The following is a 230,686-nucleotide window of genomic DNA, read 5'->3' on the forward strand; positions in this document are numbered from 1 at the left end:
ATTCACCGCATAATTGGTGCAACAAAAATGTCCCACGGTCCGTTTCAATCATTTTCTCCAATATTTCTTCGCGCATCACAGTGACCGGAACCGCCAAATCTTCAGCCAAGCGAGTCACATCGAGCGGCCCCAGTTCTCGGCCTTCCAGGAAAAAGCCTTTCTGCAAGGAACAGATCAATTCTCCCACCGCAAGCAACATTTCTTTTCTGAATGCCAGCGCCGACCGCAGTTGCTCCCCTTCCGTTTTCTTCGCTGCCAAAAATTGTTGTACGTCTTCATCATCATGCTGCAGCATCTCTTCATAATATTCTTTTTGAAAAACAACAAATGGAGAAGCCCACTCATTGTATTTCACAGTCAGGTGCCCATCCAGCAGTTGCAGATAAAGATCCGGTCTCGGCAAAAATAGATTGTCATCGCCGAATGCGGATCCCGGTGTCGGGTCCAACGATTGGACATACTCGAATACACTTTTCACGTCAGCCAGATCAACCGCCATTTCATCCGCTATTTCTTGCCAGTTTTTATCACTGAAAGCAGTGAAGAAATTTTCCAAGACATAATAGGCGATTTCCGGCGCGTATTCATCCCGCTCCGTCTGCAGCATCAGACATTCCTGCAGATTCCGGGCACCCACACCTGGGGGATCCAATTGGTGCAGAAGCGTCAATGCATCCAACATCTCAATCGGTTCGACGCCCTTCTGTTCCGCAGCTTCATTCAGATTGATGATGACGTACCCCTCCGGATTGATGAACGCCACCAAGAATAACACCAAATCGCGCAAGGGTGTATCCCGCATATTTGCATAGATTTGTTCCAATAAAAAAGTATCCAACGCCGGCACTTCTTCAGACACTTGATCCATTGCGGAAGCAGTGTCCATAGGGTCGTCCTTATCCGGCTTGTATACAACCGTTTTTTCTTTTACAGCGCGTTCGTCGAACTCTTTATTTATTTTCACTTCGATTAAAGGATTGCCCAACGCTTTTTGTTGAAGATAAGCGAACAACTCCTCGTTGTCGTATCCCACAAGCTTCAGCGATTCCTCTAAGCTTTCCTTATCCATATGCACACTTGATATAACTAACACATCAACCCCTCCTCCCCTTTTTAGAATCATTTTATCACACACAAGCATTTATTGAAATCGTTTTCAGTTAAAGGGATTGGATTTCAATCGCAGCAGGATTGGTGATTCTGTAGTTTAAAGGACGTTCTTCCGACTTAAAGAGACGTCCCAGACAACTCTGGAATTTGAAATTGAATTTCCCCCTTGCCATCTTTCACGCTATAGGTTATAATTTTAATGTTGCTTGTCTCCTTAGTGTAATGGATATCACGTAAGATTCCGGTTCTTGAGATGGGGGTTCGATTCCCTCAGGAGACGTATTATTTTATTGATGCATCAACGTTCCCAGCATTTGGATGCAAAGCAAATGCAAAAAATCTCCTTTCCCCCGCGGAAGAGGAGATTTTTTTATTCGATTTTTTATTCACCCTGAATACAATCCGCATTTCTGCTATCTATTTTTGGACATTTGCTGACTGAAACGATATGATTGACTAAGGTATATTTCACCAGAAATCGTCAGACTTATGGACAAACATTACAATTGACCTTTCCTGACCAATGAGTTAAAATAAACCATGTAAAGAAAAACTGTTCATTCAAAACGAACGAGGAGGAAACATATATGAACTTAATCCCTACAGTAATCGAACAATCATCCCGTGGTGAACGTGCATATGATATTTATTCCCGTCTTCTGAAGGACCGCATCATCATGTTGAGCGGCCCTATCGACGATAATACGGCGAACTCAGTCATCGCGCAATTGCTATTCTTGGATGCCCAAGATTCCGAAAAAGATATCTATATCTACATCAACTCTCCAGGCGGTAGCGTGTCTGCCGGACTGGCCATCTACGATACAATGAACTTCATCAAGGCGGACGTTCAAACAATCGCAATGGGTATGGCAGCTTCGATGGGCAGCTTCTTGTTGACTGCCGGCGAGAAGGGCAAACGTTTTGCATTACCGAATGCAGAGATTATGATCCATCAACCGCTTGGCGGTGCACAAGGTCAAGCAACCGAAATTGAAATCGCAGCCCGCCATATCCTGCAGACACGCGAACGCCTGAATAAAATTTTGGCTGAACGCACAGGACAACCGATGGAAGTCATCGAACGCGATACCGACCGCGATAACTACATGACTGCTCAGCAAGCGAAAGATTACGGCTTGATTGACGAAGTCATGGTCAACTCAAAATCATTGAAATAAAAATATGCGACAAAAGCGAGGATGACCAGCAGAAGGATGCTGGCCGTCCTCGTTTTTATATGGCTGATTTTGTGGAGCATGGGTAGAAAGATTTGACCTTTTTCATTGGCACAACAGCGGATACGAGTTCGCAGCTCCGGTGAGGCGACCGCTTACCGGCGGAGACCGATTGATACCGGTGCAAACTCCAGCGAGGCCATCCTCGCAGGAGTTCGCTCATCTAATTGCGTCTGTGCTCCGGCGAAGCCTTCGCTCACCGGAGCAAAGCAAATGAAGGACAAAGAAATAATCCGAAACCCCACCCGCTCGCACCTATTCAGGAAAAAAATCAAAAAAGGGCAGACGGAACGCAATCGTTCCTGTCTGCCCTTCTTATTTCCTTAACGGATATAATCAAAGATATGTTCCCAGGTCTGCTTGCTGAAGACAAGGGCTGGATTGCCGCCACCCAGAACACCGTATCCGACCATCAACCCGGCTCCGAAGAGAATGAAAGCCATCAACATGAATATCAAAACCCACATCACCGTTGACAGTACAGGTTTGAAATCAAATTTCAAAGCGATCACCTATCTTCCTTTTTTTATTTTTGTTTTTTGGATCAGTCGCGCCAACAAACCGAAAAGTCCGCTGGACGGACGATTCTTTTGATCGATGTTGTTCAGTAGGATACCCGTTCCCAAAGCAACTGCATCCAATGGTTTTTCAGCAGCAAATACCGGAACTTTCAACTCGCTCGAGAAGAGTTTCTCGATTCCGCTGATCAAAGCACCCCCACCTGTCAACACGATTCCGGTATTGATGATGTCGGCAGCCAGCTCAGGAGGCGTCATTTCCAAAACTTCCTTCGCTTGCTCCACGACCAGAACCAAAGTCTCGTGCATCGCTTCATATACTTCTTTCGAAGTGATGTAAATAGTGCGCGGCAGTCCCGTCACCATGTCACGGCCACGGATTTCCATCTTCTCTTCCTTCTCAGGCTCCAAAGCGGTTCCGATCGTTATTTTGATTTTTTCAGCAGTCCGTTCACCGATCAATAATTTGTGTTCTCTTTTGACGAAATTCATGATGTCGGCATCCAGTTTATCACCGGCTGTTTTGATCGAGCTGCTCGTTACGATACCGCCCAAAGACAATACTGCGATATCACTCGTTCCGCCACCCATATCGATGACCATATTACCGTTCGGCTGAAAAATATCAAGCCCTGCTCCGACAGCAGCAACTTTCGGTTCTTCCTCCAGATACACATTCTTGCCGCCGCTCTTTTCTGCGGCTTGGATGATCGCTTTTTGTTCAATCGTTGTGATGTTCGTCGGACAACAGATCAAAATGTTCGGCTTAGTCAAAAAACCCTTCACATTCAAGCGATCAATAAAGTGGGTCAGCATTGCTTCTGTGATGTCAAAGTCTGCGATAACGCCGCCTTTCAGCGGACGGATGACTCTGATGTTTGCCGGCGTACGCCCAACCATCATATAGGCTTCTTCCCCAACTGCTAAAACTTTTCCGGTTTTTGTGTCTACTGCGACAACGGAAGGCTCGTTCAAGACGATACCTTTCCCCTTAACGTGAATCAGTACGTTTGCTGTACCTAAATCGATTCCTATATCTCTGGCCACGTTGTTCCCCTCTCAAACATTCATCATTTAGCGATAGCTATCTTCCGGACGACAGTTGTCCGACTTATTTTACGAAAAGTGCTTCAACTTCCGCATCGCTGAAAACATTTTTTTCATCTTCGGTTACACGTTCAACATCAGCACCCAAAGCCTGCAGCTTTTTATCGAATTCATAATAACCACGGTCCAAATGCGACAGATTCGTGACGCGTGTATAGCCTTTGGAAACAAGGCCAGCGATAATCAAAGCAGCTGCCGCTCGCAGATCCGATGCGGCTACTTCAGCGCCTTGCAGATCAGTATTGCCATGAATCAGGACCGTCTGCCCTTCGACTTTGAAATCAGCATTCATACGGCGCATCTCTTCCAAATGCATAAAACGGTTTTCGAATACCGTTTCGGTCATCGTGCTGGTTCCTTGGGATACTAATTGCGCAATCGTCATTTGTGCCTGCATGTCGGTAGGAAACCCTGGATGTGGCATCGTTTTGACATCGGTCGCTTTCAAAGAACGTGGACCGATGACACGCAGACCATTTTCTTCTTCCTGGAAAGCAACGTGCATTTCCTTCAGTTTCGAAATCAGCGGCTTGTTATGATCGGCAATCGCATCTTCGATAAAAACATTCCCGTTCGTGACTGCTGCTGCAATCATGAATGTTCCTGCTTCAATTCGGTCCGGGATGATCGAATGTTCTGTTGCCTTCATGGACGAAACGCCTTCGATACGGATTGTTTCTGTTCCGGCTCCGACCACTTTCGCGCCCATACGGTTCAGGAAATTAGCCAAATCGACGATTTCAGGTTCGCGTGCGACGTTTTCGATGATGGTGGTCCCTTCCGCCAAAGTAGCGCCCATCATGATGTTCTGAGTAGCACCGACACTCGGGAAGTCCAAATAGATGCGTGCACCGACCAATCTGTCGACTTTCGCTTCAACAAAACCGTTCTCGATTTTGATGTCAGCTCCCATTGCTTCGAAACCTTTCAAGTGAAGGTCGATAGGTCGTGTTCCGATGGCACAGCCACCAGGTAAAGCGATACGCGCGTGACCCAGACGTGCTAATAGCGGACCCATAACGACGATTGACGCACGCATTTTGCTGACATAAGCAAAGGGCGCTTCAAAATTGATGTCGTTTGATGCATCCGCTAAGATGGTGTTGTTTTTTTCTTGAAATTCAACGCCGACATTCAGATGTTTCAGAACATTATTCATTGTGAAAACATCAGACAGTATCGGAACGTTCGTCAATACAGATTGCCCTTCGCTTGCCAAAAGTGTAGCAGCCAAAATCGGCAAAACTGCGTTTTTTGCGCCTTCAACTTTAACTGTTCCTTCAAGACGGTTACCGCCGCGAACAATTATTTTTTCCATTAAAAATCCCTCCGAAAGTCAATTGTGATCTCATTTGTATATTTGTATTGCAACTATTGTAAAAATGGAACTCTGATCTGCCTTTACAGGCACATTCTATTGTGCAACTGTGAGCGGGATCATGAGAACAGTAAGTAACTGATATTACGCGAGGTTGTCACCAACTCAAGCAGAAACGTACTTACCGTAAAGCCTAAAGCAATCGACAGAAAGAAATAGAGCACCCTTGCTTCGCGTATGTGTCCCTTTCTGATCCATTTCTCCAGTCTGATGGCTTTTAACGACCAAAAAGAAATGAAAATGAATATCATATGGGATAGCAATACTATTATACCGTTAAACAGCGTTAAGTCCAAGTGACGCACTCCTCCCATATTCTCAAACTATACTAACATAAATATTTTGAAAAAAAAACCAACAAGCTGTTTTTTGTCAGACTATCGCCTAAGAATTTACTAAGAAAATCGTTTACATTCATATTCTTTATCAGGTATAATAATATGTTACAATACATCGAAATGAAATTGCGGGCCATTTCTGCAGATAATCTATGCATATTATCCGCTTCACTAATTAAATGTCAGGAAATAAACGGAATCAAAAAAAGAGGCCAACGATGGCCTCTTTTTTTCAATTGGATCTATTTTTCGAAACACCGATACGGTTGATCGCTTTCGATAACGAAATCTTCGCGCGCTGGAATTCTTTTTCATTTTTGAAATCACGCGCTTCTGCCATCCGTTTTTCGGCGCGTTCTTTCGCGACTTCCGCACGGTCGATATCGATGTCGCGTGCGCGTTCCGCGCTGTTGGCAATGATGTTCACCACATTATCACGCACTTCCATGATGCCGCCATTGACGGCAATATGGTTCTGCGCCAATTCATCGGTCACACGCGTTACAATCAGGTCAGCGATCGCCAGAGGAACAATGATCGGGGTATGGTTTGGCATGATCGTAATGCCGCCATCCGTTGTCGTTGCGGTCACCGCCTTAGCACGATGCTGAAAAGCGATACCATCAGGCGTCACCACATTCACTTGCAGGTATGCCATCTCATTCCCCTCCTTTGTAGCCTAGTTCTTTCGCTTTTTTCAGAACTTCTTCTATTGTACCGACGTTGCGGAAAGCTTCTTCCGGCACTCCGTCGTATTTACCTTCAACAATCCCTTTGAAGCCACGGACAGTTTCCGCTACAGGGACGTACGATCCCGGTACTCCGGTAAACGCTTCGGCTACGTGGAAGTTTTGGGACAAGAAGAATTGGATTCGTCTTGCGCGGTTAACAGTAATTTTTTCAGAATCGGACAGTTCATCCATCCCAAGGATAGCGATGATATCCTGCAGTTCACGATAACGTTGCAGAATGCGTTGTACTTTGGTGGCCACTTCGTAATGTTCATCTCCGACGATTTCCGGAGATAACGCGCTGGAAGAGGAAGCCAATGGATCAACGGCAGGATAAATCCCTTGTTCCGTCAGTTTACGCTCCAAGTTCGTTGTTGCATCCAAATGGGCAAATGTTGTTGCAGGAGCCGGATCGGTATAGTCATCCGCTGGCACATAGATCGCTTGAATCGAAGTGATTGAACCATCTTTAGTGGAACTGATTCGTTCCTGCAGTTGGCCCATCTCAGTTGCTAACGTCGGCTGATAGCCTACTGCTGAAGGCATCCGGCCCAATAGTGCGGAAACTTCTGAACCAGCTTGAGTAAACCGGTAGATGTTATCGATGAACAACAGCACATCCTGTTTTTCTTCATCACGGAAATGTTCTGCCATCGTCAAACCGGACAAGGCGACGCGCATACGTGCACCTGGTGGCTCGTTCATCTGACCGAATACCATGGCTGTCTTTTTGCCGACTCCAGATTCTTGCATTTCGTGATAGAGGTCGTTTCCTTCACGCGTACGCTCGCCGACACCCGTGAAGACAGATATGCCGCCATGCTGTTCCGCTACGTTGTGGATCAATTCTTGAATCAGGACCGTCTTTCCGACACCGGCCCCACCGAAAAGCCCGATTTTTCCGCCTTTCAGATAAGGAGCCAGCAAATCGATGACCTTGATGCCTGTTTCCAGGATTTCAAAATTACTGCTCAACTGATCAAACGTCGGTGCTTTTCTATGAATGGACTCACGACGGAAATCATCAGGAACAGCTCCCTTCAAATCGATGGCTTCACCCAAAACATTGAACACACGGCCAAGGGTGCCTAAACCAACTGGTACTTTGATGGGCGCACCGGTATCAACAACAGTCAAGCCCCTTTGCAGGCCATCTGTCGATTCCATCGCGATTGCGCGAACCACACCATTTCCCAATTCAAGTGAAACCTCCAAAACGATGGTTTCCCCTTCTTCATTACTTCCAGCTGCGGCTGCCTTATGCACAATAAGCGCATTACGGATGTCCGGCACACCTTCTTCCAATGGGAAGCCAACGTCGACTACCGGCCCGATTACTTGTACAATATGACCTTTTTTCATGCCTTTTCCTCCCATTTTCTAATCTTCCAGAGCAGAAGCTCCACCGACGATTTCGGTGATTTCTTGCGTGATTGCAGTCTGTCTCACTCGGTTGTACTGAATCGTCATATCATTGATCATATTGGTCGCATTATCAGTAGCACTCTTCATGGCCGTCATGCGGGAAGCATGCTCGGATGATTTAGCATCGATAATGGCACCGTAAATCAAACTTTCCGCATATTGCGGCAGTAATATTTCTAATATTTCTTCTTTGTTCGGTTCAAATAGATAATCGACTTCGTAACCAACCGCTTCTTGGGAATCCAAGTCCGTCAACGGCAGCATTTTTTCAGCTCGATATTCTGAAATCAGAGCGTTGACATGATGTTTGTAACAAACGTACAACTCATCAAAAACCCCATCACGATAAAGTTGGATTGCCTTAACTACGATATCGCTGACTTCCGTGAAACTTGGTTGGTCATTCAGGTCCCTGATTTCGAATGCGACTTCGATCCCACTTTTTCTGAGATCATCAGCCACAGCTCCACCGACCGACAGCACAACAAACTCATCGTTCGAAGCGTGGTCGACCGCAAGCATATCTTTTGTCGCTTTCAGGATCGAACTGTTGTATCCTCCGGCTAAGCCTTTATCTGAGGAAATGATCAGATAGCCCGTTTTGCGGACCGGCCGTTCGATCAGCATATCGTGAAAATCGACAAGAACTTGATCGCTCGCCGACACATGACCATGCTCTTCAAGCAAAGATAATTGCGTGCTGGCAATATGTGTTACGATTTCGCGTATTTTTGCTGCATAAAGCTGATATCCCCGCACCTTTTGTTCGGCGCGGATCAGTTTGGAGGCAGATACCATTTGCATGGCGCTTGTTATTTGACTTGTCTTCTTTGTGGAAGCAATGCGTTTCCGGATGTCTATTAAAGACTCTGCCATATTATCACCTCAATATTATCTGTTCATGCTGACCCTTCTACTCGACGTGCGGAATGAAGATTCCCGCGAATGCTTTCAGCGCTTCATCCAAGTCTTCCGTAGGCGGTAAGTCTTTTGTCTCCTTGATGATGGAGAACAGATTCGGATAAGACATTTTGACGAATTTGAACAGTTCAGACTCGTATCGTTCGATATCCTGCACCGGAATCGAATCAATAAATCCGTGGGTCAATGCATAGAGAATGAGAACTTGTTTTTCGACATCCAAGGTCTTGTGCAAGTCCTGCTTCAGTATTTCCACGGTTCTGCGGCCGCGGCTAAGACGTTTTTGCGTGGAAACATCCAAGTCCGAACCGAACTGGGTGAATGCTTCCAGCTCGCGATAGCTGGCTAAATCGATACGTAATGTACCGGATACTTTTTTCATGGCTTTGATTTGAGCAGATCCTCCGACACGGGAAACGGAGAGACCCGCAGATAGAGCCGGACGGATTCCTGAGAAGAACAGATCGCTTTCCAGGAAAATCTGACCATCCGTGATGGAGATGACGTTCGTCGGAATATAAGCGGAGATATCCCCGGCTTGTGTTTCAACAATCGGCAAGGAGGTGATGGAGCCACCGCCCAATTCATCGTTCAATTTTGCTGAACGTTCCAACAAACGGGAATGCAAGTAGAAGACATCCCCTGGATACGCCTCGCGGCCTGGCGGACGACGCAAAAGCAAGGACATTTCACGGTAAGCAGCCGCCTGTTTGGAAAGATCATCATAAACGATAAGAACGTGCTTGCCGTTGTGCATGAACTCTTCCGCCATTGCGGTAGCGGCGTAAGGTGCGATATAGAGCATCGGCGCAGATTGTGAAGCACTTGCGGTCACGACAATCGTATAGTCCATTGCATGATGCTTCTTCAACGTTTCCGTCATATTGCGGACTGTCGATTCCTTTTGCCCGATGGCGACATAGATACAGATAACATCTTTTCCGCGTTGATTCAGAATTGCATCGATTGCAATACTGGTTTTCCCGGTTTTGCGGTCACCGATGATCAGCTCGCGTTGGCCTCGACCGATCGGAACCAAAGCATCCAATGCTTTTAGACCGGTCTGAAGAGGTTGTCTGACGGATTGACGATCCATAACGCCTGGTGCTGCATTTTCAACGGGTCTTGTGCCGGTGGTTTCGATGCTGCCTAAGCCATCCACCGGGCTGCCTAATGCATCCACAACGCGCCCGATCAAAGCATCACCGACCGGTACTTCCATGATTTTGCCTGTACGTTTGACGATATCGCCCTCATGGATATTTTCATAAGTTCCAAAAATGATGATACCGACATCGGTCATCTCCAGGTTTTGGGCCATTCCGATGGAACCGTTGGAGAATTCCAGCAATTCACCGGACATTACGTTCTCCAAACCTTTCGCGCGGGCGATTCCATCACCGATGTAGGTAACTTTTCCAATTTCTTCAAACTCTGATACAGATTGAAAAGTGTTGATCCTATTTTTGATCAATGAACTCAAATCTTCGTTTTCAGTAGCCATATTATTCACCTCTTCAACCCTATTAATCTGTTAGGATATGTCTCTTCATTTCTTTCAACTTCGTAGCGATGGTATTGTCGAAATAATGGTTTTCCGACTCCAACCGGACGCCGCCAATCACAGTGGGATCGACCACTTCTTTCACAAAGAAGGTCGCTTCCCCGATTCTTTTTTCCATTTTGTTCATGATGCGCATTTTTTGTTCCGCTGTTAAAGGAACCGCAGAAGTCAACTTCACATTCACGAGTACTTTTTTATTTTCATACAGCTCATTGAACGCTTTGATGGAAGCCAAGATACCTTCGTTATCAAGATTATCTTGGAGTCCCTCTAGAAACCGAAGCGTATCAGGAGCAAGATACTTCACAGCCAAATCAAGATTTGGCTGCTCTCCTGCATCTGAATCTGCATGATTGAAGGCTTCTTTCAACTGCGAAAGATCAAGATAGAGTCTGTCCGCAGTCTTCGAGTCAGTCAGGCGGTTATAGTAGGCTTGTACATAGGCTTCTACAGTTGTGATTGCTTTGCCGTCCTTAACCATATCAATCATCCAGCCCTTCAATGAAAGCTTCAATCAATGTTTGTTGGTCTGCTTGCTTGATTTCCTTGCCGAGGATCTTTTCAGCGATTTCTACTGATATGACTCCGATTTCGGCACGCAAACCTTCAAGAGCCTGTTTTCTTTCGAGTTCCAGCTCTTTTTGGGTCACTTGTTTGATCCGTAATGCATCTTCTTTTGCTTCTTTAATGATGTTCTTTTGTATTTCATTGCCTTCCGCTTGAGCCCTGTTCAAAATATCGCTCGCTGTAGTTCTGACTTCTATCAATTGCGCATCGACTTCCGCATGTTTCTTCTCGGCATTCTCACGCGCAGCTGCCGCTTTATCAATATTTGCATGTATCATTTCTTCACGATCCGTTAAGATCTTCATCAAAGGCTGCCATGCGAATTTTTTGATAAGAGCCATCAATATCAGAAATGACAGTAGCGTAACAATCGTATCACCTAATGCGGTAATCTCTCCCAATACGAGATTGGCTGTCATTCTCATCCCTCCTGTAGTTATCGGTCTTGCTGGTCCCTATTATTGGAAAATCAGTAAGAAAGCTATAACTACCGCCATGATGGGAACAGCTTCGATCAAACCGACACCAATGAACATCAAAGTCTGTAATCTGCTTTGCAATTCTGGTTGTCTTGCGATCGCTTCGATTGTAGTAGAAATAACCTTTCCATTTCCTAATGATGCTCCGATGGCCGCGCCGGCAACCGCAATAGCAGCTCCTATAAAGTTCATAATAATAATCTCCTTTTTCTCATATATTAATACATACTTATTAAGCTCATGGATCAGCAGTTTTATTCCGCTTCGATCTTATGGGCGAGGTAAACCATAGTCAACGTAGTGAAGACGAAAGCTTGGATGGATCCGATGAAGATGGAAAATCCTTGCCAAACCATTTGGAGAGGAATCCCAACCACCCAAGTCAATAAGCCATATGAATTCGCTAATGAAGCAATCAACCCCAACAAAATTTCACCAGCATAAATATTTCCGTAAAGACGCAACGCCAATGTCAATGTATTCGTGAATTCCTCCAAAAGTTTGATCGGCATGAGCGGTGCGACCGGACGAATATAACTGTTCATGAAATATTCCTTGAACCCATTTTCTTTAATACCGAAATAATGCGTCAGCAAAATCACCATTAACGCTAAGCCTAATGTGACGATCGGACTGGCTGTCGGACTCTTCCAATAGGAATGGCCATCGATGTTCAAAATGAACACAAGTCCTAACATATTGGCAACCCATACAAATAGGAACAAAGTGAATCCCAACAAGTGGAATTGTTGCCCAACTTTCCAATGAAGCGAGCTGGAAATCATGTTCCGGATAAAGTCAACCAAATATTCAATAGCCAATTGGCTTTTGGATGTTGGCCTCACCGCCAGTTTCCGGGTAGCAATAAAACAAAATAAAAAAACAATGATGCATGTCGCCAATACACTTATGATGATATTCAAACTGAAACCCAATCCCATAAAATGGATGACTTTAGATTCAGCTTCCAATATTTTCACCTCTTTTCAATACAAATAAAAAAAACAGCTATGCCAAACCTAGTCCACGCTACATTATTTTAAAAGACATTCGTAAAAGTAGACAACTAATTCAGCTGGACCTCCCATACTCTAGTCACAATAAGTGGCTATTTCATAAGTTTCTTTGCACATCTGTTCAACATCGCTAATCATAACACCAAGTTTATCGAAATTCAAAGCAAATCTACATATTATAAGTATATTTTCGGTTTTTTTATGAAAATGATGAAAAGATACCGCCTTCACAACCAAAGATACTCGAAGTGTAAATATAATTATAGGATTCTGAAAATCCGAAAATTAACGCTAAAGTGATTTTATAGGGGAAATAAAAGCAACTTTATTGCTCCTAACGCTATGTTTGAAAACCTTCGATACTGTAGCCTTATCCAATTAAAGTATAACAAACTTAACTTGAACAATAAAAATGAGCCAGAAACCCTCTTTGGATTTCTGGCTCAGCTCTTTGTTTTCATTTTTCAATATGATGTAAATCGGAAGGACGTTATCATTATAATATTGATGTTTTGACATTTACGGACACATTTGCCTGAACGTCTTTTTGAACCATTATTTTGTGCCGAACAGTCGGTCACCAGCATCTCCCAAACCAGGAAGGATGTAGCTGTTTTCGTCCAATCTTTCGTCCAACGAAGCTGCATAGATATCCACATCCGGATAAGCTGCATGCAACGCGTCCACTCCTTCAGGAGCTGCCACAAGACAAATGAATTTCATGGCTGATGGCGATGCGCCTCTCTTTTCCAAAGCTTCAATAGCTGCGATAGCTGATCCGCCTGTAGCCAGCATTGGATCAACGATGAATAATTGACGTTCCTGGATATCAGTCGGCAATTTGACGAAATACTCAACCGGTTCCAAGGTTTCGTGGTCACGGTACATTCCGATATGACCAACTTTTGCTGCCGGCAACATCGCCAAGAAACCATCGACCATCCCTAATCCTGCACGCAAAATTGGAATGATGGCAACTTTTTTACCTGACAATGTTTTTTGAGTCGTTTTTACCAATGGCGTTTCGATCTCGATGTCTTCCAAAGGCATGTCCCTTGTTACTTCATAAGCCATCAACATGGCGATTTCACTTACTACTTCACGAAATACTTTTGTTCCGCACTCTTTCTCGCGGATAATTGTTAATTTGTGTTGAATCAACGGATGATTCATTACATGGAATTCTCCCATATACTTTTGCCCCACTTTCGTTTTTTTGCTCAGTCTATTGTAATTGAAAACCGATACAAATACCAGAAATAAAACAATGAGAAAAACCTAAAAGAGCTGCCTCATTGGGAGACAGCTCTTAATAATCTATTTAAGCTTCCGTTGAAACTAGTTTTTTGTGCAATGGGAACGCTTTTGTGATGGCATGGACCGCCGCACGGATTTCATCCAATTTTGCTTCATCCGTGTGGTTTTGGATCGTTTCCACAATCAATTCAGCAATCTTACGAGCTTCCGCTTCCTTAAGGCCTCTAGTTGTGATGGCAGGAGTGCCGATACGGATGCCGCTGGCTTTGTTTGCGCCCAGCGTTTCAAAAGGAATCGTGTTTTTATTGACAGTGATTTCAACGGTATCCAACAGTTTTTCTACTTGTTTTCCGTTCAAACCGCTGCTGGTAACATCCAACAGCAACAAGTGGTTATCGGTTCCGCCGCTGATGACGCGCAAGTCGGATGCATTAAAAACATCAGCCATTGCTTGGGCATTTTTGATGACTTGCCCGATGTATTCAGTGTACTCTGGTGTTGCAGCTTCAAAGAAGGATACCGCTTTAGCAGCGACAACGTGCTCAAGAGGTCCGCCTTGGATTCCAGGGAAGACAGCACTGTTCAACTTTTTGCCGAATTCTTCTTTTGCCAAGATGACGCCTCCACGAGGACCGCGAAGTGTTTTATGTGTCGTCGTAGTTACGATGTGGGCATATTCAACCGGATTTTGGTGATGTCCTGTTGCACAAAGTCCTGCGATATGAGCCATATCCACCATCAGATAAGCACCGACTTCATCGGCGATTTCTCTAAAACGTTTGAAATCGATTGCGCGCGGATAAGCGCTGGCACCGGCAACAATCAATTTTGGTTGTTCTTTCAAAGCGATCTCTCTGACTGTGTCATAGTTGATCGTTTCGGATTCTTTTTCTACGCCGTAAGCCACGAACTCATAAGTCTGACCGCTGAAATTCACAGACGCACCATGAGTCAAATGTCCCCCGTGACTCAAGTCCATCCCCAAAATCTTATCGCCGGGCTGGACCAAAACACGATAAGCAGCCATGTTCGCTTGTGAACCGGAATGTGGTTGTACATTGGCATATTCCGCACCGAAGATTGCTTTGATGCGATCGATGGCCAAGTTTTCGATGACATCGATAAATTCGCAACCGCCATAATAACGACGACCAGGGTAGCCTTCAGCATATTTATTTGTCAAGATGCTGCCTTGCGCTCTCATAACATCTTCAGATACAAAGTTTTCGGAAGCAATCAGTTCGATCCCGTTCTCTTGTCTTTCGCGTTCTTTATCAATTGCTGCAAATAATTCTTTATCCATGTTTGCACCCTTCCATCACATTATTCCAAAATTTAAATCAATTAAAAAATGTAAGTTGAGTATAGCATAAATTTTCAGGAAATAAAGCATATAAGCTCCTGGAATTGAATATTTTTTACAAAAAGTAAGCTAAAGACGGATAATAGGCGATAATTCTGGCTATTTTTTCGGATATTTCGCTGAAGCCGCTTTTTCCATACGATTCATGAATGCCTTGCCGAGGCCATTCGGATCGTAGGCTTCTGCCAAAATCACATCGACAGGCTGCTCATCAAGATACCTCAGCCCCGCATATAGGCGTTGCGATGCCACCGTCACATCCGCCTTCGGTCCTAATGAGAAAGTAGCGCGCGCTGCTTCCTTATGCGCAGTCAGCTTTTCTTCGGAAGCCAAAATACCGATTTCTTTGCCTTGATCGTGACACTCCTCGATGGCGGCTTTCCAATCGGCAGTCGTTCCATCAATCAGGATGACCGGTTGAGTAGGAGAATAGTGTTGGTACTTCATTCCTGGCGCTTTCGGAGCCTCTGTCTCGTTTGCTGTCCCGGCATTTGCTGCCAGTTTGCCGATGACCGGCTCCAACTGCGCTTCCGTGATGGCACCCGGACGCAAAATGATGGGTCCGACTGCGTTAGTCAAATCCAAAACGGTTGATTCCAAACCAATTTGCGTCTCTCCTCCATCGAGGATGCCGGCAATTTTGCCTGAAAGATCGTGCAGCACATGTTGGGCAGTCGTCGGACTCGGTTTGCCTGAAGTATTCGCGCTCGGTCCAACCAAGGGAAAACCGGTTTTTCTGATCAATTCCAGCGTCTGTTCTTGGTCCGGCATCCGCAGCGCGACTGTATTGTGCCCTGCAGTGACGGTCGGTGCAAATATCCCTTCCTTCATCGGAAAAATCAAAGTCAGAGGACCTGGCCAAAAAGCCTCCATCAAAATTTCTGCCTGTTGCGGAACAAAGGCCACATATTTCGCAATCTCGCGATCGGATACATGAACGATCAAGGGGTTATCACTGGGTCTTCCTTTCACTTTGTATACATTTTTTACGGCTTCATCATTTGATGCAATGGCGCCTAGGCCGTAGACAGTCTCGGTCGGGAAAGCAATCAAGTCTCCGGCTTTCAACAGCTCGGCTGCCTCATCGATTGTTGAGGCGTCGTATATTTTTGTTTCCATAATACTGTATGCTCCTTTCTCAATGTTTTGGCTGGCGAAGACGCTGATCAGGTAAAAAAATAGCCGGGGCAATTGCCCGCAGCCATTTTTTGCCCATGGATATCAGGCGACTCTTTTCATCTTATACACAATAAACCTGATGGCTAGCTTCACGGTTCATCCCTTCGGAAAGAACAAAGAAACCTGTTCAGCTTTTCTTATTTTACTATCAGCATGCGGTCGAGACCGGACAGATCCTTTTCGATCGTGACGGTTTTATCCGGGAAAGCTTTTTTGTAGAGTTCCAACAATTTTTCACCTTGGTTGAAGCCGATTTCCATGAATAGGCATCCGTCCGTTTTCAAATGGAACGGCATCGTGAAGGCCATCTTTTGGTATAGATCCAATCCGTCATGATCAGCAAACAACGCCGAATGTGGTTCGTACTCCAAAACAGAACTGTCCATCAGGCTAATTTCATCTTCGCTGATGTAGGGAGGATTGCTGAGGATGCAGTCGAACGTTTCCAGTTGTACCGGCTCCAGCAGATCCCCTTGCAGGAAGCGGATCTGCGCATCCAGTTGATTCGCGTTCTCCTCAGCAACGACCAGGGCTTCTTGAGAAAGATCAGTGGCGGTCACTTCATCCTGCGGACGTTTCTTTTTCATCGCAATGGCGATAGCTCCGGATCCCGTCCCGATGTCCAGGACCTTCTGGGGACCTTTCCCCTCCAGGCATTTCAAAGCCCGCTGCACAAGCTCCTCCGTTTCCGGACGTGGAATCAATGTAGCTTCCGTGACTTTCAAAGGGTATCCGTAAAACCATTCGACACCTACGATATATTGTATCGGTTTGCCCGAAACATACTCTTTGATATCACTGAAATACTGCTTGTATTCCTGATCCGTGATCGGGTCGGCAAAACGCATCAACAGATCCGTCTTTGTCCAGCCTAAACGATCCAAAAGTAATCTTTCAGCGGCCAACGGACTTTTTTCATGCTGTTCCAAAAAAAGCGCACCATTCTGCAAAGCTTGCTGGTAACTGAGCTCGTTAGATTGATCCATTGTTCAGGGACTCCAATTTTTGCGTCTGATCGGCCATTATCAACGCATCGATGACTTCGTCCAGCTTTCCGCTCAAAATCGTATCCAATTTTTGCAGGGTCAAGCCGATCCGGTGATCCGTAACGCGGTTTTGCGGAAAGTTGTAGGTACGGATCCGTTCAGAACGATCACCCGTCCCGACTGCGGATTTACGCGTTGCATCATATTCGGATTGTGCTTCCGAAGAGATTTTGTCATATACACGCGTACGCAAAATTTTCATCGCTTTCTCGCGGTTTTTGATTTGGGAACGTTCGTCCTGCATCGCAACGGCAATGCCTGTCGGTAAGTGGGTCAAACGGACAGCCGATGCAGTCTTGTTGACATGCTGCCCGCCGGCTCCGCTGGCATGGTAGATATCTGTGCGGATATCTTTATCTTCGATGTTCAATTCAACATCTTCCGCTTCCGGCATGACGACTACGGTAGCAGTTGACGTATGCACACGCCCTTGTGATTCTGTTTCCGGAACACGTTGGACACGGTGCGCGCCACTCTCATATTTCAGTTTGGAGTAAGCTCCTTGGCCGCTGATCATCAGGATGATTTCTTTGTAACCACCGATGCCGGTGATATTCGCGTCCATGACCTCGACTCTCCACCCTTGGCTTTCTGCAAATTTGCTGTACATCGTGAATAACGTACCCGCGAACAGTGCAGCTTCATCCCCTCCGGCAGCCCCTCGGATTTCCATGATGATGTTTTTGTCATCGTTCGGATCGCTAGGCAACAACAAGACTTTAATGCGCTCCTCAAGTTCCGTTTTTTCTTTCTTCAAGTCGCTCAATTCTTCTTTAGCCATAGCCGCCATATCATCGTCCAAATTTTCCGACAACATCTCTTCGGTATCGGCTATTTCGCCTTCCACTTCTTTGTAACGCTTGAAGGTTGCAACTTTCTCCCTCAGCCCTGCTTCTTCTTTAGTTAATTCCAGGAATCGTTTTGTATCGGAAAGAACTTCCGGATCGCTCAACAATTCGGAAAGTTCTTCATAACGGATAATGAATGCATCTAATTGATCATACATAACTTTTTCAAACCCCTCTTTTTTGTTTCTGATTATTTGTTTTAGGCCAATGGCGGATGATGGTAATGATTGCGACAGACGGGAAGATAGGATTCATTTCCGCCGATCTGGATTTGTTCACCTGCATATACTGGTTTTCCATCCACGACACGCATATTCATGATTGCTTTTTTATGACAATACCAGCAGATGGTTTTTATCTCTTCTATCTTATCCGCGTAAAGCAACAGATATTTCGAGCCTGCAAACAATTCGTTCTGAAAATCATTCTTCAATCCGAACGCCATCACCGGAATCGCCAGTTCGTCGACGATGCGCGCCAGTTGGATGACATGCGCCTTGGACAGGAATTGGGATTCATCTATCAAGATACAAGCGGGTCTTTTCGGATTTTTGGCGACTTCCAAGAATACATCCATATCATCTGCAATCGGGATAGCTTCGCGCTTCAATCCGATCCGACTAGAAACATATCCGATACCATCACGATCATCAAGCGCGCTTGTGAAAATCATTACCGACTTGTTCTGCTCTTCATAATTATAGGCGACCTTCAGGATCTCGATCGATTTCCCGCTGTTCATCGCCCCGTATTTAAAAAATAACTGTGCCATCATGTCCACCTTTCAAACAGCCTCTTGCCTACTTTTCATCCATCGATCGGAATTCCTTGCAAAAAGAAAGGATGCACTTATGTCATCCTGCTTCCGACCCCGCTATTATCTCACCTTCATCATTCCGCTCCGATCAAGATTACCGGAGCGGAAAAAACTGAATAACATCCCGTATAATGATAGTAGGAAATGGCTGCAAAGTCAATAAAATTCACGATTACCGACTGTCCTTCAGCAATCGAAAGCCCCGTTTCTGACACGAGGCGTAATCTAAAAATATTCATTCCCGGCAAATTCTGCTATACTAACGCTATCGAAAAAAGCCTTGTTATATGCTATGATGGCAAGAGAAATATAAGTAAGGAGCGAATTTATTTGACTATCCGCGGTTCACTAGCAATCAATATCGGCAAGATCGCCCAGTGGGGTCTTCAGACATTCACCAAAGGCGGAACAAGTCTGCCCGGCAAACTGGCCGTCAAATTGGATCCCGACGTATTACAACATCTTTCCGAAAATTTTGATGTTGTCATCATCACCGGCACGAACGGCAAAACGTTGACGACATCTTTGACTTATCATGTTCTACAGCAAAAATATCCGCATATTTTGACGAATCCAACGGGGGCCAACATGGAGCAAGGCATCATTTCCTCGTTCCTGGAAGGCTATTCGCGCAAAGTCAAAAAGGAAAGAGCCTTTGCTGTCCTTGAGGTCGACGAAGCCAGCCTCGTTAAGGTTACGAAGTTCATCAAGCCGAAAGTCATCGTCAATACGAATGTTTTCCGCGATCAGATGGACCGATTCGGAGAAATCTATACAATCTACCAGAAGATGGTCGATGGCGCTGCATTGGCACCTGATGCCGTCATTCTCGCGAATGGGGACAGCCCGATCTTCAACTCAAAAGAGTTGGTCAATAAACAAATCTATTTCGGCTTCAATCATGAACCGGATGGAGACACCTTGGCGCATTACAACACGGACGGCGTGCTTTGTCCGAAATGCCAACACATTTTGCGCTATAAATTCAATACCTACAGCAACCTTGGGAAATACTACTGCCTGCATTGCGATTTCAAACGGCCAGAATTGACTTATGCTGTCACCAAAGTCGATAAGCTGACGCACAAAAGCTCTTCTTTTGAGATCGATGGTCATCCGTTCCAGACAAATGTTGCGGGACTCTACAATGTCTACAATGCCTTGGCTGCTTATTCGGTCGGCAAGCATTTCGGATTGACGCCCGAAGAGATCCAGGCCGGTTTCTCGGCGGCACAACAAAAATTTGGACGTCAAGAAACGATCACCGTGAACGACAAGGAAATCATCCTGAATCTGATCAAAAATCCAGTCGGCCTGAATCAGGTAATCGATCTCTTGCACTACGAAGAGGAACCATTCAGCGTCGTGTCGATCCTGAATGACCGCCCGGCAGACGGAACCGATGTCAGCTGGATCTGGGACGGAAATTACGAGAAATTCTTGGATTTTGATATCCCGAAAGTGACCGTCAGCGGCATCCGCCAAAAAGAGCTGACCCTACGGATGAAGGTTGCCGGCATTCCGGAAGATAAGCTGGAAGTGGTTCCGGAAATCTCCGATGTCATCAAAACTTTCAAAAATGCTCCAACGAAAAAAATCTATGTGATGGCAACTTATACCGCTGTGCTGCAACTCCGTAAAGAGCTGGCAAACCAGGGCTATATAGCGGAAAGGATGAAATAAATGCGACTACGTATTTGCCACTTGTACGGCAACCTACTGAACACATACGGCGATAATGGCAATCTTTTGATGCTCCAGTACTGCGCCCGGGAAAAAGGCGTCGATTTCGAAACCGAAATCATCAGCTTGGACCAACCGTTCGATCCCAATAAGTATGATCTCGTCTTTTTTGGGGGAGGTCAGGATTACGAACAGTTCATCGTCTCCAAAGACATTCAGGCTAAAGCAGCAGGAATCAAAGCATACATCGAAAACGATGGCGTTCTGCTGGCCATCTGTGGCGGCTACCAATTATTGGGACACTATTACATGGATGCGTCCGGCAATAAAATATCCGGCATCAGCGCGCTGGACCATTATACCCTGAGCCAGGACAATAACCGGTTCATCGGCGACATCACCATCCGCAGCGAAGAATTCAACGAGACCTACGAAGGATTCGAAAATCATAACGGACGCACCTTCCTTGGCGAAAACATGCGTCCGCTCGGAAAAGTCGAAAAAGGCATGGGCAACAATGGAGAAGACAAAACCGAGGGCGCCCGCTATAAAAATGTCTTCTGCTCCTATTTCCATGGTCCCCTGTTGGTCCGCAACATCCACTTGGCTAACCGCATCGTTGATATGGCCATAGCCCAGCATAACAAAAAGCTTGAAAAATAAATCGAAAAACAGAGGTCGGGACAAATGTCCTGGCCTCTGTTTTTGTCTATGCTTACTGTTATTCCATCATGAACGAAAGCACGATCGTCAGCACTACGAATGCCAACAGGCCGGCGATGAACAACCAGGCTTGCCATCTGGCCATATTCAACGTGCTGCCGATGCCGAAACGTTTTTCGACAAATAGCGACGGATCTTCCGGATTGTAATACAATACGCCCCATTTCCAGAAGCGCTCTTCGTCCGTCTCCGTCACTTCATCCGGTAATTCGCCCGCTTCATTCAGAAACAATTTTTCGCCTCCTTGGCCGTATTTCCAGGTCAGATAGACGCTGTACCCAACGATGATGACCACGAACGGAATGGTCATACCGATGATCCACTGGGCTCCCTTGTCTGCGAAGAACAAGGAGAAGAAATGAATGCCGCTCAGCAAAAGTTGCGTCAGCACCGTCACGATCAGGAAGTAATACGACCAAGCTTGGCGGAATAATTTACTCTGTTTACTGGAAAGATCAGATAGATAAGGGGAAATCTTCTGTTTCGATTTGATGAAGGAATAATGACTGAAAAACATCATCGGAATCATCAACAATTGTATCGCAGGCAGCATGAATACATTCACATACGTTTTATCAACGATCCGATCCGGTTCATTCGAACTGTTCCAGTGAACGGGGAATCGCTCGGGTATCAGGTCATAGAAATAGAGCGTGACCGCTACTGTCACCAACAAGATGAACAATTGAGCCGAAACGAAAACCGAATGGGAGACTACCTTCAGATCTTTCTGATAGGCGGTATCGATGACGATTTTGGCTTTTTTAGGTTCAATTTTGATATCGTTGGCTATTTTCCAACTACGGATCTGTTTCCGTTTCTGCAGGTACAGCAGGAAGGAAAGGAAGATGAAGGCAAACATCGCGACCGTAACATAGATGCTGGTGACCATCTCCACTTTCTCTCCATCTTCCCAGAAAAGAAAGAAAAATATTGGCGCAGCAAGCAGGATGCTCCCAATCACATTTTGGTAAAAATAGGCTTTTTTCAGCTTCAAAACATAAGGGTCTTTCTGATGCGAGGTCGGAACCGTCACTCCAAACGGTGTACCTAACCTACTATAATAGGGCGTAATGCCGTTGACGACCCCAATAATCAAAAATAGTATCACCATAAACCAACTAAAGATCAGCATGTGTCTTCCCCTCTCCTTTCAACGCTTTCTCGATTTCATTCAGCCATTCACGGAATGTTTCGTCAGTGACCTCAAAAATCTGTTTATCGATCAAGATCTCCTTGAGCTTATCCTGCATCGCCGCTTTCGTGGCCTCATTGGAAGCTATCATTGCACGCTCACTGACAAAATAGCCTTTCTGATTTTTAACCAGGACGCCTTCGTCCGCCAACAGATTGTATGCCTTATTTACGGTGTGCATGTTGATGCCCAATTCACTGGCCAAACTCCGCACGCTCGGCAATCCATCGCCAAATGACCATTCCCTTTTAAGGATGCCTATTTTGATCTGGTACATCAATTGCGTGTAGATCGGCGTATCGCTGTTCGGAAGAATTTCGATGAACATATTTACCCCTCCTGTCCGTTATATAACAAGTATAACAAATATGGCGGAATTTGCAAGCCGGAATAGGTGTGCTGCCGTCTTTTCCGGTTAAGGCAGTCTGCCCCGGAGGAGTCGGTAAGATGGATAGGTATCCTCCGATGAGCAGGTCCTAACCGGAGGACATTCTGCGGTTTACCGCTCTACTCCGGCGAACGACGGCGTCGCCGGAGTTCCACATTATTATACGGCCCCAAACACAACACAAAAAACGGCATGCGACCGATAAAAACCGGTCGCATGCCGTTTTTCCACATTTGTTCTCTCTACTAGTAACTTTCTTGCAACGCACGGACACTGTTTTCCGTCACGACCGAAGTATCGCAAAGCAAATCGATCGGATGTTGTTTTTTGCTTTGGAAAGCAGCGACCAGATAGATCACTGCCACAGTTTTGCCAATGTAGCGGCCAACGCCTTCGCGGATCAAGACGGTCTGCCAACTGAGGTTTTCTTCCTTGAAGCAGACGACACGGATGCCGAAAATCATTTTCCCAACTGTTTGGCCGTTTGTATATTTCGTCGTCAGCATGAAATATCCGACAAGGATCAACAACTGAAGAAATCCGAATAAGGTCAAGGGATTGTTCCCTAGCATACTGATGCCGCCCAAAGCGAAAATCGGCTTGATCAAAATCCCTACCAATGCCTGCACAATCAGCAAGTCGACGAGGTAGGCAAACAACCTGATCCAAAAACCGGCGAATACGTAATCCGGATAGCGGTGAAACGGGCGTTCCTGCTGGTCGGAATAGCGTTCGGCTTCCTCCCAGGCTATTTTCTTTTTGCGGATTTCTTCCAAACGTTCTTCATGCGTAGTGGTTTGCTCTTCCATCATCACTCACCTCCGTAGAGATAAAGCAATCTCGGCGCGGCGGTTGTCCCGAAAGTGTCGCGTAACAACTGCAGTTCAGAAAGCGTCTGATTTTCCTGGCTCGTCAGTTTGGCAGCCGCTTGAGCGAACAACCAAGAAAAATCGGAAAACAGGCCAGGTGTCGAAGTATAGTCGAATACTTCCGCATCCTCGAGGCCATAAGCGGTTTTCATCGCTTTCAGTGCATCATCCGTGTAGGCTATCTCATCCACCAATCCAAGTGCTTGAGCCTGTGTGCCGGAATAAATCATGCCATTCGCAACAGCGCGGACCTCTTCTTCCGGCATGTCCCTTCCCGTTGAAACGACAGTTACGAAACGCTGATAAGCCTCATCGACGTAGGCTTGCAGCAACGCGCGTTCTTCCTCTGTCATATCCCGATCCGGCGACCCGATGTCCTTGAGGCTGCCCGACTTGATTGTGTTGTATTCGATACCCAGCTTTTCAAGCAGCCCTGAGTATTCGATCGCCTGCATGATGACGCCGATCGAACCGGTAGTCGTTTCAGCAGTGGCATAAATCTTGTCCGCACCAGCGGAAATGTAGTAGCCCCCACTTGCAGCAGTTCCTTGCATGGATGCATAGACCGGAAGTTCCTTTTCAGCAGCAATGCGGTACAATTTATCGTGCGCCTCCGCACTTTCATAGACCCCGCCGCCCGGGCTGTCGACTATCAAGAAGATCCCTTTGATTGTGTCATCCTCTTCGATGGCTTTCAACTGCTCCAAAAAAAGGTCATGATCGTAACTGGAGCCGTCCGTCAGCACACTGCCCGCACCTGATTGAATCGTCCCTTCGATATGCAGAACCGCAATCCGATTGCTGGCATCGCCACTTTCCATAACGTTTTCCTGCAAGCTCGTTCCTGGTATCAGATTGCCGGTAAGCTGGCTGAGGGAGTCTTCCGTTTGGTCAGCCAACCGGGTCGACAGAAATTGTGAACCAAGCGATGCCACGAAAAGAATCAGCGCGATTGCTACCGCAATCCATCTCTTTTTGTTCATCAAGCATTCCCCTTTTCATTTCGATTATTCTTGAAGATAATCCTCCTCAGGCTCTTCTTCGATTTCAGGTTCATCCAAATACAATCCGGATATTTCCTTGTACCATTCAAAAATATGCATGAACAGCACTTTAAGAACAGCATAGCCGGGAATACCCAAGATAAAACCGGTCAGACCGAACAGTTTTCCTGCCGTAAGCAATACAAAGATGATCGTGACGGGATGGACCTCGAGATTGCTGCCGAGTATCTGCGGTGAAATGACGCGTCCTTCAATGAATTGCTCGATTGAGAAAACCAGCAGCACTTTTGCCAGCATCAGCGGAGAATCCACTATCGCAACAATCACCGCGGGCACCATCGCAATGAAGGAACCCATATAAGGAATGATGTTCAGGAATCCGGCGAATATCCCAAGCACGATTCCGAATTTCATTCCGATGATGGCATAACCGATGACGAACATCAACCCGACAAAGAACGCGACCGTAATCTGACCGCGCACATACTGGCTGATCTGCGTGTTGACTTTCTTCAGCAAGTCCCCGATCGACTCCCGTAGGTTTGTAGGAAATAATTGCAGAAAAGTCAGTGGCAATTTATCTCCTTCCTTCAGTAGATAATACAAGATGATAGGCATCGTGACGATTCCTACAAACGCATTCGTCAAAAGTCCCACAACGCTGCCTAATCCGCTGACCGTGTTCGACAACACCTCGTTCAGCTTCTCGGAGACGCTATTGAAGATATCTGCATTGATTTCGCTGATCTGTTCCTGCAAGGAAGTGAACCAATCATAGTTGATCAATTCAATCGTCATGCTCTCGATTGCCTGCCAATAAGTAGGAAATTCGCGGACTATCCCTATCGTCTGATCGCGGATGATCGGAATCAGGATTGCAAAACCCCAAATCATCATCAACAGCACCAGCACGAAGGCAATCCAAATACCTACGAATCGTTTTATCCCTCTCTTCTCCAACAGCGTTACAAAAGGGTTCAGCATGTAAAAGAAAATACCCGCCATTACCAGCGGAAAGCCGATGACACTGAAGAAGCTGCCGATTGGCCCTAAAAGATAAGAGATTTTTGAAAATACCAAAACAATCAGAAGAATGAGCAGAGTAATCAATAGAACAGTCACGAACTTGTTGTTCAGAAACCATTTTTCGAACCACGACAAACGATTCCTAGACGTTCCTTTACGTGGGGCTCTTTCCATTGGACTCACCTTCAATCTTTCTTCCTATAGGAAATGATCGTGCCATCCGTTATTGTCGGTAAAATGTGAGGGGTTAAATAAATGCTTGTTTCCAGGCGTTCTTCATCCCAATTTTTGAAAATCATGGTGGTGTGACCGATTGACTGTAAATTTCTGAGGACATGGTTACCGATATAGGATATGCGGTATTCCTGTTCATCAAACAAAATCCGGTCTCCGTCCGCCAGTTCGAACCATTCCTGGGGTTCGATGAAACGATGGATGACGGAAACTTGCTGCAAGGGCTCCGTTGCGCTGTCATCGAACAGAATGATCATTGGTTCTTTTATATCTATTGCTTTTTTTCCAATTTGAATTACTTTGCTTTGCATGTACATTTCCCCTTTTCAGACACTTTTTACAATTTCTATTCTATCACAGTTTTTTTGGCAAACCATCGATTATGCCGTTGAATCTAACTTTATTTACTTCGCAAGGTTTTTTCCCTGTCATTGTGGAGGGCATTTGTTATAATGGAATTATCATAATATTTAGGAGGTCTTTGGATGGAACAAGTTTTATATCTTGGCTCTTACACAAAAAGAGAGAGTAAAGGGGTTCATCAAATCATTTTGGACACCGATAAAAAAGAATTACGTGATTATCGCTTGATTGCGGAAGTCGACAGCCCTACTTATCTGGACTTATCTGCGGACAAAGAAACGCTGTACGCGATTTCCAAAACGGATGAAGGTGGTGGCATCACTTCTTTCAAGAAAAATGAAAACGGAAGCTATGACAAGGTGGCTGAAATTTCTGCTGAAGGATCTGCGCCTTGCTATATCTACTTCGACGAAGACAAAAAATTGATCTTCACTGCCAATTACCACGGTGGTTACTTGACTGTCTACAAAGAGAACGCTGATGGTTCATTCACAATGACGGACCGCGCACAACATGAGGGTTCGAGCATCCATGAAAATCAAACAATTCCGCATGTGCATTACAGCGCACTATCTCCAGACAAGAAATTCTTGTTGGCTTGCGATTTGGGTACCGACGAAGTTTACACCTACACGGTTTCTGATGAAGGCAAACTGGCGGAAGTTGCCCGTTATAAAGCGACTCCAGGGACAGGCCCGCGTCACTTGGTTTTCCATCCAAACGGTAAAGTGGCTTACATGTTCGGTGAGTTGAGCAGCGATGTTGAGGTGTTGGCTTATGATGCAACAACAGGCACGTTCTCATTATTGCAAGTCATCACGACCATCCCTGAAGAGCATACCGGTTTCAACGGTGGCGCGGCTATCCGCATTTCCGCAGATGGAAAATTCGTTTATGCGTCCAACCGTGGTCATGACTCATTGGTCGTCTATGCGGTATCCGAAGACGGCGAAACATTGTCGTTAGTGGAATATGTCCCTACCGAAGGAAACATCCCCCGTGACTTCAACCTGGATCCGAGCGGCCATTTCGTGATTGTAGCTCATCAGGATTCCGATAACCTGACTTTGTTCGAGCGCGATGCAGAAACAGGTAAATTGACGTTGCTGCAAAAGGACGTCTACGCGCCTGAGTGCGTTTGCGTGTTCTACTAGACTTCATACATTTCCCTCCACGTTCGGATGAACTTGGGGGGTTTTTGGTTATTGGCACAGCTGAGCAAAATAGTTACCTCGCTGAGGCGCTCTCCTGTATACTCGTTATATGTATCTTTTGAACGGAGGTTGGAGCTTATATGATTACCGGTTTTCACCATCTCACCGCCATCACCAAAGATGCGGAGAAGAACAAAACCTTTTACAACGATACCCTAGGTTTGCGTCTCGTCAAACAGACGGTCAATCAGGAAAACTTGACCGATCCTCACTTTTTTTATGGGGACTACAAGGGAACTCCTGGTACGATTTTGACTTTTTTCGAGCTGCCCAGAGTCGGCCAACGCCACGAAGAAGACAGCTTCATCCATGAAGTGCTGCTGAAAATCCCCCAAGGCAGTCTGCCGTTCTGGAAAAAACGACTTACGTCAAAGGCTGTTCGTTTGATTGCAAACGATGAAGTAAGCTGTTCTTTCTTGGACCCGGACGACATGAAAATCACTCTGGTTGAAGCAGCTGAAGTGATAGCACCCGAGCAGGCGACACGCCACAGCGACGTCCCCGCCCAATACCAGATCATCGGTATACTGGGCATCCATTACACTGTGGCCGACCTCGGAACAACGGAGGCTTTTTTTCGTGACGTGCTCGGCATGAGCCTGTTGGATCATGTTGCTCGCCCGATTTCTGCATTGGATGGGGAAAGTCGGCTGATCCAGTCCACTAGACTGAGGCGTTCCCGTTTAGGCAAAGGCGCCATCGACCACATCGCCTACAGCGTGCCTGAACGCAAAGACCTTGATTTGATTCTGGATAAGGCAAAATACAGGCAGATCACCGTTGAAAAAATCATCGACCGCGGTTATTTCCAAAGTCTTTACTTACGGGAACCAAACGGATTACGCATCGAAATAGCGACCGATTATCCAGGCTTCACACTTGACGAACCTTTGGAAAAACTCGGGGAAACGTTCGCTCTCCCTGATTTTCTGGAACCAAAGCGAAAGGCAATCGAAGCCAATATCCTTAAAAGAAAGAAGTGAGCATATGCAGCATTTCAATACTAAAGAACTCAACACAAAACAAATGTACAAATTTTTGACGGGGAGCATCATTCCCCGCCCGATTGCTTGGATCACTACCCAGAATCCGGAAACCCAGGTCGTCAATGCAGCGCCATTCAGCTTTTTCAGCGTCGCTTCGAACGTGCTGCCGCTGATCAGCGTGGCCATTCTGAGGAATGACGGGAAAATCAAGGATTCCGCCAGAAACCTGCTGGCTTCCCGACAAGGAGTCGTCCACATCGTCAGCGAAGACTTGGTGGAGGAGATGAACAGGACGGCCGCTCAGCTACCGGACACAGAGAGCGAAATCGATCTGACGGAATTGACGTTGACCGCCAGCCACACTGTCACTGTACCCGCGATCAAAGAAGCGAAAATCCGCATGGAAACCACGGTGCATCAATATGTGCCTCTGACGGATGCTGATGGCAAAGTGCTGACGGATCTGTTCATCTTGCGCGTCGAAGATTTCCTTTTCGATGAAACGGTCTTCGATCACGAGAAACAATACGTTTGGGCCGACAAATTGGCGCCTGTCGCAAGGCTGGCCGGCAACGACTACACAAAGCTCGGAGAGATTTTTTCGTTGGAACGTCCTTAACGGGCTGCGCTCCATTTAGCCAAGGCCAAAGCATAGGGAGGCGATAGCGAAGCAAAAAGCTCCATCCGGCTAGCCGGATGAAGCTTTTTTTAAATTCATTCTGTTATTCTTTCGGCAGGACGCTTCCGATTTCTGCTTTTACGGCAGCCTCTCCGGTCACATCCAGGCTGAAACTTTTGACTTTATCCATATTTGTGATCACAACGACCATCGCAGAATCTTTGCCCGCTTCTTGCAGTTGTGCCAGATCAACTTTAGCAATGAGTGTATCGGCAGTCAAAGCCTGGCCTTCTTTCACAAAGACTTCGAATGGTTTCCCGTTTAACTCAACCGTGTCCAAACCCATATGCAACAAAAGTTCCAATCCGCTGTCCAACAGGATGCCTACCGCATGCTTTGTCGGGAATACGCTCAATACTTTTCCTTTTGCTGGAGAATAAATGTTTCCGTCAGTAGGAATGACCGCAAACCCGTCACCCATCATTTTTTGGGAAAAGACCGGATCTGCAACATCCGAAACTGGAACCACAATACCATTTGCTGGTGAATATAAGAGTTCTTTCTCAACCGGTAGTGTTTCCTTCTTATCACCCTTCTTAAAAAAGCCAAACATGCTATCGCCTCTTTCTTATTTAAATGAGCTTATGTTAAAATTAGTACACTTCATTTTAACATAAATCGTTCGGTAATGTGAATTTTTTTGAGCACCGCTTACATCGAAAAAGAAATAAACATCGTTAAGCAGAATACTTGAAAATAGTTGGCTAATCTTTTTCATTTCGCTATACTAGATGATGGAGCATCAAAATATTGGGCAACAGAAAGGATATTATATGGAATTTATGGAAATACTGAAAGCAATCATCCTCGGAATCGTCGAGGGAATAACCGAATGGCTGCCCATCAGCAGCACGGGTCATATGATCCTTGTAGAAGAATTCATCCAGTTGAACCTCTCGCAGGCATTCAAAGAGATGTTCTTCTATGTGATCCAATTAGGAGCTATCTTGGCTGTGGTCGTCATTTATTTCCACAAACTGAATCCCTTCTCTCCAAGCAAAACGAAGGCAGAGAAGAACCAGACTTGGGATATCTGGAAAAAAGTGATCATCGGTTGTATCCCAGCAGGCGTAATCGGGTTACCTTTGAACGATTGGGCGGATGAAAATCTTTTGAACGCGACGGTCGTAGCTTTGGCACTGATCATCTACGGGATCTTGTTCATCGTGATCGAAAACAGGCACAAGGATCGCGAACCGAGCATTACCGATTTCAGCCAATTAACTTATATGAAGGCATTCCAGATTGGTCTGTTCCAAGCCCTCTCGATCATTCCGGGTACATCGCGCTCCGGTTCTTCCATCCTGGGGAGCATCGTATTGGGTACTTCACGCTTCATCGCGACAGAATTCTCCTTCTTCATGAGCATTCCGATCATGTTCGGAATCAGTTTTTTGAAGATCATCAAATTCGGCTTCAACTTTACCGGACTTGAATTCGCCGTTCTTTTATCAGGCATGCTTACCGCTTTCCTCGTTTCGATCGTTGCCATCAAGTTCTTGATCGGTTATCTGAAACGCAATGACTTCAAGGCATTCGGTTGGTATCGGATTGTCCTTGGTGCCATCGTCCTGATCTATTTTATGTTTGTCTGAAAAATGAGTTTCGCCATCCTTTTTGGGATGGCTTTTTATTTTGTCATCCAAAACATCTATAGTCCTTATTAACAATTATTATAATCTGTATTTTTTTGTTAACCTTCTGGTTTTATTGCTGTGCGTAATTTTCTGCCGCTTCAAATTGTGTCTGATATATGGACATTGAGAATGAGATTCATTTCCGTTTGATTATAATGATTATAATCTGGATTTCTTTAGTGCTATCATGAAGGCATATAGGAAGGAGTGTCAAATCATGAAAGATTTATTCAAGAATAAAGCGATGATCGCAACCACGATCAGTGGCATTCTCATCATTCTTGGCAATGTGTTGCAATGGCAAAACTTTGATACAGCTGCAGCCATCATTTTCGTGTTATCGTTCATCATAGGCGGCTATAAACAAGCAAAAGAAGGATTCATCGATACAGTTGAAAATAAACACCTGAACGTCGACATATTGATGGTGCTTGCAGCAGTTGGCGCCTCTTTGATCGGCTACTGGATGGAAGGCGCATTGCTCATCTTTATCTTCTCGTTATCCGGTTCACTGGAGGAATACGCGACCGATAAAAGTACCCAAGCGATCACAGCGTTGATGAACATTGTCCCTGAAATCGCAAAACGCATCAACCCGGATGGCTCGATCAAAGACGTTGCAGTCAAGGATCTGAAAGTCGGCGATACATTGATGGTCCCTAAAGGCGCCAGCATCCCCATCGACGGCACGATCGCGTCGGGTCTAGGCCTGATCGATGAAGCCGCCATTTCCGGTGAATCCGTCCCTGTCGAAAAGACGGTCGGCGATGATATCTTCGGCAGCACGATCAACTTGAGTGAAGCTCTGACCATGACCGTCTCGAAAGAATCCAAAGATACTTTGTTCGCCAAAATCATCCGCATGGTGGAAGAAGCGCAAAAGACCCCTTCGAAGACAGCGAGCTTCATCAACCGCATTGAAAATACCTATGTTAAGATCGTCCTTGTTTTTGTGCCGGTCATGATTGCCGTTTTTTATTTCCTCCTGGATTGGGGTTGGAATGAATCATTCTATCGCGGCATGGTGCTGTTGACGGTCGCTTCCCCTTGCGCCTTGGTGGCATCGGCCACTCCTGCTGTCCTTTCCGCCATTTCCAATGCAGCCAAACGCGGTATCCTCTTCAAAGGTGGCATCGCGATCGAGAACTTTTCGGCCATGGATTGCATCGCCTTCGACAAAACAGGCACGCTGACGGAAGGCAAACCGGTAGTGACGGAAGCCAATTATCTGGCAGGCACGGATGAAAAACATATCATGTCCGTCGTCTATGCGTTGGAGCACTCATCGACCCATCCGATTGCTTCCGCGTTGGTACAACATCTCGAAACAAAAGAATATGTGAAGAACCAGATGGATTCAATCCAGGACCTTACCGGTTTCGGGTTGGCAGGTGAAGCGTTCGGAAGCAAATGGAAAATCGGCAAAAAGACCTTCGTCGTAACCGATGAACTGAACGAGCCGTCGTTCGTAAAGGAAGCTTTCGCACTCCAGAACGAAGGAAAAACCGTCATCTATGTTTCCCAGGATGATAAAGTCGTAGCCTATTATGCTCTATTGGATACACCCAAATCAGAGGCAAAAGACATGATCGCCTTTTTCAAAGCCAATGGCGTCCATACGATCATGATCACAGGCGACAATGAAGCTACCGGACAGACTATCGGCAAACAATTGGGTGTGGATGAGATCCGCGCAAATTGTCTTCCCGAGGACAAAGCCACCATCCTGAAAGAACTTCAGGCGAAATACAAATTGGTCGGGATGGTTGGAGACGGCGTGAATGATGCACCCGCATTGGCGAACGCCGATATCGGCATCGCTATGGGGGAAGGGACTGACATCGCCATGGAAACGGCGGATGTGGTATTGATGAAGAGCGAATTGGACAAATTGGAATATTGTTATGGTTTGTCGAAGAAACTGAAAAAAATCACCATGCAAAATATCATCTTCTCAATCACGGTCATCTTAATTCTGATCCTTTCCAACCTGTTCCAACTCATCAACCTTCCACTCGGTGTGGTCGGACACGAAGGCAGCACGATACTGGTCATCTTGAACAGTTTGAGACTGTTGGCGAATATACCCACCCATCACTTTCAAGGCACTGCCAAATCGAATGGGACGACTTCGAACACAGGACTTGCACACGAAAAATGAATACAAAAAGGAAAGCGTTCGGAGTCATAAACCCGAACGCTTTCCTTTTTCTATCGCTTGCACCGTGGACGAGAACAGCCACAGCTTATTCATTGCAGTCAGTCTTTTTGCGGGAAAAATGCATCGTAAAGCACTTTGACTGCTCTGGCTTCATCCTTTTCATCAATCCCGAACATGATGCTGACTTCTGATGAACCTTGGTTGATCATTTCCAGGTTGATATCCGCTTCAGCCAATGCGGTACAAGCTTTCGCCACCGTACCTACGGAATTGACCATGCCCTCGCCGACGATCATCAGCAAGCAGATGCCACCCTTGACTTGAACGTCGTCCGCTTCCAATTCGTTCTTCAGACGGTACAGCAACTCTTGTTCCTGCTGCATAGTCATCTGATTGGCGCGCAGGATAATCGACAAATCATCGATACCAGAAGGCATATGTTCAAAGTTCAGATTGAAATCTTCGAAAATCTGCAACACTCTACGACCGAATCCAACTTCTCGGTTCATCAGGTATTTACCTATGTAGATGCTCATGAAGCCTGTCGAACTTGCAATACCGGAAACGATTTGTTTATTTTCAGGTTTCGTTCTAGTGATGCTGGTCCCTGGAGCCGACGGATTGTTGGTGTTTTTGACGACCACCGGGATTCCGGCACTGAAAGCCGGCTGCAAAGCTTCGTCATGGAAAACCGAAAATCCACTATAGGATAATTCACGCATCTCACGATAGGTCAATTGTTTGATTTTTTTAGGATGTTTGACCATCTTAGGGTTTGCAACATAGATGGCATCAACGTCCGTAAAGTTCTCATACAAGCTGGCTTTGACACCATTGGCGACGATTGCGCCGGAGATGTCTGATCCCCCTCTTGAGAAGGTAAGCAATTGTCCATCCTTGGTGTAACCGAAGAAGCCCGGGAATACGATGACTTCTTTCGAGTCACGCAAAGCATACAGATTCTTGAAGGATTCCGACAATACACGCGCGTTGCCTGGATTGTCAGTGACCAATAGGCCTGCGTCCTTCGGGTTGACGTATTTGGCAGGGATACCCTCTTGATTGAAAAATGCAGCCACTAGGATGGCGCTATTGTCTTCACCGCTGGCTTTGTAAGCATCCAGCGCATACAATTCGTTGTAAAATTTCGTCTGGATCAATTTCACATAGTTGTTGGAAATGATGTCCATAACGCTCGGATCGATCTCCAATTCATCGACGATATCCTGATATCTTTTCAGGATTGTCTTTAAGGTTTCTTGGTGATCTTCTTTGTTTTTCACCTCATCAGCCAGCTTGATCAACAGATCCGTAACTTTTTCGTCCGAGTCATTGCGCTTCCCTGGTGCTGAAACGACCACGATTCTCCTGTCTGCATCATCTTTTACAATCTGCAATACTTTTTTCAATTGAGTCCCATTCGCAAGGGAACTCCCGCCAAATTTAATAACCTTCAAACCGAACACTTCCTCGCTTGATTTCTTTAATGAATTTTTAATTTTGTAATTGTATTTTCATTTATGCTTTAGAATAGCATCATATCACGCCTATGGCAATTACCTTTTCAAACTTTACATCATTTGTAACATATTTGTATTGTTAATACTATGGCCATTTGCAAAAAAAGGAATATACTATGAGTTAACTTAATGTGGGAGGTTTCAAATCAGTGAAAAAAAATAATCCTTGGAGGATCGTCGTCGGATTGTCCGTAATCGCAAGCATCAGCTCTGCTTTGTTCAAGTCAAATCGCAATGCCGCTAAAAGCCCATCAACAACGTATACCCCTTACATCGGCACCTGGAAAAACGACGCACAGTCCTTGAAGGTTGAAATTACTGATAATCTGGAAATTCTCCTGAACAACAAAAAATTAAAGGCGACTCTCGAAGAAGCCAAGCCCAATGAATTGGTCTTCCGCGACCATTTCGGCTATTATTTGATTCTTAAAAAAGACACATCCCCTACACTAACCATCTATGATGAGGCGGAAGAACAAGAATTCTACTTCAAACGTGAAATGGATAAATAACGAATCGTTGACGCAACACCACGCCCCTGATCAGGGCTTTTTTTGTCGGGAATTACACCGCTAAACCACAAGCAAGGGCTACCCCATTTTTCGGGGCAGCCCTTGCTTTTAGTTAATGTTTGATCAGGACTGCGGTTTGATCTTCCAGATTTCGTCTGCGTAACGCAGAATCGTGTAATCCGATGAAAACGGCCCTGAGCTTGCAATATTCATCAGTGCCATGCTGTTCCATCTATCTCGGTCAGAAAACGCCTTATCCGCCTCATATTGCGCTTGCAGGTAGCTGTCAAAATCCTTCAGCAGGAAATACTCATCGTTGTACATGACCAACGAATCGAAGATATCCCGAGCTTCGGTCTCAACGCCTGGAATCGTCCCATCAATGAGCACATTCAGGACCCGCTTCAATCGCGGATTTTTTTCATAGATTTCCCTTGAATTGTATATGCCATTTCTGTAATATTCCTGCACTTCCTCGCTCGTGAGACCGAATATGAAGATGTTGTCTTCCCCAACATTGTCTCTGATTTCAACGTTGGCACCGTCCAATGTCGCCATTGTGATGGCACCATTCGACATCAGCTTCATATTGCTTGTACCGGAAGCTTCTTTGCCGGCAAGAGAAATTTGTTCGCTGATATCAGCTGCAGGTATGATCAATTCCGCCAAAGAAACTCCATAGTTCTCGACGAAAACAATTTTGATTTTATCATTGATGGTCGGGTCATTGTTGATCATATCCGCAATCGCATTGATCAACTTAATGATCTGTTTTGCGTAATAATAGCTAGGTGCAGCTTTTGCTCCGAATATGAAGACACGTTTCTGCAGATTGATTTTCGGATTATCCTTCAGTTGCAGATATCTGTCCAAAATATGCAGAACATTCAACAACTGACGTTTATAGGCATGCAATCGTTTGATCTGCACGTCGAACAAAGCCGTCGGGTCGATTTCGAGGTTCATTTCTTTTAGCGCATAGTCCGCAAAGCGTTTCTTATTGATCAGTTTGACTTGCTCCAAATTGTCCAAGACAGTTTTATTGTCGCGGTGCGCCTTCAGAATCTTTATTTCTTCCGGGTTACACTTCCACTCCGTACCAATTGTATCATCAAGCATCGCAGTCAGTTTTTCATTTGCGATCTGAACCCAGCGCCTTTGCGTGATCCCATTCGTTTTGTTGTTGAATTTTTGCGGATACATCACGTAGAAGTCATGCAGCGTGTCCGCCATGAGTATATCCGTATGCAGTTTGGCGACGCCGTTTACGCTATGGCTGCCGATGATGGCGAGATTGGCCATCTTGATCTGGCCATTTGCGATGATGGCGGTGCGCTGGGTTAATTCTTCACCGTACAATGGCATCTTTTTGTCGATATGGCGGCGGTTGATTTCCTGGATAATTTGGTGGATTCGCGGCAACAGATCCGCAATCATCGTTTCCGGCCAACGCTCCATAGCTTCCTGCAGGATCGTGTGGTTGGTGTAGCTGACTGTTTTCTTCGTGATTTCCCACGCTTGATCCCAAGTCAACCCTTCCTCGTCCAACAAAATCCGCATCAACTCCGGGATTGCCAAAGTCGGGTGGGTATCATTGATATGGATTGCGATTTTATCCGGGAAAAGGTTCCAGTCCAGCTTCAGCCGTTTGAAATAACGGATGATGCTCTGGACACCGGCAGATGAAAAGAAGTATTCCTGCTGGACACGCAAAAGTCGTCCCGCATAGTTGGAATCGTCCGGGTACAACACTTCGGTGATGCGTTTGACTTCTTCCCGTTGTTCTTCCGTGGAAAAATGCGCCTCATCCCCGTAAGGGATCTCGGCGGACCAAAGCCGCAGATTGTTGACGATGCCGTTGTTATAGCCAACCTGCGCCGTGTCATAAGGAACCGCAAGAATATCCCGGGTGTTGACATGGTTCACGCGCAACTTCCCGTCCCCATCCTGGGTGAAGCTGACATCCCCGCCGAAACGGACGATGACTGCCTTGTTCTCTTTGCGGACTTCCCAGACGTTCCGGTTGCGCAACCAATTTTCAGGCAATTCGATCTGATAGCCGTTGATGAATTTTTGTTTGAAAAGACCGTAACGGTAGCGGATACCGTTGCCGTTGCCGGCAAGGCCGGTTGACGCGATCGAATCCATGAAACAGGAGGCCAACCGTCCAAGGCCGCCGTTACCCAGAGCCGGATCGACTTCGGCACGCGCCACCTCATCCAAGTCCAGGCCCATCTCTTCCATGCCTTTTTTGACGCAGTCCAATATGCCCATATTCAGGAGGTTGCTTTTCAGCATTCTTCCGGGCAGAAACTCCATCGAAAAGTAATAAATTTGTTTTTCCTTGTTCTTGTTATAATTCGTTCTCGTTTGCATCCAGTCCTCGGAATAACGCCCACGGACTAAGTCTCCCAATGCTATAAACTGCTCTGTTTTTGAACCGTCCTCATACCCATAAGCGAATAATTCCTCGAATGTCTTTTCGTATTCTTTTTTGAACTCTTGAACGTCAAATGCCATATGTGCTTTCAACTCCTCTTATTTGTTGACTAATGACTGATAAACGTCCAAATAATCTTTGGCTGGTTCTTTCCAGCTGAAATCGCTGCTCATCGCTGCCCGCACCATTTCCGTCCAAGCTTTTGGCTGGTTCTCATATACATCCAAAGCACGGTAGATAGTCCCGAGTAACGTATAACCACTGAAATCCATGAAAGTGAACCCGGTGCCCTCACCCGTATAGGAATTATAAGGGACCACGGTATCTTTCAAACCGCCAGTTTCGTGCACAATCGGCAGCGTCCCGTAGCGTAAAGAAATCATCTGGGACAGGCCACAAGGTTCGAATGCGGAAGGCATCAGGAACAGATCTGCGCCTGCGTACATCTGCTGCGCCAAGCTGATGTCAAAATCGATGACAGCCGCGAAACGATCAGGATATTTGGCAGCAAAATACCGGAAGGAATTCTCGTATTCCGCTTCACCGGTGCCAAGTATCGCAATCTGGACATCACGCGCATTCAACAATTCTTCAGCCTTTTCCTGCACAAGCTGATAACCTTTTTGATCCGTCAAGCGACCGACGCTTGTGATCAACGGGATATCAGGATTCACTTCCAATCCCAATCGCTCCTGAAGGGCTGCTTTATTTTTCGCTTTTCCTGTCAAATCATCGGCTGTGAAATGATATTCCAGTTTCGGGTCAGTTTCCGGATCATTGACATCGTAATCGATCCCGTTGATGATTCCTTTGATTTTCCAACTGTTGTAGCCCAAAGTGCCTTCCAATCCTTCGCCGAATTCCGGTGTCTGGATTTCATTTGCATAGGACGGACTGACTGTCGTGACGACATCAGAAAAATTGATGCCGCCTTTCATGAAGTTGACGTTGTCATAATACTTGACGCCAGCTTCATGGTAGATGTTCATGCCTGTCCCGAAAATGCTGGTCAGAATGGACGGATCATAGACGCCTTGGAAACGGATATTGTGGATCGTGATGACTTTGCGGATGCTTTGATACGCTTCGATCCAGTGGTATTTATCCACAAGCAGGACCGGCACCATAGCCGTATGCCAATCATTTACATGGATGACATCCGGGATGAAATCAATTTTTTCCATCATTTCGCAGATTGCCAAAGAGAAGAAACCGAATCTCTCGGCATCATCCATTTGACCGTAAAGGGATGGACGATTGAAATAGGCTTGATTATCGATGAAATAATACGTCACGCCTTCCAATTCCAATGTTTTTACACCGCAGTACATGCTTTTCCAACCGACTTGTACGCGGAAATGCAACAATTCTTTGATGTCTTCTTTGTATTTTGCAGGCATGGTTGAATAATAAGGAAGGACAACCCGGATATCCACGCCTTGTTTGACTAACTCCTTTGGCAATGCGTATGCGACATCGCCGAGACCACCTGTTTTGAAAAAAGGAGCAGCCTCACTTGCGGCAAATAAAATTTTCATCGTGCGCATCCCGCTTTCTAAACTGTTAGTGTTTTATTTTTTTCGATCACTACAAGATTATCTTTCGTGCCTTTTAAAGTGACACCAGGTCCGACAGTCACGTTTTTGTCAAGAATACAGTATTCCAGAATCGCGCCTTCACCGATCTGTGAGCCCTGCATAATGATGGAATTGCGCACTTCGGCATCCTTAGCGATGGTAACTTTCCGGAAAACCGAGGAGTCTTCGACTGTCCCTTCAATGACGCAACCAGTAGCGAACTGGGCATTTTTCACATGAGCCCCTTTAGCATAATAGGTCGGTGCTCCGTTCTTCACTTTCGTGATAACGTGTTGGCTGCCGTGGAACAAAGCTGAAAACTTATTCTTTTCCAACATTTCCATATTAGCACTAAAGTAGGCATCGATTGAATCGATGTTCGCCATATAGCCGGTATATTCGTAAGTATTGACTTGGTAATCCGGCAAGTAGTGTTCAATCAGTTTGTCCGAATCAAGTTGCACGTTTTCCAATTCAGCTCGCTGGATCAATTCCAACATTTTGTCCGCTCTCATGAAATACATGTTCATGCTCATCGCAAAGCGTTCAAGATCCGAAGGCGCATCCTGCACGTCGGTCAGATGCAACAAATACTCATCGCGATCGATTCTCAATACTTTTTCATGCGGTCTGTTTTCCAAGGCGCCTTTCGGGAGGCTCTTATAGACTACAGTGATGTCGCCTTCCTTCGCCAAATGGTGTTGCATAATGGCTTTGATGTCGACATTGGCCAAGATTTTGCTGCCCATAACGATGACATATTCGCCTTTGGAACGGGTGATGAACTCTTTGTGGTTCATATAAAAATCTGGAGCATCGCCATTTTGTTCTTGGATAGCTTTCAGCAACTGTTGAGAATAGGTGAAAATCCCGCCGGCCAAACCGGACTCAAGGTCCCATATGGATCCGCTGCGGATGTGATCATAGATCGAACGGCCGCTTCCGGCAATGAACATGCCCACTGATTTGATTTCAGCATGGCTGATGCTCGAAAGATTGAAATCGACCAAACGATAACGGCTAGCGAACGGTAAAGAGGCGATCGGGCGGACACGCGTTAATGGGTACAACGCTGTCTCGTCCTCGGTCAAATTTAAAATGGCACAAATACTATTCATCTTCATCTTTCAGTCCTCCTATAACTTCAGCATATCCAACAACTTCGATTTCACCATTCTTACCGATGACATTTGCATTGTCGGCGATTTTTGCATTTTCCCCAATGATGGCATGCTCGATTGTAACATTTTCACCGATCGTAGCATTTGCCATAACCAGGCTATCGCGTACGACTGATCCGTTGCCGACACGAACGTTCTGGGACAGGATCGAATGCGTGATTTCACCTGCAACATAGCATCCGTCGACGATCATGGAGTCCGTTACGTTGGATGACTCTGTCAAGAACTGCGGAGGGGAAACCGGATTTTTCGAATAGATGCGCCATTCTTCGTCACGGATATTCAAGGAATGATCCGGATCTAGGAATTCCATATTCGCTTCCCAAAGACTTTCGATGGTACCAACGTCTTTCCAATAGCCATCAAACGCATAAGCAAAACAGTTTTCGCCGTTCTCAAGATAGGTCGGGATGACGTTTTTGCCAAAATCTTCCATTTCGCGTTGTTTGGCTTGATCTTCCACCAAGTATTTACGAAGCGTCTTCCAATTGAAGATGTAGATTCCCATCGATGCCAAATTGCTTTTCGGTTCTTTTGGTTTTTCATCAAATTCGATGATGCGGTTGGTTTGATCCGTATTCATGATCCCGAAGCGTGGCGCTTCTTCCATCGGAACAGGGATGACGCCGACAGTCAAGCTCGCATGGTTCGCAACATGGAAGTCCAACATGTGGGAGTAGTCCATCTTGTAGATATGGTCACCGGACAACACCAGCACGTATTCCGGATTGTATCTGTCGATATAGGCGATATTCTGGTAGATGGCATGCGCAGTTCCCTTGAACCACTTTTCGCCATCTGCACTCGAATACGGTTGCAGAATAGTTACGCCACCGTCTCGGCCGGTCAGTCCCCACGACTCTCCATTGCCGATGTGTTCATTCAATTCCAATGGTTGATACTGCGTCACTACCCCAACTTTATTGATGCCTGAATTCGCACAGTTGCTTAAAGCAAAATCGATTATCCGATATTTCCCGCCGAACGGGACAGCCGGTTTGGCTGTTTCGCGCGTCAATTTTCCTAGCCGAGTTCCTTGCCCTCCGGCTAATATCATTGCTACCATTTGATTTTTCATAGTATCAGGAAGAATGCCTCTTCCCTTCCCCTCCTTCTCATCGTATCTATCTATTTATTAACACCAAAAACGCGTTTTGGTTTGATGAACAAAACTCCTAATGCGGGTAATGTGAATTCGATCGAGAAAGGCTGACGGTTCATACCGTCCAGGCTGGTGATCATCTCTGGAAGATTTTTTGTCCAGGTACCGCCGAATTCCTGCATTTCAGTATTCAGCAATACTTCGTAGTGGCCTTCGTACGGCACGCCTACCTGGAATTTGCGTCGCTCGACAGGCGTGAAGTTGCACACGACAATCAGAAAATCGCGTGGTTTATCACCAGTTCTTATGAAAGAAAGGACTGACTCCTGGCTATTATCCGCGTCAAGAATCTCCAGACCCGTATTTGCATCATCGACTTCATGCAAAGCTTTCGTATCTTTGTAAAGATGGTTCAAGGTTTTGATGTAATGCTGGAACTCCGGATTGAACTCGTTGTTCAGGACACCCCATTCGATTTGATCGTAGAAGCGCCATTCCAGGAATTGACCGATTTCATTCCCCATGAAGTTCAATTTTTTGCCTGGGTGAGCCATCATATAGGCTTGCAGCGTCCGTAAGCCCGCAAATTGCTTATAGCGGTCTCCCGGCATTTTGGCCAAAAGGGATTGTTTCCCGTGGACCACTTCATCATGAGAAATAGGCAGTATAAAGTTCTCATTGAAAGCATACATAAACGAAAAGGTGATCAGGTTGAAATTGTCTTTTCGGAACAAAGGATCCATTTCGAAGAAGCGCAAGGTATCATTCATCCACCCCATATTCCATTTATAGTTGAACCCAAGCCCACCTGCCTCGATCGGTTTCGTGACGTTGGCCCAAGCAGTACTCTCTTCCGCGATCATGTATGTGTCCGGCTGGCGTTCGAATACTTTTGTGTTCATCTTCTTGAGGAATTCGATTCCTTGGCGATTGTGATTGCTGCCATCCTCATTCGGTGTCCATGGACCTTCATCATAGTCAAGATAAAGCATATTCGAAACGGCATCGACACGGATTCCATCAAAATGGAACTCTTGCAGCCAGAAAATGGCGTTCGAAATCAAGAAGCTGTGCACTTGTGCTTTTCCCAAGTCAAAATTCAATGTCCCCCAACGGTTGTTGATGGCGCGATTCGGATCGGCATATTCAAAAGTCGGTGTACCATCAAAATAGGACAACGCATAATCATTTTTGCAGAAATGGCCGGGAACCCAATCCATGATGACGCCGATTCCTTCTTTATGCGCTTCTTCCACAAAATCCCTCAGCTCAAGCAAATTCCCGTAACGCGCAGCCACCGCGAAGTACCCGGTGATTTGATAGCCCCAAGAAGCTTCCAACGGATGTTCCATCAAAGGCATGAATTCGATGTGCGTGTAGCCCATTTCCTTCACATATGGAATCAAGGTTTCAGTAAGATCTTTAAAGGAATACCAGCTGCCATCATCATGCTTTTTCCATGAACTGAAATGCACTTCATAAATGTTAAGCGGTTTTTGATAAATGGACTTTCTTTTTTTGTTTGCCGCCCATCTGCCGTCTTTCCATTTTTTCTCAGGCATGTCAAACACAACTGACGCGTCTTTTGGAGGAACTTCATACGCGAAAGAATAAGGATCGATTTTATATTTTTTCTTGCCGTTTTTGTCTTCGATATAATATTTGTAACAGTCTCCTTGCGCAGCAGCCCCCGTAAAATGCGACCACCCTCCGGTCTTGCCGATTTTTTGCATTTCTACGGGTTTCCATTCAGTAAAATCCCCGACCAAGGAAACAGTTTTTGCATGGGGTGCCCAGACTGTGAAACGCCATCCTTCAATCCCATTTTCGGTCCGTTGTTTACTTCCTAAAAAGCGGTAACTTTCAAGATGTTCCCCGATGTTGAACAAATACATCTCTTTTTCCAACTCTTTAAGTATGTTCATTTTTGCACTCATCCAGACACTTCCCTTACAATTATATTGCTGTAACAAAACGATCCAATAATGATTTATTAAATCATGCCAGGCCCTTTCATTAATATATATCCATAATACCATTTTAAAGATGATTTTGCCATAATTCATAATAAATATATTGAAACTCAACGTGTTTTATAACAGTAATAATCTATCAGCCATAATCGATTTTTTATACAAACACAACATTGTAAACGCTATACTAACGTAAGCTATAAATATCACTTTGTAGACTTCCACTGACTCCTAAAAAATGAGTAAAAAGTTAGATAATGATGAGAAACGGATCAAAAAAGCTTGTTGCAGCAACACTCTGATAATCTCCCTTTATAAACAGAAACAAGAAAACATACAGAAAAAGTTTGTTTTATATTTCCCATTTAATAATTTGAGAATCTCCAAAATTGTTGCCGCTTACATATACAAGGAAGAAAAAAACTGTTTTGCGAAGATTGTGGCATAATTTTTACAATTCAGGATTATTTTTACTTGATATTTACAAACGTTGAAACAGTGGGCTTTGACTTAAGGCACAACTTCCGGTGCACCCCCAATTTAATCGGAATCTTAAGAGGATTGAATGCTACTGATTACAGAAATATTTTGTTGATGATCCTGCCATCAGTAGCCTCCGGAAATTTCAATCCGATTGCATGCAACAAGGTCGGCCCTTCATCTATCAGCCTGCCCTTTTCCACAACTGCATCTTTGTCGATGCCGGGTCCGGAAACCATCAGCGTCGTGGCATATTTTTTCTTTTTTGGACTGAAGCCGTGCGTTGCGCTGTGTAATTTTCTGTCGGGAAGATTTTTGGCGGTACTTTCCATGAAAGGATAGAGCACATCGCTTTCGAAATAATAACCCGGCTTTGCTTCCAGAATGAAGAGACAATTCTCATCCGCTCCCATTTTTCTGGCTTCTGCAGCCGAATAAATGGTCTCGACCCTGTCTTCGATACCTTTCAATGCATCCAGGATCATTTTATTGGTGACACTGAGATCTTTCCGGTAAATATAGCAAGCCCCATCTGCGGCTTTTGCCAGCACTTTCCAGTCCTTGATATTCCTTTTGCGATCAATCGTCTGCCACCCTTTATCCAAAAATAAGTAATTTGGGCGAATGACTGTGTGCGTATCGATCTGGTAATGATCGCCCATCACTGCCAACACGGTATCTTCATAAATGTTCATTTCCTTCATTGCATCAATGATCTGTCCGAGATGGCGATCCATCCTGATAACAGCTTCTTTTGCTTGATCGCTCAAAACGCCATACTCATGGCGCATGCTGTCCAGATCCACCAGATGGACAGCCAACAGATCCGGCTGCTTCGTCTTGATTGTATCGACCGCTATCGCAGTCACAAATTCATCCAATTCCGGCTGGGCTATCCCGTTCCGCAATGAACCATATTTTTTATTCATCTCCAGCGCATATTTTGTGCTGGAGGCAAAAGCAGAAACCATCACCTGGTTTTGCCAAGACCTATTCGGAAAAATTTCAGCTAGATTGTAATCGATGGAAGGGCTTTTCCCCGTGACCGGCCAAAGCAAAGTGCAGATTGTGTATCCCGCCTGCTTGGCGACATCAAACATCGTTGCCTTCTTTATTTCTTTGGCGTACCAATACCAGTCGGGTGACTGCCTTTCCGGTTGCCGATGGGTATTATGGATGATTCCATGACGGTTTGGATTCATCCCTGTTGCAATTGAAGTATGCGCTACGTATGTCAAAGATGGATAGACCGACTCCACTTCTTTGACGCGTGCGCTTCTGTTAAAAATTTCCTGGAAATGGGGCAGCGTCTTGGCAAATTCTAAGTCACTGGCACCAAATGCATCTAATGAAATGATATACAGTTTTCTTTTTACCATAATATATACCCTCCTATCCTACTATTTTACCATATATCAGAACCCGCATGGATACCGCAAAAGATTTAATTTCAGTATTCTTGCGAATGTGACAGCATTCATTTCGGAAGCGTCTTTCAAAAACGAAAACAGTAGTCTATTGTTCACTGCTTTTCTTTCAAAAAAAGCTATTCTAATTTTGTTCAGGAAGGAGTAGAATGTATATTGTTCATCATCTAACAATAAGATAGCGGACTCACCAAGCTTGCTGCCTCTGCCCAATAAGGAATCCGGCTGTACTTTGCAGCCTTCCGAAATGAAAGCGGATGGTTTCATTTAATTGAGAACGCTACGAAGAAAGCGTGGAAGTGCAATCTATGACAATTACATTTTCGGATTTTATCGACAGCATCCAGACGAACCCTATTCTTTTGATCATAGTGGTATTGACTTTGGGTGTGATTTTAGTGAACGGTTGGACCGATGCTCCGAACGCAATCGCAACGTGTGTATCCACCCGATCCATCGCTCCAAAAAAAGCCATTCTTATGGCTGCCGTATTCAACTTTCTGGGCGTGTTCGTGATGACATCCATCAACGCGACAGTTGCCCAAACAATCGCAAATATGGTCGATTTCGGGAACGACCCAAAACTTTCGATTATCGCTCTCTGTGCTGCTCTTTTCGCAATCGTGCTTTGGGCAACGGCAGCCTGGTATTTCGGAATTCCGACCAGCGAAAGCCATGCGCTCATTGCAGGCATTTCAGGGGCTGCGATTGCACTTCAAGGTGGGTTCGGCGCCATCAACGGATCAGAGTGGATCAAAGTCATCTACGGTCTGTTCCTCTCCACCATCTTGGGCTTCGGCTTCGGATTTGCCGTATCGAAGATCACCACCACAATCTGCAAAAATAAGCTGCGGCAAAAAACGGGGCCTTTTTTCCAAAAGGGACAGGTCTTAGGAGGAGCGGCGATGGCCTTTATGCACGGCGCTCAAGATGGTCAAAAATTTATGGGGATTTTCATGCTGGGAATTTTCCTTGGCCAAGGAAATAGCGATACAACGCAATTCATCATCCCACTTTGGCTCATGATTCTCTGTTCATTCGTGATGGCCTTAGGTACGTCCATCGGCGGCTATAAAATTATCAAAACCGTGGGCATGAACATGGTTAAGTTGGAAGGTTACCAAGGCTTCAGCGCGGACGTCGGCGCGGCAGCCTGTCTTTTACTCTCTTCCATCTGGGGATTACCGGTCAGTACCACACATACAAAAACAACTGCCATCATGGGCGTTGGGGCTGCCAAAAGACTATCATCGGTAAATTGGATCACGGTTAAAGAAATGGTGTGGGCTTGGGTACTGACTTTCCCGGGCTGTGGTCTGGTCGGCTATCTGATGGCGCTAATATTCATGAATATATTCTGAGGAGATTGCAATTATGCTTAAGAGAAAAAAAACAAAAGAATACAGTTACTATCAAGAATTTATCGAAGTTTCCGCAATGGGCGTTGCCGCAGCCAAGCTGATGACCAGTATTTTGAATGACTATAATCTTGAGACTCTGGAAGCACGGCTGAAGGAACTGCACGAGATCGAACATGCAGCGGATCAGAAGAAACATGAGATGATGAGCTACCTGTACAGTGATTTCCTGCCTCCACTCGAACGTGAGGATATCATCAACTTGGCTGGTGAATTGGACACAACCATCGACACAATCGAAGATACGCTCATCCACATCGATATTTATCAGATCAAAGAAATCACGCCGGAAATGCTGAAATTTATGGACATCATCGAAAAAAGCGCATTGAGTCTTGACGAAGCCATCAACGACCTGAAAAATTTCAAGAAATCAAAAGTGATCAAGGATGCCATCATCGCAATTAATCGCCTTGAAAAACGGGGAGATTCCCTGTATACTCGTTCGGTCAAAAAATTATTTGTCGAACAGAAAGATGCACTGGCGACAATGGCGACGACGAACATTTACGACCGGTTCGAACGGGCTACCGATTCCTTTGAGGCTGCGGCCAATGTCATCGAAACGATCGTCCTGAAAAATTCATAATATTTTTTTGATTATGCAATCCGCATAGCCAAAAATAAAGAAGCAGCTACCGAATCCGCTGAGATTCGATGGCTGCTTCTTCTGTTTCATAGGCGTGCTTGCTGAATTTAAGGTTCCAATGGGTCTTCCTTATCGCCTTCTTCAGTCGCATTTCCCTTTGTGTCTTCATTTTTTGCTGTCGGAGTTTCCGGAATGGGTGGCACGACATCTGTCGGCGATGCCGGCGGTGTCACTGTGGTCTTGGATGCAACAGTTGTTCCTCCCGGTTTTCTTGGGTGGGTCCGGTCAAACCGTTCTTTCCGGCGCGCTTCGATCCGTTTTCTTTCCAGAAGCTGCTTTTCAGCTCTTTGTTTGCCCCAAATCGTTTTACCGAACAGTTTTTTGATTACCCATAAAAGCAACAACAACAATAGAACGGCTACAAAGAAGGGCAGTGCATAGATGAACCAGATTGCGGCATCCTGCAACCAATAGTAGAAGGAATAAAGCGAATCGGTGAACGCATCCTTGACGCGACCCCAGAAAGGCGTCGATCCGCCTTGGTTATTCGAGATGCGCGAACGCTCGGAAACGGTCAGATACAAAGCCGTATAGTCGATCAAGTCATCGATGTTGTTCAACTCAGCCTGAAGTACTTCCCTTTCGGATATGGCAGCACTGAGACTGTCTTCGATAGCCAGGATCTCCTCGACTGTTTCTGCTTGATCGAGCAGCGCCAACAAACGCTCTTCTTTCCTTTGCAGTACGCTGATGCGCGTTGTTGTGTCCTCGTAATATTGCGTCACGTCCTCATTGCCCTGCTGCTCGCTGACTTTTGTGCCCAAGCCGCCCTCCAGATCATACAAGAAGGCCGTCACGGAATCTTTCGGGATTCTTATCGTATAACTGCCTTGGCGATAGCTTTGGCTCAATGAAGAGGTAGTATAGAACATGTCGCCGCCGCTGGATTCGTAGGAGTACTCAACATAGGCCCCGTACTTACCGACAATTTCCTTCAGATAAGCGATGGAATCATCATATTTCAACGTTTCATAGGAAAGGTGGACGGTGGTCACTACCTTTTCGCCGATAAGCAAACCCGCTCCTACTTCTCCATCCATTTTGGATATTTCGGTCGTCACGTTGTCTACTCCGACAGCGTCCTGTTGCGAAACACTCGTTTTTTCCGTCGTTATGAATGAACAACCCACCAGCGAGAATGACAGCAGCGATAGTATCAATAATTTCAGTTTTTTCAATTGAGGCGCCTCCAATCTTTCCTGAATTTCCTACTTAGATTATACCGCAATGAGGCCGCACCGCCTAATAAAGCCCTTGCAGGTTTGGGGTCCGGCTGTGGTTGATTTAGTTGGCTTGGCTGGAGAACATCTGAAGAAACCGAAGGACCGAGCGCTTCTCCGGTGAAGCGGCCTTTATCGGAGGTGGTAAGACTTTGACGTTCCCTCTTCCGGCGAAGCGATCTTCGCAGAAGGAGCGGTTCTTTGGCGGTCGTCAGCTCCGGTGAACCACTCCTCGCCGGAGCTGACGGCCCCCGCCCCACTACTGAAACCACAAAAAGAAAGGGCCGGAAAGGCAAACACCTAAGTGTTCATCTTTCCGACCCTTTCTTCTGATACGGCATGGGTAAACCCATGGATGGGACTGTTCACAGCAGTCACCATCAAACATCCACATCCTGTGGTTGTGCAAGCACGTATGTCCCGTTTGATTTGCAATCACTTCGCCGCTTGCGCGGAATGGGCGAACCCACCTGATTGCTCGTCGCCTCATCGCATGTAAAACATCTTATCATGCAGAAACCAAGAAAGCAAGTCTTTTCTTTTAGTTGCATACACCTGACGAACTGGCCCTTACTTTTTGCCCCCCTGGTCAAATTGCTTCAGCCAAGCATCGGCGATGAGCTGGTGGCCTTTTTTGGTCGGATGGACGCCGTCATTCGATAATGTTTCATAGCCATCGATAGCACCAATTGCATTCAGATAAGCATCCAACCCAATCCATTCAGCATCGAATTCTTCGGCTAGGCGTTTGACGATTTCCTGTTTCGGATCCAAATCAACCCGCCAAGTTTTGCGGTCTTCCGGATAAGGGAAGACAAAGGGCTCCATCAGAATGAGCCGTGCATCCGACTTTTTCCGCAAGGAGGCCAGCAAGTGGCGGTAATGCATCTCGAACTGCTCAGCCCCCGCCTCGGTCGCGAACACCGTTTCATCGCCGACATTGTGCCACGTATCATTAATGCCAATCAACAAAGTGACGACATCGGGTTCGAGCGAAACACAGTCTGCGTGCCATCTTTCCGCTATGTCCAAGATTCGGTTCCCGCTGATGCCGCGGTTGATCAGCTGGTAGCGTTCGGAATCATCCCTGTCCGCAAGAGCCTTCGCTATCAAAGCTACATAGCCTTTTCCCAACGAATCAGGATTGTTTCGGTTGCGGCCGACGTCGGTGATGCTGTCGCCGATGAAAAGCAATTTCCGCTTGGTCGTTTTCTCCATAAGGCCCTCCTAATTGTTCTGGATGACTTCGACCTTATAGCCATCCGGATCGGTGATGAAGTAATATCTTACTGAAGAATCAGGCAAACCTTTATAGTCGGTCACATTGAATCCGGCTGCCACCTGTTTGTCATGAAGGGCTTCAAATTCGTCCACCCCGATTGCGATATGTCCATAACCGTCACCGATGTTGTAAGGTTCGTGATCGTAATTGTAGGTCAGCTCCAACTCATAATCATCGCCTTCCAAGCCTAAATAGACGATAGAAAATTTGTGCTCAGGGTAATCCAGCTTCTTTTTCTCGCGGAAATCAAAAGCCTCTTTGTAGAATGCAATCGATTTGTCCAAGTGCTGCACGCGAATGCAAGTATGTAACATTTTCATTATGCTGTCATTCCTCTCATTTATACTGTCTTTATCATACCGAATTATTGCCTCCAATACAAAATGTTTGTCGGAAAAATAACCTTGCTATATCCAACAAACTGAATTATTCTAGAAGTTAGTTACTAGCGAGAAGGAGAAAATCCAATGAAGATATGTATCTATTGCCATAATCGCATCCCGAAAGAAGCTTTAATCTGTCCCATGTGCGGGTCGGATGTTTCTGGTTCGGAAGCGATCCCTCAAGATGCGTTTTATCAGTCCACTTTGTTCGAGGAGTCTACAGAACATATTTTAGATGTTACGGCTGATGATGAAGCATACTCAGAAGCGACTTCGCGCGCTGAAAAACAATCCTTCACTTTTAATGATGCCAAACATAAAGCCACCCGCTACATCCGTTTTCTGTGGAAAAAAATGAAAGACCCCGCGGAGACCAGAAAATCACGCAGAGAAAGTCACAACCTTTACGGTTACTTCACCTTCGTCCTTTCAGCATTGCTTTCGGCCGGATTAGTGACGCGCATTGCAGTCGCATTGACAAAACAATATGACCTGCTTTCGCAGATTTCCTTGTTGCCGTCCGTCACTTTTCAAATCGAACCAGTTGTTTGGTTCATGAAGAATTTCCTGCTGTTCCTGACATTCTATTATCTCTATCCCCTATTGGCGTATCTGATCAAAACATTCTTTTTGCACAGACGTCATGCCTTACACAACTGGATGACGCAATATGCGGGAATGAACGCTTTTGGCTTGTTGCTGTTAAGCGCTGCGTTTGTGATTAGCCTGATTGCCCCAATTTTGATGGCGATACCGGTGCTTTTACTGTTTTTGGTTCATCTATCCAGCTATCTGGTGACATTCATCGCAAGCCTGTACCAAACAATCAATGAAACCAAACGGGATACCCTTTACCTTTGCCTCGGCGGCATCAGCGCTCATTTGCTGCTGGTGATGACGTTCGCCTACTTGCTGTTTCTGAAAATGTAGGATCACAAAACGACGCATCCGCTCCAAAACAAAACAACTGCTGCCCACCTTGGACTGGTGGGCAGCAGTTGTTTTTACATATTTAATTCTGTAAAGGCATACGGAACCAGTTCTTTGATCGTCAGATCCTTGATTTTCCCGTGCTTGTTGGATAGATAGACTGGTGTTTCATAGCCGCACAACTCCACCATCACCTGTCGGCAGATGCTGCAGGGCGGGAGGAATGTATCTGTGTCGCCCGCTATGGCGATGGCAGCTACATCCTCTTTACGGTAGCCTCGTGTCACACCTGTGAATAAGGCAGTCCGTTCTGCGCAGTTGGTGGCGCCGAAGGAAACATTTTCCACATTTACGCCTTCAATCACTGCCCCGTCCTTGTAGAGGACTGCCGCCCCTACCGGAAAATGCGAATAAGGGCTGTATGCATGCTGCATGGCGACTCTTGCTCTGGACACTAATTCTTCACTGTTCATCGACGTTCCCTCGCTTATCATATATGGGTATTTTTCTGACGGTAAATGTTCGTGTTTACAGTATACCGATTATTTCAGAATTTGCCAAATCGAAAAGACCAGCAACCCGGTTAGAACAGTGGACGTTCGAATACTGAGCGCTTGGATCAAAGTTTCGGCAAATTCGCCATGTACTTATCAAGTGCTTGAATTGCTTCCGCCATCAAAACGGCAGTGACTTCATACGGCAGGCCGTGCACCGGTGCTTCAGGTTTGGTCGACAGACGGGCGATTTCCATGATGTCTTCTGCATCCAGTCTGTCCAAATGCAGATCAGAAAGGCTCTTCGGAATATCTAGATGTTCATAGAACGGGATAAGATTGTCGATTTCCGCCCATTTCTTCTCATAAGCCAATTGCACCATGATGCCATAGGCTACTTTATGGCCGTGCAGGAAATGATGCGATTCGGGGAAATTAGTGATGGCATCGTGGATTTCATGGGCGATTGTCGTACGCGCAAAAGCGTCACCCATCCCCCCGACCATTCCGCTTATGGAAGTGATCACTTCCGTCAGTTTCACAAAAGCTTCCGTCACTTCGCCTGCTTCCAGGCTCGCGATCGCCAATTCAGCGTGATCCAAAATGCTTTGTCTGCAGATAGAAGCTGCTTGGCGCGCCATCATCAGCATCGGCTGCTGCGCATTCTCAGGCAGCGAAAGGATTTCATCCGATTCGTACCATTTGGCCAGCGTATCCGCCAATCCGGCCACAAAGAAATCCTTCGGCGAATCGATGATCAAGCGCGGTTCCAACAACAAAAGCGAAGCTTGTTGCTGCAGGAAATCATAGCGGATAAATACGCCTTCCTCAGTGTACATGACACTCAACGGCGTCCAAGGCGCGCAATTGCTCGCCAATGTGGGAATCATCACACTCAGGATGCAACCCGCTTTCGCGGCAGCGTATTTCACGGCATCCATGATTTTTCCGCCACCGACACCGATGATTGCATCGCAATCGTTTTGTGAAGCCAAGCGGACAATGCGATCGACTTCTTCATAACTGCATTCTCCCGAAAAAGCCACTTCAGAAATCGAAAAGTCAGTTTTGTAGAGAGCTTCAAGGTACGGGCGGGCTTTTTGCCAAGATACGGCTCCATGCACAATCAAAATATTTTTTACGAAGCGTTCTTCCAAACGTTTCGGTAAAGTCGACAGAACACCCTCTCTGCATTCGTATTCTTGCGGTCCTGTTCTTACGATCAATTCTTTAGTCATTGCAGATTCTCCTTTCTCGTTATCTAGACTGTGCGCGTGAAAGGGTCGCGGCTGATACCGGCTGCCAACACTTGCTTCGCGTATTCTTGTGCGCCGAACAAGGAATGATCGCGGTAATTTCCGCATTCCTTTGCGGTCGTTGCCGGAACGACTGTCGTTTCCAATACAATCTGCAGCACTTTTTCCAAAGCAGAAGCGATTTCTTCCGGAGTATGTTCACCCCAACAGATCATGTAAAACCCGGTACGGCAACCCATCGGTGACAAATCGATGACGCCATCCACATAATCACGGATATTGATCGCCAAAAGGTGTTCCAAGGTGTGCAGAGCCCCTGTCGGTAAAGCATCCTGGTTGGGTTGCACAAAACGCAGATCGAATTTTGTGACGATCGCTCCCGTTTGGTGCACTTCATAGCCTGCTTGGCGGACATACGGAGCCTTCACCAAATCGTGGTCCAATTCAAAACTCTCTACTTTAGCCATTTATATTTCTCCATTCCTCAGCTCAACTCGCTGTTGTTTGTTTTACGATGCATACCAGTACATTATACTAGACATTTATGAGATTTTCCTTAAAATTATATCACGTGGTGTGTTATCATGTTAGGAAAAGAAAAAAGACTGAACCTAAGTTCTCGTAGACGAAAGGAGTGCCGCACCACTTTGATAAGCATCGTTTTTCAACAATTGCTGACCATGTTCAGCATCATGTTCTTTGGTTTTCTTCTGATCCGATCAAATGTCATCAACAGCGAGGGTACGCGTCAGATATCGACCATTCTTTCCCTGTTTGTGATGCCTGCGACTATGATCACCTCGTTTAACGCCGATTTTGACGCAAAGCGGTTGAAGCTGTTGTTATGGGCGACTTTAGCGGCTTTTCTGACGATTTCCATCCGCGCAGCCATTGCCCATGTGCTGCTGAAAAAAGAGGATCGCATCGATAAATATGCCACAATTTTCCCGAATGCTGGCTTCGTCGGTATACCATTGGTACTCGCGACGGTGGGCTATGAGGGCGTCTTTTTCATGTCCGGCTACATCATGGCAAACAACGTCACCCAGTGGACTTATGGCCAATATCTGATATCCGGCGACAAAAAAGCGATGACGCTGCGGCAAACCATCCTTAATCCCGGCATGATCGGGGCTGCCATCGGTTTGTGCATCTACATTAGTCGCCTGCCGGTACCTGAGTTTCTCTGGAAGTCAGTCGACAGCTTGGCAGCGTTGAATACACCACTGGCCATGATCATTCTTGGTAGCTACATCGCCAACAGTAATTTTTCGGAATTATTGGCGTTCCCGAAAGCGTATTGGACTACTTTCCTCCGTTTGATCGTCACCGCCCTCATCTCGATTGGCATCATTTATTTGCTGCCAATCGATGACTATATGGTGGAAATCGTCCTGACTATCGCTTCCTGTGCACCGGCTGCAACGAATACCGCCATTCTTGGCCGGCTGTTCGGCGGCGACTACGAATATGGAGCGCGTCTCGTAGTATTGACCACTTTATTGTCCTTATTCACCATCCCGATCATCGTGCAATTCGCACAAGTGTTGTTCGGATAATTATTTCAGAAAGAAGGTATGAGCTTGGATAAGTTATTAAAAGGTATCGTCAATTTCAGGAGGAGGGATTTTGAATCTCATCGTGAGTTGTTCAAAGGATTAAAAAGTTCCCAAAAACCTCATACCCTCTTCATTTCCTGTTCCGATTCACGCATCGATCCGAACATGATTACCGGAACGTTGCCAGGCGAATTGTTCATCATCCGCAACATCGCCAACATCGCTCCGCCTTACCGGGTCTCTTCGGAATATTTGGCGACGACATCCGCCATCGAGTACGCTGTGCTCGCACTTGGCGTTGAGAATATCATCATCTGCGGCCATTCGAACTGCGGCGGCTGTGCTGCTTGCCTGTATCCCGAGGGTAAACTGGATGATTTGCCGCATACGCGCAAGTGGCTGGAACTCATTCACCCCGTCCGCGATCGTGTACTGAAAGAAATTCCGGAATCCGAACCCGAGGCGCGTGCCTGGATGATGGAACAAGGGAATGTCTTGGAGCAGCTGAAACATTTGATTAGCCATCCTTACATCGCCGAAAGGATGGAGGCCGACAAGCTACAGATAAGCGGTTGGCACTATATCATAGAGACTGGCGAAATTTTCATCTATGATCCCAACTTATGCGAATTTTTGCTTGCGAATGGTTAAGGTTTGCTAAAGCTTGCATGGCACGCATCAGGGAGGCTGAATGATTGGCTGTCGGTTATCTGGCTGGCTGTGGACACGGAACAGTCGACAGATGGCTGCTTTCTCGGCTGTTCGCGATGAATCATGCTCAGAATGCCCGACAGCCATGGCGGCAGCTGTTGTACTCTTCAGACACCCCAATAATAAAAGGACGCATCCGGTACTTGAAGCCGGATGCGTCCTTTTTATTTCATTCATTTTCCGATCTACACCGAACGTACAGGCAGGGCTTTTTTCCCGACTGTTTTCCAGACGACTTGGGCCAACCAGTAATCGACCATGCTGTGGATGACGGTTCCTACGCCTACCAACAGCATGACGGAAGAAATCAGACCTTTATCATAGTACGCTTCCGTAAGGTTTCCTGCAAAGTAGAACAGGCTTACGACAATGACCTCACAGCCAGCATGCAATACACCAAGAACGAAGCTGAACAGCAATGATTTTTTGATGTCATGAGCCATTTCCGGATGCTCTTGGATATATTTTGCGCCGACATAAGAAAAGATCATATGCGTTGCCGCACGCAGAACTACGACCAACGGAAAGCCTCCTAACATGAAGCCGACAGCTGTTCCGAAGGCAACCGCAACCGCAATGCCTGGCGAGAGGAACATAGCAATCATCGTTGCCACATGGCTAGCCAAGGTGAAGGATGCCGGTTCCAGAATAATTTTCAAAGGGGAAATCATCGGTATCAGAATCCCTATCGCAATCAGTAGAGCAGCTATCGTAATGTGTTTCGTTTGTGTACGTGTATTCATTCGGCCAATCCCTCCAAAGATGTTTACAACTGTCTTGACAGTTGTAATATATTATATAATCTTTTCAGGAGTTGTCAAGCTTATTCTCAGGTAGCTTACCCGGAATACAGGATTCCCGCTTCCTGCAGTTCCATTTTGATGCGCAGGAAGGTTTCTTCATCGTTACAAGCAAGTGTATGCAGATGCACGCCACCTGTCAGCGAAGACAGCATCGCCGCTTCGTTTGAGGCAATTCTTTTCATAAAATCGATGACATCGTGGCGCGATCGAATATGCAGTTCTCCTGTCAATGTGCCATAGACAGGATGCTCGACTTGAACGTCAACGACCTCGCCACCGTTGTCTACGATAATGTTCAGTTCAGTGACTGTATCGGATTGCGAATGCTGACAGGCAATTTTCCCCGTGAACAGGCTGCCTTCACCTGTAAAGGCACTCGCGGATAGATAGCCTCGCGGTGTTGCCAGGATTTCAATCCCTTTGGCACGGATCAATGCGATATCCCCCACGATGACCTGACGGCTGACCGATAATCTTTCAGCCAGTTGGGTGGCGTTCACCGGTTGATCGCTGGCTTCCAATAATTTGATGATTTCATTCCGTCTCTCTGCTGCTTTCAATAAACTCACCCTTCCCTAACGCTTTCTCTTCTTAATAGTACCCATTTTTGATCTGGACTGCAAGATTCGAAAAACAAAAAGCCAGCAACGCACCGCACAAGGCAGGTATTGCTGGCTTTTCTTATTTATTTTCCGTTGCGGCGATGTAGCAGCCCAATAAACGGAAATAGACGCTGCTTCGATGGATGAAGCGCAGGGCTTCGTGGACGTTTTCATCGGAGATGTTGCCTTCAAAATCCAGGTACAGCAGGTATTCCCACTTTTCCCCTTCGACCGGGCGGGATTCGATTTTGATCAGATTGATATGATACCTCGCGAAATGACGCAGCAGCTTGAAAAGCGTGCCGGCCTGATTGTCCAAGGAAAATACTACACTGACTTTATTGCAGCGCGGATTCGACTCAAGATCTTTGCCGACGATGATGAAGCGCGTTGTATTTTCACTTTGATTCTGGATGCTCTCCGCCAAAATGGAGAGCCCGTGGATCGCTGCGGCTCTTCTGCTGGCGATGGCACCCTTGTGCACATCGCCGGAATCCTTCACCATTTTGGCGCTGTCGGATGTGCTGTGGAATGGAATCTGACGCCACTGTTCATGGTCCTTGAAATAATCGGTTGATTGCTGGAAGCCTTGTGGGTGCGAATAGACTTCCTCTATCTGATCAAGGCTGGTCTCTTCCAGGCCGATCAGATGCTGTTCGATTTTGACGTATTGCTCGCCCACTATGGAAAGTCCATATTTGTACAACAGGTCGAGCACTTGTGAAATCGCACCAGTAGAGGAATTTTCCACAGGCAGAACACCATAATCGATTTCTCCGTTCTGGATACCTATAAATAATGATTCGAAGGTATGGTAGTTTTTCGGATCCACAGGCGCTTCTTTAAAATAAGCCAGCATCGCTTCTTCGCAGAAGGATCCCGTTTCCCCGAAATAACCGATCTGCGCCTGCTGCTTTGGTTCGTGGATTGCAAAAATCTGCTCATAATCGTTCGCGGCTGCCCGGATATCCTTCTGGACCTCCTTCGAAAGATCCATGATCGTATCCAGGAAATGATGGGTCTGCACCGCAAACTCCTCACTCTTCAGATGGGTAAGATTCTGTTCCACTACACGCTGCTCCCGGCTTTCATCAAAAATGGGCAAATCGTGGGCCCGCTTGTAATTACCGATAGCCTGGGAAAGCTGCATCCGTTTCTCGAACAGCGCCACTAGCTCCCGGTCAAGAGCATCCAACTCTTTACGATAGTCTTCTAAATCCGTCATACTCGCCTTCCACTCCGTTCATCCTAGTCGTATTTGTAGAATTTTGAATCCAACAGCAGATCCAGGATTGCGATCGCCGTCACGGCCTCCAATACAGGGATGGCGCGCGGTACGATGATTGGATCGTGTCTGCCCTCAACCGATAATTCAGCAGCCGTTTTGTCTTCGATATTGATGGTTTGCTGCACCTTTGTGATGGATGCTGGCGGCTTGATGGCAACTTTGTAGATGATCGGCATGCCGTCCGTGATGCCCCCCAAAATACCACCGTTATGGTTCGTACGGGTCTTGATCTGATCGCCGTCATAGTAGTAGGAATCATTCGCTTCCGATCCCAGCATCTCTGCGATACCGAAGCCGCTTCCGAACTCCAATCCTTTGATGGCAGGCACGGAGAATAGAATGTGCGCCAGAACGGACTCAACGGAATCAAAGAATGGGTTGCCGACTCCGGCTGGGATGCCCAATACGCAGATTTCCGCAGTACCGCCGACGGAATCGCCGCTGGCTTTCGCTTCGCGGATCAGATTACGCATCTCTTCTTCAAGCGACTCGTTCAATAAAGGCAGTTCTTTACCGGCAAAGCTCTTCAGCATTTCAGGTGTGACTTCCGTATTAAGGAAGCTGTCGTCCTGGATTTTGGCAACGCTCTTGACGTGGCCGCCGATGGTGATGCCTTGTTTTTCAAGCAATTGCTTCGCAATCGCACCAGCAAATACTAACGGTGCCGTGATTCGGCCCGAGAAATGGCCGCTGCCGCGGTAATCATTGAAGCCGTCGTAACGGACATATCCTGGATAGTCGGCCTGTCCGGGACGCATCAACTTCTTCATCTGGCTGTAGTCCTTGGAGCGCGTATCGCTGTTGCGGATGATCGCCGCAAGCGGGCTACCTGTCGTCATGTCGTTGAAGTAACCGCTCAAGATTTCAGGCTGATCTTTTTCTTTCCTTGGCGTCGTCAAAGCTCCTTGGCCTGGCGCTCTCCGTTTCATTTCTTCCAGAACTTTATCCATATCTATTTCATGGCCTGGCGGCAGACCGTCGATGGTGACACCGATTGCGGACCCATGTGATTCTCCGAAAATGGATACCTTTAATTTATTCCCAAATACACCACTCATTGTATCTTGCCTCCTATTGCTTTATAGTCTTCCCAAAAATCCGGATACGATTTTGAAACGCACTCGGCATCCGTGATCGTGATCGGCTGTTCGCACACTGTCGCAGCGATCGCCAACATCATGGCGATGCGATGGTCTTTGTAGCTCCAGACCGTCTCTTTGCCCTTCAGCGATTTAACGCCATGGATCAGCAGGCCTTCCGGCAACTCTTCGATGTCAGCGCCCAGTTTCTTCAATTCGCTGGCTGTTGCTTGCAGACGATCACATTCTTTGATGCGCAGTCTGCCGGCATTGATGATTTCCGTTTTGCCTTCGCTCAGACATGCTGTCAACGCGACGACCGGAATGATGTCGGGGCATTGCGACGCATCGATCAGCGTACCGTGCAGCCCATTTGTCGCGGTGCCGATCAGGCCATTGCTTTGCTTTTCGAAAGAAACGCCCATCGCTTCCAGAATGGAGACGACAGCGCGATCGCCCTGCAGCGAATCCATCGAGAGATCGTCCACCAACAAGTCGTTGCCCAATGCATCAGCGCAAAGGAAGAAGGCCGCTTGGGAATAATCCCCTTCGACGCGGTAATCCGTCGCTTTGTAGGACTGTCCTCCCGAAATCCGGAAGAGTTGATGGCCAACGTTTTCGATGGTCACACCGAAAGCACTCATGACCTCCAGCGTTAAATCGATATAGCCGATTGATTCAAGCGGCGTCGTGATTTTGATGACCGAGTCTCCATCCAACAACGGTAAGGTGAACAAGAGACCCGTTATGAATTGTGAGCTGACATTCCCAGGAAATGAGAAATGACCCGGTTTCAGGTTGCCGTCCACTACCAAATCAAGTTCGCCTTCAGTCGGTTTGTAAGTGATACCTTGTTCCTCGAAAATATCGTAGAAGATCGTCAATGGACGTTTGCCCAGATTCCCTCTGCCGACGAAGCGGCTCGCGCCTTGGAAAAGTGTCGAAATCGGCACAACAAAACGCAGCGTCGAACCGGATTCATTGCAGTCGATCAGGTGCTCAGCGGTCGTTGCGCTCTCAGCAACTTTTGCTTCTGTGACGTATTGGCCCGCGCCGGTGATCGTCAAGGCGCTGCCTTCCTGCTCAATGATTGCCCCGAATGCCTTCATGGCCTCTATAGTTGCGATGATGTCATCCGAAAGCGCGATGTTGTCGATTTTGCAGGTGCCGTCGGAAAGTGCGGCACAGATGACAGCTCGGTGCGCCAAACTCTTTGAAGGCGGGACAGTCACTGTTCCCGATAGCTTATGTGGCTGTATCGTCAAATCCATGGTAATCCTCCTGTTGTTTCGATTTTATTTCTGCTGTTTCTTCTATAGTATTCGTTCTACATGTTCTCCAGACCATCAAAGAAGGCGATGGTTTCGTTCTGTACGTAGCTGTTTCCGATTTCCTTCAACAGGATCACTTTCAGATGGTTGTCCAAATTCTTTTTGTCCAATGTCATGATCGCCAACAAGCTGTCCAAGTCGAATTCCCCTATGTTGAGCTCCGTAGGCAATCCGACTTGTTTCGCCAATGCTTTGATGGCAGCTGCCGTTCCCGGTTTGGTGAAGCCTTTTTTCTCGGAAAGACGTGTGATGGCGACCATGCCGATCGCGACCGCTTCTCCGTGCGAGTATTTCGAATAATGGGTGTACGTTTCCAAAGCATGGGCAATTGTGTGGCCAAAGTTCAGCAGCATCCGTTCGCCGGTATCCTTTTCGTCCTCTTCCACGACTCTGCGCTTGATGTCGCAGCACGTGTAGAGGATTTTTTCGATGTGCGCCATCAACTCTTCACGGGTATGCAGTGTCTGCAAGAAACTGAAGAATTCAGCGTCCTTGATGCAGCCGTACTTGATGACTTCGCCTAGACCGTCACGGAAAAAGTGATCCGACAACGTGTTCAGCATTTCCGGATCGATGAATACTTTCTTCGGTTGATAGAAAGCTCCGACCAGATTCTTACCTCTTGCCAAGTCTACGCCGACCTTGCCTCCGATGCTGCTGTCCACTTGAGCCAATAAGGAAGTCGGAATCTGGATGAATGGGACACCGCGCAGGAAACTTGCAGCTGCAAATCCCGCAAGATCCCCGATGACGCCGCCACCCAAGGCAATAATCAGTTCACTCCGATTCAGTTGAAAATCCAATAATTGGTCATAAATCTGCGGCAGCATCTGAAAGTCCTTCGTCTGCTCACCAGCTGGCAAGACAACCACAAGCGTCTCGTAACCGGCAGCTTGAAGCCCTTCTTCCAACTGTGCTCCGTAATGCGCATTGACGTTGTGATCCGTGATGACGGCAATCTTCTTACCGCTGTATATCTTCTTGATTTCTTGCGGAAGACGGTGACGCAAGCCATTCTCAATCAAGATCGTATAGCTGCTTTTGCCGAGTCCTACATGTAATTCAGCCATTGAATCACTCCTTATTCAGATTAGGTTAAAAGAAAAACGGAACGGGTTCTTTCCAGGCTTACCCGTGAAGCTAGCCAACGCATTGAAATGCGCCGAAAGTGTTTCCTTTATTTTACCGCATCCAAATGCTTTCCTTCAATGGCAATCAACTGTTTTACGACAGCCATCAACTCATCGAACTCATTCGGGTTCAGACACTGTTGGCCATCACTCCATGCGTTCTCAGGATCGTGATGGATTTCGACCATCAGGCCGTTCGCGCCGGACATGACCGCCGATTTGGACATGGATGGCACGAGGTAAGCAGAGCCGCCCGCGTGGCTTGGATCGATGACGATCGGCAAGTGGGATAATTTCTGGATGACCGGAACGGCTTGGATATCCAAGGTATTGCGTGTTTCCGTTTCAAATGTGCGGATGCCGCGTTCGCAAAGGATGACGTTTTCGTTCCCTTCGGACATGATGTATTCAGCAGACATCAACCATTCTTCGTAAGTTGCGGACAGACCGCGCTTCAACAGGACAGGCGTCTTTGTTTTGCCGACTTCCTTCAACAGATCGAAATTCTGCATGTTGCGGGCCCCGATTTGGATAAGGTCGACATCCGCTTCGAATTCATCAACGAATTTCGTGGACATCAATTCGGTAACGATCGGCAAGCCAGTCGCTTCCTTAGCCAATTTCAACAAACGCAAGCCTTCCAATTCCAATCCTTGGAAGCTGTATGGGGATGTGCGCGGCTTGAAGGCTCCACCGCGGAGGAAGTTAGCACCTGCTGCTTTTGCGCGTTGCGCGATGCTGATGATTTGTTCTTCACCTTCAACGGAACAAGGCCCTGCGATCACTCCAAAGTATCCATTACCGATACGCTGTTCGTCAATTTCGACGACTGTATCGTCCGGATGGAATTTACGGTTTGCTTTTTTGTAAGGCTCTTGAACTTTCAACACGCGTTCGACGATATGATGTTGCTGGATGGTGTCCATCGATACTTTCGAAGTGTCCCCTACCAAACCCAATATCGTCATTGTTTCGCCGACTACCGGACTCACGATGACCCCTTTGTCTGTTAAGCGTTTTGTCAGTTCGTCGATTTCCTCTTTTTTGGCCGTTTTCTTCAAAATGATGATCATGTCTTGTTCCTCCTAGTATGTTTTTGCTTTAAAAAAATAAAAAGCGGTACCCATATGATATGAGCACCGCGTTAAGCTTCGTTATCCAAAAATGCTGTTGCCTGACGATTCGTCCTGCAAACTATTTTCCGCATCCCCTGATGTTTCTCATATTCGCTCTATGCAATTTTTTCCAAACAAAATATCCAGCGCTAAAATAGAAGCCCCAGAATGTAAAGTATGTAAAGTAAAAGTTTGTTTGTAAAAGATTGATAGCATGCGTGGAACCCATCGGATGACCTCTTCTCTTGTGTATCATTTAACCAGCTGAACTCATAATGAAAACGACTGATTTCCATCATTATAACAAACGCTCTAATCATTGCAAGAGTTTTTTAATTTTTTTTTAATTTAATCTTGGTATTGAAATTTAGATGGCGATAATCTACACTTTCCTAAAAGGAGTGAAACCTGATGCAATTTTTCGGACTATTCGGCGAACATTTGAGCCACAGCTATTCAGAAAGGATCCATTCGACTTTTTTTGATCTGATCGGAATGAATGCCGGTTATAAACATATTGAATTATCCCCTATCGAACTCGAAGCAGCGATAGAAGGAATCCGCGTGCTTCAGTTCGTCGGAGTCAACGTGACGATTCCCTACAAACAGACGGTGATGCCTTACTTGGATGAGATTACCCCCGAAGCGACGCGCATCGGTGCTGTCAACACGATCAAGGTAAAAGAAGGTAAACTGTACGGTGCTAATACCGATTATTATGGATTCGGAACTATGTTGGCTTCGCACAGCATCGCAGTCGAAAACCAGACGGCAATGGTATTGGGTTTCGGAGGTTCGGCAAAAGCTGTCGTTCTATACTTATTGGATAATGGCATCAATAACATTATCATCGTTTCACGGAAAAAAGGCGCTCTCACCGATATTCCGGACGATCCGCGCATCTCCTTGATGAGTTATGATGAGATAACGGACATCTCAGGCGATCTGATCATCAACACGACACCGCTCGGCATGTTCCCTGACAAAATCGGCATCAGTGCGGTACCATTGGAAGTGATCTGTCATTTCAGTGCGGCAGTAGATCTGATCTACAACCCACAGGAAACCGAATTCCTCCGTTTGGCAAAAACAGCCGGCCTGAAGACCTGCAATGGATTGGAAATGTTGGTGCACCAGGGAATCAAATCCCAGGAAATCTGGCTGGAACGGCCTTTCGAACTTGCAGTGAACCAAGAAATCTATGACAAAATCACACAATAACGGGAATAGGTGAAGGATTTGGGAAAAAATATCATCCTGATCGGAATGCCTGGTGCAGGCAAGACGACTTTAGGTAAATTATTAAGCAATATAACCGGTTTCCGTTTCATCGACTCGGATGCCTTCATTGAGGAGAAGACCGGTGAGAGCATCACCGACCTCTTCCAGATTGGAGAGGACTATTTCCGTAATATCGAATCGGATGCCTATAAGGAAATTGCCGATTCCGAAGATACGATCGTGAGCACAGGCGGCGGTGTCGTCAAACGCAGTGAAAATATCGTGGCTTTGAAAAAGAGCGGAACAGTCTATTATATCGACCGCGCAGTCGAAGACATCACGCATGACATCGAAGTTTCTCATCGTCCACTCTTAAAGGACGGCCTGGAAAGGCTCCATGCGCTGAAGGCCGAACGCGAGGCCTTGTATCAAGACGCTGCGGATTTCGTCGTCAAGAACGACAAACCGTTGGAAGAGATCGCCGCTGAAATTGTTGCGTGCCACTTTGGAGCAGGAAAGGAAGGATCAGCCCATGACAACCCTCAATAAGGAACTAAACATCACGATCGTCGGTCTGGGCGTAATCGGCGGATCTTTCGCGATGGCCCTTCACGATGCCGGCTACCGCAATCTTTACGGGGTCGACATCGACCAAGCGACGCTGGACAAGGCCAAAGCGCAGCGACTCATCAAGGAGGGCTATCAGGATGGCAAAGACATCCTACCGCAATCGGATTTGGTGATTTTTTCGCTCTATCCCCGTCTGGTGCACGACTTCATCGTTACCCATAAGCAGTACTTCAAGCCGGGCTCGATTCTAACGGATGCGACGGGTGTCAAAAAGTTCTTCATCGAAGATATCCTGTCGGTTTTACCTGACTCAATCGACTTTGTCTTCGGTCATCCGATGGCCGGACGTGAAAAAAAAGGCATCGATTTCGCCAGTAGTTCCGTCTACAAAAATGCGAATTACATCTTGACACCGCTCCCTTCCAACAAAGAGGAGAACCTTGCTTTCATGGAAGCTTTGATCATGGAGATGGGCTTCGGGAGGGTCACGCGTATCTCTGCCGATTACCATGATGAAATGATTGCTTTCACCAGCCAATTGCCGCACGCGATCGCCGTAGCTTTGGTCAACAGCGATGTCGAAGGCCGCGAAACGGAGAAATTCACTGGTGATAGTTACCGCGAGTTGACTCGGATCGCTAAAATCAACGAAGAACTGTGGAGTGAACTTTTTCTTGAGAACAAAGAGTATTTGCTGAAGAGCATCCAGACCTTCGAGGACCAGCTTGACTTGATCAAAGCGGCTATCAAGAACGACGACAGTGTTGCCCTGAAGCAGCTTTTCATCAAGTCCACCAAGCGTCGGGAAAGGTTTGACAGATGAACTTCGTGCCAAATTGAATATATGCCTGATCTGAACAGATGTCCTTGCGATGTCTGTTTTTTTATGATTTTTAGGTTCGATGATCACACGTAAGTTGCGCATCTTTCTGATGTCGTCTAAAATGATAACTACGAGTTCAAAAAGAAAGAGGTGTCAAATATGATACAGATACGGAACCTTTCAATAGATAATATCGAAGCCGCGCTTGCATTATCAGTCGATGATTGGCAGCGCAAATACGTCCGGCCGAATGCGGAAATGATTGCGCTGGCCTATGTCGAACCGCAAAAAATGTTCCCGATTGCCCTGTATGCGGATGAAGAAATGATCGGCTTGGCATTCGTCAAAAAAGAGCAAAAGGCTGCTATCATGACGCTCGAACAGATTATGATCGGCCACCCTTTCCAATCCAAAAGTTTTGGTTCCGAAAGCCTCCGGGAAATCGCAAAATGGATTGAAACGCAATTCAGCTGCTCGCTGCTGCAGGCATCCGTCCAGATCGGCAACCAATGGGGGCGCGGGGCACTTGAAAACGCTGGATTCATGAAGCGCGGCACGGATCTCGAAAAACGCGAAATCGAAATGATCTATATCATCAAATAAAAACAATGGGGGATACAAAATGAAACCTGGACAATACGAAGCATACATCAAATGGCGCGACAGCATGGTCGATTTTTCGGAGGACCTCGGCGAGGATGAGGCGGCGCATACACTCATATGGGCTGCCTCAGATCCGGAAGCCCGCGATGACTTCAATCTGTTGTTGGCTTCCATGACGCTCGACCAAGTGAGCTACCATGAAATGAAGCAGATGGAGCTGCAATACGACAGCGAATTCATCTGATTTCGAAAGCAGCCCTACTATGTAGCCGAAAGAAAAAGACAAAAGGCAAGCATCCGGTTTTTTGACCCGAACGCTTGCCTTTTTGATATCCATTTTTTTATCTTTTGATCGCACCAGACTCCGAATTCTTGAAGTCTTCCACTTCTTCCGCGGAAAACTGGTTGCAGTCTCCGTGGATCGTGTGTTTCATGCTGGATGCAGCAATCGCGAAATCGACGGTATGCTCGGCTGTATATCCGGAAAGAATCCCGTGCAGAATCCCTGCCGCATATGCATCACCGCCGCCGACCCGGTCAACGATCGGTGTGATCGTGTGCACGTTCGAAAAAGTGGTTTCCCCGTTACGCCACATCGTCCCTTGGAGTACATTGTGGCTGGCGGAATGGACCTGACGGATAGTGGAGTAGAAGACTTTGATGTTCGGATATTTTTCCGCCATCTTCTCATAATAATACGTCACATCTTCCTGCTCGCTCGTATTTTCCGGAATCCCCATCAGATACAAAGCATCCAATTTACCCGCGGAAAGATAGTCGGTCAACGGTAAGACCTGCTCCAGGAAAGCCCCGCATTCGGCCTGCGTCCATAGTTTGGCACGGTAATTGATGTCGAAACTGACTTTAATGCCGCGTCTATTCGCTTCACGCACCAACTCGACCGACCACACTGCCCAATTTTTGGTGAGCGCAGCCGTCACGCCGGAAATATGGAACAGGTTGACATCCTCGAACAGCTCATCGAAATCCCATTCCAAAGCTTCCATGCTGGAAAAACTTGAATGGGCACGGTCGTAGACGACGGAAGCCGCACGTTCCCCTACGCCGCTTTCCAAATAATAGGTACCGAGGCGTTCGCCGCCCTTTTTCAGCAAGGCCGTACAGATTCCGTAACTCTTCAGATGCTTGCGGACCGCAACACCAAGCGGATTGGCCGGCACTTTGCTTGCGAAAGCCACTTCATGCCCGAAATTCGCCAGACTGATGCCGACGTTCGCTTCCCCGCCGCCGTAATGCCCTGTGAAATTTGTGGAATAGGTCATCAATGTTCCTGGATCTGTAGATAGGCGCAACATGATTTCACCCAATGTCAAAATTTTACTCATCTTTTCGCACGCTCCCGATTATATTATTAGTTTTCATGAACGCGGTTACATTCTTCTTTCCGGTATGATGCAACCGACCTGAAATGCAGGACATAAAACCCGCGTAGTTTCCATATAGGAAATACTGTTTTCTTTTAGGAAATACTTTGGTTTCATTATACGGTTTCCTTTTGGTTATTTCAACACCTATGTGAGCGAATTTCTATTTTATTGACATTCGAACTGCAGACCGTCACCTACAAACGCGAACACCAAATCAAAAATCATACCATCCTAAACCAAAAAAACTGCCTCGCTTGAGACAGCTCCGTCCTTCTTCAATTGTCAGCCAAAAGTTTTTGTCTTGCTCAATTCGGCCAGCAGGTTCTTTTTCGTTTCCAGCACTTTCGCGATGGTCTTCTCGCGATCGAAACGGTATTTCGGTGTGCTGACACTGAACGCGCCATAGAGTTTGTTATCGACCACAAGCGCAGCCCCGATGCAGATGACATCCAGATCGTTTTCTTCATCATCGGTCGCAAAACCGGCCATCCTAACGTTCCTGATTTCCTCTTTCAAAACAGCGCGATCCGTTATGGTGTTCGGCGTGTCCGCAATCAGTTCGACTCGCCCCAGATAGGCCTCCAACTCCTCTTCACTGAACATAGCCAGCATCGCCTTGCCCATGGCCGAACTGTAGAGATGGTTGGTGTTGCCGATCCGGGAATTGATGTTCGCGATCGCTTTCTGTGTCTCCAACTTGTTGACGTAGAGGACCTCATCCTTGTCCAGGATACCTAAGTGAACCGTTTCATCCAGCCCGGCCTGCAGATTCCGCAGATAAGGATCGGTGATTTTGATGATGTCCAGCTTCGCCAGCCGGTTATTCGCATGGCGGATCAGCGCGCTGCCCAAGGTAAAACGCTTCGTCTGCTCATCTTTTTCCACGTATCCGATCAAAAGCAATGTGTCCAGAATTTTCAATGCCGTCGGACTGGATAGACTCGTGTTGGCTGCAATGGCGGCTAGGCTCTGGGCTTCTTTGCTGTTTGATAGATGATCGATGATCTTAGCGGCTTTCAGCAAAACTGTTCCGTAAGGTTTTTTCTCTTCTTCCATTTTTTGACACCCCTCAACTGTTTCCTATTTAGAAACAGTTTACCCCAAAACGAACATTTCGTACAGAATCATTTCCAAATAAGCAACACCAAAAAAGACGCCCTGTAAAAAAGAGCGCCTTCGTGTGTTGATCAATTGTTCGGTATTTCGTTCAGCTCTTCCACAAGCGTAACTTGCCAGCCTTCGCCGTCGACCCATTTGAGTTGGACGCGCGCGATTTTCTCTTTCTGTGTATCCGAGACTGTGGCAGTGACTTGCTGGTCGCCGGCATTGCCGATCCACCATTCAATCATATTATCGGCGCTGATGCCCGTTGCAACGGCAACAGCTTGCTTAATTTCGATGCGGTCAGCAGATCCGTCGGTGTAATCGGTAGCGCTGTGCTCACCGGTTTGGGACGTGCCGATCGGTTCCCAATCGCCGGTGTATGCTTTTGCGACGTTCTCATCGGTTGACGGCACTTCTTTTGTTTCCGTTTCGGTTTCTTCTTTCTCTTTTTCATCTTTTTCCTCTTTATTCTCTTTTTCCGAAGATGCTCCAGCCGAAGAGGATGTTTCGCTGGAATCAGCCGATTCGGTGATGATCATGTTTTGTGAATTCGTTTGATTATTGGCCGCTATGGATGGTGTTTCATCATTCCCGTAAAAAATGTTATAGAGCAGCACGAGCCCCAAAAATGCGGCTGCGATGATTCCTACAACGACAAGCAGGTTATTGCGTTTATGATTTCGGTGTAATTCTTGTCTGGTCGGTTTTTGATTGTTCTCTGACATGCAGTTGCCTCCTTCTGAATGATACAAGTTTATCATGTTTGCGATACGGAAACGTTAAATCCAGTTTACAACTCTGTGTCACAAAACCTATTTGATCGGACTGTTCTTCTTGGATGCCTTTATCCTGGCCACGAGCCCGAAAAGGCTGTCAACAATGAAGATCGCCAGCGCGATGGCACCCGATATCTGCAGCGTGAGGACCAGATGCTGCTGCGCCAATGCATACTCTTTGTTGATGAAGGAATAGACCGATTGATAAACGCCTGCTCCGGGAACCAAGGTAATGAAGGCCGGGATAAAATAGATCGTCACCGGCGTCTTCAGGTAACGCGCGAACAAGTGCGCAATCCAAGCGATGAACAGACTGGCCATAAAAGTGGCTGCGACGATGTCCATGAACAATAGTCCGACAAGGTAGACACCCCAGCCTAACCCGCCTGCCATGGCACCATAACGCAAAGTCCGTTTTGGTGCTTCCAAAGTCACGGCGATAAAGAAAACGGCCACGAAAGCAACAACCATTTCCAAAAGAATTTGCAGAAACGTCACCGGATCACCTCCCCACCGACGACCAAGCCGGCACCGATGCCGATCGCAATGAATATCGCGATCACAAAGGCTTCCAATATTTTTGCAGCTCCCGACATGTAATCCCCGCGGAAAGTATCACGGATGCCGTTCGTCAATACCGTTCCCGGCAACAATGGCATGATGGCACTGATGATGATCGTATCCGGTTGAATCGGAAAGGTCAACAGCTCGGACAAAATGGCCGTCATCACAGCAATTACGAAACTGGAGACCAGGTTTTGGATGAATGGGCGGATTTTCCATTTGACCGCGGTGTGCAGTACAAACGAAACTGCGGCGCTGACCGGAAGCATCGCCAAAAAGTCGTAGAAGGTGCCGCCCATCAGAAAAATGAAAAGCTGGATGAAGCCGATCAGCGCGAAGCTTTTCTGGCGCCCGCTGTATTGGATTTCATCGATGTTCTGCAGCGCATCATAAGCCTCCTGGATGGTCAATTTGTCTTCAACAAAATTCCGCGAAACGGCATTGACGCGGGACACCCTATTCAGATTCGTCGTGCGCTCCGTAATCCTTTTGACGACCGTGATCGCGTGCATGTTCGGATTGTCGAGCGTGGCCACAAGTCCAGTCGTCAAAGCCAGGGCATCCGTCATCTGCAGTCCGGTCTTGTTCAGGATGCGTGTCACTGTTTCCTCAACACGGTAAGTTTCCGCATTGCTTTCCAGCATGATTTTCCCGGCCAGTACAGCCGTGTCCATGTATAATTCAAAATCCATTTCGGGATTAGATGTAACCGTCATCAAGATTCTCCTTCTCCTTCAATCTGTTTTCAGTTCAGGCGCAACCTATATTTCCAGCAACTGCATCAGTTCTTCTTTCGTCAAGGAGGTGACCGATTGGCCGCCTGCCTGGATGACGGAATCGATCATTTCGCGCTTCTGTTCCTGCAGTTCGTTGATGCGTTCCTCGATCGTGCCGGTCGCAATCATACGGATGACCTGGACGACTTTTTTCTGGCCGAAACGGTGCACACGGTCGGTAGCCTGGCTTTCGACGGCTGGGTTCCACCAAGAGTCGTAGAGGATAACCGTATCTCCGCCAGTCAAATTCAATCCGGTCCCCCCAGCTTTCAGGGAAATCAGGAAAAGATCCTTCTCGCCCTCGTTGAAGCGAGTCGTCAGGCTCAGACGATCCTGATTCGGGGTCTGGCCATCGAGGTAAAAATAAGCTTCGCCTGCCGCATCCAGCTTCTCACGGATGATGGCCAGCATCTGCGTGAACTGGGAGAACAGGACAACGCGTCTGCCGTTCTCTTTGGACTCCGCCAGATACTCCATCAGCCGGTCCAGTTTGCCCGAACCGCCTTTGTAATCGGCCATGACCAAGGCCGGATCGCAACAGATCTGGCGCAGGCGCGTCAGTCCTGCCAATATTTTGATCCGGTTCTCGTTCAGCGTATCCGCGTCCAGCATCGCTTTGGTTTCCTGGCGCATCAACTGCAGCTGGGACAAGTACGCTGTCTTTTGTTTTTCGGTCATTTCGATGTAGGAGATCGATTCGATCTTCGGCGGCAGATCCTTCAGTACATCCGCCTTCAGCCGGCGCAGGATGAACGGTTTTACTTTTTTGGCGATCTGTGCCGGTTCCATTTTCTTAAAATCCGTTCTCGTCCCGAAAAGGCCGGGCTGTGCGATGCTGAAAATGGTGTACAATTCGGACAAAGCATTTTCGATCGGCGTTCCGCTCAAAGCGATTTTGTTGTTGGCAGTGAGCGCAGAAGCGGCTTTTGTCGTCTTCGCTGTGGCGTTCTTGACACTCTGGGCTTCATCCAGGATGACGGTCCGGAAAGCCAGCCCTCCATAGAGATCCTCATCACGCTGCAACAACGGATAGGAGGTGATCCAGACCGGAATATTTTCGGCGATTGCAGCGTTTACGCAGTCACTTCTTTCACTCTTCGTCCCGGTGATGAGCTGCGTTTGGATACCTGGCGCGAACTGTTTGAATTCCTTTTGCCAATTGTAGAGCACGCTGGAAGGACAGATGACCAAATACGGTTTGGTGTCGCCTTCCCCGAGCGAACCGGCGATGAAACTGATGACCTGCAGCGTTTTGCCGAGACCCATGTCGTCCGCAAGGATGCCGCCGAAGCCGTAGTGATCCAGCCCCTTCAGCCACTTGTATCCCGTCTCCTGGTAAGGGCGCAGAGTCGCTTTCAAATCCTCCGGCAAGTCGAAGTCGATCTTTTCGGGCTTCTCCATCCGATTGATGAGCGTCATGAAATCCTCATCCTGATGGACGATCCCCGCATCGGTGTCGACACCGAAAGCCTTATAGAGCGGCAAAGTCATCTCTGCTTTAAGGTCCTTCAAAGGCACGTCCAGCTGCAAGACCGCATCGGTCAGCTCCTTGATTTCCTTTTGGCGCAGATTGACGATTTTGCCGTTGGACAGGCGGTGATACGACTTGTTCGCCGCGATTTGTCTGACCATCTGCTTCAGATCGTCGATATTGATTTCATCAGTGCTGAAGGTCACATCCAAAAGCCGCGACTGGTTGTTGACTTCGATGGCGACTTTCGGCGGCCGGACCGGTTGGTAAAGCAGGTTCTCGACAGCCGCGGTCGTGAATATTTCGCAGTGCGGAGCGAGTTTCTCAAGGCCTTCATAAAGGAATGACATGATGTGGTCCAAGTCCTCCAAATAGAGACATTCATCAAAAATGAACGCATCATGGCCAGAATTGATGAACTTTTGGACTACGATACCCTCAGCGATCCGATCCCTGACGATATTATCCGGAGTCAAATCTCTATCGGCTGCGGCTTCTTTAGCAGCATCTATTTTCGTTTCCCCGTAATTGAAAAATAATTCCGTGATCAATTTATCCTGTTTCCAATCAAGATAGAGCTCAGCTTGCAAAGGATAACTTTGATAGGTCGACTGCACAGTATCGGCCAGCGAAATGGCCGCAAACTTCTGCAACGCCGGAACAGCGATCGCCAAGAAATCACTCGCGGATTCAGGCGGGATATGCAAGCCGTTATGCTCGGACTGGGAAATGGCTGCATAAATACCGGTCAAGCGTTCTTTCATGCTGGTATTCAAATAATAGAAATTCCCATCAAGCAGGAAGATGTCCGCTTGGTTGAAAAAAATGTTTTCGGCTGCAGTTTCTGTTGTTTCTTCAAAAAGAAGGCCTCCTTGCGGCAATTCACTCAACGAAAAACTGACCGGAAGTTGATCAAAGTCCTTCACAATTTGTTCAGGGATCAACGTTTTCCCTCGGGTTTGATAAGCATTTGTTTTGATGTAGACAAGCGGACACTGCGCCAGCTTTTCCAGTAATTCCTTCACCATGCTCGCCGGTACGGTGACATCTTTACGGTCTTCGCTCGATCGATAATCGCGGCCGGATGCCGCCCCAGCATCGAGGATTTGTTTTAAGAATAGAAAAACCGCGCGATCTTCCTCGCACAATTCATGTTGGTCCGCTGAATAAGTGAATTTTTTCCCGAACGGAAGCTGCCTACCGGCCAGAATGCCCTTGATGACATAATCGCAGTCCTTCACCATATATAATTGCCCGGATCCTACCCTTAGCTTCAGGCTGAAGTGTTGTCCATAGCGCAAATCGGACATGACCAACGTATATTCCACTTGGATCGGCACTCTGTCGAAGAGGTCGTTTTCCTCCAGCAATTCGAATTGAAGCACATCCAACAAACGGTTCGTCTGCTCGACGTCATAGCGTTTCTGCGGCGCTCTGCTGGCCAGGCTGCCCGTCGATGCTTTTTGGCTCAAAGATTTCCGATCATCACGGGAATCCGAGGAAGAATTGAGGATCGCCAAGAGGAAGGCAACCACATGCTTGCAAGGACCCGGATAGGCTTCAAAAGCCGGACACGTGCAAAAATAATCCTCGATTTCCCTCTCTTCATCCAGATAAACTTCCGCGTCATATTTTTTAGTCCCTTTGACCTCTCCATAGAACGAAAGCCCGGCTTTGTCCCTGGAGAAATCCGGAATTGCTCCGCGTTCAAACAACTGCAGTCCTTTCTGGAAGGTCGCATCACTGTATGTTAAATCCTTGATATCCACTATGCCGTAACCCACTGTATACATTTTCGGTCCTCACCCTCATTCGCTTAGTCTTCATAAGTTTACCATAGACCGTTGTTGATCAGGCTACAAAAATGGCTCCTGGATTGTCGGACGGGACAGAATGTCCGATATATCCCAGCAAAAAGATGTCACTTTTTGTTGACAACACTTTCAATGTGACATACTATATATTCATTAACACATCACATTAAGAATTGAGGTGGAAAAATGGAACTTACCGATAGGCAAAAACAAATCATCGAAATCGTCAAGAAACAGCAGCCGATTTCCGGTGAAAAGATTGCCTCCATACTGGGATTTGCGCGGGCGACGCTGCGGCCCGATTTTTCGCTGCTGACAATGAGCGGCATCCTACAGGCCAAACCGAAAGTCGGTTACCTGATCAACGAGGAGCACACCAACTCCGTTCTCGTCGAACAGATCGCCAAGCAAAAAGTCGAAAAAGTGATGGCCATCTCGGTCAACCTCACCAAAGAAACGAGCATCCAGGATGCCATCATCCAGCTTTTCCTTGAGGATTGCGGTTCCCTTTATGTCACCGACAACCGAGAAATACTGGGGATCGTTTCCCGCAAAGATCTGCTCAAAAGCGCCTTGGGCGACTCCGATCTGAATGCCATCCCGGTCGGAATGGTGATGACGAAGATGCCGAATCTTTATACCGTCTTCAGCGACACACTCGTTGTCGATGCCACGAAACTGCTCGTCACCCATCGCGTCGACAGTTTGCCGGTGCTTTCCCGTTCTGTGTATGAGGAGACCAGCAAAAAAGAGGTCATCGGAAAATTTTCGAAATCGACCGCCAGCAGATTGTTGCTTGATATATTCAACAAAGACCTTTAGGAGGACAGTGTGCAAATGGACCTTTACGCGATTTACTTAGTATCCGATTCCGTCGGCGAGACGGCCGATGTGGTGATCCGATCCGCCCTCTACCAATTCGAGACGGAAAATTACCAACTGAAGAAATATTCCTACGTGCAAACGACCGAGGAAATCGACGACATCTGCGCAAAAGCTTCCGAGGAAGGGAAGGCAATGATCTTTTACACCTTCGTGAAAAAGGAAATGGCCGATCACATGAAGGGACAGATCGAAAAGTCCGGTCTTATCGGCGTCGACATCTACAGTCCGATCTTGACTGGTTTGGGGCAACTGTTCCAGCTTCCGGCCAAGGAGAAGCCGGGCATCAACCGCCAACTCAACGAGGACTATTTCAACCGTGTCGAGGCCATCGAGTTTTCCGTCAAATATGATGACGGCCGCGATCCGCGCGGCATCGAAAAAGCGGACATCGTGCTGGTCGGCGTGTCCCGCACATCCAAGACACCATTGTCGATCTATCTGGCGAACAAGAACGTGAAAGTCGCGAACATTCCGCTCTTTCCGGAATCGAAACCGCCGAAAGAAATCTTCACGATTGCCCCGGAGCGGATCATCGGTCTTGTGAATTCGCCAAAAAAACTCAATGAAGTCCGCAAAGAGCGCCTGAAGACACTGGGGCTGCCGCCCTCAGCCAGTTATGCCGGCATGGAGCGCATCCTTGAGGAACTCGAATACGCAGACGAGATCATGAAACAGATCGGCTGCGAAATCGTCGACGTTTCGAACAAAGCGATCGAAGAAACCGCAGACCACATCCTGCACTACATGGATATGATGAATATCAGCCGCAAACACCTATAACCTAGAAACAGCCACAAGGAGGAAACGCATATGACGAAGCAATGGGTTTACCGTTTTTCAGAAGGCAAAAAAGAACAAAAGATGTTATTGGGAGGCAAAGGCGCCAACCTAGCCGAGATGACCAATCTCGGCCTGCCCATCCCTCCAGGATTCACGATCACGACGGAATCCTGCATCCATTATTTCGATGAAGGCCGAACACTTTGGGCTGCGCTCAAGCAGCAGATCGATTCCGCCCTCATCGACCTGGAAAACGCGGTCGGAAAATCTTTCCATAACCCTGCCAACCCGTTGCTGGTGTCGGTCCGTTCCGGTGCCGCCTTCTCGATGCCGGGCATGATGGACACAATCCTGAATTTGGGGCTGAACGATGCATCTGTCGCTGGTCTGGCTGAACAGACGCAGAACCCGACTTTCGCTTTCGACAGCTACCGCCGTTTCATCCAGATGTTCGCCGATGTCGTGAAATCCGTTCCGCGCATTCATTTCGAAGCGATCCTGGATACAGTCAAAAATGAGAACGGTTACGAGTTCGACAACCAATTGACTTTGGAAGACCTGATCGAGCTGGTCGCGCAATACAAAGCCGTCTACCAACGCGAAACCGGCGAAACTTTCCCGCAGGAACCGTTGGATCAATTGCACCAAGCAGTCCAGGCTGTCTTCTCTTCATGGAATAATGAAAGGGCTATTCTGTACCGCGATATTCACAACATTTCGCATAACCTCGGCACAGCCGTCACCGTCCAAAGCATGGTGTTCGGCAACCGCGGCAACGATTCTGGTACCGGTGTGGCCTTCACGCGCAACCCGGCGACCGGCGCGAAAAAACTGTTCGGCGAATTCCTGATGAATGCGCAAGGCGAGGATGTCGTGGCCGGTATCCGCACGCCATTGGACATCGATACACTGGAGCAAGTGATGCCTGCCGTCTACAGCGAATTCAAGGTCATCGCCGAAAAACTGGAGGACCACTACGCCGATATGCAGGACATCGAGTTCACGATCGAAAAAGGGAAACTATACTTGCTGCAGACACGCAACGGGAAACGGACAGCGGCCGCAGCCGTCGCAGTGGCCGTGGATTTGGCCGACGAAGGCCTGATCACGAAAGAGGAAGCCGTGATGCGCATCGAAACCGGCCAACTGGACCAGTTGCTCCATCCTACTTTCGATACGAAAGCTTTGGCTGAAGCTCCCTTGTTGGCGACCGGGCTCGGCGCTTCACCTGGAGCGGCATCCGGACATATCTACTTCTCCACAGCCGCTGCCGAAGCAGCAAAAAAGGACGGCCTGCCAGTCATCCTGGTCCGCCGCGAAACATCGCCTGAGGATTTGGCCGGTATGATGAGTTCGGAAGGCATCCTGACGGCACGCGGCGGCATGACTTCGCACGCGGCAGTCGTCGCCCGCGGTTTGGGAAAATGCTGCGTGGCCGGCTGTACCGCAGCCGTCATCGATGAAGAAAACAAAACAGTTGTCATCGATGACGTCACCCTGCACCAAGGCGACCTGCTTTCGATCGATGGCGCAACCGGCAGAGTCTACGCCGGCAAAGTCGCCAAGCAGAACCCGACTTTGGGCGGCAAATTCAGCACCTTCATGGACTGGGTCAACGAAATGAAAGTGCTGCAGGTCAAAGCCAATGCGGATTCCCCGACCGACGTCAGACAAGCCTTGTCCCTGGGCGCGGAAGGTGTCGGACTTTGCCGGACCGAGCACATGTTCTTCCATAAGGATCGGATACCGGCCGTCCGCCAGATGATCCTTTCCCGCACACTGGACGAACGCAAAAAGTACCTGGCAGAGCTGTTGGAAATGCAGCGCCAGGATTTCCAGGAAATGTTCGCCCTGCTACAGGAGCGGCCGATGACCGTCCGCTTACTGGACCCGCCATTGCATGAATTCCTACCGACTGCGCATGCGGATAAGCTTGCCTTGGCGGAATCAATGGGAACCAGTTTGGCTGGTTTGGAAGCGCACATCGATTCCTTGCATGAAGTCAATCCGATGCTCGGTCACCGCGGTTGCCGTTTGGCCGTCACTTACCCGGAAATCTACCGGATGCAGGCGCGCGCCATCATCGAGGGGGCCTTCGCCGCTTCCGAAGAAACCGGCAGCACAATCACACCGGAAATCATGATTCCGTTGGTCTGCGACGTCGACGAGCTGCGCTACGTCAAAGCGGAAATCGTGGCGGAGATTGAGGAAGTATTCTCTGAGAAGGCTGCGACCATCCCCTACCTGATCGGGACGATGATCGAAATCCCGCGCGCCGCGGTCACTTCCGACGAAATCGCGCAGGCGGCCGACTTCTTCAGCTTCGGCACGAACGATATGACGCAGATGGGCTTCGGCTTCTCCCGCGACGACGCCGGCAAGTTCCTGCAGGAATACGAAGACAAAGGCTTGCTGAAGCCAAATCCGTTCCACTCATTGGACGTGAAAGGCATCGGCAAACTCGTCAAATTATCCGCCAAATTAGGCCGCGAAACCAACCCTGACTTAAGTCTGGGCGTCTGCGGCGAACACGGCGGCGATCCGGAATCGATCGCCTTCTTCTCAAGCATCGGCTTGGATTACGTTTCCTGCTCGCCTTTCCGCGTGCCGATCGCCCGCTTGGCTTCCGCACAGGTAGCGATTAAAGAGAGCAGAGCGAAAATGTCTGTACAGAAGGATGTTGTGTTGAGCAGCATCTGATCGAAAAGGCCCGGATCGATGACTTCGATCCGGACCTTTTTGGAATGTCATAATGCGCTTGCGCTCTAGTTGTCCGATTCCACATGGTTATCGGACAACCTCAGTCAACAACACATATAGAGCCTTCCCGATCCGTTATCTTTCTTCTTATTGGTTATTATTCTTATATTGTCTATTTTCTATTGTCAACAAGGCGAAAATATGGCAGTATAGAAGCATCTTCCGCCTTGGATAAAAGGCCGGAAATGGAAAATAAAAAGACAGTTAATCAAAACAACGGAGGAATAAAAATCATGATGGAATTACCGAATTGCCCGAAATGCGGCTCCCCTTACACTTACGAAGACGGCACAATGCTGGTCTGCCCCGAGTGCGCACACGAATGGAGCGCGGATGCCGCTGAAGCAACTAATGAAGATCAATTGATCGTCAAGGACGCGAACGGCAACCTGCTGCAGGACGGCGACACTGTTACGGTCATCAAGGACCTGAAAGTCAAAGGCAGCTCGAGCGCATTGAAAGTCGGAACAAAAGTCAAAGGCATCCGTTTGATCGAAGGTGACCACAACATCGACTGCAAAATCGATGGCTTCGGCGCGATGAAACTGAAGTCCGAATTCGTCAAAAAAGCGTAATCCCGATTCAAAAAAACTGGCGAGGCACCCGAAAGGGAACCTCGCCAGTTTTTCTATTTTCACATTTTATCGGGTGATACGTTACCATGCTATCCGGCCTCACGCCTTTCATCGGTACGATGGCTGTCACACCTGACAGCTAGGAGATATGCGTCGGATCACCGTTCCTTTCCGTTTTGACTTGTTTTGAGAAAGTAGTATGATCATCACCCCCGTTTGATGCTCGGCATTATGATGATAAGCCCCGCTGGTACCTTTCAGGATCAACAAAAAAACACATGCGAAAGCACGTGCTCTGTCGGGCAATAGAATGAATGGGAAGATTGTTGCACAACAGATCCGCACTGACCTTGAAAAGCGCGCATTTGCAAATTCAACAAGTCCATCCGACTCACCCCTTCGTTTTCGATTGAAAAGTGTCTTGCCCTTGCCTATCATCTTACCCCTATTATACAGGGATAACGCCCGTGTCTCAATTAATTTACCTACATTTTACTCAAATATAACATTCCCTTTTCGTCCGACGAATCGCCGTTTTTGTAAGGGCTATCCTTTGACATTTTCCGGTGGCTTGCATACAGTTAAACCAAAGACGTTCACGATAGCAACTGTAAAAAAAACAAGGGGGTATTTCGACAATGACCACAATCATGATCACCGGCGCAAGCGGTAATATAGGAAGAATTTTGGCGGATCATCTGAAGGAGAGCTACGAACTGACTTTGGTGGATATCCATTTCCATAACGTCGATCCGGCCCTTTTGGAGGGCACCATCGTCAAAGAGTTGGACCTGACTGTCGCCGGCAACTGGGACGGGCTGCTGGAAGGGATCGATTACGTTATCCATCTGGCCGGCAATCCTTCACCAGATGCTATTTTTGACGATGAGCTGATCGATTTGAACTACAAGATGCCCTTCTACCTGTTCAAGGAATCCTCCAAGTACGAAAACTTCGTCAAACGTATCATCTTCGCCAGTTCCATCCACGCCGTCAGCGCCTATCCGAAAAATGTGCAGGTTCACGTCGATGAACCTGTCCGCCCGGGCGATATTTACGGCGTTTCGAAAGTCTATCTGGAAGGATTGGCCAGCCACTTCGCCTTTACGGAAGGCCAAGAATCCATCGGCATCCGCATCGGCAACTTTGATGAAAACCTCGATGACCCGATCGTCGACGAAGCGGGCTTGGCTGAATACCTGTCTCCACGGGACCTTTGCCATTTAGTCGACTGCGCCCTGAAAGCCAAACTGGTTGAGCCGTTCCTGTTGGTGAACGGCCTTTCCGATAATCGTTTCCCGCGCTTGGACATCTCACAGGCCAAAACTGCCCTCGGTTATCGGCCGAGCGATGATGCTTTTGTGCTGAAGGGCTATTTCCAGGATGACAACGGCGACCCGGTCGAACTGTCCGAAGAAGATCAATGATCCTCCGATTTGGGAAGAATTCCTCCATTTGTACGATTCCGCGTATATCCGCCAGCGAGTTCTATTGAAGAGCCGGAAATGAACTGATATGATGTTCATTGGAGACAATACAAGTGTCAGATAGACGGAAGGAAGTACACGAAATGGCGAAAAAGAACAAAGGCAACCAGATCCAACGCAGAAATGTGAAACCAACAATACCGGAACTGCATAAAAACAATACTGGCGCGGTAACCAATAAAAAACTGCCGGTCGACGAAGATCCGAAATTGCAGAATTCATTCAATTTTACGATGTACGGCATGCTGATCGGGGCTTCAATCGGTTATTTCGCGGGCAACCTGACTTATGGCTTCGGTATCGGCATGCTGACCGGTGGCATAATCGATTCCTACCTGAATACGCAGAAGAAAAAGAAGCGCGAAGCCATCCTGAAGGCCCAGGCCGAAAAAGAGCAGAAATAGGTCATTCCGCACAAGTGTTTAGCCATTCTGGCATAGTCCGGGATGCGGCTTTGTGCACCGTGCAACTTGCATAAAAAAATCAACTGTAGTAAAGTGTAACTTAACTGAATAAACCGTTTCACAAAGGGGGGCCGTCCGCGGCTGAGATTGAACATAGATTCTGACCCTTCGAACCTGTTCGTTAGCACGAGCGTAGGGATTGTGATTGAGAATTGAATTTTATTCTCCTCCTTTGTCGATGGTATATTATGCCCAAAAAAAGGAGGAGTTTTTTTTATGTCAAAAAATCTGAACATCTGGATCGAAGGAACCATCATTGCTGCTTTAGCAACCGTTTTATCCCTGATCCCTTTCAATATCGGCCCAAGTTTTTCCGTCACGGTGGGAGCACCGGTCATGCTGCTTTACTGCCTGCGCCGCGGTTTGGTCCCCGGTTTCTTCGCCAGTTTCCTGTGGGGCGTGCTGCACATCCTGATCGGGACTGCCTATATCCTGACCCCGCTGCAAGGATTCATCGAGTACTTCATCGCCTTTGGTTTCACCGGCTTGGCGGGTCTTTTCACGCCGAAAGTGCAACAGGCGATTGCGGATCAAAATAAAAAAATGCTTTTGTGGAATGTCTTTATAGGTACCGTAGTCGGGACTATCGGCCGCTACTTCTGGCACACGATTGCCGGCTACTACTTCTGGGGATCCTACGCCCCTGAAGGCTGGAGCGCATGGCTCTACTCCATCACGCTGAATGGCGCCAGCGCTTTGGCGACCGGAGCGTTCACGATCATGGTGCTGGCTGTCATCGCCAAGACGAACCCACAATTGTACGTTCCGAAAAAAGCCGTCCGCGGATACTGATTTCGTGCCGGAACAACCGTTGTTCATGAGCTATATCGGCTGTTTGCGTCTGCGTTCGGCTGGAACAGCCGACACTTCGCGGTTCTCTCGGTTGTTTGCATCTGCGTCCGGCCGGAACAGCCGACACTTCGCGGTTCTCTCGGTTGTTTGCTTCCGCGTTCGTCTGGAACAACCGACACTCCGCGGATCTCACGGCTGTTTGCATCCGCGTTCGTCCGGAACGACCGACACTTCGCGGTTCTCTCGGTTGTTTGCTTCCGCGTTCGGCTGGAACAGCCGACACTTCGCGGAGAGCTCGGTTGTTTGCGTCCGCATCCGGCCGGAACAGCCGACGCTTCGTGGATCTCTCGGCTGTTTGCGTCTACGTTCGGCTGGAACAGCCGACACTTCGCGGATCTCTCGGTTGTTTACGTCGGTGTTCAGACAGATCAGCCAACACTTCGTGGATCTCTCGGTTGTTTGCGTATGAACGCAAAGAGAACAGCCGACAATCCATGACTTGATCGCCCAATTTGGACCGGTTACCCGGTCATGAAACATCCACTTTTAATTACAGAAAAACTGAGGCGTGATCCGAATCTCGGATCACGCCTCAGTTTTTTGATTCTATTCGACTAATCCGGACTGTCGCTCCAACGTGAAGCCCTTCCCTGCGACCTCATGGACCTGTCCGATGATCACGAAAGCAAATGGATCGATATCGTTGACCAAGGCATTGATGGCGGACAGTTTACGCTGCTCGATGACGCAAAGCACCGCTTGCTGCTGCGCCCCCTCAAAAGCCGTTTCGATGTTCACCAGCGTCAGACCCACATCCTGCACATACAGCAACGCCTCTTTGATTTCCTCAAATTTTTTAGAAATGATGAAAAGCTGCATCTTGTTTGTTCCGGTGACCATGACTTTGTTGATGACGATGGACGTCAGGAACACCATGATGAGCCCGTAAAGGATCTGTTCCATGCTGGAAAAGAACGCCTGGACCAGTAGGAAAATAACGTCGAATGTATACATTCCCGCTGCAACCGGTATGCGGAAATGCTTGTTCAAAAGCAACGGCGGAATGTCCATTCCCCCCGTGGAAGCACCGACCTTGAACACCAGTCCCACACCCAATCCGCAGAGGATCCCAGCATAAATGGCCGATAGCAGAATGTCATCCGTCATATCCTGCAAAGCGGGTATTGTTCGGAAAAAAGTCAAAAAAGTAGGAAATATAATCGTGCTCAGAATCGTCGTCAAGGCGAACTTCCTTCCCAACAACGCGGCTCCGATGAAAAACATGAGACCATTGAAAATCAGCACGACCAAAGAAATGTTCAACCCGAAGAAATGATTCAAAATGATGGCAAGCCCCGTCGATCCACCGGCAATCAGATTTTTCGGCAAAATAAACGCCGCTATCGCAAATGCGACAATAATATTCCCGGCAATGACTGCAACTATCGGTTTTAATGTATGTAAAAGTTTCAAATAAGCCCCTCCTTTATTTAGGATAACCTACAGCAAAAAAGATATCCACGCCATTATAACAGATAAATAAAGGATAGAAAGAGTAGCATCAAACTTTTTGAATCAAAAACGGACTGACAGCTATACAACACAAGAATGTCAAATATCAAACAGGTTATTTCTATCCTCGTACAAATAAAATATTTTATTTTGTGTGCAATATTTGTCGATTTATGAAGTATAATTATATTAACGTGAGCAGATGATACTGATGGAATTGAAGAAGTTATTTAATATCCAAATTACAGACCACAATCTCCTGATCGATACTCTTAAAAAACAAAAACAGACCGCCCTGATTATAGGTGGTTCGTAAAACCGCGTTATTTTTCTTGGTTTGTGATATTCACCGCATCTGCGGTTGATATAAAAAAACTAATTGGAGGAATCATCATGAAAAATTACTTATTATTGTTTGGTAGTGCATTAATTTTGGCTGCCTGCGGAACGAACAGTGATGTTGAAGTTTCAGAAGAAGCATCATCAGCTGCAATGGCCGCCTCAGAATCAGTGCCAGAATCAATTCCAACAGTCAGCGAAGAAATAGTAATTGCTCCTGTCGAAGAGTCCGCTCCACAGCCGGATGTTTCAAGGGAGTTCAGAAATGCACTCGGCAGCGCAGAGGATTACCTCAATTATTCAAGTTTTTCTAAGCAAGGATTATACGATCAACTCTTATACGAAGGGTTCCCCGAAGATGCAGCACAATACGCGATTGATAGTGTCTCAACCGATTGGAATCAGAACGCGCTCCAAACAGCCATCGACTATTTGGATTATTCTTCTTTCTCTTATCCAGGCTTATATGATCAATTGGTTTACGAGGGTTACACTGCTGAACAAGCACAGTATGCACTTGATAATGTGTCAACGGATTGGAATCAGAATGCGCTTCAAACAGCCATTGATTATTTAGAATACTCCTCTTTTTCCGATCAGGGTTTATATGACCAATTGATTTACGAAGGGTACACTGCTGAACAAGCACAATATGCAATGAATAACTTACCCCAGTAATATATGATCAGCAGTGCCATTTGGACTGTTCATGTTTATCATTTAGGCAAAAAAATAGGGTTCCGACATCAGTAAGATGCCAGGAACCCTATTTTTTATTATGCGGCCAAGAAGACTCGAACTTCCACGGGAGTAACTCCCACCAGCCCCTCAAGCTGGCGCGTCTGCCATTCCGCCATGACCGCAAAACTAACTATTTCATTATACTTTTGAAGTGCATTTCTGTCAATGTCTGCTTACTAATTTTCTTTATATTAATAAGGCCTTGATTATTTAATAATATACGCAAATATGAAACATTACAGTATACTAACACTATAAACATTTATTTGGAAGGACAAGCAATTGGCAAAATTTGGATTTGGAAATATCATGCAAGGTATTTTAGACAATATGACCACGCAAAACAAAGGTAGACTTAGAGCAAGAATATGGAAAATATCTTTTTGAGGGTGAATCTATCGAAACAGGCTATTAATTGATTCGAGACGCTATTGTATTCACCAATGAACGTATATTGTTTGTGGATAACCAAGGTACGACATGCAAAAAGACATCCTTCAAATCAATTTATCTTATGAATATCGTTGATGTAGAAATGGAAACTGCCGGCTTTGGATTTGATGATAGCGAGATCACAATCACCTACCTGATGAATATCACAAGAAAGGCACATGCATAAAGTCTTGAAATGCGGAAATTTGAATTTCCAAAAACAATTGATATCCTCCCCCTTTATAAATACTTGGGAACGTTGGCTTTGAATAACCGCAAAGAGATTAATGTTGAGGAATGATTCTTAATTGAAGCATACATACTTAAATCTTATGTCTTGCCAGCTGCTCAAAAAGCGTCGACTGTCCCATGAAAAGGGTAACTTGATGCTTTTTTCATACCCATTCAACTTTTGCACTCAGAAATTTAAGATGGCTCATTGCTTCATCTAGCTCATCAAGCTTTTTCCAGAATTGATGGATGCGATTGTGGCATGGGGGTTAGCTATGAAATTTCAATAAAATCATAAGATGAGTAGTAAAATTCCACTATAGTGGTCTTACACTACTCATCTTAGTGTGTTTTAAAAAAATTTGTCTTTTTCACATTCAGTTCTAAATATTCCAATTTAGCACCTACCTAATGGCCCGCATACAAAATTTATCTCGAGATGCACGCTATTCAGTAAGCCTCACGTTACGTAAGCCAGAATCAGTATATGTACCAGCAACACTACTCGCAGCAACATCATATTCAAACGTGCCCACAATTACGCCTTTTTTGACTGTTTTGCCATCAATTTCTGTTGTTTCTTCGGAATAATTCTTAACTTTAAATGCAGCAAACCCAACAATCGTAACCTCTTTTTTCCCTTTGACATCCATACTATCAACTATCGGTATGAAAGCTATTTTGTCTTTTGTAAAACTTTTGCCAGTCATAGCCCCAGTTTCAGTTTTTACCTTCTCGTTTACATAAATGGGTTGATCATACCCTTTTGTAATCAGGTTCTGGAATAAGCTAGCTCCTCCCCCTTTAAAAGCACTGTTTTTAAAACTTGTTAACGTCCCAAAATCCAATCCCCCAAAATTTCCGTTTGCCCCGTCTCCTCCACCTTCTTTTAAAGTATATTCCTGTCCAATGTTGAATTTTTGTTGCACTACACCTACGGGTATTACACCAGTGACACCATCTGCTGGAGTAATAGTTGCGGTGGCACTGGCAGTAACATTTGCGTAATTCAACCCAATGATTTGTGCAAATACATAATCCACCTGCTTTGTTGCAGTTACGCTTACACTATCAGCATCAGGAGCAATTATGGGAACAACATCTGCATACCCATTTGAATCAAAATATACGTCTGCATTGCCAGTAGCATTAGTTTCATTGGGTAAATCATACGCACCAGCTAAAGCCGCAGCATCAACCGCGTTTTGCAATTTCGCTTTCTCTACATATACGTTGCCTACGTCCACAACAAAAGCCATAACAGCCAGCAGTATCGCAAATATTCCGACAAAAAAAACTAGAGCCTGGCCGTGTTCTTCTTTCTTCAGTCTTTTTAATTTCTTCAGCATTGCCACCCCTCCTTTTTAAAAGGATTCTCTCTATAAGCTGTTTCCCTTCCATTAATAACTCAGATGGATTCGCTAACAGAAATCTCGTCACCAATCCTTAATTTTTCGCTCAATGTGTGCGCATTACTCTCAATCACATATGTCGCTTTCCTAACAATCGGAGAAATTCTTCCTGGTTTCATCGCGGGCATAATATGGACGACCCTATCATCGGAATCCACAAAGATGACATCTATAGGGAATCTCATGAAAAAACAATGCACACTACTGCATGGTTTTATGATCAGACCTGCCTCTTCTGGCAAATCCTTTTTCCCCATCAAGCCCAAGAATCGGCTGATGAAGTTATCTGCGACCTTGGCATTCTCTAAAATGACCTCATTCGTCTCTCTCCTCACTAGTTTGCCCATATCACATCTTACCTTCCAGCACATTTTTTGCTTTTTCTTGTTGCTTGAGACTTTTTACTTCCGTTCTGTACACAAATGTATATCCCCCAGTTTCAAACGTATCCTGATCAAATATTTCCCTATGTGTCAGAACTTCCCCATCAATCATGAATATACCTGGAGCTTCCGCATTCAACAGTAGGTGAAATGGTTTGTAGCCTTTTGATAACGATTTATATCCTTCAACCCATTTCATCCCCTTGTTATTTTTCACCACGGCAAGGTTCAGGTCATATTTGTATCGGGTTTCCACGATGCTTACATCAGCATTTTTATTATGTCCCCCAAAAGAAATAGATATTTTTGAGACATTCTTCGGCAACTGGAATTTCATCACAGAATCGGTGGAGCCTTTTTTGTTGTACTCCAAATATCCCAAGTTGCTCAGTTTCTTCTTGACTAAGACGAAATACAACAATCGGCCAATCGTAACAAATGTAATCATAAGCGCAGCAATCAGAATTATGATTCCCTGATTATTTTGGAGTGTGTCTTTTAAGTTTATCAGCAATAGGTCTGTTCCGGACACTACAGAAACGGCGGCCCACAGATCCGTCGTCACCACTGTCAAAGGATCCAAAGCTGTTAAACTTAACTGAACGTTATGATCATCCAAATTGATGCCATCGGACAGTTTCACCGCAACAACACCGTCCAGTATTTCACCTGATTCCAACAAAATTGGGGTTGATTGGACAGTACCGATTGCAGGGTCGACTTCGACTGTTATCGTTTCATTCCTACCGGAATAATTTTCCAAATGAATTGGGACGCTGATCTCTCCCCCGGCTTTTCCGGTCAAATCAGCCTTCGGAATCGCACCCACGACCTCTCCCGAAGAGACGACCTTGTAATCTCCCAAATCCTCTTCCAACTGGAACATGTCGCCTTGATAAACTCCTTGAACAACCAAATACGCGGAAAATTCACCTTCTTGGTCAAATGGCATAATCGCTGAATAGATTCCATCTCCACCAACTAAGTCCCCGTTGAATTCATCCGGGTTGTCCGTTAACGCCTGAATTTCTTGTCTGCCATCAGCATAGTTCTTCACCAAGTTAAAGCTGGTGATTTCTATACCCTGTTGACTATTGACCTCATTATCACGCATCTCGAGGTATCCGGTAATTGTTTTGTTTTCTGATACCTTATAGGTATTGTTGCCTTTTTCGTATCCATCCGTTTTCAGAGTAGGTAATTCCTGCACTTTTATCGTGGTCAGGCTATTCGTCACCAAAACATCACCATCTTTTACATGTGTCTCTAAGGAATAGTCCCCTTGTTGGTCCACCTCATTGTAAGTGCCCACATAATAGCCGTCTTTTAAGGCTAACTGAACACTGCTCGTTTCGGGTATGCCGTTCTTTGAAACCAGGACGTCAACCGTCATCTGCGGGGATAGTTCCCCAAGCACAGCAACGGAGATATTCAGTGTTTCGTTTATTGGATGTTGCATATTTGCTTGCGGTTCCACCATCCAAGATTTGAAGAACATGTCCTTATCGCCGAACAGTTGTACGTTTCCAGTACCATTCAAAACTAATTGCCATTCGCCGGTCAATTCCTTTTCTTTCTGATTCAATGTGATGATGGAATAATTGTCGTTCTTTTGTACCCCTAAATTTTGGGGTACCGTTTGTCCATCTGACGACACGACAGACACATCCACCCCAACATTTTCATTTGCCAATACCATCGTCACTTGGGAAGTATAGGGATCAACGGAAAAGGGAATGGCGTGCTCTCCCTGGATGTACAAGCTTTCGTTGAAGACGGTCTGACGATTCTTCAGCATCCGAAGAACCTCAAAAAAATTGGTTGCAATTGCACCGGGACTTTCAATGAATTTCGCTTCACCACGGGTATCAGATGCAATCCGTTGCAGAATGCTTTGATCGGAATTCCCGAAACCTAAGGTATATATCGGATAATCCTTCAATCCGATATTTGCCGTCGTTGCCCAAATACTGTCCATATATCCTGACATAAAATCCGGATTATCTCCTTGAGCTGGATTTGGATCAGGAACCCCATCTGTCAGGAAAATGATTACCTTTCGGACATCTTGTTCAGCAAAACTATCAAGTTGATACTCTGCGGCTTGTAAAGCTTTTAAATAATCTGTATCTCCCAACGTCGTTATGGCAGGGGCAAGTGTAGCTTTCAAATTTTCTTTGTTTTCCATGCTTGCTACCTGTTGCATGGGGATTGCTTCCACAGCATCAGTAGAAAACATGACGACACCGAGATAGTCATCAGGGCTCAGCAGATCAATAAAGATTTCCGACGCTGTCTTTCTCAAGTTATTCGGGTCCGTTTCGGCCATACTCCCAGAGGTGTCAATCACCAGGGAAACAGCAATTTTTTCCGAAGTAGTTGTTTCTTCCGCACATACAGAGGATACATTTTTCAAAAATAACAGGACGAAGAGCAAACAGAATACGAATGTTTTCTTAATAAACATGCTGAGCGTCTCCTTTCTGCTAGTGTTATTTCAGAAAATTGTTCATGATACTTATAATGGAAGGACCGACAGCCACTATCAACATTGCAGGCAATAGACATAGTGTCATGGGAAGCGTCATTTTCACTGGAATTTTTGCAGCTTGAGTTTCTAATCGCTGGCGCTTTGCGGTCCGGATTGTTTCCGCCTGAATCCGAAGGACGTTCCCAATGTTTGAACCAAGTTCCTCAGCCTGAATGATTGAAGTGACGAATGTAGCCAGATCTTCAACCTGTGTGCGTTTCACCAAATCACGAAACGCCTCAGATCGGTCTCGGCCTTTATTCATTTCATTCATAGTGAATAATAATTCATCACTCAACGGTCCTTTCAGTTTGCTGATTGTGCGATAAATAGACATATCAAAAGATAATCCTGCTTCTACGGTGACATGCAACAAGTCCAGAAAATTCGGTAAAGCATGCTGAATTCTTTGTCTGCGCTCCTCTGATTTGGATTTTAAGACCGAGTACGGAAACAAAAATCCTATTAGCACAGCCAAAAACATAAAAGTGGCATTAATTGGATTACCCAATCTTCTGGATATCACGAAATTCAACAAAACCAACAAACTTGCCAGAAGGAGTTGAATCGCTAGGATATTGTAGTACTTCATTTTTCCCAATAATCCGGCACTGGCGAGCAAGGCATTGTACTTATCGCGAATCGAAGAAGGGGCAACTTTCCCCAAATTTGTTACTATTTTTTCATATGCTGGATTGATGACCCGTTGCGTGAAAGGCTCATGCATCTCATCAGATAGAGCCTCCCGCGTATCGATAATGACCTTCACATTATCCAAACGTTCTTTTACTAACGCTTTCGGCTCGAGAAATTGTTCGTAGATTAAGTAGAGAACTCCCATACTGGTGAGAAAAACAGAACCATAAACCAGAATTTCCATTTTTATCTCCCCTTTATACTTTTATGTTTACGATTCTGATCAACGCGACAACGCCGATGACCATCAATACTGCTGCTGCAATGGCCATTATCATTCCAATTGGATTGTTGATGAAAGCGAACGCTTGATCTGGACTCGCTTTATACGTCAGTAATGCTAAAGCGAATGGCATGATGCCGACTACCCAAGCTGACATGCGGTTCTGCGCAGTAAGCGTTCTGATTTCCCCTCTTAATTTGACGCGCTCACGGATTGTTGATGAAATTGTATCCAAAATTTCTGCTAAATCGCCTCCGACATTCATTTGAATCAAGAGGGTGGTAATGAACATGTCCAAATCTTCGTCATCTGTCCGCTTAGAAAAGTCCACCAAAGCAGCTTCCATCGGCTTCCCGTAAGCGTTCTCGCGCAAGACTTTTCCGAACTCGTCAGCGATAGGAGCTTCCATTTCTTTCATGATGACCGCCATCGCCTGCGGAAAACTGTAACCTGCCCGTAAACCATTAGCAAGCAGTCCTAAGGCTTGCGGCAGCTGCGAGTTCAACTTGCGTACTCTCTTTTTCCTGACTATTTCCAAAATGACTTCCGGAACTTTATATCCCACAAAAAATCCGATGGAGAAAAATAACAGGCTGCCAGAAATAAAATAGAGCGATAAACTTGTCGTCAAGCCCACTGCAAGGGAAATTTCGAAAAATTCAAGCGGTTTCATTTTGATGTAGGCTTGAAGTAATTTTGACTGTACATTCAAATAGTATTTCGATGTTTCCAAATCTTTATTGAATTTTTTTAACCATAAAGAAAGCTTGTTCCCTTTTTCAGCCTCGACTTCCTCATTCGAAGCTACCACACCGGATTGCCTAGTTTGTATCAGTCTTTCCTTCACGGAATGTCTGCGTTCAAAGAAAACCAAGTAAAAGCCATACAATCCAGACAGGACGGTAATAAAAATGGAAATCAACATAATCGGCAGCATATCAATTCCCCTTTCTGTACATGTCCGAGCGGAAATTTGATGGTTTGAAAAGGCTTGCTGATACACTTTCGCCATGAGCTTTCAATTTCGGCAGGAAACTTGGTGTTACGCCTGTTGCTTGGTGCCTTCCTCTGACTTTTCCCTTCTCATCAATTCCTTCTTGATTGAAAATGAAGATGTCCTGTAAGGTAACGGTTTCTCCCTCCATACCAACAATCTCACTAACTTTCGAGATTTTACGGGTCCCATCCAACATTCTTTCGATTTGGACAACCAAATTTATGGCTGAAGATACTTGTTCTCGAATCGCGCGGGACGGCAATTCGATTCCAGACATCATGACCATTGTCTCCAACCGTGACAAGCTATCACGAGGTGTGTTGGCATGCACGGTCGTTAACGACCCATCGTGCCCTGTATTCATCGCCTGCAGCATATCCAAAGCCTCTCCGCCACGAACTTCACCAACAATAATGCGGTCTGGGCGCATACGCAAAGAGTTGACTACTAGATCCCTGATAGTTATTTTCCCTTTCCCTTCAATATTGGCCGGCCTTGATTCCAAAGTCACTACGTGCGGTTGCTGTAACTGTACTTCCGCAGCATCTTCAATAGTGATGATCCGTTCATCATCCGGGATGTAGCCTGATAGGATGTTCAATAAGGTGGTTTTACCGCTTCCGGTCCCTCCAGAAACCAATACATTTGTACGACCTCTAACACAGTGCCGTAAGAATTGGGCAATATCAGCACTTAGTGTTCCGAAAGAAATCAAATCATCAGCGGTGAAAGGATCTTTCGCAAATTTTCTGATTGTTATGGAAGGCCCTTTAACAGCCAACGGGGGAATAATGACATTGACACGAGATCCGTCAGGCAAGCGTGCATCGACTAACGGAGAACTCTCATCAACACGTCTACCCAACGGCGAAATGATCCTATCAATAATATGCATGACATGCTTGTCGTCACGAAATTCATTATCCGTCTGCTGTATTTTCCCTTCTCGCTCTACGAATATTTTTTTAGGACCATTTACCATTACTTCCGAAACCGTAGTGTCATTCAGTAAATCCGTAATCGGGCCATAATGATACACTTCATTCATTACGGTCATATTCACACGCTTTTTGTCCGCGAAGGAAAGATGACGTTTTTGTTCAAAAATGATGCTATTGATCACATCATTTATCTTCTCTTGCGTTCTCTTGTGATGTGCAGAGAGATCGTCCCCTGCTTTTGATTCGGGAATTTGATCAATGACGATCTGCAAAACCTCATAGGACAATTCATCCAAATCACTGCGTCTTTTAGCAATAATATTCTGCCCTTCACGATTTTCACCCAGTTCTTTGCTTTCAGAGGAACCGAAATTACCATATGCCTCGATATTCATCATTTTCTCACCCTCTTTTGATAGATTGCTTTAATTAATCTTTAGGCTTTTAATGGTTCATCTTGTACAATCCTAAGACAAAGTTTTTCAATGTTCTTTGAAACGACATTTTTTGGATACTCCGATACCAAGGGAATTCCTCTATTTAAAGAAGACAGAACCTTTTGATAATCAAATCCGATTGCAGCGTCCACTTTTTTGTTCAGTGTGAGTTCGATGTCTTTCTGCTTGATGTCTCCTCGGATCTGCTCTTTGTTCAAAATGATCTTTACTTTTGATTGCGGGAAATTCAAATCCATCAACGTAGCCAACAATGCCTTCACGTTCCGCACAGAAGAAATTTCCGGTGTCGTGACAACCAAAAGAGTATCTGCCAAAGCCAATGCAGGCATCACCTTGTCCACGAAACGGGCAGGCATATCAACGACGATGTAATCGAATGATTCCCGCAATGATTCCAAAATGATGCGGATATGTTCTGCATTCATGTAATCGTTCATTTGTTGCTGCAGATTTGCCGGCAATACTTTAATTCCGGATTCATGTGGCATTAGATAGCTTTCAATCAGATCACTGTCAATATTGCGGATATCATCAACTACGTCAGAAATGGTGAATTTTGGAAAAAGATTCAAGGCTAATGCGGCATTGCCAAAATCGAGATCCAAATCGAGCAACACCACCCGAGCATCTTGTTTCTTCGCCAGAGAAGCTGCCAAGTTTATGGAAACAAAAGTCTTACCTACGCCGCCTTTGGTACTGAATACGGTATACACTTGACCCAAATCTCTTTTCCGGACTTTCTTATTTACAGCGTTATTTTGCAGAGCCGCTTTCCTTTCACTCAGTTGATGGATACGGTAGATAGCACTTGCCACTTTTTCTGGTTCCAGTGGTTTCACGAGCACATCCTTTGCCCCTGAAAAAAGGGCATTATGCATGGTCTCTTCAAGTAATTCACTTTCCAGCATAATAATGCCGAGTTCAGGATGAATGGCAGAAATTCTTTCTGCAAAAGCATAACCTTCTCCGTTCACTCCGGCACCGAGTAACATAATTTCAGCTGAAGACCTTTCCAGACTATCCCATGCCGCGTCTTCATCAGTGTAATCTCCAATCACATTCACGTAATCGATATTTTTCAATATTCCCATGATGTTCTGGCGATCGGACTCTGTATCAGCCAACAGCATTAGTTTCATTTTGTTCATTTTCATTCACCGCGCTTTCCCTGAATTCATGTTTATTCCAGTATATTCGCGTCCACTGGATTTCGTAATGTAAAGTAAAGATTACCATTAAGCGATGCATTGGCAATGACGTCTGCTTGTCCGGGCGAAACTAGAATGGTTATTGATGTAGGTACCCCTGTCTGCTCTCCTTCTGTATCCACTGCATAGGGACCTTTTTCCAAAACTTCTATATTCTGGATTTTTTCAACTACTGGCACATCCTCAGCAGAAGGGTAACGAGCCAAAATATCAATTTTGTCTCCTGGCATGATATAGCCTCCGATACTGTCCACCTCTGTGGTCGGGACGGTGATTGCTCGCATATTTTCCGGCACCCGATAAGCTAAAGGTCCTACTCCGGTATCCAAAACAATACGTTCACTTAATATCTGTTCACCCGCCACTAAATCGGTGGTTGTTATTCCGCCGACAACATCGTCCATTGACTTCAGTGCATCCGGATGAACCGCATCTTCTGCTATTTCTTTTGTTTCCAGCATTTCAGCGGTGACTCTAACATGTCCTGGGATTGTCGTCAACGCTACTACAACCGTTTCTGTTTTTACTTTATTAGCTTCACTCGCTGCTTCCACTTGGTTGAGATAAACATAGACTAATCCTGTTGTGAACAAAGCCAAAAAAGCCGTTATGATCCATACTCTTTTTTTGTTCTTCATTTTCTGTTCACCCCTAACAATTATAATTTGATCTTAAAAAATGATGCGTGTTGTTCTACTTTCTATCCTGATTATTCAATTCTCATGATAACCGTTGACTCCAATTGCAGCGGACTCGGTAATCCAGGGATAAAACTGGGTATATAATTATAAATGACCGTCACCGATAACGAGTCACTCGAAAGTATTGTGGCATCAGTCGAATAGCCGGAAGAATTACCGATATTCGCCATGTATGCTGCGACATTACTTTCTGCCTCACCAACATAATCCGATCCCTTGGGCAGTATCACGCTTGATCTAGCACCTTCCCTTGCAGCTTGTGTAGCTGTTATTTTGGCGTTCAGGATCATTCCGGTTTCAGCCATGCCGAACACTAGCAGCAACAAGAACGGCAACACAAAGATAAATTCCACCATTCCTTGCCCTTTTTCACTCCTTCGCAGTTCCACTATTTTTTTCAAGAACATCACCCTCTTCTTTTTAAAAAAATTGTATGCCTTGGCTATATGCTAGTAAGACCAGCACCGCTCCGCCGGCAATCGCTACTCCGTAAGGAATATATATTTTTTTATACTCCCGACCGTTCCTATAGAAGGTTTGTTCAGCTTTCATAAGCGTCTCACTGTACCCTCTTTTTTGAATAATGCGATTTAAAAGTTGGACAAGAGCCAATAGCAGCCCGCTCAGTATCTCACGCATTTTTCTAGTGTAAATCAAGAATACAAGCACCATCATTCCACCCACCAGCGCAGAATAAATGGCGGTTTCCAATGAAAAGCGCCACCCCATCAGAGCTCCTATGGCACCCATCAATTTCACATCACCAGCGCCCATCCCACCAACAGCAAAAGGAATGAAAAAAATAGCGATTCCTGCCAACAATCCCAAAAAGCTGTTAAGTAGTCCCATCCATCCTCCACCAATTAAATTGAATAACAATCCAACAACAATGCCCATAAAAGTAATTTTGTTGGGTATCCGCCGTTCTTTAGCGTCAAACGCCGCGGATAGCGAGACTAGCATCAAAAGCAGTATATTGCTTGCGGTCGCCATCTTTCTCAACTCCTTTTTTAATTTCGTTTATGATTTTTATCATACGGATATTCAAAATCGGAAATTTTTAGACAAAAAGCCCGCCAAATTTAGCGGGCTTTTTATCTATGGAGATAAGTAAAATTATGGTGTAGTTGCACCATTGATTAAATTCGTTAATCTTGTCTCAATTTTATTTCCCAAGCCAGTACCACTTACTGCCAAAGCGATAGCAACAACAACTGCTACAATCATCACGTACTCAACCAAACCTTGTCCTTCTTCTTCACGAACCAATCTTTTCATGATTTCCATGATAATTTCCTCCTCTTTCTATCCGCTTATTTAATGTTGTTGTTGTTTATGAGGCGACTTCCCGCTTATTGAAATCGCTTCATTTAGCAACAACTCCATTTGTCAATGGGCTGGACTTTCAGGATCCTGTCCACTCAAAAATAGAGTTTCTGCTCGCAGCATCTGTTATTTCGTTGGCAAGAATCAATGTACAAATCATTAAAAAAACATTATAATCTAATCAATACGAATTATTTTTTAAGCATATGTTTGGTTTTTATCCTATAGAAAATAAACTGATAGTTGGTAAGTAGGTATCCTTCACTTACTAAGGTGCACTTATTCTTGGAATTGTGGTGAGATGAATTTTAGGAGTTGTTTACGGATTCGTTGAATTGCATAGAAGATAAACTAATTGATGAAGGTAGAGATGCTTTCAAGATGTTTGGATTAATCTAAAATTTAGGGGTCTGAATTGAGAAATGTATGAAGACCGTTGGTGGTCATTGTTGGATGATAATAAGGATGATGGTTTCAAGCTGATTGAGTTTCCAGCTTGGTTGTGGTGTGTTTTATTTATGTCTTTATTTTAAATCATTTGGCTGGCAAAACAATCCACAATTTCAATAGCTTTGTCCATAAAAACGACACCGCTTACATAATTGTCGGGTTTTTCGACAAAATTGCATAATCTATCGTGTTTAGGAGGTTTTATTCCATGTTAAATGAATCAAACAGCAAGAGTGCCCGCAGAACGAAGCACTTATTCAAGGATGCATTGATGCGGTTGTTGGAAACGGAAAGTTTCGCTTGCATCTCCGTAAAAGACATAGTGGAAACCGCCGATTATAACCGAACGACTTTCTATAATCATTATTATGATAAGTTCGATCTGCTCGATGATATAACCCAAGAACTGTTGGATGGATTCACTGAATCAGTAAGAAACAGTTTCAAAGGCTATCCTCTGACTCAAAGAAAATCAATGAACGCCTCTGATATAACTATTTTCGATTATGTCTATCAAAATCGAAAGGCCATTTCGTTATGCTTGCAAAATGACGTTCAAAAAAGACTCATTCTCAAAATTTTGGATACGATCCATCAGACTCTTTTAGAGACCTGGACTCCAATCGTTCATTTAACAGAGAAACAAATTTCTGCCGATGCGCGGATATTCACTTACACCTTGGCTGGTACGATTCAAGGTTGGATGGAAGAAAAGTTCGTGACTCCTCCAGATGAAGTTAGAGCAGCATTCGTAATCTATCATAATCAAAAATTATGATGCCGCATAAGCCCTTATTCAACCAAATTTATAAATGAATTAGCCCCGGGAATCTCAGAACGCAGATTCCCGGGGCTTTTAGAATGGATGTATTTTTTATTCAATCTTCAATCGCAGTTTTCCCTTGCATTTCCCACAGACATATTTTTTCAGATCAATCCTTCTTTTCCTCGGATACATCTGTCCGCAGGCACTGCAACTGTAAAGCCATTTTGGCGGCGTAACTATTCCAGCCTGGCGCAGGTCCTTTACGAACCGGCTCCCCCCGCTCGCCTTCAGCAAGTTCCGGAAATCAGCATCCCGATGCTGGTAGCCCCGGCCTTCCAGATGCAAGTGGTAATGGCAGAGTTCGTGCTTCACAACTTTTTCCAGTTCTTCTGGTCCGTGCAGTTCCAGCACCAAGGGGTTGAAATCCAAATCGTGGCTTCCCAGGTGGTAGCGTCCGCCTGTCGTCTTGAGGCGGCGGTTAAAACTGGCGCGGTGGCGGAACGGTTTCTGGAAAACGGTAATCGAAATGTGTTCCACCAACCGTTGCAGTTCTTGTTCGTTCATCTATTTGTTCCTCATTATTTTTGCGGCAACATCGTCAGGGCAACGCGGCCTTTGTTCGTGTCGACATGATCGACCCAAACGGTCACGATATCGCCGACCGCGACCACATCGGAAGGGTGCTTGACGAAGCGGTTGCTGAGTTTGGAGATATGGACCATGCCGTCTTGTTTGACGCCGATATCAACGAAAGCGCCGAAGTCAACGACGTTGCGTACGGTCCCTTGCAGTTCCATACCTGGCTTCAAGTCCTCCATTGAGAGCACATCTTGGCGCAGCAATGGTTGGGCGATGTCGTCACGCGGGTCACGGCCCGGTTTCGTTAGACCGGCGATGATATCCTGCAACGTTTCCTTACCGAGTCCGGTCGCTTCGCGCGCTTTGGTGCGATCCAACGCTCCCAGCGCTTCGCGGGCTTGTTCGGTTCCGATGTCCTTCAGGCTAAGCCCAGCCAGTGCCAGCACTTCTTTGGCGGCCGGATAGGATTCGGGATGAATATCGGTGTTGTCAAGGATGTTCTTGCCCCCGGCGATGCGCATGAAGCCGACCGATTGTTCGAAAGCTTTCGGGCCGAGACGCGGCACTTTCTTCAATTGTTGGCGGCTGTCGAAAGCCCCATTCTCTTCGCGGAAAGTGACAATGTTGTTGGCGATGGTTTTGTTCAGACCGGCAACGTGCTGCAGCAATGGCGCACTGGCCGTGTTCAGGTTGACGCCGACTTGGTTCACGGCGGTTTCGACGACGAAGTCCAAGCGTTCGCCCAACTGTTTCTGGGAAACGTCATGCTGATACTGGCCGACACCAACCGATTTCGGATCGATCTTCACCAATTCGGCAAGCGGATCCTGCAGACGGCGCGCGATGCTGACGGCACTGCGTTCTTCGACTTGGAAATCAGGGAATTCCTCACGGGCGATATCGCTGGCGGAATAAACCGAAGCTCCCGCTTCATTGACGATAGCGTAGTAGACCGTATTCAGCACTTGCTTGATCTGCTCGGATACGAATAGCTCGGACTCGCGGCTAGCGGTTCCGTTCCCGATGGCAACCATTTCGACTTTGTAGTCCTGAAGCATTTTGCGGAAAGCCGGACCGGCAGCAGCGCGTTTTTCCTGGTTGGCTGGTTTGTGCGGATAAATAACGCTCTTCGCCAATACTTTACCGGTCGCATCGACGATCGCCAACTTGCAGCCGGTACGGTAAGCCGGATCCAAACCAAGCACCACTTTGCCTTTCAAAGGCGGCTGCAGCAACAGGTTGCGCAGGTTGTCCCCGAATACATCGATCGCTTGCGCATCGGCGGCTTCGGTCAGTTCATTGCGCAGTTCGCGTTCGATCGCCGGTCCAATGAAACGGCGGTAGCTGTCTTCATAGGCGGCCTTCACGTACGGCGCAGCGATACTGTTCGGATTCTTCAGAACTTTCTTCGACAAATACGCGAAGATTTTCTCCTCATCGACCGCGATCGCAACCTTCAGGATGCCGGTTTTTTCGCCGCGGTTCATAGCCAGGATGCGGTGCGGTACGGCCGTGGCCACACCTTGGGAAAAATCGTAGTACATCTCGAAGACGCCCTTTTCGTCGCTCTCGGCATCCTTCACCGTGCTGACGACCTGGCCGTTTTTGCGCGTGAACTCGCGGATATGTTCGCGGTAAGCCGGTTCATCGCTGACGATTTCGGCGATGATTTCATGGGCCCCAGCCAAAACGTCTTCTATAGTAGAAAGTTCCATTTCCTCATTCAGGAATTCCTTGGCCTTCGCCTCTACTGATAAGGATCCGCTCGTCGGTCCGTTCATCAGCCACTCGGCAAACGGAGCCAAGCCTTTTTCGCGGGCGATTGCGGCTTTCGTGCGGCGTTTTTGTTTATAAGGGCGGTATAGGTCTTCAACGCGTTGCATCTTTTCGGCGCGTTCGATATCCGCTTTGAGCTTCGGCGTCAGTTTGCCTTGCTCTTCGATGATGCGGATGACTTCTTCCTTGCGCTTGTGCAGGTTCGTCGCGTATTGGTGGCGCTCTTCTATTTCGCGGATCTCGACCTCATCGAGCGATCCGGTAGCTTCCTTCCGGTAGCGCGCGATGAAAGGGACGGTATTACCCTCTTCCAATAGCTGCAGTACTTTTTCGATTTGTGCGGGTCTGAATTGACTTAGCTCTGCTTTCACCAAGTCCATAACGATTTGTTGAGCTGTTTCTGTCATAGTGTTATTTATTCCTGCCTTTCAAAACAAAAATGCCGTTTCGGCACCTTCATCATTTCTGTATTATATGGTCCGCTTTCAGACCGGTTTTGTCAAATACGACGCCGTGCAGCGATCCGCCGTAGACGGCTCCGCCATCGATACCGATCTTATCGTCCGAGATCCAAAGGTCCGATCGATCGTTGTCGCCGTGGAGATAAAAAGTTGGAGTATGCCCGAACACGATTGTTTTGCCGCTGCGGTTCTTCTTTTTGTGGAACGGTTCGCGGATCCAGAGGAAGTCCTCTTCGGAGCTGTCGTGCCAATCTTTCTTGCCCAAATCTACACCGGCATGGACGAACACGTATTGTTCCCATTCATAGTACAAAGGAAGCTCAGCCAAAAAAGCGAGCAGATCCTTGTAGTAATGTTTCATCATCAGGGCGATTTCAGTAGGCGAATACTCTTCATCGATGCGCTCATGCAGAAAACTTTCCAAGGAACCCAAACCGCCGTTCAGAAAATAATTGCCTGCGTATTCCTCCGGCTTCGCGATGAAATTCAGCAGGATAGCCTCATGGTTGCCCTTCAGATAAATAGCACCGTACTTCTCCACCAGTTCCTTCGCCAGCAGAAAACAGGCTTTCGAATTTTCGCCGCGGTCCCCTAGATCGCCGATAAAAATCAGCTGCTGCTTCTCGCGGTCCCACTTTTCCAATAATTTCTTCAGTAAGGTGATTTCCCCATGGACATCGCCCACCACAAATACTTCTTCTTTCATGCTCTGCACCTTCTTTCGTCCAGACTGCTTCGGTACTTCTCATTTTAGCATATCACCCGCTTTCCTGCTCAGGCATATTTACCGAAAAAGATCCTATTTTCCTGAAATGCTAACGTTAAGAAGTAATAGCAGCGTTTTTGAACCGCTTTCATTACTGGATCAGGAAAATCACGAACATTAAACTAACAAATTGATTAAATCATTCACTTATTTATTGCAAGCCTTAGGGTGATTGGTTATAATAGTCGAGTGGCAAGCAAGGAATGCATTTGAAATCATTTATTGTATCTGTTTCCTGTCGCTGCCGAAAAAAATTCAGATGGGAGATCTTTTCAAAATGGAAAATTTCTTTAAACTCAAAGAGCACGGAACAACAGTTTCCAAAGAAGTCGTTGCCGGAATCACAACTTTCTTCGCAATGTCTTATATTATCTTCGTCAATCCAGCAATCCTTTCTTTATCAGGAATGCCTAGCCAAGCAGTATTTTTGGCAACAATCATTTCCGCTGCTGTCAGCACATTGGTGATGGGCCTTTTCGCTAACGTACCTTATGCTTTGGCACCGGGTATGGGCCTGAACGCCTTCTTCACTTTCACTGTCGTTTTCTCGCTTGGCTTCACCTGGCAACAAGCTTTGGCCATGGTATTCATCTGTGGGATGGTCAACGTTCTGATCACTGTAACCAAAATCAGAAAAATGATCATCAAATCGATCCCTGAAAGCCTGCAGCACGCAATCAGCGGCGGGATCGGCATCTTCATCGCTTATATCGGAATCAAAAACGCCGGCTTCCTTGAATTCACTTCCGACGCTGGCTCCATCACAGCGATCAATGGCGCTCCTTACGATGCAACGGCTGAAACGTTCACTGGCGGTGTAGGCACAGTCATTACTGGCGGCGGCATCGTCCCTGCTTTGGTTAATTTCACGCAAATGCCAGCATTATTGGCTTTGATCGGTTTGATCCTTACAGCTGTATTGATGGTCAAAAATGTCCGTGGCGCAATCCTTATCGGTATCGTTGCGACCACTTTGTTGGGTATCCCGATGGGTGTTGTTGATATTTCAACAGCAAGCCTGCAAGCAAACTCGCTTGCAACAGCTATTTCCGAACTAGGTGTAACATTCGGTGCTGCATTCGGTTCAGAAGGTCTTTTGTCCTTGTTCTCCGATGTTTCCCAATTGCCTTTAGTATTGATGACCATCTTCGCATTCAGCCTTTCCGATACTTTCGACACAATCGGTACATTCATCGGAACTGGTCGTCGTACTGGTATTTTCTCTGCAGAAGATGAAAAAGCGCTTGAAGAAGGATCCGGATTCAGTTCGAAGATGGATAAAGCTTTGTTCGCCGATTCAGTCGGTACGGTAATCGGTTCGATCTTCGGTACTTCAAATACGACTACTTACGTTGAAAGTGCTGCCGGTATCGGTGCTGGCGGACGTACTGGTTTGACTGCAGTTGTTGTTGCCGGCATGTTCATCATCAGCGCATTCTTCGCACCGCTGATTGGTGTTGTTCCCGCTGCTGCAACAGCTCCGGCTTTGATTCTTGTAGGTATTCTGATGATGGGATCATTCACGGAAATCAACTGGCATGATCTCGAAGATGCAATCCCTGCTTTCTTCGCATCCATCTTCATGGGTCTTTCTTACAGCATTTCCTACGGTATCGCAGCCGGCTTCTTCTTCTACTGCATCGTGAAAGTCGTAAAAGGAAAGTCGTACGAAATCCACCCGATCGTTTGGTTCTCTTCGGCTTTATTCTTGGCAAACTTCATCATTTTGGCATTGCTTTAATATGACTGGGCGCATTTCCGAAAAATACGGAAATGTGTCTTTTTTTTTAAATGTTTTCGTTTTCGGTAATAAATTGTTGCGATTCCTTGCTTTTGTCGATATAATTAATCCGAGTGTTAAACTGAATATCTCCATAGGGGAGTAACTAGCAGTACAAGGCTGTGGTAATGTCAACAATAAGTAGAGTAATCCTATCTGCTGGTGTTACCTTAAATAGTGAGACTTATGCATACAGTGTTGTCTGATGGACAATTTTATGCATAGGTCTCTTTTCATTTTAACACTACTACATTCAGGTTAAGAGAGGGGAAATACTGTGTCAAAAGAACAACTGAATAAAGCGTTCTTCGCGCAAACGGAAGAGGAAGTCTTAGCTGAACTTAACTCGACTAGAGATGGCCTTACCAAAGAGGAAGCCGCGAAGAGATTGGCTGAGTATGGAGAGAACGTACTAGAAGCAGGTGAAAAACGCACCACTTTGCAAAAATTCTTGGACCAATTCAAGGATTTCATGATTCTCGTTCTATTAGCTGCAGCAATCATTTCTGGTACTATCGGTCATGAAATCGCTGATGCCATCATCATCTTAGCTGTTGTTATCATAAACGCATTCTTAGGTGTATTCCAAGAGAACAAAGCCGAAGAAGCAATCGAAGCTTTGAAGAAAATGGCTTCACCGCTTGCCAACGTAAAACGTGGCGGAGAAGTTGTCCAAGTCAAGTCAGAATTGCTTGTGCCTGGTGACATCATCGTTTTGGAAGCCGGAGATGTTGTTCCTGCAGATATCCGCCTTTACGATGTCAATTCCCTTAAAGTCGAAGAAGCTGCTTTGACTGGTGAGTCTGTACCGGTCGAAAAAGACTTGCGTGACGTTGAAACCGACGCTGCTTTAGGTGACCGCAAGAACATGGCGTTCTCAAGCACAAACGTTACTTATGGCCGTGCGGAAGGTGTCGTCGTCCTTACAGGGATGAACACCGAAGTTGGACATATCGCGAACATGCTGCAGAACGCTGAAGAGAAGAAAACCCCTCTACAGATCAACCAAGATCAAATGGGTAAATCTTTGACGATTCTGATTTTGGTAATCGCTGTATTGATGTTCATCATCGGATTCGGATTCAATGGCCGTCCTTGGTTGGATATGTTGATGGTTTCGATTTCCGTAGCCGTTGCGGCTATTCCTGAAGGTTTGCCTGCCATCACGACGATCATCCTGGCGTTGGGTACGCAAAAAATGGCGAGCAGAAATGCACTTGTCCGTAAATTGCCTGCTGTTGAAACATTGGGTGGTACTGAAGTCATCTGTTCCGACAAAACCGGTACATTGACTCAAAACAAAATGACGATCGAAAAAGTATACTACGACGGCCAAGTCCACGATGCCGATGAAAACATCGATTTGGAATTGCCTGTCATGAAGATCATGAACTTGGCGAATGACACAAAAATCGCCAACGACAAATCATTGATCGGTGACCCTACCGAAACAGCAATGGTTCAATACGGTTTGGAAAAAGGTTTCGACCTTTCCGCTAAATTGGTTGACATGCCGCGTGTTGCTGAGGTTCCTTTTGAATCAGACCGTAAATTGATGTCCACGATCCACCCGGAAGGCAACCAATTCTTGGTCGCTACCAAAGGGGCTCCTGATGAGTTGTTGAAACGCTGCACGCACATCATCAAGGCTGGCGTCATTTCTCCAATCACAGACGCTGACAGAAAAGAAATCCTGGACACAAACCACAGCTTGGCTATCCAAGCATTGCGTGTATTGGCGATGGCATTCAAAAACGTCGCTGCTGTACCTGCTAAAATGACGACTGAAGCAGTCGAAACGGACTTGGTGTTTGCAGGTCTTATCGGTATGATCGACCCTGAGCGTCCGGAAGCGAAACAAGCGATCGCTCAAGCACAAAAAGCTGGTATCCGTACAGTCATGATCACAGGTGACCATAGAGATACTGCTTCTGCAATCGCAACGCGTTTAGGTATTTTGGATGAAAACACTTCTGCTGGCTCAGTCATTACCGGCGCCGAATTGAATGATATCTCTGATGATGATTTCTTGCGCACGGTTCAAAACTATTCAGTTTATGCCCGTGTTTCTCCTGAACATAAAGTACGTATCGTTAAAGCTTGGCAAGATAACGGCAAAGTGGTCGCCATGACTGGTGACGGCGTGAACGATGCCCCTTCATTGAAACAAGCTGACATCGGTATCGGTATGGGTATCACAGGTACGGAAGTTTCTAAAGGTGCTTCCGACATGGTATTGGCTGATGATAACTTTGCAACAATCGTTCACGCGGTTGAAGAAGGACGTAAGGTTTTCGCAAACATTCAAAAAGCGGTTCAATACTTGCTTTCCGCTAACTTGGGTGAAGTATTGACCTTGTTCATCGCTACTGTTTTGGGCTGGCAGATCCTTGAACCAATCCACTTGCTGTGGATCAACTTGGTTACGGACGTATTCCCTGCTATTGCTTTAGGTTTGGAAGAAGCTGAGAAAGATGTTATGGAACAAGCGCCTCGTGGTCGTTCTTCCAACTTCTTCTCGAACGGCGTATTCACCAGCATGATCTACCAAGGTATCTACGAAGGTGGTATCACCTTGTTCGTATTCTGGTTGGCGACTATCTACTACGGATATGAACTGCACATTGGTGAAGCAATGGCCTTCTTAACCTTAGGATTTATCCAGTTGTCGCATGCCTTCAACTGTAAATCCGTCTTCAAATCATTGTTCTCTGTCAACCCGTTCGGCAACAAAATGTTCAACTACGCAGTCTTGCTGTCGTTGTCATTGATGCTGATGGTGGCATTCGTTCCAGGATTAAACACAATCTTCGGAATCTATGACATGACTGGTCAACAATGGATGATCGTTATTGCAGCTGCTTTGTCGGTAATCCCATTCGTAGAGATCATGAAAGCTATCTTGCGCGGTATCGGATACGACAAAAAAGTGAACCAGATCAAAGAATAAAACTAGATTAATTTCGGCTCCCCGCTCGCGGGGAGCTTTTTTTATAGTGTTATGTACTAATATTGCTTGTGTCCGGTCTTTTGCGGTTTTCGGTGAGCATTCTGTCGACAGATCGGCTTTACATCGGCTCTTCGGAAATATATAGTACTATCATAAAACAAAAAAAGAGGCAGTATGCCAGATAACAAATCGTTATCCGGCATACTGCCTCTTAGCGTTCTACCGCATAGTCACAAACTCTTCCGCGCCAGTGGGATGGATGGCTACGGTATTATCGAAGTCGGCTTTGGTGGCGCCCATTTTGATGGCTACTGCGAAGCCTTGGATCATTTCATCGACGCCGTAGCCGATGCCGTGGAGACCAACGACTTGCTCGTTCTCTCCTGCGCAGACCAGTTTCATTTTGACTAGCTGTCGATGAGCCGTAACGGCTGTGTACATCGACGCAAAGCTAGACTTGTACACTTTTACCTGATCCGCGCCAAACTTCGCTACGGCGTCTTTTTCGCTCAATCCGATGCTGCCGATTGGCGGGTGACTGAAGATTACAGTCGGGATGTTGTCGTAGTCCAGTTTTTCATTCGGTTTGTTGTTAAACAGGCGTTCCGACAATCTGCGCCCGGCTGCAATCGCAACAGGCGTCAGCATGTTCTTGCCGGTTACGTCTCCGACTGCGTAGATGCCGTCGACGGAACTGTTCTCGTATTCGTCGACGATGATGAATTTTTTGTCGCTGACTTTCACATCGGTCGCTTCGATGTTTAGACCGTCAATGTTGGCGGTCCGTCCGATCGCCCAGATGATTTTGTCGAAGACTTCCGATCTGCCGTCCTCTAGGTGCAGCGTCAAAGTGCCGTCTGCATTCTTTTCGACAGCTTTCGATACGGCATGCGTATGTAATGTCGGACCATCCTTTTCGATTTCCTCCATCAGTCCTTCGATGATGCTGTCATCGTATTTGCGCAACGGCTTATCATAGCGGACATAAAGATGCGTATCCACTCCCAAATTGTGCAGCACGCCGGCCAATTCGATGGCGATGTAGCCGGCTCCCACGACTGCGACTTTCTCGGGCAGTTCGGTCCATTCGAAGAATGTATCGGAAACGTCGCCTAGCTTTGCGCCAGGAATCCGTGGACGGATCGGTTTTGCACCAGTCGCGATCAAGATATGTTTGGAACGGATCAGCTCGCCGTTCACCTCAACAGTATGGTTATCGACGAATTTGGCAAAGCCTTCAATCACATCGACATTGCGGCGTTCGAAGCCCGCTTGATAGGAGTTGCGGGAACGCTCTACATAGGCGTCCCGGTTCTTCAGCAAGGTCGGGAAGTCGATTTTGTGTGCACCTGTATCAAACCCATAATCTGGTCCGTATTTGTGGATTGCTTCCGATATTTGGGATGCATACCACATGATTTTTTTCGGTACGCACCCGATGTTCACGCACGTTCCACCCAATAAATTCCCTTCGATAACAGCAGTTTTAGCACCGTATTCTGACGCACGGTTCATCGTCGCAATGCCGCCGCTGCCACCTCCGATGGCGATAAAATCATATTCCCTCATTTTGTTCCTCCGTTACTATCTATAGTATTCTCAATTATTTTTTCTTTCTTCCAACCAAACACAACCAATCGTCTGCGATGCCGGCAAAATGGCCTGGTAGCGGCCGTGGTTATCATACGCTTTATAGAAAAGCTTGCCATCCTCGTTGTAGCCATAAGCATAGACGACTACCCAATGGTTTTTGTACTTACTGTTGAAAAGCCGCGTGGTTCCGACGATGACCGGTACCGGATTCGGACGGTCCAACAAGGCCGGCACGATTTTTTCCGTGATGAGTCCCGATTTTACGGACCAATCCGGAATGTCCTTAAGCAAAGCCTTCAGTCCGTGCTGCACGTCCCAGAAGAAAGTCCCCTTGTAGGGCAGAAATTCATCAACGACCGTCAGCAAGCCCGCCAACAGTGTATCTTTATCCAAAGACTTTTTGTATTTCTGCAGAACCGCATCATGCACCATCACAGCGCTGCAATAAGTGCCACAGATGCCTGGGGTGCCGCTGTTGATCCAGCTGCGGTATTTCGCGAAACGCGCAGGCTTCAACCCCTGCCACTTTTTCGGCATATTCTTTTTTGCTTGAATCTCTTTAGCTGCCTGATTTGACATCATGACAAGTTCCTTTCTTGACGAAGTGAATGTGCTATTCTTTTATTATACACCCAATCAGCTGATTAAATGGAAAAGGATGCTTACGGCACCAGAAACAAGTATCAGCCAAATAGAATCGATTTTTGTAGTCCGGAGCGCATACAATGCCGCAATAAAGATTCCAACCGCAAGGAAATTGACGGTAATTCCGCCGATTAGCGTTCCGCCGGTTTGGAACAGAGCAGCCACAAAAAGCGCCAATCCTGCCGCGGCAATCAGAGCTACGACTGCCGGTCGCAGCCCACCAAGGATGCCTTGCATGATTTTGATATCGCGGTACTTATAGTAAGCCCATGCCAAAATCAATGAGAGGATGATTGAAGGCGTGATTGTACCAAGAGTCGCAACAATTGCCCCTGCAAAACCGCCCACTTTGGTTCCGACGAAGGTAGCCGAATTGATGGCGATCGGTCCCGGCGTGATCTGCGAAATCGTGATGATGTCCGTGTATTCCTGCATTGTTAGCCAGCCATGATTCACGACGATTTCATTCCGGATCAGCGGTAAGGACGCGTAGCCACCGCCAATCGTGAACAGACCGATTTGGAAGAAGGACCAAAATAATTGCAAATAAATCATTTGATCGCCCCTTTCTTCTCTTGATAGCTCAGATTGACAAAACCGATCAATCCCGCCAAGAAAATGATCAGGACGACGTGAACATCAAAGAAATAGGAAGCGATGAACGCCACCAACAGCAATAGAATATTCACAATGTCGCGCTGCTTGACGACCCCGCTGACCATGCCGATGACGACATTGACGATGACTGCAGCCACACCCGCTTGCATCCCGATCATCAAAGCATCCACAATCGGATTTTCACGAAAATTCATGTAAAAATAGGAAACAATCGTGATGATGATAAGCGGGGGCGCAACCGTACCGAATACAGTCACCAAAGCTCCCAGAAAACCCGCCACACGATAGCCGACCAGAATGGATGTATTGACGGCAATCGCACCAGGCGCGGACTGCCCCAAAGCAACCAAATCCAACATTTCATCTGAATCAATCCATTTCAGTTGTTCCACGAATTTTTTTTGCATCAACGGTACGATCACATAGCCTCCACCAAAAGTGAATGCACTCAGCACAAAAGTTGATTTGAACAATAGCCAAAACAACCGAACTGACTTTTCTTGATTTGCCAAAGAATCTCCCCACCTCTTCATTATTTTAAACTCATATATCTTTGATTCTACCAAAGTTGGTTAGTGATGTAAAAAGAACGATCTACCAGAGGGCAGTAGCAAAAGATTGCAGAAGTGTTATTGACATTTTTCCAGTTATAGGATTTTCTTAAGAATGTTCAAAATAAATCGAAAATCTTCTTCCACCGATCCCTTCTGAAGTCATCCTGACTTTCGGCGGAAGAGGGCTTTTCTTGTTTTTTGATGGATATATCGTATACTTATAGTAAGAAAGTAAAGTTGGATAGGCAGTTTCCCCGCCTGGTCATTTGCAGTTACTTTGTATGGAAAGAAAGGGATTAAATCATGAAACTCACTTTTACCGATTCCGCCATTACGGAAATCCAAAAACGTTACGAACTCAAGGACATCAGCCTCTTCTATGCGGTCGGCGATGATTGCGGCTGCCCGAGCACCGGCATCTTCATGTTGAAGGCGCATGATGCCGGAATGGCTGAATACGATGCCGTGATCGAAACGAACATCGGACCTGTTCCTGCGCAAAAATGGGCGCTGGTTTTTCTCGACAGCGACAACGTCATCGATTTCAATGCCGGTCAGCATGCCTTCCAATTGAAAAGCGAACGCGGTTTCCTGAACATGAACCTCTTGCTGGAGCAGACTGTCGCACAGTAAAGTCAAATACACAAAAAGAACAGCCCCCACTTTTCCATTAAAACGGATTGTCGGGAGCTGTTCTTTTTATGGCATCAAATCAGTATTTCACTTTGATCACTCTGGCGGCACGCACTTCATCCAGTCGTCTGACCGATGTATGAAGCGGTGCTTGTGTGACGGTTTCCGGCGTTTCTGCTGCTTCGCGGGCGATTGCGATCAGCGCGTCCGCGAAGTCGTCGAGCGTTTCTTTGCTTTCGGTTTCCGTCGGTTCGATCATCAAAGCTTCCTCGACAATCAACGGAAAATAGACAGTCGGCGCGTAATAGCCGTAATCCAGCAAGCGCTTGGCCATGTCCAAAGTCCGCACACCGCCCTTCTTCTGACGGTTGCCGGAAAGGACGAATTCGTGCTTGCAGATGACCGGATACGGCGTGTCGAAATCATTTTCGAGAAGCTTACGCAGATAATTGGCATGCAGCACGGCGCTCTCCGATACTTTGCGCAAACCGACTGGTCCCATTGTGCGGATGTAGGTGTAGGCCCGGACAAGGACGCCGAAGTTCCCGTAATAACCTTTGACCGGACCGATTGAAGCGGGATGATCGCTGTTCAGCACATAGCCTTCTTCTGTCTTCTCCACTCGCGGAATCGGCAGAAACTCTTTCAGATTTGCCTTTACGCCTACTGGACCGGCTCCCGGTCCGCCGCCGCCATGCGGCGTACTGAATGTCTTGTGCAGGTTCAAATGAACGATATCGAAGCCCATCGTGCCTGGCGTCGTTTTGCTGAGGATGGCGTTCAGGTTCGCACCGTCGTAATAAAGCAATCCGCCGGCACCGTGGATGATTTCGGCAATCTGCACGATATCGCGCTCAAACAGCCCCAGCGTATTCGGATTCGTCAGCATCAAAGCGGCAGTCTGGTCATCGACTGCCTTGCGCAAAGCTTCGAGGTCGACCAAACCTTCAGCGGTCGACGGGATGCTTACGACATCGAAGCCGGCGATATGGGCACTCGATGGATTGGTTCCATGGGCGCTGTCCGGCACGAAAACCTTCGTGCGCTGAAGATCGCCATTCTTTTCATGGTAGGCTCGCACCATCATCAACCCGGTCCATTCGCCGTGCGCTCCGGCTGCCGGCTGCAAAGAAACACCGTCCATGCCGGTGATGACTTCCAAGTCTTCCTGCAGTTCATGCATCAACTGCAGCGCGCCTTGGACGGTTTCCACTGGTTGATAGGGGTGGATATTGGCGAAGCCGTCCAAACGGGCGGTCACCTCGTTGATTTTCGGGTTGTATTTCATTGTGCAGGACCCCAGCGGATAAAAGCCGTTTTCTATGCCAAAGTTGTCCTGGGAAAGGTTGGTGTAATGGCGCATCAACTGCAGCTCGCTGATTTCCGGCAATTCGGCCGGCTGTTTGCGGACAAGATGCTCCGGCAGTTTGGCCTTGAAATCCGCTTTTGGGACATCACTCTTTGGAAGGCTGTAGCCGACGCGCCCTGAACGGCTTAATTCAAAAATCACCTTTTTTGTTTTACGCATGCTTCATTCCCTCCAATACCGCAATGAATCGGTCGATTTCTTCCTTCGTGCGTTTTTCGGTGGCACAAACCAGCAACTGATTCGGCTTTTTATAGGTTTCGGCCAAGCTGTAACCGCCGATGATGCCCGCCTCCAGCAAAGCCTTATTCGCTTCTTCAGCAGGGAAAGGCAGATCGATGACGAACTCATTAAAGAACGGCGAGTGATTCAGGATCGCGAAGCCTTTATCCTGCAAAGCTTGGGCAAAATAAGATGCTTTGTCGACGTTCAGCTGCGCCATTTCCTGAACGCCCTGTTTACCGAGGGCCGCCATGCAGACCGCTGAAGCCAACGCGTTCAAGGCTTGGTTCGAACTCATGTAGGAAGTCGCTTTTTCGCGGCGGATATGCTGCTCTCGGCTTTGGAGCGTCAGCACAAAAGCGCGTTCTCCCTCGGCATCCACAGTTTCCCCGACGATCCGTCCGGGAACTTTGCGGATATGCTTTTGATTCACGGAGAAGTAACCGCAATGCGGACCGCCGAATGACATCGGCAAACCGAACGGCTGCGTGTCTCCGACAACGATATCCGCCCCCAATTTACCGGGCGCTTCCAATATTCCAAGCGCCAACGGATTGGCCATCACGATCAACAGCGCCCCTTTATCTTCCGCAATCTTTTTTACGACAGCCAAATCTTCGACCGAGCCGAAGAAATTCGGGTACTGGACTACGATTGCGGCGGTATCCGGTGTGGTCAGGCATCGCGTGACACCGAAGTTGGTGACGTCTTTTTCCATCAACACTTCGATGACTTCGAGGCCACGCCCTTTTGCGGCAGTGTGGACGACGGCACGAGCATTCGGATGGACCGCTTGTGAAAGAACGATTTCCTTGCGTTTCGTAACGGCCGCTGCCAAACCAACAGCTTCGCTCAAGGAAGCAAAACCATCATATAAGGAAGAGTTTGTGGCTTCCATCCCGGTCAATTCGCTGATCATCGATTGAAACTCAAAAATCGCCTGCAGCTCTCCTTGACTGGCTTCCGCCTGATAAGGGGTATAGGCTGTATAGAATTCAGAGCGCGAAATCACCGCATCCACAACGCTCGGAATATAATGATCATACGTACCGGCGCCCATGAAAATCGGCATCTGTCCGGCACTGACGTTTTTCTCGGCCAAGTCTTTCATTTGTTTCAATAGTTCCGATTCGGAAACGGCAGCCGGAATCGCCAACGCTTCCTTCAAACGGATTTCGTCAGGGATATCCGTGAACAGGTCCTCCATGCTTTCGACCCCGATGACAGCCAACATTTCTTTTTCGTCTTCGGCCGTATCCGGTAAATAACGGAATCGCTCCTCAGTCATTTTACGCTTCCTCCTCGGCCACGAATGCTGCATATTCATCGTAGCTCAACAATTCATCCAATTCATTGATATCGCTCAGGCTCATTTCGTACATCCAGCCGCCTGCAAACGGTTCTGCATTGACGACTTCAGGGGAATCAGCTAAAGCTTCGTTTTGTTTCGTCACTGTTCCAGAGACAGGCGCATACACTTCCGAGACGGATTTTACGGATTCTACCGTCACAGACTCGTCCCCCTTAGCCAATTCAGCATCCAGATCAGCCACGAAATCCACGAACACGATATCGCCAAGTTGTTCTGCTGCATGCTCTGTGATGCCGATGCGTACCGTTTCATCTGTGATCTTTTCTACCCATTCGTGCTCTTTTGTGTAATAAAAATTCTTGTGGTCTGCCATTTTGATCATCCTTCCGCGCACGGCGCTGGTTTATTTTTGTTTTCATTAGTACACGTGCCAAAAATTATTTTTTTCTTTTGTAGAATGGTTTCGGAACAATCCGAGCTTGGATACGTTTGTTGCGTATTTCAATTTGGATCTCTGTTCCGAGGGTGGCTGCTTCCGACTTCACTAAGGCCATTCCGATACTTTTCTTCAAAGTCGGCGACTGCGTACCGGATGTGACGACCCCAATCTCCGCTCCGTCCGAGGAAAAGACTTTATAGCCTTCGCGTGGAATCCCTCTTTCGATGGCTTCGAAACCGACGATCTTTTCTTTTGGTCCGTCTTCGCGAATTGCCGTCAAGGATGCTTTACCGATAAAATCACTCGCTTTTTTCGTCTTGACTGCAAATCCCAACCCAGCAGCCAGTGGGGTGATTTCCTCAGATAATTCATGTCCATACAGTGGCATCCCGGACTCCAATCGAAGCGTGTCCCGCGAACCGAGTCCACAAGGCAAAGCACCATAGGCTTCTCCGACTGCCAGCAGTTTTTCCCACAGCAACGCGGTCTGCTCACCCGTCAGATATAATTCAAACCCGTCTTCACCGGTATAACCCGTCCTCGAAATCAAGACATGCGGAATGCCCGCCACTTCCTGTTCCGCGATGAAATGGTAATTTCCGATGGCATCCAGATCAGCGTCCGTCAGTTCCTTCAGAATTTTGATGGCGGCCGGTCCTTGCAGAGCGAGCAGACCGATACTGTCGGAAATATTGCTGATACTCGCTTCTAACTTTTTGTTCTCCTGCATCCATGCAAATACTTTATCCGTGTTGGATGCATTGCAGACCAGCAGGTAGCGCTCTTCGTTCATTTTGAAAAGGATGACGTCATCGACTGCCCCGCCATCCGGGTAACACATAATATTGTATTGAGCCTGGCCGATCGTCATCACGCTGGTATCATTCGTCAGCAGTCCATTCAGGTAGTCTTCTGCTTTATCGCCGGATATTTCGATCTCTCCCATATGCGAACAATCGAACAGTCCCGCGCGTTCACGAACGGCCTCATGTTCGGAAAGAATGCCGGAAAATTGGATCGGCATCTCCCAGCCCCCGAAATCAATCAGCTTCACGTCATTCGCTTTATAATATTCAAATAATGGCGTGTGTTTGCCTATTGTTGGTTCACTCACGTATAAATCCCCCTTTTCTTTACTGGATTCCCCATTTTTGCAACTATTTTTCGATTACCGTCGCATTAACGTGTAACCGTTTCACTTCCCTTTGTTATCTATTTTAGCACAGAAAATGAGCAAAACCCTCTCACGAAAGATTGTTCGCATTAGTTGCAAAATCAATCTCATAATAGCACGTACTATTTCCAATTACGAAAAATAAGCTTATGTTATTGATATTATTTTGAATAATCGTTCGTATTTTGTTCAAAAACAGCATTTCCGCCAATTATTAATGGATTCTTAAAAAGGTAGTTGTAAACAAGCTAAATAATGTGTAAAATGAATAATTAAAAAGATATAATTGATTTCTCTCGCCAAATTTTCATATTCGGCAGAAATCACGAATCATTTTTAATCATTGTATAAGAAATTTTCCTGAATTTTAATAAATTAGCGAGGTGGAAATATTGAAAAAAGTTTTAGTTGCAAATCGTGGCGAAATCGCGATACGTGTATTTCGTGCACTGACTGAACTGGGAATCCCTACTGTGGGCGTATATGCGCAAGAGGATGAAGGTTCTGTGCACCGTTTTAAAGCAGATGAAGCCTATTTGGTCGGAAAGGGCAAAAAGCCTATCGACGCCTATCTGGACATCGAAGACCTGATCCGCATCGCTAAAGATTCCGGTGCAGACGGCATTCATCCTGGATATGGTTTCTTATCTGAAAATATCGACTTCGCTAGACGCTGCCAAGAAGAAGGCATCAAATTCATCGGTCCTTCTTTGGAGCATTTGGACATTTTTGGCGATAAAATCAAAGCAAAAGTTGCCGCTGTGGAAGCCGGCATCCAATCAATCCCTGGATCTGACGGTCCTGTAGCGAACATCGATGAAGTCATTGCGTTTGCGGAAGCCTACAACTACCCGATCATGATCAAAGCGGCTTTAGGCGGCGGCGGACGCGGTATGCGTATGGCCTTCAATGAACAAGAAGCCCGTGAAGGTTTCGAAAGAGCCCGCAGTGAAGCGTTGGCCGCGTTCGGCAACGATGAAATTTATGTTGAAAAGTACATCCAAGATCCTAAACATATCGAAATTCAAATTTTAGGGGATGAGCACGGTAACATTGTTCACCTCTACGAGCGTGACTGCTCTGTGCAACGTCGTCATCAAAAAGTAGTCGAAGTGGCACCTTGCGTTTCCATGTCGGATGAAGTTCGTCACGAAATCTGTAACGCTGCTCTTCAATTGATGAAACACGTTGGCTATGTAAATGCCGGAACCGTTGAATTCCTTTTGGAAGGCGATCAATTCTACTTCATCGAAGTGAATCCGCGTGTCCAAGTGGAGCACACAATCACAGAATTGATTACAGGAATCGATATCGTCCAATCACAGATCCTGATCGCTCAAGGACAAGATCTGCATAAAGAAATCGGTATCCCGCAACAGGAAAATATCCCGTTGATCGGTGCTGCTATCCAGTGCCGGATCACGACGGAAGATCCGTTGAATAACTTCTTCCCTGATACCGGAAAAATCAATACGTACCGTTCTCCAGGCGGTTTCGGTATCCGATTGGATGCTGGTAACGGATTCCAAGGTACGGTCGTTACACCGTTCTTTGACTCTTTACTAGTTAAATTATGCGTACATGCTTCGACATTCGATCAAGCTGTCCGCAAAACGGAGCGTTCGCTGATCGAATTCCGAATCCGTGGCGTAAAAACGAACATTCCATTCATGTTCAACGTCATCACGCACCCGATCTTTGTATCAGGCGATGCGAAAACGACATTCATCGATACGACGCCAGAATTGTTCGAATTCCCTAAAACGCGTGACCGTGGTAACAAAACGATGCAGTACATCGGAAACATTACCGTTAATGGCTTCCCAGGTATCCAAAAAGGCCACAAGAAATTCTATGATAAGCCTCGGATTCCGACTGACATCGTCGTTCCGGAACAAAAAATCATCACTGCCAAAAATATTTTGGATGAAAAAGGCCCTACAGCAGTGAGCGAATGGATCAAAGACCAAAACCGCGTTCTCTTGACGGATACAACTTTCCGTGATGCGCACCAAAGTTTGCTGGCTACCCGTATCCGCACAAATGAGATGCAAGCCATCGCAGCCGAAACGCAAGCGGCCATTCCGCAATTGTTCTCTTCGGAAATGTGGGGAGGAGCTACCTTCGATGTTGCCTACCGCTTCTTGAGCGAAGATCCTTGGAAACGATTGAAGAAACTGCGCTCGCAAATGCCGGATACTTTATTGCAGATGCTTTTCCGTGGATCCAATGCCGTCGGATACCAAAACTATCCGGACAACGGTTTAGAAGAGTTCATCAGACTTGCCGCTAAAAACGGAATCGATGTTTTCCGTATCTTCGACAGTTTGAACTGGACGAAACAAATGGAAAAGAGCATCCAGTATGTGCGCGACAATGATAAGATTTCTGAAGCAGCCATCTGCTACACTGGCGATATCAATGATCCGACACAAACAAAATACACCATCCAATACTACAAAGAGATGGCCAAAGAGCTTGAATCACTGGGTGCACACATCATCGCAATCAAGGATATGGCTGGTCTTTTGAAACCGCAAGCGGCTTACCGTCTGATCAGCGAATTGAAAGATACCGTCAATCTGCCGATCCATCTGCATACACATGACACAAGCGGAAACGGCATCTACACATACTCAGAAGCAATCAAAGCTGGCGTAGACATCGTAGATGTGGCCATGAGTGCCATGAGCGGCACGACCAGCCAACCAAGCATCAGCAGCTTGTACTATGCCCTGGAAGGTTCTGAACACGCGCCGGAAATCAATATCCATAACGTACATAAAATCAACCGTTATTGGGAAGATATCCGTGATTACTATGAAGAATTCGAAGGCGGCATCCAGACGACTTCAACAGAAGTATACAATCACCAAATGCCGGGCGGACAATACACGAACCTGCAACAACAGGCGAATGCAGTCGGCTTGAACGATGAGTGGGATAAAGTCAAAGAAATGTATGCTGACGTGAATAAAATGTTCGGCGATATCGTTAAAGTGACCCCTTCCTCAAAAGTTGTCGGCGACATGGCTCTCTTCATGGTCCAAAACAAATTGAATGAAGAAGATATCTACGCTAAAGGCGATACCATCGACTTCCCTGAATCCGTCATCAGCTTCTTCAAAGGTGACTTGGGCCAACCGACAGGCGGATTCCCCGATAGATTGCAGGAAATCATCCTGAAAGGCAAAAAAGCCATCACAGAACGACCAGGCAGCCTGCGTGAGCCGATCGACTTCGTGGCTTTAAAAGCCGAACTGGAGGAAAAAATCCAGCGTACAGCCAGCGATGAGGATGTCATCAGCTACCTGATGTATCCGCAAATCTTCCTGGATTACGTGGCCGTCTACGATAAGTTCGGCGATGTCACTAAACTTGACACCCCTACTTTCTTCCACGGCATGCGTATGGGCGAACAGATCGAAGTTCAGATCGAAAAAGGTAAAACTTTAATCATTAAATTGAACTCGATCGGTGAACCGGATTCGGACGGAATGCGTATCCTTTACTTCGACCTGAATGGCCAGGGCCGTGAGATTGAAGTCAAAGATATGTCCATCACCAGCACGAAAGCGATCCGCAAAAAAGCGGAACCTACCAACAAAGAACACGTCGGCGCAACAATGCCGGGTTCTGTATTGGAAGTTCTCGTCAAACGCGGCGACCGCGTTTCTCAAGGCGATCCAGTCGTGATCACTGAAGCGATGAAGATGGAAACGATGATCCGTTCAACAATCAGCGGTGTCGTCGATCAGATCTATGTTATCGACGGCGATCAGATCGAAGCCGGAGATCTGCTAATCGAGATTGAAGCAAAATAAAAGACACAAGAAGGGGAGGCTCCAAAGGAGACCTCCCTTTCTTGCCGCTTTCCCTAGAGCCACATCTGTAAATGTCCGATAACTGTAGTGAATCGGACATTCAGCATCCACATGCTTCGGCGGTTGTCCGATAACTGCGCTGTATCGGACAACGCGTAACCTACCAGCAAGAAAAAAGGCAGTTCATTAGGGATAAGTCTTTCATATCCCTAATGAACTGCCGCAAGGAGGAACTTTTTTGAAAAATGAATTGAAACCCTACATCCACGTCGCCCAATACTATGAAACAGATCAGATGAAAATCATCCACCATTCGAATTACATCCGTTGGTTCGAGGAAGCCCGCATCGACTTCCTTGATCAGGTCGGTGCAAATTACGCGAAACTCGAAGCGAACGGCATCGTCAGCCCAGTACTGACAGTCGAGGCCCAATATAAGTCGATGGTCCGCTATGGCGATTCCGTCTACGTCCTGCCTGAAATCGAGTCGTACAACGGCGTCAAATTGAGTCTTGCCTATCGCGTCATCGATGTCGCGACCGGCGAGCTGCGCACGACCGGAAAAAGCCAGCATTGCTTCCTGAACGAGGCTGGACGCCCTGTTTCGTTGAAGAAAGTCCAACCAAGCGTGCATGAAAGCTTCGAAAAATATCGCGCACATATTTTCAACATCTGATGTACCCCTACTTATTTATTACCCAATTAATATCTTACTTTCGGCTTTAAGCACGGCCAATAATGCCGAAAAGTCAACAGTTCAGACCACTTTGGGGTGATCGGTATACTGTCCTGGGCGTTCACCCGAAAGAGGAGCATTCTGTCGGGTGTTTTGCGGTTTTCGGTGATCATTCTGTCGAGAGATTCGCGCACTCTCGGTTCTTCGGTATACCGTCTTGGACTGATGCCCGACAAACGGGCGATCCTTCCGGTATTTAGTAGTTTCCGGTAGTTATTCACCTGACCGAAGTTTTAACTCTCGACTATCCGCACCGGCAGAGCACCGAGAATACAGATAACTGCAAATTATGCGCCAAGCATGAAGAGGCCGGCTTTTAGCGAGCCGGCCTCTTCATGCTTATTTTGATGATTGCTCATTTTGTTCCAGTATGTTGACGAAGCGGTCGGTGAGGTTCGCGGTATATCCCCACAGTCGATGATGCTCAAGATGGTAGAAAGGCACACAGTGGACACCGACCTTAAATTTGTAGTCTTTCCCGTTTGGAATCAGTTCAAACGGAAAATCATCGGGATGCTCCAGCCGGACCGTCGAAGAATAATAGGTAGGCCGATTGTCCATGAAATACTGAAGCGGCACCGTGAAGATTTCCTGGACCTCTTTATTGAAATGGATATCATCCTTTTCAACACCGGTGATTTCCCCGACGAAGCAATGAATGATTGCGCGATCATTCATGATATAGTCCATCTCCCCCAAAATTTTTATGTTTTCGCTCTTTAGGTTCAACTCTTCCATGGTTTCCCGGATCGCCGCCGCTTCAAAGCTTTCTCCCGGCTCCACTGCACCACCCGGGAAGGAAGTATCCCCAGGTTGGGATATATGCGCTCCCCGTACTTCATAAAGAACATGAAGCGCTCCGTCCACTCTTATCAAAGGGATCAGAACGGAAAAATTGCGCTGTTCCCCGATCGGCTCCGGCTTGTGTTCCGCAATTATTTTTTTGATATCCTCCAGCATTGTGCATTCACCTACCGCTTGTTTTAATTTCATTATACAGGTTTTTATCTCGAATTCGAAACAACATGCTCAAGCTGCACATCAAACATTTATCCAGCGATGATCTTCACGTGAAATTTACGGTTACGCGGTCCATCATAGTCCCAGAAATAGATGCTTTGCCAAGTCCCCAACAGCATCCGTCCTTCCGTCACAATGATCGTTTCGCTGACACCCGTCAAAGAGGATTTGATGTGGGCATCGGAGTTGCCTTCGCTATGTCTGTAGCTTCCCTTATTCGGAAAGGTGTCCGTATAGCCCCAATTCATGTCCTTCTGCACATCCGGATCAGCGTTCTCATTGATCGTGATGGCAGCTGTCGTATGCGGACAGAAGACAACCAAGATGCCGTCCTTCACGCCGCTTTTCGTCATTGCGTCCTCGAGATAGACATCAATGTTCGTCAATGATTGCTTTCCGCTCGTCTGGATACGGTAAGTGAACAAATTTTGACTCATTTCCTTTCCCTCCCACTCTTTCAAATGTTCAACGTACTACTTCGATGCCGGAAACATTTCCGACATCGTGGTAAATTTTTCCAGTTTTCTGATCGGTGAAATCGACTGTAACGATGCCGGAAAGCCCTTCTTTGATCAACTTGTCCATACCCTGCCTGGTCGGCGCCATCAACGCCCCGCCGTGGAGCACCTCCGCACAAATAGTGAGGGATGCGGATGCATGTGAAACTTCGATCTCGATGCGATCATCGGTCAACAAACCTAAAGTGAATTTGCTGCGGTTATAGGTCGCAAAACGATATTCGATCCCATCCACGATAAAGTTGCAAATGAACCCTTCAAACGAGGATCCCCGATAAGGAATTTTCGCCACCGAGAAGAAGAGGCTCGTCCCCTCATCCCGGAAATGGTTGCACTGGATCCAGACATACTCCTCCGGGAAAGACGTTCCCCAGTCCTTTTCAAGGTAGCCTTTTCCGCCTGTAAAATCACAAGCTTTGGTCCCGAAAGCCACTGTTCCGTCAACGGCATGATTCATGCTGATAACGCCGTGATAGCATTCCATGTTCGGGATATAGGCAAAGAAACCCATAATGGATGGCGATAGCGGTGTCCGTTTGATTGCCTGGAACGGCCCTAATTTCAGGATGCCTTCCATCCGGAAATCGTCCTCTTCCAGATGGACGCTGACGAGCGTTTCCGAAAAGACGCTATTTCCAACTTTAAGCACAAATGGCGTTTGGTTGTATTGAAACGCAGACAAGAGGTAGCGGATGTAGCCGGTCCGCAACTCTTTTCCGGGCGCTTCTCCGACGTGGACATAGGAATATTGGATGAAACAATGTGGATCTTCAGCGGTAAGGGATATTCCCGGAATCAGACTGAGGACGGTTTTTTCATCAGCCGAAACACTCTTGAAATACCACCCTTCAAAATAGGGTCCTTGCTTTTTCAGATCGCCTTGAAACAGTATTGGATGGGTCACTTTGTTTGCCATAGCGCAGCGCTTCCTTTCGCATGCATTCTTATCTTTACTATGCAACAACAGCCCTTGTTCCGTCAATTTTTTGCATTTCCGGCACAACAAAAAAGAGCCCACATTCAAACGAGGCAGACCCTTCTTCCAATTTGTTATTGTTTGATGATGGATACGACGCGGGCGCCGTCTACTTCTATTGTCACGCTGTCGCCGGCTTTGATGAACGGCAACTGCTTGTCGATGGATACTTTAGCTATATAGATGGTTTCTGCATCGCCCTCCAGCGTGAAGTAATAGGTCGTTTCGCCGTCGATGACGACTGATTCCATTGCAGTGATGGCACCGCTGATGGTTTCCGTCTCGACGACCTCTTCCGATTCCTCATCCGCGTCGTCCGGTGCGCTCACGACGCCACCGGTAAAGGCGCTCCATGCGGCAGCCAACGAATTACCGGTCCCGACTTTCTGGTAGTTCGTCGCATTCACGAAGGCGTACATTTTGATCAAACCGGCATCATCCTTCAAGGACAATTGATAGACCGGCTTGTTTTCCATGTTGAACAGAAGCGGGAATGTGCTGATGTAGCCTTTTTCCTGCACCGATCCCTGGGCGCTCTCCATGGCACTCCATTCGGTCGCAGTGCTGATGTTGTAGCGTTTCGATTCCTTGGTCCTGGAATTGACCAGCACAAAACCGATATTTGATTCATCCGCCGCTACGGAAGTCAAACCGGTGTACAAGTACAGATCGTCATTGAGCACGATGTAATTGTAGCCATCCGCATTCTGGATGACACCCTTCTTGCTGATGACGCTGTTCAGGAAACCGCCTTGGTATTGCCCGTTGTAATTGATCTGCGTCATCACCATATTCGCCGGGAACACGCGATCGACCCAATCCGGCACATCTGCGACGCTGTAGCGCGTGATGTCACCAGAGGAAGCATCCACGACGAACACGCCGACGACTTCTTTGGGCCCCATGAAGCTGAATTTCTTTTCAACGATGGGCGCGATGTAATACGGGTTGCCCTCTTCATCCAATTCAAAGACCGGGTTTTCGAACATCACGGTCGGATAGTTGAAAAAGATATGTCGGGTGATGTCATCCCCGAAAAAGCCTGAATGGGAATAATGGATGGTCTTTTCCAGATCCACCAAATCAGAATCTCCCGTCACCATATCGACGGTCACATAATGTGGAATGCCGTCTGCGCGGTTGTTCAACCAACGGAAAAAACTGACATATTCCAATGGCGAAACACGGACCGAATCGCCTTTATAAGCGATCTGTGTGTATTCCGTGCTGACGTCGAATTGCGAAACCAAGTTGAGGACTTCGCCAAGCTTACGGCTTCCCAGACGCTCCGCCATATCGCGGTCGATCGTCGGGATCTGCGAAGGATCCGTGATGGTCAGGTCCTCCTCAAAATTGCCATCCGTATGCGTAATCAGGCTGGCGTAATCTTTGGCCCTGAAAATTTGGGAACCAAAAAGCATCCCGCCAATGATGAAAACAACGCTGATTCCGATGATGGCTCCAGAAATTTTATTGACTTTATCGGCTTTCGACCGATCCAAGACGTTCATCAATGCTGCACTTGCGACCAAATACAAAAACATATTCGTCCAAAACTCCGGCGACTGGATCGACACCGGGGTCAACGCCGAATACCAATATCCTAGAAGAACGACTGCGGGTAGGCCATAGGCAATCGCCACATTTTTCCAATTTTTCACAACTTGACACCCTTTCTTTTCCTGCAAATTTTTCCCTCTTAGATTACTTAAGGATTTGTTGTTATTATACCATTTTTTTGAGTTATATTTCGGAATTCAATATATGGAATTATGCGGGCCGCCCCAACAGTTTTAGGCTCCTGTTCGAGTTTGCGTTCGAATGTGGCTTCGCCGGAGGACAGCACTCCGGGAAGGCGTCAACTCCTGCAAGCGTTGGCTGGCCGGAGTTGACGGCATTATTCTTGGTCTTTCTCCGGCGAAGGCGGGTTCGCCGGAGTTGGCAACTATTTTTCTTTTTTCATCTCCGGGTACAGCACCCTCGCCGGAGCAAGGCACACAACTCTCCCGCTGTACCAAATCCGCAAAAAAACCGAAGCAACGATTCCCCGTTGCTTCGGTTTTTCCAACTAATATCAATAGATGGCTGTGTCGCCTGACAAGAAACGGTCCACTTCGCCTGCGGCTAGTTTCCCTTCTTGCAAAGCCCAGACAACTAAGCTTTGTCCTCGGCGCATGTCACCACATGTAAAGACTTTTTCCACGTTCGTTTTGTAGTCGGTCTCTGCTGCTTGGATATTGCTGCGCAGATCGCGTTTCAAAGTCAACTCATCCGGAATCGTATCTTCAGGACCGGTGAAGCCCATCGCCAACAAGACTAAGTCCGCTTTCCAGACTTTTTCCGTTCCTTCGACGGGTACTGGATTCATTCTGCCTAACGCATCACGTTTCCATTCGATCTGGACAGTATGGACAGCCGTAACTTCTCCGGCTTCATTCTTTTCGATTTTGGTCGTATTGATCTCATAGTTGCGCGGATCGGAGCCGGTCAAATAGATTGCTTCTTCTTGGCCGTAATCTGTTTTCAGCTTTTTAGGCCATTCTGGCCATGGGTTCGTGTTTGCATCACGTTTGTCCGGAGCTTGAGGCATAATTTCGAATTGATGCACGCTCTTCGCGCCGTGACGGATGGAAGTACCGACACAGTCGGTCCCGGTATCCCCGCCACCGATAACGATGACGTGTTTGTCTTTGGCGGTGATTTTGCTTTCCTGCGGTTCGCCTGCAAGGATATTTTGTGTGTTCGCGGTCAGGAAGTCCATGGCCATGTGTACGCCTTTTGCATCATTGCCTTCGACATTGATGCCGCGCGCGCGGGTTGCACCGCCGCAAAGAACGACTGCATCATACGTATCAACCAATTCCTGAGCTGCGATGTCTTTGCCGATTTCAGTGTTGCAGATAAACGTAACGCCAGCTTCTTCCAGGATGTCCAATCTTCTTTGGATGATATCCTTGTCCAATTTCATGTTCGGGATACCGTACATCAGCAAACCACCCGGACGGTCGCTTCTTTCGAAGACAGTGACCGCATGGCCGACTGAAGTCAAATAGTGCGCAGTCGCAAGGCCGGCAGGACCTGAGCCGACAACCGCAACGCGTTTGCCGGTAGCCGGAGCTTTAGCCGGTTTTACCCAACCATTCTGGAAAGCATGTTCGATGATTTCGTATTCGATGCTGCTGATCGTGACGGGTTCACCGATTAGCCCGACTGTACAAGATCCTTCGCAAGGAGCAGGACAGACACGTCCTGTAAATTCCGGAAATGGATTGGTCAAGGATAAACGTTCGTAAGCTTCTTGCCATTGACCGCGATACACCATGTCATTCCACTCGGGGATGAGATTGTGCAGCGGGCAACCGGAAGCACCGTTCGGCAGCATGATGCCTGCCGAACAGAAGGGAATGCCACAACTCATACAACGGGCCGCTTGTGTGCGAATTTTTTCTTCGGATGTTTCTTCACGCATTTCGCCCCAATTTTTGATACGGACTTCCGGAGAAATCTTTTCATAATTGGAACGGCTATATTCCTTAAATCCAGTAATTTTTCCCATCTTATCCCTCCTCCTTAGTTTGTCGTCACTGGTTTATAGCGCTCATCAAAGGCATAACGCATTGCGTCTTCACCGGTGATGCCCATCTGGTTGGCTATTTCGATGTTCTCCAGGATGAACTTGTAGTCGTTGGAGATGACCTTCGTGAAGCGGGATTTCATTTGATCCCAGTTAGCCAAAATATTTTGGGCTTTAGGACTTCCCGTAAAGATCATATGCTCCTGCAGCATGCGCTTGATTGTGTCATGCTCTGTATCATTCAAATCTGTCGTTGCGCTGACCATTTCCATATTCAGGTTGTTTTCATCGAAATCAAGGATATAAGCTACCCCGCCGGACATTCCGGCAGCGAAGTTGCGTCCGGTTTTACCGATGATCAGAACCGTTCCGCCGGTCATGTATTCACACCCGTGGTCGCCGATCCCTTCAACGACTGCATCCACTCCGCTGTTCCGGACACAGAACCGTTCTCCAGCAATGCCGTTGATGTATGCTTTACCGCTGGTTGCGCCATAGAAAGCAACGTTACCAGTGATGATGTTCTCTTCAGGTGCGTAGGTAGCCTCATTCGGTACGCGTACGATGATTTTACCACCGGATAAGCCTTTACCGATATAGTCGTTCGAATCGCCTTCCAGCGTCAATGTCATCCCTTTCGGAATGAATGCGCCGAAACTTTGTCCTGCCGATCCCACGAATGTCAATTGGATCGTATCTTCCGGTAAGCCTTCAGCACCGTATTTTTTCGATATTTCGCTGCCGATGATGGTTCCGACAACACGGTCGATATTTTTGATGGCTGATTTCGCAACGATGCGTTTCTTAGCATCAATTGCCGGTTTCACGATTCTCAACAGGCGGCGCATATCCAGTGTTTTCTCCAGCTCATGGTCTTGCTCCGTCATGTTGTATCTGCCGACATTCGGTGCTGCATAGGGCTGGTACAATATGCTGGACAGATCGACTGTTTTCGCTTTCCAATGCTTGACATTTTCTTTCATCTTCAGCTTGTCGCTGCGTCCAACCATTTCATTGATCGTACGGAAGCCTAATTTCGCCATGATTTCACGCAATTCTTCGGCAACGAACATCATGAAATTCACGACGTATTCCGGTTTGCCTTGGAAGTTTTTGCGCAATGTTTCATCCTGCGTTGCGATACCCACTGGACATGTATTCAGGTGGCAGACGCGCATCATGATGCAGCCGATAGCCACTAGCGGTGTCGTTGCAAAGCCGAATTCTTCGGCACCCAACATACACGCGATCGCAACATCGCGACCAGTCAATAATTTACCATCCGTTTCGACGCGGACACGGTCACGCAACTTGTTCAATACCAATGTTTGGTGCGCTTCAGCCAAGCCCAGTTCCCACGGCAAGCCGGTATTACGGATGCTGGTTCTTGGTGCTGCACCTGTACCGCCATCATACCCGCTGATCAGGATCGTATCGGCATTTGCTTTCGCAACACCTGCAGCGATCGTACCGACGCCGGCTTCAGAAACCAATTTCACATTGATGCGCGCATCACGATTGGCATTTTTCAAGTCAAAAATCAATTCTTTCAAGTCTTCGATAGAGTAGATATCATGATGCGGAGGCGGTGAAATCAAGCCTACACCTGCGATGGAACCACGTGTTTTGGCGATTTCAGGATATACTTTCGGTCCTGGCAATTGTCCGCCTTCACCCGGTTTTGCACCTTGGGCCATCTTGATTTGGATTTCCTTCGCATTCACCAAGTAGTGGCTCGTAACGCCGAAACGTCCGGAAGCAACTTGCTTGATGGCACTGTTGCGGGAATCTCCGTTTTCATCCAATTCGAAACGGCGCGGATCTTCTCCACCCTCACCAGAATTGCTCATCCCGCCGAGACGATTCATAGCGATCGCTAAGGTTTGGTGCGCTTCGATACTGATCGAACCGTAAGACATCGCTCCGGTCTTGAAGCGTTTCACGATGCTTTCAGCCGATTCGACTTCTTCGATCGGAATCGCATCTTGAGCATTCGGCTTGAATTGCATCAGTTGACGCAGCGTGTAGGCGTTCGTGTCCGCATTGATTTCGCGGGAGAACTCTTTGTATTGCTCATAGTCTCCTTGACGAGTCGCCTGCTGCAGACGGTAGATTGTGCTCGGATTGTACAAGTGTTCTTCACCCATGGCCGAGTATTGGAAATGACCGCCCACTCCCAACGTTTCGCTGTAAGGCGCTGTAGCTTTATAAGCACTGTCATGACGCATTCTGTTTTCAGTGGCGATTTCCTGCAGTCCGATACCTTCAATACGGGTCGGCGTGCCTGTGAAATATTTAGCGACAACTTCACTGTTGACTCCCAGTGCTTCAAAAATTTGTGCACCGTGATAACTGCGCATTGTTGAAATACCCATTTTCGTCAGTACTTTGGACATACCGTGGACAGCCGCGTGGATGTAATTCGCTTCCGCTGCTTCAGCATCCAGTCCGTCCAGCAGATCTTCTTCAGCAAGATCGCGGATGGTCGCGTAAGTCAAGTACGGATTGACCGCATTACAGCCGTATCCGACCAATGTACAGAAGTGATGCACTTCTCTTGGTTCTCCGGACTCCAGCACAAGGCCGACGTTCGTGCGTGTCTCTTCGCGTACCAAATGATGATGCAGGCCGGAAACAGCCAATAAAGCCGGAATGGCAGCCCATTCAGCGTTCACACCACGGTCGGAAAGGACCAGAATGTTGGCGCCGGAAGCAATGGCTTTGTCCGCTGCACTGAACAGACGTTCCAAAGCTTTTTCCATCCCCTTCGCATCGTCTTCGACACGATATAAAAGAGAAAGCGTGACAGTTTTGAATTTATCGTCCTGCAGCGCTTTGATTTTCGCCAGTTCGGAGTCCGTCAAAATCGGGCTATCCAAGTAGATGGCATGCGTGTCTGCATTATCCGGATCCAATAAATTCCCGCAATTTCCGACAAGCATGGTGTCGGAAGTAACGATTTCCTCACGGATACCGTCAATCGGAGGATTCGTAACTTGCGCAAATAACTGTTTGAAGTACAGATACAGCATCTGCGGTCTGTCCGATAAGACTGCCAACGGAGAATCGATCCCCATGGCGCCGACTGAATCAGTTCCCGTAACAGCCATCGGTTTGATCAATAATTGGATATCCTCAAACGTATAACCGAAAGCTTTCTGCTGGTGCAGCAATTCTTCAGGCTCAACAATTTCGTTCAATGGAGCAGGCGCAAGGTCCTTCATTTTGGAAATGTGCTTTTCAGCCCATTCTCCATAAGGTTGTTTAGCCGCGACCGTTTCTTTGATTTCCTCATCCGAGATGATGCGTTTCTGCTTCGTATCGATCAACAGCATCTTACCTGGTTCCAGACGGCCCTTATAGGCGACATCTTCCGGACGCACATCTACGACACCCACTTCGGATGAAAGGATGACGCGATCATCTTTCGTCACATAGTAACGGGACGGACGCAAACCGTTTCTGTCCAATACCGCTCCGACGATTTCCCCATCCGTGAAGCCCATTGCTGCAGGTCCATCCCATGGTTCCATCAAAAAGTTGTTGAATTTATAAAAATCTTTTTTGGATTTAGACATTGTTTTGTTCTTTTCCCAAGGCTCAGGAACCATCATCATGACGGCTTCCGGCAATGAGCGGCCGTTCAGATACAAGAATTCCAGATTGTTGTCGAATTGGGAAGAATCACTCCCTGTTTCATCAACGATCGGGTAGATTTTTTCACTGGCATCCAGCAAATCCTGGGACATGCTGCCTTGACGGGCACGCATCCAGTTTATGTTGCCGCGGATTGTGTTGATTTCGCCATTATGGATCAAGTACCGGTTGGGATGGGCTCTTTCCCAGCTCGGAAAGGTATTCGTACTGAAACGGGAATGGACCATCGCCAAAGCGGATGTGAAGTCCAGATCCGTAAGATCAAGATAGAAACTGCGTAATTGTTCTGCAGTCAACATCCCTTTGTAGACGATCGTTTTCGAAGATAAACTGGCAAAATAGAACGATCCGCCTCTTTTTTCGCTCATCGGAACGATTTGTTTTTCGGATAGTTTGCGGATGACGAATAATTTGCGTTCGAAATCCATTTCCGTCATTTGAGGTTCTCCTTTACCGATGAAGACCTGGATAAACCTCGGAATGGCAGCTTTAGCAGTCGCACCGATTTCCGAACTGTCGATCGGAACCTCACGCCAGCCAAGCACTTTTTGGCCTTCGGAAGTAATGATCTCTTCCACCATTCTCATTTGTTCGTGACGCAAATCTTCATACTTATGGGCAAAGAGCATCCCTACACCATAGTCGCCTTTTTTAGGCAAATGGATTCCGAGGACGTCGCACTCCCTGCTGAAAAAATGATGTGGAATCTGCACCATGATACCTGCTCCGTCACCTGTTTTGGCATCAGCGCCGGAAGCACCTCTATGCTCCATGTTTTCCAATAAATCCAACGCGTCAGAGACTAATTTATAAGAACCCTTACCATTGATGTCAACGACAAATCCCATACCACATGCATCATGCTCGTAGGCGGGATCATACATTCCTTGCTTTTTTGGAGGAGTGTAACTATTCATTTCGGCGTCCCTACTTTCTATTTTGTTATTCTGATATTATAATCAAACTCTCATTTAATTACAATCCATTTTCATTCATTTTTTCACAATTAGTTGCATATTTTTTTTGATAGTAACAATATTAACTTCTAGAAAAACATTCGCTATAACAGGATTTCACTAGCATGAGGATATGAAAAGTTAGTGATACTTTTCCTTACATGCCTACGTGAGATTCGGGAATTTTCATTACAATTTAATGTAAATATTTTCATTCGGAAATCAGGGCAAAAAAAAGACCTTGGTTATGTCCAAGGTCCAATAATCGATTCTTTTATTTAGTAAGCGTCAAAAGCATTTCTCTGACAGTCTTGCAGGCCATAGCAGTAGAAGCGCCTGAAGGATCGTATTGCGGTGAAAGTTCGACGACGTCGGCTGCAACGATCTGATTCAAGTCCTGCAAAGTAGCGATACCCGCCAACAATTCCTTGTAGGTGATGCCGCCTGGCTCAGGTGTGCCGGTTCCCGGGAAAGTACCAGGATCCAAAACGTCCAGATCGATTGTCACATAAACGGGAACATCCTTCAATTGCTGCACGATCTGCGGCAACGTATCGATGGTGAATTTCTCCATATAAGTATGCTCTTTCGCCCATTCGAACTCTTCCTTCAAACCGGAGCGGATACCGAATTGGAAAATGCGGCCGTCTCCCAGGAAATCGAAGCAACGGCGGATGACCGAAGCATGCGACAACGGTTCGCCCATGTAGTCTTCACGCAGATCTGTATGGGCATCGATATGGATGACATGCAGATCCGGATATTTTTCATAGGCAGCCTCGATGGTGGGCAGGCTCACGAGGTGCTCGCCGCCGACCATCAAAAATTTCTTGCCATTATCCAATACTTCTTTTGTGTAGGTTGCGATATCACTCAAGACGCGCTCTGTGTTGCCGAAAGGTAGATCCAGATCTCCGCCATCATGGATGGCTTCTTCTTCAAGATCGCGATCCAAATAAGGAGAATAACTTTCCAAGCCAAATGAATCTTGGCGGATCGCCTGCATCGCAAAGCGCGTGCCTGGCCTGAAACTGGTCGTTCCATCGAATGGAATCCCGAATAATACGGTGGATGCTTCTTCAAAAGAAGATTCGCAGCCGATAAAAGTCTGGATGTTCATATTATTTCTCACTGTCTGCCGTCCTCCAACTGTATGCTATTTGATGGTTGATTTGATTGTTTAATCTTTCAGGACTTTGATCTGATGAGGCATTTTTTCCTCGGTCAGAACGTTGCCCAGTGTCTCATTATAGTAGTGGTAGTGTTGCACGACCGCTTCGGAGATTACTTCACCAGGAATGATCAACGGAATTCCTGGCGGGTAGATCATGATCGAGTCGGCACTGATGCGGCCGACTGCTTCGTCGATGCCCACCACTTCATTGTCGGCATAAAAGGCATCACGCGGACTGCATGCCAATTCGTTGATACTGCACGTCATCACGTGGGCATCGAAATGTTGACTGGCTTTTTTATAGCGCCTGCGGATGTCCATCAAGGCATCAACCAGACGTCCGATTGATTCCCGCGTATCGGCCGTGCTGATGACAGCCATCACGACATAGCCTTCAGCCAACTCCATTTGGATGCCGTACTCTTGCTTCAAGATCGTGTAGACTTCAAAGCCCGTCAGGCCGATGTCATTGACACGGATCACCAATTTGGTCCAGTCATACGTTTGGTCGAATTTGTCTTTGATGTAGTCGGATTTCAATACTTCATAGTCGCCGAATGCTTCGATTGCTTCAATCGCTTCACTGACGATCGGACGCAGTTTTTTGTAGCGATCTTTTCCGTACATCGCCAATTCGCTGCGTGCGGCATCGATGGAACTCATCAACAAGTAGTTCGCGCTGGTCGATTGCAGCATGTTCAGCACTTTTTGTAATTTTGTTGCGGAAATGCGGTCCCCTTGCATCACCATTAAGGAACTCTGCGTCAAGGATCCGCCAGTTTTATGCATGGAATACGTCACCGCATCGGCTCCGGCTTTAATTGGATCCTTCATTTTTCCGGGCATGAACGGCAAATGCGCCCCGTGCGCACTGTCGACGATGACAACGACACCGCGTTCATGCGCGATATCACAGATCGTCTGCAAATCGTTCAACGATCCGAAATAAGTCGGATAAGTGACTAAAAGAGCTTTCGCTTTGGGATTATCATCCAAACCTTTGATGATGCGTTCCACGGAGATGCCGTGAGAAATACCGAAAGCCAAATCCATTTCAGGCTGAATGAAGATCGGCTTTGCACCGCTCAGGATCAACCCACTCATCACAGACTTATGGCAGTTGCGCGGAACCAAGATGGAATCGTTCGGCCCAACAACGCTCATGATCATCGCTTGGATGCCTACAGTCGTACCGTTCACCAAGAAAAAGGCCTGATCGGCATTGTATGCTTTTGCAGCCAGTTCCTGTGCTTCTTTTATGACGAATTGCGGATGACTCAACAAGTCCAATTCTTTCATGGAGTTGACATCCATCTGCATCGTCATATCACCGACCGCCATCTTGAATGGCGTCATCTGCGCACCCATTTTATGTCCAGGGACATCGAAAGGTGTAACGTCCTGTTTCGCATATTTAACAAGCGCTTCGAAAAGCGGCATTTTGATATGTGTAATATTTTTTGCTTTAACGTTAGAAATTTGGTAAGTAATTTTGTCGGAATGACCGTCCAAATAAGTGTCTGAATTGAATAAAACCTTTTCAGCCAAATAGATTTCCCCCTTTGATATAAAAAATGGGCATAAAAAAAGCTCTCCAACCAAAGGAAAGCTTCGATATCTATCAGCTGCTTTTCCTCTTATTGCTCATAGGACTTGGATAATCCTACGCTCAGGTTGGGCACCCAATATCAATCCTTGAAAATAAAATTAGATTGATTGGTTTGCCACCGTATCTTCGACCCCTCGTCTCAACGGCTATTAATAAGAGATATTCAATTTATGCAAGCTAAATTCTATACAAATACAACGTATATGTCAATGATTTTGGAAAGAAAACTAAATTTTTTTTCAGTTGGCATTTCCGAACAATGATTTGACAGTTGTTCACGATCATCCACAAAAAAGCTGAAATTCTTCAGATCCAGAGTTTAGTTTATTCGGATAGGTTGAAATTAAGATTACATCCCCTTCTCCGGTGAACGGGTGCTTAGTCGGAGTTCAGGATGAATTTGCCGTCACGCTCCGGCGAGGGCCAGCTTGCCGGAGTTGCGTTAACATTTCGCGCTGTCCTCCGCTGAACATCCGGTTCACCGGAGGACAGGCTTGAATATTGGGTCATGCCTTCGCCCGATAGTCAAGCGCATCAAAAAAAACAATCCAAAATGGATTGTTTTTTGAAATACATAGGAATTTATCAAAATTTCCAGAGTGAAAAGTGCATCACCGTAGGTGTTTCACAAGTTTGCAAAATGTTTCATGCACCTAAAATAATGTCCAGCTTCACGGGTTAGCCCTTCGGAAATTAGATAAATCTGTCCTATTGCGCTCTTCGATGCTCAGTTGCATGGGACTCTTAGGGATTCATCCCTTAGAGCCCCAGTACAAGGTGACCGTAGGGAACGTTGCGTGGACAGATTTCCTAAATTTCTTTCAGGGCTGAACGAACCCGTTCAGCTTTTCTTATGCTTAGCATATGTTTTAGGCTTTCGACTGGCTTTTCACCATTTCGAACTCCTCTTCCATCGCAGCGGACGGTTTTTCACCGATCAAGGAGAAAATCACGATCGCCACACAAGAAAGGATGAATGCCGGCAACAGTTCATAGATGCCGAATACGCCGCCGATAGGCTTGATCAGAAGTTTCCAGATGAAAACAGCAATTCCACCTGTCAACATCCCGGCGATAGCGCCTTGACGTGTTGTTTTTTTCCAGAACAAGGAGAACAGCATCAGCGGTCCGAATGTCGCACCGAAGCCCGCCCAGGCGAAGGATACGATCGTGAAGATGACGGAGTTCTCATCCAAAGCGATGATGATTCCTACGATCGCCAATACGATCAAAATCATCCGCGTCATTGCCATGATTTGCTGATCGGATGCATCCTTGCGCAATACGCCTTTGTAGATATTTTTTGAAAAAGCACTTGCGGCAATCAGCAGATATGAATCCGCGGAACTGATAGTAGCTGCCAAAATGCCCGACATGACGATTCCGGCCAATAACGGTGGGAACAACAGTGTCGCCATTTCGATGAAAATCGTTTCCGAAGTTGCTGCTGTCGTCAACGCCATCGGGAACATCGCGCGCCCGATCAAACCGATCAGGACGGATGCAGTCAGTGAAAGTGTCGTCCAAATGATGCCGATGCGGCGTGATTGTTTGATATCTTCAGCCGAACGGATAGCCATAAAGCGCAACAGCACTTGCGGCATACCAAAATAACCGAGACCCCAAGCCATGCTGGATGCGATTGTGATCAGCCCATATTTCCCGGCTGGACCAAAGGCAGCCATCGCCCCGTCAGCCTGTTGCACGCCATCAATCAATGTCGGTGTTGCGATACCAAAGAAATCCAAAAAGCCAGGGATACCTCTCAGGTTATCGATAACCGCTCCGGGCCCCCCCGCATGCAGGACACCTCCGACCAAAACTACAGCCAAAGCCGCAATCATGATGATGCCTTGCATGAAGTCGGAGACACTCTCCGCCAAAAATCCGCCGATGAACGTGTAGAACACGACGAACACCGCTCCGGCAATCATCACAGGGATGTAAGGCACTTCGAACAAGGTTGCGAAGAGCTTGCCTACCGTCACAAAACAGCTGGCTGCATAGACGGAAAAGAAGACGAAAATGAACGTCGATGATACCGTCAAAATAACGCGCTTGTCCTCATGGAATCGATTGCTGAAGAATTCCGGCAACGTGATTGCTTCTGCTGATTCGGAATAATGACGCAACCGTTTTGAGACGATGATCCAGTTCAACGCTGTCCCAGCCGCCAAACCGATGGCTGTCCAGAATGCATCGGACAAACCTGACCAATAAGCCACACCCGGAAGCCCCATCAAGAGCCAACCGCTCATGTCCGAAGCTCCCGCACTGATTGCGGCGACCCAAGGACCCAGACTGCGTCCCCCCAGGAAGAAATTATCCGAGCTTTCGTTCGATCGCTTGTAGTAATAGAAGCCGATGCCGATGATGATCGACATGTAGCCGGCCATCGCCATAAAAATTAATGCTTTATCCATAGTTACCCTCCAAAATAAATAATGAACTGTTTCTCCATCCAAATTTAATTTAATTAAAATTTAATGAATGCACTCAGCCATCATAGCACATGAACAAAATTGTAAGCAACCTTATTTTCAGGATAAGCAGTAACAATACTTTTATAGCGAAAACAAAAAATACTTAAGCTAATTTTTCCAGTTCGGTTATTTTCTTTGTGCATGTCCTGACTTGCTTCAGGAAAATAAAGGCAATCAATGTCAAAAGCAAAGACAAAAAGATGCGTGTCGGCTCCTTTGTTTGGATTGCATTGTACCAGTTCGGGAGCGAGAGAATGAATTCCATAAGTGCCAAGCGGAGAAATATCGTCCGGATGCGTCTGAATTGTTTGATCTGGCTTTCCGGATCGGTGTAGAGTTCAAAGTTGCCTTTTTTCCGGAAAATAGCCCAAATGCCCCAAGTCTGCACGAGTTCCCCACCGGAGTCACGTATCAGATCGTACAGTTCATTGCGCTGCTCGACCGTATTATCGCTGATCAGATCCACCCGGTAGGTATATTCCCCCGGCTGGCATTTTTCGAAAGTATACATCCCCAGGAAGAAACGTTTCATGGCATGGCCTTTTGCGGACATGTCGTTCAAAAATGCTTCTTCCTTATCTTTGTCGTAGTACAGCTTAAATTTTTTCATCATTTCTCATCGCCTTTCTGCCGTTTTCGAGAAGTTCGCCCAGTCTGGCGATTTCCTCATTCAGAACTTCTTTTCCGAGTGTCGTGACCAGATATTCCTTCTTTTTGCGGGACAGATCGTCCTGACTATGCAGCATGATCCATTTCTTCTCCAATAAAGAGTTCAACGCACCATACAGCGTACCTGCTCCCAGAGTTACCCTGCCCTTCGTACGCTCCTCAACTTCTTGCATGATGCCGTAACCGTGGTTCGGCTGCAGCACAGAAAGGAGGATGTAAAACATCGATTCCGTTAGTGGTGCTCCCATCACATATCTCCCCTTCCGATATATCGTGTATCGTTATATATAATATATCGGAAGGCGATATATTTGTCAACAGAGAACCCTACATAAGAAAAGCTGAACGGGTTCGTTCAGCCCTGAAAGAAATTTAGGAAATCTGTCCACGCAACGTTCCCTACGGTCACCTTGTACTGGGGCTCTAAGGGATGAATCCCTAAGAGTCCCATGCAACTGAGCATCGAAGAGCGCAATAGGACAGATTTATCTAATTTCCGAAGGGCTAACCCGTGAAGCTGGACATCATTTTAGATGCATGAAACATTTTCCAAACTTGTGAAACACCTACGGTGATGCACTTTTGAGTTGAACAAATTTTATAAATTCCTACATGCTAAAAAAGCCTACCTGATTTCTCCGTTTTCGCGAAAAATCAGGTAAGCTTAAAATTTTTATTCCAATCAAAGAGATTCCAAACGAGCAAAAATCCACTCAATTATATCTTGTGTCACTTCCCCTTTATTCGTCTCGTTCAGGAGTTCATGACGGGCACCCTCATATAGTTTATAGCTCACGTCCTGAAGGCCAACCTGTTGGTAAGCCCTGCATGTCTGGACGATGCCTTTTCCGCCCTTTCCCCCGACTGGATCGGCGGTGCCGGAAATGAAGTGCAGCGGCAGGTCTTTCGGTATTGATTGGATATTCGCGGCATCGTTCATGGCCAGCAAACCGCAGAAGAAATCATGGAAATAACCGGCCGAACCGATCTTTCCGCGTAACGGATCCTTCAGAAATTTATCCACTTCTGCCTCGTCCCGACTGAGCCAGTCCAAATCCGTCCGGGCGGGTTTGAAACCCCGGTTGAAGTTTTGGAAGACCAGTTTATCCAGCAACAGACTTGGATGAGCACGACCATTCCTTTTGATTTCCGACGCTGCCACGACGGTGCCGAGCTTCAGCAATCCATTCGAAAAGACACCGGAACCGGACAGAACTGCGCCAACAAGGTCGTCCCCGTACAGCTGGATGTAGCGTCTCGTCAACATAGAGCCCATGCTGTGACCAAACAGGAACAGCGGAATGCCGGGATTTTCTGATTGGATGTTTTCAGTCAGCGCGCGCATATCCGCGACGACCTTGTCGAATCCAGCCTCATCCGTAAAGCAGATCGCTTCGCCGGCATTCCCGTTCGTTTTGCCATGGCCACGATGATCGTTTCCGTAGACGACAATCCCCGCTTCCGCCAGTTTGCGTGCAAAAACATCATAGCGTCCGATATGTTCTGCGTAACCATGCGCAATCTGAACGGCCGCTTTCGGTTTCTGCTGGTCTTCGGGAGACCATTTCATCGCGAAGATTTCCTTGCCATCACTTGATTTGAAAGTGAATGATACTACCGTCATGAGTGGACCCCTCTTCTGGTATCAGGTTATACCTATGGTTCATAAGCCTGGATACCGCTATACTTTTCTCCAATTTAACGAGACCGGTTCAAAATGTCAAGCACCACAACAGTAGGTAACGAATCGCTGTTATTGGCTCAATCCTTCATGAATCTTTTCTACATTCCATTTCATCATATCGTAATAGCTGTCGCCGTCTTCCCCTTCTTCCGCAACGGAATCCGTGAACAGATTGCTGTAAACGGGAAGATCCACCTCATTTGCTAATCGTTCCATGCTTCGGGGATCTACGCTTGTCTCCACAAAGAGAACCGGAACTTCAGAATCCCGGACTTTTTCAATGATTTGCTTCATCTGATCAGGCGTGCCTTGACTCTCGGTATTGATTTCCCAAATATAGGCGGCTTGCAGTCCGTAAGCTTGGGAGAAATATTTGAAAGCTCCTTCGCTGGTCACCAACAGTTTCTTTTGCTCAGGGATATCCGCGAATTCTTTTTTCGCTTTGCTGTCCAGTTCCGTCAAGTCGGCAATGTAAGCATCCGCGTTTTTTTCATAAGCTGTTTTATTTTCAGGATCTTTCTCGCTCATGACGCGCGTGATTTCGGTGATGTACCGGATGCCATTTGAAATATCCAGCCAGGCATGCGGATCTTGTTGCGAACTGTTTCCCGACAAATACAGCGGTTCGACATTTTTACTGACAACGAAGTAATCCTCATCTTCCGCCTTACCAGCAGTTTCCATCAATTTGTCAAACCAGCCATTGCCGGTTTCCAAATTCAATCCGTTGTAGAACACGACATCGGCTTCGCTGGCTTTTCGAATGTCTTCCGGCAAGGGTTCGTATTCGTGCGGATCGGTCCCGACAGGCACGATACTGTGCGCATCGATCAAATCCCCTCCAACTTTTTCTACCATGTCGCCAATAATGGAATTGGTGGAGACAACTTTAAGCTTAGTTTCTGCTACATCCGTACTTCCTTTATCATCATCCGGGGAATTTCCGCAACCTCCCAAAGCACCTACAAAAAGCACTGCAGCAAGCAGAAATAGTTTATTCTTCATATCGTAAATTCTCCTTTCTTAATTGACCGATAAGGCCTTTTTTCGGTGCAAATATAAATGCCACAATGAAAAATACAGCTGCTGCCATGACGATCGTCGCCCCGGACGGCAAGTTGTAACTGTAGCTGAAGTAAAGCCCCACGATCGAACTGAGCGTTCCAAATACTGTCGAGAGGACAATCATAACGAGCAATTTATCGGTCAGTTGGTAGGCTGTCGCAGCTGGGGTGATCAGCATTGCGATCACCAGAATCGTCCCGACTGTCTGCAGCGAAGTCACCGCCACAAGTGTCAGCAAAAACATCAAGCCATAGTTGATGGCACTGATGTTCCAACCGTATGATTTTGCAATCGTCGGCGCAAAGGAAGTCAGTTTGAGTTGTTTATAGAATAGCGGAACTGCTATCAAGACGATGACAAGCACAGCGGCTGTCAAAAACATATCCGAATCCCGAACTGCCAGCACATTCCCGAAGAGGATGTGATACAAATCCGTGGAACTTCTGGCAAAGGAAATCAAGATGATCCCTAGAGCAAAAAAGGCGCTGAAGACGATTCCGATCGCCGTATCGTTTTTCAAACGACTGTGTTTCGTGACAAAACCAATGAGAGCGGCCGACGCCATCCCAAAAATCGTGGCCCCGATGATATAGCTGCTCCCCAGCATGTAAGAAAGCGCCACTCCCGGCAATACTGCGTGCGAGATGGCATCCCCCATCAAAGACATCCCTCGCAAGATGATGAAGGAACCGATGATTCCGGCAGATATCCCGACCATGACGGAAGTAATCAAAGCGTTCTGCAGGAATTGGAAATCCAAGAGTCCTTGAATGAATTCATTTAACATTTGTTCCACCTCCTAGACTGATCATTTCGGAAATCGCTTCCCCATAAGCCCTTCCCATATTATTGGCAGTAAATACCTCGGAAACTGTACCAAAGGCAACCACTTCTTTATTGATCAGGACAATATCATCAAAATACGACTGTACTTTATGCAAATCATGATGCACGATCACGATTGATTTGCCTTCATCGCGAAGTTGTTTCAACAGCTCAATGATGATTTTCTCACTGGTGGCATCAATCCCGGCAAAAGGTTCGTCAAGCAATAACCATTCCGCTTCCTGTGCCAACGCTCGCGCAATGAACACGCGCTGCAGCTGTCCACCGGATAATTCACTGATGTGCCGATCTTTAAAAGCTGCCATACCGACTTTCTCTAAAGCCTTCAATGCCAAATCCTTTTCTTTTTGTTTTGGTCTCTGGAAAAAACCTAATTTGGCGTAGGTGCCAAATAGCACGGTTCCGAAAACATCTATCGGAAATGAGAGGTCGATTTCTTGTCTTTGTTCGACATAAGCTATCTTGTTTATCATGTCTTTCAGCGGTTTGCCGTAAAGACTTACGGCTCCAGTATTTAACGGCGTCAAGCCCATGATCCCTTTCAATAAGGTTGATTTCCCGGCTCCATTAGGTCCTACAATCCCTGTTAATTTGTTCGGCTCAAACGCAAGCGTTGCATTCTTGATTGCAGATTGCCCTTGATAGGCTATGTTCATATTCTGGATTATTAAATTTTCCATGATGTGTTGTTCCTTTCTCGTTTTTATATTTTCTGGGAACCGAATTTGTATCGCGCCCGACTATGCATACGGTTTAATTAAACATATTATTAGGCATGCCTAATTTTTTATTTAAGTTTAACTTATTACAGGTAAATGAGCAAGTATTTCACATTTTCCGCATACCTGTTCTTAAGCTCCTTTCGTATGAATGCAAAAAAATCACCTTTTTAGGTCATATACATGAATGGAGTTCATTCATGTTACAACTTAAAAAGATGATTTATAATTTATTACACCATACAGCCCGTTAAATGAATATTTTCAGGGTTCTATATGTGAAAGTTTATTCCCACTCGATGGTCGATGGTGGCTTGCTCGTAATATCGTACACTATGCGGTTAACGTGCTTCACTTCATTTACGATGCGTCGGGAAATTTTGTCCAGAACATCGTAAGGGATGCGTGCCCAGTCGGACGTCATGCCATCGATGGATGTCACGGCGCGGATACCGATTGTGTAGTCATACGTACGGCCATCGCCCATTACGCCTACGCTGCGGAAGCCTGGCAGGACTGTAAAATATTGCCATACATCGCGGTCCAAACCAGCATTCGCGATTTCTTCGCGCAGGATGTAGTCAGATTCGCGGACGATTTCTAATTTTTCTTCGGTGATTTCGCCGATGACGCGGATACCCAAACCAGGGCCTGGGAAAGGTTGGCGCCAAACGATGCTGTCAGGCATGCCAAGCTGTGTTCCCAATTCGCGGACTTCATCTTTGAACAATGTGTTCAATGGTTCGATCAATTTGAATTGCATATCTTCAGGCAGTCCGCCTACGTTGTGGTGGGACTTGATTGTTTGGGCAGTCTCGGTTCCACTTTCGATCACGTCTGTGTAAAGCGTTCCTTGCGCCAAGAAGTCGATGCCTTGCAATTTCGTCGCTTCATCGTCGAAGACGTAAACGAATTCGTTACCGATGATTTTACGTTTTTGTTCCGGATCGCTGACGCCTGCCAGTTTGTCCATGAAACGTTTTTTCGCATCAACGCGGATGATGTTCAAGCCGAATTTGCCTACAAGGCTTTCCATAACTTGATCGCCTTCGCCTTTGCGCAACAAGCCGTGGTCAACAAAAATACAAGTCAATTGCGAGCCGATTGCTTTGTGCAGCAATACGCCGACTACGCTTGAATCAACCCCGCCGGAAAGTCCCAACAAAACTTTTTTGTCGCCGACAGTTTCTCTGATTTTTTTTGTTTCGATTTCGATGAAGTTGGCGATCGACCAGTCTCCTGAGCAACCGCAGACTCCGAAGGCGAAGTTCTTCAACATTTCGTTTCCGTGTACAGAGTGCTGTACTTCCGGGTGAAATTGAACGCCATAGAATTTTTCTGCTGCATTAGCGAAAGCTGCGACCGGACAAGTGTCGTTTTTGGCAATCACTTTGAATCCGGCAGGGATTTCCGTGATTTTGTCACCATGACTCATCCAGACAGACTCGATATCTGCAAGGCCTTTGAACATCGGCGAATCCAAATCAAGGATTTGGATGTCGGAACGTCCGTATTCTCTTTCATCGGCAGGAATGACTTTTCCACCGAAATGATCGGTCATCAGTTGCATGCCGTAGCAAATGCCCAATACCGGAATGCCCATGTCGAAAATGGCCGGATCGACTTTAAAAGCATCTTCTTCATAGACGCTGTTCGGGCCGCCAGAGAAAATGACCCCTTTGACGTTCCCCATCGCTTTGATATCCTCAGCAGTTGTCCGGTGTGAAACCAATTCTGAGAATACGCCGAATTCACGGATGCGTCGGGTAATCAATTGGTTGTATTGACTGCCGAAATCCAGTACGACGATTTTTTCCAACTCGGTAAATTGCTCTATCATCTAATAATCTCTCCAATTTCCTTAATATTTTTTTATGTACAATTCATCAATAAAGTGATTTGTCGTTTTGTGAATCACTAAATTTGCCCGTGTGATTGTGGGATAGATATACTCCCGAAGATTCTTGAGGTTGACTCTTTTCCAGACGCCTCTGGCCATCTCGATTGCGTCTTCCCTTTTGCCGATCGCATAGTTGTAATAATAATTGTCCGGCTGATCGATCGCCAGGTCCATCAGCATTTCGAAACGTTCGATGTACCATTTTTCGATCATTTCTTCTTCAGCATCCACATAAATGGAGAAGTCAAAGAAGTCACTGACATAAATCTGTTGATTGCTGGGCAGCTGCAGCACGTTGATCCCTTCCACAATCAGGATGTCCGGATGATTCACTTCTTCATACTCACCAGCAACAATGTCATAAATACGGTGGGAATAGACTGGAAACCGGACATTCGGCTTGCCTGTCTTCACATCCAACAGGAATTGCACCAAATTCTCCATATCGTAGCTTTCCGGAAATCCTTTGCGATCCATGATGTTGCGTTCCCTCAGTATCCGGTTCGGATACAGAAAACCGTCTGTTGTCATCAATTCGACAGCTTTTGTGGGATAAGCTCGCTTCAAAAGGTTCTGCAGAACACGCGCTGTCGTGCTTTTACCGACTGCAACGCTGCCCGTTACGCCGATAATAAGCGGGGACGGTTCATAGGATCTGCCAAGAAATCTGCTTTTATCCCGCTGAAGATTCCGGTACTGTTGCAAGTAAATATCGAACATATGCACCAATGGCACATAGACATCCTTAACATCTTCCAATGAGAGCCTATCATTCAATGATGTCAATTCCTTCAGTTCCTCTTCCGTGATTGTCGGAATGGAATCTTGATGAAAAGTTTGCCATTCTTCACGATGGATTTCGTAGTAATTTCTATCTTCTATCATAGCTTTTCCCTTCTGGAAATAATCAAACTTTTGGTAATTGTATCATACTTTTCTGAAAATTTAACCCCCATCAAATACGAACATTTATTTTTAATCGAAACCTAATCTTTGTATTCTGCAAAGCGATAGCTTTTTAAGTTTCCATAAAATCCCGAATAATTGATTTACTTTATAATTTTGCTCCGATACAATGAAAACGATGATAGAAAATAGCGAAAAATATGTGCTGAATTTGTCGTTATTACACATGCGGCACCTTCACAAATCCAAAAGTTTCGACTAAATAATGGCGATTTGCCAAATTCATGTACAGCAAGCATAATAGAAGACGCGTAAGAATCAGTAAAGGACGATACTCTATGACAAATACACGTTGCTCAACCGGCACATCGCACGGCAAAATTATCCTGATGGGTGAACACGCTGTCGTACACGGAGAGCCTTCCATCGCACTACCCTTTCCGGCAGTCGAAATGACCGCGACCGTATGCGAAGCGAAAGGTCCCTTGACCATTGATTGTTCCTATTATAACGGCATCGCTGCAGAAATGCCTGAAATCCTGGAAAGCATGCGGACAGCTATCCACTCGGCATTGGCCGAACTGCAGGTTTCGGATGAAAACCTAGCGATTTCGCTCGCGAGCACCATCCCGGCTGAAAGAGGCATGGGTTCCAGCGCTGCCGTGTCAGTGGCCTTGACCCGCGCCCTTTTCGCCTACTTCGATAAGCCGTTGGATGAAGCGACCCTGCTCCGGCTCGTCAATATATCCGAAAAAGTCGCACACGGAAACCCCAGCGGTCTGGATGCCGCCACGGCAAGCGGCGACGCACCGCTCTTTTACATAAAAGGTCAGCCTTTCGAAGCTTTCCCTCTGAACCTGAAGGCTTATTTGATAGTCGGCGATACCGGTGTGACCGGCCAAACAAAGGAAGCAGTATCCAGCATCGCAGCGAAACTGAATGGAAAAAATCCGCAACCATACCGGGACGCCATCTCCCGGTTGGGTACTTTTGCTCTAACAGCAAAATCCGCGATCGAAGCAAATGATCCGTCACAATTGGGGGAATTGATGAACCAGGCTCATGCAGTCTTGTCTTTTCTGGACGTATCCAGCCCTGATCTGGACAGACTCGTTTCAGCAGCCAGATTTGCAGGAGCGTTAGGCGCCAAATTAACTGGCGGCGGCCGCGGCGGTTGCATGATCGCTTTGGCCAGAACCCGCTCCGAAGCGGAAAAAATTGAAGAAGCTATCCGTCAAGCCGGTGCGATCCGGACTTGGATCTATCAAATGGGAGGAACTGAAGATGTCTAATCAAGCTTATGTCCGAGCGCATACTAACATCGCGTTGATCAAATATTGGGGAAAGCGGGACGAAATCGATTTTTTGCCTATGAACAGCAGCCTTTCCATGACCTTGGACAAACTATACACGGATACGATGGTTGTCTTCGATGATTCGTTCGCGCAGGATTCCTTCTATCTGAACGGCGAGAAACAAGGCGAAAAAGAAACCAAAAAAATCTCCAAATTCCTTGATCTGTTCCGTGAAGAAAAAAAGACAGCCATGCGTGCGCGCGTAGAGAGCATCAACCATGTCCCTACCGCAGCCGGCTTGGCATCCTCCGCGTCCGCCTTCGCTGCTTTGGCAGGAGCTGCCAACTTAGCTTTGGGACTTGATCTGGATCCCCAACCCCTCTCGACTTTCGCAAGACGCGGCAGCGGCAGTGCGACCCGCAGCATCTACGGCGGTTTTGTGGAATGGGACATGGGGACTTGTTCCGACGATTCCTTCGCAGTCCCGGTCGACGATGCCAGCTGGGATATCGGCATGGTCATTGTGGCGGTCAACCAGAAAGCGAAAGAAGTCTCCAGCCGCATCGGCATGAAACGTACGGTCGAAACTTCTCCCTTCTATCCGGCTTGGGTCGAATCGGCGAAAAAAGATATCCAGGACATCAAAGCAGCCATCGCTGCGAAAGATTTCATCCGCTTAGGCGAAATCACCGAAGCGAACGGCATGAAAATGCATGGAACCATGTTGGGGGCAGAACCGCCATTTTCCTATTGGGAACCTGATAGCATCGTCGCCATCAAGACAGCACAAACTTTGCGCAAACAAGGCATCCCTTGCTATGTCACGATGGATGCCGGTCCGAATGTGAAAGTGCTGTGCCGCCTTTCGCAAGCCGAAACGATAAAACAAGCGTTGCTGGAACATTTCACAGAAGATAAATTGATCATCACCAAGCCCGGCAAAGGCATCCGGGAATTGACTGCAGCCGAACGCGCTGTCTACAATTGGAACGACTAACAGAAACAGAGAGGGTTGAATTCATGACTGTAACAGAAGCAAGTGCTCCGGGTAAATTGTTCATTGCCGGAGAATATGCGGTAGTGACGCCGGGCCACCCATCGATTTTGGTCGCTTTGGATCAGTTCATTACGGTTTCTTTGGAGGAAGCCGATACGACCGGGACGATCAGGTCGGCACAATACGGCGGGTTGCCGATACCTTGGACCCGTGAAGAAGACCAGTTGGTCATCGACCAGCGCGAAAATCCGTTCCTCTACATTACCGAGGCGGTCAAGGTGACGGAACGCTTCATCAAAGAATCCGGGATTCCGTTATCTTACTTCCATCTCTCTGTGAAGAGCGAATTGGACAACGCCAGTGGTAAAAAATACGGACTTGGATCGAGCGGCGCAGTGACGGTCGCGACCATCAAAGCATTGCTGAAATTTTATGCGATCGACCCGGAATTCGAATTGGTCTACAAGCTGGCATCCTTGGCGCATTTGTCCGTCAAGAGTAACGGTTCCTTCGGCGACATCGCGGCAAGTACCTACGGCGGCTGGATTGCCTACGCTTGTTTCGACAGGGAATGGGTAATGGAAAAGGCAACCGAGCTGACGTTAACCGAGTTGTTGAAGACAGAATGGCCGCAGTTGATGATCCGGCCATTGACACCACCAGCCAATCTGCGGTTGGTGATCGGCTGGACCGGCTCGCCGGCTTCCACAACCCACCTTGTCGATCGCGTCAACGATGTCCGCGGCGGCATTGACGATTTTTACAAAACATTCCTGGGTGCCAGTAAAACGTGCGTGAACGCTATGATCGCAGCTTTCGAACAGGGCGATCTGCAGGCGATTCAGGCAGGCATCCGGGAGAACCGCCTGCTGCTGAAGCAGTTGACTGCGCACACCGGCGTCGTCATTGAGACACCCCCATTGACGCAATTATGCGATTTGGCCGAGAAAAACCTGGGTGCGGCAAAATCATCCGGTGCCGGTGGCGGTGACTGCGGTATCGTCATCATCGACAGACAATCGGGCATCATCCCTTTGATTTCGGAATGGGAAAAAGTCGGAATCATGAACTTGCCGCTGCATGTATTCAAGTACGTACGCGCCGCTGCACCCATCGAATGGAAAGGAGCATCCGAATGACGCTTGATTCAAACAGAAAAGACCAGCACGTCGATCTGGCCGAAAAACAATATCAACCAGCCGATCTTTCCGATTTCGGGAAGATGCGCTTCGTTCATCACTCTATGCCCAATCTGAAAGTGGCGGATATCTCCCTTCAGACCGAGATGGCCGGTATGAGCCTGGCTGCGCCCTTCTACATCAACGGCATGACCGGCGGCAGCGAACGGACAAAACAGATCAATGCCGATCTGGCCGCGGTCGCAAAAATGACCGGCTTGGCGATGGCTTCCGGGTCCGTCAGCGCAGCCTTGAAGGATCCCAGCGTAAGCGACAGCTTTTCGGTCATCCGCAAGGTAAATCCGAACGGACAGATATTCGCGAATATCGGCGCCCACCATTCGCTCGAAAATGCCAAGCGCGCCGTCGATATTCTGGAAGCCGATGCTTTGCAGATCCACATCAATGCACCGCAGGAAATGATCATGCCGGAAGGCGACCGCGATTTCACGATGTGGCTGCGCCAGATCGAGGAAATCAGCGCCCATGTCGGTGTCCCCGTCATCGTGAAGGAAGTCGGTTTCGGTATGAGCCGGGAAACGATCGGACAGCTGATTGACGTTGGTGTCCATACCATTGATGTCTCCGGCAAAGGCGGCACGAACTTTGCAGCGATTGAAAACGCAAGACGTACAGCGATTACCTATGACGATTTGGAAAATTGGGGCCAGTCGACTGTTATTTCGTTGCTGGAAGCCTCTTCGCATCGAGGGAAAGCGGAATTTCTCGCATCCGGCGGCATCAAAACACCGTTGGATATCGTCAAAGCGCTGAGCTTGGGTGCAAAAGCAGCTGGACTTTCCGGTCAGTTCCTGCATATGGTACTGAGCGAAGGTCCGGAGAAGACTGCCGAAACGATCGAAGCTTGGAAGCAACAGATCACGACAGTGATGGCCATGCTGGGCAAAACGTCGGTTGCCGATCTGGCTCGGACAGACCTTATTTTCCAACGGGATATCCTAGACTGGTGCGACATGCGCGGGATCGACTACCGACAGTACGCCAATCGTTCAGTGCAACAATAATTGAAAATAAAAGAAACGCGCCAGTGACCGGTAGAAAGATACCGTTCACTGGCGCGTTTTTATTTTATTTGTATAGCCGATTTTCTGGACAGAATCCTTATAATGTCAGGTGTTACGTAAGCATTGGGGAACGTTAAGTCGACAGTTTGACCACCCGTCAGGTGTACGACCTGCATTTCAGTTCTGAAACCCGACAGATGGCACTTCTGTCGGGCGTACGCCCGGGATGGGTTTCCAAACTATCGAGAGATTCCGCATCTGTCGACAAAATGATTACCAGAAATCACAAAAAACCCGACTGATAAGGCCCATCCGCAGTTGGATGAGCCTTTCCCCTAAACAATTATTATTCAGCCAATTCCACAAACACCGCATCGGCCTTGGTTTCTTCCGGAATCGTCAAGCCCAGTTCGTCGACTTTAGCCTGGTTGATGTAAACGGAATTCTCTTTGACCAGTTGGACCGGATAAGTCGCCGGATCCGCGCCTTTCAGGATGTCGATCGCGATTTGGCCGATTTGCGTACCCATGCCGTATTGGCTAGGTGCAAAGGTTGCAACGCCGCCATCTTTCACCATCGTGTCAGCTGCTGGGAAAACCGGGATACCGAACGCATCGGCCGCGTCCACCAAGGTCGCCATTCCACTCGCGATAACATTATCATTCGGTACATAGATCGCGTCCACTTCTTTGGCCAGACTTTCCGCCGCTTGGGCGATATCGTTCGTGGTAGTGATCGTTCTCGTGACGACCTCGAAGCCTAAGTCCGCTGCCGCTTGCTCGGCGCGCTGGCCGGAGATGATCGCATTGTCTTCGGCGGTCGTGTACATGACGCCGATCGTTGTGGCATCCGGCAGGAATTGCTTGATCAATGCCATCTGTTCGTTGGATGGTGTCCGGTTAGACAGCCCCGTTGCATTGCTGCCGGGAACTTCCAACGATTCAACCAATCCGGCGCCGACCGGATCCTGTACTGCGCCAAGGATCACCGGAATCTCATCTGATGCGTTCTTCAATGCTTGCGCGGCAGGTGTCGCAACACCGATCATGATATCCGCGTCATGGCTGACGAAGCTTTCGGCGATCGATTTCATGTTCGCTTGATCGCCTTGCGCATTCTGGAAATCGATGGTGGCATTCTCGCCGTCGACATAGCCGGCAGCCGCCAACTCATCCAGGATGCCTTCCGTAATCTGATCCAAGGCTGGATGCGTCGTCAGCTGCAGGATGCCGATATAGACCTGTTCCTGTTCGCTTTCATTTGTAGCCGCTGAAGAATCATTTTCCGACACTGTGTTTCCGCAAGCAGCCAACAACCCGATCGCCATTACCGAGCTCAATCGCAACATGTTTTTTATCCCATTTCTCATCATCAAAACTCCTCCATTTTTTGAAATTTGATTTTCCGCACATATCCCAATCTGGATCGGCAACGCATTGTTGGACACAAAAAAACCGCAGAGACCCTAATAGTCTTTGCGGTGTTGGTTTCCTGAATCAGTAAAAGAAGGAAAAATCCGCATAGACGCTAATCCAGACTGAATCTGAGGTTGCATCTATGGACAGCCCTGTCACACGATCAACCTACACTATGCGGCTTTGCCAGCTTATTCCGTTCGTTGCTGTAACACGCGTGATCGTTTGCATTGCGACTGCCTCCTTTTCCCTTGGGTATACACTTATCATAATCAACAAACAAAAGTATGTCAACATAATAATGAGAAAACGATGGCGAATACATTAAAAATAAACAATGAAAAATCAGAGTACCCACACCATCAGGCTGATGCCCACGATGCCGACGATGACGGAAAGGATCATATTTTTCGAATAATAAGCCACCACCGCAGTCACAAGCGACGGCAACAGCTTGGCATTATCCAATATATTCAAGGAAACATTTCCCTCCCAGAAAAAGATATCCGAAGCGATCAATGCCGAAAAGATGGAAACCGGCAGAAAGCTCATCCATTTCTGGAACCAGATCGGAATCCGCGCGTTCTTCAAAGCAACGATAGGGAGCCATCTGGGCAAAAAAGTCACCAATCCGCCACCCAAAATGAGCCACAATGTTTGGTCATCCACGCAAAATCCCCTCCTTATCGTCTTTTTTGTTCTGCAGATAGAGCCCGAACCCAGAAGCCAATATCGAAGTCAGGACGATGGCGATGTTATGGCGCAGCAAGTTCATCAGCACGACCGCCGTGATGCCGGAAAATACCGCCGTCCAGAACACGATACGGTTCTCGATTTGGGAAATGAGCAGAAAGATGAACATCGCAATCAGGATGTAGTTCATCACAACCGGCGACAAAGCGATGCTCTTTCCGGCCATCGCGCCTATTCCCGTGCTAATAATCCAAGTTGAATAGGCCGTCACATTCGCGGCCATTGCTTTCGTCGGATTCCACATGCCATCGGTTTTGAAATACAACGTGTTGACGGCGAACGATTCATCAGTGATCGTCTGCGCAAAGAATATGCTGAAAGCCGTGCTCTTCTCGCGGATCCGGTGAGCCAGGCTGGAACTCATCAACAAGTGCCTCAGATTGATGAAAAAGATCATGATCACCATTTCCAGTAGCCCTGCCCCCGCCACAGTCATCGAAGCGATCATGAACTGGGAAGCGCCCCCGTAGATGATCAGGCTCATCAGCATGACCGCCAGCCAATGATAGCCGGCTTGCTGCAGCAAAACTCCGCAAGCCAGGCCCATCGGAATGTAGCCGAAACAAACCGGATAGATGGCTCTCATGCCAGCCAGCCATTCTTTTTTCGACATATTGTCCCTCCTCTAATCAAAAATTCATGTTATGTTTCATTTTATCACATGATGAAGCAATATTCGGCGTGATTCTGCACATTTTCAGAAAATCGTCATTTCCTTTTACAGAATACACCGCATCCTTTAAAATGGAGGAAATATACTATTTTGAAAGGGGGGAATTACGGTGTACACAATCAGCACATTGGAAATCACATTGCGCTTGCTTGCGGCGGTCTTTGTCGGCGGCGTCATCGGCTATGAACGCGAAGAGAACCGCCAAGCTGCAGGTCTGCGGACGAACATCATCGTGTCCGTGTCCGCCTGCCTCATCACTTTGATCCAGCTCGAAATTGGTTATTACAGCCTGAACTTGGCTATCGCCAATCCGGATATCGCGTCCAGCATCACCGTCGACTTCACCCGCATCATCGCCCAGATTGTCAGCGGAATCGGGTTTCTCGGCGCCGGAACGATCCTCATCACCAAACGGGATACGGTTACCGGCCTTACTTCAGCGGCAACCATCTGGACGGTCGCGGGACTCGGGATTGCTGTCGGAATGGGCTACTATTTTCTTTCTGTCATAGGCTGTCTGATACTGTATATAGTCCTGCACATCATCAAGAAAATCAGGACTTCCATAGTTGGGCTGCATGTGGAGGTCCATTACCGGCACCAGGATTTGAAAAAAGTGATTGAATTGTTCCTTTCCGAAAACAATATTGAGACTTCGGACATGAAGTTTCTGATTGAGAATCCGGAGTCCGAGCACCCGAACTACATCGTCATCTATGGGATTGATTTGCCGCATTACTACAAGAAGAAGGATCTGGTGAATGATCTGTTGAATATGAGTAAAGACATCACAAACGTGACTTTCGACCAATAGTGAATGGCAAATATCATCCGGCATCTCAGCCGGAACAGCAAAAGAAGCAACCGGAGCGCGAGTTTCGGTTGCTTCTTTTCATTTATGTTGAAACTTTTTATGGAACTGCCCTGCTCCGGTTAACGCAGGTTTCGCCGGATTTCACCCCACATTCTGCTTGTGTCCTCCGGTGGGGCAGGCTTTGTCGAAGCTGAAGCTGAACATTACCAACTAATTCCGGCGGATGGCCCGTTCACCGGAGCTGGACACGGTCACAGGCGCCCTCCTCCGTCCAGAAGGCCATCCCTTGTTTTGGGACAGCCCTCTCATCAGTCTGTGATGATGCCGTGGATCAAAGTGATTTCTTTTCTTTCGGAGCCGATGGAATAAGCTTCCTGAATCAGCTTTTCGGCCGGGCCAAAATCTGCTTTATTGGCGAACATTCTGACGATTGCTTCACCTTTTTGGACCGGATCGCCGACTTTCTTCAGGATCTTCAACCCGGCTGCCAGATCGATCATGCTTTCTTTCGTGGCACGCCCTGCGCCCAGCAGCATCGCTGCCACGCCGATACCATCCGCAACAATCTCCGTCACATATCCGGATGCTTCGGCCAAAACATCCTGCTGGCGCGAGGCTTGCGGCATCAAGGAATAATCATCCACTACTGCCGGATTCCCTCCTTGAGAGGCGACAAAAACTTTGAATTTCTCCAACGCTTTGCCGTTGCGGAGGTTCTCGGTTACCAATTCGCGGGCTTCAGCCAAATCAGCCGATTTTCCGCCCAGATAGACCATCTGGCTTCCCAATTCGATGCAGAGCGCCTCCAAATCTTTCGGCCCGTTGCCCTTCAATGTTTCGATAGCCACTTCGACTTCCAAGGCGTTCCCGACCGCTACACCCAGCGGCTGGCTCATGTCGGAAATGATCGCCATCGTTTTGCGACCGGCCAAATTGCCGATTTTGACCATGGCGTGGGCAAGTGCCTTAGCATCTTCTTCCGTCTTCATGAACGCGCCGGCTCCCGTTTTCACATCCAGCACAATCGCATCCGCCCCGGCTGCGATTTTTTTGCACATGATCGAACTTGCAATCAGCGGTAACGAGTTAACGGTTCCGGTCACATCCCGGAGCGCATACAATTTCTTGTCCGCTGGGCAAAGATTGCCGGATTGTCCGATAACGGCGACCTTATTTTCATTCACGATGGCAGCAAATTCCTTTTCATCAATTTCAATGTGGAAACCGGGGATCGATTCCAGTTTATCCAGCGTTCCACCTGTATGCCCGAGTCCGCGTCCGCTCATTTTCGCTACCGGCACACCGCAACTGGCCACCAATGGAGCCAAAACCAGCGTCGTCGTATCGCCGACACCGCCCGTTGAATGCTTATCGACTTTGATGCCTTCAATAGCGGAAAGATCGATCTGGTCTCCGGATTCAGCCATAGCCATCGTCAATTCCATCCGTTCCTCATCCGTCATATCCTGAAAAAAGACAGCCATCGCCCATGCGCTCATCTGATAATCAGGGATCGATCCATCTGTGTAGCCAGCGATGATGAAACGGATTTCTTCTTTCGTCAAGGCTTTGCCTTCTTGTTTCTTGATAATTAAATCTACCATTCTCATAGACTTTTCCTCCATCTGAATCTGACTTTTCGAATATCAAACGCAACGCAAATCGTTTTTTTATAGCCTTAAACTGAAGCTTATCTATTTGCCTCGATGACTTTCACGCCGTCTTTTGTCCCGACCAAAACGGTATCCACACAGTCAAGGAACAACCCATGTTCCACGACACCGGTCAGATGGATCAAGTCTTCGGCAAGCGCTCTCGGATCCAGAATTTCGCCCAGATGGAGATCAATGATATTGTTTTTCTCATCAGTCAAATAATTCTCCCCGGTTGCAGTCTTGCGGAATTCCGGATTGTAGCCCTTCTCAGTGAATTTATTGAACAGTTGGATCGATCCGTAGCGGACGACTTCCACCGGCAGGGGAAATGCGCCAAGATGTTTCACCATTTTGCTTTCATCGACGATCCAAATGACTTCTTTTGAATTGTCGGCAACGATTTTTTCGAATAATAAGGCTCCGCCGCCACCCTTGATTCCTTGGAAATCTTCGCTGATTTCATCAGCTCCGTCCACTGTGATGTCGATGTGGGTCACTTCATCCACACTTTTTAATGGAATCCCTAACGATTCAGCCAATTCCTTCGTTTGGATTGAAGTCGTCACCCCGGTGATTGCCAGTCCTTCTTCGTTTACACGTCTACCGATTTCTTTGACAAAATAATAAGCAGTCGAGCCCGTTCCCAGACCTACTGTCATACCGTCTTTGATGTATTCTGCAGCTTTTAATCCAACCAGTTCTTTTAGTTCCATTTTCTCACGCGTTCCTTTCAGGATGATGCCATCATTATATCATACGGAAAGGAAGCGTTACTATCTTAGCCAGCGGAAACTCCGTTAGAAAGCCATTAGAATCCGCTAAAAAAGCGAAGCGGTGTTCTGTCATTCCGACAGCCTTTTCGCTATAATGAGAAGCAAGCTTTTATCAACCGATAACGAGGAGGAGATCGTCATGAGCCATACATTCAGAAGCATTTTCGATATCATCGGTCCGGTCATGGTCGGTCCTTCCAGTTCGCATACTGCAGGTGCCCTGGCCTTGGGAAAAGCGGCAGCGCAACTGTTCGAGGTCAAACCGAAAAAAGTCACGATCCATTATTACGAATCGTTTGCGGATACCCATCTCGGTCACGGCACTGATTTTGCGATCCTCGGCGGTATTCTTGGTTTTGCGGCGGATGATCCGATGATTCCGCAATCCCTGAAGATGGCCGAATCCCAAAAGATAGCCGTGACCTTCATCGAAGAAATCGGTGACTCTCCTGTTGGCCACCCGAACACAGCCACAATGGTGTTGGAGCGGGACAAGAAAAAAATTTCCGTCACGGGCAGTTCCATCGGAGGCGGCTCGATTGTTCTGAACCATGTCGCCATGGATAACTTTTCGATGCGTCTGGATGCGCATCTGCCTATCTATTTCATCCATCAGAATACGCTCCAATATCATCTTTACAGCGAAGCGGAATGGCAGAATTATTTCGCATTCAAAGGCTATCCACTGAACGATATCCGCATCTTTAGGGAGAGTGATACCGAATGGGTCGTCCTCTATCTGGATACGATCCCCACCAAAGAAATGATCTACGAAATCAACGAACTGCCTTTCATCGAAAAGGCGATACTGATCAGTTAGGAAAGAAGGAATAGCGCTTTGTATAATAAGATTGCAGAATTGGTGAAGGCCGCAGAGGAAAGCGGTAAGCCGATTTCCGAATTGATGCTGCTGCAGGAAATGGCCAAGAGCCACCGGACGCGCGAGGATATTTGGGAACAGATGCGCAACAATTACCACGTCATGAAAGCCGCAGTCGAAAAAGGTTTGGCTGGTGATGGCGTATTTTCTCCCACTGGGTTGACAGGCGGTGAAGCCGTAAAGCTGCGGAACTACCGTCAACGCGGCAACACGCTTTCAGGAGATGATCTGCTTATTGCAGTAGAAAGCGCCATCGCCACCAACGAAGTCAATGCTTCATTGGGAATCATCTGCGCCACCCCTACCGCTGGTTCATCAGGGACTTTGCCCGGTGTGATGTTCGCCATCAAGGACAAACTGGGTCTGACGGAAGAGCAGATGGTCCAGATGCTGTTCTGTGCCAGCGGTTTTGGCATGGTGATCGCAAACAATGCCATGATTGCCGGTGCTGCCGGAGGGTGCCAGGCCGAAGTCGGGAGCGCATCCGGGATGGCTGCCGCTGCGGCCGTCGAAATCGCAGGTGGCACGCCGGAGCAGGCATCGGAAGCGATGGCGATGGCTATCAGCAATCTGCTCGGCCTCGTCTGCGATCCGGTTGCCGGACTGGTCGAGATTCCCTGCGTCAAGCGCAATGCAATCGGTGCGGTCAATGCCCTGATCAGCGCCGATATGGCCTTGGCCGGACTGACGAACAAAATCCCGGCTGACGATGTCATCGAAGCGATGCGCAAAGTCGGAAAAAACCTTCCCGCCTCCCTGCGCGAAACCGGCTTGGGCGGCCTCGCAGCCACCCGCGAAGGCGTCCGCCTCAAAATGATGATCTTCGGCCAGCAACTGGAAATCAAGCCGGAATGGGTCGATGACCAGCCACCGATCAAGGCCAATCCGTTTGAATAGCAGACGTTTCTTTTCTAATTGATTGAGCTGCGATTAACCGTGCTGTATCCGCATAAAAACCAGGAATGTCCAATAACATGAAAGAATCGGACATCCAGAACACAATCCTATCAAATAAAAGAAGAACGGCTATCTCACTCGGAGATAGCCGTTCTTCTTTATTAGTGTTAGTCTTTTGCTGCGATGGCTTCGATTTCGATGACGGCATCTTTCGGTAATGCGGCAACCTGCACCAAAGAACGGGCTGGTTTATGTTCGCCGAAAAATGCAGTGTACGCACCGTTGATGGCGTCGAAATCATTGATGTCCTTCACGAACACATTCACTTTCACGATCGATTCCAACGAGCCACCACCCGCTTTGACGATCGTCAATACATTGTTCAAACTAGCTGTTGTCGCTGCGGCAGGGTCGGTTACAAGTTCTTTCGTTTCCATATCGATCGGCAATTGTCCGGATGAAAAAATAAAGCCATTTTTTCTGGTTCCTTGCGAATAAGGTCCGATCGCTGCAGGCGCTTTATCGGTACTGATGAATTTAGTCAAGAGATTCCCTTCTTTCTTTTAATCTTATTTTAATGATAGCACAACCTTGCGCAGATTGTGAAGCGGAATTTCTTCAACTGACAGTTTGAAAATCGTCTGAGTACGACTACCAAATCAATACATACCTACTTATTTCAATCAGAAATTTTGGTAACAGATATTTCCCCTGTCAATTCTTTGATATGTTCTCCCCCTGACATAGCGGTTCCCAAATCATACAATCCCCGATAACGCCCAAAGCTGCCATAATACATGACGATATTCCCCCATGGTTCGAAATAGGCAAGTGTGCCAGCAGGCCCTTCTGCACTTGGAGTGTTACTGATATTCAGTTTTGTTGGCGGATAAAATATTTTTTCGTTGTTCCCATAATTCTCCACCATTATTTTCAAGGGAAGCTGATTATAGAGCGATGCTGCCGCTACACTATTATTTAGCATAAATACAACAGTATGCGCGTTATCTTGAACTTGTATCTGCATTTTAACCCCTCCTGTCTCTGTTACTTTATAACCTTACCTCTTAACCTTAAGATGAAGTCAACCGTTTTCTCCAATAAGGGGCTGCATCAAACTAGAAAATACCACTCTAATTTTGATACAGCCCCTTTCATTTGGATTTGAATTTAAGCTCAAAAATACCCCGCCAAACCCATTTTTGGCGGGGTGAATCAGTTCAAGTCACAATCAAATACTCCGTCGTGAATTCATGTTATTTCCACTATTGTATACAAAAGTGTATGTATCATTTCCGAAACATTTTGACTTCCAGAAACAAATCGTTATACGTCCCTAGGGTTTTGGCTCCCAGATTTTCGTAGACTTCGAGTTTGTCCATGATTTCGTCGGACGGGTAGAATTGCTCGTCGCTGGTAATTTCGGGATCCATCAGCTCGATGGCATTTTGGTTCGGTGTGGCGTAGCCGACATATTCCGCGTTGATGGCCGCATTTTCAGGTTCCAGCATGAAATTGATGAAAGCGTACGCCCCTTCGATATTTTTGGCGGTCTTGGGGATGACGATGTTGTCGAACCAGAGATTGGAGCCTTCCTCAGGGATTACGTAATGAAGATTTTCATTTTCCCAAAGCATCTCGCTGGCCTCACCAGAGAAAGTCACGGCGATGGCCGCTTCCTCCTGGATCATATACATTTTTATTTCATCGGCAACGATCGCTTTGACATTCGGGGTGATACCTTTTAGTTTCTCAGCGATTTCTCCCAAAATGATCGGGTCTGTCTCGTTCAATGAGTAGCCTTCACTTTGGAGGCCCAGCCCCATCACTTCTCGCGCTCCATCGATCAAAAGCAGACTGTTCGCATAGCCCGGATCCCAAAGATCCGACCAGGAAGTGATTTCTTCCGTCACCATTTTGTCATTATAGATGATGCCCAAGGTTCCCCAGAAATAAGGGATGGAGTACTTATTGCCTTCATCGAACGGCAAATCCAGGAAACGCGGGTCAATGTTTTCCAGACCTTCGATCTTCGCGTGGTCCAGCGCAATCAGAAGGTCTTCTTCAGCCATCTTGTCGATCATGTACTCTGAAGGGATACTCAGATCGTAGGCCGTTCCACCTTGTTTTACTTTTGTGTACATCGCCTCGTTCGAATCGAACGTTTCATAAGAAACTTTATAACCTGTCTCCTCCTCGAATTTCGTGATCAGTTCCGGTTCGATATAATCACCCCAGTTGTAGATCGTCAGCGTATTCCCGTCCGAAAAGCCTTGCGCTCTGTTCAAAGCGTTTATCCCGAAAGCGATTGCCGCACAAGCAAACAAGATAACAGCCGCCATTCCCATTAATTTTTTCATCCTCTTTTCACCATCCGTTCCGAATCGGCGCTTTTTCCGATCGCCTTCATTTGCTGCGCATGCTTATTGTGCCCGTACTGTTGAATGAAATAGTAGCCCAGGACCAAAAGCAGCGTAAACAGGAACATCAGCGCACTGAGGGCATTGATTTCCAGGCTGACTCCACGGCGCGCCCGCGAATAGATTTCCACCGCTAAAGTGGTGAAGCCATTCCCCGTCACGAAAAAAGTCACCGCAAAATCATCCAAGGAATAGGTAAAGGCCATAAAGAAGCCGCTAAGGATCCCCGGAGTGATACTAGGGATCAGGATTCTGCTGAAAACCTGACCGCTGCTGGCACCCAGATCCTGAGCCGCGCTGATCATCGAATCATTCATCTCATAAAGTTTCGGCAGTACCATCAGCACGACGATCGGGATCGAAAACGCGATATGCGAGAGCAGTACAGAAGAAAATCCCAACGAAAAGCCGAGCATCGTGAACAAGATCAGTAGGCTGGCACCGATGATGACGTCCGGAGAAACCATCAGCACGTTGTTCAGACTCAAGAGCGTATTCTTTATATTACGCTTTTTCGTGTAGTATATGAAGATTGCACCCATCGTACCGATTGCAGTCGCGATAAGGGCCGACAGCAAGGCCACTAAAAAGGTATTCAAAACGATGCCGATCAAACGCGTATCCTCAAATACGGCCTGGTAATGTTCCCAGGTGAAGCCCGTGAAATCGTTCATGGTCCCGCCGGCATTGAACGAATAAAAAATCAGATAAAAGATCGGCAGATACAGAATCGTAAAAACGAGTCCAAGAAAGGCATTGTTCCACTTCGTGTTGGCTGTTCCCTTCATTTAGATCCCCTGCCCTTCTTCTTTTTGTCGCTCGTCAGGGACATGATGGCGATCATGCTGATGATCAGGATGACGCCGATTGTGGAGCCCATCCCCCAGTTCTGGGTAACCAGGAAATGCTGTTCCACAGCTGTTCCCAGCGTAATTACCCGGTTTCCCCCGATCAGCCGCGTCAGCATGAACAACGACAGCGACGGAATGAAGACGGCCTGAAAGCCGCTGCGCACACCGCTCAGCGTCAACGGAAAGATGACGCGCGTCAAAGTCTGCATCCTTGTCGCACCCAAGTCTTCGCTGGCTACGATAAGTGACGGCTTCAGTTCTTCGATCGAATTGAAGATCGGCAGGATCATGAACGGCAGCTCGATATAAGCCGCCACAAAAATGAAACTGAAGTCTGTGAACAGGATCTGTTGCGGACTTATCCCCATGAAGCCAAGGAATTGATTGACCGTCCCGCTCTGACTGAACAAACCGATGAAGGCATAGGCCTTCAGCAGCAGATTGATCCAGGTAGGCAGAATGATCAGGGACAGCCAAAGTTGCTTGTGCTTCGTCCGACTCAGGAACAACGCGGTCGGATAACTGACCAGGAACGTAACGAGTGTGATGATGAACGCATAAAGGAACGAATTCAAGGTCATCCGCAAATAATTTCCCGAAGTGAAATAATTTGCGTAGTTGGAAAAAGTGAAAGCCCCGGTGATATCGAAAAAGGACTGGTACAGGATCAACAACATCGGTGAAATAACAAACAGCCCCAACCAAAGTACGTAAGGAACAGAATAGAACGCTCTAGAATTTTTCGTCATGTCTCTTCCCCCTACTCTTCATAGCTTTCGAGACGGGCATCGAACTCTTCTTCGGATTCGCCCAGACGCATGACGTGGATGTCTTGTGGCCCGAATTGAAGCCCGACATCTTTGCCGATCTCTGCGCTCTTGGTGGAATGGATCATCCACTCGTTTCCATCCTTGTCATAACCGATAATCTCGTAGTGGACGCCGCGGAACAATTGTGTATCAATATTCACGACCAGTTTACCATTTTCGACAGTCGTCAGTTCCAGATCTTCCGGACGTATGACAATTTCGATTTTTTCGCCCGGCGTGATGCCGGCGTCGGAACATTCGAACTCTTTGCCCACGAAGCGGACTTTATAATCCTCAACCATCGTACCCGGAACGATATTGCTTTCACCGATGAAATCTGCCACGAATCGGTCGATCGGCTCGTCGTAAATGTCAACAGGCGTTCCGCTCTGGACAATTGCGCCCTTATTCATTACAAAAATCCAATCGCTCATGGCCAACGCTTCTTCCTGATCATGCGTGACAAAAATGAAAGTGATGCCAAGACGTTGCTGCAATTCCCTCAGTTCGTACTGCATGTCCGTGCGCAGCTTCAAGTCCAACGCCGACAAGGGTTCATCCAGGAGCAACACATCCGGTTCGTTGACTATAGCTCTGGCGATTGCAACCCGCTGTTGTTGGCCACCCGACATTTCACTGATTTCACGATTTTCATAGCCTTCAAGTTGGACCATTTTCAAGGCTTCTTTCACTTTTTGTATGATTTGGTCCTTAGGCATTTTCTTGATCGTCAATCCGAATGCAATGTTATCGAAAACATTCATGTGGGGAAACAAGGCATAGTCCTGGAAAACGGTATTGACTTTACGTCGGTTCGCTGGAATGTCATTTACGGTTTCGCCATTTATTTTTATGACGCCTTCGGTAGCATCCGCGAATCCGGCTATCAAACGCAGGATTGTTGTTTTTCCACAGCCGGAGGGGCCCAATAAGGTATAGAATTTGCCCTTTTCAAGTTCAAAGTTAATATCGTGCAACACAGTTTCATCATCGTACACTTTTTTTACATTCTCCAAAGTGATGATCGGTTTATCAGTCATTCTCTCACACCTTTTCCATTTAATTTAAGGAAGCTTAAAACGGCAGCCTTCCAGTATCTTCTCGCACTTTCCAACGGCATTCAGTGCTTTCATGTTAACATATAACACTATCATTATATAAGAAGTAGGCTCATTTACAATGAAACCTGAACAAAAAACGCCAGAAATGATCATTCTGACGTTTGGGACTAATATGAATTTTATTAGAACAGACGCGCAGCCCGATCGTAGTAGACGAATTTTTCCGTAAAGGAGTAAGGATCCGTCATACCGATTTGATTCGCGAAGGTGAACAATGTGGTCTCTTTCAGTGAAGCTACTTGAATCAGCCTTGGATTGATGAGGACAAAAGCGGAACTCGTATCAGCCACAATTTTCCCTTTGGCCATAACGACCGCTCTGCGGGTGTATTCGAGCATCAGATGCATATCATGCGTTACAATGACGACGGTCACGCCGTTCTGGTGGATCTGTTGGAGGAAGTGCATGATGTCTTTATAGTGACTGAAATCTTGTCCGGCGGCCGGCTCATCCAGGATGATCAGCTCAGGGTCAAGCGCCAATACGGCTGCAATCGACACCCGTTTCAGTTGGCCGAAACTCAGCATGGATAACGGTAAGTCTTTTATGTATTGCAATCCGCAGACTTTCGCAACTTCATCAACTTTCTTTTCGATCGCTTCCTCGTCCATGTTGCGCTGTCTCAGTGTTAAGGCAATTTCTGCATATACGGTTTCCTGTGACAAACTGTCTTTCGGATTCTGCGGGACATAACCTACGTAATTTTCAGCCTCATCCGCATCAATGTCGCTGATTTCATGGCCTTTCCAATAGATCCGGCCACTTTGTGGTTTTTCTTCTCCGGTCATCAAACGGGAAAGCGTCGATTTTCCGGCGCCGTTCGCACCGACAAGGCTGAGCATTTCCCCTTTGTAAATTCGGAGGAAGGCTCCATCGACGATGTCCTCGTCATTCCAAGGATATTTGAACGATAAACCATCCAGTTCCAAAAGCACTTCATCATAGTCGGCATAACGGAATTGCGGCAAATAATTCAGCCAACTCTCCATCTGTTCCTTTAATTGCGGTCCGTTCACTTTCTTTACATTCGCCAGCTCCCTGACATTGTCCAGATCGACTCCGGCATAGCGCATCGCCGTGATGTACAGCGGCTCCCTGATGCCGATATCGCTCAAAATTTCGGTACGGAGTATCTCTTCCGGCGTTGCGTCAGCGATGATCCGTCCACCGGAAAACAACAGGATGCGGTCGATTGGTTGTGCCAAAACATCTTCAAGCCTATGTTCGATGATGAGGACCGTCGTATCGCTGACGCGATGCAGATCGTCGATGAATTTCATGGCCAAATCCCCGGAACTCGGGTCCAGATTCGCTAATGGCTCATCAAATAAAATCAATGGTTTGCCATCCAAGGAGATACCCGCCATTGTGATGTCACCCAATTGCTGTTCCGACAATTTCATGAAACTGCGCTTCAGATAAGGCCGTTTCTGCAAAAATTCGTGCCAATTCTCCAGTTTTTTCAAATCTTCAGCGGAACGGAATGGAATTTGTTGTTTCACTCCAAATTTTCCCATCTGATCTGCGTGGGGAATCATGCTATTCTTTATCAGCTTCATTTCATTCGGAAGAAAATCTTCAAAAGGGGCTACTGTTTGGTCAACCTGATGGTGAAAGAGGATATTTCCACTCACATCGCCGTTCTCTTCACTCGGCAATACGCCTGTAAGGCAGCGGGCAAAGGTCGTTTTCCCCGATCCGCTAGGGCCGAGCACAAGTATTTTTTCCCCTTCGTAGATAGTGACATTCAGTTCTTCCAAAGTCGGTTCGTTTTGATCTGAATAAGTGAAACTAAAGTTCTGAAAAGATATCAGTGGTCTTCGCATGGCTATCCTCCTTCATTAGTATATTCAAAAAATAATTAAGTGCTATCCAAAAAAGAGCTGAATGTTCACACCCAGCCTTCTTTTCACCTATACGCTTCCCACTTTATCTTCTCCGATGATCCGGACTTCCGTTTCCAATGGCACGCCATAATGCTCCATTATGACTTTTTTGATATGCGCTATCAGTTCAATGTAGTCGGTTGCTGTAGCTTGATTGATGTTCACGATGAAACCTGCATGCTTCATCGAAACCTGCGCCCCGCCCCACGTCAATCCCTGAAGACCCGCTTCTTGAATCAATTTACCTGTGAAATATCCGGTTGGCCGTTTGAAGACACTCCCACATGAGGGATATTCCAACGGCTGCTTCGACTCGCGCAAGGCAGTCAATTCATCCATTCGGGCTTTGATCGCTTCGTGCTTGCCTTTTTCCAGATCGAAGACAACTTCGAGAACGATTTCGTTCGTTTCCTGAAGTTTACTATGGCGATAGGAAAACTCAAGTTCATCCTTCGAGTAGGTTTTTATTTTGCCTTCGCGGGTGATCACCACGACGGATTCGATGACTTCTTCAACTTCACCATCGTATGCTCCAGCATTCATATAGACCGCTCCGCCGACGCTACCAGGAATGCCGCATGCGAATTCCAAGCCGCTCAACCGCTCCGCTAAAGCCATTCGGGAAGCATCGATCAAACGTGCGCCGCTCTGGACAGTCAACCGATGGCGTTTCACTTCCATGTGGTCCATTTCCGTCAGGATCATAACGATACCGCGGACGCCGCCATCCTTGATGATGACATTACTGGAGTTGCCCAATACCGTCAAAGGAACTTGTTTCTCGTTCACCCAAGAGACAACAGCCGCAACCTCATCTTTGGACTTTGGAAAGACAAGCACATCTGCTGGGCCGCCTGTTTTTGTATATGTATAGTGTGACAATTTTTCATTCTCTTTAACGATCATTTCAGGAAACTGTTGTTTTATTTCCTTTCCCAACATTCATTTCACCCACTAAATTTATTTATGTAGTCCATTTTAACATCACTTAATACCGATTTGTATCAAATTAGTAAGCGGCAGCAATTAATTATAGGCTTTTAACCTTTAATTAACCTAATTTTAATAAAAATCAATTATGCACCTATTCATGCTATTCTAACACAAGTTTATGAAATAATTTACAATTTAATCAATTTGAAACAGCATTGTTAGATAACGGGAATCCATTTTCGTCTTTGAACGTTTCTTTCAGCCCTCTTCTTTGCGATTAGAACGTGCAGGTATGGTAAAATAGGATAGATAATAGATAAAGGAGGCTGCTCTATGCAACCGAAACAAATCAGAAACGGGATCACTTTTACACTCTTGTCGATCCTATATCCGCTTTACCTTTTTACCACCAAAGATCCTGATTCAGTATCCACTACATCATTAGCGTTGGCGCTGTTTTTGCCGCTAGTTGGAACGATTTTTGCGCTGAACATCCCGGAACCGAAAATGAAATGGTCTTTGGCTGTCCTCAACCTGATCATTTTCATCCTGTTCCTTTATTATACGTTTGCGTTACGTTAAGGTAGGTGGACAAAATGGAACTGAAATTTGTCTCATGGAACGTCAATGGCTTGCGGGCAATCGTAAACAAGAACTTTGCGGATATTTTTTCGGACTTCGATGCTGATTTCTTCTGTCTGCAGGAAACAAAACTGCAGGAAGGACAGATCGAGCTAGCATTTCCCGGATATGAATCCTACTGGAATTATGCCGATCGCAAAGGCTATTCAGGAACCGCGATATACACGAAACATACCCCGCTCTCTGTCCGATTAGGCATCAGCGTTGCCGAACATGATTCGGAAGGACGCGTCATCACCTTGGAGTATGGCGATTTCTTCCTGGTCAACGTCTACACCCCGAATTCACAGGAGCAGCTGAAGCGGTTGGACTACCGGATGCATTGGGAAACGGCCTTTCTGGCTTATCTGAAGGGCCTGGAGACAGAAAAACCGGTCATTGTCTGCGGTGACCTCAACGTTGCCCACGAAAACATCGATCTGAAGAATTGGAAAACGAACCGCAAAAACGCGGGCTTTTCGGACGAGGAACGCGCCAAGTTCAGCGAAATGATGGCGAACGGATTCATCGATACTTTCCGCTACTTCCATCCGGATGCGGAAGGCAGATATTCCTGGTGGAGTTACCGCTTCAACGCCCGCAAAAACAATGCAGGTTGGCGGATCGACTACTTCCTGGTATCGGAAGCTTTGAAGGATGCCCTGGTCGACGCGGATATCCATGAAAATATCTTCGGAAGCGACCATTGCCCGGTATCGCTGAAGCTTTCGCTGTAGTAACGAAATATCAGAAGCATCAATCAGTCGGGAGGAATGGAATATGGATTTTCAAAATCGTGTAGTCGTGGTGACTGGCGGAGCAAACGGCATCGGCCGAGCCACGGTGGAATCATTTTTGGCTGCGGGGGCCGCTGTCGCATTCGTGGACACGGATAAGGAAGCCGGCCAAAAGATCGTTTCCCGTTTCGCAACGAACGATGTCTATTTCCATCACGGAGACATCGCTGAGGAGGCTGCCCTTCACGCTTTTGCGGAAGCCGTCAAGCAACGCTTCGGCAAAGTCGATTATCTGGTGAACAACGCCTGCATCAGCAAAAAAGGAATCCTGTCGGCGTGTTCCTTTCAGGACTTCAATTATGTCCTGGCATTGGGCATCACAGCTCCATACCTGTTGACGAGCTTATTTTTACCGGTGTTCACAGCTGGCGCCTCGGTCGTGAACATCGCATCAAGCCGCGGTTTCATGTCGCAAAAGGACACCGAAAGTTACTCGGCGGCTAAAGGCGGCATCCTCGCGTTGACGCACGCCCTCAGTATCTCATTGGCCGGGAAAGCCCGGGTCAATTCCATCAGCCCGGGTTGGATCGACACGGGTTCCTTCCATAAAGAGGAAAACTATCAACCGGACTATGAAGCCGCGGATCTCCTGCAGCATCCCGTCGGCCGTGTCGGTGTGCCGGATGATATCGTACAGATGATCCGTTTCCTCTGCAGCGACGCAGCCGGCTTCATCACCGGACAGAATTTCACTGTCGATGGCGGGATGTCCAAGCTCATGATCTACCACAACGACCATGGCTGGACCTATAATCCCGAAGCTGAATGATCGGCCAGGTTGGGTGAACGCGCATGCTGAACTACCCACAAAAATAAGCAGGACGACCTTCATATGAAAGGTATCCTGCTTATTTTTGTTATCCGGCCCGAATCAATTCGGTCGGCCTTATTTTCCCGGAAACTGCTTCACGAACCATTGTGCAGCCAACTCGGCAACCTGTTCCAGTGTCCCGGCTTCTTCGAACAGGTGGGTGGCTCCCGGAATAAGGGTCATTTCTTTTTCGCAGTTCAGTAATGCGTAGGCCTGCTCATTCAGCTCGATTACGCCGTCATCATAGCCACCCACCAACAACAACGTCGGGGCTGTGACTTTGGCCAAATATGCTTTCGCCAAATCCGGACGTCCGCCTCGCGAAACAACGGCCTTGATTTCATCGCCTAACGCAGCTGCCGATTGCAGAGCAGCTGCCGCTCCCGTACTGGATCCGAAATACCCGATCGGCAACTGTTTCGTTTCATCCTGCTGCTTGGCCCAATTCTCGGCAAGCGTCAACCGCTGAGCCAACAGATCGATATCAAAACGCTTGTCGGTCCACTCGCTTTCTGCTTCCGTCAACAAATCCAACAACAAAGTGGACAAGCCATGTGCCCGCAGTACGCTGGCCACGTATTTGTTGCGCACACTGTGTCGGCTGCTGCCGCTACCGTGGGCAAAAATGACAAGGCCTTTCGGGTCTCTGTGCAGGACCAAATCACCCATCAAGGTGACGCCCGCACCGGTTATCCTGACTGCCGTTTCTGGATCACTCATCTGCCTTCTCCTCCTTCACATGCATACTTCGGAGTAAGGCGACGACCTCATTGTCGTCAAGCTGATCGAAGCGGACATAGTAGGCCCCCACCGCTCCGAGATAGTCATCCGTCCGCTCCAAGGCAACGACTGCATCCACCATCTGGTCCATCTTTTTCGCGGTATCCTCCGGTGTGACCGGAACCGCCACGACGATGCGTTTCGGATTCCGCTTTTTGAGGGCCGCTATCGAGGCGAACATCGTGAATCCGGTCGCGATGCCGTCATCCACGATGATGGCCGTTTTTCCTCCGAGGGACTGGATGTTCGCTGCTCCGACATATGTTTCCCTGCGCCGTTTGATTTCCTGACGAAGCCGCTTCAGCTCCCATTCCAACCAATGCTTGTCCAGCACCCCATGCTCGCCCGGATTGAAGATCGGATCCGCACCCTCTGTGATGGCCCCGATGGCATATTCAGGATTGAATGGGTGTCCGATTTTTTTGGTAATGAGCAAATCCAACGGTGCCGCCAATTTCTTGGCGATCTCCACGCCCAAAGGCACTCCCCCTCGAGGCAAAGCAAATACGACGATATCTTCTCCGCGGTACTTCTCCAAAGCTTCCGCCAGCAGCATGCCGGCCTCTTTACGATCGTTAAAAAGCATAACGTTCCCTCCTTGTCCGACAATATCTTCCCATTGACTGAAACAAGTGCATGTTGTTCGACTGTTTTCCGATTTTCACTGCAATTTTTTTCTGCAGTTTTTTCTCAACCAAATCATAGCACGCAAAGGTCCCAAGGAGGAGCAATAACACTTCTGGATCAGTTGATATTTTTCTTCAATGCCTCAAGATTATCCAGCATGACCGAAAGATAATCCGAACCCTTTTTCTGGTCCTCTTCGGTGATCCCTTCGAGAGGACTCAATACCGCCAGTTCGACGCCGACCTCTTCCGCAAGCGTCTCCGCGGTCTGTGAAGAAGCATTGTTCTCAAAATAAATATGCGAAATATTGTTGGCTTTCACGTAATCGGAAAGTGTGGCCAAAGCTGCCGCGCTCGGTTCAACCTCGGCATTCAGACCCGTTACGGAAATCTGATTAAGATCATAGCGGGCCGCCAAATAAGCGAAAGCCGCATGCTGCGTCACGAAAGTACGGTTTTCTGTTCCTTCAAATGCAGCTCGGTAGGCTTCATCCAATTCATTCAGTTTCCCGTTATAAATTCCGGCATTTTCCAGATAATCCTCAGCATTGTCTGGATCCGCTTCAGCTAATCCTTCCGCAATCGTCGATACCTCTGTCTGCGCAAGCACAGGGTCCAACCAAACATGCGGATCGACAGTATGCGAATGACCAGCATTCGCCCCTTCCTCCTCAGACTCATGATCGTGCGCGTGAGCCTCGCCTTCATACTCCAACAGCATGATTGCGTCGCTCGCACAAATGACCACCATATCCGAAGTATCGATGGACGCCAGCACACCCGGCACCCATGTCTCCATCTCGGGACTGTTGTAGATGAAAACATCGGCATCTTGGATTTCGGCGATCATCTGGCTCGAAGGTTCAAAGGAATGCACCTCCATTCCGGCTTCCAAAAGCATGCTCACCTCGGCATCGTCCTGCGCAACCTGTTTCGTAAAATCGTACATCGGATAAAAGGTCGTGACAACCTGCAGCTTGTCCGACTCCGTATTTTCTGTTGTGCTCCCGGCTGCTCCGCAACCAGCCAATAGTGCAGTTGCCCCTACTAGCGACAAAGCCCACTTCATGCTCTTTTTTTGTTTCATTTTGCTCTTCCTCCGTCTTCTCTTTATGGACTATCCAAAATCGGATAATGATTCTCACTCGACAAATCGTAACGATTACGTTTTAAAGGATAACTGAAAGATTATGCAGATGCAAGCATTTTGTATCAAATAATTTAATCCTTCATATGTATAAATTTTTATACTTATCGAAAGCAACCCACTCCTGTCCTTACTACAACGCAAAAAAAAGGAAGTGCTCCAACTTTCGGAACACTTCCTCCTAAATCAGTAGTCTCATCCTCGCTTCATTGATTGTTCAATCTTAATGATCTACGAACTTTTCAATACTGGTTACGCTTGGTTTTCAGGCAAGTCATCTAAGCTTTCGCTTCCAGTTGCTTGAATGAAATCTACTGTTTATTGATCTTAGAATGGATCAAGTTTTCATGGCTTAGAAAATTATCTAGGACACAAATTCCGAACCATCTAAGATTTTGCATTAACAGCTTGACTGAAAAGCTGTTAACCGGAAAATCTTTTTGAAGGATTTCCCTGAAAGAGTGGCATACTCTTTTTTGTTTCTTAGTCTTACTTAGTATGTCTCTCTTTGTATAGTTATAATAACATGTAAGCGTTATCAAGTCAAGCAGAAAATGACGATTTAAATAAAAAAATTTCCCAAATTTTTCACCTAAACCGTCACGCTGCTTTTGTATATTAATCGATCATCAGACTCATCATGACGCCATCGATAAATTCCCCGTCAATCAACATGGCACGCGGCATCACCGCTTCTCGTTGGTACCCCATTTTTTCATAAAGATGGATGGCGCGTTCGTTTTCGCCATGGACTGTCAGCTCCAAGCGGCGGATCACGCCGCTCTCGATTGCCCAAGTCTCGATTTCTTCCATAAGGACCGATCCGATTCCGAATCCCCAATACTCCTTCTCGACCGTAATGCCGACTTCACCGACATGTCTAAGTTTGGGTTTATCCGTTGCCCCGACAGACGCCAAACCAATCAATTGCTTGTTATTTATCGTCGCGATCAGCATGACATTGTTGTCTTTCTCCATCAAGTCTTCCAGATAAAGTTCCTCGAAAGCTTCGGACAATTCCAACCCTTCAGCTCCATATGCCAAATACGGTGTCTCAGCGCCAGTCTTTTTGCTGAAAGCGATGATGTCTTTTGCATCGGCCGGAATGGCTTCCCGGATCATGATTTCGACTTTTTCTCTCTTGCGCATATTATTGTCCTTCTTTCTTGAGTATTCCCTGTAGTGTTTCGACCAAAGCATCATAGCGTTCGCCGGTCGGGATAAATGTGACTTCCCGGTTTTCATAAAATTCCCCGGTAGGGACCAATTGGATCGTCAAATATGCATCCGGCAATTCCTCTTCGATGAAGGTAGCCCATTCAATCACCGAAACCCCATTCCCATACAGATATTCCTCCAAGCCCATATCATCGCCTCCGACATCCTCCAGACGATAAACATCCATATGGTACAGCGGCAACCTGCCTTTCGTGTACTCTCTGATCAAAGTATACGTGGGGCTCTTTATGACAGTATCAATACCTAAGCCCTTCGCCAACCCTTTTGTAAAGGTTGTTTTCCCGGCACCTAGATCTCCCTCAAGGAGTATGACGTCTTTCGGTTCCAATAGTTGCGCCAATTGCGCAGCTATCCACTTTGTTTCTTCTTCATTCTTTGCTGTTAAGGTGAACATTCTGTTTCTGCCCCCATCTTCACCAATTTATTTTGTTCCATTCCTTATTATAGAAATATTCACTCCGGAATGCACCTTTTTTCTGAGCATAGTCCAATTTGGCTTGCAAAAAAAAATGGAAAGCCGGATTTGATCCATGCTTTCCATTCTCTTATTAATCAAGTAATGTTTGGTTTGCTGTGATGATGGCTGTTTTATAGACATCTTCTTCGTTACATCCGCGCGACAAATCGGAGATCGGTTTGTTCAAACCTTGCAGGATTGGGCCTACTGCTTCGAAACCACCGAAACGTTGTGCAATTTTGTAGCCGATATTTCCTGATTGGATTTCAGGGAATATAAAGACTTTGGCTTGACCGGCTACAGTTGAGCCAGGTGCTTTTTGTTTAGCGACTACTTCAGAGAAAGCTGCATCGAATTGCAGTTCACCGTCAATGTTGTATTGAGGAGCCAATTCTTTTGCGATTCTTGTAGCTTCCACTACTTTGTCAACTTCTGGTGATGCCGCTGAACCTTTTGTTGAGAAGCTCATCAAAGCAACATTTGGTTGGATTTCGAACATTTCAGCTGTCTTAGCACTTTCAACAGCGATTTCAGCCAATTCTTGAGCGCCAGGATTGATGTTGATTGCACAGTCAGCGAAAAGGAATCTTTCAGTACCACGGATCATGATGAAAGCACCACTTGTGCGGCTTACGCCTGGTTTTGTTTTGATGATTTGAAGTGCTGGACGGACAGTATCACCTGTAGAGTGAACGGCACCGCTCACTAAGCCATCTGCCAAACCCATGTGTACTAGCATTGTTCCGAAATAATTCTCATCCAACAATAATTTTTTTGCTTGTTCTTCATTGACTTTTCCGTTACGGCGAGCGACAAATGACGCAACCATTTCATCGAGTTCAGCATAATCAGTTGGATCGATGATTTGGATACCATTTAGTCTGAATCCGCGGCCTTTTGCAGCTTCTTTAACTGCATCCACATTTCCGATAACGATTGGTTCCACTAAGTCTTCCGCTTTAAGACGTACGACTGCACCTAAGATTCTTGGTTCTAAGCCTTCCGGGAAAACGATTTTTATTTTTTTTCCTACGATTTTTTGGCTTAAGCCTTCAAACATGTCCAAAAAAAATCCCTCCAGATTCGATTTATAATACTCAACTATCATACAGCAAATACGAAAAAAAAAACAGACATTTATGGAATTTACTGTTACAATTTCATCATTTCTCATGAAACTGTCATATCTCCTTCACTTTTTTGCGGGCCTTATCTTTTGCAATCCTTTACATTGTTGTTTATACTATGTTTTAGCATTTAAAAGTAGCATAATAAAAGGAGTCCTTCAATATGTCCATTTATGAATATTCAGCAACTAAAACAGATCAGTCATCTGTATCATTGGAACAGTATAAAGGAAAAGTCATCTGCATCGTCAACACAGCTTCGAAGTGCGGTTTGGTGGGGCAATTGGATGAACTGGAGGAGCTTTACGAAAAATACAAAGACAAGGATTTCATCATTTTGGGATTTCCATCGAATCAGTTCAATAACCAAGAACCTTTGAATGGAGTCGAAGCTGCTGAATTCTGCCGACTCAATTATGGCGTCACTTTTCCGATTTTCGATAAAATCGAAGTGAACGGTGAGAATGCAGATCCTCTTTACAAATATCTGGTCGAACAGACCGGAGGCGGTGCGATCAAGTGGAATTTCACGAAATTTCTCATCGGCCGCGACGGCGAAATCATCAAGCGTTTTGCCCCGATCACGGCACCGAAGAAAATGACGAAGCTGATCGAAAGCGCACTGGAACAACCAAACCCTCTTTGAGTGCACAAAAAGGCAAGGCCACTGAGTTTCACTCAGTTGCCTTGCCTTTGTTTATTGGTTCTATTTCATTGTTCTGTATAAAATTCCTGCAAGAGCCTGCTCATCTGCTGGTAACGCGGGAACATCGCCGCATAGACGGACTTGCTGTCTTCGTTCGGTTGATGTTCGATTGAAGCACCCATCAACTTTTCTGCGTCATCCACGGATTCCACCAAGCCCAAGCTCTTCAGCGTGATCAAAGCGGCACCCGTACAGGAACTTTCAAAAGTTTCCGGGAATTCGATCGGCATACCGATGATATCCGTCAAGATTTGGCGCCAAGCCAGCGAGCGCGAAAAGCCCCCGCTGGCCATGATTTTTGTTGGTTCGCCGTTCATAGAGATGACCGTTGCCAGCACATCCTTCAGATTCAGGCAGATCCCCTCCAAAACGGAGCGCAAAAAATGTTCTTTCGTATGCAGCATGTTGATGCCGCTGAAATTCCCTCTGGCATCCGCATTCCACAAAGGCGCCCGTTCTCCGTTCAGATAGGGATGAAAAACCAACCCATCAGCGCCAGGTGCGACGTTCGCAATCATCTCCATCGCTTTGTCGTAGAGATCCTCATCAGCAACATTGGCCGGCAAAAATTGTTTGATGGCCCAATCAAAGATGTTTCCGCCATTGTTGACGGCGCCGCCGTTCACATAATGGTTTTCATCCAGGATATAACTGAATGTACGTCCTTCCGGGCTTACATAAGGTTTTTCACTCGTCATCCGGACCGCACCACTCGTACCGATCGTGATTGTTGCCGTACCGGCGCGAATCGCTCCCATACCCAAGTTGGCTAAGCAGCCGTCATTCCCTCCAACTATGAAGGGCGTATCCGCAGCCAGCCCCAGCAACTCAGCCACTTCCTCCGAGAGGCCGCTCAGTTGTTTACCAGGATTTACCGGCAACGGCAGCATTTGACTCGTGATGCCACAGAATTCCAGAATTTCCTCATCCCAGCGGAATTCCCGGATATTGAACAATCCGGTAGCCGAGGCAACGGAATAGTCCACGACGAATTCACCGAACAGCCGCCAGAGAATGTATTCCTTGATGCCGATGAACCAACGCGCTGCTTGGAACACTTCGGGCTTTTCTGCTTTCAGCCAAAGAATCTTGCTTATCGGGGACATCGGATGCAGCGGTGTGCCTGTTTTTTCGTAAAAACGCTGGCCCATTCCGGAATGCTTCAGCATGCTTGCGTATTTTTTTGAACGATTATCGGCCCAGGTGATGCTCCGAGTCAACGGCGTTCCTTCCGCGTCCATGAGGATCAAGCTGTGCATGGCGCTCGAAAAGCCGATCCCGGCAATATCCGTCGGGCCCAGTTCAGCTTTCTGTATGACTGCTTTTATTGTTTTCAATACGGCTGAAAAGATCTCATCCAAGTCTTGTTCCGCCATTTCGGGATTCTCTTTAATTAATGGATAATGTGCGTACGCTGATTCATAAGCTGAGCCGTCCGTTTCGTACAGTACGGCTTTTGTGCTTGTGGTACCGACATCCACTCCCATGACATATCGTGCTGCCAAATAAAAAACCACCAATCCAAAAAATTTATCTTATTTTTCCACGACCTTAATCATTATAGCAAAATTCCACAAGCATTGGCGCAAATTTTTTGATAATGTTTAATATTCTGGCTTCGATGGTTTACATTTTCTTAACGGAATCTTTTCTGGAAATCCATCGCTGTCTGCTATACTGGTGACATCCATGCACAAGGAGGAATAATTTTGGGTTACTACGATCAACATATGCATACGCATTTTTCGCCCGATTCTGCGGAATCATTTGAAAATTATCTCGAGCAAACAGACGGACTGCTCGTTACAACGGAGCACCTGGATTTCCACGATGCCTACAACGGCGGCGTGGACACTGTCTTGGATTATGCCACCTACAGGGATAAAATAGACGCACTGAACACAATCCACGATGGACGCATCCGCTGTGGCATCGAGGTCGGCTATACGCCTGAGTCCCACGCGCAAATTACAGCTTATCTGGAAGGCAAAGCCTTTGATGTCATCCTGCTGAGTGTTCACCAAAACGGGCGCTATGATTACTTGCAGCCAATCATCGATGAGATGGACCCCAAAGCGGTCATGAAGGAATATTTCGAGCTCTGTACGCAAGCTGTCCGGCAAGTCGATGGCGCAAATGTTTTCGCGCACTTTGATTACGGAATCCGTCGCTTGCCCGTCACGGTAGACGATCTTCGGGAATTCGAGCCTTTGCTGAAGGGGCTGCTCGATGAAATCGTGGCGAAAGAAATGGCACTGGAATTGAACACGCGCAGCATGTATGAATACAACAACGCCGACTTGTACCGCTATATGATCGGCCTCTATCTGGAAATGGGCGGTACCCGATTCAGTCTTGGTTCAGATGCGCACAGCATCCAGAAATACCGCTATCACTTCGACGATGCCATCGCGTTGTTAAAGGATTTGGGTGTGCACGAATTGACCCTTTTCAAAAATCAAGTTGGCTATACCGAACCCATCTGAATCGGCTGTAAACTATATCTTTGATGGAGGAACCTCATGACCAATACCAAAGAAATCTACAAGGAAATTTGCTTTGTTTTTGCCCGACTGGGTCTTTTCGCTTTTGGGGGTCCAGCCGCACACATCGCCATGATGGAGGACGAATTGGTGACGAAGCGGGAATGGCTTAAAAAGACGGAATTCATGGATCTGCTCGGATTCACGAATCTGATTCCCGGTCCGAACTCTACGGAACTGGCTATCGCGTTGGGCTACAAGCGCGGCGGGAAAATCGGATTGTTTTTGGCGGGCATTTGTTTCATCTTTCCGGCCATGACAATCTTGTTGCTGCTGGCTATGTTCTATAAACAGTACGGCGAAGTGCCGCTCATCGAAGCGCTTTTCAGCGGCATCAAACCGGTCATCCTTGCAGTCATCATCCAGGCCCTTTTTCGGCTGGGACAGACGACCATCAAGGACAGCAAATCGTTGCTTTTGTTCTTGGCGGCCTATCTGCTGTCGCTGATGGGCGTCGGCGAAATCACGATCCTCATCCTGACCGGACTGACGATGCTGCTGATGCAGCAATTATCCAAATGGCGCTCGCATCATCTGGCGATCGAACCGATGTCGCTGATGCTGCTGTTCCTGACTTTCTTGAAAATCGGATCGGTCCTTTACGGGAGCGGCTATGTGCTATTGGCTTTTTTACAGGCTGAATTCATCGAGCGCTATGCTGCGCTGACCAGCACACAGTTGCTGGATGCCGTTGCGATCGGCCAGTTCACCCCAGGCCCGGTCTTCACGACGGCGACTTTTGTTGGCTATCTGATTCAGGGCGTCCCGGGTGCCATCTTGGCGACTGTCGGCATCTTTTTGCCTTCCTTCCTGCTGATTCTTTTGTTGCATCCGCTGTTCAACCGACTACGATCATCCGAAATCTTCTCCGTTATTTTGGACGGAATCACGATTGCTTCGCTGGCATTGATGGCATCCGTATCTTGGCAATTGGGGATGGCCACCTTCGTCTCTTGGGTCAGTGTCGTCATTTTTGCCGCCAGTTTTATCGGCCTCACTCGATTCAAGGTGAATTCTTCCTATCTGATCATCATGGGTGGATTCATCGGTTGGCTGGTCACGATGTTTTGAATGTATCATCCAGACAAAAAGCCCCTCATCACTTGCCTTATTCCGGCGGTGATGAGGGGCTCTTTTTAAAACTCCAAAATATTTCGCTTCTCTACTTTCATAAAAACGAGCTCGCCTTTATCAAGCAGATTGAAGGTGCGGTACAGATGATCCGCTCGCAGCGCAACGCCCTGCTCGGTTTCGATCACGTATGACAAAATATTCCCGCTGATCGTTTCATCGATGACTTTCCCTTTGAAATACAGGTGTTCATCCGTCTCAGGCTGCGGTTCCTTGAAATACTCGATGGCCTCCGGACGGATGGCGATTTGGCTAGCCTGCGTTTTTATCCGGGTCAGCTTTTCAAACTCCGAACCGCTCAACAAATTGTAGTTGCCGATGAACGAAGCTACGAAATGCGTTTTGGGATGCGTATATATTTCCGTCGGTGTGCCGGACTGCTCGATTTTTCCGGCAGCCATGACATGAATGACATCCGACATCAGCATCGCTTCATCTTGATCATGTGTCACAAAAATCGTCGTGATATGCAAAGCCTTCTGGATGCGACGGATCTGCTTTTGGAGATTCTTCCGCAACAACGCATCAATAGCAGACAGCGGCTCATCCAGCAACAATACTTTCGGTTCAGTCACGATGGCGCGTGCCAAAGCTACCCGTTGCTTCTGGCCGCCGGACAATTGCGTCGGATAATGGTTCTCTTTACCGGACAAGCCAACGAGCTCGATCATGCGGGCGACTTTTTCTTTGATCAGACCCGGATCCATTTTCTGCATCTTCAAACCGAATGCGATGTTCTCCGCTACATTCATGTTGGGGAACAGCGAGTATTGTTGAAAGACCATTCCGATATTCCGTTTCCCCGGCGGTAACTCCGTCACATCCTGACCGTTGATGTGGATGCTCCCCCCATCGATACTTTCAAAACCGGCAAGCGAACGCAACAAAGTTGATTTTCCGCAACCGGATGGGCCCAACAACGTGACCAAGTCGCCTTCATTCACCTGCAGATCAAGATTTTTCAACACTAAATTTTCACCGTCATATGATTTTCGAATGTTTCTGAATTCTATATAAGCCATTATTTCTCCTCTATACGTAACAAAACGTGAAGCTATAACTCCATTTTTGTATTTGTTTTTGCTTTTTTGGTCTCTTTCGATCCCAGATAACCCGCCAAATTCGTCAAAATCAGCATGATGCAGAAGATGACTACTGAAATAGCGCTGGCTGCATGTCCCGATACACTTCTGGTCTTATCCAGGAAAATGCTGGTTGTTTCATAGTAACTTCCAGCAATGATGTTCACCAATACGAAATCGCTGAACAAAATGCCTATCGAGAGCAAAATCGTCGCAACCAGTCCCTTCAACACGCTAGGTACGATGATCCGGAAATAGGCATAAAGCCTACTGGCGCCCAACGTTTCCGCGGCTTCCAGAATCGGCATGACTTCCAGTGTGGTCAAAGCATTTTTGATGCCTTGGTACATGTAGGGAAGAATGACGATTCCGTAGGCACAGCTCAATAAAAAAATGCGATTCGACAGAAAGGTGCTGGAAGAGGCATAGAGCGAAATGATTGATACCGCAAGGATGACCCCTTGGATGCCGTAAGGGATTTTTGACAATAGGTCCAAATACTTATCCCATTTCGGGTAATGAATCTGCACGACATACATCGCCAACAAAAGCAGCAGCAATAGAACCAACGTCGGAATGATCGCGATCAGCAAAGACCTGCCTATCGCGCCCGCCATCCCGCCTGACTCCACAAAAATTCCGCTATAAAATTCAAAAGTGAACCCTTCCGGGATGATGTTGCTCAAATCCCTGAACAAAGAATTCAACAGCGTCACAAACAGCGGCAGCAGTAAAACCACGGACAGGATGACGATGATGAATGACGAAAAGGGCGTGCTTCGTTTCTTCATTTTTTACACACCCTTTCTGAATTTCTTTAACAGGCTGTTGCTTAAAACCGTCATCGTGCTCATCAATACGAGCATCACGATCGACAAGGCACTTCCCAACTCCACTTGTTGGACGACATCACCTGTGAACATGGATGAAATCCGGATCGGCAATAAGGCATAATTGTTCCCGAGCAGAGCATACGGTGTCGCATAGGCTGCCAGCGCATTGGAGAAGAGGACGGAAAAGGTTCCGAAAATGCTGGGGAGCACCAACGGGAGGCCGATTTTTGTCCAGAATTGCCATGCCGTCGCATTCATCAGGCTCGCCGCTTCCTTGTATTCGGTTTTGATGCCGTCAAACGAAGGATAAAGCAACAAGGTCGCCAGAGGAATCTGGAAATAAATGAAGGTGATGAGGATCCCTGAGGTTGTGTACAGGTCGTAGTTGTTCAATACAGCCAAGTTCCATTTCTCACCCAATGTCGTCAGTATCCCTGAATTCCCCAACAACAGGATGAACGCAAACGCCAATACGATTCCTTGGAAGTTTGAAGTCATGTTCAAAGTGGTGATGTAGAACTTTTTCATCCTGTCGCCCGCTGTATGGATGGCATAGGCACCCAGGAGCGCCAACGCGATCCCGATGAATGCGGAAAGCAAGGAAACGAACAGGCTGTTCTTGATCGACATCAAGTAGTATTCGCTCGTAAACAAGGTCGTGAAATTGGCGAACGTAACGCTGCCTGTTGCCGAATTCCTGAAGCTGTTGATGAAGATGTTGGCTAACGGCATCAATTCGAACAGGAGGATGAGCAGCGCGAACGGCAGCAGCAATATGAGATACTTGCGTTTTTCATTCTGCAGCATCGCCAGACCCTCTTTTCATAAGGATTCCCTGAACCGCCTGCATGCGATCTCCGGCCGGAATGCCCAGCAAATTGCATAAAAATGGCGCAATCTCGAGCTGCGGGACGACTGCCTCTTCTTTGCGGAAGTCTTTGACGATTACCTTATCAGAAAACAAATAGAGCGGAACCAACCGATCTTCGTCAGAAATACCGTTATGTGTATGGTAGTCATTCATGCCATGATCGGAAGTGACCACGATCTGATAGCCTTCGCTCATCCATCTCCAGATGTACTGAGAAAGTTCAGCATCAACGCGGACGGCCGCCTGTACATATTCCTTGCTGTCGGCGCCGAATTTATGGCCGGCATCATCGATGTTCATCGAATGGATCAGCGTATAATCCGTCGCTTTCTTCCGGATCAAGTAATCGCCATCCGCAATCAGATGACTGTCCGGGTAATGATCTTCATGATAAAAAATGCCATGCTCGATGAGAGCATTCGTATCCAGTTGAATGCGATCCTCCATCATTTGAAAGGGTGCCCGATTATACAGCTCGCTTACCCAGAAGTAAGCGGCCGCCCCCGTCTTGAGTCCGTTGTCCTTGGCGATTTCAAAAACACTCTGTTCTTTGGAACGACGGACTGTGCGATTCGAGGTGATGCCGTTTTCGGCAGCCGGCACACCAGTCTGCAGAACTTCATACAAGGGCCTTGATTGTGCGGGCATTTCTGATGTGATGGTGTAAGCCGCCATGATTCCTTTTTCGACCAGATGTTCCAAGAAGCCCATATGGTTATGGGCTGTCTTGGCATTCAATCCGTCCAACACTACAAAAATTACTTTATCCACTCTATTCAACCTCGATTATTTTACTTTTGTCAGTACTTCTTCTTGCCATCTTTGGCCCAGGCCGGCTGCAGCCTCTTCCCATGCATCAAAGTCAGAGACCGGTTGCGCCTTCACGTATTGCTCTTCCGGAAGCAAGATATCCTGCACTTCTTGCGGCAATTCGACATTATCACGGATAGGACGTGCGTAGCCTTTCGCCAAGTTGATCTGGCCTTCATCAGAAAGGATATATTCGCGGGCTAAGGCTGCAGCATGCGGATTGGGAGACGTCGAATTGATGACTGTTGCATATCCGCTTTGGATCGTTCCATCCAACGGAACAGTCACTTCAAAACTGGCATTCGGATTTGTTTCGGAAACTTGGTTCGCATAATTCAATGCGTTGAAGTCCCAGAACAAGCCGACTTCGATTTCGCCTGATTCTAAACGGGCCAATGAAGTGTCGCCCAGGTCCAATCTGCCTTGTTCAGCCAGTTGCGCAAAAAAGGCAATGCCTGGATCCAAGTTGGTTTCATCTCCGCCATTTGCGATGGCTGCAGCCAGTACCGCATTTTGTGCTTGGGTTGCGGCATTTACATCACCGATCGTAACTTTATAATCGCCTTCCAAAATATCCGCGAAGCTGGTCGGGATATCCGTTACTTTTTCAGAATTAGTGATGAACGCTAATGTTCCGTAATAACCGACGATCCAATCGCCATCATCATCCTTCGCCCACTCCGGAATATCATCCCAGTAAGATGTTTTGTAGGCCAATGTCAGGCCGTCCGCTTCGGCAACAGGTCCGAAAGATTGGCCGACATCGCCGATATCCTTCGTCGGATTTTTCTGTTCCGCTTTGAACAAAGCCAATTCTTCAGCTGAACTCATATCCGTGTCCGCATGCGTCAAGTTGTAAGTTGTTTCGAGTTCGTCCCAAGTCTCGCCCCAGTTGGCCCATGTATCCGGCATCCCTACCGATTCCACATGGCCCTCTTCTTTGGCTTGTGTTTCAATTTCACTCAATGTCAAGGCGTTCAGATCGACTTCCGCCTCAGCAGTTGTCGCTGCTCCCGTTCCACATGCGCTCAAAACAAGCATGCTGCTCAATGCCAAACCGGCAAACAATCTTTTGTTGGACAATCTCATTTTATTCTCTCCTTATTTATGAATGAATTTTTCATTCTTTTTCGTTACGTATTTGACTACAAATAAATACTAACAGTCGGATGTAAAGAACAGTTGGATTCGTTGTTAACCTTTTGTAAACGGCAATGAAACCATGCGGTTGCAGCATTCCTTTCGAAAAAATTGGATAGCACTAGCTTCTGTTCATTCAGACGCAATGACGAGCTAAAACATGAATAATAGAAAGTTATCCATGGTTCCGGAACCTGCCTCAGCAAGCAACACTAAAATTGTCGAGGCACATATGCAAAAAAAGCAAGGAGAGCGGCGAATCGATCCGCTGCTCTCCTTGCTTTTCAGTTTAGTCTATCCATTTGACGTAATCTTCGTCTTCCATCGCCTCGACGGCACCCAACAGGTAGCCATTCCCGACTTGCGAGAAGAAGTCGTGGTTGCTGGTGCCGGTCGAGATACCGTTCATGACGATCGGATTCACATCGTCGGCCGTGTCCGGGAACAACGGATCGAAGCCCAGGTTCTGCAGGGCTTTGTTTGCATTGTAGCGAATGAAAACTTTGACGCGCTCCGTCCAGCCCAACTCGTCGTAGATGTATTGCGTGTATTTCACTTCATTATTGTAGAGTTCATACGTCAGCATATAGACCCAGTTCTTGACTTCTTCCTGCTCCGTTTCGGACAGTTGGTTGTAAGCGATCTGGAATTTATAGCCGATATACGTGCCGTGGACCGATTCGTCGCGCAGGATCAGTTTGATGATCTCCGCGACGTTCGGCAATTTGTTGTTGCCGAGGTACCAAAGCGGTGCATAAAATCCGGAATAGAACAAGAAAGATTCCAACAGCACGCTGGCAGCTTTCTTTTCCAACTGATTGCCGGATTTGTAGATATCGTTGATCAGACTGGCTTTGCGTTGGATAAATTCGTTGCTGTTGGTCCAGTTGAAGATGTCCTCGATTTCAGCCTTCGTATTCAAGGTGCTGAAGATCGAGGAATAACTTTTCGCGTGCACCGATTCCATGAATTGGATATTGTTCAATACCGCTTCCTCGTGTTGCGTGCGCATATCTTCCTTCATAGCGGCGATGCCGTCCTGCGATTGCAGCGTGTCCAAAAGCGTCAATCCTCCAAACACTTTCCCCAACATATCCTGCTCCGCTTTGCTGAGCGTGCGCCAGTCGTCCAAATCATTGGACAACGGGATCCGCGTATCCAGCCAAAATTGTTCCGTCAGTTTTTCCCATGTCAACTTGTCCAGCATATCTTCGATGCTGTTCCAGTTGATTGCTATATAAGGCTTGTTTGCCATCCTTCATTCCTCCGTTAGACTTTTGCGATTATTGCATGACGGGTAATCAAATACAGTGCGTTGAATCATCAGATGGTGCATGATTCACAAGCGTTCGCTCCGATTTCGTCATTGTTTTCCGTAAAAGTACGCACATAGTAAATCGATTTTGCTCCTTTTTTCCAGGCATAATTGCGCAGGATGTTCAGGTCGCGAGTCGTCATTTTGTTTGTGCGCCCTTCTTTCCATTCATACATACCTTCCGGCAATTCTGAGCGCATGAACAACGTCAGGCTCATGCCTTGGTCGATGTGCTTTTGAGCAGCGACATAAATATCGATGACACGGCGCATATCGATATCGTAGGCCGAACGATAATACGGCATTGTTTCGTTGGAAAGCTGCGGAGCCGGATAATAAGTCTTACCGGTTTTCTTCTCTTGACGTTCTTCAATCAGACGCGTGATCGGGTGCAGACTTGCACTCGTTTCATTTACATAACTGATCGAACCGGTCGGCGCAATCGCCAAACGGTTTTGGTGATACAAGCCGGATTCATGGATTGCTTGTTTCAACTGCAACCAATCTTCTTTCGTCGGAACCTTGATCCCTTCAAAGATTTGTTTGACTTTTTCGGATTGGAAAACGACATCAGTATCAGTATAGGCATCAAAATATTCGCCCGTATAATATTTGGACTTCTCGAAATTGACGAATGATTGTCCGCGTTCCTTGGCGATTTTGTTGCTGGCTGCCAAAGTGTAATAGTTCAAAAGCATAAAGTAGATGTCCGTGAATTCGATGGATTCAGGCGAACCGTAATGCATCTGATTCGTTGCGAACATCGTATGCAAGCCCATGCCGCCCAAACCGATTGTGTGCGCTAGGTCGTTCCCGTTCTTGACTGTCGGGACCGCATCGATGCTCGAGTGGTCGGTTACATAAGTCAGGGCACGGACCATCGTTTCGACCGATTTTCCGAAATCAGGCGATTGCATCAGGTTAGGGATATTCGTCGAACCCAAGTTACAGCTGATATCGGTTCCAAGCACTTCATACTCCTGCTTGTCATTCAGCAAGGAAGGTTGTTGCACCTGCAAAATCTCGGAGCACAGATTGCTCATGACGATCGTTCCGTCTACCGGATTGGTGCGGTTTGCCGTATCGATGTTGATGATGTACGGATAGCCGGATTCCTGCTGCAGTTTGCTGATCTCGTTCTCAAGGTCGCGGGCACGGATCTTCGATTTTGAAATTTCCGGATTGTTGACCAAATTTTCGTATTCCGCGGTGATATCGACATAGGAGAACGGTTTGCCGTAGATCCGCTCCACATCATATGGGCTGAACAGATACATCTGATCGTCCTTCGCCGCCAGCTCATAGAATTTGTCCGGAATGACGAGACCCAACGACAAAGTCTTCACGCGGATTTTTTCATCCGCATTCTCTTTTTTAGTGGAAAGAAAGGCCACGATATCCGGGTGGAATACGCTCAGGTACACCGCACCGGCTCCATTGCGCTGGCCCAACTGGTTGGAGTAGCTGAAGCTGTCCTCGAGAAGCTTCATGATCGGCACGACGCCGCTCGATGCGTTCTCGATTTTTTTGATCGGATCCCCGGCTGCCCGGACGTTAGACAGGTTGACCCCGACGCCTCCGCCGATGCGGGATAACTGCAGCGCGCTGTTGATCGTGCGGCCGATGCTGTTCATGTCATCCGTCGTTTGGATCAGGAAGCACGACACCAATTCCCCGCGGCGTTTTCTGCCTGCATTCAAAAAGGTAGGCGTCGCTGGTTGGTAGCGTTGATGGATCATCTCTTCCGCCAGATCGACAGCCAATTGCTGGTCCCCGTCAGCCAAAAAGAGTGCATTGAAGACGATCCGGTCTTCATAACGCTCCAAATAACGTTTGCCGTCGTTCGTCTTCAGCGCGTACTGGGTATAGAACTTGTAGGCCGCCATGAAAGACTTGAAACGGAATTTTTTGTTGTACGTATCCTGCATCAACTTTTTGATGAAATCAAGCGGGTATTTCTCCAGGAATTCTTTTTCGATGTAATCGTGCTCGATCAAATAATTCAGTTTTTCATCCAACGTATAGAAGAATACCGTGTTCGGATTCACATGCTCCAGGAAATAAGCTCGTACGGCTTCCTTATCCTTATGCAAAGGGATGGCATTATCAATCGGACGATTGATTTCATTGTTCAATTTATAATAGGTTACATCATCTGTTTTGGTTACTAATTTTGGACTATCCAAGTTCCGTCACCTTCTCTTTCAAAATCTGAATATCTTTCTCATTGCCTTGAAACTCAAACAAGTGCAGCAGCGGGACGCCATAATCGTGTGCCAAATCTTTCGCGGTAAAGCCGAAAAGCTTGCCGAAATTCAGGTTTCCACCACCCGCCACACCCTTGAAGTAAGCACGGTTTTGATCCGTCTCAATGAAATCGGTCAAAATATCCGTCACTTCTTTATCATAGGTCGGGGTAACGATGATGAATGGCTCCTCCATTTTTTGGAACGGATTACCGGCTGTTAATTCCATCGTTTCAAAGCCCAGTTTATTCACGAACTTCCTTGTTTGGCCGGTCAACGACATAAATACTACTTTCATCTTGCATCACCCTTTTCCAAACGTTCTTCATCCATTATACGTTTGTAAGAAGCGAATTACAACAAAAAGACACAACATGTAGTGTGCGCACACGGAAATCACACAACATATCGTGCCTTTGCTTGTATTTTCACTATAACCGGCCAAAACTGGCACCGCACTGAATGGTTGCCACCGGCGACATTTCAGAGTTTCATTCTAACATAATTCTCCGGGTGCACCTCGTGATACGCTCCAAAATTCACAAATTTGAATAGAATTTTTTCGCGAGCTGTTCCAGCACTTTCGGATCATCCACGAAAAAGCTATGACTGCCTCCAGGCACGATGTATTTCTGTGACCCGGGAATCAAGCGGTGCATCGCCTCTGTTTGGTCGTCGCGGATCAGATCGTATTCACCCGCCAGCAGCAAGGTTGGTGCTTGAATACGGCTCAGGTCTGCGGCAGAAAGATCCAATTCCTCCAGCATCAGCTTATGGACGCACAGTAGCTGCGTTTTTTCCGGGTCGGAATCCGGCAAAGCCAACAGTTCCTCGTAGCGTCCTAAGGTTTCTTCATAGCAATCATCGGTCAGGCCATCCGCTTCATAATTAGCACCCATAGCAATCAAAGAAGCGATCCGTTCTGGATGATGGGCCGCTAAATATAAACCCAAATTGCCGCCATCACTGAACCCGAGCACATGGATCCGTTGAATCCCTTCCTTGTCGAGCAACGCCAGGATATCCTGTGCAATCTGCTTGAATGTCAACCGTTTTACGCCAAGCTCCGATCGGCCATGACCGCGTGTATCAAGTGCATAGACTGTGAAGTATTTCGTAAAAAAAGGAAACTGCTGAGCGAAGATGTCTGAGCTCTCTCCGTTGCCATGCAACAGCAGCAAGGCATCACCGGAACCCCCTACCTGATAGAAGAGTTTTGCTTTTCCGTTCTTCATTGTCTTTCCTCTCATAGGCGACATTCCTTTCTTTTTTTATTCCGGCAAGCGCCAGTCGATCGGCTCCACGCCGAAAGATTTGAGTGCTTCGTTCGTTTTTGAAAAAGGCTTCGATCCGAAGAAACCTCTATAGGATGATAACGGACTTGGATGCGGCGATGTGATCACGACATGCTTGGTTGTGTCGATGAACACTTTTTTTGCTATCGATGCATTTCCCCAAAGAATGAAGACGACTGGTTCTTGCCGCTCGTTCAACGCTCGGATGACAGCGTCGGTCAATAATTCCCACCCTTTTCCGCGATGGGAGTTGGCTTCTCCGTCGCGCACCGTAAGGACTGTGTTCAGCAAGAAAACTCCTTGCTTCGCCCAGGCTGTCAAATTGCCATGTCTCGCTGGTTCTATTCCCAGATCATCCTGTAGTTCCTTGTAGATATTGACCAAGGAAGGCGGTAACTTGATACCTCTTTGGACCGAAAAACTCAATCCATGCGCTTGATTGGGGCCGTGATAAGGATCTTGCCCGAGTATGACCACTTTCACCTTGTTGTAAGGCGTCAATTCGAAGGCTTCCCAGATATGCTGCATTCCGGGATAGACCGTCTCGTTCAGATACTCCTCCTTCAGGAAGGCGCGCAACTGTTGGTAATACGGCGCTTGGAACTCCTTTTCCAGCTTTTCTTGCCACTCGTTATGGATAATTGCTTTCATGTTTTCACACCACTATCTGTCATATTTTTCGATTCCGATTGCAACTATCTTACCATATTAGGCGGACCTTTTTCAGTCATTCCGCCTACTGGCATATTGTTTATGCAGTTCTTGAAACTAATTTTTAACCAAAAGTGAAAAGCGTGGTAGAATATAAGTGTGAATATACTGCAATTACCGAACAGGAGGATGAATATATGATTGAACTGATCGTCTCGGATATGGACGGCACCTTATTGAACGATAAGATGGAGGTCTCCGCATCGAACGTGAGCGCCATCAACGAAGCAAATAGATTAGGCATCAAATTTATGGTCGCTACCGGCAGAGGATATGCTGAAGCTGTTCCGGCCCTCAAGGAAGTTGGCATCGACTGCCCTATGATCACGCTTAACGGCGGGCAAGTTTTTGATGAAGATGGACAGTTGGTCGAAAATTTGGGAATCGATAAAACAACCACACGCCGTATTTTGGAAGATGTTAAAAAATATGGTCTTTACTGCGAAATCATGACATCAAAAGGGATCTTTTCGGATGACAAAGTGCGCCGGATCGAGTCAATGACTTCCTTGCTGCACGAGACAAACCCTGACACAACATTCAAAATGGCGCTTGTCTTGGCGGTCGCCCGTTTGGAAGTGATGCACGTCAACTATGTCGACGACTTCAAAGACGTTCTGGATGACAATACCCAACAAGTATTGAAAATCCTTGTATTCAGCGATTCCGGACAAAGCGAATTGGAGCCGATCCGGACAAAGTTGGCAGAGGACAGCCGGTTGGTTGTGACCTCCTCCTTCCGAAACAACATCGAAATCAACCATGTGGAAGCACAAAAAGGGATTGCTTTGGAAAAGTTCGCCAAAAAAAGAGGGATTCCCTTGGAGAATGTCATGGCAATCGGAGACAACTTCAATGATGTCTCGATGTTGAAAGTAGCCGGCGCCAGCTTCGCAGTGGCCAATGCTGAAGATGGCGTCAAAGTATTTGCAAAGCACCTCACTTCCAAAAACTCAGAAAACGGCGTTGCCGAAGCCATCATGCGCTGCATCAACGAAAATCTGTGATACCGAAAACGGAACACTGACAGTTACACTTCCCTCCTCACCTTCGTCTTTATGGATGTAGGAAAGGAGGGAACAGGAATGGATGCGAACGTGGATGTGTTGGCATATATGGAACTGATCAGCAATACCGGGTTTCCGATCGTAATCGCGATGTACCTATTGCACCGGATGGAAAAAAAGCTCGATGCACTTGTCGGCGCGATTGAAGAACTGAGTCGGGCTTTCAAATGATCACAACAATGCCTCAAAAAGTATAGAAAGAGCCCTGACATGACAGCTTTTATGCCATCATGCCAGAGCTTTTTGCTGCGTTTTTTACGAACGTTCCCAAATAAGCCGAACCGTTTGACACTCCTATGTCAGCGTTTTTATGTCATCTGGTTTTCATGTCACATTTCCTAACATGTTCACGTCGCTATAAGATTGTGCTTTCTGTGAATTTAAAATATAATCTCGATGTGGTATTATATGAATATTCAAGCAGAGGCTTCATCGTAATCTCATGGTTATTCGGAAGAAATGCTGTTTTATAAGGAGGAAAAAATATGTTAAGCAAGAAACTGCGACTCAAGTTGCCGATGCTCTTCATGGCTTTGGGCTTTTTTATTTTTGGATCAGCCCAGCATCAAGTAGTGGAGGCAACAGAAACACAAAAGTTTGTCATCGCGACAGACACCACATTTGCACCATTTGAATTCCAGGATGCGAACGGCGATTTTGTCGGCATCGATATGGAACTCATCCAAGCGATTGCGGAAGATCAAGGGTTTGAAGTGGAGATTCGTCCACTGGGCTTCAATGCAGCGCTGCAGGCCTTGGAGACCAAGCAAGTTGACGGCGTCATCGCCGGCATGAGCATCACGGACGAACGGAAACAAACCTTCGACTTTTCGGAGCCGTACTTTGAAAGTGGCGTGGTCATGGCAGTTGCCGATGACAGCGACATCTCAAGCTACGAAGATCTGAAAGGACAGAACGTAGCCGTCAAAACCGGAACGGAAGGCGCAACCTTCGCCGAATCCATCAAGGATGAATATGGCTTCACGACCACTGTTTTCGAAGATTCCGCCAATATGTACCAGGACGTCCTGTCCGGCAATTCCGTTGCGGCATTCGAGGACTATCCGGTAATGGCCTACGCCATTGAGGACCAAGGTTTGGCTCTGAAATTGGCTACTGAAAAAGAAGCCGGCAGTTCATACGGTTTTGCAGTAGCTAAGGATTCAAATCCTGAATTGTTGGCAATGTTCAACGCGGGCTTGGCTAATCTGAAAGAGAATGGCACTTATCAAACCATCCAAGAAAAATACCTCGGTGCTTCCGTTGATACGAGCCTGGATGTCCCGGCACAGAACGGAAAAACTTTTATCATCGCAACCGACACAACTTTCGCCCCATTTGAATTCCAGGACGCTAACGGTAACTATGTCGGTATCGACATGGATCTGATCCGTGCAATCGCGAAAGATCAAGGTTTCGGAATCGAAATCCGGCCATTGGGATTCAATGCGGCTCTTCAAGCGTTGGAAGCTAAACAAGTGGATGCTGTCATCGCCGGCATGAGCATCACCGATGAACGCAAACAGACCTTTGATTTCTCGGAACCGTACTTCGAAAGTGGTGTGGTTATGGCTGTTGCCGCCGATAGCGATATCGACAGCTATGAAGACTTGGAAGGCCTGACCGTGGCCGTCAAAACCGGAACGGAAGGCGCAACCTTCGCCGAATCGATCAAAGATGAATATGGCTTCACATTATCGACCTTCGATGATTCAGCAAACATGTACCAAGACGTCATCGCCGGCAATTCCGTTGCGGCGTTCGAAGATTATCCGGTTATGGCCTATGCCATCGAAGGTCAAGGCATCGCCTTGAAATTGGCTACTGAAAAAGAAGCAGGCGGTTCTTATGGGATCGCAGTTGCGAAAGATACGAATGCCGAACTGTTGAACATGATCAACACAGGCTTAGCGAACTTACAGTCCAACGGAACCTATGAAGAAATTCTCAACGACTATCTCGGCTCCGACACAGAAGCAAGCAACACTTCCTTCTTCGGACTGATCCAGGAAAACTGGAAAACATTATTGCAAGGATTGGGCAGAACGATCCTGATCACTTTTGCATCCATCGTGATCGCATTGGCATTGGGTATCTTCATCGGCTTGTTCAGCGTCTCCCCTAACAAAGCATTGAACTGGATCGCAACCATCTACGTCGACATCATGCGCGGTGTGCCGTTGATCGTCTTGGCATTCTTCGTCTACTTCTCGGTTCCACAATTGATGGGGATCCGGATGAGTTCGACGGTTGCAGGGATCATCACCTTGAGTTTGAATGCGGCAGCTTATCTGGCAGAGATCTTCCGTGGCGGTATCAAAGCGGTTGATGTCGGGCAGATGGAAGCCGGACGCAGCTTAGGTCTGACTTATCAAACGACAATGAACAAAATCATTTTGCCGCAAGCAATCCGAATCATGATTCCTTCATTCATCAATCAATTCGTCATTACTTTGAAAGACACTTCCATTTTATCCATCATCGGCCTTGTCGAGTTGACACAGACCGGTAAAATCATCATCGCCAGAACTTACGCTTCCGGTAACATGTGGTTGATCATCGGCTTGATGTACATCATCGTCATCACGATCCTTACGAAGATTTCGAAAAACCTTGAAGGGAGATTAAAGAATGGCTAACGCAAAAATAAATGTCTCGAACCTGAAGAAAAGCTTCGGCAGCAATGAGGTTTTGAAAGGGATCGATCTTGAAGTCGCTGAAGGAGAAGTTGTCTGCATCATCGGCCCATCCGGTTCAGGAAAAAGCACCCTGTTGCGCTGTCTGAACAAACTTGAAGAAGTCACTGACGGACACGTGCTGATCGACGGACAGGACATCACCGAAAAAACGACGGACATCAATAAAGTCCGCGAAGAAATCGGGATGGTTTTCCAACACTTCAACCTTTTTCCGCACCTTTCGGTCATGGACAATATCACACTGGCTCCGGTTGAACTGAAACGGGAAAATAAGGAAACCGCAAAAGCAAGAGCACTCGAATTGCTGGAAACAGTCGGTCTGTCCGAAAAAGCTGACGCTTTCCCTAGTTCCTTATCCGGCGGTCAAAAGCAAAGGGTCGCCATCGCACGTGCGTTGGCAATGAATCCGGAAATCATGCTTTTCGATGAACCAACATCCGCGCTTGATCCCGAAATGGTCGGCGACGTTCTTGAAGTCATGAAAAAACTGGCAAAACAAGGAATGACCATGGTTGTTGTTACGCATGAAATGGGCTTTGCAAGAGAAGTCGGACATCGCGTCATCTTTATGGATGGCGGATATATCGTTGAAGAAGGCACGCCTACCGAAGTATTCGGTAACCCTCAAAACCCACGTACGCAGGATTTCCTTAACAAAGTATTGTAATCACGTCAAACAAAGGTTGCCACCTAAGAAAGTGGCAACCTTTGTTTTTTTTGAGAAATACGGAAAACGAGAAGCTTTTTTCTGTGGGAGTCTGCCCCCGAACAGCCCGCAGCTCCGGGGAGCTTTGGCTTTGCCGGAGCTGACAGGATAAGGGTGACGCTACCTCCGGCGAAGACAGTCTCACCGGAGGAGCGCTTGCTAACCTCCCCTCACCTTCGGCCAAGCATCGCTTTATCGGAGTTCGGGAAATTATTGACAGGCTGGTGACGCGCTGCCCACTCAAAAACAAAAAGAATCGGACCCTTTCGCATAATTGAAAAGGATCCGATTCTTTATTTTTATTGCAGGATGGTGATCGTCAACGTCTGTCTGCCGAAGGCAAGCGCAGCGTTCAAGTCTTCCATGTGCAAGTCGATTTTGTTGCCGACGATCGCTCCACCGGTGTCTCCGGCGATCGCTATGCCATAGCCCGGCACGCTGACGATACTTCCCAATGGAATCACGGAAGGATCCACCGCGATGACCATCGGATTGATCGAAAGGTCGATGCCTGTGGCGGTAAAGTTGGATAATCCAGCTTCGTGGCGCGAGTAGGCTGTTGCTGAAACAGTCACTGTTTTGCCTTGGGAAGCAGGTGGCTCTGTCACAGTCGGCGCGGTTACGACCGGCGCTGTTTCAACAGCGGCAACCGAACTGTCGGTAATTTGGCTTTCGGGTTCTTGTGTGGCAACTGTTCCCTCTTGCAGGGAAGGCGCTGTAGATTCAGCAACCGTAACGTGTTCCTCCGCCGCGTTCGCTGCAGCTTGGGCCGCTTCGGCATCGGCTTTGGCTTGAGCAGCTTCGGCAGCCAAACGGTCTGCTTCAGTTGCATACTCAGTTTGCACTTGCGACAGCACTATTTGGTTTTCGGACAGGATGTCCTTCAATGTGCTTAATTCTTCCGCCAGCGCAGAGGATTCAGATTTCAGACGGCCTTCAGCAACCTTGACTGTTTCGATTTCATCAGCCAACTGTTCTTCCAATGCCATCAGTTTCTCCTCTTCCGAAATGGCAGATTCGATCTGCTCATTATCGGCAGCCTGCAATTGACCGACGACATAGGCTCTGCTGATGAAATCGGCAAAATTTTCGGAATCCAGCAACATCAAAATCTGATTCGTCATTGCATCAGAAGTCTGCAAAGCAACGAGCCGTGTTTTCAGTTGTTCTTTGCGTGAAGTGATTACTTCTTTTTGAGCTTCGATTGCAGTTTTTGTCTCGCTTTGACTTTCTTCTGCAGCAACAATCTGCGCCTCCAGGTCATCAATCTCCATTTGCTTCAGGTTGATCGAGGCCAGTGTTTCGCCGATTGTAACTTCTACTGAAGCGATTCGAGCTTCTGTCTGTTTTTCTTCTTGAGTTAAAGTATCTAAGGTGGAACCTTGAACAGGTGTAATGGAAAGGGTCAGACTTGCTGCCAAGCCGGCCAACATCAGTTTCCCCATACGCTTTTTGTGATTCAAAATCTCACGCCTCTCTTTTGAAAATGCTCCTTTATTATATCGAAATTCTCTTATGGGAGGGTTGCATTCATTTTACTGTTTCGTATCAAATGATTCACCTGGTGCTCTCATTGCCTTATTAGGAACCTTTTCGTAATCCATTCGTAACATAAGATTCTTTCCCGTAACATTTCTCCCCTGTTTCACTAGCTCACTAAGAGAAAACTATGACAAAAACGATAAATTCCAGTAAAATGGAAAGTGAGGAATCTTGGAAGACCCGGGATTCAGAAGGAGACGCTCATGCTACTAGAGAGAATAGGTTTGATCGATATTGGATCCAATACCATCCGTTTGGTCATCTTTGAAATCGATGAACACTTTACAATGTTTCAAGTCCAGAACATCAAGACCCCTGCACGTCTTTTTCAGTATTTGGACAAGAAGAAAAAGATGTCCCAAGCAGGTATCGATGTACTCATCAAAGTTCTGAAAAGTTTCAAATCTGTTGCTGATCAGTATCAAGTCAGCGTTTTGATGCCGGTAGCGACGGCTGCTATCCGTCAGTCCACCAACCGCGACGATATCATCAAACAAGTACGCAAAGCTACCAAAATCGAAATGATGCTGTTGCCGGAAGAGAAGGAAGCTTTTTATGGGAATTATGCTGTTCTGCATACGACCCAATTCCTAAACGGCGTCACGATCGACATCGGTGGTGGCAGTACGGAAGTCACCTACTATGAAAATAAAGAACTTCAGCAATACCACAGTTTTCCTTTTGGGGTCGTGACCTTAAAACAGATGTTCTTTGACGGCAAAGAGCACAATGACCCAAAGGCGATCAAGAAGATGCAGGAATTTGTGAAGGACCAGTTCAAATCGATCAAGTGGCTGAGCAAGAAGCAAGTGCCCATCGTTGCAATGGGCGGTTCTGCCCGAAGCATCGCGAATGTCCACCAACGTAAAATCGATTATCGGTTAGCGGGCGTGCATGGTTACCGTATGTACAAAAATGATCTCCAAATGACCTTGGATTTGTTCCAGTCATTGAGCATCCCGCAGTTGCAGAATCTGGATGGGCTTAGCCGGGACCGGACCGATCTGATCATACCGGCTAATGTGGTATTCAATACCCTCTTCGATGAAGTGAAAGCCCCCGTGTTTTTGTTCAGCAATAAAGGGTTGCGTGAAGGTATCGTGATGGAATTCCTGAACGATAAATATGAGAATAAACCCTTCAGTGTTTACAACATCGCTGCCCAATCGGTCAGCAGGCTTGCCGCCAGCTACCACACGTTGGCGCATGTTGCGCAGCAAAGGGTGAAGCTGGTCGATATGCTGTATGAAGAGTTGTGTCGACTGGGTATCTTTGACAAAAATCCGGAAATGGAGAAACTCTTGCATTTCGGAAGTTACCTTTATTACCTTGGCCAATTCGTCGAAACCGGCGCCAGTTCGCAGCATACCTTCTACATCATCTCCAATAGCGACCTTGATGGCATCAGCCATAAGGAACGGGTAAGCACCGCTTTATTGGCCAGCTTCAAAAACCGTTCACTCTTCAACCAATACTTAACCGGATTTACGGACTGGTACACAGTGACCCTAATCGATCAGCTGCAGTCATTCGGAGGCATCATCAAATTCGCTGACGCCCTTAACGATTCTCATATGGAAGTTATCCGGGACATCAAAATCATTAAGATAAAAAATGGGTACGATCTGGTACTTTCTTATAAAGGTGACATCCTTGCGGAAGAATATCGCGCAGAACGTCAACGCAAACATATCGAGCGTCTGCTGAGCGGTAAACTTAACATTATTTTTACAGAATGTTAACGAAATTATGCTATAAATAAACCTTATAAATCGAATGAATGGATGTGTCGTATGATGGAATCAGATAGTAAACCCAATCTTGCTCATGCGGATTATTATTTCAATCGAGAACTGAGTTGGTTGGACTTCAACAAACGCGTCATTGAGGAGGCGCAAGATCCTCAGAATCCTTTGCTTGAACAGCTGAACTTTTTATCCATAGCAAGTTCCAATCTTGACGAGTTCTATATGGTTCGAGTAGCCGGTTTGCAGGATCAGTTCAAACTCGGCTACCATATCACGGACAGCAAAACCGATAGGACCCCCGTTGAACAGTTGTCTGCCATCTCCAAGAAAAATAGCGAAAATATCGCGCTGCAATACAAGTCCTATTATGAACTTTTGAACCAATTGGCCGAAAAAAATATTCGCATCAAAAAAATCAGCGCTCTTTCAAAAAGTGAATTTTCAATCATTGAAGAAACTTTCCATGAACAAATTTTTCCCGCGTTGACACCATTAGGGATCGATGCTTACCGTCCTTTCCCGAACTTGAACAATAAACTGATCCATATTTTCGTTAACTTGCAAAAGGAGGACACGACCCGCGTTGCGATCGTGCCGGTTCCTGCCCCGCTACAACGGTTCATTTTGTTGGACGAGAACAAAAATGACATCGGCATCGTTCTACTCGAAGACGTCGTGCGCCATTTCATCCACACCTTATTCAAAGGCTTCACTGTCACGAATAGTTTCAGTTGTCGCATCACCCGCAATGCGGATTTGGAATTGCATGAAGATGGTGCGGATGATTTGCTGGTGGTCATCCAGGATTACCTGAAGAAGCGCAAAAATGGTATGGCTGTCCGCCTTGAAATTGACACGCGCGATACGATCGCGTCCCTACACGGAGACGTGCGCTTTTTGCAGACCGAACTGGATCTCGAGGATCGTGATGTTTATATGATCGATGGACCATTGGATCTTACTTTCCTCAGTAAATTGACCCGCTATCTGGCGATTGCTTCTCCAGAAGACGTATACCCTAGCTTTTCTCCGGTAACGCCAAGCGATCTGTCCGGAAAAAATATTTTTGACGTGGTCGAAAAGAAGGATGTTTTTTTGCATCATCCCTATGACTCGTTCGATCCGGTCGTCGATTTCATCAAGAGTGCCGCTGAGGATGAAGACACAATCGCCATCAAGCAGACTCTTTACCGGGTCAGCAAAGATTCACCGATCATCGAAGGGTTGAAGGCTGCAGCAGAATCGGGCAAACAAGTCACTGTACTGGTCGAGCTGAAAGCCCGTTTCGACGAAGAGAACAATGTGCAATGGGCGAAGGAATTGGAAGAAGCCGGTGCGCATGTGCTCTATGGCATGACCCACTTGAAGACTCACAGCAAAATCACGATGGTGGTCAAAAAGCAAAACAACAGCATCGTCCGTTATGTCCATCTGGCTACCGGCAATTACAATGATAAGACTGCCAGACTTTATACGGACATGGCCATCTTCACGGCTAACAAGGAAATCGGCGAGGATGCGACAAACTTCTTTAACTATTTGAGCGGCTATTCCGATCAGCCTGAGTACAATCACTTGCATGTGTCACCTTTCGAAATCCGTGATTCATTCATTGAATATATCGACGACGAAATCGCGGCGCATAAACAATCCGGGAATGGGCATATCATCGCAAAAATGAATTCCTTGACGGACAAACGCGTCATCATGAAACTATACGAAGCCAGTCAAGCAGGCATACGGGTGGATTTGATCATCCGCGGCATCTGCTGCCTGAAGCCCCAAGTTCCTGGCGTCAGTGATAATATCCATGTCCGCAGCATTGTCGGCCGTTTCCTGGAGCATAGCCGGATCTACTATTTCCATCATAACGGCGATGAGAATCTTTTCCTTTCTTCCGCAGACATGATGACCCGTAACATGATCAAACGGATCGAAATAGAATTTCCGATTCTGGACAAAGCCATCAAGAAAGAGATCCTTTCGTTGATGGACGTCTATCTTGCCGACAACACGAAAGCACGCGAACTGTATCCGGACGGCACTTACCACCATGTCCGAAATGATAGGCCTGCTGTGGATGCACAAAAGTATTTCATGGAACTGGCGAATAAGGAAAAAGAGATTCCCATTCTTGCCGAAAAGGATTCCTGGTTCAAAAAAATCCAACGAAGACTCAAAAAATAACGAAGAATGCGGAAAAGAACGGGGCTGTCTCAATCTGAGACAGCCCCGTTCTTTCATTTTAAGTTAATTGATTTTTTATTTTTTGAAATCGCCAAGCCGATCGCAAAACCGAGCAGCGACGGAATCAGCCAACCCATTCCGATATCGGATAACGGGATCGCTGCATCTGTCCAAGAGATGAAACCATCCAGGCCGACAGCATCCTTGATTCCTTGCGGCAAAACTTTCAGAAAATCAACAATTGCGAATGGCAAGGTGAACAAGGTCGTCATTTGGTAGACAATCGTCCGGTCATTGAACAGGCTGCTTGTGATCGACAGGAAGATCAAGGTAATTGCCAAGGGGTACAGGAACATCAATACCGGAATCGAGAAGGCGATAATCTGACTCAAACCCAGATTCGCCAAACCAAAGGAAATAGCAGTGAAAAGATAGACGTATTGTTTATAGTCTAACGAATTCGGAAACATGTGCACAAACGTTTCGCTGATGGCAGTTATCAGCCCGATTGCCGTTTTCAGACAGGCAACGGTGATGATGACAGCAAACAGAACCGCTCCGAAGATGCCGAAGTACTCGTTCGAGATTTGTGCCAAGGCGATGCCGCCGTTGTCGCTGATTTCAAATATGCCGCGACTCGTTGCACCCAAATAAACCAAGGAACCATAAATGACAGCCATCAACAACATGCTGATCGCTCCGGATTTTATCGTGTCCTTCGCGATGGTTGTTGTCTTGGTGACGCCCAAACCTTGGATCGCCGTGACGACGATGATCCCGAAAGCCAGGGAGGCCAGTGCGTCCATTGTGTTGTACCCTTCCAAAAAGCCTTTGAAGAATGCACCAGTCTGATAGCTTGCGTCTACTGGTATCTCACTCGCTGCGCCTAACGGAGCGAAAAATCCGAAGAGAATCAAAACCGAAAGAAATACCAGAAAAATCGGATTCAGAACCTTACCTACCCATTTCAATATTTCCGAGGGCTTCAGGGAGAACCATAAGACAGCTATGAAGAAAAGCAACGAGAACAGAAACAGCGCCATTTTTGTCATTGAGGGTTCCAAGTACGGAGCAAAGGCTGCTTCGAAGGAGACAGTAGCGGTACGCGGCGTCGCAAAGAATGGGCCAATCGTAAGGTAGAGTGCCGCTGTAAAAAAAACACCGTATTTAGGATTGATTTTGCTCGCCATCTCCAGCAGGCTTTCTTTACCGGACAGCCCCATCGCCACGATGCCCAAAAACGGCAACCCCACTGCAGTCATGATAAACCCTAATATTGCCGGTAATAAATTTTGCCCAGCCAATTGTCCCATATGAACCGGAAAAATCAGGTTGCCAGCACCAAAAAATAAGCCGAAGAGCATGGAGCCAATGTATATATATTCTTTATTCGATAATTTCTTATCCATTCATTTTCAGCCAACTTTCTTTTTCAATTTTTTTAATTCTATCATGGCGTTTCTCCTGTTACTAGAATGGGGGGCGTTAATCAAATAAAACTTATCATTTTCTCATTTGCGCGGCTTTTACTTACTCCATGTCCGCACCCAAAAATGATGGCAACATTACGACAAAACCGAACAAACGATTGCCATAAAAGAAACGGTCCTACTCGTTTTTTGTAAACACTGTGTTAAAATCCTTTTATTTTTTCTGGAATATGCTAGAATTAATTGACTATAAACAAGAATTGAGGAATGTAAAAAAATGATTACCGTATCAAATGTCAGCTTACAATTTTCCGATCGCAAGTTGTTTGACAATGTTAACTTAAAGTTCACCCCTGGTAACTGCTATGGCGTCATCGGTGCAAACGGAGCTGGAAAATCCACTTTCCTGAAGATTTTATCAGGTGTTATCCAACCCACAACCGGCGACATCATTTTGGATCCAAATGAACGTCTGGCTGTATTGAACCAGAACCACTATGGTTTCGAAGAACATCAAGTATTGGACACTGTCATCATGGGGCATAAACGCCTTTATGAAATTATGGCCGAGAAGAACGCTATCTATGCAAAAACTGACTTCACTGAAGAAGACGGCATCAGAGCCGGCGAACTTGAAGGCGAATTTGCTGAATTGGACGGTTGGGAAGCCGAATCCGATGCTGCAAGTCTTTTGCAAGGTTTAGGAATCGGCGAAGATTTGCACTACAAGCAGATGAGCGACCTATTGGAGCCACAAAAAGTTAAAGTTTTGCTAGCGCAAGCCCTATTCGGCAAACCGGACGTACTGCTTTTGGACGAGCCGACAAACGGTTTGGACAAAGAATCAATCGAGTGGTTGTCCGAGTTCCTGATCAACTTCCCGAATACCGTCATCGTTGTTTCCCATGACCGTCACTTCCTGAATACGGTTTGTACGCACATGTGTGACGTTGACTTCGGAAAAATCAAATTGTATGTCGGAAACTACGACTTCTGGATGCAATCCAGTCAATTAGCTGCTAAATTGGCCGCTGATTCCAATGCGAAAAAAGAAGAACAAATCAAAGAGTTGCAGGACTTCATTGCGCGCTTCAGTGCAAATGCATCGAAATCCAAACAAGCGACATCCCGTAAAAAGACATTGGATAAAATCACCTTGGATGATATTCAACCATCATCCCGTAAATATCCTTTCGTCGGCTTCACTCCGGAACGCGAAATCGGAAATGACTTGTTGATGGTTTCAAACATCTCCAAAACAATCGATGGCGTCAAAATTTTGGACAACATCAGCTTTGCTTTGAACAAAAACGATAAAGTCGCTTTCACAAGCCGCAAAGATATCGCTACTTCTACCCTCTTCAAGATTTTGATGGGCGAAATGGAAGCTGATGGCGGTACTTTCAAATGGGGCGTCACAACTTCAAGAAGCTATTTGCCGAAGGATCACACGAACGAATTCCCGGTTGCCGATATCACCATTTTGGAATGGTTGCGCCAGTTTGCAGGCAAAGAAGAGGACGACAACACTTTCTTGCGCAGCTTCTTGGGCCGCATGCTGTTCTCAGGTGAAGATGTCATGAAGAAAGTTTCTGTCCTATCCGGGGGAGAAAAAGTACGTATCATCCTATCGAAAATGATGCTTTCAAAAGCAAACGTTTTGGTGCTGGATGACCCGACAAATCACTTGGATCTTGAATCCATCACGGCGTTGAATGACGGCATGATCGCTTTCAAAGGCGCATTGTTGTTCACTTCACACGATTACGAGTTCATCAACACTACTGCGAACCGTATCATCGAATTGACTCCAAACGGCGTTGTTGACAGAATGGAAACAACCTACGAAGACTTCTTGGCAGATAAAGACGTGCAAGCAAGAATCAACGCACTTTATAAAGAACAAGCATAAAACCAGCATGAAAAAGAGGAACAACCCAAGCGTTCGGGTCGTTCCTCTTTTTTAATAACATATTTCAATTCCAAAAGTGCATCACCTCTGGTGTTTCACAAGGTTGCAAAATATTCCATGCATCCCAAAACGGTGGCTAGCTTCACGGGTAAGCCCTTCGGAAAAGGGATTAGGAACCTCTTGGCTCTGCGAGCCAAGACATACTGTTCGTCTAACCTGCTGACGCAGGAAGTCTCTCAGCAATTGCGCTCTACGATGCTCATTTGCATGGGACTCTTAGGGATTCATCCCTTAGAGCACCAGTATAAGGTGACCGTAGGGAACGTTGCGAGGCCAGATTTCCTAAATTGTCATGACTCTTGCGATTTCAATCGCTTAGTCCTGTCATCAGGCCATCCAACTGGTCTCGTAGTGAGGCCCTCTGATGTCGCACTGTGACATCAGAGTACTTGACCGATTAGGTCACAGTGTTTCCTTACTCAGGGCTGAACGAACCCGTTCCGCTTTTCTATACTTTTTTCCAGATCATGTGGGCTTCGCAGGCTAGGTCTTCGCCGTTCATGATGCGGTGCGCGGTGATGATTTCGCCGTTCTCAGCTTCTTTTGTCGACATGACACTGGTGATGCTGTTGCCGTATTCGACTTCTTTTTCATACTTGATCGTAACGGCAGCCATCTGATGATCCATGATGAATTTCGGGTCGATTGTGTTGATGATCCAATCGAAATATTTCGCGTTGTTGACATGGCGATTGTAGTCGATATCCAGGTATCTGACGCGGAACTCCTGCTCCTTGCGGTTTTCCGGCTCCAGCTGGATCGGTTTCTGCATGCGCACCATCGTCCGGATTTCATCAGCCTGGTAAACGGTCAGCAAGTCTTTTTGGATCTGGACCATCTTACGGGTTTCGATGTCCATCATGACGAAGTTCGTCATCACTTCCACACACAATTGTTCCCTTTCATCATAAGCCCGGAAGCGGCGATAGGTGAAGAAGCGGTTATAACTCATCGCTTCCGTTTCCAGAATGATTTCTTCGCCTTGGTGCGGCATGCGTTCGATCTGCATGTCGTACTGCACGATGATCCAACTGAGTCCTCTTTCGGACATCTGGTCATTCGTGTTCCCGAGTGAATCGCTTTGTTGTCCCGACAAGTCCATCATCAAGTTTACGAGCGCTGGCAAGGTGATTTCACCGGTGATGTCGCATTCATAGCCTTTGATGCGATGGGTTCTGCGATAGATTAATCCGCTCAATGTTTTCCCTCCAAAATCAATTTTATAATAGAAAGGATACCATACTTTTCAGCACGGACCAACCGAAATACCATTCAAAATCAGACCCGCAATTGCTGTCTGTCGTTGTAGAATTCGCGGTATGCTAGGAAAGAGGCGATATAAGACGAGATGCTTGTCGCCGCCACCAGCATGAAAGTCACCATGATCTGATACATGATCGCCGTCATCGGTACGGTGCCGGCAAACATCAAACCCGACATCATGCCCGGCAAGGAAACGATACCCACTGTTTTGGCGGAATCCAAAGATGGCTGCATGCCTGATTTGATCGTTTCCCGCAAGATTGTGCGCGAAGCTTGATTCGGATTCGCACCGAGAGACAGTTTTTCCAGAATCTGTTGGCGCTGATCGCGGAACAAGGAATTCAGGTTACGATAGCACAAGCCGATGGTCGTCATCGCATTCCCGGCTATCATTCCAGTGATCGGCACAATCTGTGAAGGGATGAATTTAACGGACCCGGACAGGACCAAAATGGCTAACGTCAAAATCGCTGAAGCGGAGATGGCGATGAGCGAAATCTTCAAAGAATTCGGGATACTGCTGCTGCGTTTGTGGGCATTCCATGACGCATTGAAGACGATGACCGCAACCATCGCCAGAGTGACGATTGTGTTGTTCACATTGAACAGATAGGTCAATACGTATCCGACCGCGATCAACTGTACAATGGCTCGGGTAATGCTGTACAAGATATCTTTGGCCGTTCCTAATTTTTCCTTGTACGAGATGTAGACTCCCACCATTACCAACGAAAAGCTCAACATGAGCGTGATTGGACTGACTTGTAGATCCATATTATTTTGCCTCCTCTTTCTCGATTTTCCCTGCAACGATATGGATGTTCTTATCCGCCAAGCTGGACTCTTCCTCGTTATGACTGACCATAATGATCGTCATATCGGAATGATTCCGCATTTCCTGGAGCCATTTCCAGATGATCTGGCGATTCGCTTCATCCAAGGCGCTCGTGACTTCATCAAGGAGGAGGATTTTCGGTTGAAAAAGGACGTTACGTATCAAGGCGACACGCTGTTTTTCTCCACCCGACAAGGTGTTGATCTCTTTATTCAGATATTCCTTCGGCAGCCCGACCGATTCCAAATATGCGACTGCTTTCTTTTCATCGAATTCCTTTTTGCGGATTTCGTAAGGAAAAGCCAAATTGTCGCGGACGGTTTTTCCGAACAAAACAGGTGTCTGGAATGTGTAGGAAACCTCCTTGCGGTATTCGGTAGGTTCATATTGATCCAGCGATTTCCCTTGGTAGCGTATTTCCCCTTCGGTACGCGAAAGGATCGTCGCAATGATCTTCAAAAGTGTGCTCTTGCCGCTTCCGGACGGGCCGGTTATCGAGAGAAACTCGCCCTCTTCCAGCGAATAGCTGATGTCATCCAGAATGACTTTGCCGTCCGACACAAAACTCAGATGTTCCATTTCCAATAATGCCATTTTTTAGATTGCTCCTTTATCATTCAAATTGCATCCAAACCCGATGCAAACTCCAAAAACCGCTGTTCAGGTTGGTAATGCTTCATTCTTCTATTCTATCACTGATTCCCTATTTTTTGTTAATGATAATGATTATAATTTAGCAACAAATACAAAATGATACTATTGGACTAAAATATGCTGATCAGAGGAGCAACCCAGTTTACTCAGTTTCTTCCTGTAGCTCCGGTGAGGCCGGTCTCATCGGAGCACACAAGCCCGAATGCAGTCTGAACTCCGGTCAAGCCTTCATTCGCCGGAGAACGGCAAAGGCTGTCTCGAAAAACGAGACAGCCTTTGTTATTTCTTATCGTATTACTCTCCCAATTCCGCATACGAAATCAACTGGATTGCCTCATCCTCACGGATGCGATCCGCAAAATCTGAATGCATCAAGAATTCGGCCATATAGGCTCGATCCTTCTGCAGGCTACTGACGCGTTCCAGACTGGCATCGACATAACCCGGATGGACGATCAATTCGACCGAGGTGTCCGGCTTTTCCAGGACGGCCATAATATCATCCAACTTCTCCATCACACTCATTCCCAATTCGGCCTGCGGTTTTTCAGCAGCGAAGCCGAGGTCGAATTGGCGGTCCGTATGCAGCACCCCATGGCTACCCTCGAAATGATCCCGGATCGGCAGCTCGTACTGGATCGCCAAAGACAGGATGACTTTGTTGAGCGGCTCCAACATATGCACATGGTGGTGCGAATCCAAATGCGTTGGTTTGATGCCCGCCTTGCGAACTTTTTCGATTTGCGCATGCCACTCCGCATAGACCTCATCCAGATCCAGTGAAGCTGCATGCTGCTGCACGTATTCTCTGGTGTGGAAACGCCCATCGGCACTGATGGTGGATGCGTCAGGCAATAGGGGCTTTGCGAGCGTCAGATTCAGATGAACTCCGATTTCCAGCTCCGGATGATCGGATGCCAATGCCACAGCATGATCGAATGCCGCTCCGTTCGCCAGCAGGGTCGTCGAGGTGGTGATGCCGTACAAAAAACTATCGATGATGCCGTAGTTCACGCCATTTGTGAGACCAAAATCGTCTGCGTTGATGATTACTTGTCCCATATTTCATTCTCCTGTCTGTTTCGGATGGCGGTTCGGCTTCAAATCGCTTTGACTGCCCCGCCATCCACATATAGTGTACTGCCGGTGATGTATGTATTCGCTTCGGAAAGAAGGAAAACAACAGCTTTTGCGAATTCTTCCGGTGTACCGTAACGTCCTAAAGGAATGCCTGCGATAGCAGCCTTGTCGACTTCCGCAACTGTCAATTCTCTCGCTTTAGCGTTCGCCTCATTCAGATATTTCAAGCGATCGGTTTCGATTTTTCCCGGCGCAACGACGTTCACGAGGATATTGTCGGGCGCCAATTCATCGGCCAGCGTTTTGCTTAGGCCGACGATGCCGTTTCGGAACGTATTGGAAAGCACCAGATTCGGTAAAGGTGTCTTCACCGAAATCGAGGCGATGTTGACGATGCGTCCGCCCTCTTTACGCAAATCAGGCAGTACTTCGCGGATGATCCGGATGTAGCTCAGCAAGTTCAATTCGAAGGCCTGCTGCCATACTTCATCGGAAAAGGAATCGAATTTCCCGCTTGGCGGACCGCCTGCGTTGTTCAGCAAGATATCGATTTTCCCGAATACTGTATGGGTCCGTGCCACCAGTTTCTGGATGTCCTCAACTTTAGTGATGTCGCAAGGGAAATACGCGACCTTTCCGGCATGCATGGCTTCCAGCTCTTCTTTCACCTCAGCCAATTTGTCCTCGCTTCTGCTGGTGAGCATAACGTGCGCGCCTTCTTTGACGAGTTCCTTCGCCACCGCTTTGCCCAACCCTTGACTCGAAGCAACGACCAATGCCACTTTATTCTTTAGCCCCAGATCCATTTTGGTTCCTCCTTCAACTGCTTAATTCGTCCGACCTCTTATACATACTATAGCTCAAAAGCGTCCACATCACTAGCATTTCACTCGGTCGGCCATAATTGCCTCTGCTGGCTTCCGGTGTAGTCTGGTATAATGGAAAATGAATGTATTTACTTAAAAAATACTAACCAATGGACAGGAGCCTTTCCCATGAGAATACTGCATACAGCTGATTGGCATCTCGGTAAAATCGTCAATGATTTTTCCATGCTGGAAGATCAGCGTTATTACTTGACGAACCTGATCGAGCTACTCAAAGATAAAGAAATCGATGCGGTCATTATGGCCGGAGACCTCTACGACCGTGCGTTGCCTCCGAAAGAAGCGGTAGCGTTGGCCAATCGGACACTGACCCGGATGGTGAAGGAATTGGGCGTGCCTGTGTTCGTCATCGCCGGCAACCACGACAGCAACGAGCGGATCGAATATGCCGCCGATCTGTTGGCCGACAGCCGCCTGTATATAGAAGGAACCATGAAAGATACCATCCGAAAAGTTGCTTTCGAGGGAACCAATTTCTATCTGCTGCCTTTTGCGGATCATGTCTATGTCCGGGAGAAGCTTCAGGACGACACAATCAAAAATATGGAGGATGCCATTCGTGCGCAGTTGGCGACCGTAAAAGCAACCATGAACCCAAATGAAGTCAACATCCTGATTGCGCACGGCTATGTGATCCAGACCGGAAACGACACGAGCGAACCATCCGATTCCGAACGTCCGCTCAGTATCGGTACTTCCGAATACGTGGATGTGTCGCTGTTTGAGGACTTTGATTATGTCGCTCTGGGCCATCTGCACAAGGCCCAGAAAGTCAAAGACGACAAAGTCCGCTATAGTGGCTCAATCCTGAAGTATTCCAAATCAGAAACCCCGCATCAAAAGCAGACGAGCATCGTGACGATAGAAAAAGACAAACTGGAGATCGAACCGCTCCGGATCAAGCCTTTGCGCGATATGCGCACAATCCGGAGTACATTCTCAGAACTGATGAAGGGGCAATCCGAGGACTACCTGTTCTTCGAACTGGAGGATACGGAATACGTACTGGATGCGATGAACCAACTGCGCCGTCGCTATCCACACGCAATGGGGCTCGAATACGTCAGCCGAAGAGAAACCGAATCGGTGGCCTTGCAGCATAACCGGGAGGATCTCCAACAGTTGTCCTATCCGGATTTGTTCAAGGATTTTTATGAGCAATACCGCGCCATTGAAATGGAAGAATCCGGTCAAAAAATCGTTGCGGATATCTTTTCCGCTTTGGGAAGGAAAGATTAGATGAGACCCTTAAAATTAGAGATGAATGCCTTTGGTCCCTACAAAGAAAAGATCGTATTGGACTTCACGCAATTCCAGAACCAAACATTGTTCCTGGTTAGCGGGCCTACCGGTGCCGGCAAAACCACAATTTTTGATGCCATCGCCTATGCCCTTTACGATGTCGCCAGCGGCAGCAGCCGGGAAAAGGACACCTTCAAGTCGCAGTTCGCAACGGAAGAGTCGATCTGTTACGTCGATCTGACGTTCGAATACAACGGGAAATCTTACCGCGTCAGACGCTCCCCTGCCCAGACAGGTCCTGGGAAAAGCGGAAAAATCATCGATTTGAAAGCTGATGTCGCCTTTTATCACGACGACACCGTGACGACGAAAGCGCGCGACGCCAATGCGGAAATAGAGCAATTGCTTTCTTTGAACTACGAGCAGTTCAAACAGATCGTCATGCTGCCGCAAGGGGAATTCAAAAAACTACTGGAATCGAACAGCAATGACAAAGAGACTATTTTCCGGAACATCTTCGGGACCGAGATTTTGAAAAGATTCCAGGAGGAACTGAAGGAGCGGGCCAAATCATTACAGAGCCAGGCGACTTCCGCCCATGATTCGCTACAGACCGCTTATTCCTTTGCCTCGGGAATCAAAGATGAAGCCTTGCAAGAAGCGCTCCGCTTGCAGGACACCGAGCAGATCCTGGTTCGGATCGCAGAACTGTTGGCGGCGCTCGAAGAAGAACGTGAAGTCAAAGAACTGCAGCTAACTTCTTTGCGTTCACAAAGTCAAGCCGTTTCCGATACCATCAAATTGCTGGAAGATATCGCACAGTTGGAGGTACGGCTGAAAGTTCTGGAGGAAGAAGAAGCTTCAGTCCTAGGATGGAAGCAGCAATTGGAGCGCCATGAACAAGCCGTTAAAGCCGAGGAAAAAAGGTCGCTGTACATTGCAGCATCCACAAACAGGAATGCAAAACAGGAACAATCCAAACAAAATGACGCTCTCTTGGACCAATTGAATCAGGCTTCACGCGATAAGCAATCGGCATTCGAGGTGGCTGAACTTGCCTTTTCCCTGATCCCAGGCTTGCGTGAAAAGACCGGCACCGTGAAGGAACAGGAAAAACAGCTTATCGCCTTGGCGAAGAAGCAGAAAGAACTGGCAGGTTACCAGAAAGCAGGCAACGATGCCACGAAAGAACTGCAGAAACATGCAAATCTTAAACAAGCGCAAAAAGAAAAACAGGAGCAGTGCCAGCAGAGGCTTGCGGGGCTGAAACAAGCCCAAAAAGAAGCTGCCAGTATCAAAGACAAATTGAGTGCTTGCCGAATGAACGTGCAGCAATCCGATCAGATCCACAAGAGGATTGTCCAAACCGAAAAATTGTTGGCTGAAAAACTTGCAAAAGGTGCACGATTCCTGATTCTGGAAAAAGAATTCATGGCAATCGATCAACAGTTCAAGGACGAAATCCTGCTCTACAACCGCAACATCGCAGGCATTTTAGCAGAACAGCTGATCAGCGGAGAAGCTTGTCTTGTCTGCGGTTCAACAGACCATCCCGCACCCGCTCAAAAAACGGCAGAGACCCTCTCCGATCAGGACCGGGAGCAGCTGGAGAAAAAACGGAATCAGGCATATGCGGATTACCAGCAGGGGACTGCCGAACTTTCCGGAATCCGAAAACAACTGGCTGATCTCTTCGATGAGTTCGCTATCCCGGCTGAAACTTTCGAAACTTACAAACAGGAACAGAAAGCAAAACGCGATAGCGAAATCGCGTCAGAAAAAACGCTGCTGTCGGAGATGATAGCTCTGCAGAAGATTCTTGACGAAGAAGAGACCCTCGTCAAGCAGCAAAACAACATCGAAACAAATCTGCAGGAGATCGACCAGAACTGTCTTACGCTTCAGAAAACATTGCACTTGAACGAAATTCTTTCCAGGGACCTGCTGGCCGATATCGAACAGGAACAGCAAATTTTGGGCGACAAAGACCTCGCAACTGTGCAAAATGAAATCCTGCAGCTCAACGAAACCATTGAGACCAGCACAAATGACTACAACAGGCTGAACAGCGAGCTGACGGACCTCGAGAAACGGATTGCCGTCTGCCATGCCAACAGGACCACCTACGCGGCCCAAGTTGAGGAAGCAACACATGCTTTGTTGGATGCGGAAACAACCTACAAAACCGTACTGGCTGATACAGGACTGGAAGAACCTTTCGACCATCTAATATTGGATAAGGCATTGTCTCTGGAAATCCAGAAACGAATCCGCAGTCATGAAGACGACCTGAATGTCACCGTGACCCGTTTGCAAGATGTAAGAAAGAGCGCTGCAGTATTGGATCAGGATCAAACCGTCGTCTCCTGCACCGATCAAAAAATGCTTCTGGACAATACAATCCGCGCATCGGAAGAGCAAAAAGATCAGCTTGCAGGCGATATCCAAATGCTAAAAAAAGCGGCGCAAGAAATCGCTGTGATCTACAAAAAGCAACAGCAGATCATTTCCGATTACCAAAAATACAAGACTTTGTCGGACATCGCCAACGGAACCAAAGAAACTGATTATATCTCATTCGAACGCTATGTGCTGGCGATCTATTATGAGGAAATCATCGAAGCTGCCAATCTTCGCTTCCAACAGATGACGAACAACCGCTATCTGTTGTTGCGCAAGGAAGACAAAGGCAAAGGTGCCGGAGCTAAGGGACTGGATCTCGATGTATTCGACCATTACACCGGTCAAACCCGCAGCGTCAAAACGTTGTCGGGCGGTGAAGGCTTCAAGGCTTCCCTTGCGCTTGCCCTTGGTCTAAGCGACGTGATGCAGAGCCGCAGCGGAGGAATCCAGATCGATACACTGTTCATTGATGAAGGTTTCGGTTCGCTGGATCCAGAGTCTTTGGATACCGCAATCGAGGCGCTATTCTCCCTGAACAGTTGTGGCCGTTTAGTCGGTATCATTTCGCACGTTGAGGAATTGAAGACGCGCATACCCGTCCATATCAAAGTCGACCGCACCACCGAAGGAAGTACCGCAAAAATTATCCTCTAGATAAAGGAAAGTCCAGCTACATTTAAGTAACTGGACTTTTTTTGCGTCTCCTGATTCGTTGGTTCAAAAGCGTCTGATCAATTTTTCCTTACGATTAATACATCACATGGCGCATGTTTGATGACATGATTCGTCACCGATCCGACCACCAGTTTTGCGATAGTGCCCTTACCTGTAGCACCCATTACAATCAAATCACACTTCCATTCTTCCACAAGCGTTTTCGCAATCATTTCCTTAGGACTGCCGGTGCGCATTTCCTTGTGCACTGCCACCCCGTTTGCACGCGCATATCTGTCCAATTCATCGAACAACGAGTCTTTATCCTTCTGCAGCTGCGCAGCTTCTTCGGCGTTATCTTTTTTATCCAGAATCGCAACCAGATACAGCGCGGCATTGTTCCTTTCAGCGATATGTACCGCCTGTTTGAACGCCTTGATCGAAGCCTCCGATCCGTCCACTGGAATCAAGATGTTTTTATACTGAACCATTCAAACCCACTCCTTTGGAATAATCAACCAGAAAACGCTTTCCTTACTCTTATTTTACTATACTTACGATATAAACAAAAGATTAGCCGTCTTACGATTGATAAATTTACAAACCAAAAAGAGCCTGGGTGACAGGCTCTTTTTGGTAACTGCGCTACGCAGATTGGAAGCGTAGTGAAGTGTTTATTTTTTTGAATGTAACGGGCTTCTCCAGCTAAATTTCTCTGCTTTCCAACTTGCCGATTTCTTTGACGTCCTTGCGCAATACCGCCTGGGATAAATTCGGGCGAACTTTGTAGGCTGATTTTGATGACATGACTGCATTCACTAAGCCCGTTTGAATCATTTCTGAAATATCGTCAGTCCTCAAATAGGAGTAAACGATTCCGGCACAAAGCGCTTCGTTCGTTCCCCAGATGTAGGTTTCGCTGTCCTCGTCGCTGTTCTTCAGGTCATAGACATGCATGCCGTAATTTTCGCTGGCATAGCCGACGCTCTGACTGTTTTTTGTGATGATGACATGCTGCACCCCTTTATCCAGCCACAGCTGTAGGGCTTCCCGCATAGAAGCATCATCATTGATTGTGATGCCGAAGTGCTTTTCGGTTTCGTCATGCTTCGTGATCAGCAACTTCAATCCCTTCAAGTTTTCAGGAATATTATATAATTTAAGGACGGATGCGCAAATCAGGACCGTTGGAATATTGTATTTCGCCCCGATTTCAAGTAAGTGCTCCACGCTTTCTTTCGGGCAATTCGAATCGATGATGATGGTTTTAGCCCGCTTGAGCGTCGCCAAGTGCTTCAGCAACCATTTCGGCTGCATATACTCAAAGATATCCATTTCCGCCAATCCGATGATCATTTTACCCGCTTCATCGATGACTTCCATAAAGGTTCCTGTCGAAAAACCAGGAATCATTTCCACTTCGGAGGTCTTCATCAACGGACGCATAGATTCTTCGATCGTATGCCATTCCGCATCATCCCCGACCAAAGATAACATAACGACGTCTTCCTGCAGTCTGCCCAGATTCTCAGCGATACTGAGAGCAACCCCGCCGATTGACGTCTGGGAGGTGACATTATTCGATTGTCCATGAATAAGACCCCCTTCCACAAAATAGCGGCGATCGATACAGGCCGCGCCGATACAAACAATCGGTCGCGTATCATTGATGACATAGGCTTTCCCCAAAAGGTATCCCCGTCTCACCAAGCCGGAAATGATGTTCGCCACTGCGGGACGTGACAGGCCAATCTTTGTAGCTAAATCTTGCTGCGAAATGAAAGGATTTTCCTTGATGTAGCTCAGTATTTTTGATTCTTTCTCGTTTAAAGCCATGTTTCAATTCCCCTTACTCTATAAAAACTCGGCAATGCCGAACTCATTCTTTTAGCAACATTTTCTGCTCCTAAATGTATAGTATATATCCAATGACTGCTGTTGCCAAACAAACACGGTATATTGTAACCTTTTCTTAATTCCTTTGCATCATTCAGGGCGATTTTGTTACTAAACATTACTATGCTATAATAACAAGAAATATTTCAAGGGAGTTGCGCATATGATTCATACATTTATTTTTGATGTCGACGGTACAATCGTTGATACTGAAGATTCCATTTTCAGAGGTCTGGACGATATCCTTCAGGAACACGCCGGCAGACCTGCCACACAAGAAGACATGCGTACAATATTCGGCATACCGGGGATGGAAGGTTTGCAGCATTTGGGCTTCACACCCGAACAAGCTGCGGATCTGCATCCGAAGTGGAGTGCGCAGTCGAAAACTTATGCGGACAGCGTGAGTATCTTTGCCGGGATGGAAGATACGCTGCGCTATTTAAAGGAAAACAATCATCTCCTGGGCATTGTCACTTCAAAGACAAAAGAGAGTTACGAGCTGAACATCACACCATACGGTTTGGATGACTATTTTGACGTCATCATCACATCAAGCGATACTGAAGAACACAAGCCTTCCGGACAACCTTTGACGGAATGTTTGCGCAGATTAGGCGTTTCCGAAAATGAAGCCATCTACATCGGGGATTCCATTTACGACAACCAATGCGCACGCAATGCCGCTGTTGCATTCGGATTGGCAGAATGGGGATCGCATACGGCAGAAGGATTCGATGCTGATCACATCTTCCAGACACCATCGGATATCTTATCGATTCTATAGAAAAGGCAAGCAACCTGGAGATAGGTTGCTTTTTTCGACATATAGGAATTTATAAAATTTTCCAGAGTGAAAAGTGCATCACCGTAGGTGTTTCACAAGTTTGTAAAATGTTTCATGCATCTAAAATGATGTCCAGCTTCACGGGTTAGCCCTTCGGAAATTAGATAAATCTGACCCATTGCGCTCTACGATGCTCATTCAGGGCCAGATTTCCTAAATTTCTTTCAGGGCTGAACGAACCCGTTCAGCTTTTCTTATTATAAGAATGGGTAGGAACAATCAAAATTGACATCTTACGCTATTCACCCTCTGTCTTCAAGACGCTTCAGCCTTGCCAACAATTCATCTGCCGCTTCTTCATTTTTATTTTTCATGTATAAGGCATGGCTTTCCAGATAAGAATCTCTGGCCCTTTCCAATTCATTGAGGGTGAAATGATAATCACCCAGTCCGCGCATGATGCCAGCTTGACATTCCTCGTCTTCGGATTTATCAGCGTACTGTTTCGCCTTATCAAGATTCATTTTGCCTTTCATCGGATTCCGCTGCAACAAAGACAGCATAGCCGCCTCATAGTAACTGCGGGCCAACCCACTGTAATCATCGGGAAAATGCGTCAATCGGAAAGTGATTTCTTCTTCACACATCAATGCTGCCAAATCGTATTCTTTCATGCACCGGGTATTCACCGCCAAGGCATGCAGATACTCTGATTCTTTCTTCAGATCTTTATTTTTTTTAGCGTAAAACAATAGCTCTTCAAGACACTCTTTGGCTCCAGCAAAATTTTTCTGGGCGGCATAGCACTTCGCCAGCTTGTTTACGACTTTTTGATATTCTTCCGATTTAGGATTATCCATTAAATATAAGGCGTTGATGTACTTTTTTTCAGCATGAGCATAATCGTTCGCCTCCATCGCAAATTCAGCGATTTCAATCAGTTGATTAATTTTCTTGTCCATCGCGCATCCCCCTTGCTTCACGAAAAAATGTTATCGTTTTCATCACCATCTTAACACCATTTGGGTGGTTTCACAAAGGATAACGATAGCAACACTATTAGATGTGCCTCCCTTCAGAAATACGCATCACCTAACTCAGTGAATGAAAATGGCGCCCTATTCCAGAGCGCCATCATCAATACCTCAAAAGTTTTTTAAATTCTTTCATGCGTTACATTCGTTCGAAAAATATGCTTCATTATCCTTTCCTCTTATTTTTCACAATCAATCCGATACTGACAGCAATACTCAATAAGCCTGCAATGATAATCAAACGATTTATCCATTTATGATTGCGGGCGGTTGTTGAAATGTCTGTTTCGGACTGTAAAAGTTGAACAGAAACATTTTCTGATGAAGACACGGAAGTCTCCTCGTTACTTGGCTGTGTTTCATCCTTGTCCCCTGTTAAAACAGTGTTCTCTTCAATGGCTTCATCGCTATCCCGGTTTTCTACAACCTCCGTATTGTCCTCGGCATAGGATGTTTGTTCATCTAAAACTTGCCCCTGCGCATCAGGGTACGCCGAGCCAATTTCCGCATCTTCCGTATTGGTTTTACCGATTAGTGGGTCTTCTGAGGCGCTTGCATACTCAACAGTTCCTCCCTCATCATATACCCTCGATCCATAGATAAGCAGTCTATATCGGTCTGTCGGATAAGGCGTGCATGTCAGTAAAGTTACTAAGTCCTCTGTTTCGACAATACCTAGCGAAGAGGTATCGTCAGGTTCGATTATAGCCTGTCCTGTCACTTCGTATGCTAGTACCTTATTCAATACATGTATATAAAACAAATCCCCAATTTCCATTTGATCGATATATCTGAAAAATGTTGCACCATAATATCCTCGATGACCGGCAATGACCGAGTGCGTGCCGGATCCGCCCGTCGGCAACGATGACTCTGTTACTTGAGCAACGCCTTTTGCAAGATTTTTAGGAGTGGCTCCTAGAAAAATAGGCAACATCTCACCAATTTTTGGTATTTCGATGAAAGCAAAAACATCATCTTCAGCAATCAAACTAGGTTGATTCCCGCCGGAAGTCATCTGGTTGGTAAATGGATCGCTCAGCGTATCATGATTACTCACGGTTTTGGTGCTGTCTGCAGAAATTTCCAGGAGTTCGGAATCATTTTCATTATCCAGATTATCAGCAATGGTGTTGTTGTTGATCGAGGCTGCCTCACTAAAAAACTGTTGTATCTGCTCTTCATTCAAGTCAGTGATTGTTTCTTGGTATAGATCTATTTGATGTTGTTGGCCTAAATTATTGTAAAAGATGACTATTTGCGGTACCAAAATGATGGATACGCCCAAAATGAAGAGCAGTAGGTATCTGTTCTTCTTTTTATTTTTCATTTTGATCACCTTCTTTTATGCGCCTTCTTCTGTATAGGATAATGCAAATAAGGAGAAGAATGGACGCTAACACTGCAATCAGGTAAATGTTGTTGTATTCATCTTGTGTCTTCAAGACTTTGGAAGAATCCGCTTCTTGGGGTTCATCCACAATTTCTTGAACCGCTTCATAAGCAACCCTATGACCCGACACTAACAGACGATGTGTATTAATCATGTAAGGCGTACAGGTAATCAAAGTGACCAGATCCTCACCCTCAACAATCTTCAATGACTCGGTTTCGTCCGGCAATACCGTATTGATTGTATCCACTTCGTAGGCGAGGGTACCATTGATGGAGTGAATAAAAAAAATATCTCCAACAGCTAATTTGTGCAGATCTGTAAATAATTTTGCACTCGGCAGTCCATTGTGTCCTGTCAAGGTCGCATGAGTACTGGCTCCTCCTACTGGTAAAGAGCTCCCTTCAAGTAAACCAACCCCTTCTTGAAGTACTTTTTCACTGGTACCAAAATAGATTGGAATATCAATATCCATTTTTGGGATTTCGATATGCCCGAGCGCTTCACCCACGGAACCTGCTAAGGCATCATAAATCACAGCTTCCTCATCTGCAGAAGTAGCAACTTCGCTATCAATTGTACTGCTTTCGGATTCGATTTTTTTATCGTCATCATCCAAAATGCCTTCAAAAGGATCCTCATATTCAATACCGGACTGATTCAGGTTATCGTTGTATGCCATCATTTCTGCCAGTTTTTGTCTCTTTTCCTGTTCTGTCATTTGATCAACTTTATCTTGATAAGAATCGATTACCTGATTTTGAAAATACTCCACATATACATTACTCAGAATTGGATACAAAAAAATGCCTAACCCTACAGCAAAAATGGCTGCCAGTAGAATTTTCTGCATTTTCTTTGAAATAGTTATTTTCAATACAAACACCCACTTTTCTGATCAAGTAAAGTGCAGAAGACGATGAACATCTGCTACCTCTTTTGAATTGCACTTTCTGTTCATCAAAGAGGCTTTCATAGGAAAGCCTCTTTGATGAACAGGCGATAATATCGCCTGTCCAAATCAGGTTTTAATATTTAGTTCTTATTATTCTTCCACGCCGTCTTTCTTATACAATTTCACTGCACCCAGCATCAGCACTGATCCGATTACTGAAAAGACTATTGTACCCATACCACCTGTTGATGGCAGAGTCAGTGTAGGGGCATTGGTGATTGTTGCAGTGCTTGCGTCAGCGTAGCTTCCGAGTCCGACCGTGAAGTTGACATCCGCTCTCAAGTTATAGCCTGTTGGGGCTTTCGTTTCTTCTAAAGTGTAGTTGCCATAAGCCAATCCAGTCACTTCGAACTTACCATCAGCTCCTGATGTGAAGACGCGAGCTGTTGCCTTGCTGCCCCAAGACCAGTCTGTTTGAAGATATTCTGTTGTTCCAGCTTTGAAAATTTTGAATTCTGCTCCGGACAAAGCAGCCGAATCCGTTGTTTTGCCGACTTTCACGAATTTCTTACCGCCTGTGTGCACTTCCGGTAATTCAGGGACATCCTCTTCGTAAGGTGTACCATCCAAAGTACCTGTTACGGTTGCGTTGTTTTCGATTTCGTCATCCATCGTTACTGTATTGTTGACGGATGTTTTGAATTCAATGGTGACTTTCTGCCCTTCATATCCGACCAATGCATCAGGATCGATAGAGATTGTCAGTACCGGTCCAGCAGTCCCGACCGCTGGAGCAGCGAATGTGTAGTCTGTCCCTAAAGTCAGTACATCTGCCCCGGCTTTTACTGTCAGCGCGTTTTCATAATCCAGGAAGGATTCCAGATCGTCTGTAACAACATAACTTTCATAATCTCCGATGTCTCCAGGAATGGTTGCTTGGATGAACCAAGTATTCAGTTCATTGATGTTCGCTGTCTCCGTTTTGTTGCCGATTGTAGTGATAAATTTGTCGACCGTTGGGTAAAAGAAGTTATCGTCTGTGACATACTTGGTCACGTCATGATCATTTATGGTGATACTGAATAATACTGGGGTTTTATTTAGACCATATCCAGCAGGGGCAACTGTTTCTATGAAGTAATAATCTCCAACTGTCAGATTTTCGACATTGATTTTTCCGGTTGTTGCGTTAGTAGCATATGAACCGATTAATGTATCATCGGCAGTCCCATCAGCGGCATCCCCTTTGTAAAGTGCAAAAGTAGCCACAGGATAAGGCGTTACTGCATCTCCTTCGAACGACTTCGTTAATTCCGCTTTGCCTAGAACCAACTGGTTTTTTGGATACACATGCACGTTTTCGTTCCATGTTACATTGTCGGGATTCATCATCGGAACGTCAACCAAAAAGTTAGGTGTGAATGATTCGATCCCGGATGGCGTTCCAGCCGCCGTGATGTCTTCAACTACTAAATAGCGTCCCGCTGCTAATCCGGTAAATTCGGCAAGCCCTGCCGCATTCGTCACGAGTGATACAGGCGTCACACTCACAGGTATTGTAGTTGCTGTTGCATCATCCGCGACTTTGTAGACTTTAAATGTCACTCCTGCTAAGGCCGATGTCCCTGCAGGAAGTGCCGGTAAAGCCAAACCATCATTATCGATGACCGGAGCCGTTTCGGTATGATATTGTAACTTGTGGATACTCAATGTACCGGTGGTTGGCCGCTCCGTAGCCGCATATGCTGCGCTTGGAAGTAGAACACCAAACAAAACCATTACTGACAATAATGCGGTTAAAAATCCTTTTACCTTTTTACTCATCTTTTTCTCCTCCTTTAGACTCAGTTGTTACGCAAATTATAACTATTTCTTTTTCTTATAGACAAATCCGGAACCAATCATAATAGCCAATCCAACTAAAGTGAACACCGTTGTTCCCATTCCACCAGTAGCAGGAAGTTCTTTAACGGGTACATTTTCAATTGTCTTAGAAACATCGGTATGGTCGGCATCTATGACAACTTCGATATCTTCATCCAACAGATTAAATCCATCGGGCGCTTGGATTTCCACTAATTTATACGTACCATAAGGGATGTTCGCCCAGGTAATCAGCCCATCGGAATCGGTCGTGCCCCTAACTTCATTACCATTGATATCTTTGACAATGCTGTCATCAGCTTTTCGGAGTTCAAAAATTGCGCCAGCCAGATTTTTGGTAGGATCAGATTTGTCAACTTTCAGTATAGCGAGTGAACCGACATTCAATGTGTTGGTGATCGTAAAGCCATTATCTGAAGGGGTTACCACTGCCGTATATTTATCGACACCCACCTCTTCGATTGTATAGATATACAACTCATTCAGGCTCTCAAATTTCGGAAGATCTTCAAAAACCCCATTCCACACGCCGTTTAAATCAGGTGTAATGACAATCGTGTCGTAAGGTGAATCCCCTTCTTGGTAATTCTGGTAAATATTCACAGTAATGCTTGATGGCCTCGTTTGCAGCAAATTATTATTGTCATTCCAAGTCTTCGTGACCGGAATATCAATTTTATCCATTGCATTTTGTATTACCAATGGATTACTTGAAACAGTGGTTGGGTTGGGTGTTCCAGGTTTAGTCACGGTAACCACTACTGCGCCGACTGTACTTAATCCCACAGTCACTGTGTATATTGTCGGATCTGCTATATACCCTGTCGGGGCGACTGTTTCTTTTAATGTATACGTTCCTCTTGTAAGACCGGTAAATTCTGCAAATCCATTCGCAGCCGTCACCTGCGTTGTTGTAGTGCTATTTTTTGTCAGAGTGAAGGTGGCAGGATTGTCAGTAATCACTGTACCTGATTCATTTTCCTTCCTGATTGTCAGACTGCCTGTTTTGACTCTAACCCACATATAAGCGATGGCCTTACAACCGCTGGAGTCTGTAACGATAAGCTTATATTTCGTATCTACGGTAGGTGAAACAGATGGATTTTCCGCTGTTGAAATAACTGTATCGGAGCCATCCACATACCAAGCGTAGGTATAGGTACCATTACCATCACCGCCAGTTATTGGGCTCATATAGTTTTGAGAAGCAGGATCGTTCCCTATTGCCAATTGAATAGAATCACCCAATAGAATAGTGGCATCAGTTAAACTCACGCTTAGTCTAGTAGGAACATTCACTTGAGGTTTTGGGAATGTTTTCGTCTGATTAGCAACTCCATTCACGTTCGTGTAATTAAGAGTTGCCGATTCATTTGTGTAGGCTAATCCACCTTCAAATTCCGGCTTGGCTTGAACCGTGTATTTCAACTGCGAATTTGTGATGATTGTTCCTGGGCTCCAGGTAATAGTTCTGTTCATAGGATTGTAAACAGCTCCAGCCGGGAGACTACTCTCAATTAGGTTGAAATTATTTCCAACCACATCCGTTACAACAGCATTTAGCGCAGAATAATTTAACTGTTGTGAAATAGATGCGAAAATTGTTTGTAAATCTTGTGCAGATGGTGCTTCATAAAATCCTGCATTTTGAGCTTTGGTCAAGGTATCTACAGCTAAAGCATGAACTGCGGTAGGCATATTTTGCAGTAACCCAATAGTGAATACACGGGCGGAGCTATGCAAGGCCTGACCTGCAGTATACGCAGCAATTGTATGCGCGTTATGCGCAGTAGGCTCGTTAGGCCCGGAAGGTAATGTCCCATTGCTCGCTGTAGGCATACCGTCGGTGAACATGATGATCACCTTATTTGAATTAGCATTCGCTCCAGCTAATGTCGCTCCGGCTTGAATGAATCCAGCTTGAGTGTTGGTACCTCCACTCGCACTAAGTCCGTTTATCGCATTGGTCACGGTTTGTAGATTTTGGGAAAAACCTAAATTTTGTGTTGCGTTACTCGGTGTACCAGCAACATTAGTTGTTGGCGGGCCATTAAAACTTACAATTGCAACTCTACTTCCCGGAATTGCATTTGGGCCAGATAAAACTAATCCCGCAAAATTTATAGCTGCTAGTTTTGCATAGTGTAAACGTGAAAACTGCCCAGCTGAATCATTCATACTGTTTGATCTATCCAGAACCAAAACAACATCCACAGGTTTTAATGGCGGTACCCCAGTGATATTCAAAGTTACTTCGTAAGTTCTACAACCCAAATTCCGCAAAGCCGTCTTGTTGACTTGGATTGTATCTGTGTAGGAAGTAGCAGAAAGAGCAACACTTCCCTCCAAAGTTACTCCCGATGTTGATTTCCCAAATAGACTTACCACTGTTGACGGTACAGGGATGATTGGATCATTCCAACTTACATCCGAGGAAATAGGTTCAAGTATTGCCTCCGCTGATTGTGGCTCTGCAATTGTGTTTGGAGTACCTGATAATTCTGTGGCTGATTCAATTTTTTTTGTAAGATTTCCCTCTAAATTGGTCTCTGCCTGGGCTGCCACTTCCGCCTGGGCTGCTTCTTCCGCTTCCGCCTGGGCTGCTGCTTCCGCTTCCGCTTGGGCTGCTGCTTCCGCTTCCGCTTGGGCTGCTGCTTCCGCTTCCGCTTGGGCTGCTGCTTCCGCTTCTGCCTGGGCTGCTGCTTCCGCTTCTGCCTGGGCTGCTGCTTCAGCTTCTGCCCGAGCTGCTGCTTCCGCTTCTGCCCGAGCTGCTGCTTCCGCTTCTGCCTGGGCTGCTGCTTCCGCTTCCGCTTGGGCGATCGGATTGACGAGAGACAATGTTCTTGTATTACCAGAATCAAAGATGCTTACGGTCCCGGATTCATCTTCGCTGAGAGTGCCTGCGAGCATTTTGATGGAAACTGTTTCAGCATAATGGTCTGTAATATCAGTAGTGAAAGACATGGTGAGTGTTTCTGCGGCGGTGCTGTATGTGTATCCTTTTAAGACTGTCACCGCACCGATATCCGTACGATTGATTTGTTGAACATTCGTACTAATATTATACGGCGTGCCTAGGCCGCTGCTGTATTCAAGTTCCAGTTTCGGAACCCGTTCGTCCTCAGAATCAAATTTCGTTACGGTCACAACCCAATCAACAGCGGTTCCTGATCCGTTGACTGTTCCGGTTGCGCTCGCAGTCCCATCATCCATAGGTAAGGCCATCTGGACTGTTCCGATTTCTGCGGCTAATACATCGATTGCGGTATAGGCTGACAAAAAGGATGGCATCACTGTCATCAATGTTATCAGCCAAAAAACAATTCTGTTGAGCAGTAAAAAACACTTTTTTCTCATATTCCTCCATCTCCTCTTTATTTCGAAAGTGACGGTACAAGTGGCTGACGCATTGGCTTGAAGCTGCTGTGAATCACGCAAGTCAACAAATCCAAGAGCTGCGAAGGACCGATACAATGAAAAACGACAAACGCTTTTACTCAAAACGGATCTATCGAGAACAGAGAATAATCAAAGGGTGGGATACAAACGTGGGATTTTCGGAGAATGCATCAGAGAAAAACGGATAGCTTAAACATTGCTGGTAGCCGAGCATTCAAATACATACATCAAAATAAAGATTTTGGCATGCTAAATCAGTTTGTTGAAAAAACTTACCTATTATTAGTTCAACTGCGATTCAAGCATTCAACCACCTGTATGTTCAAAGGTTTATCGGCGTTCAAAATAAGCTGATTACTCCGTGTTATTTTCCATAGGATCTATTATAAAAATGGGTAAGCGAAGAATAAGATCGGGTATGTTTTGCTGGATGATTTTTGAGAGGATGTCAAAAAAAGAACGTAAGTTTACTTGAATTACTTTTGTTTAAATCGAGGAAATCTAGTTGTGAAAGTATTTGGGTGGTTTGCTCATTTGTTTGAGCGGAGGGTGTATTTTTGGTGGTACACAGAGATGATCACTGATATTTCAATCGGGAGTTTTTCTGAGGTGGATAGAATTTCGCGATAGGATTTTCCATCTGCCTACAATATAGTATAAATAAGCGGTTTCGTCAATCATTAGTAAGCAATTTTCGGAAGGCTTCGGTTTCATGTTTGTTTCTTTTCAAGAAACGCTTGCTGTACCGCTGATTACCGATGCCTTCAAAAAAATGCATTATTGTATTTTTTCCGTTACTCCAACATTTCTGCAGGAATGACGTTCTTCACGAGGGAAAGATAATTATTCGGCGTTATTTCCAGGTCCTCATAACCGTTCAACCCATGCTCCAAGGCTAACTCTTCCGAGTAATTTTCCAACTTGTAAATTTTAAAATCCCGCCGTGAGTTCTCAACATTTCCCGGATCTGCCACATAGTGCGAAACAGTAGGCTCGAATTGGACGTTTTCGATACTCATCGTCTCATCATCAGTAATGACAAAATCAAAAGTCACCATGCCTCCGAGCGTATTATAATCCGTTAGCGAGTGGGCAATAAAATTCCCCAGAGAATAGACCACAAGGGTTTTATTTTGATTTACGCCGGTCACCCACTCAATCGGTTGCAGAATGTGTGGGTGGGTGCCGATGACGGCATCGACCTCCAGATCGGCGAATAATTGTGCATAAGTACGTTGCATCTCGTTGACTTCCTGCGTGTTTTCGTCACCCCAGTGCGCCGAAACGATGACAGCATCGCTGACGCTTTTGGCATTGGCAACATCCTGGCGAATCTGTTCTTCGTCAAAATAAGCTACCCGATAAGAGGTGTCCGGCTCAATACCGTTCGTGCCGTAAGTATAGGTCAAAAAAGCGAACGTGACGCCTTCTCTTTCGATTGTCCGGATTTCATCCCGATCCGCTTGACTCTCATAAATACCTGTGTAGATGACATCCTCCACTTCATTCCATACTGCCAGGGAATTGAGGGCGCCTGGGTAATCATAATCCAAGGCATGGTTCGTTGCGCCGTTGACCAAATCAAAGCCTAGGTCTTTCATATCCTGGGCGATTTCGTGCGGCGTATTGAACGCTGGGTAGCCCGAATAAGGATAATCTCCCCCCGCGCTGATCGTTTCTTGATTCAGAAAAGCGATATCCGCCTCTTCAATATCCTCTGCCACATTTTCGTAGATGAACTTGAAGTCATAGGTTCCGTCCGGCAATTCCGCATCCCGGAAAATGGAATCATGGATCAGATTATCCCCGACTCCGATGAAGGAAATGACTTTTTCCTCCTCGTTTTCGGAAACTGTATCATTTTGTTCAGAAGCGGTGTCCACGGATGCAACTTCAGGAACCGTATCCGCTTCATCCGCGCACCCCCATAATCCCAGCACAGCCAACGACATCACAAACGTTTCTTTTCTCATTTTGTTCCCCTTTTCCGAAGGATTTTTCGCAATATTCGACAATTTGATTATACCGGACCCTATCGTCTTTGTCACTTGAGGCAAATTTTTCTTATTCCTATTTTTTTTATGGATATGCATATTTTCGCTGGAAAACTACAGTGCAAAATGTCCCGTTCCTCCGGCGAGGCTTCTTTCGCCGGAGCAGAATGGTAATATTTGGTCTCTTTTCCGAGGAGGCTTCTGCCCACAGGAGGAGACCATCAGAATGTAGTCCTCAACTCCGGCCAAGCGCCCCACGCCGGAGAACAGCAAAAAAAGCTGTCTCATCAGAGACAGCTCCCATTTAATAACTACAGTCGTGATTTGAAATCTTCGTATCCGAAGGTCTTGATGACTTTCGTGCCGTCTTTGACCGTATGGGCTGCGATGGCCGGCAGTTGGATGCCGTTGAAAGTCGTGTTCTTAACCATCGAATAGATAGCCATATCCGTGAAGATCAGGCGATCGCCGGGCTGAAGTGGCTCATCGAAGGAATAGTCCCCAATGACGTCCCCTGCCAGGCAAGTCTGCCCACCCAAACGGTACGTGTGCGCCTTCTCACCGGCTTCACCGGAACCGATGATGAACGGACGGTATGGCATTTCCAATACGTCCGGCATGTGGCAAGTCGCAGATGTATCCAAGATGGCCAGGTTCATCTGGTTGTAGGTCGTCTCGAGCACGCTCGCAACAAGGAATCCCGCATTCAGCGCGATTGCTTCACCAGGCTCAAGATAGACCTGCACAGCATATTTTTCTTTGATGTAGTTGACGATTTTTACCAATTTGGCGATATCGTAACCCTCTTTGGTGATATGGTGTCCACCGCCGAAGTTCACCCATTTCATTCCGTGCAGATATTTCCCGAATTTTTCCTCGAATGCGACCAAAGTTGCTTCCAAGGCATCGGACCCTTGTTCGCAAAGGGTATGGAAATGCAGACCGTCCAACAATTCGACTTGGCTCTCGTCAAAATTGACGGCTGTCGTACCCAAACGGGAAAACGGACTGGCTGGGTCATAGAGTGCATGGTCCTGCGTTGAAAGCTCCGGATTGACGCGCAAGCCGATTTCGATCGGACGCGGGCTGTTCTTCACCATTTCGGCGTACAACTTCACTTGGTTAGGGGAATTGAAGACGATATGATCCACGATCGGGAGCAACGCCTCCATTTCTTCCTTCTTGAAAGCCGGCGCAAAGACATGCGTCTCTTTGCCGAATTCCTCAAAACCCAGTTGTGCCTCATGGACGGAGCTGGCGGTCGTGCCGTCCAGATACTCGGCGATTAAAGGGTAGAAATGATACATTGAAAAAGCCTTTTGAGCCAACAAGATCTTGCAACCTGTCTGATCCTTGACCGATTTCAGGATTTCCAGATTGCGGCGCAATAAAGTTTCATCCACCACATAGCTGGGTGTCGGCAAGGATTGAAAATCGATTGTTGTGTTCATCCGTACCTCCTAGTCGACCAATGTAGGATTGAAGTCCTCTTGCCAAGGCAAGCCATAGACGTTCAATGCTTCCATAAATGGATCCGGATTGAATTCTTCGATGTTGTATACACCTGGTTTCTTCCATTGTCCAGTCAATACCATAGCTGCCCCGATCATCGCAGGGACGCCGGTTGTATAGGAAACAGCTTGAGAGCCGACCTCTTTGTAGCACTCTTCATGGTCGCAGACATTGTAGATGTAGTATGTCTTTTCCTTGCCGTCCTTGATACCGGTAAAGATGTTTCCGATGTTCGTTTTGCCTTTGGTGCGCGGTCCCAATGATGCTGGATCAGGCAATACGGCTTTCAGGAATTGCAGCGGCACGATTTGTTTGCCTTCGAATTCGATTGGCTCGATGGAAGTCATGCCCACATTCTCCAACACTTTCAAATGCGTCAGGTAGCTTTCGCCGAATGTCATGAAGAAACGGATGCGTTTGATGCCTTTGATGTTCAAAGCCAACGATTCAATTTCTTCGTGGTGAAGCAAATACATGTCCTTCTTGCCGACCTGATCGAAATTGTATTCGCGTTTGATTTCCATCGGTTCTGTTTCGATCCATTCGCCGTTTTCCCAATAGCTTCCGTTTGCCGTAACTTCGCGGATGTTGATCTCCGGATTGAAGTTGGTTGCGAAAGGATAACCATGATCGCCGCCGTTGCAGTCCAGGATATCGATCGTATGGATTTCATCGAAATGATGTTTTTGGGCATAGGCAGAGAATACGCTTGTTACGCCCGGGTCAAAGCCTGATCCCAACAACGCGGTGATGCCGGCTTTTTCGAAACGCTCGCGGTAATCCCATTGCCATTTGTATTCAAATTTAGCTGTATCTTCCGGTTCATAGTTCGCTGTGTCGACATAATCAGTTTTTGTTTCAAGACAGGCATCCATGATGGTCAAGTCTTGGTATGGCAAAGCCACATTAATCACGATATCCGGTTTGTATTCATTGATCAGCGCCACTAATTCAGGAACATTGTTCGCATCCACTTGGGCAGTCGTTATTTTTGAACGCCCAGCATAAATGCCGCTTTCGATCCGATCTTTGATTTCATCGCATTTTGACTTGGTACGACTGGCAATCATAAATTCTTCGAACACTTCTGAATTTTGGGCACATTTATGGCATACGACGTTGGAAACGCCACCGGCACCAATAATTAAAGCTCTACTCATCTTATTCATTCCTCCTGTAGGGAAATATAATTCATCCATCCTGCGGCCTTTTTCTGCAGACATTCCTCAAATAGGGGCTTAGCGATAGACAAGATATTATAACATAAAGCAGTATCGGATAATGATTTTTTAGCTACAACGACAACATATCGTCATATTTGATAGTACTTGATGCAACTCCATCTTACCTTAAATAAAAAAAACAAGCGAGGAATCCCCTCCAATTGAAGGAAATTTCTCGCTTATCCTATTAAAATTTTTAAAAATTTAAAATGCATCACCCTAGGTGTTTGAAGTACTCCCAAAGTGTTCCCCGCACCAATAATGATGGCTAGTTCCACGGATTAGCCCTTCGGAAATTAGATAAATCGGGCCTATTGCGCTCTACGATGCTCAGTCGGTCCGATTTCCTAAATTTCTTTCAGGGCTGAACGAATCCGTTTCACTTTTCTATCTATGCGTATATATTGTCCCATTTTGCTTCGTACGCATCAATCTCATCTTTGAACGCCATTGTTTCAGTGATGTCGTCGATGCCGTTTTCCAATTTATGCTTCCAAGTCGGATCGATGGCGAACGGATACTCGGCTGTGTTGGTTCTGACCACTTGATTCGGCAAGTCGATCTGGATGGTTTCATCCGCTGGTAATTGCGCCAACGCATCACGTTGCTCTTGCGGCAACTCGATCAGCAATAGACCATTCTTCAAGGAATTCATATAGAAGATATCGCTGTAACTGCCGGCGATGATGACTCGGAAGCGGTAATCCTTCAATGCCCATGCGGCATGTTCACGGGAAGAGCCACAGCCGAAATTATCTCCCGTTACGAGGATTGTCGCTTCTTGGCGGTCGGCATCGTTCAAAGGGAACTCCGGATTCGGATCGCCATTTTTCAGGAAACGCCATTCATCAAAAACGAAAGCGCCGAAACCTGTTTTTTCGATCCGTTTCAGGAATACTTTCGGAATGATTTGGTCGGTATCGATGTTGTTGTTCATCAAAGCAACGGTCTTACCGTTATGTACTTTAATTGGCTCCATAAGTCACTGCTTCCTTTCTGATATCCACAAATTTACCATTCACTGCGGCAGCGCCTGCCATTGCCGGGCTGACCAAGTGCGTCCGCGAGCCTTTGCCTTGGCGACCTTCAAAGTTACGGTTGGAAGTCGAAGCACAGTGTACGCCTGCAGGCACTTTATCCGGGTTCATCCCCAAACAAGCCGAGCAGCCTGGCTCGCGCCATTCAAATCCCGCATCGATAAAGATTTTGTCCAATCCCAACTCCGCAGCTGCATCGCGGACGGTCCGGCTGCCCGGAACGACCATAGCCTGGATGTGATCCGGCACTTTTCCGCCTTTGACATACTTCGCCGCTTCGATCAGATCGGACAGGCGGGCATTCGTACAAGAGCCGATGAAGACAAAGCCCAATGGAATATCTTCCGCCGTTTGACCAGGTTTCAGATCCATGTAGTTATAGGCACGCTCATCATTTTTGTCCTGGATTTCCGGGAATTTTTCTCCGAATTGCACACCCATACCTGGATTGGTTCCCCAAGTTACATAAGGAGCCAAGTCGGAAACATCGATAGCGATGTCAGTGTCATAGACAGCATCCGGATCGCTCTTCAGCGTCTCCCAGTCGGCAATGGCCTTCTCCATATTTTCCGGTGCATAACGGCGGCCGCGCAAGTAATCGTAAGTAGTCTGGTCCGGTGCCATCATACCGATTTTAGCACCGAACTCGATGGACATATTACAGATTGTCATCCGTTCTTCCATCGTCAAGGCTTCCACTGTATCTCCGTAGAATTCAATCGCATAACCACTTCCGAAGGCTGCTCCGTAAGTCGCAATCAAATGTAGGATGATATCTTTCGCGTAGACGCCCGCAGGCAATTTGCCGGTGATTTTTACGCCCATCGATTTCGGTTTTTTCTGCCAGATTGATTGCGTTGCAAAAACATGCTCCACTTCCGAGCTGCCGATACCGAATGCCATCGCTCCGAAGGCCCCATGCGTAGCCGTATGTGAATCTCCGCAGACGACAATCTTACCAGGTTGGGTTGCACCCAATTCCGGTCCTACCATGTGCACAATCCCTTGATTGGCTGTTCCGATATCCATTAATGGAATGTTGAATTCTGCGCAATTCTTTTGCAGCGCTTCAATCTGTTTCTTAGAAATCAGGTCTTTAATATTGTAGATGTCTTCCGTCGGCACATTATGGTCGACCGTTGCGATCGTTTTGTCAGGACGTCGGACTGGGCGGTTGGTTTCGCGCAAGCCATCAAAGCCTTGTGGCGAAGTGACTTCATGGATCAGGTGCAGGTCCACGTACAACAATTGTGGTTCACCTTCTGGTCCTGTAATGACGTGTCTGTCCCATAGTTTATCAAAAAGCGTTCTGCTCATACTATCTACTCCCCTTCACTTTTCCAAAATGGCTTTCACTTGTTCAGTAAATGCTGTCGTTGTCGTCGTGCCGCCCAGATCGGCCGTCAGGAACCCGGCATCCATCACCTCGGAGGCCGCTTTTTCAAGCGCAGCAGCCTCTTCATGCAGCTGGAAGCTTTGGCGCAGCATCATGGCTACGGATAGGATCATCGACATCGGGTTGGCGATGTTTTTACCGGCGATATCCGGTGCGGATCCATGGATCGGTTCATATAACGAAGGACCGGATACCGCATGGCTTCCGGAAGGCAACATCCCCAGTGAGCCTGTGATGACGGATGCTTCGTCGCTCAGGATGTCCCCGAACATGTTTTCCGTCACGATGACATCGAATGAGGTCGGATCTTGGATAATTTTCATCGAAGCCGCATCGACATACAAGTGATCCACGGTCACTTCCGGATATTCTGTCGCGATTTCATTCACGGTTTTGCGCCATAATTTGCTGCTGGCCAATACGTTGGCTTTATCGACGGAAGTCAGTTTTTTGCCGCGCGTCATCGCGATGTCAAACGCTTGGCGGACGATTCGATCGATTTCGCTCTTCTTATAGAATAAAGTATCTGTCGCTTCCTCATCGTTCCAATGCTTCGGCTGGCCGAAGTACAGGCCGCCTGTCAATTCGCGGACAACGATGAAGTCAGTGCCTTTTACCCGTTCCGTCTTCAACGGGGAGAGGTGGGCGATGCTGTCGCTGACTGCGATCGGGCGGATGTTCGAGAAAAGTCCCAATGTCTTACGCAATTGCAAAAGGCCATCTTCCGGTGTTTTCTCGGCTTTTTCCCATTTCGGTCCGCCGATTGCGGCCAAAAGGATCGCATCAGCTTCCGAACAGCCTTTGATTGTTTGTGGCGGAATCGGATCGCCGGTTTCATCGATGCCGGCTCCTCCGAATGGGTATACCGTCACGTTGAATTCATGCTGAAATTTTTTGCCGAGCGTTTCCAGCAAGGTCAAGCCGCTTTCCATTATTTCTGGTCCAATGCCATCTCCGGGCAATGCTGCAATCGTATAATTCATCTTACTTTTTCCCCCTCATCAGAAATGTGCTGATACTTTTTCTATTGTCTGTTTATTTTTTGCTTTTCCGCTGGCTTGGATGTACGCTTTCGCGGATGCCGTCAGAACGTCGAAGTCGATACCTGTTCCGTTATAGCTCTTGCCGTCCTCATCCTCCACGACCACGTGCACTTCTGCTTGCGCATCTTTCCCGCCTGTGATGGCTTCGATGTTGTATTCCTTCAGAATGATTTCTTGCTCCATAATGCGGTTGATGGTATTGTAGATCGCTTCGATGCTTCCCGATCCGGTTGCGGAATCCTGCATCTTCGCTTCTTTATTGCCCTTATCCTGGATGCCGACGATCGCCGCTTGGATGCCATCTTTCACAAACTGCACTTGCAGTCGTTTCAACTCGTAAGCCGATTCATCTTCGATCGACTTACCGACCATCAGCGCATGGATGTCGTCTTCGGTCACGTTCTTCTTCTTGTCAGCCAGTTCTTTGAAGCGGGCGAACAATATTTTGATTTCAGCGGGATCGCTGATTTCATAGCCCATTTGCGCAATCCGATCCACAAAGGCGTGACGGCCGGACAGCTTGCCAAGCGGCAATGAGTTATGCTCCACACCGACCAATTGCGGTGTGATGATTTCGTAGGTTTCCGGGTTCTTCAGCACACCATCCTGATGGATACCGGACTCGTGTGCGTAGGCATTGCCGCCGATGACGGCTTTGTTGCGCGGAATCGGCATGCCGGAAAGGCGGCTGACCAAATCGCTCGTGCGCTTCGTTTCCTTCAGTACCATACCCGTTTCCTTTTCATAATAGTTTTTGCGGATGTGAAGAGCAACTGCAACTTCCTCAAGTGCCGTATTTCCTGCGCGCTCTCCGATGCCGTTGATGGTGCCTTCTACCCGAAGAGCGCCATTTTCGACTGCAGCCAACGCGTTTGCCGTTGCCATGCCCAAATCGTCGTGGCAATGTGAGGAGAAGATGACGTCATCAAAGCGGGTTACATTTTGCTTCAGGTATTTGAACAGATTTCCGAATTCAGTCGGATTGGTATAGCCAACGGTATCAGGAATGTTGATGACCGTTGCGCCCTTTTCGATAGCCAGATTGACGACTTCAACCAAGAAATCCCAATCGCTTCTGGTCGCATCCTCAGGAGAGAACTGGACTTTCTCGAATTTTGATTTGGCGTATGCCACATGGTGTGCAACAGACGCCAACACTTCTTCTTTGCTCATCTTCAGCTTGAATTCCATATGGACAGGGCTCGTTGCAATAAAAATATGGATTTGTGGATCCGCCGCATCCTTCAAGGCTTCATAAGCTGTATCGATGTCCTTTTCGTTGCAACGCGCAAGTCCTGCTACTGTCATGTTTTTGACAGCGCCGGCGATCGCTTTTACGGCCTCGAAGTCGCCTTCTGAAGAAATCGGGAAGCCTGCCTCGATAACATCGATCCCCCATTTTTCCATCTGCAAGGCAATCTGTACTTTTTCCTTCGTATTGAAGTTCACACCAGGTGTCTGTTCCCCATCGCGCAGAGTCGTATCAAAGAATTGAATGTACTGTTTTTCGGTCATGGTCTTTTCCTCCGGTTCATTTTTCGTTTATTGGTTTCATTAAAGATTCATAAGAGTAAATTTCGAAAAAAAATGCATCCACAAATAATGGATGCATTTCGAAGGTCAATAAATAATCGCTTCAGCCCCATTATTTGTCAATGCCAAGCAGGGCTCAAACGACTGATATTCCAGTGTCCAAGCCCTGCTATAATAATAAGCCATTGAAAGAAGGGGTAGTCCCCATGATTACGTTAGCTGATACGTTTGCATCTTCCATGACGATCCCCTCCTTCCCTTTTTTGTAGCCTTCTAATTTTTCGTTAAGTTTTATTATCGTATTCTCATTTTATGCAATGTACCTTCTTTTGTCAACCCTTTTTGCTGTTTCCTTACAAAATCGTGTAACACGTCGCTCAAGCCAGCGTGGAAACGCAGAAGAATGTGTCCTCAACTCCGGTGATGGCCTTCTCACCGGAGTTCGCCGGTAACTTTCTTTCTCTCCTCCGATAAGTGAGGCCTTATCGGAGGAGACAACTCTAATTGTTAGACCAACTCCGGCGAGGCCTCCGTCGCCGGAGCAGAACAATATACGCTCGGGTACACCACAAAAAAACGAGGCTGCCACACTTTAGTGGGGCAACCTCGTTTTCAAATGGATAACTTATTCTGGCATTTTGATGCTGTCTGGATCAATTCCCAATGCCTCAGCCATCTCTTCATTGATGACCAATTGCAGCGTTTCAGGGAATTGTACCGGCAGTTCGGAAGGAAGTTTACCTTCTTCCAAAATTTGCAAGGCCATTTCGCCTGTCTGACGTCCTAATTCCTTGAAGTCGATTCCGTAAGTTGCCAATCCGCCAACTTCCACCATATCAGTGGCGCCAGGAATGACAGGGATTTTGGCTTCCATCGCGATTTGGCCAACGGTAGCCATTGTGCTGGATAAGGTATTGTCTGTCGGAATATAGATCGCGTCCACTTTTTGTACCAACGATTCCATCACTTGTTGGACATCGTTTGTCGAAGTAACGGTCATGATTTCGACGTTCACGCCTGCTGCTTCCAGCAAGGCTTTCGCTTGCTCACTTTGGACAACGGAATTCATTTCACTGGAGTTAAAGATGATCCCTACCGTTTCTGCAGTAGGTACAATCGACAACAACAGTTCAATCTGCTTGTCCATTGGTGCTTGGTCGCTTGTTCCGGTGATGTTCGCTCCCGGTTCTTCCGCGCTTGCCACCAGTCCGGCATCGATTGGATCGGTTACGGCAGTGAACAAAACTGCATTTTCTTTTTCTGCGTTTGCTATCGCTTGTGAAGCCGGGGTCGATATCGATAAAATGAGGTCATTATTGCCTGCTAAGCGCTCAGCCATACTCTGCAGGTTGGCTTGGTCACCCTGGGCATTCTGGTAATCTACGACCAGATTGTCGCCTTCGACGTACCCAGCTTCCTCCAGCACTTCCAAGAACCCTGTGCGGGCAGCCGATAAGGACTCGTGCTCAAGAATCTGCAGAATACCGATATGCACAGCATCTTCTGAAACTGTCGAACTTGCTGCGGAAGAATCCGTTGCTTCTTCTGTACCGCCGGCGCATGCACCAAGCAATAAAGCAGAAGTCAGTGCCAATGTTGTCGCTACTTTCTTTTTCCAATCCATTCCAATCATTTCATTTCCCCCTATTTTTAGTTTGTGCGAGAACTGCTTAGGCAATCAACCGCTTATCCCTAGTACGAAAAAACCCATTCAGATAGAATTATCCAAATGGGCTTTTCTGATGATGGGACTGCGGCACCTTTGTTTGCGTTTGCATTGATCCTTCTAGCACATTAGTTATTTGCCTTCAGTTTATAAGAATCAGATAAGGATGTCAACGATTAAATTAAATTAAGATGAGTGTATTCTCATTTATAAACAATTAACGATTACTCATTCGATCAGCAGACGCTGTTCTGTAGGTTTCAGCAACTTCCAAACCAATTTCGGATCAGCCTTCTGATCTAGATAGAAGGCTTCATCTTCAGGTTCCAGTATCACAGGCATGCGATCGTGGATAGCACGCATCTGATCATTGGCGGCCGTGGTGATGATGGAGAAAACAGTAAAAGGATTTCCGTTTTCATCCTGATAAGTCTTGAGGATACCGGCCATCGAAAAAATCGGGATATCTGCTACGGCAATTTTTCGTTTCAACTTTTCATCGCCGACTTTCTCCCATTCAAAAAATGCAGTCGCCGGCACGAGACAACGCGCTGTCCGAAAGGGTTGGCTGAATGTCGGCTTTTCGAGTATTGTCTCTGCTCGGGCATTGATCAGAGGACGCTTAGCGAAAGGCTCAACAAACCCCCATTTGTGGTGAACAAGCTCGTTGCCCGGCATTATCAGTGGTGTGTAGTTGGTCGGAAATATTTCCGCGCGCTCTTCGACATCCTCTTTCATTTCCCCCAAAAGGTACCTTTCCCATAATTCCCTCTTTGTCGCTTCCAGCGCATAACGTCCGCACATAGTTCTGTCCCCTTTTCGCTGACTTTCTTTGCTACCGATTATAACGGCAACGGAGTCGTTAATCAAAAAAGACGTCCGCTGGGGATCGTCTTCTTTCTGTCGTTACATAAAATATCCGAAAAGGATAGGAAAAAAAACAGCAGGCGCATAATTCATAATTTTCAGATTCGTCAATTTCAGCATGTTCAAAGCCAGACCAACAATCAGCAATGAGCCGACACAGGTCATTTCGTTGATTACAGAATCAGT

The 230,686-nt window shown here is 46.8% G+C and carries 202 protein-coding genes, 2 tRNA genes, 2 pseudogenes and 2 riboswitches (2 of these 208 running past the window's edge); of the genes and pseudogenes, 58 read left to right on the forward strand and 148 right to left on the reverse strand.

Annotated elements, in window-relative coordinates; all coding sequences use genetic code 11:
- Window positions 1–1,093, reverse strand: partial view of an RNA polymerase factor sigma-54 gene (locus ACKPCD_RS10855; RefSeq protein WP_321433198.1) — the 5' portion only. Its footprint begins 2 nt before the window's first position; only the first 1,093 of its 1,095 coding nucleotides appear in the window; its start codon is at window positions 1,091–1,093; the stop codon is cut by the window's left edge — 1 of its three bases falls inside, at window position 1.
- A gap of 225 nt (window positions 1,094–1,318) precedes the next feature.
- Here ACKPCD_RS10855 and ACKPCD_RS10860 point away from each other — a divergent pair.
- Window positions 1,319–1,390 (forward strand) — tRNA-Arg (locus ACKPCD_RS10860).
- 253 nt (window positions 1,391–1,643) lie between these two features.
- On the forward strand, window positions 1,644–2,291 hold the full coding sequence (clpP, locus tag ACKPCD_RS10865) for an ATP-dependent Clp endopeptidase proteolytic subunit ClpP (protein ID WP_256957849.1): 648 nt from the start codon (window positions 1,644–1,646) through the stop codon (window positions 2,289–2,291).
- 380 nt (window positions 2,292–2,671) lie between these two features.
- Here the strand turns inward: clpP and ACKPCD_RS10870 are convergent, their stop codons facing one another.
- The 18 genes and pseudogenes from ACKPCD_RS10870 to ACKPCD_RS10955 all read right to left on the reverse strand — a co-directional run bounded on the left by ACKPCD_RS10870 (window position 2,672) and on the right by ACKPCD_RS10955 (window position 18,857).
- Complete coding sequence (locus ACKPCD_RS10870; RefSeq protein ID WP_321433199.1) at window positions 2,672–2,860, reverse strand: DNA-directed RNA polymerase subunit beta; 189 nt, start codon at window positions 2,858–2,860, stop codon at window positions 2,672–2,674.
- An 81-nt stretch (window positions 2,861–2,941) separates the two neighbouring features.
- Window positions 2,942–3,913, reverse strand: a pseudogene (mreB, locus tag ACKPCD_RS10875) (rod shape-determining protein MreB); the annotation flags it as partial.
- Between the two features lie 64 nt (window positions 3,914–3,977).
- Window positions 3,978–5,291 carry a UDP-N-acetylglucosamine 1-carboxyvinyltransferase gene (gene murA / locus ACKPCD_RS10880; RefSeq protein ID WP_086988197.1) on the reverse strand — a complete coding sequence of 438 codons (1,314 nt, stop codon included), beginning with the start codon at window positions 5,289–5,291 and terminating at the stop codon, window positions 3,978–3,980.
- Window positions 5,292–5,410: 119 nt separating this feature from the next.
- Window positions 5,411–5,665, reverse strand: a complete 255-nt coding sequence (locus tag ACKPCD_RS10885; protein ID WP_086988198.1) for a DUF1146 family protein — start codon at window positions 5,663–5,665, stop codon at window positions 5,411–5,413.
- A gap of 256 nt (window positions 5,666–5,921) precedes the next feature.
- Entirely contained in the window at window positions 5,922–6,347 is a 426-nt protein-coding gene (locus ACKPCD_RS10890; RefSeq protein ID WP_086988199.1) for a F0F1 ATP synthase subunit epsilon, read from the reverse strand.
- Window position 6,348: 1 nt separating this feature from the next.
- Window positions 6,349–7,782 carry a F0F1 ATP synthase subunit beta gene (gene atpD / locus ACKPCD_RS10895; RefSeq protein ID WP_288926993.1) on the reverse strand — a complete coding sequence of 478 codons (1,434 nt, stop codon included), beginning with the start codon at window positions 7,780–7,782 and terminating at the stop codon, window positions 6,349–6,351.
- Window positions 7,783–7,800: 18 nt separating this feature from the next.
- The gene (locus tag ACKPCD_RS10900) at window positions 7,801–8,721 is read right to left on the reverse strand and encodes a F0F1 ATP synthase subunit gamma (protein WP_068561683.1); all 921 of its coding nucleotides are present in this window, start codon (window positions 8,719–8,721) and stop codon (window positions 7,801–7,803) included.
- A 37-nt stretch (window positions 8,722–8,758) separates the two neighbouring features.
- Window positions 8,759–10,270, reverse strand: a complete 1,512-nt coding sequence (gene atpA / locus ACKPCD_RS10905) for a F0F1 ATP synthase subunit alpha (protein WP_321433200.1) — start codon at window positions 10,268–10,270, stop codon at window positions 8,759–8,761.
- 22 nt (window positions 10,271–10,292) lie between these two features.
- On the reverse strand, window positions 10,293–10,820 hold the full coding sequence (locus tag ACKPCD_RS10910) for a F0F1 ATP synthase subunit delta (RefSeq protein WP_086988202.1): 528 nt from the start codon (window positions 10,818–10,820) through the stop codon (window positions 10,293–10,295).
- Window positions 10,813–11,316, reverse strand: a complete 504-nt coding sequence (gene atpF, locus ACKPCD_RS10915; protein WP_068561686.1) for a F0F1 ATP synthase subunit B — start codon at window positions 11,314–11,316, stop codon at window positions 10,813–10,815. The genes ACKPCD_RS10910 and atpF overlap by 8 nt, the downstream gene beginning before the upstream one ends.
- Before the next feature lie 39 nt (window positions 11,317–11,355).
- Window positions 11,356–11,568, reverse strand: a complete 213-nt coding sequence (gene atpE / locus ACKPCD_RS10920) for a F0F1 ATP synthase subunit C (protein ID WP_068561687.1) — start codon at window positions 11,566–11,568, stop codon at window positions 11,356–11,358.
- A gap of 62 nt (window positions 11,569–11,630) precedes the next feature.
- The gene (atpB, locus tag ACKPCD_RS10925; protein WP_068561688.1) at window positions 11,631–12,347 is read right to left on the reverse strand and encodes a F0F1 ATP synthase subunit A; all 717 of its coding nucleotides are present in this window, start codon (window positions 12,345–12,347) and stop codon (window positions 11,631–11,633) included.
- A gap of 600 nt (window positions 12,348–12,947) precedes the next feature.
- Window positions 12,948–13,583: a uracil phosphoribosyltransferase gene (gene upp / locus ACKPCD_RS10930; protein WP_068561689.1), complete on the reverse strand. Its 636-nt coding sequence runs from the start codon at window positions 13,581–13,583 to the stop codon at window positions 12,948–12,950.
- Window positions 13,584–13,713: 130 nt separating this feature from the next.
- Window positions 13,714–14,952 carry a serine hydroxymethyltransferase gene (glyA, locus tag ACKPCD_RS10935; protein ID WP_321433201.1) on the reverse strand — a complete coding sequence of 413 codons (1,239 nt, stop codon included), beginning with the start codon at window positions 14,950–14,952 and terminating at the stop codon, window positions 13,714–13,716.
- 159 nt (window positions 14,953–15,111) lie between these two features.
- Window positions 15,112–16,131 carry an L-threonylcarbamoyladenylate synthase gene (locus ACKPCD_RS10940; protein WP_068561691.1) on the reverse strand — a complete coding sequence of 340 codons (1,020 nt, stop codon included), beginning with the start codon at window positions 16,129–16,131 and terminating at the stop codon, window positions 15,112–15,114.
- A 197-nt stretch (window positions 16,132–16,328) separates the two neighbouring features.
- Window positions 16,329–17,177, reverse strand: coding sequence for a peptide chain release factor N(5)-glutamine methyltransferase (prmC, locus tag ACKPCD_RS10945; RefSeq protein WP_321433202.1), 849 nt, complete (start codon window positions 17,175–17,177; stop codon window positions 16,329–16,331).
- A complete protein-coding gene (gene prfA / locus ACKPCD_RS10950) occupies window positions 17,164–18,243 on the reverse strand; it encodes a peptide chain release factor 1 (protein WP_288924627.1) in 1,080 nt (359 codons plus the stop codon). The genes prmC and prfA overlap by 14 nt, the downstream gene beginning before the upstream one ends.
- Before the next feature lie 41 nt (window positions 18,244–18,284).
- Window positions 18,285–18,857, reverse strand: a complete 573-nt coding sequence (locus ACKPCD_RS10955) for a thymidine kinase (protein ID WP_068561753.1) — start codon at window positions 18,855–18,857, stop codon at window positions 18,285–18,287.
- A gap of 375 nt (window positions 18,858–19,232) precedes the next feature.
- On the opposite strand from ACKPCD_RS10955, the gene ACKPCD_RS10960 reads away from it, so the two are divergent.
- Together ACKPCD_RS10960 and ACKPCD_RS10965 are read left to right on the forward strand one after the other, a co-directional pair.
- Entirely contained in the window at window positions 19,233–20,585 is a 1,353-nt protein-coding gene (locus ACKPCD_RS10960) for a MurT ligase domain-containing protein (RefSeq protein WP_321433203.1), read from the forward strand.
- Window positions 20,586–21,248 carry a type 1 glutamine amidotransferase gene (locus tag ACKPCD_RS10965; RefSeq protein WP_086988209.1) on the forward strand — a complete coding sequence of 221 codons (663 nt, stop codon included), beginning with the start codon at window positions 20,586–20,588 and terminating at the stop codon, window positions 21,246–21,248. It begins immediately after the preceding gene.
- A 58-nt stretch (window positions 21,249–21,306) separates the two neighbouring features.
- Here ACKPCD_RS10965 and ACKPCD_RS10970 read toward each other — a convergent pair whose 3' ends face one another.
- From ACKPCD_RS10970 to ACKPCD_RS10995, 6 genes are all read right to left on the reverse strand, one after another.
- Window positions 21,307–22,443 carry a DUF1648 domain-containing protein gene (locus tag ACKPCD_RS10970; RefSeq protein WP_321433204.1) on the reverse strand — a complete coding sequence of 379 codons (1,137 nt, stop codon included), beginning with the start codon at window positions 22,441–22,443 and terminating at the stop codon, window positions 21,307–21,309.
- Window positions 22,430–22,831 carry a GntR family transcriptional regulator gene (locus tag ACKPCD_RS10975; protein ID WP_068561697.1) on the reverse strand — a complete coding sequence of 134 codons (402 nt, stop codon included), beginning with the start codon at window positions 22,829–22,831 and terminating at the stop codon, window positions 22,430–22,432. The genes ACKPCD_RS10970 and ACKPCD_RS10975 overlap by 14 nt, the downstream gene beginning before the upstream one ends.
- A 305-nt stretch (window positions 22,832–23,136) precedes the next feature.
- A complete protein-coding gene (locus ACKPCD_RS10980; RefSeq protein ID WP_086988212.1) occupies window positions 23,137–23,703 on the reverse strand; it encodes an RDD family protein in 567 nt (188 codons plus the stop codon).
- Entirely contained in the window at window positions 23,703–24,743 is a 1,041-nt protein-coding gene (gene sppA, locus ACKPCD_RS10985; RefSeq protein WP_321433205.1) for a signal peptide peptidase SppA, read from the reverse strand. Before sppA ends, ACKPCD_RS10980 begins: the two co-directional genes overlap by 1 nt.
- A gap of 24 nt (window positions 24,744–24,767) precedes the next feature.
- Window positions 24,768–25,964 (reverse strand): AI-2E family transporter, encoded by a 1,197-nt coding sequence (locus ACKPCD_RS10990; protein ID WP_321433206.1) that lies wholly within the window; start codon window positions 25,962–25,964, stop codon window positions 24,768–24,770.
- An 11-nt stretch (window positions 25,965–25,975) separates the two neighbouring features.
- Window positions 25,976–26,335 (reverse strand): PTS glucitol/sorbitol transporter subunit IIA, encoded by a 360-nt coding sequence (locus ACKPCD_RS10995; protein WP_321433207.1) that lies wholly within the window; start codon window positions 26,333–26,335, stop codon window positions 25,976–25,978.
- A gap of 174 nt (window positions 26,336–26,509) precedes the next feature.
- Between ACKPCD_RS10995 and ACKPCD_RS11000 the strand changes: the two genes are divergently transcribed.
- The 3 genes from ACKPCD_RS11000 to ACKPCD_RS11010 all read left to right on the forward strand — a co-directional run bounded on the left by ACKPCD_RS11000 (window position 26,510) and on the right by ACKPCD_RS11010 (window position 29,206).
- Window positions 26,510–27,541, forward strand: a complete 1,032-nt coding sequence (locus ACKPCD_RS11000; RefSeq protein ID WP_321433208.1) for a lactonase family protein — start codon at window positions 26,510–26,512, stop codon at window positions 27,539–27,541.
- Between the two features lie 140 nt (window positions 27,542–27,681).
- A complete protein-coding gene (locus ACKPCD_RS11005) occupies window positions 27,682–28,584 on the forward strand; it encodes a VOC family protein (protein WP_321433209.1) in 903 nt (300 codons plus the stop codon).
- A 4-nt stretch (window positions 28,585–28,588) separates the two neighbouring features.
- Window positions 28,589–29,206 carry a flavin reductase family protein gene (locus ACKPCD_RS11010; protein WP_068561703.1) on the forward strand — a complete coding sequence of 206 codons (618 nt, stop codon included), beginning with the start codon at window positions 28,589–28,591 and terminating at the stop codon, window positions 29,204–29,206.
- Between the two features lie 103 nt (window positions 29,207–29,309).
- Here ACKPCD_RS11010 and ACKPCD_RS11015 read toward each other — a convergent pair whose 3' ends face one another.
- Window positions 29,310–29,819, reverse strand: a complete 510-nt coding sequence (locus ACKPCD_RS11015) for a PTS sugar transporter subunit IIA (protein ID WP_276642078.1) — start codon at window positions 29,817–29,819, stop codon at window positions 29,310–29,312.
- A gap of 220 nt (window positions 29,820–30,039) precedes the next feature.
- Between ACKPCD_RS11015 and ACKPCD_RS11020 the strand changes: the two genes are divergently transcribed.
- Window positions 30,040–30,861 carry an undecaprenyl-diphosphate phosphatase gene (locus tag ACKPCD_RS11020; protein WP_288927058.1) on the forward strand — a complete coding sequence of 274 codons (822 nt, stop codon included), beginning with the start codon at window positions 30,040–30,042 and terminating at the stop codon, window positions 30,859–30,861.
- A gap of 259 nt (window positions 30,862–31,120) precedes the next feature.
- Entirely contained in the window at window positions 31,121–33,064 is a 1,944-nt protein-coding gene (locus ACKPCD_RS11025) for a heavy metal translocating P-type ATPase (RefSeq protein WP_321433210.1), read from the forward strand.
- Window positions 33,065–33,162: 98 nt separating this feature from the next.
- On the opposite strand, the gene ACKPCD_RS11030 is transcribed toward ACKPCD_RS11025, so the two are convergent.
- Window positions 33,163–34,521, reverse strand: a complete 1,359-nt coding sequence (locus ACKPCD_RS11030) for an aspartate kinase (protein ID WP_321433211.1) — start codon at window positions 34,519–34,521, stop codon at window positions 33,163–33,165.
- Between the two features lie 212 nt (window positions 34,522–34,733).
- Here ACKPCD_RS11030 and ACKPCD_RS11035 point away from each other — a divergent pair, with 212 nt between their 5' ends.
- Window positions 34,734–35,096, forward strand: a complete 363-nt coding sequence (locus ACKPCD_RS11035; protein WP_321433212.1) for a DUF4828 domain-containing protein — start codon at window positions 34,734–34,736, stop codon at window positions 35,094–35,096.
- Window positions 35,097–35,219: 123 nt separating this feature from the next.
- On the opposite strand, the gene ACKPCD_RS11040 is transcribed toward ACKPCD_RS11035, so the two are convergent.
- From ACKPCD_RS11040 to ACKPCD_RS11065, 6 genes are all read right to left on the reverse strand, one after another.
- Window positions 35,220–37,616 (reverse strand): glycogen/starch/alpha-glucan phosphorylase, encoded by a 2,397-nt coding sequence (locus ACKPCD_RS11040; protein ID WP_321433213.1) that lies wholly within the window; start codon window positions 37,614–37,616, stop codon window positions 35,220–35,222.
- 18 nt (window positions 37,617–37,634) lie between these two features.
- A complete protein-coding gene (gene glgA, locus ACKPCD_RS11045; RefSeq protein WP_321433214.1) occupies window positions 37,635–39,074 on the reverse strand; it encodes a glycogen synthase GlgA in 1,440 nt (479 codons plus the stop codon).
- A 17-nt stretch (window positions 39,075–39,091) separates the two neighbouring features.
- On the reverse strand, window positions 39,092–40,237 hold the full coding sequence (glgD, locus tag ACKPCD_RS11050; protein WP_321433215.1) for a glucose-1-phosphate adenylyltransferase subunit GlgD: 1,146 nt from the start codon (window positions 40,235–40,237) through the stop codon (window positions 39,092–39,094).
- On the reverse strand, window positions 40,224–41,372 hold the full coding sequence (locus ACKPCD_RS11055) for a glucose-1-phosphate adenylyltransferase (protein WP_321433216.1): 1,149 nt from the start codon (window positions 41,370–41,372) through the stop codon (window positions 40,224–40,226). The genes glgD and ACKPCD_RS11055 overlap by 14 nt, the downstream gene beginning before the upstream one ends.
- A gap of 50 nt (window positions 41,373–41,422) precedes the next feature.
- A complete protein-coding gene (glgB, locus tag ACKPCD_RS11060) occupies window positions 41,423–43,333 on the reverse strand; it encodes a 1,4-alpha-glucan branching protein GlgB (RefSeq protein WP_321433217.1) in 1,911 nt (636 codons plus the stop codon).
- A 611-nt stretch (window positions 43,334–43,944) separates the two neighbouring features.
- The gene (locus tag ACKPCD_RS11065) at window positions 43,945–45,228 is read right to left on the reverse strand and encodes an alkaline phosphatase family protein (RefSeq protein WP_288927201.1); all 1,284 of its coding nucleotides are present in this window, start codon (window positions 45,226–45,228) and stop codon (window positions 43,945–43,947) included.
- Window positions 45,229–45,584: 356 nt separating this feature from the next.
- Between ACKPCD_RS11065 and ACKPCD_RS11070 the strand changes: the two genes are divergently transcribed.
- Window positions 45,585–46,637, forward strand: coding sequence for an inorganic phosphate transporter (locus ACKPCD_RS11070; protein WP_086988229.1), 1,053 nt, complete (start codon window positions 45,585–45,587; stop codon window positions 46,635–46,637).
- Between the two features lie 13 nt (window positions 46,638–46,650).
- Window positions 46,651–47,283 carry a DUF47 domain-containing protein gene (locus ACKPCD_RS11075; RefSeq protein WP_086988230.1) on the forward strand — a complete coding sequence of 211 codons (633 nt, stop codon included), beginning with the start codon at window positions 46,651–46,653 and terminating at the stop codon, window positions 47,281–47,283.
- Window positions 47,284–47,390: 107 nt separating this feature from the next.
- On the opposite strand, the gene ACKPCD_RS11080 is transcribed toward ACKPCD_RS11075, so the two are convergent.
- The 3 genes from ACKPCD_RS11080 to gloA all read right to left on the reverse strand — a co-directional run bounded on the left by ACKPCD_RS11080 (window position 47,391) and on the right by gloA (window position 50,165).
- Window positions 47,391–48,521 (reverse strand): DUF4349 domain-containing protein, encoded by a 1,131-nt coding sequence (locus ACKPCD_RS11080; RefSeq protein WP_321433218.1) that lies wholly within the window; start codon window positions 48,519–48,521, stop codon window positions 47,391–47,393.
- Between the two features lie 612 nt (window positions 48,522–49,133).
- On the reverse strand, window positions 49,134–49,781 hold the full coding sequence (locus ACKPCD_RS11085) for an SGNH/GDSL hydrolase family protein (RefSeq protein WP_288927191.1): 648 nt from the start codon (window positions 49,779–49,781) through the stop codon (window positions 49,134–49,136).
- A gap of 9 nt (window positions 49,782–49,790) precedes the next feature.
- The gene (gene gloA / locus ACKPCD_RS11090; protein WP_068561718.1) at window positions 49,791–50,165 is read right to left on the reverse strand and encodes a lactoylglutathione lyase; all 375 of its coding nucleotides are present in this window, start codon (window positions 50,163–50,165) and stop codon (window positions 49,791–49,793) included.
- A gap of 147 nt (window positions 50,166–50,312) precedes the next feature.
- On the opposite strand from gloA, the gene ACKPCD_RS11095 reads away from it, so the two are divergent.
- Complete coding sequence (locus ACKPCD_RS11095; RefSeq protein ID WP_321433219.1) at window positions 50,313–51,158, forward strand: hypothetical protein; 846 nt, start codon at window positions 50,313–50,315, stop codon at window positions 51,156–51,158.
- Window positions 51,159–51,232: 74 nt separating this feature from the next.
- On the opposite strand, the gene ACKPCD_RS11100 is transcribed toward ACKPCD_RS11095, so the two are convergent.
- The 3 genes from ACKPCD_RS11100 to ACKPCD_RS11110 all read right to left on the reverse strand — a co-directional run bounded on the left by ACKPCD_RS11100 (window position 51,233) and on the right by ACKPCD_RS11110 (window position 53,375).
- Window positions 51,233–51,631: a cytidine deaminase gene (locus tag ACKPCD_RS11100; RefSeq protein ID WP_068561720.1), complete on the reverse strand. Its 399-nt coding sequence runs from the start codon at window positions 51,629–51,631 to the stop codon at window positions 51,233–51,235.
- Window positions 51,632–51,777: 146 nt separating this feature from the next.
- Window positions 51,778–52,890, reverse strand: coding sequence for an iron-containing alcohol dehydrogenase family protein (locus ACKPCD_RS11105; protein ID WP_321433220.1), 1,113 nt, complete (start codon window positions 52,888–52,890; stop codon window positions 51,778–51,780).
- Between the two features lie 23 nt (window positions 52,891–52,913).
- On the reverse strand, window positions 52,914–53,375 hold the full coding sequence (locus ACKPCD_RS11110) for an S-ribosylhomocysteine lyase (RefSeq protein ID WP_068561722.1): 462 nt from the start codon (window positions 53,373–53,375) through the stop codon (window positions 52,914–52,916).
- Between the two features lie 180 nt (window positions 53,376–53,555).
- On the opposite strand from ACKPCD_RS11110, the gene ACKPCD_RS11115 reads away from it, so the two are divergent.
- Together ACKPCD_RS11115 and ACKPCD_RS11120 are read left to right on the forward strand one after the other, a co-directional pair.
- Window positions 53,556–54,467, forward strand: coding sequence for an AEC family transporter (locus ACKPCD_RS11115; RefSeq protein ID WP_321433221.1), 912 nt, complete (start codon window positions 53,556–53,558; stop codon window positions 54,465–54,467).
- Between the two features lie 24 nt (window positions 54,468–54,491).
- The gene (locus tag ACKPCD_RS11120) at window positions 54,492–55,118 is read left to right on the forward strand and encodes a carbonic anhydrase (RefSeq protein WP_198143334.1); all 627 of its coding nucleotides are present in this window, start codon (window positions 54,492–54,494) and stop codon (window positions 55,116–55,118) included.
- A 245-nt stretch (window positions 55,119–55,363) separates the two neighbouring features.
- Here ACKPCD_RS11120 and ACKPCD_RS11125 read toward each other — a convergent pair whose 3' ends face one another.
- From ACKPCD_RS11125 to aroF, 7 genes are all read right to left on the reverse strand, one after another.
- Window positions 55,364–55,921: a hypothetical protein gene (locus ACKPCD_RS11125; protein ID WP_321433222.1), complete on the reverse strand. Its 558-nt coding sequence runs from the start codon at window positions 55,919–55,921 to the stop codon at window positions 55,364–55,366.
- Window positions 55,922–56,016: 95 nt separating this feature from the next.
- Complete coding sequence (locus tag ACKPCD_RS11130) at window positions 56,017–56,550, reverse strand: transcription repressor NadR (RefSeq protein WP_321433223.1); 534 nt, start codon at window positions 56,548–56,550, stop codon at window positions 56,017–56,019.
- A 112-nt stretch (window positions 56,551–56,662) separates the two neighbouring features.
- Window positions 56,663–57,808, reverse strand: coding sequence for a prephenate dehydratase (gene pheA / locus ACKPCD_RS11135; protein WP_321433224.1), 1,146 nt, complete (start codon window positions 57,806–57,808; stop codon window positions 56,663–56,665).
- A gap of 23 nt (window positions 57,809–57,831) precedes the next feature.
- The gene (gene aroC / locus ACKPCD_RS11140; RefSeq protein WP_086988238.1) at window positions 57,832–58,929 is read right to left on the reverse strand and encodes a chorismate synthase; all 1,098 of its coding nucleotides are present in this window, start codon (window positions 58,927–58,929) and stop codon (window positions 57,832–57,834) included.
- On the reverse strand, window positions 58,926–60,221 hold the full coding sequence (gene aroA, locus ACKPCD_RS11145; protein WP_321433225.1) for a 3-phosphoshikimate 1-carboxyvinyltransferase: 1,296 nt from the start codon (window positions 60,219–60,221) through the stop codon (window positions 58,926–58,928). Before aroA ends, aroC begins: the two co-directional genes overlap by 4 nt.
- Window positions 60,222–60,277: 56 nt before the next feature.
- Window positions 60,278–61,351, reverse strand: a complete 1,074-nt coding sequence (aroB, locus tag ACKPCD_RS11150) for a 3-dehydroquinate synthase (protein WP_068561729.1) — start codon at window positions 61,349–61,351, stop codon at window positions 60,278–60,280.
- A 107-nt stretch (window positions 61,352–61,458) separates the two neighbouring features.
- Window positions 61,459–62,484 (reverse strand): 3-deoxy-7-phosphoheptulonate synthase, encoded by a 1,026-nt coding sequence (gene aroF / locus ACKPCD_RS11155; RefSeq protein ID WP_321433226.1) that lies wholly within the window; start codon window positions 62,482–62,484, stop codon window positions 61,459–61,461.
- A 453-nt stretch (window positions 62,485–62,937) separates the two neighbouring features.
- On the opposite strand from aroF, the gene aroE reads away from it, so the two are divergent.
- From aroE to ACKPCD_RS11180, 5 genes are all read left to right on the forward strand, one after another.
- Window positions 62,938–63,747, forward strand: a complete 810-nt coding sequence (aroE, locus tag ACKPCD_RS11160; protein ID WP_086988242.1) for a shikimate dehydrogenase — start codon at window positions 62,938–62,940, stop codon at window positions 63,745–63,747.
- An 18-nt stretch (window positions 63,748–63,765) separates the two neighbouring features.
- The gene (locus ACKPCD_RS11165; protein WP_086988243.1) at window positions 63,766–64,296 is read left to right on the forward strand and encodes a shikimate kinase; all 531 of its coding nucleotides are present in this window, start codon (window positions 63,766–63,768) and stop codon (window positions 64,294–64,296) included.
- Window positions 64,280–65,140: a prephenate dehydrogenase gene (locus tag ACKPCD_RS11170; RefSeq protein ID WP_321433227.1), complete on the forward strand. Its 861-nt coding sequence runs from the start codon at window positions 64,280–64,282 to the stop codon at window positions 65,138–65,140. The genes ACKPCD_RS11165 and ACKPCD_RS11170 overlap by 17 nt, the downstream gene beginning before the upstream one ends.
- Before the next feature lie 159 nt (window positions 65,141–65,299).
- Window positions 65,300–65,743, forward strand: a complete 444-nt coding sequence (locus ACKPCD_RS11175) for a GNAT family N-acetyltransferase (RefSeq protein WP_321433228.1) — start codon at window positions 65,300–65,302, stop codon at window positions 65,741–65,743.
- A 19-nt stretch (window positions 65,744–65,762) separates the two neighbouring features.
- The gene (locus tag ACKPCD_RS11180) at window positions 65,763–65,987 is read left to right on the forward strand and encodes a hypothetical protein (RefSeq protein ID WP_068561735.1); all 225 of its coding nucleotides are present in this window, start codon (window positions 65,763–65,765) and stop codon (window positions 65,985–65,987) included.
- 97 nt (window positions 65,988–66,084) lie between these two features.
- On the opposite strand, the gene ACKPCD_RS11185 is transcribed toward ACKPCD_RS11180, so the two are convergent.
- The 6 genes from ACKPCD_RS11185 to ACKPCD_RS11210 form a co-directional block, all read right to left on the reverse strand.
- The gene (locus ACKPCD_RS11185) at window positions 66,085–67,089 is read right to left on the reverse strand and encodes a PfkB family carbohydrate kinase (protein ID WP_321433229.1); all 1,005 of its coding nucleotides are present in this window, start codon (window positions 67,087–67,089) and stop codon (window positions 66,085–66,087) included.
- Between the two features lie 324 nt (window positions 67,090–67,413).
- On the reverse strand, window positions 67,414–68,187 hold the full coding sequence (locus ACKPCD_RS11190) for an IclR family transcriptional regulator (RefSeq protein WP_321433230.1): 774 nt from the start codon (window positions 68,185–68,187) through the stop codon (window positions 67,414–67,416).
- Window positions 68,188–68,318: 131 nt separating this feature from the next.
- Window positions 68,319–68,960, reverse strand: coding sequence for a YrrS family protein (locus ACKPCD_RS11195; protein WP_321433231.1), 642 nt, complete (start codon window positions 68,958–68,960; stop codon window positions 68,319–68,321).
- 87 nt (window positions 68,961–69,047) lie between these two features.
- Complete coding sequence (locus tag ACKPCD_RS11200) at window positions 69,048–69,509, reverse strand: threonine/serine exporter family protein (protein ID WP_321433232.1); 462 nt, start codon at window positions 69,507–69,509, stop codon at window positions 69,048–69,050.
- Window positions 69,506–70,291, reverse strand: coding sequence for a threonine/serine exporter family protein (locus tag ACKPCD_RS11205; RefSeq protein WP_321433233.1), 786 nt, complete (start codon window positions 70,289–70,291; stop codon window positions 69,506–69,508). Before ACKPCD_RS11205 ends, ACKPCD_RS11200 begins: the two co-directional genes overlap by 4 nt.
- Before the next feature lie 45 nt (window positions 70,292–70,336).
- Window positions 70,337–73,615: an SNF2-related protein gene (locus ACKPCD_RS11210; protein ID WP_321433234.1), complete on the reverse strand. Its 3,279-nt coding sequence runs from the start codon at window positions 73,613–73,615 to the stop codon at window positions 70,337–70,339.
- 207 nt (window positions 73,616–73,822) lie between these two features.
- On the opposite strand from ACKPCD_RS11210, the gene ACKPCD_RS11215 reads away from it, so the two are divergent.
- The 7 genes from ACKPCD_RS11215 to thiT all read left to right on the forward strand — a co-directional run bounded on the left by ACKPCD_RS11215 (window position 73,823) and on the right by thiT (window position 81,379).
- Window positions 73,823–74,458: a CBS domain-containing protein gene (locus ACKPCD_RS11215; protein WP_276641509.1), complete on the forward strand. Its 636-nt coding sequence runs from the start codon at window positions 73,823–73,825 to the stop codon at window positions 74,456–74,458.
- A gap of 15 nt (window positions 74,459–74,473) precedes the next feature.
- Window positions 74,474–75,301 carry a pyruvate, water dikinase regulatory protein gene (locus tag ACKPCD_RS11220; protein ID WP_321434564.1) on the forward strand — a complete coding sequence of 276 codons (828 nt, stop codon included), beginning with the start codon at window positions 74,474–74,476 and terminating at the stop codon, window positions 75,299–75,301.
- Window positions 75,302–75,331: 30 nt separating this feature from the next.
- Window positions 75,332–78,001, forward strand: coding sequence for a pyruvate, phosphate dikinase (gene ppdK, locus ACKPCD_RS11225; protein ID WP_321433235.1), 2,670 nt, complete (start codon window positions 75,332–75,334; stop codon window positions 77,999–78,001).
- Window positions 78,002–78,297: 296 nt separating this feature from the next.
- Window positions 78,298–78,636 (forward strand): zinc ribbon domain-containing protein YjdM, encoded by a 339-nt coding sequence (locus tag ACKPCD_RS11230; protein ID WP_321381965.1) that lies wholly within the window; start codon window positions 78,298–78,300, stop codon window positions 78,634–78,636.
- 638 nt (window positions 78,637–79,274) lie between these two features.
- A complete protein-coding gene (locus tag ACKPCD_RS11235) occupies window positions 79,275–80,063 on the forward strand; it encodes an NAD-dependent epimerase/dehydratase family protein (RefSeq protein WP_321433236.1) in 789 nt (262 codons plus the stop codon).
- Window positions 80,064–80,206: 143 nt separating this feature from the next.
- A complete protein-coding gene (locus ACKPCD_RS11240) occupies window positions 80,207–80,527 on the forward strand; it encodes a hypothetical protein (protein WP_321433237.1) in 321 nt (106 codons plus the stop codon).
- Window positions 80,528–80,641: 114 nt separating this feature from the next.
- Window positions 80,642–80,743, forward strand: a riboswitch (TPP riboswitch).
- A 60-nt stretch (window positions 80,744–80,803) separates the two neighbouring features.
- The gene (thiT, locus tag ACKPCD_RS11245) at window positions 80,804–81,379 is read left to right on the forward strand and encodes an energy-coupled thiamine transporter ThiT (RefSeq protein WP_321303242.1); all 576 of its coding nucleotides are present in this window, start codon (window positions 80,804–80,806) and stop codon (window positions 81,377–81,379) included.
- Between the two features lie 189 nt (window positions 81,380–81,568).
- On the opposite strand, the gene ACKPCD_RS11250 is transcribed toward thiT, so the two are convergent.
- A complete protein-coding gene (locus tag ACKPCD_RS11250) occupies window positions 81,569–81,919 on the reverse strand; it encodes a hypothetical protein (RefSeq protein WP_321433238.1) in 351 nt (116 codons plus the stop codon).
- Between the two features lie 66 nt (window positions 81,920–81,985).
- Entirely contained in the window at window positions 81,986–82,852 is an 867-nt protein-coding gene (locus ACKPCD_RS11255; RefSeq protein WP_321433239.1) for a YitT family protein, read from the reverse strand.
- Window positions 82,853–83,284: 432 nt separating this feature from the next.
- Between ACKPCD_RS11255 and ACKPCD_RS11260 the strand changes: the two genes are divergently transcribed.
- Window positions 83,285–83,908, forward strand: coding sequence for an Ltp family lipoprotein (locus ACKPCD_RS11260; RefSeq protein ID WP_321433240.1), 624 nt, complete (start codon window positions 83,285–83,287; stop codon window positions 83,906–83,908).
- A gap of 101 nt (window positions 83,909–84,009) precedes the next feature.
- On the opposite strand, the gene ACKPCD_RS11265 is transcribed toward ACKPCD_RS11260, so the two are convergent.
- Window positions 84,010–84,093, reverse strand: a tRNA-Leu gene (locus ACKPCD_RS11265).
- A 187-nt stretch (window positions 84,094–84,280) separates the two neighbouring features.
- On the opposite strand from ACKPCD_RS11265, the pseudogene ACKPCD_RS11270 reads away from it, so the two are divergent.
- Window positions 84,281–84,704, forward strand: a pseudogene (locus ACKPCD_RS11270) (PH domain-containing protein).
- A 376-nt stretch (window positions 84,705–85,080) separates the two neighbouring features.
- Here ACKPCD_RS11270 and ACKPCD_RS11275 read toward each other — a convergent pair.
- From ACKPCD_RS11275 to ACKPCD_RS11325, 11 genes are all read right to left on the reverse strand, one after another.
- A complete protein-coding gene (locus tag ACKPCD_RS11275; RefSeq protein WP_321433241.1) occupies window positions 85,081–85,983 on the reverse strand; it encodes a pilus assembly protein TadG-related protein in 903 nt (300 codons plus the stop codon).
- Window positions 85,984–86,042: 59 nt separating this feature from the next.
- Window positions 86,043–86,393, reverse strand: a complete 351-nt coding sequence (locus ACKPCD_RS11280; protein WP_321433242.1) for a DUF192 domain-containing protein — start codon at window positions 86,391–86,393, stop codon at window positions 86,043–86,045.
- 1 nt (window position 86,394) lies between these two features.
- Window positions 86,395–88,896 (reverse strand): VWA domain-containing protein, encoded by a 2,502-nt coding sequence (locus tag ACKPCD_RS11285; RefSeq protein WP_321433243.1) that lies wholly within the window; start codon window positions 88,894–88,896, stop codon window positions 86,395–86,397.
- Between the two features lie 25 nt (window positions 88,897–88,921).
- Window positions 88,922–89,839 carry a type II secretion system F family protein gene (locus tag ACKPCD_RS11290; protein ID WP_321433244.1) on the reverse strand — a complete coding sequence of 306 codons (918 nt, stop codon included), beginning with the start codon at window positions 89,837–89,839 and terminating at the stop codon, window positions 88,922–88,924.
- A gap of 13 nt (window positions 89,840–89,852) precedes the next feature.
- Entirely contained in the window at window positions 89,853–90,815 is a 963-nt protein-coding gene (locus ACKPCD_RS11295; RefSeq protein ID WP_321433245.1) for a type II secretion system F family protein, read from the reverse strand.
- A 1-nt stretch (window position 90,816) separates the two neighbouring features.
- Window positions 90,817–92,214, reverse strand: coding sequence for a TadA family conjugal transfer-associated ATPase (locus tag ACKPCD_RS11300; RefSeq protein ID WP_321433246.1), 1,398 nt, complete (start codon window positions 92,212–92,214; stop codon window positions 90,817–90,819).
- Between the two features lie 38 nt (window positions 92,215–92,252).
- A complete protein-coding gene (locus tag ACKPCD_RS11305; RefSeq protein ID WP_321433247.1) occupies window positions 92,253–93,428 on the reverse strand; it encodes a CpaE/TadZ family protein in 1,176 nt (391 codons plus the stop codon).
- A gap of 26 nt (window positions 93,429–93,454) precedes the next feature.
- The gene (gene cpaB / locus ACKPCD_RS11310; RefSeq protein ID WP_321433248.1) at window positions 93,455–94,120 is read right to left on the reverse strand and encodes a Flp pilus assembly protein CpaB; all 666 of its coding nucleotides are present in this window, start codon (window positions 94,118–94,120) and stop codon (window positions 93,455–93,457) included.
- Window positions 94,121–94,191: 71 nt separating this feature from the next.
- A complete protein-coding gene (locus ACKPCD_RS11315) occupies window positions 94,192–94,584 on the reverse strand; it encodes a TadE family protein (protein WP_321433249.1) in 393 nt (130 codons plus the stop codon).
- A 19-nt stretch (window positions 94,585–94,603) separates the two neighbouring features.
- Window positions 94,604–95,176, reverse strand: a complete 573-nt coding sequence (locus ACKPCD_RS11320) for an A24 family peptidase (protein WP_321433250.1) — start codon at window positions 95,174–95,176, stop codon at window positions 94,604–94,606.
- A gap of 123 nt (window positions 95,177–95,299) precedes the next feature.
- Complete coding sequence (locus ACKPCD_RS11325) at window positions 95,300–95,470, reverse strand: hypothetical protein (protein WP_321433251.1); 171 nt, start codon at window positions 95,468–95,470, stop codon at window positions 95,300–95,302.
- 697 nt (window positions 95,471–96,167) lie between these two features.
- On the opposite strand from ACKPCD_RS11325, the gene ACKPCD_RS11330 reads away from it, so the two are divergent.
- Entirely contained in the window at window positions 96,168–96,737 is a 570-nt protein-coding gene (locus tag ACKPCD_RS11330) for a TetR/AcrR family transcriptional regulator (RefSeq protein ID WP_321433252.1), read from the forward strand.
- Window positions 96,738–96,833: 96 nt separating this feature from the next.
- Here the strand turns inward: ACKPCD_RS11330 and ACKPCD_RS11335 are convergent, their stop codons facing one another.
- Genes ACKPCD_RS11335 through ACKPCD_RS11345 form a run of 3 tightly spaced genes read right to left on the reverse strand, consistent with a single transcriptional unit; the run spans window position 96,834 to window position 100,247 of the window.
- On the reverse strand, window positions 96,834–97,289 hold the full coding sequence (locus tag ACKPCD_RS11335; RefSeq protein ID WP_321433253.1) for a SprT family protein: 456 nt from the start codon (window positions 97,287–97,289) through the stop codon (window positions 96,834–96,836).
- 14 nt (window positions 97,290–97,303) lie between these two features.
- Complete coding sequence (locus ACKPCD_RS11340; protein ID WP_321433254.1) at window positions 97,304–99,487, reverse strand: Tex family protein; 2,184 nt, start codon at window positions 99,485–99,487, stop codon at window positions 97,304–97,306.
- A gap of 52 nt (window positions 99,488–99,539) precedes the next feature.
- Window positions 99,540–100,247 carry a metallophosphoesterase family protein gene (locus tag ACKPCD_RS11345; protein WP_321433255.1) on the reverse strand — a complete coding sequence of 236 codons (708 nt, stop codon included), beginning with the start codon at window positions 100,245–100,247 and terminating at the stop codon, window positions 99,540–99,542.
- Between the two features lie 337 nt (window positions 100,248–100,584).
- Between ACKPCD_RS11345 and ACKPCD_RS11350 the strand changes: the two genes are divergently transcribed.
- Both ACKPCD_RS11350 and ACKPCD_RS11355 read left to right on the forward strand, forming a co-directional pair.
- Window positions 100,585–102,048, forward strand: a complete 1,464-nt coding sequence (locus tag ACKPCD_RS11350) for an NCS2 family permease (RefSeq protein WP_086990798.1) — start codon at window positions 100,585–100,587, stop codon at window positions 102,046–102,048.
- A 316-nt stretch (window positions 102,049–102,364) separates the two neighbouring features.
- Window positions 102,365–105,037 carry a cation-translocating P-type ATPase gene (locus ACKPCD_RS11355; RefSeq protein WP_321433256.1) on the forward strand — a complete coding sequence of 891 codons (2,673 nt, stop codon included), beginning with the start codon at window positions 102,365–102,367 and terminating at the stop codon, window positions 105,035–105,037.
- Window positions 105,038–105,256: 219 nt separating this feature from the next.
- Here the strand turns inward: ACKPCD_RS11355 and gorA are convergent, their stop codons facing one another.
- Genes gorA through ACKPCD_RS11375 form a run of 4 tightly spaced genes read right to left on the reverse strand, consistent with a single transcriptional unit; the run spans window position 105,257 to window position 108,405 of the window.
- On the reverse strand, window positions 105,257–106,606 hold the full coding sequence (gene gorA, locus ACKPCD_RS11360; RefSeq protein ID WP_086989037.1) for a glutathione-disulfide reductase: 1,350 nt from the start codon (window positions 106,604–106,606) through the stop codon (window positions 105,257–105,259).
- A 30-nt stretch (window positions 106,607–106,636) separates the two neighbouring features.
- A complete protein-coding gene (locus tag ACKPCD_RS11365) occupies window positions 106,637–107,212 on the reverse strand; it encodes a dihydrolipoamide dehydrogenase (protein ID WP_321433257.1) in 576 nt (191 codons plus the stop codon).
- A 54-nt stretch (window positions 107,213–107,266) separates the two neighbouring features.
- Entirely contained in the window at window positions 107,267–107,830 is a 564-nt protein-coding gene (locus ACKPCD_RS11370; RefSeq protein ID WP_321433258.1) for a chromate transporter, read from the reverse strand.
- Window positions 107,827–108,405: a chromate transporter gene (locus ACKPCD_RS11375; protein ID WP_232309244.1), complete on the reverse strand. Its 579-nt coding sequence runs from the start codon at window positions 108,403–108,405 to the stop codon at window positions 107,827–107,829. Before ACKPCD_RS11375 ends, ACKPCD_RS11370 begins: the two co-directional genes overlap by 4 nt.
- Window positions 108,406–108,750: 345 nt before the next feature.
- Here ACKPCD_RS11375 and ACKPCD_RS11380 point away from each other — a divergent pair, with 345 nt between their 5' ends.
- The gene (locus ACKPCD_RS11380) at window positions 108,751–109,080 is read left to right on the forward strand and encodes an iron-sulfur cluster biosynthesis family protein (RefSeq protein ID WP_321433259.1); all 330 of its coding nucleotides are present in this window, start codon (window positions 108,751–108,753) and stop codon (window positions 109,078–109,080) included.
- A 79-nt stretch (window positions 109,081–109,159) separates the two neighbouring features.
- Here the strand turns inward: ACKPCD_RS11380 and gcvPB are convergent, their stop codons facing one another.
- The 4 genes from gcvPB to gcvT form a co-directional block, all read right to left on the reverse strand.
- A complete protein-coding gene (gene gcvPB / locus ACKPCD_RS11385; protein WP_276645144.1) occupies window positions 109,160–110,608 on the reverse strand; it encodes an aminomethyl-transferring glycine dehydrogenase subunit GcvPB in 1,449 nt (482 codons plus the stop codon).
- A complete protein-coding gene (gcvPA, locus tag ACKPCD_RS11390) occupies window positions 110,601–111,956 on the reverse strand; it encodes an aminomethyl-transferring glycine dehydrogenase subunit GcvPA (RefSeq protein WP_321433260.1) in 1,356 nt (451 codons plus the stop codon). The genes gcvPB and gcvPA overlap by 8 nt, the downstream gene beginning before the upstream one ends.
- Window position 111,957: 1 nt before the next feature.
- Window positions 111,958–112,353, reverse strand: coding sequence for a glycine cleavage system protein GcvH (gcvH, locus tag ACKPCD_RS11395; protein WP_321433261.1), 396 nt, complete (start codon window positions 112,351–112,353; stop codon window positions 111,958–111,960).
- Window positions 112,354–112,417: 64 nt separating this feature from the next.
- Window positions 112,418–113,533, reverse strand: a complete 1,116-nt coding sequence (gene gcvT, locus ACKPCD_RS11400; RefSeq protein ID WP_321433262.1) for a glycine cleavage system aminomethyltransferase GcvT — start codon at window positions 113,531–113,533, stop codon at window positions 112,418–112,420.
- A 452-nt stretch (window positions 113,534–113,985) separates the two neighbouring features.
- Between gcvT and ACKPCD_RS11405 the strand changes: the two genes are divergently transcribed.
- Both ACKPCD_RS11405 and ACKPCD_RS11410 read left to right on the forward strand, forming a co-directional pair.
- Complete coding sequence (locus tag ACKPCD_RS11405; RefSeq protein ID WP_321433263.1) at window positions 113,986–117,417, forward strand: pyruvate carboxylase; 3,432 nt, start codon at window positions 113,986–113,988, stop codon at window positions 117,415–117,417.
- Window positions 117,418–117,655: 238 nt separating this feature from the next.
- Window positions 117,656–118,093: an acyl-CoA thioesterase gene (locus ACKPCD_RS11410; protein WP_321433264.1), complete on the forward strand. Its 438-nt coding sequence runs from the start codon at window positions 117,656–117,658 to the stop codon at window positions 118,091–118,093.
- Window positions 118,094–118,492: 399 nt separating this feature from the next.
- Here ACKPCD_RS11410 and ACKPCD_RS11415 read toward each other — a convergent pair whose 3' ends face one another.
- From ACKPCD_RS11415 to coaA, 17 genes are all read right to left on the reverse strand, one after another.
- Window positions 118,493–119,146, reverse strand: a complete 654-nt coding sequence (locus ACKPCD_RS11415) for an NUDIX hydrolase (RefSeq protein WP_321433265.1) — start codon at window positions 119,144–119,146, stop codon at window positions 118,493–118,495.
- Between the two features lie 56 nt (window positions 119,147–119,202).
- Window positions 119,203–119,610: a secondary thiamine-phosphate synthase enzyme YjbQ gene (locus ACKPCD_RS11420; protein WP_086989028.1), complete on the reverse strand. Its 408-nt coding sequence runs from the start codon at window positions 119,608–119,610 to the stop codon at window positions 119,203–119,205.
- 28 nt (window positions 119,611–119,638) lie between these two features.
- Entirely contained in the window at window positions 119,639–120,607 is a 969-nt protein-coding gene (locus ACKPCD_RS11425) for a tocopherol cyclase family protein (protein ID WP_321433266.1), read from the reverse strand.
- A 134-nt stretch (window positions 120,608–120,741) separates the two neighbouring features.
- A complete protein-coding gene (locus ACKPCD_RS11430) occupies window positions 120,742–122,328 on the reverse strand; it encodes a hypothetical protein (protein WP_321433267.1) in 1,587 nt (528 codons plus the stop codon).
- A 413-nt stretch (window positions 122,329–122,741) separates the two neighbouring features.
- On the reverse strand, window positions 122,742–124,223 hold the full coding sequence (locus ACKPCD_RS11435; RefSeq protein WP_321433268.1) for a glutamate synthase subunit beta: 1,482 nt from the start codon (window positions 124,221–124,223) through the stop codon (window positions 122,742–122,744).
- A 14-nt stretch (window positions 124,224–124,237) separates the two neighbouring features.
- The gene (gltB, locus tag ACKPCD_RS11440; protein WP_321433269.1) at window positions 124,238–128,815 is read right to left on the reverse strand and encodes a glutamate synthase large subunit; all 4,578 of its coding nucleotides are present in this window, start codon (window positions 128,813–128,815) and stop codon (window positions 124,238–124,240) included.
- Window positions 128,816–129,128: 313 nt separating this feature from the next.
- Window positions 129,129–129,986: an agmatinase gene (gene speB / locus ACKPCD_RS11445; RefSeq protein ID WP_321433270.1), complete on the reverse strand. Its 858-nt coding sequence runs from the start codon at window positions 129,984–129,986 to the stop codon at window positions 129,129–129,131.
- Window positions 129,987–130,034: 48 nt separating this feature from the next.
- Window positions 130,035–131,576: an aminotransferase class I/II-fold pyridoxal phosphate-dependent enzyme gene (locus ACKPCD_RS11450; RefSeq protein WP_321433271.1), complete on the reverse strand. Its 1,542-nt coding sequence runs from the start codon at window positions 131,574–131,576 to the stop codon at window positions 130,035–130,037.
- A gap of 86 nt (window positions 131,577–131,662) precedes the next feature.
- A riboswitch (SAM riboswitch) is annotated at window positions 131,663–131,796 on the reverse strand.
- Between the two features lie 710 nt (window positions 131,797–132,506).
- On the reverse strand, window positions 132,507–134,060 hold the full coding sequence (locus ACKPCD_RS11455) for a sodium/proline symporter (RefSeq protein ID WP_321433272.1): 1,554 nt from the start codon (window positions 134,058–134,060) through the stop codon (window positions 132,507–132,509).
- Window positions 134,061–134,223: 163 nt separating this feature from the next.
- The gene (locus ACKPCD_RS11460) at window positions 134,224–134,733 is read right to left on the reverse strand and encodes a DUF2812 domain-containing protein (RefSeq protein ID WP_321433273.1); all 510 of its coding nucleotides are present in this window, start codon (window positions 134,731–134,733) and stop codon (window positions 134,224–134,226) included.
- Window positions 134,717–135,037, reverse strand: a complete 321-nt coding sequence (locus ACKPCD_RS11465) for a PadR family transcriptional regulator (RefSeq protein WP_321433274.1) — start codon at window positions 135,035–135,037, stop codon at window positions 134,717–134,719. The genes ACKPCD_RS11460 and ACKPCD_RS11465 overlap by 17 nt, the downstream gene beginning before the upstream one ends.
- 434 nt (window positions 135,038–135,471) lie before the next feature.
- A complete protein-coding gene (locus ACKPCD_RS11470; protein WP_321433275.1) occupies window positions 135,472–136,413 on the reverse strand; it encodes an alpha/beta hydrolase in 942 nt (313 codons plus the stop codon).
- Window positions 136,414–136,542: 129 nt separating this feature from the next.
- Window positions 136,543–137,478 (reverse strand): Mn/Fe ABC transporter substrate-binding lipoprotein EfaA, encoded by a 936-nt coding sequence (locus tag ACKPCD_RS11475; RefSeq protein ID WP_321433276.1) that lies wholly within the window; start codon window positions 137,476–137,478, stop codon window positions 136,543–136,545.
- Window positions 137,468–138,325: a metal ABC transporter permease gene (locus ACKPCD_RS11480; RefSeq protein ID WP_321433277.1), complete on the reverse strand. Its 858-nt coding sequence runs from the start codon at window positions 138,323–138,325 to the stop codon at window positions 137,468–137,470. Before ACKPCD_RS11480 ends, ACKPCD_RS11475 begins: the two co-directional genes overlap by 11 nt.
- Complete coding sequence (locus tag ACKPCD_RS11485; protein WP_086989018.1) at window positions 138,315–139,064, reverse strand: metal ABC transporter ATP-binding protein; 750 nt, start codon at window positions 139,062–139,064, stop codon at window positions 138,315–138,317. The genes ACKPCD_RS11480 and ACKPCD_RS11485 overlap by 11 nt, the downstream gene beginning before the upstream one ends.
- Window positions 139,065–139,389: 325 nt before the next feature.
- Window positions 139,390–140,943 (reverse strand): glutamine-hydrolyzing GMP synthase, encoded by a 1,554-nt coding sequence (gene guaA, locus ACKPCD_RS11490; protein WP_086989017.1) that lies wholly within the window; start codon window positions 140,941–140,943, stop codon window positions 139,390–139,392.
- Window positions 140,944–140,964: 21 nt separating this feature from the next.
- Window positions 140,965–141,888, reverse strand: coding sequence for a type I pantothenate kinase (gene coaA / locus ACKPCD_RS11495; RefSeq protein WP_068558478.1), 924 nt, complete (start codon window positions 141,886–141,888; stop codon window positions 140,965–140,967).
- A gap of 359 nt (window positions 141,889–142,247) precedes the next feature.
- Between coaA and mvk the strand changes: the two genes are divergently transcribed.
- From mvk to fni, 4 genes are read left to right on the forward strand one after another with little or no spacing between them, the layout of a single operon-like run.
- Entirely contained in the window at window positions 142,248–143,201 is a 954-nt protein-coding gene (mvk, locus tag ACKPCD_RS11500) for a mevalonate kinase (protein WP_321433278.1), read from the forward strand.
- Entirely contained in the window at window positions 143,194–144,201 is a 1,008-nt protein-coding gene (gene mvaD / locus ACKPCD_RS11505) for a diphosphomevalonate decarboxylase (RefSeq protein WP_321433279.1), read from the forward strand. The genes mvk and mvaD overlap by 8 nt, the downstream gene beginning before the upstream one ends.
- A 23-nt stretch (window positions 144,202–144,224) precedes the next feature.
- The gene (locus ACKPCD_RS11510) at window positions 144,225–145,340 is read left to right on the forward strand and encodes a phosphomevalonate kinase (protein ID WP_321433280.1); all 1,116 of its coding nucleotides are present in this window, start codon (window positions 144,225–144,227) and stop codon (window positions 145,338–145,340) included.
- Window positions 145,337–146,404, forward strand: a complete 1,068-nt coding sequence (gene fni / locus ACKPCD_RS11515; RefSeq protein WP_086989013.1) for a type 2 isopentenyl-diphosphate Delta-isomerase — start codon at window positions 145,337–145,339, stop codon at window positions 146,402–146,404. Before ACKPCD_RS11510 ends, fni begins: the two co-directional genes overlap by 4 nt.
- A gap of 346 nt (window positions 146,405–146,750) precedes the next feature.
- Here fni and trpX read toward each other — a convergent pair whose 3' ends face one another.
- From trpX to ACKPCD_RS11530, 3 genes are all read right to left on the reverse strand, one after another.
- Complete coding sequence (gene trpX / locus ACKPCD_RS11520; RefSeq protein WP_321433281.1) at window positions 146,751–147,773, reverse strand: tryptophan ABC transporter substrate-binding protein; 1,023 nt, start codon at window positions 147,771–147,773, stop codon at window positions 146,751–146,753.
- 391 nt (window positions 147,774–148,164) lie between these two features.
- A complete protein-coding gene (locus ACKPCD_RS11525) occupies window positions 148,165–148,488 on the reverse strand; it encodes a branched-chain amino acid transport AzlD family protein (RefSeq protein ID WP_086989011.1) in 324 nt (107 codons plus the stop codon).
- A complete protein-coding gene (locus ACKPCD_RS11530; RefSeq protein ID WP_276648039.1) occupies window positions 148,481–149,185 on the reverse strand; it encodes an AzlC family ABC transporter permease in 705 nt (234 codons plus the stop codon). Before ACKPCD_RS11530 ends, ACKPCD_RS11525 begins: the two co-directional genes overlap by 8 nt.
- Before the next feature lie 169 nt (window positions 149,186–149,354).
- On the opposite strand from ACKPCD_RS11530, the gene ACKPCD_RS11535 reads away from it, so the two are divergent.
- The gene (locus ACKPCD_RS11535; RefSeq protein WP_321433282.1) at window positions 149,355–150,059 is read left to right on the forward strand and encodes an MgtC/SapB family protein; all 705 of its coding nucleotides are present in this window, start codon (window positions 149,355–149,357) and stop codon (window positions 150,057–150,059) included.
- A gap of 308 nt (window positions 150,060–150,367) precedes the next feature.
- On the opposite strand, the gene ACKPCD_RS11540 is transcribed toward ACKPCD_RS11535, so the two are convergent.
- Window positions 150,368–151,669 (reverse strand): pyrimidine-nucleoside phosphorylase, encoded by a 1,302-nt coding sequence (locus tag ACKPCD_RS11540; protein WP_321433283.1) that lies wholly within the window; start codon window positions 151,667–151,669, stop codon window positions 150,368–150,370.
- A gap of 80 nt (window positions 151,670–151,749) precedes the next feature.
- Entirely contained in the window at window positions 151,750–152,427 is a 678-nt protein-coding gene (gene rpiA / locus ACKPCD_RS11545; RefSeq protein WP_321433284.1) for a ribose-5-phosphate isomerase RpiA, read from the reverse strand.
- Window positions 152,428–152,626: 199 nt separating this feature from the next.
- On the opposite strand from rpiA, the gene ACKPCD_RS11550 reads away from it, so the two are divergent.
- Complete coding sequence (locus ACKPCD_RS11550) at window positions 152,627–153,307, forward strand: serine dehydratase beta chain (protein WP_288925952.1); 681 nt, start codon at window positions 152,627–152,629, stop codon at window positions 153,305–153,307.
- An 18-nt stretch (window positions 153,308–153,325) separates the two neighbouring features.
- On the forward strand, window positions 153,326–154,264 hold the full coding sequence (gene sdaAA / locus ACKPCD_RS11555; RefSeq protein WP_068558507.1) for an L-serine ammonia-lyase, iron-sulfur-dependent, subunit alpha: 939 nt from the start codon (window positions 153,326–153,328) through the stop codon (window positions 154,262–154,264).
- A gap of 167 nt (window positions 154,265–154,431) precedes the next feature.
- Here sdaAA and ACKPCD_RS11560 read toward each other — a convergent pair whose 3' ends face one another.
- From ACKPCD_RS11560 to murB, 8 genes are all read right to left on the reverse strand, one after another.
- The gene (locus ACKPCD_RS11560; protein ID WP_068558514.1) at window positions 154,432–154,809 is read right to left on the reverse strand and encodes a Rid family detoxifying hydrolase; all 378 of its coding nucleotides are present in this window, start codon (window positions 154,807–154,809) and stop codon (window positions 154,432–154,434) included.
- A gap of 134 nt (window positions 154,810–154,943) precedes the next feature.
- Complete coding sequence (locus ACKPCD_RS11565; protein WP_321433285.1) at window positions 154,944–155,291, reverse strand: cyclophilin-like fold protein; 348 nt, start codon at window positions 155,289–155,291, stop codon at window positions 154,944–154,946.
- Window positions 155,292–155,553: 262 nt separating this feature from the next.
- A complete protein-coding gene (locus tag ACKPCD_RS11570; protein WP_321433286.1) occupies window positions 155,554–156,624 on the reverse strand; it encodes an ABC transporter substrate-binding protein in 1,071 nt (356 codons plus the stop codon).
- Entirely contained in the window at window positions 156,621–157,472 is an 852-nt protein-coding gene (locus tag ACKPCD_RS11575) for an ABC transporter permease (RefSeq protein WP_068558521.1), read from the reverse strand. The genes ACKPCD_RS11570 and ACKPCD_RS11575 overlap by 4 nt, the downstream gene beginning before the upstream one ends.
- Window positions 157,469–158,284 carry an ABC transporter permease gene (locus ACKPCD_RS11580; protein WP_068558524.1) on the reverse strand — a complete coding sequence of 272 codons (816 nt, stop codon included), beginning with the start codon at window positions 158,282–158,284 and terminating at the stop codon, window positions 157,469–157,471. Before ACKPCD_RS11580 ends, ACKPCD_RS11575 begins: the two co-directional genes overlap by 4 nt.
- Before the next feature lie 11 nt (window positions 158,285–158,295).
- The gene (locus ACKPCD_RS11585) at window positions 158,296–159,384 is read right to left on the reverse strand and encodes an ABC transporter ATP-binding protein (RefSeq protein WP_321433287.1); all 1,089 of its coding nucleotides are present in this window, start codon (window positions 159,382–159,384) and stop codon (window positions 158,296–158,298) included.
- A gap of 203 nt (window positions 159,385–159,587) precedes the next feature.
- Window positions 159,588–161,291: an ABC transporter ATP-binding protein gene (locus ACKPCD_RS11590; RefSeq protein ID WP_321433288.1), complete on the reverse strand. Its 1,704-nt coding sequence runs from the start codon at window positions 161,289–161,291 to the stop codon at window positions 159,588–159,590.
- An 87-nt stretch (window positions 161,292–161,378) separates the two neighbouring features.
- Window positions 161,379–162,293 (reverse strand): UDP-N-acetylmuramate dehydrogenase, encoded by a 915-nt coding sequence (gene murB / locus ACKPCD_RS11595; RefSeq protein ID WP_321433289.1) that lies wholly within the window; start codon window positions 162,291–162,293, stop codon window positions 161,379–161,381.
- A gap of 324 nt (window positions 162,294–162,617) precedes the next feature.
- On the opposite strand from murB, the gene ACKPCD_RS11600 reads away from it, so the two are divergent.
- From ACKPCD_RS11600 to ACKPCD_RS11610, 3 genes are read left to right on the forward strand one after another with little or no spacing between them, the layout of a single operon-like run.
- Window positions 162,618–162,866 (forward strand): hypothetical protein, encoded by a 249-nt coding sequence (locus tag ACKPCD_RS11600; protein ID WP_321433290.1) that lies wholly within the window; start codon window positions 162,618–162,620, stop codon window positions 162,864–162,866.
- Between the two features lie 20 nt (window positions 162,867–162,886).
- Entirely contained in the window at window positions 162,887–163,642 is a 756-nt protein-coding gene (locus ACKPCD_RS11605) for an exodeoxyribonuclease III (protein ID WP_321434565.1), read from the forward strand.
- A gap of 43 nt (window positions 163,643–163,685) precedes the next feature.
- A complete protein-coding gene (locus ACKPCD_RS11610; RefSeq protein WP_321433291.1) occupies window positions 163,686–164,471 on the forward strand; it encodes an SDR family oxidoreductase in 786 nt (261 codons plus the stop codon).
- A 117-nt stretch (window positions 164,472–164,588) separates the two neighbouring features.
- On the opposite strand, the gene ACKPCD_RS11615 is transcribed toward ACKPCD_RS11610, so the two are convergent.
- From ACKPCD_RS11615 to pta, 6 genes are all read right to left on the reverse strand, one after another.
- The gene (locus tag ACKPCD_RS11615; protein ID WP_086989777.1) at window positions 164,589–165,233 is read right to left on the reverse strand and encodes a dienelactone hydrolase family protein; all 645 of its coding nucleotides are present in this window, start codon (window positions 165,231–165,233) and stop codon (window positions 164,589–164,591) included.
- Window positions 165,226–165,879 carry a phosphoribosyltransferase gene (locus ACKPCD_RS11620; RefSeq protein WP_321433292.1) on the reverse strand — a complete coding sequence of 218 codons (654 nt, stop codon included), beginning with the start codon at window positions 165,877–165,879 and terminating at the stop codon, window positions 165,226–165,228. Before ACKPCD_RS11620 ends, ACKPCD_RS11615 begins: the two co-directional genes overlap by 8 nt.
- 158 nt (window positions 165,880–166,037) lie before the next feature.
- Complete coding sequence (locus ACKPCD_RS11625; protein ID WP_321433293.1) at window positions 166,038–167,006, reverse strand: metal ABC transporter substrate-binding protein; 969 nt, start codon at window positions 167,004–167,006, stop codon at window positions 166,038–166,040.
- A gap of 678 nt (window positions 167,007–167,684) precedes the next feature.
- The gene (locus ACKPCD_RS11630) at window positions 167,685–168,215 is read right to left on the reverse strand and encodes a GNAT family N-acetyltransferase (protein WP_068558548.1); all 531 of its coding nucleotides are present in this window, start codon (window positions 168,213–168,215) and stop codon (window positions 167,685–167,687) included.
- Between the two features lies 1 nt (window position 168,216).
- A complete protein-coding gene (tsaE, locus tag ACKPCD_RS11635) occupies window positions 168,217–168,699 on the reverse strand; it encodes a tRNA (adenosine(37)-N6)-threonylcarbamoyltransferase complex ATPase subunit type 1 TsaE (protein ID WP_086989779.1) in 483 nt (160 codons plus the stop codon).
- A 154-nt stretch (window positions 168,700–168,853) separates the two neighbouring features.
- Window positions 168,854–169,828, reverse strand: a complete 975-nt coding sequence (gene pta, locus ACKPCD_RS11640) for a phosphate acetyltransferase (protein WP_321433294.1) — start codon at window positions 169,826–169,828, stop codon at window positions 168,854–168,856.
- Window positions 169,829–170,052: 224 nt separating this feature from the next.
- Here pta and ACKPCD_RS11645 point away from each other — a divergent pair, with 224 nt between their 5' ends.
- Window positions 170,053–170,535: a glutathione peroxidase gene (locus tag ACKPCD_RS11645; protein WP_068558564.1), complete on the forward strand. Its 483-nt coding sequence runs from the start codon at window positions 170,053–170,055 to the stop codon at window positions 170,533–170,535.
- A gap of 65 nt (window positions 170,536–170,600) precedes the next feature.
- Here the strand turns inward: ACKPCD_RS11645 and ACKPCD_RS11650 are convergent, their stop codons facing one another.
- Window positions 170,601–172,100 (reverse strand): gluconokinase, encoded by a 1,500-nt coding sequence (locus tag ACKPCD_RS11650; RefSeq protein WP_068558567.1) that lies wholly within the window; start codon window positions 172,098–172,100, stop codon window positions 170,601–170,603.
- A gap of 204 nt (window positions 172,101–172,304) precedes the next feature.
- Between ACKPCD_RS11650 and ACKPCD_RS11655 the strand changes: the two genes are divergently transcribed.
- Together ACKPCD_RS11655 and chrA are read left to right on the forward strand one after the other, a co-directional pair.
- Window positions 172,305–173,081, forward strand: coding sequence for a PHP domain-containing protein (locus tag ACKPCD_RS11655; protein WP_321433295.1), 777 nt, complete (start codon window positions 172,305–172,307; stop codon window positions 173,079–173,081).
- Window positions 173,082–173,117: 36 nt separating this feature from the next.
- Window positions 173,118–174,209, forward strand: a complete 1,092-nt coding sequence (chrA, locus tag ACKPCD_RS11660; protein WP_321433296.1) for a chromate efflux transporter — start codon at window positions 173,118–173,120, stop codon at window positions 174,207–174,209.
- 65 nt (window positions 174,210–174,274) lie between these two features.
- Here chrA and ACKPCD_RS11665 read toward each other — a convergent pair whose 3' ends face one another.
- The 10 genes from ACKPCD_RS11665 to ACKPCD_RS11710 all read right to left on the reverse strand — a co-directional run bounded on the left by ACKPCD_RS11665 (window position 174,275) and on the right by ACKPCD_RS11710 (window position 184,512).
- Window positions 174,275–175,291 carry an ABC transporter ATP-binding protein gene (locus tag ACKPCD_RS11665; RefSeq protein WP_086989787.1) on the reverse strand — a complete coding sequence of 339 codons (1,017 nt, stop codon included), beginning with the start codon at window positions 175,289–175,291 and terminating at the stop codon, window positions 174,275–174,277.
- A gap of 32 nt (window positions 175,292–175,323) precedes the next feature.
- On the reverse strand, window positions 175,324–176,142 hold the full coding sequence (locus tag ACKPCD_RS11670) for an ABC transporter permease (protein WP_321433297.1): 819 nt from the start codon (window positions 176,140–176,142) through the stop codon (window positions 175,324–175,326).
- A gap of 3 nt (window positions 176,143–176,145) precedes the next feature.
- Entirely contained in the window at window positions 176,146–176,991 is an 846-nt protein-coding gene (locus tag ACKPCD_RS11675; RefSeq protein WP_321433298.1) for an ABC transporter permease, read from the reverse strand.
- Window positions 176,978–177,835, reverse strand: coding sequence for an alkaline phosphatase family protein (locus ACKPCD_RS11680; protein ID WP_407702674.1), 858 nt, complete (start codon window positions 177,833–177,835; stop codon window positions 176,978–176,980). The genes ACKPCD_RS11675 and ACKPCD_RS11680 overlap by 14 nt, the downstream gene beginning before the upstream one ends.
- 6 nt (window positions 177,836–177,841) lie before the next feature.
- Window positions 177,842–178,954 carry an ABC transporter substrate-binding protein gene (locus tag ACKPCD_RS11685; RefSeq protein ID WP_321433300.1) on the reverse strand — a complete coding sequence of 371 codons (1,113 nt, stop codon included), beginning with the start codon at window positions 178,952–178,954 and terminating at the stop codon, window positions 177,842–177,844.
- 340 nt (window positions 178,955–179,294) lie between these two features.
- Entirely contained in the window at window positions 179,295–180,260 is a 966-nt protein-coding gene (nrdF, locus tag ACKPCD_RS11690; RefSeq protein ID WP_068558591.1) for a class 1b ribonucleoside-diphosphate reductase subunit beta, read from the reverse strand.
- A 68-nt stretch (window positions 180,261–180,328) separates the two neighbouring features.
- On the reverse strand, window positions 180,329–182,506 hold the full coding sequence (gene nrdE / locus ACKPCD_RS11695; protein ID WP_086989797.1) for a class 1b ribonucleoside-diphosphate reductase subunit alpha: 2,178 nt from the start codon (window positions 182,504–182,506) through the stop codon (window positions 180,329–180,331).
- A complete protein-coding gene (gene nrdI, locus ACKPCD_RS11700; RefSeq protein WP_068558596.1) occupies window positions 182,499–182,864 on the reverse strand; it encodes a class Ib ribonucleoside-diphosphate reductase assembly flavoprotein NrdI in 366 nt (121 codons plus the stop codon). Before nrdI ends, nrdE begins: the two co-directional genes overlap by 8 nt.
- Before the next feature lie 241 nt (window positions 182,865–183,105).
- Window positions 183,106–183,801, reverse strand: a complete 696-nt coding sequence (locus ACKPCD_RS11705; RefSeq protein WP_321433301.1) for an alpha/beta fold hydrolase — start codon at window positions 183,799–183,801, stop codon at window positions 183,106–183,108.
- A gap of 36 nt (window positions 183,802–183,837) precedes the next feature.
- Window positions 183,838–184,512, reverse strand: coding sequence for a uracil-DNA glycosylase (locus ACKPCD_RS11710; RefSeq protein WP_321433302.1), 675 nt, complete (start codon window positions 184,510–184,512; stop codon window positions 183,838–183,840).
- Between the two features lie 197 nt (window positions 184,513–184,709).
- Between ACKPCD_RS11710 and ACKPCD_RS11715 the strand changes: the two genes are divergently transcribed.
- The 4 genes from ACKPCD_RS11715 to ACKPCD_RS11730 all read left to right on the forward strand — a co-directional run bounded on the left by ACKPCD_RS11715 (window position 184,710) and on the right by ACKPCD_RS11730 (window position 189,005).
- On the forward strand, window positions 184,710–185,579 hold the full coding sequence (locus tag ACKPCD_RS11715) for a Cof-type HAD-IIB family hydrolase (protein ID WP_068558602.1): 870 nt from the start codon (window positions 184,710–184,712) through the stop codon (window positions 185,577–185,579).
- Between the two features lie 78 nt (window positions 185,580–185,657).
- On the forward strand, window positions 185,658–185,810 hold the full coding sequence (locus ACKPCD_RS11720; RefSeq protein ID WP_072763691.1) for a YvrJ family protein: 153 nt from the start codon (window positions 185,658–185,660) through the stop codon (window positions 185,808–185,810).
- A gap of 314 nt (window positions 185,811–186,124) precedes the next feature.
- Window positions 186,125–188,278 carry an amino acid ABC transporter substrate-binding protein/permease gene (locus ACKPCD_RS11725; RefSeq protein ID WP_321433303.1) on the forward strand — a complete coding sequence of 718 codons (2,154 nt, stop codon included), beginning with the start codon at window positions 186,125–186,127 and terminating at the stop codon, window positions 188,276–188,278.
- Window positions 188,271–189,005 carry an amino acid ABC transporter ATP-binding protein gene (locus ACKPCD_RS11730; protein WP_276648100.1) on the forward strand — a complete coding sequence of 245 codons (735 nt, stop codon included), beginning with the start codon at window positions 188,271–188,273 and terminating at the stop codon, window positions 189,003–189,005. Before ACKPCD_RS11725 ends, ACKPCD_RS11730 begins: the two co-directional genes overlap by 8 nt.
- Window positions 189,006–189,343: 338 nt before the next feature.
- On the opposite strand, the gene ACKPCD_RS11735 is transcribed toward ACKPCD_RS11730, so the two are convergent.
- The gene (locus ACKPCD_RS11735; protein WP_321433304.1) at window positions 189,344–190,507 is read right to left on the reverse strand and encodes a 3D domain-containing protein; all 1,164 of its coding nucleotides are present in this window, start codon (window positions 190,505–190,507) and stop codon (window positions 189,344–189,346) included.
- Window positions 190,508–190,789: 282 nt separating this feature from the next.
- Between ACKPCD_RS11735 and ACKPCD_RS11740 the strand changes: the two genes are divergently transcribed.
- Complete coding sequence (locus ACKPCD_RS11740; RefSeq protein WP_321433305.1) at window positions 190,790–192,328, forward strand: Ppx/GppA phosphatase family protein; 1,539 nt, start codon at window positions 190,790–190,792, stop codon at window positions 192,326–192,328.
- Between the two features lie 51 nt (window positions 192,329–192,379).
- The gene (locus tag ACKPCD_RS11745) at window positions 192,380–194,521 is read left to right on the forward strand and encodes an RNA degradosome polyphosphate kinase (RefSeq protein ID WP_321433306.1); all 2,142 of its coding nucleotides are present in this window, start codon (window positions 192,380–192,382) and stop codon (window positions 194,519–194,521) included.
- Between the two features lie 53 nt (window positions 194,522–194,574).
- On the opposite strand, the gene brnQ is transcribed toward ACKPCD_RS11745, so the two are convergent.
- Window positions 194,575–195,930, reverse strand: coding sequence for a branched-chain amino acid transport system II carrier protein (gene brnQ / locus ACKPCD_RS11750; RefSeq protein WP_321433307.1), 1,356 nt, complete (start codon window positions 195,928–195,930; stop codon window positions 194,575–194,577).
- Window positions 195,931–196,228: 298 nt separating this feature from the next.
- Between brnQ and ACKPCD_RS11755 the strand changes: the two genes are divergently transcribed.
- A complete protein-coding gene (locus tag ACKPCD_RS11755) occupies window positions 196,229–197,863 on the forward strand; it encodes an ABC-F family ATP-binding cassette domain-containing protein (protein WP_068558638.1) in 1,635 nt (544 codons plus the stop codon).
- A 508-nt stretch (window positions 197,864–198,371) separates the two neighbouring features.
- On the opposite strand, the gene ACKPCD_RS11760 is transcribed toward ACKPCD_RS11755, so the two are convergent.
- The 5 genes from ACKPCD_RS11760 to ACKPCD_RS11780 all read right to left on the reverse strand — a co-directional run bounded on the left by ACKPCD_RS11760 (window position 198,372) and on the right by ACKPCD_RS11780 (window position 202,561).
- Entirely contained in the window at window positions 198,372–199,121 is a 750-nt protein-coding gene (locus ACKPCD_RS11760) for an acyl-[acyl-carrier-protein] thioesterase (protein ID WP_276648119.1), read from the reverse strand.
- An 80-nt stretch (window positions 199,122–199,201) separates the two neighbouring features.
- Entirely contained in the window at window positions 199,202–199,960 is a 759-nt protein-coding gene (locus tag ACKPCD_RS11765) for an ABC transporter permease (protein WP_321433308.1), read from the reverse strand.
- 1 nt (window position 199,961) lies between these two features.
- A complete protein-coding gene (locus ACKPCD_RS11770) occupies window positions 199,962–200,615 on the reverse strand; it encodes an ABC transporter ATP-binding protein (protein WP_321433309.1) in 654 nt (217 codons plus the stop codon).
- Between the two features lie 354 nt (window positions 200,616–200,969).
- Window positions 200,970–201,737 (reverse strand): ChbG/HpnK family deacetylase, encoded by a 768-nt coding sequence (locus tag ACKPCD_RS11775; protein ID WP_288925997.1) that lies wholly within the window; start codon window positions 201,735–201,737, stop codon window positions 200,970–200,972.
- 38 nt (window positions 201,738–201,775) lie between these two features.
- A complete protein-coding gene (locus ACKPCD_RS11780) occupies window positions 201,776–202,561 on the reverse strand; it encodes an SDR family oxidoreductase (RefSeq protein WP_288925999.1) in 786 nt (261 codons plus the stop codon).
- 189 nt (window positions 202,562–202,750) lie between these two features.
- Between ACKPCD_RS11780 and ACKPCD_RS11785 the strand changes: the two genes are divergently transcribed.
- Window positions 202,751–203,881: an exonuclease SbcCD subunit D gene (locus ACKPCD_RS11785; protein WP_321433310.1), complete on the forward strand. Its 1,131-nt coding sequence runs from the start codon at window positions 202,751–202,753 to the stop codon at window positions 203,879–203,881.
- A complete protein-coding gene (locus tag ACKPCD_RS11790) occupies window positions 203,882–206,941 on the forward strand; it encodes an AAA family ATPase (protein WP_321433311.1) in 3,060 nt (1,019 codons plus the stop codon).
- Between the two features lie 77 nt (window positions 206,942–207,018).
- Here the strand turns inward: ACKPCD_RS11790 and ACKPCD_RS11795 are convergent, their stop codons facing one another.
- Both ACKPCD_RS11795 and ACKPCD_RS11800 read right to left on the reverse strand, forming a co-directional pair.
- Window positions 207,019–207,432 (reverse strand): universal stress protein, encoded by a 414-nt coding sequence (locus ACKPCD_RS11795; RefSeq protein WP_276648138.1) that lies wholly within the window; start codon window positions 207,430–207,432, stop codon window positions 207,019–207,021.
- A gap of 214 nt (window positions 207,433–207,646) precedes the next feature.
- A complete protein-coding gene (locus ACKPCD_RS11800; RefSeq protein ID WP_321433312.1) occupies window positions 207,647–208,777 on the reverse strand; it encodes a carbohydrate kinase in 1,131 nt (376 codons plus the stop codon).
- Between the two features lie 223 nt (window positions 208,778–209,000).
- On the opposite strand from ACKPCD_RS11800, the gene ACKPCD_RS11805 reads away from it, so the two are divergent.
- Entirely contained in the window at window positions 209,001–209,624 is a 624-nt protein-coding gene (locus ACKPCD_RS11805; protein ID WP_321433313.1) for an HAD family hydrolase, read from the forward strand.
- A gap of 302 nt (window positions 209,625–209,926) precedes the next feature.
- Here the strand turns inward: ACKPCD_RS11805 and ACKPCD_RS11810 are convergent, their stop codons facing one another.
- The 15 genes from ACKPCD_RS11810 to ACKPCD_RS11880 form a co-directional block, all read right to left on the reverse strand.
- Entirely contained in the window at window positions 209,927–210,586 is a 660-nt protein-coding gene (locus tag ACKPCD_RS11810; RefSeq protein ID WP_321433314.1) for a tetratricopeptide repeat protein, read from the reverse strand.
- A 238-nt stretch (window positions 210,587–210,824) separates the two neighbouring features.
- Window positions 210,825–211,988, reverse strand: coding sequence for a class C sortase (locus tag ACKPCD_RS11815; RefSeq protein WP_321433315.1), 1,164 nt, complete (start codon window positions 211,986–211,988; stop codon window positions 210,825–210,827).
- Complete coding sequence (locus ACKPCD_RS11820; RefSeq protein ID WP_276648148.1) at window positions 211,978–212,928, reverse strand: class C sortase; 951 nt, start codon at window positions 212,926–212,928, stop codon at window positions 211,978–211,980. Before ACKPCD_RS11820 ends, ACKPCD_RS11815 begins: the two co-directional genes overlap by 11 nt.
- A 168-nt stretch (window positions 212,929–213,096) precedes the next feature.
- Entirely contained in the window at window positions 213,097–214,770 is a 1,674-nt protein-coding gene (locus ACKPCD_RS11825; protein WP_321433316.1) for a SpaH/EbpB family LPXTG-anchored major pilin, read from the reverse strand.
- Window positions 214,771–214,812: 42 nt separating this feature from the next.
- Window positions 214,813–218,187: a SpaA isopeptide-forming pilin-related protein gene (locus ACKPCD_RS11830; RefSeq protein WP_321433317.1), complete on the reverse strand. Its 3,375-nt coding sequence runs from the start codon at window positions 218,185–218,187 to the stop codon at window positions 214,813–214,815.
- Window positions 218,188–219,023: 836 nt separating this feature from the next.
- Entirely contained in the window at window positions 219,024–220,202 is a 1,179-nt protein-coding gene (locus tag ACKPCD_RS11835) for a CapA family protein (protein WP_321433318.1), read from the reverse strand.
- 332 nt (window positions 220,203–220,534) lie between these two features.
- The gene (gene nspC / locus ACKPCD_RS11840; protein ID WP_321434566.1) at window positions 220,535–221,662 is read right to left on the reverse strand and encodes a carboxynorspermidine decarboxylase; all 1,128 of its coding nucleotides are present in this window, start codon (window positions 221,660–221,662) and stop codon (window positions 220,535–220,537) included.
- Window positions 221,663–221,683: 21 nt separating this feature from the next.
- Window positions 221,684–222,895, reverse strand: coding sequence for a saccharopine dehydrogenase family protein (locus tag ACKPCD_RS11845; protein WP_276647900.1), 1,212 nt, complete (start codon window positions 222,893–222,895; stop codon window positions 221,684–221,686).
- 454 nt (window positions 222,896–223,349) lie between these two features.
- Window positions 223,350–223,937 (reverse strand): 3-isopropylmalate dehydratase small subunit, encoded by a 588-nt coding sequence (gene leuD, locus ACKPCD_RS11850; RefSeq protein ID WP_321433319.1) that lies wholly within the window; start codon window positions 223,935–223,937, stop codon window positions 223,350–223,352.
- On the reverse strand, window positions 223,924–225,312 hold the full coding sequence (leuC, locus tag ACKPCD_RS11855) for a 3-isopropylmalate dehydratase large subunit (RefSeq protein ID WP_321433320.1): 1,389 nt from the start codon (window positions 225,310–225,312) through the stop codon (window positions 223,924–223,926). Before leuC ends, leuD begins: the two co-directional genes overlap by 14 nt.
- Window positions 225,313–225,327: 15 nt before the next feature.
- Window positions 225,328–226,374 (reverse strand): 3-isopropylmalate dehydrogenase, encoded by a 1,047-nt coding sequence (gene leuB / locus ACKPCD_RS11860; protein ID WP_086988361.1) that lies wholly within the window; start codon window positions 226,372–226,374, stop codon window positions 225,328–225,330.
- An 18-nt stretch (window positions 226,375–226,392) separates the two neighbouring features.
- Window positions 226,393–227,949: a 2-isopropylmalate synthase gene (locus ACKPCD_RS11865; RefSeq protein ID WP_321433321.1), complete on the reverse strand. Its 1,557-nt coding sequence runs from the start codon at window positions 227,947–227,949 to the stop codon at window positions 226,393–226,395.
- 643 nt (window positions 227,950–228,592) lie between these two features.
- The gene (locus tag ACKPCD_RS11870; RefSeq protein WP_086988375.1) at window positions 228,593–229,591 is read right to left on the reverse strand and encodes an ABC transporter substrate-binding protein; all 999 of its coding nucleotides are present in this window, start codon (window positions 229,589–229,591) and stop codon (window positions 228,593–228,595) included.
- 270 nt (window positions 229,592–229,861) lie between these two features.
- Window positions 229,862–230,437, reverse strand: a complete 576-nt coding sequence (locus tag ACKPCD_RS11875; RefSeq protein ID WP_321433322.1) for an SOS response-associated peptidase — start codon at window positions 230,435–230,437, stop codon at window positions 229,862–229,864.
- Between the two features lie 102 nt (window positions 230,438–230,539).
- On the reverse strand, window positions 230,540–230,686 hold the 3' end of the coding sequence (locus ACKPCD_RS11880; protein WP_218142815.1) for a DUF554 domain-containing protein. The gene runs 540 nt beyond the window's last position; the window shows 147 of its 687 coding nt (coding positions 541–687); its start codon lies off the right edge, out of view; its stop codon occupies window positions 230,540–230,542.

Source organism: Trichococcus flocculiformis, from assembly GCF_963662535.1.
Lineage (GTDB): Bacteria > Bacillota > Bacilli > Lactobacillales > Aerococcaceae > Trichococcus > Trichococcus flocculiformis.

Excerpts from the sequence above, each read along its gene's own strand:
- murA (WP_086988197.1), bottom strand. The coding sequence starts at position 5,291 with ATGGAAAAAATAATTGTTCGCGGCGGTAACCGTCTTGAAGGAACAGTT.
- ACKPCD_RS10885 (WP_086988198.1), bottom strand. The coding sequence starts at position 5,665 with ATGGGAGGAGTGCGTCACTTGGACTTAACGCTGTTTAACGGTATAATA.
- ACKPCD_RS10890 (WP_086988199.1), bottom strand. The coding sequence starts at position 6,347 with ATGGCATACCTGCAAGTGAATGTGGTGACGCCTGATGGTATCGCTTTT.
- atpD (WP_288926993.1), bottom strand. The coding sequence starts at position 7,782 with ATGAAAAAAGGTCATATTGTACAAGTAATCGGGCCGGTAGTCGACGTT.
- ACKPCD_RS10900 (WP_068561683.1), bottom strand. The coding sequence starts at position 8,721 with ATGGCAGAGTCTTTAATAGACATCCGGAAACGCATTGCTTCCACAAAG.
- atpA (WP_321433200.1), bottom strand. The coding sequence starts at position 10,270 with ATGGCTACTGAAAACGAAGATTTGAGTTCATTGATCAAAAATAGGATC.
- ACKPCD_RS10910 (WP_086988202.1), bottom strand. The coding sequence starts at position 10,820 with ATGATTGATATGGTTAAGGACGGCAAAGCAATCACAACTGTAGAAGCC.
- atpF (WP_068561686.1), bottom strand. The coding sequence starts at position 11,316 with ATGACAGCCAATCTCGTATTGGGAGAGATTACCGCATTAGGTGATACG.
- atpE (WP_068561687.1), bottom strand. The coding sequence starts at position 11,568 with ATGAACTTTATAGGAGCTGCTATTGCGGTTGCCGGCGCGGCCATCGGA.
- upp (WP_068561689.1), bottom strand. The coding sequence starts at position 13,583 with ATGGGAGAATTCCATGTAATGAATCATCCGTTGATTCAACACAAATTA.
- glyA (WP_321433201.1), bottom strand. The coding sequence starts at position 14,952 with ATGGATAAAGAATTATTTGCAGCAATTGATAAAGAACGCGAAAGACAA.
- ACKPCD_RS10940 (WP_068561691.1), bottom strand. The coding sequence starts at position 16,131 with ATGGAAACAAAAATATACGACGCCTCAACAATCGATGAGGCAGCCGAG.
- prmC (WP_321433202.1), bottom strand. The coding sequence starts at position 17,177 with ATGGATCAATCTAACGAGCTCAGTTACCAGCAAGCTTTGCAGAATGGT.
- prfA (WP_288924627.1), bottom strand. The coding sequence starts at position 18,243 with ATGTATGATCAATTAGATGCATTCATTATCCGTTATGAAGAACTTTCC.
- ACKPCD_RS10955 (WP_068561753.1), bottom strand. The coding sequence starts at position 18,857 with ATGGCACAGTTATTTTTTAAATACGGGGCGATGAACAGCGGGAAATCG.
- ACKPCD_RS10965 (WP_086988209.1), top strand. The coding sequence starts at position 20,586 with ATGCGACTACGTATTTGCCACTTGTACGGCAACCTACTGAACACATAC.
- ACKPCD_RS10970 (WP_321433204.1), bottom strand. The coding sequence starts at position 22,443 with ATGCTGATCTTTAGTTGGTTTATGGTGATACTATTTTTGATTATTGGG.
- ACKPCD_RS10975 (WP_068561697.1), bottom strand. The coding sequence starts at position 22,831 with ATGTTCATCGAAATTCTTCCGAACAGCGATACGCCGATCTACACGCAA.
- ACKPCD_RS10980 (WP_086988212.1), bottom strand. The coding sequence starts at position 23,703 with ATGATGGAAGAGCAAACCACTACGCATGAAGAACGTTTGGAAGAAATC.
- sppA (WP_321433205.1), bottom strand. The coding sequence starts at position 24,743 with ATGAACAAAAAGAGATGGATTGCGGTAGCAATCGCGCTGATTCTTTTC.
- ACKPCD_RS10990 (WP_321433206.1), bottom strand. The coding sequence starts at position 25,964 with ATGGAAAGAGCCCCACGTAAAGGAACGTCTAGGAATCGTTTGTCGTGG.
- ACKPCD_RS10995 (WP_321433207.1), bottom strand. The coding sequence starts at position 26,335 with ATGCAAAGCAAAGTAATTCAAATTGGAAAAAAAGCAATAGATATAAAA.
- ACKPCD_RS11000 (WP_321433208.1), top strand. The coding sequence starts at position 26,510 with ATGGAACAAGTTTTATATCTTGGCTCTTACACAAAAAGAGAGAGTAAA.
- ACKPCD_RS11005 (WP_321433209.1), top strand. The coding sequence starts at position 27,682 with ATGATTACCGGTTTTCACCATCTCACCGCCATCACCAAAGATGCGGAG.
- ACKPCD_RS11010 (WP_068561703.1), top strand. The coding sequence starts at position 28,589 with ATGCAGCATTTCAATACTAAAGAACTCAACACAAAACAAATGTACAAA.
- ACKPCD_RS11015 (WP_276642078.1), bottom strand. The coding sequence starts at position 29,819 with ATGTTTGGCTTTTTTAAGAAGGGTGATAAGAAGGAAACACTACCGGTT.
- ACKPCD_RS11020 (WP_288927058.1), top strand. The coding sequence starts at position 30,040 with ATGGAATTTATGGAAATACTGAAAGCAATCATCCTCGGAATCGTCGAG.
- ACKPCD_RS11025 (WP_321433210.1), top strand. The coding sequence starts at position 31,121 with ATGAAAGATTTATTCAAGAATAAAGCGATGATCGCAACCACGATCAGT.
- ACKPCD_RS11040 (WP_321433213.1), bottom strand. The coding sequence starts at position 37,616 with ATGGCATTTGACGTTCAAGAGTTCAAAAAAGAATACGAAAAGACATTC.
- glgA (WP_321433214.1), bottom strand. The coding sequence starts at position 39,074 with ATGAAAATTTTATTTGCCGCAAGTGAGGCTGCTCCTTTTTTCAAAACA.
- glgD (WP_321433215.1), bottom strand. The coding sequence starts at position 40,237 with ATGAAGATGAATAGTATTTGTGCCATTTTAAATTTGACCGAGGACGAG.
- ACKPCD_RS11055 (WP_321433216.1), bottom strand. The coding sequence starts at position 41,372 with ATGAAAAATCAAATGGTAGCAATGATATTAGCCGGAGGGCAAGGAACT.
- glgB (WP_321433217.1), bottom strand. The coding sequence starts at position 43,333 with ATGAGTGCAAAAATGAACATACTTAAAGAGTTGGAAAAAGAGATGTAT.
- ACKPCD_RS11065 (WP_288927201.1), bottom strand. The coding sequence starts at position 45,228 with ATGGTAAAAAGAAAACTGTATATCATTTCATTAGATGCATTTGGTGCC.
- ACKPCD_RS11070 (WP_086988229.1), top strand. The coding sequence starts at position 45,585 with ATGACAATTACATTTTCGGATTTTATCGACAGCATCCAGACGAACCCT.
- ACKPCD_RS11075 (WP_086988230.1), top strand. The coding sequence starts at position 46,651 with ATGCTTAAGAGAAAAAAAACAAAAGAATACAGTTACTATCAAGAATTT.
- ACKPCD_RS11085 (WP_288927191.1), bottom strand. The coding sequence starts at position 49,781 with ATGGAGAAAACGACCAAGCGGAAATTGCTTTTCATCGGCGACAGCATC.
- gloA (WP_068561718.1), bottom strand. The coding sequence starts at position 50,165 with ATGAAAATGTTACATACTTGCATTCGCGTGCAGCACTTGGACAAATCG.
- ACKPCD_RS11095 (WP_321433219.1), top strand. The coding sequence starts at position 50,313 with ATGAAGATATGTATCTATTGCCATAATCGCATCCCGAAAGAAGCTTTA.
- ACKPCD_RS11100 (WP_068561720.1), bottom strand. The coding sequence starts at position 51,631 with ATGAACAGTGAAGAATTAGTGTCCAGAGCAAGAGTCGCCATGCAGCAT.
- ACKPCD_RS11105 (WP_321433220.1), bottom strand. The coding sequence starts at position 52,890 with ATGACTAAAGAATTGATCGTAAGAACAGGACCGCAAGAATACGAATGC.
- ACKPCD_RS11110 (WP_068561722.1), bottom strand. The coding sequence starts at position 53,375 with ATGGCTAAAGTAGAGAGTTTTGAATTGGACCACGATTTGGTGAAGGCT.
- ACKPCD_RS11125 (WP_321433222.1), bottom strand. The coding sequence starts at position 55,921 with ATGAATACACGTACACAAACGAAACACATTACGATAGCTGCTCTACTG.
- pheA (WP_321433224.1), bottom strand. The coding sequence starts at position 57,808 with ATGACGGATTTAGAAGACTATCGTAAAGAGTTGGATGCTCTTGACCGG.
- aroC (WP_086988238.1), bottom strand. The coding sequence starts at position 58,929 with ATGAGTGGTGTATTTGGGAATAAATTAAAGGTATCCATTTTCGGAGAA.
- aroA (WP_321433225.1), bottom strand. The coding sequence starts at position 60,221 with ATGGATTTGACGATACAGCCACATAAGCTATCGGGAACAGTGACTGTC.
- aroB (WP_068561729.1), bottom strand. The coding sequence starts at position 61,351 with ATGGCTGAATTACATGTAGGACTCGGCAAAAGCAGCTATACGATCTTG.
- aroF (WP_321433226.1), bottom strand. The coding sequence starts at position 62,484 with ATGATCATCATTTTGAAGAAAACGGCCAAAAAAGAGGAAATCGACGAA.
- aroE (WP_086988242.1), top strand. The coding sequence starts at position 62,938 with ATGCAATTTTTCGGACTATTCGGCGAACATTTGAGCCACAGCTATTCA.
- ACKPCD_RS11170 (WP_321433227.1), top strand. The coding sequence starts at position 64,280 with ATGACAACCCTCAATAAGGAACTAAACATCACGATCGTCGGTCTGGGC.
- ACKPCD_RS11175 (WP_321433228.1), top strand. The coding sequence starts at position 65,300 with ATGATACAGATACGGAACCTTTCAATAGATAATATCGAAGCCGCGCTT.
- ACKPCD_RS11180 (WP_068561735.1), top strand. The coding sequence starts at position 65,763 with ATGAAACCTGGACAATACGAAGCATACATCAAATGGCGCGACAGCATG.
- ACKPCD_RS11185 (WP_321433229.1), bottom strand. The coding sequence starts at position 67,089 with ATGAGTAAAATTTTGACATTGGGTGAAATCATGTTGCGCCTATCTACA.
- ACKPCD_RS11190 (WP_321433230.1), bottom strand. The coding sequence starts at position 68,187 with ATGGAAGAAGAGAAAAAACCTTACGGAACAGTTTTGCTGAAAGCCGCT.
- ACKPCD_RS11195 (WP_321433231.1), bottom strand. The coding sequence starts at position 68,960 with ATGTCAGAGAACAATCAAAAACCGACCAGACAAGAATTACACCGAAAT.
- ACKPCD_RS11205 (WP_321433233.1), bottom strand. The coding sequence starts at position 70,291 with ATGACGGTTACATCTAATCCCGAAATGGATTTTGAATTATACATGGAC.
- ACKPCD_RS11210 (WP_321433234.1), bottom strand. The coding sequence starts at position 73,615 with ATGTATACAGTGGGTTACGGCATAGTGGATATCAAGGATTTAACATAC.
- ACKPCD_RS11215 (WP_276641509.1), top strand. The coding sequence starts at position 73,823 with ATGGAACTTACCGATAGGCAAAAACAAATCATCGAAATCGTCAAGAAA.
- ACKPCD_RS11220 (WP_321434564.1), top strand. The coding sequence starts at position 74,474 with ATGGACCTTTACGCGATTTACTTAGTATCCGATTCCGTCGGCGAGACG.
- ppdK (WP_321433235.1), top strand. The coding sequence starts at position 75,332 with ATGACGAAGCAATGGGTTTACCGTTTTTCAGAAGGCAAAAAAGAACAA.
- ACKPCD_RS11230 (WP_321381965.1), top strand. The coding sequence starts at position 78,298 with ATGGAATTACCGAATTGCCCGAAATGCGGCTCCCCTTACACTTACGAA.
- ACKPCD_RS11235 (WP_321433236.1), top strand. The coding sequence starts at position 79,275 with ATGACCACAATCATGATCACCGGCGCAAGCGGTAATATAGGAAGAATT.
- ACKPCD_RS11240 (WP_321433237.1), top strand. The coding sequence starts at position 80,207 with ATGGCGAAAAAGAACAAAGGCAACCAGATCCAACGCAGAAATGTGAAA.
- thiT (WP_321303242.1), top strand. The coding sequence starts at position 80,804 with ATGTCAAAAAATCTGAACATCTGGATCGAAGGAACCATCATTGCTGCT.
- ACKPCD_RS11250 (WP_321433238.1), bottom strand. The coding sequence starts at position 81,919 with ATGTTTCATGACCGGGTAACCGGTCCAAATTGGGCGATCAAGTCATGG.
- ACKPCD_RS11260 (WP_321433240.1), top strand. The coding sequence starts at position 83,285 with ATGAAAAATTACTTATTATTGTTTGGTAGTGCATTAATTTTGGCTGCC.
- ACKPCD_RS11275 (WP_321433241.1), bottom strand. The coding sequence starts at position 85,983 with ATGCTGAAGAAATTAAAAAGACTGAAGAAAGAAGAACACGGCCAGGCT.
- ACKPCD_RS11280 (WP_321433242.1), bottom strand. The coding sequence starts at position 86,393 with ATGGGCAAACTAGTGAGGAGAGAGACGAATGAGGTCATTTTAGAGAAT.
- ACKPCD_RS11285 (WP_321433243.1), bottom strand. The coding sequence starts at position 88,896 with ATGTTTATTAAGAAAACATTCGTATTCTGTTTGCTCTTCGTCCTGTTA.
- ACKPCD_RS11290 (WP_321433244.1), bottom strand. The coding sequence starts at position 89,839 with ATGGAAATTCTGGTTTATGGTTCTGTTTTTCTCACCAGTATGGGAGTT.
- ACKPCD_RS11295 (WP_321433245.1), bottom strand. The coding sequence starts at position 90,815 with ATGCTGCCGATTATGTTGATTTCCATTTTTATTACCGTCCTGTCTGGA.
- ACKPCD_RS11300 (WP_321433246.1), bottom strand. The coding sequence starts at position 92,214 with ATGATGAATATCGAGGCATATGGTAATTTCGGTTCCTCTGAAAGCAAA.
- ACKPCD_RS11305 (WP_321433247.1), bottom strand. The coding sequence starts at position 93,428 with ATGAAAATGAACAAAATGAAACTAATGCTGTTGGCTGATACAGAGTCC.
- cpaB (WP_321433248.1), bottom strand. The coding sequence starts at position 94,120 with ATGAAGAACAAAAAAAGAGTATGGATCATAACGGCTTTTTTGGCTTTG.
- ACKPCD_RS11320 (WP_321433250.1), bottom strand. The coding sequence starts at position 95,176 with ATGGCGACCGCAAGCAATATACTGCTTTTGATGCTAGTCTCGCTATCC.
- ACKPCD_RS11325 (WP_321433251.1), bottom strand. The coding sequence starts at position 95,470 with ATGGAAATCATGAAAAGATTGGTTCGTGAAGAAGAAGGACAAGGTTTG.
- ACKPCD_RS11330 (WP_321433252.1), top strand. The coding sequence starts at position 96,168 with ATGTTAAATGAATCAAACAGCAAGAGTGCCCGCAGAACGAAGCACTTA.
- ACKPCD_RS11335 (WP_321433253.1), bottom strand. The coding sequence starts at position 97,289 with ATGAACGAACAAGAACTGCAACGGTTGGTGGAACACATTTCGATTACC.
- ACKPCD_RS11340 (WP_321433254.1), bottom strand. The coding sequence starts at position 99,487 with ATGACAGAAACAGCTCAACAAATCGTTATGGACTTGGTGAAAGCAGAG.
- ACKPCD_RS11345 (WP_321433255.1), bottom strand. The coding sequence starts at position 100,247 with ATGAAAGAAGAAGTATTTGTGGTGGGCGATGTCCATGGGGAAATCACC.
- ACKPCD_RS11350 (WP_086990798.1), top strand. The coding sequence starts at position 100,585 with ATGGAAAATTTCTTTAAACTCAAAGAGCACGGAACAACAGTTTCCAAA.
- gorA (WP_086989037.1), bottom strand. The coding sequence starts at position 106,606 with ATGAGGGAATATGATTTTATCGCCATCGGAGGTGGCAGCGGCGGCATT.
- ACKPCD_RS11365 (WP_321433257.1), bottom strand. The coding sequence starts at position 107,212 with ATGATGTCAAATCAGGCAGCTAAAGAGATTCAAGCAAAAAAGAATATG.
- ACKPCD_RS11370 (WP_321433258.1), bottom strand. The coding sequence starts at position 107,830 with ATGATTTATTTGCAATTATTTTGGTCCTTCTTCCAAATCGGTCTGTTC.
- ACKPCD_RS11380 (WP_321433259.1), top strand. The coding sequence starts at position 108,751 with ATGAAACTCACTTTTACCGATTCCGCCATTACGGAAATCCAAAAACGT.
- gcvPB (WP_276645144.1), bottom strand. The coding sequence starts at position 110,608 with ATGCGTAAAACAAAAAAGGTGATTTTTGAATTAAGCCGTTCAGGGCGC.
- gcvPA (WP_321433260.1), bottom strand. The coding sequence starts at position 111,956 with ATGACTGAGGAGCGATTCCGTTATTTACCGGATACGGCCGAAGACGAA.
- gcvH (WP_321433261.1), bottom strand. The coding sequence starts at position 112,353 with ATGGCAGACCACAAGAATTTTTATTACACAAAAGAGCACGAATGGGTA.
- ACKPCD_RS11415 (WP_321433265.1), bottom strand. The coding sequence starts at position 119,146 with ATGAAATTAAAACAAGCGGTAGGTGAATGCACAATGCTGGAGGATATC.
- ACKPCD_RS11420 (WP_086989028.1), bottom strand. The coding sequence starts at position 119,610 with ATGAGTCAAAATTTGTTCACTTACCGTATCCAGACGAGCGGAAAGCAA.
- ACKPCD_RS11425 (WP_321433266.1), bottom strand. The coding sequence starts at position 120,607 with ATGGCAAACAAAGTGACCCATCCAATACTGTTTCAAGGCGATCTGAAA.
- ACKPCD_RS11435 (WP_321433268.1), bottom strand. The coding sequence starts at position 124,223 with ATGGGAAAAATTACTGGATTTAAGGAATATAGCCGTTCCAATTATGAA.
- gltB (WP_321433269.1), bottom strand. The coding sequence starts at position 128,815 with ATGAATAGTTACACTCCTCCAAAAAAGCAAGGAATGTATGATCCCGCC.
- ACKPCD_RS11455 (WP_321433272.1), bottom strand. The coding sequence starts at position 134,060 with ATGGATAAAGCATTAATTTTTATGGCGATGGCCGGCTACATGTCGATC.
- ACKPCD_RS11460 (WP_321433273.1), bottom strand. The coding sequence starts at position 134,733 with ATGATGAAAAAATTTAAGCTGTACTACGACAAAGATAAGGAAGAAGCA.
- ACKPCD_RS11465 (WP_321433274.1), bottom strand. The coding sequence starts at position 135,037 with ATGGGAGCACCACTAACGGAATCGATGTTTTACATCCTCCTTTCTGTG.
- ACKPCD_RS11470 (WP_321433275.1), bottom strand. The coding sequence starts at position 136,413 with ATGACGGTAGTATCATTCACTTTCAAATCAAGTGATGGCAAGGAAATC.
- ACKPCD_RS11475 (WP_321433276.1), bottom strand. The coding sequence starts at position 137,478 with ATGAAGAATAAACTATTTCTGCTTGCTGCAGTGCTTTTTGTAGGTGCT.
- ACKPCD_RS11480 (WP_321433277.1), bottom strand. The coding sequence starts at position 138,325 with ATGTTAAATGAATTCATTCAAGGACTCTTGGATTTCCAATTCCTGCAG.
- ACKPCD_RS11485 (WP_086989018.1), bottom strand. The coding sequence starts at position 139,064 with ATGGAAAATTTAATAATCCAGAATATGAACATAGCCTATCAAGGGCAA.
- guaA (WP_086989017.1), bottom strand. The coding sequence starts at position 140,943 with ATGATAGAGCAATTTACCGAGTTGGAAAAAATCGTCGTACTGGATTTC.
- coaA (WP_068558478.1), bottom strand. The coding sequence starts at position 141,888 with ATGATAGAAGATAGAAATTACTACGAAATCCATCGTGAAGAATGGCAA.
- mvk (WP_321433278.1), top strand. The coding sequence starts at position 142,248 with ATGACAAATACACGTTGCTCAACCGGCACATCGCACGGCAAAATTATC.
- mvaD (WP_321433279.1), top strand. The coding sequence starts at position 143,194 with ATGTCTAATCAAGCTTATGTCCGAGCGCATACTAACATCGCGTTGATC.
- ACKPCD_RS11510 (WP_321433280.1), top strand. The coding sequence starts at position 144,225 with ATGACTGTAACAGAAGCAAGTGCTCCGGGTAAATTGTTCATTGCCGGA.
- fni (WP_086989013.1), top strand. The coding sequence starts at position 145,337 with ATGACGCTTGATTCAAACAGAAAAGACCAGCACGTCGATCTGGCCGAA.
- trpX (WP_321433281.1), bottom strand. The coding sequence starts at position 147,773 with ATGAGAAATGGGATAAAAAACATGTTGCGATTGAGCTCGGTAATGGCG.
- ACKPCD_RS11530 (WP_276648039.1), bottom strand. The coding sequence starts at position 149,185 with ATGTCGAAAAAAGAATGGCTGGCTGGCATGAGAGCCATCTATCCGGTT.
- ACKPCD_RS11540 (WP_321433283.1), bottom strand. The coding sequence starts at position 151,669 with ATGAGAATGGTAGATTTAATTATCAAGAAACAAGAAGGCAAAGCCTTG.
- rpiA (WP_321433284.1), bottom strand. The coding sequence starts at position 152,427 with ATGGAACTAAAAGAACTGGTTGGATTAAAAGCTGCAGAATACATCAAA.
- ACKPCD_RS11550 (WP_288925952.1), top strand. The coding sequence starts at position 152,627 with ATGAGCCATACATTCAGAAGCATTTTCGATATCATCGGTCCGGTCATG.
- ACKPCD_RS11565 (WP_321433285.1), bottom strand. The coding sequence starts at position 155,291 with ATGCAGATACAAGTTCAAGATAACGCGCATACTGTTGTATTTATGCTA.
- ACKPCD_RS11570 (WP_321433286.1), bottom strand. The coding sequence starts at position 156,624 with ATGAAAAAATTAATGGGAATGGCGGCTGTTATCTTGTTTGCTTGTGCG.
- ACKPCD_RS11575 (WP_068558521.1), bottom strand. The coding sequence starts at position 157,472 with ATGAAGGGAACAGCCAACACGAAGTGGAACAATGCCTTTCTTGGACTC.
- ACKPCD_RS11580 (WP_068558524.1), bottom strand. The coding sequence starts at position 158,284 with ATGACGAAAAATTCTAGAGCGTTCTATTCTGTTCCTTACGTACTTTGG.
- ACKPCD_RS11585 (WP_321433287.1), bottom strand. The coding sequence starts at position 159,384 with ATGACTGATAAACCGATCATCACTTTGGAGAATGTAAAAAAAGTGTAC.
- ACKPCD_RS11590 (WP_321433288.1), bottom strand. The coding sequence starts at position 161,291 with ATGCGAAGACCACTGATATCTTTTCAGAACTTTAGTTTCACTTATTCA.
- murB (WP_321433289.1), bottom strand. The coding sequence starts at position 162,293 with ATGTTGGGAAAGGAAATAAAACAACAGTTTCCTGAAATGATCGTTAAA.
- ACKPCD_RS11600 (WP_321433290.1), top strand. The coding sequence starts at position 162,618 with ATGCAACCGAAACAAATCAGAAACGGGATCACTTTTACACTCTTGTCG.
- ACKPCD_RS11610 (WP_321433291.1), top strand. The coding sequence starts at position 163,686 with ATGGATTTTCAAAATCGTGTAGTCGTGGTGACTGGCGGAGCAAACGGC.
- ACKPCD_RS11615 (WP_086989777.1), bottom strand. The coding sequence starts at position 165,233 with ATGAGTGATCCAGAAACGGCAGTCAGGATAACCGGTGCGGGCGTCACC.
- ACKPCD_RS11620 (WP_321433292.1), bottom strand. The coding sequence starts at position 165,879 with ATGCTTTTTAACGATCGTAAAGAGGCCGGCATGCTGCTGGCGGAAGCT.
- ACKPCD_RS11625 (WP_321433293.1), bottom strand. The coding sequence starts at position 167,006 with ATGAAACAAAAAAAGAGCATGAAGTGGGCTTTGTCGCTAGTAGGGGCA.
- ACKPCD_RS11630 (WP_068558548.1), bottom strand. The coding sequence starts at position 168,215 with ATGCGCAAGAGAGAAAAAGTCGAAATCATGATCCGGGAAGCCATTCCG.
- tsaE (WP_086989779.1), bottom strand. The coding sequence starts at position 168,699 with ATGTTCACCTTAACAGCAAAGAATGAAGAAGAAACAAAGTGGATAGCT.
- ACKPCD_RS11645 (WP_068558564.1), top strand. The coding sequence starts at position 170,053 with ATGTCCATTTATGAATATTCAGCAACTAAAACAGATCAGTCATCTGTA.
- chrA (WP_321433296.1), top strand. The coding sequence starts at position 173,118 with ATGACCAATACCAAAGAAATCTACAAGGAAATTTGCTTTGTTTTTGCC.
- ACKPCD_RS11665 (WP_086989787.1), bottom strand. The coding sequence starts at position 175,291 with ATGGCTTATATAGAATTCAGAAACATTCGAAAATCATATGACGGTGAA.
- ACKPCD_RS11670 (WP_321433297.1), bottom strand. The coding sequence starts at position 176,142 with ATGAAGAAACGAAGCACGCCCTTTTCGTCATTCATCATCGTCATCCTG.
- ACKPCD_RS11675 (WP_321433298.1), bottom strand. The coding sequence starts at position 176,991 with ATGCTGCAGAATGAAAAACGCAAGTATCTCATATTGCTGCTGCCGTTC.
- ACKPCD_RS11685 (WP_321433300.1), bottom strand. The coding sequence starts at position 178,954 with ATGAGATTGTCCAACAAAAGATTGTTTGCCGGTTTGGCATTGAGCAGC.
- nrdF (WP_068558591.1), bottom strand. The coding sequence starts at position 180,260 with ATGGCAAACAAGCCTTATATAGCAATCAACTGGAACAGCATCGAAGAT.
- nrdI (WP_068558596.1), bottom strand. The coding sequence starts at position 182,864 with ATGAAAGTAGTATTTATGTCGTTGACCGGCCAAACAAGGAAGTTCGTG.
- ACKPCD_RS11705 (WP_321433301.1), bottom strand. The coding sequence starts at position 183,801 with ATGAAGAACGGAAAAGCAAAACTCTTCTATCAGGTAGGGGGTTCCGGT.
- ACKPCD_RS11710 (WP_321433302.1), bottom strand. The coding sequence starts at position 184,512 with ATGAAAGCAATTATCCATAACGAGTGGCAAGAAAAGCTGGAAAAGGAG.
- ACKPCD_RS11715 (WP_068558602.1), top strand. The coding sequence starts at position 184,710 with ATGATTGAACTGATCGTCTCGGATATGGACGGCACCTTATTGAACGAT.
- ACKPCD_RS11720 (WP_072763691.1), top strand. The coding sequence starts at position 185,658 with ATGGATGCGAACGTGGATGTGTTGGCATATATGGAACTGATCAGCAAT.
- ACKPCD_RS11725 (WP_321433303.1), top strand. The coding sequence starts at position 186,125 with ATGTTAAGCAAGAAACTGCGACTCAAGTTGCCGATGCTCTTCATGGCT.
- ACKPCD_RS11730 (WP_276648100.1), top strand. The coding sequence starts at position 188,271 with ATGGCTAACGCAAAAATAAATGTCTCGAACCTGAAGAAAAGCTTCGGC.
- ACKPCD_RS11740 (WP_321433305.1), top strand. The coding sequence starts at position 190,790 with ATGCTACTAGAGAGAATAGGTTTGATCGATATTGGATCCAATACCATC.
- ACKPCD_RS11745 (WP_321433306.1), top strand. The coding sequence starts at position 192,380 with ATGATGGAATCAGATAGTAAACCCAATCTTGCTCATGCGGATTATTAT.
- brnQ (WP_321433307.1), bottom strand. The coding sequence starts at position 195,930 with ATGGATAAGAAATTATCGAATAAAGAATATATATACATTGGCTCCATG.
- ACKPCD_RS11755 (WP_068558638.1), top strand. The coding sequence starts at position 196,229 with ATGATTACCGTATCAAATGTCAGCTTACAATTTTCCGATCGCAAGTTG.
- ACKPCD_RS11765 (WP_321433308.1), bottom strand. The coding sequence starts at position 199,960 with ATGGATCTACAAGTCAGTCCAATCACGCTCATGTTGAGCTTTTCGTTG.
- ACKPCD_RS11770 (WP_321433309.1), bottom strand. The coding sequence starts at position 200,615 with ATGGCATTATTGGAAATGGAACATCTGAGTTTTGTGTCGGACGGCAAA.
- ACKPCD_RS11775 (WP_288925997.1), bottom strand. The coding sequence starts at position 201,737 with ATGGGACAAGTAATCATCAACGCAGACGATTTTGGTCTCACAAATGGC.
- ACKPCD_RS11780 (WP_288925999.1), bottom strand. The coding sequence starts at position 202,561 with ATGGATCTGGGGCTAAAGAATAAAGTGGCATTGGTCGTTGCTTCGAGT.
- ACKPCD_RS11785 (WP_321433310.1), top strand. The coding sequence starts at position 202,751 with ATGAGAATACTGCATACAGCTGATTGGCATCTCGGTAAAATCGTCAAT.
- ACKPCD_RS11790 (WP_321433311.1), top strand. The coding sequence starts at position 203,882 with ATGAGACCCTTAAAATTAGAGATGAATGCCTTTGGTCCCTACAAAGAA.
- ACKPCD_RS11795 (WP_276648138.1), bottom strand. The coding sequence starts at position 207,432 with ATGGTTCAGTATAAAAACATCTTGATTCCAGTGGACGGATCGGAGGCT.
- ACKPCD_RS11800 (WP_321433312.1), bottom strand. The coding sequence starts at position 208,777 with ATGGCTTTAAACGAGAAAGAATCAAAAATACTGAGCTACATCAAGGAA.
- ACKPCD_RS11805 (WP_321433313.1), top strand. The coding sequence starts at position 209,001 with ATGATTCATACATTTATTTTTGATGTCGACGGTACAATCGTTGATACT.
- ACKPCD_RS11810 (WP_321433314.1), bottom strand. The coding sequence starts at position 210,586 with ATGGACAAGAAAATTAATCAACTGATTGAAATCGCTGAATTTGCGATG.
- ACKPCD_RS11815 (WP_321433315.1), bottom strand. The coding sequence starts at position 211,988 with ATGAAAAATAAAAAGAAGAACAGATACCTACTGCTCTTCATTTTGGGC.
- ACKPCD_RS11825 (WP_321433316.1), bottom strand. The coding sequence starts at position 214,770 with ATGAGTAAAAAGGTAAAAGGATTTTTAACCGCATTATTGTCAGTAATG.
- ACKPCD_RS11830 (WP_321433317.1), bottom strand. The coding sequence starts at position 218,187 with ATGAGAAAAAAGTGTTTTTTACTGCTCAACAGAATTGTTTTTTGGCTG.
- ACKPCD_RS11835 (WP_321433318.1), bottom strand. The coding sequence starts at position 220,202 with ATGAGAAAAGAAACGTTTGTGATGTCGTTGGCTGTGCTGGGATTATGG.
- ACKPCD_RS11845 (WP_276647900.1), bottom strand. The coding sequence starts at position 222,895 with ATGAGTAGAGCTTTAATTATTGGTGCCGGTGGCGTTTCCAACGTCGTA.
- leuD (WP_321433319.1), bottom strand. The coding sequence starts at position 223,937 with ATGGAGCCAATTAAAGTACATAACGGTAAGACCGTTGCTTTGATGAAC.
- leuC (WP_321433320.1), bottom strand. The coding sequence starts at position 225,312 with ATGAGCAGAACGCTTTTTGATAAACTATGGGACAGACACGTCATTACA.
- leuB (WP_086988361.1), bottom strand. The coding sequence starts at position 226,374 with ATGAATTATACGATTGCAGCATTGCCCGGAGATGGCATTGGACCAGAA.
- ACKPCD_RS11865 (WP_321433321.1), bottom strand. The coding sequence starts at position 227,949 with ATGACCGAAAAACAGTACATTCAATTCTTTGATACGACTCTGCGCGAT.
- ACKPCD_RS11870 (WP_086988375.1), bottom strand. The coding sequence starts at position 229,591 with ATGGATTGGAAAAAGAAAGTAGCGACAACATTGGCACTGACTTCTGCT.
- ACKPCD_RS11875 (WP_321433322.1), bottom strand. The coding sequence starts at position 230,437 with ATGTGCGGACGTTATGCGCTGGAAGCGACAAAGAGGGAATTATGGGAA.